Origin of the sequence: Flavobacterium panacagri, assembly GCF_030378165.1 — a bacterium.
GTDB classification, from domain to species: Bacteria; Bacteroidota; Bacteroidia; order Flavobacteriales; family Flavobacteriaceae; genus Flavobacterium; species Flavobacterium panacagri.
In genome coordinates, this window is the sequence record NZ_CP119766.1 from 865,070 (window position 1) to 1,095,755 (window position 230,686).

At 34.2% G+C, this 230,686-nt stretch carries 200 protein-coding genes and 1 pseudogene (2 of these 201 cut by a window edge); 112 read left to right on the forward strand and 89 right to left on the reverse strand.

The genetic code is table 11. The annotated features are described in order from the left end of the window. Positions 1 to 906 carry the 3' portion of a helix-turn-helix transcriptional regulator gene (locus tag P2W65_RS04040; protein ID WP_289663685.1) on the forward strand. The gene continues 54 nt to the left of window position 1, outside the view, so only the last 906 of its 960 coding nucleotides appear in the window; the start codon falls outside the window, past its left edge; the stop codon is at positions 904 to 906. 39 nt (positions 907 to 945) lie between these two features. Here the strand turns inward: P2W65_RS04040 and P2W65_RS04045 are convergent, their stop codons facing one another. Next, a complete protein-coding gene (locus P2W65_RS04045) occupies positions 946 to 1,443 on the reverse strand; it encodes a DinB family protein (RefSeq protein WP_289663686.1) in 498 nt (165 codons plus the stop codon). A gap of 47 nt (positions 1,444 to 1,490) precedes the next feature. Then, complete coding sequence (locus P2W65_RS04050; protein WP_109190986.1) at positions 1,491 to 1,970, reverse strand: DinB family protein; 480 nt, start codon at positions 1,968 to 1,970, stop codon at positions 1,491 to 1,493. 316 nt (positions 1,971 to 2,286) lie between these two features. Between P2W65_RS04050 and P2W65_RS04055 the strand changes: the two genes are divergently transcribed. Continuing rightward, on the forward strand, positions 2,287 to 6,342 hold the full coding sequence (locus tag P2W65_RS04055; protein WP_289663687.1) for a T9SS type B sorting domain-containing protein: 4,056 nt from the start codon (positions 2,287 to 2,289) through the stop codon (positions 6,340 to 6,342). A gap of 565 nt (positions 6,343 to 6,907) precedes the next feature. Continuing rightward, a complete protein-coding gene (gene thiL / locus P2W65_RS04060) occupies positions 6,908 to 7,954 on the forward strand; it encodes a thiamine-phosphate kinase (protein ID WP_289663688.1) in 1,047 nt (348 codons plus the stop codon). A gap of 111 nt (positions 7,955 to 8,065) precedes the next feature. Here thiL and P2W65_RS04065 read toward each other — a convergent pair whose 3' ends face one another. The 5 genes from P2W65_RS04065 to P2W65_RS04085 all read right to left on the reverse strand — a co-directional run bounded on the left by P2W65_RS04065 (position 8,066) and on the right by P2W65_RS04085 (position 13,946). Then, positions 8,066 to 8,764, reverse strand: a complete 699-nt coding sequence (locus tag P2W65_RS04065; protein WP_289663689.1) for a response regulator — start codon at positions 8,762 to 8,764, stop codon at positions 8,066 to 8,068. Beyond that, entirely contained in the window at positions 8,754 to 10,811 is a 2,058-nt protein-coding gene (locus tag P2W65_RS04070; RefSeq protein ID WP_289663690.1) for a tetratricopeptide repeat-containing sensor histidine kinase, read from the reverse strand. Before P2W65_RS04070 ends, P2W65_RS04065 begins: the two co-directional genes overlap by 11 nt. A 96-nt stretch (positions 10,812 to 10,907) precedes the next feature. After that, entirely contained in the window at positions 10,908 to 11,147 is a 240-nt protein-coding gene (locus P2W65_RS04075) for a hypothetical protein (RefSeq protein ID WP_289663691.1), read from the reverse strand. Positions 11,148 to 11,324: 177 nt separating this feature from the next. Then, a complete protein-coding gene (locus P2W65_RS04080; protein ID WP_289663692.1) occupies positions 11,325 to 12,143 on the reverse strand; it encodes a LytR/AlgR family response regulator transcription factor in 819 nt (272 codons plus the stop codon). Positions 12,144 to 12,404: 261 nt separating this feature from the next. Further along, positions 12,405 to 13,946 (reverse strand): glycine--tRNA ligase, encoded by a 1,542-nt coding sequence (locus P2W65_RS04085; RefSeq protein WP_289663693.1) that lies wholly within the window; start codon positions 13,944 to 13,946, stop codon positions 12,405 to 12,407. 98 nt (positions 13,947 to 14,044) lie between these two features. Between P2W65_RS04085 and P2W65_RS04090 the strand changes: the two genes are divergently transcribed. Beyond that, complete coding sequence (locus P2W65_RS04090) at positions 14,045 to 14,728, forward strand: ComF family protein (RefSeq protein WP_289663694.1); 684 nt, start codon at positions 14,045 to 14,047, stop codon at positions 14,726 to 14,728. 89 nt (positions 14,729 to 14,817) lie between these two features. Here the strand turns inward: P2W65_RS04090 and P2W65_RS04095 are convergent, their stop codons facing one another. Beyond that, positions 14,818 to 17,499, reverse strand: a complete 2,682-nt coding sequence (locus P2W65_RS04095; RefSeq protein WP_289663695.1) for a zinc-dependent metalloprotease — start codon at positions 17,497 to 17,499, stop codon at positions 14,818 to 14,820. Positions 17,500 to 17,690: 191 nt separating this feature from the next. On the opposite strand from P2W65_RS04095, the gene P2W65_RS04100 reads away from it, so the two are divergent. The 4 genes from P2W65_RS04100 to P2W65_RS04115 all read left to right on the forward strand — a co-directional run bounded on the left by P2W65_RS04100 (position 17,691) and on the right by P2W65_RS04115 (position 21,384). Next, positions 17,691 to 18,620: a bifunctional riboflavin kinase/FAD synthetase gene (locus P2W65_RS04100; protein ID WP_289663696.1), complete on the forward strand. Its 930-nt coding sequence runs from the start codon at positions 17,691 to 17,693 to the stop codon at positions 18,618 to 18,620. 115 nt (positions 18,621 to 18,735) lie between these two features. Continuing rightward, positions 18,736 to 19,173 carry a hypothetical protein gene (locus P2W65_RS04105; protein WP_091494255.1) on the forward strand — a complete coding sequence of 146 codons (438 nt, stop codon included), beginning with the start codon at positions 18,736 to 18,738 and terminating at the stop codon, positions 19,171 to 19,173. A gap of 174 nt (positions 19,174 to 19,347) precedes the next feature. Further along, on the forward strand, positions 19,348 to 20,436 hold the full coding sequence (bioB, locus tag P2W65_RS04110) for a biotin synthase BioB (protein WP_289663697.1): 1,089 nt from the start codon (positions 19,348 to 19,350) through the stop codon (positions 20,434 to 20,436). An 81-nt stretch (positions 20,437 to 20,517) separates the two neighbouring features. Beyond that, positions 20,518 to 21,384: a cupin-like domain-containing protein gene (locus tag P2W65_RS04115; protein ID WP_289663698.1), complete on the forward strand. Its 867-nt coding sequence runs from the start codon at positions 20,518 to 20,520 to the stop codon at positions 21,382 to 21,384. 49 nt (positions 21,385 to 21,433) lie between these two features. Here the strand turns inward: P2W65_RS04115 and P2W65_RS04120 are convergent, their stop codons facing one another. The 3 genes from P2W65_RS04120 to P2W65_RS04130 form a co-directional block, all read right to left on the reverse strand. Continuing rightward, the gene (locus P2W65_RS04120) at positions 21,434 to 27,586 is read right to left on the reverse strand and encodes a DUF8693 domain-containing protein (RefSeq protein WP_289663700.1); all 6,153 of its coding nucleotides are present in this window, start codon (positions 27,584 to 27,586) and stop codon (positions 21,434 to 21,436) included. Positions 27,587 to 28,510: 924 nt separating this feature from the next. Further along, positions 28,511 to 32,386: a DUF8693 domain-containing protein gene (locus tag P2W65_RS04125; RefSeq protein WP_289663701.1), complete on the reverse strand. Its 3,876-nt coding sequence runs from the start codon at positions 32,384 to 32,386 to the stop codon at positions 28,511 to 28,513. 151 nt (positions 32,387 to 32,537) lie between these two features. Further along, a complete protein-coding gene (locus tag P2W65_RS04130; protein ID WP_289663702.1) occupies positions 32,538 to 39,302 on the reverse strand; it encodes a DUF8693 domain-containing protein in 6,765 nt (2,254 codons plus the stop codon). Between the two features lie 282 nt (positions 39,303 to 39,584). On the opposite strand from P2W65_RS04130, the gene P2W65_RS04135 reads away from it, so the two are divergent. From P2W65_RS04135 to P2W65_RS04145, 3 genes are all read left to right on the forward strand, one after another. After that, positions 39,585 to 40,067: a regulatory protein RecX gene (locus tag P2W65_RS04135; RefSeq protein ID WP_289663703.1), complete on the forward strand. Its 483-nt coding sequence runs from the start codon at positions 39,585 to 39,587 to the stop codon at positions 40,065 to 40,067. Between the two features lie 408 nt (positions 40,068 to 40,475). Continuing rightward, positions 40,476 to 45,512: a DUF8693 domain-containing protein gene (locus tag P2W65_RS04140; protein WP_289663704.1), complete on the forward strand. Its 5,037-nt coding sequence runs from the start codon at positions 40,476 to 40,478 to the stop codon at positions 45,510 to 45,512. A 135-nt stretch (positions 45,513 to 45,647) separates the two neighbouring features. Beyond that, entirely contained in the window at positions 45,648 to 48,737 is a 3,090-nt protein-coding gene (locus P2W65_RS04145) for a DUF8693 domain-containing protein (protein WP_289663705.1), read from the forward strand. 60 nt (positions 48,738 to 48,797) lie between these two features. Here the strand turns inward: P2W65_RS04145 and P2W65_RS04150 are convergent, their stop codons facing one another. From P2W65_RS04150 to P2W65_RS04165, 4 genes are all read right to left on the reverse strand, one after another. Continuing rightward, positions 48,798 to 49,412, reverse strand: coding sequence for a hypothetical protein (locus P2W65_RS04150; RefSeq protein WP_289663707.1), 615 nt, complete (start codon positions 49,410 to 49,412; stop codon positions 48,798 to 48,800). Next, positions 49,402 to 49,833: an RNA polymerase sigma factor gene (locus P2W65_RS04155; protein ID WP_434783357.1), complete on the reverse strand. Its 432-nt coding sequence runs from the start codon at positions 49,831 to 49,833 to the stop codon at positions 49,402 to 49,404. Before P2W65_RS04155 ends, P2W65_RS04150 begins: the two co-directional genes overlap by 11 nt. A gap of 79 nt (positions 49,834 to 49,912) precedes the next feature. After that, complete coding sequence (locus tag P2W65_RS04160) at positions 49,913 to 50,776, reverse strand: TraB/GumN family protein (RefSeq protein ID WP_289663709.1); 864 nt, start codon at positions 50,774 to 50,776, stop codon at positions 49,913 to 49,915. Between the two features lie 79 nt (positions 50,777 to 50,855). Continuing rightward, positions 50,856 to 51,050 carry a hypothetical protein gene (locus tag P2W65_RS04165; protein WP_289663710.1) on the reverse strand — a complete coding sequence of 65 codons (195 nt, stop codon included), beginning with the start codon at positions 51,048 to 51,050 and terminating at the stop codon, positions 50,856 to 50,858. Between the two features lie 448 nt (positions 51,051 to 51,498). Here P2W65_RS04165 and P2W65_RS04170 point away from each other — a divergent pair, with 448 nt between their 5' ends. Together P2W65_RS04170 and P2W65_RS04175 are read left to right on the forward strand one after the other, a co-directional pair. Continuing rightward, positions 51,499 to 52,326 (forward strand): DUF2975 domain-containing protein, encoded by an 828-nt coding sequence (locus P2W65_RS04170; RefSeq protein WP_289663711.1) that lies wholly within the window; start codon positions 51,499 to 51,501, stop codon positions 52,324 to 52,326. A 3-nt stretch (positions 52,327 to 52,329) separates the two neighbouring features. Continuing rightward, positions 52,330 to 52,542: a helix-turn-helix domain-containing protein gene (locus P2W65_RS04175; RefSeq protein ID WP_289663712.1), complete on the forward strand. Its 213-nt coding sequence runs from the start codon at positions 52,330 to 52,332 to the stop codon at positions 52,540 to 52,542. Positions 52,543 to 52,615: 73 nt separating this feature from the next. Here the strand turns inward: P2W65_RS04175 and P2W65_RS04180 are convergent, their stop codons facing one another. The 8 genes from P2W65_RS04180 to P2W65_RS04215 all read right to left on the reverse strand — a co-directional run bounded on the left by P2W65_RS04180 (position 52,616) and on the right by P2W65_RS04215 (position 64,593). Beyond that, complete coding sequence (locus P2W65_RS04180) at positions 52,616 to 53,254, reverse strand: NAD(P)-dependent oxidoreductase (RefSeq protein WP_289663713.1); 639 nt, start codon at positions 53,252 to 53,254, stop codon at positions 52,616 to 52,618. Positions 53,255 to 53,443: 189 nt separating this feature from the next. Then, the gene (locus P2W65_RS04185; protein ID WP_109191010.1) at positions 53,444 to 53,725 is read right to left on the reverse strand and encodes a FoF1 ATP synthase subunit delta/epsilon; all 282 of its coding nucleotides are present in this window, start codon (positions 53,723 to 53,725) and stop codon (positions 53,444 to 53,446) included. Positions 53,726 to 53,807: 82 nt separating this feature from the next. Then, positions 53,808 to 55,319 (reverse strand): F0F1 ATP synthase subunit beta, encoded by a 1,512-nt coding sequence (atpD, locus tag P2W65_RS04190; protein ID WP_289663714.1) that lies wholly within the window; start codon positions 55,317 to 55,319, stop codon positions 53,808 to 53,810. 235 nt (positions 55,320 to 55,554) lie between these two features. Further along, the gene (locus P2W65_RS04195; protein ID WP_289663715.1) at positions 55,555 to 57,126 is read right to left on the reverse strand and encodes an SGNH/GDSL hydrolase family protein; all 1,572 of its coding nucleotides are present in this window, start codon (positions 57,124 to 57,126) and stop codon (positions 55,555 to 55,557) included. A gap of 51 nt (positions 57,127 to 57,177) precedes the next feature. After that, on the reverse strand, positions 57,178 to 59,967 hold the full coding sequence (locus P2W65_RS04200; RefSeq protein WP_289663716.1) for a TonB-dependent receptor: 2,790 nt from the start codon (positions 59,965 to 59,967) through the stop codon (positions 57,178 to 57,180). 309 nt (positions 59,968 to 60,276) lie between these two features. Beyond that, positions 60,277 to 62,127 (reverse strand): glutamine--fructose-6-phosphate transaminase (isomerizing), encoded by a 1,851-nt coding sequence (glmS, locus tag P2W65_RS04205; protein WP_289663717.1) that lies wholly within the window; start codon positions 62,125 to 62,127, stop codon positions 60,277 to 60,279. Between the two features lie 9 nt (positions 62,128 to 62,136). Beyond that, positions 62,137 to 63,765 carry a BamH family beta-barrel-assembly machinery protein gene (gene bamH, locus P2W65_RS04210; protein ID WP_289663718.1) on the reverse strand — a complete coding sequence of 543 codons (1,629 nt, stop codon included), beginning with the start codon at positions 63,763 to 63,765 and terminating at the stop codon, positions 62,137 to 62,139. A gap of 21 nt (positions 63,766 to 63,786) precedes the next feature. After that, a complete protein-coding gene (locus tag P2W65_RS04215; protein ID WP_109191016.1) occupies positions 63,787 to 64,593 on the reverse strand; it encodes a glycogen/starch synthase in 807 nt (268 codons plus the stop codon). 107 nt (positions 64,594 to 64,700) lie between these two features. Here P2W65_RS04215 and panC point away from each other — a divergent pair, with 107 nt between their 5' ends. The 5 genes from panC (at position 64,701) to P2W65_RS04240 (ending at position 70,750) form a co-directional block, all read left to right on the forward strand. Next, positions 64,701 to 65,549, forward strand: coding sequence for a pantoate--beta-alanine ligase (gene panC, locus P2W65_RS04220; RefSeq protein ID WP_289663720.1), 849 nt, complete (start codon positions 64,701 to 64,703; stop codon positions 65,547 to 65,549). 14 nt (positions 65,550 to 65,563) lie between these two features. Next, a complete protein-coding gene (panD, locus tag P2W65_RS04225) occupies positions 65,564 to 65,914 on the forward strand; it encodes an aspartate 1-decarboxylase (RefSeq protein ID WP_008465481.1) in 351 nt (116 codons plus the stop codon). A 203-nt stretch (positions 65,915 to 66,117) separates the two neighbouring features. Then, positions 66,118 to 67,272, forward strand: coding sequence for an alpha/beta hydrolase (locus P2W65_RS04230; protein ID WP_289663723.1), 1,155 nt, complete (start codon positions 66,118 to 66,120; stop codon positions 67,270 to 67,272). Continuing rightward, positions 67,272 to 68,633: a DNA repair protein RadA gene (radA, locus tag P2W65_RS04235; RefSeq protein ID WP_035652862.1), complete on the forward strand. Its 1,362-nt coding sequence runs from the start codon at positions 67,272 to 67,274 to the stop codon at positions 68,631 to 68,633. The genes P2W65_RS04230 and radA overlap by 1 nt, the downstream gene beginning before the upstream one ends. Before the next feature lie 152 nt (positions 68,634 to 68,785). Beyond that, the gene (locus tag P2W65_RS04240; RefSeq protein ID WP_289663724.1) at positions 68,786 to 70,750 is read left to right on the forward strand and encodes a transglycosylase domain-containing protein; all 1,965 of its coding nucleotides are present in this window, start codon (positions 68,786 to 68,788) and stop codon (positions 70,748 to 70,750) included. 215 nt (positions 70,751 to 70,965) lie between these two features. Here the strand turns inward: P2W65_RS04240 and P2W65_RS04245 are convergent, their stop codons facing one another. Then, positions 70,966 to 71,715 carry a LytR/AlgR family response regulator transcription factor gene (locus P2W65_RS04245; RefSeq protein ID WP_289663725.1) on the reverse strand — a complete coding sequence of 250 codons (750 nt, stop codon included), beginning with the start codon at positions 71,713 to 71,715 and terminating at the stop codon, positions 70,966 to 70,968. After that, complete coding sequence (locus P2W65_RS04250; RefSeq protein WP_289663726.1) at positions 71,712 to 73,469, reverse strand: tetratricopeptide repeat-containing sensor histidine kinase; 1,758 nt, start codon at positions 73,467 to 73,469, stop codon at positions 71,712 to 71,714. Before P2W65_RS04250 ends, P2W65_RS04245 begins: the two co-directional genes overlap by 4 nt. A 208-nt stretch (positions 73,470 to 73,677) precedes the next feature. On the opposite strand from P2W65_RS04250, the gene P2W65_RS04255 reads away from it, so the two are divergent. From P2W65_RS04255 to P2W65_RS04270, 4 genes are all read left to right on the forward strand, one after another. Then, positions 73,678 to 74,640: an SIMPL domain-containing protein gene (locus P2W65_RS04255; protein WP_289663727.1), complete on the forward strand. Its 963-nt coding sequence runs from the start codon at positions 73,678 to 73,680 to the stop codon at positions 74,638 to 74,640. Positions 74,641 to 74,747: 107 nt separating this feature from the next. Further along, on the forward strand, positions 74,748 to 75,908 hold the full coding sequence (locus tag P2W65_RS04260) for a vWA domain-containing protein (protein WP_289663729.1): 1,161 nt from the start codon (positions 74,748 to 74,750) through the stop codon (positions 75,906 to 75,908). Positions 75,909 to 75,916: 8 nt separating this feature from the next. Beyond that, positions 75,917 to 76,540: a murein L,D-transpeptidase catalytic domain-containing protein gene (locus P2W65_RS04265; RefSeq protein ID WP_289663731.1), complete on the forward strand. Its 624-nt coding sequence runs from the start codon at positions 75,917 to 75,919 to the stop codon at positions 76,538 to 76,540. 63 nt (positions 76,541 to 76,603) lie between these two features. Continuing rightward, positions 76,604 to 78,232 (forward strand): DUF4139 domain-containing protein, encoded by a 1,629-nt coding sequence (locus tag P2W65_RS04270; protein WP_289663732.1) that lies wholly within the window; start codon positions 76,604 to 76,606, stop codon positions 78,230 to 78,232. Between the two features lie 104 nt (positions 78,233 to 78,336). On the opposite strand, the gene P2W65_RS04275 is transcribed toward P2W65_RS04270, so the two are convergent. From P2W65_RS04275 to P2W65_RS04290, 4 genes are all read right to left on the reverse strand, one after another. Continuing rightward, on the reverse strand, positions 78,337 to 79,374 hold the full coding sequence (locus tag P2W65_RS04275) for an aldo/keto reductase (RefSeq protein ID WP_289663733.1): 1,038 nt from the start codon (positions 79,372 to 79,374) through the stop codon (positions 78,337 to 78,339). A gap of 605 nt (positions 79,375 to 79,979) precedes the next feature. Continuing rightward, positions 79,980 to 80,231 (reverse strand): hypothetical protein, encoded by a 252-nt coding sequence (locus P2W65_RS04280; protein WP_289663735.1) that lies wholly within the window; start codon positions 80,229 to 80,231, stop codon positions 79,980 to 79,982. 232 nt (positions 80,232 to 80,463) lie between these two features. Beyond that, positions 80,464 to 81,408, reverse strand: a complete 945-nt coding sequence (locus tag P2W65_RS04285; RefSeq protein WP_179002973.1) for an OmpA family protein — start codon at positions 81,406 to 81,408, stop codon at positions 80,464 to 80,466. Positions 81,409 to 81,540: 132 nt separating this feature from the next. Next, positions 81,541 to 82,302, reverse strand: a complete 762-nt coding sequence (locus tag P2W65_RS04290; protein ID WP_109191027.1) for an exodeoxyribonuclease III — start codon at positions 82,300 to 82,302, stop codon at positions 81,541 to 81,543. 118 nt (positions 82,303 to 82,420) lie between these two features. Here P2W65_RS04290 and P2W65_RS04295 point away from each other — a divergent pair, with 118 nt between their 5' ends. Next, the gene (locus P2W65_RS04295; RefSeq protein WP_289663736.1) at positions 82,421 to 84,223 is read left to right on the forward strand and encodes a GNAT family N-acyltransferase; all 1,803 of its coding nucleotides are present in this window, start codon (positions 82,421 to 82,423) and stop codon (positions 84,221 to 84,223) included. A 69-nt stretch (positions 84,224 to 84,292) separates the two neighbouring features. On the opposite strand, the gene P2W65_RS04300 is transcribed toward P2W65_RS04295, so the two are convergent. The 5 genes from P2W65_RS04300 to P2W65_RS04320 all read right to left on the reverse strand — a co-directional run bounded on the left by P2W65_RS04300 (position 84,293) and on the right by P2W65_RS04320 (position 88,244). After that, positions 84,293 to 85,390 (reverse strand): suppressor of fused domain protein, encoded by a 1,098-nt coding sequence (locus tag P2W65_RS04300; protein ID WP_289663738.1) that lies wholly within the window; start codon positions 85,388 to 85,390, stop codon positions 84,293 to 84,295. 175 nt (positions 85,391 to 85,565) lie between these two features. Next, positions 85,566 to 85,937, reverse strand: coding sequence for a DUF805 domain-containing protein (locus P2W65_RS04305; protein WP_289663740.1), 372 nt, complete (start codon positions 85,935 to 85,937; stop codon positions 85,566 to 85,568). Between the two features lie 195 nt (positions 85,938 to 86,132). Continuing rightward, positions 86,133 to 86,405 carry a TM2 domain-containing protein gene (locus P2W65_RS04310; RefSeq protein WP_289663741.1) on the reverse strand — a complete coding sequence of 91 codons (273 nt, stop codon included), beginning with the start codon at positions 86,403 to 86,405 and terminating at the stop codon, positions 86,133 to 86,135. A gap of 80 nt (positions 86,406 to 86,485) precedes the next feature. Beyond that, positions 86,486 to 87,133, reverse strand: coding sequence for an RDD family protein (locus P2W65_RS04315; protein WP_289663742.1), 648 nt, complete (start codon positions 87,131 to 87,133; stop codon positions 86,486 to 86,488). 160 nt (positions 87,134 to 87,293) lie between these two features. After that, complete coding sequence (locus P2W65_RS04320; protein WP_289663743.1) at positions 87,294 to 88,244, reverse strand: 2-hydroxyacid dehydrogenase; 951 nt, start codon at positions 88,242 to 88,244, stop codon at positions 87,294 to 87,296. Positions 88,245 to 88,465: 221 nt separating this feature from the next. Here P2W65_RS04320 and nhaA point away from each other — a divergent pair, with 221 nt between their 5' ends. Both nhaA and P2W65_RS04330 read left to right on the forward strand, forming a co-directional pair. Continuing rightward, positions 88,466 to 89,629, forward strand: coding sequence for a Na+/H+ antiporter NhaA (gene nhaA / locus P2W65_RS04325; RefSeq protein WP_289663744.1), 1,164 nt, complete (start codon positions 88,466 to 88,468; stop codon positions 89,627 to 89,629). Continuing rightward, positions 89,622 to 90,137 carry a hypothetical protein gene (locus tag P2W65_RS04330; protein ID WP_289663745.1) on the forward strand — a complete coding sequence of 172 codons (516 nt, stop codon included), beginning with the start codon at positions 89,622 to 89,624 and terminating at the stop codon, positions 90,135 to 90,137. The genes nhaA and P2W65_RS04330 overlap by 8 nt, the downstream gene beginning before the upstream one ends. Positions 90,138 to 90,216: 79 nt before the next feature. Here the strand turns inward: P2W65_RS04330 and P2W65_RS04335 are convergent, their stop codons facing one another. The 10 genes from P2W65_RS04335 to P2W65_RS04380 form a co-directional block, all read right to left on the reverse strand. Further along, complete coding sequence (locus P2W65_RS04335) at positions 90,217 to 90,516, reverse strand: type II toxin-antitoxin system RelE/ParE family toxin (protein WP_289663746.1); 300 nt, start codon at positions 90,514 to 90,516, stop codon at positions 90,217 to 90,219. Beyond that, positions 90,506 to 90,733 carry a hypothetical protein gene (locus P2W65_RS04340; protein WP_289663747.1) on the reverse strand — a complete coding sequence of 76 codons (228 nt, stop codon included), beginning with the start codon at positions 90,731 to 90,733 and terminating at the stop codon, positions 90,506 to 90,508. The genes P2W65_RS04335 and P2W65_RS04340 overlap by 11 nt, the downstream gene beginning before the upstream one ends. A 152-nt stretch (positions 90,734 to 90,885) precedes the next feature. After that, positions 90,886 to 91,662: a pyrroline-5-carboxylate reductase gene (gene proC, locus P2W65_RS04345; RefSeq protein ID WP_179002983.1), complete on the reverse strand. Its 777-nt coding sequence runs from the start codon at positions 91,660 to 91,662 to the stop codon at positions 90,886 to 90,888. Positions 91,663 to 91,773: 111 nt separating this feature from the next. Next, positions 91,774 to 93,123 (reverse strand): magnesium transporter, encoded by a 1,350-nt coding sequence (gene mgtE, locus P2W65_RS04350; RefSeq protein ID WP_179002984.1) that lies wholly within the window; start codon positions 93,121 to 93,123, stop codon positions 91,774 to 91,776. Then, the gene (gene rsmA / locus P2W65_RS04355; protein ID WP_289663749.1) at positions 93,107 to 93,892 is read right to left on the reverse strand and encodes a 16S rRNA (adenine(1518)-N(6)/adenine(1519)-N(6))-dimethyltransferase RsmA; all 786 of its coding nucleotides are present in this window, start codon (positions 93,890 to 93,892) and stop codon (positions 93,107 to 93,109) included. The genes mgtE and rsmA overlap by 17 nt, the downstream gene beginning before the upstream one ends. A gap of 199 nt (positions 93,893 to 94,091) precedes the next feature. Then, positions 94,092 to 94,403: a DUF4286 family protein gene (locus P2W65_RS04360; RefSeq protein ID WP_091489692.1), complete on the reverse strand. Its 312-nt coding sequence runs from the start codon at positions 94,401 to 94,403 to the stop codon at positions 94,092 to 94,094. Positions 94,404 to 94,527: 124 nt separating this feature from the next. Continuing rightward, positions 94,528 to 96,309: a tetratricopeptide repeat protein gene (locus P2W65_RS04365; protein WP_289663751.1), complete on the reverse strand. Its 1,782-nt coding sequence runs from the start codon at positions 96,307 to 96,309 to the stop codon at positions 94,528 to 94,530. Between the two features lie 90 nt (positions 96,310 to 96,399). Beyond that, a complete protein-coding gene (lgt, locus tag P2W65_RS04370) occupies positions 96,400 to 97,242 on the reverse strand; it encodes a prolipoprotein diacylglyceryl transferase (protein WP_289663752.1) in 843 nt (280 codons plus the stop codon). 86 nt (positions 97,243 to 97,328) lie between these two features. Next, a complete protein-coding gene (gene serS / locus P2W65_RS04375) occupies positions 97,329 to 98,600 on the reverse strand; it encodes a serine--tRNA ligase (RefSeq protein ID WP_111284934.1) in 1,272 nt (423 codons plus the stop codon). A 158-nt stretch (positions 98,601 to 98,758) separates the two neighbouring features. After that, on the reverse strand, positions 98,759 to 99,679 hold the full coding sequence (locus P2W65_RS04380; protein ID WP_289663753.1) for a PA3715 family protein: 921 nt from the start codon (positions 99,677 to 99,679) through the stop codon (positions 98,759 to 98,761). Positions 99,680 to 99,863: 184 nt separating this feature from the next. Between P2W65_RS04380 and P2W65_RS04385 the strand changes: the two genes are divergently transcribed. Next, positions 99,864 to 100,346, forward strand: coding sequence for a hypothetical protein (locus P2W65_RS04385; protein WP_289663754.1), 483 nt, complete (start codon positions 99,864 to 99,866; stop codon positions 100,344 to 100,346). Positions 100,347 to 100,366: 20 nt separating this feature from the next. Here P2W65_RS04385 and P2W65_RS04390 read toward each other — a convergent pair whose 3' ends face one another. Both P2W65_RS04390 and P2W65_RS25430 read right to left on the reverse strand, forming a co-directional pair. Beyond that, positions 100,367 to 100,906, reverse strand: a complete 540-nt coding sequence (locus P2W65_RS04390) for a DMP19 family protein (protein ID WP_289663755.1) — start codon at positions 100,904 to 100,906, stop codon at positions 100,367 to 100,369. Positions 100,907 to 101,491: 585 nt separating this feature from the next. Then, complete coding sequence (locus tag P2W65_RS25430) at positions 101,492 to 103,048, reverse strand: patatin-like phospholipase family protein (RefSeq protein WP_289663756.1); 1,557 nt, start codon at positions 103,046 to 103,048, stop codon at positions 101,492 to 101,494. Positions 103,049 to 103,303: 255 nt separating this feature from the next. On the opposite strand from P2W65_RS25430, the gene P2W65_RS04400 reads away from it, so the two are divergent. After that, on the forward strand, positions 103,304 to 104,029 hold the full coding sequence (locus P2W65_RS04400) for a hypothetical protein (RefSeq protein ID WP_289663758.1): 726 nt from the start codon (positions 103,304 to 103,306) through the stop codon (positions 104,027 to 104,029). A 40-nt stretch (positions 104,030 to 104,069) separates the two neighbouring features. Here the strand turns inward: P2W65_RS04400 and P2W65_RS04405 are convergent, their stop codons facing one another. From P2W65_RS04405 to P2W65_RS04415, 3 genes are all read right to left on the reverse strand, one after another. After that, on the reverse strand, positions 104,070 to 105,209 hold the full coding sequence (locus P2W65_RS04405; protein WP_289663759.1) for a DinB family protein: 1,140 nt from the start codon (positions 105,207 to 105,209) through the stop codon (positions 104,070 to 104,072). A 136-nt stretch (positions 105,210 to 105,345) separates the two neighbouring features. Beyond that, positions 105,346 to 105,573, reverse strand: coding sequence for a CDGSH iron-sulfur domain-containing protein (locus P2W65_RS04410; RefSeq protein ID WP_057115344.1), 228 nt, complete (start codon positions 105,571 to 105,573; stop codon positions 105,346 to 105,348). 186 nt (positions 105,574 to 105,759) lie between these two features. Continuing rightward, entirely contained in the window at positions 105,760 to 107,259 is a 1,500-nt protein-coding gene (locus P2W65_RS04415; RefSeq protein ID WP_289663760.1) for a family 43 glycosylhydrolase, read from the reverse strand. A gap of 492 nt (positions 107,260 to 107,751) precedes the next feature. On the opposite strand from P2W65_RS04415, the gene metG reads away from it, so the two are divergent. The 14 genes from metG (at position 107,752) to P2W65_RS04485 (ending at position 122,889) form a co-directional block, all read left to right on the forward strand. Next, complete coding sequence (gene metG / locus P2W65_RS04420; protein ID WP_289663761.1) at positions 107,752 to 109,887, forward strand: methionine--tRNA ligase; 2,136 nt, start codon at positions 107,752 to 107,754, stop codon at positions 109,885 to 109,887. 357 nt (positions 109,888 to 110,244) lie between these two features. Then, positions 110,245 to 110,520 carry a hypothetical protein gene (locus tag P2W65_RS04425; protein ID WP_289663762.1) on the forward strand — a complete coding sequence of 92 codons (276 nt, stop codon included), beginning with the start codon at positions 110,245 to 110,247 and terminating at the stop codon, positions 110,518 to 110,520. 131 nt (positions 110,521 to 110,651) lie between these two features. Continuing rightward, on the forward strand, positions 110,652 to 112,106 hold the full coding sequence (locus P2W65_RS04430) for a hypothetical protein (protein ID WP_289663763.1): 1,455 nt from the start codon (positions 110,652 to 110,654) through the stop codon (positions 112,104 to 112,106). 166 nt (positions 112,107 to 112,272) lie between these two features. Next, complete coding sequence (locus P2W65_RS04435) at positions 112,273 to 112,839, forward strand: NfeD family protein (RefSeq protein ID WP_289663764.1); 567 nt, start codon at positions 112,273 to 112,275, stop codon at positions 112,837 to 112,839. An 11-nt stretch (positions 112,840 to 112,850) separates the two neighbouring features. Continuing rightward, on the forward strand, positions 112,851 to 114,371 hold the full coding sequence (locus P2W65_RS04440) for a flotillin family protein (RefSeq protein WP_289663765.1): 1,521 nt from the start codon (positions 112,851 to 112,853) through the stop codon (positions 114,369 to 114,371). Positions 114,372 to 114,502: 131 nt separating this feature from the next. Next, on the forward strand, positions 114,503 to 115,387 hold the full coding sequence (locus tag P2W65_RS04445) for a DMT family transporter (RefSeq protein ID WP_289663766.1): 885 nt from the start codon (positions 114,503 to 114,505) through the stop codon (positions 115,385 to 115,387). A 194-nt stretch (positions 115,388 to 115,581) separates the two neighbouring features. Beyond that, complete coding sequence (locus P2W65_RS04450; RefSeq protein WP_109191051.1) at positions 115,582 to 116,289, forward strand: HAD family hydrolase; 708 nt, start codon at positions 115,582 to 115,584, stop codon at positions 116,287 to 116,289. Then, on the forward strand, positions 116,289 to 116,918 hold the full coding sequence (locus P2W65_RS04455) for a chloramphenicol acetyltransferase (RefSeq protein WP_289663767.1): 630 nt from the start codon (positions 116,289 to 116,291) through the stop codon (positions 116,916 to 116,918). The genes P2W65_RS04450 and P2W65_RS04455 overlap by 1 nt, the downstream gene beginning before the upstream one ends. A gap of 33 nt (positions 116,919 to 116,951) precedes the next feature. Further along, entirely contained in the window at positions 116,952 to 118,349 is a 1,398-nt protein-coding gene (locus tag P2W65_RS04460) for a hypothetical protein (RefSeq protein ID WP_289663768.1), read from the forward strand. 175 nt (positions 118,350 to 118,524) lie between these two features. Next, a complete protein-coding gene (locus tag P2W65_RS04465; protein WP_289663769.1) occupies positions 118,525 to 119,655 on the forward strand; it encodes an OmpA family protein in 1,131 nt (376 codons plus the stop codon). A gap of 121 nt (positions 119,656 to 119,776) precedes the next feature. Further along, positions 119,777 to 121,222: a hypothetical protein gene (locus P2W65_RS04470; RefSeq protein ID WP_289663770.1), complete on the forward strand. Its 1,446-nt coding sequence runs from the start codon at positions 119,777 to 119,779 to the stop codon at positions 121,220 to 121,222. A 101-nt stretch (positions 121,223 to 121,323) separates the two neighbouring features. After that, the gene (locus P2W65_RS04475; RefSeq protein ID WP_289663772.1) at positions 121,324 to 121,842 is read left to right on the forward strand and encodes a ferritin; all 519 of its coding nucleotides are present in this window, start codon (positions 121,324 to 121,326) and stop codon (positions 121,840 to 121,842) included. Positions 121,843 to 121,924: 82 nt separating this feature from the next. After that, positions 121,925 to 122,110, forward strand: a complete 186-nt coding sequence (locus tag P2W65_RS04480) for a hypothetical protein (RefSeq protein WP_091489749.1) — start codon at positions 121,925 to 121,927, stop codon at positions 122,108 to 122,110. 86 nt (positions 122,111 to 122,196) lie between these two features. Beyond that, positions 122,197 to 122,889, forward strand: coding sequence for a DUF2461 domain-containing protein (locus P2W65_RS04485; protein ID WP_289663773.1), 693 nt, complete (start codon positions 122,197 to 122,199; stop codon positions 122,887 to 122,889). Between the two features lie 100 nt (positions 122,890 to 122,989). Here P2W65_RS04485 and P2W65_RS04490 read toward each other — a convergent pair whose 3' ends face one another. After that, positions 122,990 to 123,316, reverse strand: a complete 327-nt coding sequence (locus P2W65_RS04490; protein WP_289663775.1) for a single-stranded DNA-binding protein — start codon at positions 123,314 to 123,316, stop codon at positions 122,990 to 122,992. 177 nt (positions 123,317 to 123,493) lie between these two features. On the opposite strand from P2W65_RS04490, the gene P2W65_RS04495 reads away from it, so the two are divergent. The 4 genes from P2W65_RS04495 to P2W65_RS04510 are packed head-to-tail and all read left to right on the forward strand — an operon-like array spanning position 123,494 to position 128,157. Continuing rightward, positions 123,494 to 125,023 (forward strand): bifunctional GNAT family N-acetyltransferase/carbon-nitrogen hydrolase family protein, encoded by a 1,530-nt coding sequence (locus tag P2W65_RS04495; RefSeq protein WP_179003008.1) that lies wholly within the window; start codon positions 123,494 to 123,496, stop codon positions 125,021 to 125,023. A 24-nt stretch (positions 125,024 to 125,047) separates the two neighbouring features. Beyond that, a complete protein-coding gene (locus tag P2W65_RS04500) occupies positions 125,048 to 125,392 on the forward strand; it encodes a hypothetical protein (RefSeq protein ID WP_179003009.1) in 345 nt (114 codons plus the stop codon). Between the two features lie 10 nt (positions 125,393 to 125,402). Further along, positions 125,403 to 125,750 carry a hypothetical protein gene (locus P2W65_RS04505; RefSeq protein ID WP_091489760.1) on the forward strand — a complete coding sequence of 116 codons (348 nt, stop codon included), beginning with the start codon at positions 125,403 to 125,405 and terminating at the stop codon, positions 125,748 to 125,750. Between the two features lie 16 nt (positions 125,751 to 125,766). Further along, the gene (locus tag P2W65_RS04510; protein ID WP_289663776.1) at positions 125,767 to 128,157 is read left to right on the forward strand and encodes a M28 family peptidase; all 2,391 of its coding nucleotides are present in this window, start codon (positions 125,767 to 125,769) and stop codon (positions 128,155 to 128,157) included. A 63-nt stretch (positions 128,158 to 128,220) separates the two neighbouring features. Here the strand turns inward: P2W65_RS04510 and P2W65_RS04515 are convergent, their stop codons facing one another. Next, a complete protein-coding gene (locus tag P2W65_RS04515; RefSeq protein ID WP_289663777.1) occupies positions 128,221 to 128,616 on the reverse strand; it encodes a rhodanese-like domain-containing protein in 396 nt (131 codons plus the stop codon). A gap of 147 nt (positions 128,617 to 128,763) precedes the next feature. On the opposite strand from P2W65_RS04515, the gene P2W65_RS04520 reads away from it, so the two are divergent. From P2W65_RS04520 to P2W65_RS04565, 10 genes and pseudogenes are all read left to right on the forward strand, one after another. Then, entirely contained in the window at positions 128,764 to 129,666 is a 903-nt protein-coding gene (locus P2W65_RS04520; protein ID WP_289663778.1) for a LysR family transcriptional regulator, read from the forward strand. Beyond that, positions 129,651 to 130,100 carry a GNAT family N-acetyltransferase gene (locus tag P2W65_RS04525; protein ID WP_289663779.1) on the forward strand — a complete coding sequence of 150 codons (450 nt, stop codon included), beginning with the start codon at positions 129,651 to 129,653 and terminating at the stop codon, positions 130,098 to 130,100. Before P2W65_RS04520 ends, P2W65_RS04525 begins: the two co-directional genes overlap by 16 nt. A gap of 155 nt (positions 130,101 to 130,255) precedes the next feature. Beyond that, positions 130,256 to 131,071, forward strand: coding sequence for an SDR family oxidoreductase (locus tag P2W65_RS04530; protein WP_289663780.1), 816 nt, complete (start codon positions 130,256 to 130,258; stop codon positions 131,069 to 131,071). A 139-nt stretch (positions 131,072 to 131,210) separates the two neighbouring features. Then, positions 131,211 to 131,687, forward strand: coding sequence for a methylated-DNA--[protein]-cysteine S-methyltransferase (locus P2W65_RS04535; RefSeq protein ID WP_179003012.1), 477 nt, complete (start codon positions 131,211 to 131,213; stop codon positions 131,685 to 131,687). Positions 131,688 to 131,881: 194 nt separating this feature from the next. Next, entirely contained in the window at positions 131,882 to 132,595 is a 714-nt protein-coding gene (locus tag P2W65_RS04540) for a 3'-5' exonuclease (protein ID WP_289663782.1), read from the forward strand. A 471-nt stretch (positions 132,596 to 133,066) separates the two neighbouring features. Then, complete coding sequence (locus P2W65_RS04545) at positions 133,067 to 134,137, forward strand: winged helix DNA-binding domain-containing protein (RefSeq protein ID WP_289663783.1); 1,071 nt, start codon at positions 133,067 to 133,069, stop codon at positions 134,135 to 134,137. 110 nt (positions 134,138 to 134,247) lie between these two features. After that, positions 134,248 to 135,687: a nucleoside recognition domain-containing protein gene (locus P2W65_RS04550; RefSeq protein WP_289663784.1), complete on the forward strand. Its 1,440-nt coding sequence runs from the start codon at positions 134,248 to 134,250 to the stop codon at positions 135,685 to 135,687. Positions 135,688 to 135,701: 14 nt separating this feature from the next. Beyond that, positions 135,702 to 135,818 (forward strand): annotated as a pseudogene (locus P2W65_RS25435) (IS200/IS605 family transposase); the annotation flags it as partial. 4 nt (positions 135,819 to 135,822) lie between these two features. Continuing rightward, positions 135,823 to 136,569, forward strand: a complete 747-nt coding sequence (locus P2W65_RS04560) for a hypothetical protein (RefSeq protein ID WP_289663785.1) — start codon at positions 135,823 to 135,825, stop codon at positions 136,567 to 136,569. 73 nt (positions 136,570 to 136,642) lie between these two features. Continuing rightward, positions 136,643 to 138,247: a fumarate hydratase gene (locus tag P2W65_RS04565; RefSeq protein WP_289663786.1), complete on the forward strand. Its 1,605-nt coding sequence runs from the start codon at positions 136,643 to 136,645 to the stop codon at positions 138,245 to 138,247. A gap of 118 nt (positions 138,248 to 138,365) precedes the next feature. Here the strand turns inward: P2W65_RS04565 and P2W65_RS04570 are convergent, their stop codons facing one another. From P2W65_RS04570 to P2W65_RS04580, 3 genes are all read right to left on the reverse strand, one after another. After that, the gene (locus P2W65_RS04570) at positions 138,366 to 138,866 is read right to left on the reverse strand and encodes a PAS domain-containing protein (RefSeq protein WP_289663787.1); all 501 of its coding nucleotides are present in this window, start codon (positions 138,864 to 138,866) and stop codon (positions 138,366 to 138,368) included. 102 nt (positions 138,867 to 138,968) lie between these two features. Continuing rightward, entirely contained in the window at positions 138,969 to 140,051 is a 1,083-nt protein-coding gene (gene dinB / locus P2W65_RS04575) for a DNA polymerase IV (RefSeq protein ID WP_289663788.1), read from the reverse strand. A gap of 158 nt (positions 140,052 to 140,209) precedes the next feature. After that, positions 140,210 to 141,307 (reverse strand): hypothetical protein, encoded by a 1,098-nt coding sequence (locus P2W65_RS04580; protein ID WP_289663790.1) that lies wholly within the window; start codon positions 141,305 to 141,307, stop codon positions 140,210 to 140,212. A 167-nt stretch (positions 141,308 to 141,474) separates the two neighbouring features. Here P2W65_RS04580 and P2W65_RS04585 point away from each other — a divergent pair, with 167 nt between their 5' ends. Next, positions 141,475 to 142,209: a metallophosphoesterase family protein gene (locus P2W65_RS04585; protein ID WP_289663791.1), complete on the forward strand. Its 735-nt coding sequence runs from the start codon at positions 141,475 to 141,477 to the stop codon at positions 142,207 to 142,209. 50 nt (positions 142,210 to 142,259) lie between these two features. Then, entirely contained in the window at positions 142,260 to 142,787 is a 528-nt protein-coding gene (locus P2W65_RS04590) for a DUF6646 family protein (RefSeq protein ID WP_289663792.1), read from the forward strand. A gap of 241 nt (positions 142,788 to 143,028) precedes the next feature. On the opposite strand, the gene P2W65_RS04595 is transcribed toward P2W65_RS04590, so the two are convergent. The 6 genes from P2W65_RS04595 to P2W65_RS04620 form a co-directional block, all read right to left on the reverse strand. After that, the gene (locus tag P2W65_RS04595; protein WP_289663794.1) at positions 143,029 to 143,682 is read right to left on the reverse strand and encodes a CoA transferase subunit B; all 654 of its coding nucleotides are present in this window, start codon (positions 143,680 to 143,682) and stop codon (positions 143,029 to 143,031) included. Positions 143,683 to 143,744: 62 nt separating this feature from the next. Next, positions 143,745 to 144,635 carry a class A beta-lactamase, subclass A2 gene (bla, locus tag P2W65_RS04600; protein ID WP_289663796.1) on the reverse strand — a complete coding sequence of 297 codons (891 nt, stop codon included), beginning with the start codon at positions 144,633 to 144,635 and terminating at the stop codon, positions 143,745 to 143,747. A 91-nt stretch (positions 144,636 to 144,726) separates the two neighbouring features. After that, the gene (locus tag P2W65_RS04605) at positions 144,727 to 145,428 is read right to left on the reverse strand and encodes a CoA transferase subunit A (RefSeq protein ID WP_289663797.1); all 702 of its coding nucleotides are present in this window, start codon (positions 145,426 to 145,428) and stop codon (positions 144,727 to 144,729) included. A 166-nt stretch (positions 145,429 to 145,594) separates the two neighbouring features. Continuing rightward, on the reverse strand, positions 145,595 to 147,901 hold the full coding sequence (locus tag P2W65_RS04610; protein WP_289663798.1) for a penicillin-binding protein 1A: 2,307 nt from the start codon (positions 147,899 to 147,901) through the stop codon (positions 145,595 to 145,597). 9 nt (positions 147,902 to 147,910) lie between these two features. After that, the gene (locus P2W65_RS04615) at positions 147,911 to 148,390 is read right to left on the reverse strand and encodes a gliding motility lipoprotein GldH (protein WP_289663799.1); all 480 of its coding nucleotides are present in this window, start codon (positions 148,388 to 148,390) and stop codon (positions 147,911 to 147,913) included. Beyond that, positions 148,374 to 149,765 carry a PSP1 domain-containing protein gene (locus P2W65_RS04620; protein WP_289663800.1) on the reverse strand — a complete coding sequence of 464 codons (1,392 nt, stop codon included), beginning with the start codon at positions 149,763 to 149,765 and terminating at the stop codon, positions 148,374 to 148,376. Before P2W65_RS04620 ends, P2W65_RS04615 begins: the two co-directional genes overlap by 17 nt. A gap of 266 nt (positions 149,766 to 150,031) precedes the next feature. On the opposite strand from P2W65_RS04620, the gene P2W65_RS04625 reads away from it, so the two are divergent. From P2W65_RS04625 to P2W65_RS04770, 30 genes are all read left to right on the forward strand, one after another. Then, complete coding sequence (locus tag P2W65_RS04625; protein WP_289663801.1) at positions 150,032 to 150,823, forward strand: hypothetical protein; 792 nt, start codon at positions 150,032 to 150,034, stop codon at positions 150,821 to 150,823. 212 nt (positions 150,824 to 151,035) lie between these two features. Then, the gene (locus tag P2W65_RS04630; protein WP_289663802.1) at positions 151,036 to 152,214 is read left to right on the forward strand and encodes an ankyrin repeat domain-containing protein; all 1,179 of its coding nucleotides are present in this window, start codon (positions 151,036 to 151,038) and stop codon (positions 152,212 to 152,214) included. A gap of 217 nt (positions 152,215 to 152,431) precedes the next feature. Further along, positions 152,432 to 153,781, forward strand: a complete 1,350-nt coding sequence (locus P2W65_RS04635) for an ankyrin repeat domain-containing protein (RefSeq protein ID WP_289663803.1) — start codon at positions 152,432 to 152,434, stop codon at positions 153,779 to 153,781. Between the two features lie 52 nt (positions 153,782 to 153,833). Continuing rightward, on the forward strand, positions 153,834 to 154,358 hold the full coding sequence (locus tag P2W65_RS04640) for a hypothetical protein (protein ID WP_289663804.1): 525 nt from the start codon (positions 153,834 to 153,836) through the stop codon (positions 154,356 to 154,358). Between the two features lie 17 nt (positions 154,359 to 154,375). Beyond that, positions 154,376 to 154,816 (forward strand): hypothetical protein, encoded by a 441-nt coding sequence (locus P2W65_RS04645; RefSeq protein WP_289663805.1) that lies wholly within the window; start codon positions 154,376 to 154,378, stop codon positions 154,814 to 154,816. A gap of 111 nt (positions 154,817 to 154,927) precedes the next feature. Then, positions 154,928 to 155,470: a hypothetical protein gene (locus P2W65_RS04650; RefSeq protein WP_289663806.1), complete on the forward strand. Its 543-nt coding sequence runs from the start codon at positions 154,928 to 154,930 to the stop codon at positions 155,468 to 155,470. Between the two features lie 60 nt (positions 155,471 to 155,530). Beyond that, positions 155,531 to 156,256: a hypothetical protein gene (locus P2W65_RS04655; RefSeq protein WP_289663807.1), complete on the forward strand. Its 726-nt coding sequence runs from the start codon at positions 155,531 to 155,533 to the stop codon at positions 156,254 to 156,256. A gap of 224 nt (positions 156,257 to 156,480) precedes the next feature. Next, positions 156,481 to 156,786: a DUF1493 family protein gene (locus P2W65_RS04660; protein WP_289663808.1), complete on the forward strand. Its 306-nt coding sequence runs from the start codon at positions 156,481 to 156,483 to the stop codon at positions 156,784 to 156,786. A 59-nt stretch (positions 156,787 to 156,845) separates the two neighbouring features. Further along, the gene (locus tag P2W65_RS04665; protein ID WP_289663809.1) at positions 156,846 to 157,037 is read left to right on the forward strand and encodes an Imm17 family immunity protein; all 192 of its coding nucleotides are present in this window, start codon (positions 156,846 to 156,848) and stop codon (positions 157,035 to 157,037) included. 108 nt (positions 157,038 to 157,145) lie between these two features. After that, on the forward strand, positions 157,146 to 157,460 hold the full coding sequence (locus P2W65_RS04670; protein ID WP_289663810.1) for a hypothetical protein: 315 nt from the start codon (positions 157,146 to 157,148) through the stop codon (positions 157,458 to 157,460). A gap of 35 nt (positions 157,461 to 157,495) precedes the next feature. After that, positions 157,496 to 157,969, forward strand: coding sequence for a hypothetical protein (locus P2W65_RS04675; RefSeq protein WP_289663811.1), 474 nt, complete (start codon positions 157,496 to 157,498; stop codon positions 157,967 to 157,969). A gap of 56 nt (positions 157,970 to 158,025) precedes the next feature. Beyond that, positions 158,026 to 158,892, forward strand: a complete 867-nt coding sequence (locus P2W65_RS04680) for a leucine-rich repeat domain-containing protein (RefSeq protein ID WP_289663812.1) — start codon at positions 158,026 to 158,028, stop codon at positions 158,890 to 158,892. Between the two features lie 38 nt (positions 158,893 to 158,930). After that, complete coding sequence (locus tag P2W65_RS04685; RefSeq protein WP_289663813.1) at positions 158,931 to 159,227, forward strand: immunity 17 family protein; 297 nt, start codon at positions 158,931 to 158,933, stop codon at positions 159,225 to 159,227. A gap of 33 nt (positions 159,228 to 159,260) precedes the next feature. Next, a complete protein-coding gene (locus P2W65_RS04690) occupies positions 159,261 to 159,959 on the forward strand; it encodes a hypothetical protein (protein WP_289663814.1) in 699 nt (232 codons plus the stop codon). 14 nt (positions 159,960 to 159,973) lie between these two features. Then, positions 159,974 to 160,579 carry a hypothetical protein gene (locus P2W65_RS04695; RefSeq protein ID WP_289663815.1) on the forward strand — a complete coding sequence of 202 codons (606 nt, stop codon included), beginning with the start codon at positions 159,974 to 159,976 and terminating at the stop codon, positions 160,577 to 160,579. Between the two features lie 94 nt (positions 160,580 to 160,673). Further along, on the forward strand, positions 160,674 to 161,255 hold the full coding sequence (locus P2W65_RS04700; protein WP_289663820.1) for a hypothetical protein: 582 nt from the start codon (positions 160,674 to 160,676) through the stop codon (positions 161,253 to 161,255). A 380-nt stretch (positions 161,256 to 161,635) separates the two neighbouring features. Beyond that, positions 161,636 to 162,763: a hypothetical protein gene (locus P2W65_RS04705; protein ID WP_289663821.1), complete on the forward strand. Its 1,128-nt coding sequence runs from the start codon at positions 161,636 to 161,638 to the stop codon at positions 162,761 to 162,763. 67 nt (positions 162,764 to 162,830) lie between these two features. Next, a complete protein-coding gene (locus tag P2W65_RS04710; protein ID WP_289663822.1) occupies positions 162,831 to 163,748 on the forward strand; it encodes a hypothetical protein in 918 nt (305 codons plus the stop codon). Positions 163,749 to 163,893: 145 nt separating this feature from the next. Next, positions 163,894 to 164,793: a hypothetical protein gene (locus P2W65_RS04715; protein ID WP_289663823.1), complete on the forward strand. Its 900-nt coding sequence runs from the start codon at positions 163,894 to 163,896 to the stop codon at positions 164,791 to 164,793. A gap of 1,003 nt (positions 164,794 to 165,796) precedes the next feature. Next, the gene (locus tag P2W65_RS04720; RefSeq protein WP_289663824.1) at positions 165,797 to 166,369 is read left to right on the forward strand and encodes a hypothetical protein; all 573 of its coding nucleotides are present in this window, start codon (positions 165,797 to 165,799) and stop codon (positions 166,367 to 166,369) included. Between the two features lie 56 nt (positions 166,370 to 166,425). Next, on the forward strand, positions 166,426 to 167,007 hold the full coding sequence (locus tag P2W65_RS04725; protein WP_289663825.1) for a hypothetical protein: 582 nt from the start codon (positions 166,426 to 166,428) through the stop codon (positions 167,005 to 167,007). A 268-nt stretch (positions 167,008 to 167,275) separates the two neighbouring features. Continuing rightward, the gene (locus P2W65_RS04730; RefSeq protein WP_289663826.1) at positions 167,276 to 168,262 is read left to right on the forward strand and encodes a hypothetical protein; all 987 of its coding nucleotides are present in this window, start codon (positions 167,276 to 167,278) and stop codon (positions 168,260 to 168,262) included. Between the two features lie 18 nt (positions 168,263 to 168,280). Then, positions 168,281 to 168,562, forward strand: a complete 282-nt coding sequence (locus P2W65_RS04735) for a hypothetical protein (protein WP_289663827.1) — start codon at positions 168,281 to 168,283, stop codon at positions 168,560 to 168,562. 15 nt (positions 168,563 to 168,577) lie between these two features. Next, positions 168,578 to 169,129: a hypothetical protein gene (locus P2W65_RS04740; RefSeq protein WP_289663828.1), complete on the forward strand. Its 552-nt coding sequence runs from the start codon at positions 168,578 to 168,580 to the stop codon at positions 169,127 to 169,129. A 37-nt stretch (positions 169,130 to 169,166) separates the two neighbouring features. Continuing rightward, positions 169,167 to 169,883 (forward strand): hypothetical protein, encoded by a 717-nt coding sequence (locus P2W65_RS04745; RefSeq protein ID WP_289663829.1) that lies wholly within the window; start codon positions 169,167 to 169,169, stop codon positions 169,881 to 169,883. Positions 169,884 to 169,904: 21 nt separating this feature from the next. Then, positions 169,905 to 170,657, forward strand: coding sequence for a hypothetical protein (locus P2W65_RS04750; protein ID WP_289663830.1), 753 nt, complete (start codon positions 169,905 to 169,907; stop codon positions 170,655 to 170,657). Between the two features lie 19 nt (positions 170,658 to 170,676). Then, entirely contained in the window at positions 170,677 to 171,171 is a 495-nt protein-coding gene (locus P2W65_RS04755) for a hypothetical protein (protein WP_289663831.1), read from the forward strand. Between the two features lie 40 nt (positions 171,172 to 171,211). Continuing rightward, a complete protein-coding gene (locus P2W65_RS04760) occupies positions 171,212 to 172,432 on the forward strand; it encodes a hypothetical protein (protein WP_289663832.1) in 1,221 nt (406 codons plus the stop codon). Between the two features lie 11 nt (positions 172,433 to 172,443). After that, complete coding sequence (locus tag P2W65_RS04765) at positions 172,444 to 173,493, forward strand: XAC2610-related protein (RefSeq protein ID WP_289663834.1); 1,050 nt, start codon at positions 172,444 to 172,446, stop codon at positions 173,491 to 173,493. 102 nt (positions 173,494 to 173,595) lie between these two features. Beyond that, complete coding sequence (locus P2W65_RS04770; RefSeq protein ID WP_289663835.1) at positions 173,596 to 175,029, forward strand: hypothetical protein; 1,434 nt, start codon at positions 173,596 to 173,598, stop codon at positions 175,027 to 175,029. A 90-nt stretch (positions 175,030 to 175,119) separates the two neighbouring features. Here the strand turns inward: P2W65_RS04770 and P2W65_RS04775 are convergent, their stop codons facing one another. The 5 genes from P2W65_RS04775 to trhO form a co-directional block, all read right to left on the reverse strand. After that, a complete protein-coding gene (locus P2W65_RS04775) occupies positions 175,120 to 175,350 on the reverse strand; it encodes a ferredoxin (RefSeq protein ID WP_289663836.1) in 231 nt (76 codons plus the stop codon). Then, entirely contained in the window at positions 175,350 to 176,591 is a 1,242-nt protein-coding gene (locus tag P2W65_RS04780) for a peptidase U32 family protein (protein ID WP_289663838.1), read from the reverse strand. The genes P2W65_RS04775 and P2W65_RS04780 overlap by 1 nt, the downstream gene beginning before the upstream one ends. Positions 176,592 to 177,180: 589 nt before the next feature. Then, positions 177,181 to 177,615 (reverse strand): IS200/IS605 family transposase, encoded by a 435-nt coding sequence (gene tnpA, locus P2W65_RS04785; RefSeq protein WP_289663839.1) that lies wholly within the window; start codon positions 177,613 to 177,615, stop codon positions 177,181 to 177,183. 106 nt (positions 177,616 to 177,721) lie between these two features. After that, the gene (locus P2W65_RS04790) at positions 177,722 to 178,183 is read right to left on the reverse strand and encodes a hypothetical protein (RefSeq protein ID WP_289663840.1); all 462 of its coding nucleotides are present in this window, start codon (positions 178,181 to 178,183) and stop codon (positions 177,722 to 177,724) included. 32 nt (positions 178,184 to 178,215) lie between these two features. Then, positions 178,216 to 179,574 carry an oxygen-dependent tRNA uridine(34) hydroxylase TrhO gene (gene trhO / locus P2W65_RS04795; RefSeq protein ID WP_289663842.1) on the reverse strand — a complete coding sequence of 453 codons (1,359 nt, stop codon included), beginning with the start codon at positions 179,572 to 179,574 and terminating at the stop codon, positions 178,216 to 178,218. A gap of 271 nt (positions 179,575 to 179,845) precedes the next feature. Between trhO and P2W65_RS04800 the strand changes: the two genes are divergently transcribed. From P2W65_RS04800 to P2W65_RS04810, 3 genes are read left to right on the forward strand one after another with little or no spacing between them, the layout of a single operon-like run. Next, positions 179,846 to 181,000, forward strand: a complete 1,155-nt coding sequence (locus P2W65_RS04800; protein ID WP_289663844.1) for an efflux RND transporter periplasmic adaptor subunit — start codon at positions 179,846 to 179,848, stop codon at positions 180,998 to 181,000. A 3-nt stretch (positions 181,001 to 181,003) separates the two neighbouring features. Continuing rightward, complete coding sequence (locus P2W65_RS04805; RefSeq protein ID WP_289663845.1) at positions 181,004 to 184,150, forward strand: efflux RND transporter permease subunit; 3,147 nt, start codon at positions 181,004 to 181,006, stop codon at positions 184,148 to 184,150. Next, a complete protein-coding gene (locus P2W65_RS04810) occupies positions 184,147 to 185,511 on the forward strand; it encodes an efflux transporter outer membrane subunit (protein WP_289663846.1) in 1,365 nt (454 codons plus the stop codon). Before P2W65_RS04805 ends, P2W65_RS04810 begins: the two co-directional genes overlap by 4 nt. A gap of 331 nt (positions 185,512 to 185,842) precedes the next feature. Here the strand turns inward: P2W65_RS04810 and P2W65_RS04815 are convergent, their stop codons facing one another. The 9 genes from P2W65_RS04815 to P2W65_RS04855 form a co-directional block, all read right to left on the reverse strand. After that, positions 185,843 to 186,253, reverse strand: a complete 411-nt coding sequence (locus P2W65_RS04815) for a BrxA/BrxB family bacilliredoxin (protein ID WP_289663848.1) — start codon at positions 186,251 to 186,253, stop codon at positions 185,843 to 185,845. 131 nt (positions 186,254 to 186,384) lie between these two features. Continuing rightward, entirely contained in the window at positions 186,385 to 186,819 is a 435-nt protein-coding gene (locus tag P2W65_RS04820; protein WP_289663850.1) for an ArsR/SmtB family transcription factor, read from the reverse strand. 178 nt (positions 186,820 to 186,997) lie between these two features. Further along, positions 186,998 to 187,795: a tetratricopeptide repeat protein gene (locus P2W65_RS04825; protein ID WP_289663852.1), complete on the reverse strand. Its 798-nt coding sequence runs from the start codon at positions 187,793 to 187,795 to the stop codon at positions 186,998 to 187,000. A 17-nt stretch (positions 187,796 to 187,812) separates the two neighbouring features. Then, positions 187,813 to 188,991, reverse strand: a complete 1,179-nt coding sequence (locus P2W65_RS04830) for a lycopene cyclase family protein (RefSeq protein WP_289663854.1) — start codon at positions 188,989 to 188,991, stop codon at positions 187,813 to 187,815. Between the two features lie 19 nt (positions 188,992 to 189,010). Then, positions 189,011 to 189,475 carry a thioredoxin family protein gene (locus P2W65_RS04835; protein ID WP_289663856.1) on the reverse strand — a complete coding sequence of 155 codons (465 nt, stop codon included), beginning with the start codon at positions 189,473 to 189,475 and terminating at the stop codon, positions 189,011 to 189,013. Between the two features lie 184 nt (positions 189,476 to 189,659). Beyond that, complete coding sequence (locus P2W65_RS04840) at positions 189,660 to 191,912, reverse strand: TonB-dependent receptor (RefSeq protein WP_289663858.1); 2,253 nt, start codon at positions 191,910 to 191,912, stop codon at positions 189,660 to 189,662. 216 nt (positions 191,913 to 192,128) lie between these two features. Further along, positions 192,129 to 193,046, reverse strand: coding sequence for an NAD(P)/FAD-dependent oxidoreductase (locus P2W65_RS04845; protein WP_289663859.1), 918 nt, complete (start codon positions 193,044 to 193,046; stop codon positions 192,129 to 192,131). A 12-nt stretch (positions 193,047 to 193,058) separates the two neighbouring features. Next, a complete protein-coding gene (locus P2W65_RS04850; RefSeq protein WP_289663860.1) occupies positions 193,059 to 194,264 on the reverse strand; it encodes a GTP-binding protein in 1,206 nt (401 codons plus the stop codon). Then, positions 194,261 to 194,614: a MerC domain-containing protein gene (locus tag P2W65_RS04855; protein ID WP_289663861.1), complete on the reverse strand. Its 354-nt coding sequence runs from the start codon at positions 194,612 to 194,614 to the stop codon at positions 194,261 to 194,263. Before P2W65_RS04855 ends, P2W65_RS04850 begins: the two co-directional genes overlap by 4 nt. A gap of 92 nt (positions 194,615 to 194,706) precedes the next feature. On the opposite strand from P2W65_RS04855, the gene P2W65_RS04860 reads away from it, so the two are divergent. The 3 genes from P2W65_RS04860 to P2W65_RS04870 all read left to right on the forward strand — a co-directional run bounded on the left by P2W65_RS04860 (position 194,707) and on the right by P2W65_RS04870 (position 197,788). After that, complete coding sequence (locus P2W65_RS04860; RefSeq protein ID WP_068841836.1) at positions 194,707 to 195,099, forward strand: Fur family transcriptional regulator; 393 nt, start codon at positions 194,707 to 194,709, stop codon at positions 195,097 to 195,099. A gap of 74 nt (positions 195,100 to 195,173) precedes the next feature. Beyond that, positions 195,174 to 197,045, forward strand: coding sequence for an Nramp family divalent metal transporter (locus tag P2W65_RS04865; protein ID WP_289663864.1), 1,872 nt, complete (start codon positions 195,174 to 195,176; stop codon positions 197,043 to 197,045). An 89-nt stretch (positions 197,046 to 197,134) separates the two neighbouring features. After that, on the forward strand, positions 197,135 to 197,788 hold the full coding sequence (locus tag P2W65_RS04870) for a metal-dependent transcriptional regulator (protein WP_179003815.1): 654 nt from the start codon (positions 197,135 to 197,137) through the stop codon (positions 197,786 to 197,788). 51 nt (positions 197,789 to 197,839) lie between these two features. Here P2W65_RS04870 and P2W65_RS04875 read toward each other — a convergent pair whose 3' ends face one another. From P2W65_RS04875 to P2W65_RS04910, 8 genes are all read right to left on the reverse strand, one after another. Next, positions 197,840 to 198,325: a DinB family protein gene (locus tag P2W65_RS04875; RefSeq protein ID WP_289663865.1), complete on the reverse strand. Its 486-nt coding sequence runs from the start codon at positions 198,323 to 198,325 to the stop codon at positions 197,840 to 197,842. Between the two features lie 9 nt (positions 198,326 to 198,334). Then, positions 198,335 to 198,736: a hypothetical protein gene (locus P2W65_RS04880; protein ID WP_289663866.1), complete on the reverse strand. Its 402-nt coding sequence runs from the start codon at positions 198,734 to 198,736 to the stop codon at positions 198,335 to 198,337. Between the two features lie 116 nt (positions 198,737 to 198,852). Beyond that, a complete protein-coding gene (locus tag P2W65_RS04885; protein ID WP_289663868.1) occupies positions 198,853 to 199,635 on the reverse strand; it encodes an enoyl-CoA hydratase/isomerase family protein in 783 nt (260 codons plus the stop codon). A gap of 11 nt (positions 199,636 to 199,646) precedes the next feature. Further along, positions 199,647 to 201,062 carry a sensor histidine kinase gene (locus P2W65_RS04890; protein WP_109191122.1) on the reverse strand — a complete coding sequence of 472 codons (1,416 nt, stop codon included), beginning with the start codon at positions 201,060 to 201,062 and terminating at the stop codon, positions 199,647 to 199,649. Positions 201,063 to 201,254: 192 nt separating this feature from the next. Further along, the gene (locus P2W65_RS04895; protein ID WP_289663870.1) at positions 201,255 to 201,803 is read right to left on the reverse strand and encodes a CopD family protein; all 549 of its coding nucleotides are present in this window, start codon (positions 201,801 to 201,803) and stop codon (positions 201,255 to 201,257) included. A gap of 38 nt (positions 201,804 to 201,841) precedes the next feature. Then, positions 201,842 to 202,855, reverse strand: a complete 1,014-nt coding sequence (hemH, locus tag P2W65_RS04900) for a ferrochelatase (RefSeq protein ID WP_289663871.1) — start codon at positions 202,853 to 202,855, stop codon at positions 201,842 to 201,844. Between the two features lie 85 nt (positions 202,856 to 202,940). Further along, a complete protein-coding gene (locus tag P2W65_RS04905; RefSeq protein WP_289663873.1) occupies positions 202,941 to 203,342 on the reverse strand; it encodes a hypothetical protein in 402 nt (133 codons plus the stop codon). Between the two features lie 4 nt (positions 203,343 to 203,346). Then, positions 203,347 to 204,222 (reverse strand): helix-turn-helix domain-containing protein, encoded by an 876-nt coding sequence (locus P2W65_RS04910; protein WP_179003821.1) that lies wholly within the window; start codon positions 204,220 to 204,222, stop codon positions 203,347 to 203,349. Between the two features lie 227 nt (positions 204,223 to 204,449). Between P2W65_RS04910 and hemA the strand changes: the two genes are divergently transcribed. The 12 genes from hemA to P2W65_RS04970 all read left to right on the forward strand — a co-directional run bounded on the left by hemA (position 204,450) and on the right by P2W65_RS04970 (position 214,527). Further along, positions 204,450 to 205,700: a glutamyl-tRNA reductase gene (hemA, locus tag P2W65_RS04915; protein WP_289663875.1), complete on the forward strand. Its 1,251-nt coding sequence runs from the start codon at positions 204,450 to 204,452 to the stop codon at positions 205,698 to 205,700. A 142-nt stretch (positions 205,701 to 205,842) separates the two neighbouring features. Further along, positions 205,843 to 206,247, forward strand: coding sequence for a GxxExxY protein (locus tag P2W65_RS04920; protein ID WP_289663876.1), 405 nt, complete (start codon positions 205,843 to 205,845; stop codon positions 206,245 to 206,247). A 182-nt stretch (positions 206,248 to 206,429) separates the two neighbouring features. Further along, the gene (hemC, locus tag P2W65_RS04925) at positions 206,430 to 207,353 is read left to right on the forward strand and encodes a hydroxymethylbilane synthase (RefSeq protein WP_289663877.1); all 924 of its coding nucleotides are present in this window, start codon (positions 206,430 to 206,432) and stop codon (positions 207,351 to 207,353) included. Beyond that, the gene (locus P2W65_RS04930) at positions 207,353 to 208,018 is read left to right on the forward strand and encodes a uroporphyrinogen-III synthase (protein WP_289663878.1); all 666 of its coding nucleotides are present in this window, start codon (positions 207,353 to 207,355) and stop codon (positions 208,016 to 208,018) included. The genes hemC and P2W65_RS04930 overlap by 1 nt, the downstream gene beginning before the upstream one ends. A 105-nt stretch (positions 208,019 to 208,123) precedes the next feature. Next, the gene (hemE, locus tag P2W65_RS04935) at positions 208,124 to 209,149 is read left to right on the forward strand and encodes a uroporphyrinogen decarboxylase (RefSeq protein ID WP_289663880.1); all 1,026 of its coding nucleotides are present in this window, start codon (positions 208,124 to 208,126) and stop codon (positions 209,147 to 209,149) included. Positions 209,150 to 209,259: 110 nt separating this feature from the next. Further along, the gene (locus tag P2W65_RS04940) at positions 209,260 to 209,811 is read left to right on the forward strand and encodes a transposase (RefSeq protein ID WP_289663881.1); all 552 of its coding nucleotides are present in this window, start codon (positions 209,260 to 209,262) and stop codon (positions 209,809 to 209,811) included. A gap of 127 nt (positions 209,812 to 209,938) precedes the next feature. Further along, positions 209,939 to 210,625, forward strand: coding sequence for a hypothetical protein (locus P2W65_RS04945; protein WP_289663883.1), 687 nt, complete (start codon positions 209,939 to 209,941; stop codon positions 210,623 to 210,625). Positions 210,626 to 210,631: 6 nt separating this feature from the next. Then, the gene (locus P2W65_RS04950) at positions 210,632 to 211,015 is read left to right on the forward strand and encodes a hypothetical protein (RefSeq protein ID WP_289663884.1); all 384 of its coding nucleotides are present in this window, start codon (positions 210,632 to 210,634) and stop codon (positions 211,013 to 211,015) included. After that, on the forward strand, positions 211,012 to 211,557 hold the full coding sequence (locus tag P2W65_RS04955; RefSeq protein ID WP_289663886.1) for a GNAT family N-acetyltransferase: 546 nt from the start codon (positions 211,012 to 211,014) through the stop codon (positions 211,555 to 211,557). Before P2W65_RS04950 ends, P2W65_RS04955 begins: the two co-directional genes overlap by 4 nt. Beyond that, positions 211,554 to 212,456 carry an oxygen-dependent coproporphyrinogen oxidase gene (gene hemF / locus P2W65_RS04960; RefSeq protein ID WP_289663887.1) on the forward strand — a complete coding sequence of 301 codons (903 nt, stop codon included), beginning with the start codon at positions 211,554 to 211,556 and terminating at the stop codon, positions 212,454 to 212,456. Before P2W65_RS04955 ends, hemF begins: the two co-directional genes overlap by 4 nt. A gap of 157 nt (positions 212,457 to 212,613) precedes the next feature. Then, a complete protein-coding gene (locus tag P2W65_RS04965; RefSeq protein WP_289663888.1) occupies positions 212,614 to 213,552 on the forward strand; it encodes a DUF4421 family protein in 939 nt (312 codons plus the stop codon). A gap of 87 nt (positions 213,553 to 213,639) precedes the next feature. Beyond that, entirely contained in the window at positions 213,640 to 214,527 is an 888-nt protein-coding gene (locus P2W65_RS04970; RefSeq protein ID WP_289666157.1) for a fructose bisphosphate aldolase, read from the forward strand. Positions 214,528 to 214,786: 259 nt separating this feature from the next. Here the strand turns inward: P2W65_RS04970 and P2W65_RS04975 are convergent, their stop codons facing one another. After that, positions 214,787 to 216,583, reverse strand: a complete 1,797-nt coding sequence (locus P2W65_RS04975) for a hypothetical protein (RefSeq protein ID WP_289663889.1) — start codon at positions 216,581 to 216,583, stop codon at positions 214,787 to 214,789. Between the two features lie 3 nt (positions 216,584 to 216,586). After that, positions 216,587 to 217,219 carry a hypothetical protein gene (locus tag P2W65_RS04980; RefSeq protein ID WP_289663891.1) on the reverse strand — a complete coding sequence of 211 codons (633 nt, stop codon included), beginning with the start codon at positions 217,217 to 217,219 and terminating at the stop codon, positions 216,587 to 216,589. A gap of 232 nt (positions 217,220 to 217,451) precedes the next feature. On the opposite strand from P2W65_RS04980, the gene hemB reads away from it, so the two are divergent. Then, positions 217,452 to 218,447 carry a porphobilinogen synthase gene (gene hemB / locus P2W65_RS04985; protein WP_012023044.1) on the forward strand — a complete coding sequence of 332 codons (996 nt, stop codon included), beginning with the start codon at positions 217,452 to 217,454 and terminating at the stop codon, positions 218,445 to 218,447. Between the two features lies 1 nt (position 218,448). Beyond that, entirely contained in the window at positions 218,449 to 218,847 is a 399-nt protein-coding gene (locus tag P2W65_RS04990) for a c-type cytochrome (protein WP_289663893.1), read from the forward strand. Between the two features lie 275 nt (positions 218,848 to 219,122). On the opposite strand, the gene P2W65_RS04995 is transcribed toward P2W65_RS04990, so the two are convergent. Together P2W65_RS04995 and P2W65_RS05000 are read right to left on the reverse strand one after the other, a co-directional pair. Further along, positions 219,123 to 221,183 carry a M13 family metallopeptidase gene (locus P2W65_RS04995; protein ID WP_289663894.1) on the reverse strand — a complete coding sequence of 687 codons (2,061 nt, stop codon included), beginning with the start codon at positions 221,181 to 221,183 and terminating at the stop codon, positions 219,123 to 219,125. A 168-nt stretch (positions 221,184 to 221,351) separates the two neighbouring features. Continuing rightward, complete coding sequence (locus P2W65_RS05000) at positions 221,352 to 223,409, reverse strand: M13 family metallopeptidase (RefSeq protein ID WP_289663895.1); 2,058 nt, start codon at positions 223,407 to 223,409, stop codon at positions 221,352 to 221,354. 226 nt (positions 223,410 to 223,635) lie between these two features. Here P2W65_RS05000 and P2W65_RS05005 point away from each other — a divergent pair, with 226 nt between their 5' ends. The 3 genes from P2W65_RS05005 (at position 223,636) to feoB (ending at position 226,744) form a co-directional block, all read left to right on the forward strand. After that, complete coding sequence (locus tag P2W65_RS05005; RefSeq protein ID WP_289663896.1) at positions 223,636 to 224,301, forward strand: SCO family protein; 666 nt, start codon at positions 223,636 to 223,638, stop codon at positions 224,299 to 224,301. Between the two features lie 104 nt (positions 224,302 to 224,405). Continuing rightward, entirely contained in the window at positions 224,406 to 224,645 is a 240-nt protein-coding gene (locus P2W65_RS05010) for a FeoA family protein (RefSeq protein WP_109191143.1), read from the forward strand. Next, a complete protein-coding gene (gene feoB / locus P2W65_RS05015) occupies positions 224,645 to 226,744 on the forward strand; it encodes a ferrous iron transport protein B (protein ID WP_289663897.1) in 2,100 nt (699 codons plus the stop codon). The genes P2W65_RS05010 and feoB overlap by 1 nt, the downstream gene beginning before the upstream one ends. Positions 226,745 to 227,305: 561 nt before the next feature. Here feoB and P2W65_RS05025 read toward each other — a convergent pair. The 3 genes from P2W65_RS05025 to P2W65_RS05035 all read right to left on the reverse strand — a co-directional run bounded on the left by P2W65_RS05025 (position 227,306) and on the right by P2W65_RS05035 (position 229,903). After that, positions 227,306 to 227,959 carry an HD domain-containing protein gene (locus tag P2W65_RS05025; protein ID WP_289663899.1) on the reverse strand — a complete coding sequence of 218 codons (654 nt, stop codon included), beginning with the start codon at positions 227,957 to 227,959 and terminating at the stop codon, positions 227,306 to 227,308. 157 nt (positions 227,960 to 228,116) lie between these two features. After that, positions 228,117 to 229,112 (reverse strand): acyl-ACP desaturase, encoded by a 996-nt coding sequence (locus tag P2W65_RS05030; protein WP_289663900.1) that lies wholly within the window; start codon positions 229,110 to 229,112, stop codon positions 228,117 to 228,119. 44 nt (positions 229,113 to 229,156) lie between these two features. Further along, positions 229,157 to 229,903: a lysophospholipid acyltransferase family protein gene (locus P2W65_RS05035; protein WP_289663901.1), complete on the reverse strand. Its 747-nt coding sequence runs from the start codon at positions 229,901 to 229,903 to the stop codon at positions 229,157 to 229,159. Between the two features lie 205 nt (positions 229,904 to 230,108). Between P2W65_RS05035 and P2W65_RS05040 the strand changes: the two genes are divergently transcribed. Together P2W65_RS05040 and P2W65_RS05045 are read left to right on the forward strand one after the other, a co-directional pair. Next, positions 230,109 to 230,378 (forward strand): hypothetical protein, encoded by a 270-nt coding sequence (locus tag P2W65_RS05040; RefSeq protein ID WP_289663902.1) that lies wholly within the window; start codon positions 230,109 to 230,111, stop codon positions 230,376 to 230,378. Continuing rightward, positions 230,366 to 230,686 carry the start of an ATPase gene (locus P2W65_RS05045; protein ID WP_289663904.1) on the forward strand. It continues 432 nt past the right edge of the window, so only the first 321 of its 753 coding nucleotides appear in the window; the start codon lies at positions 230,366 to 230,368; the stop codon falls past the right edge of the window. The genes P2W65_RS05040 and P2W65_RS05045 overlap by 13 nt, the downstream gene beginning before the upstream one ends.

The following is a 230,686-nucleotide window of genomic DNA, read 5'->3' on the forward strand; positions in this document are numbered from 1 at the left end:
TTACAATCCAAAAAAATTGTAAAAGCACAGGAATTAGCTGATCGTTTTGAATGCAGCTTAAGAACTATTTACAGAGACATTCGAACACTGGAAGCCTCTGGAGTTCCAATTTACAGTGAAGCGGGAGTTGGTTATGCTTTAATGGATGGTTACAGACTTCCTCCTGTAATGTTTACACGCGAAGAAGTCAGCAGTTTTATTGCAGCTGAGAAACTAATGCAGAAATTTACCGATCCTTCTTTAGGAACACATTACGCGTCGGCAATGTACAAGTTAAAAGCAGTTTTAAAAAGTAACGACAAGGATTATCTCTCCAACATCGAATCGAGAATTGTAATGCAAGATGCAGAACCAATGTTTAATGATAATTCGCCCAATACTTTGGCCGTTCTTTTTGAGGGAATCGCAGAGAAAAAACAAATTCTTTTGACTTATAAAACTTTTGAGAAAGACGAGACCACTCAACGTAATTTGGAGCCAGTAGGAGTTTTTCATGATAATAACAACTGGTATTTTTTAGGATACTGTCATCTTCGAAAAGATTACCGTCAGTTTAGAACCGACCGAATTCAGGGAATCAAAAAAACCGATGTTAATTTTACAATCGAACACGATGATTTAGAAACTTATTTGACTAAAACAGAAACCTGTCCAACAACAAAAGTCCGCCTTTTAATTGACCGTAAAATAGCAAGATATTTAGCGAGCGAGAGAAAATATCATGGTTTTATTTCACAAAAAGAAGTTGATGATAAAATCGAAATGACCTTTATGTCCAGAGATATCAATAATGCATTTCCGAGATGGTTTTTGATGTTTGGAGATTATGCTGAAATTCTGGAACCTGAAGTATTAAAAACAAACGTTCTAAAATTACTGGACACCAATAGGAAAAGGTTATCATAAAAAAACTCCCGAGAACATTATCTTCAGGAGTCTTTTCGTTTATTTCTGTTTTATGACATTGTAAAAATTATAATCTGTATTGGAAGCATCAGTAATTCCAATATTTCTTCCTATAGTTACAATCTGTCCGCGGTGATATGTGCCGTGATTAATTACCTGAATCAGATAATCTGCAATTGGCAGTTCACATTCAAACCATGGATTTGTTATTTTAATTTCTGTGCTTAAATCTTCTTCAGACAATGAGTTGATGAAGTGTTTCAATTTTGCAGATGAGTTGAGCAATCCTTCAAAAATCTCTTCTTTAGATAATTCGTTTTCTGCCTTCTTTTGAGAAACATCTTTTTGAGAAATTACAGAAAACCAATATTCTTCTGTAGACCAAATATGATCGAGTGTTTTCATTATGGTTGAAAAGCTCGAAGGCACTTCTGCAGACAACAGTTCATCTGACTTCGGCGAAAGCCAGTTTACAAATTGCTGGTTTACCCATAAATTATAATCGGCATAATTGGACATTATCTTCTTTAAACTCATTGTCTTAATTTTAGATTTGTATTATTAAGTTAAGAAAAAAATATCAATTATCTTTCCCAGAAAAACGGCGGTTCGATATTTAAAGCTCTTAAATACACATAAGCTTGTCCTCTGTGATGCACTTCGTTATCAATAAAATATAAGATATTCTGAATAATTGGGAATTCATACTGTCCAAAAAGATTAAACGTTTCGCTAAAATCTTCAATAGACAATTGTTCCCAGTATGTATTGATTTCTTCTGTAGCTTCGTCCCATTTTTCCAGATACTGCGCTTTAAAAATCAATTTTTCTCCTCCTTCTGAGAATGCTTCAGTTTGTTTCGTTACAATTCCTCTAAGTCCTGGAACTGCAATAGCCAAAAGTTCATCAACCAATTTTGCAAAAGGACGCATACCTCCTATTGAAAATTCGAAGAAATCTTTCTCTGGAAAAATCTCAATTAATCGACGTGTAAGAGCACGATGTCCTTGCCAGTGTTTCAATAAATCTTCTTGTGTAATTACTTGTGCAGCTAATGTTTTCATGGTTTTAAAGTTTAAATATTTTTAATACTTCAAAAGTAGAATGGGCCGGTGACAACAGTTTGTCAGCAGGAAAAAATAATTTTTAGAATATTTTAAAATTCTTTCTTTAATCGTAACAAAAACTAACGCTTCTCTTTCCTATTTAAACAACTTAGGCACTTTATTTACAAGCGGTTCACTAATAATTTAACACAATTAAAATTCTCTTTCATTTTTGTTTAAATAAGGTTAAAAAATCATAAAATACTGATAATCATAATTTTAAAGATAAATAATTTCGTAACTTTAAATAACCCTACTAATAAAAATATGAATTATGAGAGCGGCTCTACTTCTACTTTTATTATTTTGTTCGGCTATATCTTCATCACAAGGAATCATAGTCGATACTACAAGCTTGGGTATTCCTGAACTGGTACGAACAGAATTAATGCAGAATGGCTGTTCAAACGAAAGTAATTTTAAATTCTCCTCGCGTCAGGGAATCGGTAAATTCACAAGTACTAATCCAAACTTTCCTATTTCCAGCGGTATCATTATACGAAACGGAATGGCCAAATATACCGAAGGATCCTATACCGGCAATAACGAAAGCAGTAAACTGAATAATGCTACCGATAGCGATTTACAGCAAATCAGTGATAGCAACGGACAAGTTGTACCTGTTACAGATGTCAGCTTTCTTCAATTTGATTTTACGCCTTTATCAAGCAATTTTAGTTTTGATTTTCTGTTCGCCTCAAATGAATACGGTGAATTTCAATGCGGATTTAGCGATGTATTTGCTTTTATATTAACTGATTTAACAACCGGAATTTCTACAAATCTTGCTGTAGTACCAGGGACAACAACTCCAGTTTCGGTCAAAAATATTAGAGACCAGCAGTATAATTCGTCCTGTTTATCTGCCAATGCAAATTTATTTGACCGTTATAATGTTGCCAATCCAGCTGAGTCTGCTATCAATATGAGAGGTGAGACCAAAGTTTTAACTGCTTCTTCAACTGTAATTCCAAACAGAACTTATCGCATAAAATTGGCTATTGGCGATTATAACGACAGCAATTACGATTCAGCAGTTTTTATAAAAGGAGGCAGTTTTATGACTACCATGGATTTAGGCCCCGACAGAATTATTTGCCAAGGCGAAAAAATCACACTTAAATCTGATCTCGCAGGAAATTTCAATTATGTCTGGACGCTAAACGGAGCAGTAATTCCAAACGAAACCAGCAATTCTTTGACAGTCGATAAAGCCGGAACTTATGGAGTTACTGCAACTCTTTCTGGCTGTGTGGTTAAGGATGAAGTTGTAATTAATGATTTGATTATTAAAACTCCTAAAAACTTAACTGCTTGTTATAGTACAATTGGCACTTATCAATATGATTTGACTCAGAACAATTTAACTGAATTAGGCATCGATCCCGCTAAATATTCGATTTATTATTTTGATTCTTTAGCTTCCGCTAATGCCAACGAACCAATTATCCCTGAAAATCAGTTAAAATCTTATGTTAGTTCTGGCAATCAAACTATATATATAAAAGTGGTACCTGTTAATGATAAAACCTTCTTTTGTGATAATTTCATTTCATTTAATTTATTAGTAACAGATCCGATCAATGTGATAAAACCACCAGACTTAAATGCTTGTGATACTGTTTCAAAAAATGTAACCGTCGATTTAACTGTTCAGGAACCAATCATCTTAAACGGATTAAATTCTTCCCAATACAGAATCAGATATTATCAAAGCGAAACTGATGCAAATCTAGCCCGAAACAATATTGCAGATCCTAAAGTTTTCACTACGTCATTATCACAATCACCGAAAACGATCTGGGTGCGTATTGAAAATATTTCCAATTCCGTTTGTTATACAACATTAAATTTCAATGTAATTGTTCATCCGTTGCCGATTGTAGATAAAATTCCAAATGTAATTGCCTGCGAGAGCTATACCCTTCCACCAATTACAAATGGCGAATACAACACCTCAACAAATGGAACGGGAACTAAACTTGATCCAGGATATATCGTTACCAAAAGCGGCACTTACTATATCTACAAAGGCCCTACTACAAACAGCTGTACCAACGAAAGCAGTTTTAATGTAACGCTGATTTATGAAATTGGTTTTAAAAAAGAAGCTTGTGGACAATATACCGTGCCACGAGTACCTGCGGGCGGTTTTTTCACGCAGTCTGGAGGACGTGGCGATGTTATTCCCGAAGGAACGGTTTTTACAGCAAGTCAGACTATTTATTATTATGCTGTAATTAATGGGGCTGTATGTCGAGATATTCCAGTTCCTTTTACCGTTTATCCGCTGCCCGAAATAGACAAACCTGCGAATGTTGTTACCTGTGATTCATATACATTACCTCCTTTGACAAACGGAAATTATTTTACAGTATCAGGCGGTTTAGGCAAAGCTTTGAAAGCGGGAGATAAAATAACTTCCAGTCAGACGATATTTGTTTTTGCAAATGACGGAAGATGCACCAATGAGCATTCTTTTAAAATTGATATCGTAAATTCTCCCGTTTTTGTTCCAATCTCAAGATGCGGCAGTTTTACTTTACCTGCAATTGCTATTGGCGGTTATTATGAAAGTCCGGGAGGGCAAGGCAAAACTATTCCAGCCGGAACTGTTATTACCAACTCACAAACTGTGTATTATTATGCGGCAACAACTACTTCACCCAATTGTACCGAAAATCTTAAATATGTAATTACCATAAAACCGCTTCCGCCAGTAGACACTCCTGCAAATAGACTCGAATGTGCACGTTACGTTTTACCGCCATTAGTAAATGGAAACTATTTTACAAAACCCAACGGCGGAGGAACACGATTAAAAGCAGGTGACATTATAACTACAACACAAACTATCTATGTTTATTCAGTTGGGCCTGAATGTACAAACGAACATAGTTTTACTGTTCAAATAAAACCTCTTCCAGCAGTTGACAGTTTTACAGACGTAGTAACCTGCAATGATTTTAAACTTCCAAAACTTAAAAATGGAAAATATTATACTGCTACGGGAGGCCCGCATGGTTTAGGAACACAATTAACAGAAGGAACAGCCATCAATACCACACAGACTATTTATATTTATAACGAATGGGCCGATTTTACTTCCTGCAGTAATGAAACTTTTTTTAAAGTAAATTATCTAGGGATAGATGTTGGCAGTTTCAGCAACATAAATGTTTGTGACAGTTATACTTTACCTCCGCTGATATTGGGAAATTATTATTCACAACCAGGCGGAAAAGGTTCAATTATTCCAGCAGGAACTATACTAAAAACCTCCCAGACCATTTATGTTTATGCTGTTTCAGGCACACGCCTAACCTGTGTGAGCGAAAAGAGTTTTTCAGTTACTATTTCTCCAACTCCCGTGTTGACTAATACTCCTGATGTTGCCATTTGTGAAAGTTATACTTTACCTCCTCTAGCAGTTGGAAATTATTACAGCGGCCCCAATGCTACAGGAACCTTATTTACTGCCGGTCAAAAAATAAATACTAGCCAGAGATTGTATATCTATGCGTCATCGCCTACAAATCCTAACTGTTTTGCTCAGGATGATTTTTTTGTTACAATTTATCCTTTAAAAAATTTCTCATTGCAAAACGGAATCATTTGCGTCGATTATCAAACTGGAGCATTATTAAATCCTGTGGTATTGAATTCCAGAATTAATTCATCAGACTATACTATTGAATGGTATTTTAATAACAACAAAATGGGTACTGGACCAACATATACTGCAACTCAAGAAGGTATTTATACCGTTGTCCCCGTCAAAAACATACCAGATGTTGGTAACGACTGCGGTTATAATCCAGCCACTTTAACCGTCGAAAAATCAAGTCCGGCAATTGCAACCGTAACAGTTTCGGATGAATTTGAGGATGATATAGATATTACCGTAAACCTAACAAATGGTTTTGGAATCTATGAATACCAGCTGGATGATGGTGATTTTCAAACCAGTAATATATTTAAGGATGTAGATTCAGGAGAACACGCTATCACAATAAGAGATATCAAAGCAAATTGTGACAATCTTATTTTATTTGCCAAAGTGCTTAAATATCCTAAGTTTTTTACTCCAAACAATGATGGTTACCATGACACTTGGAACATTCCCGATCTTGCAGATCAGCCAGATGCCGTCATTACTATTTATGATCGCTATGGTAAATTCATCAAAATGATTAAGCCTTCTGGCGCAGGCTGGGACGGCAATTTCAACGGCAGTCCGCTTCCTTCTTCTGATTATTGGTTTCAGGTTACTTATACTCAAAATGGCGTGGTTCAAGAATTCAAAGCACATTTTAGTATGAAGCGATAATAACTTGAGCGTACTAGAATTCTTCACGCTGCCATAGGGATCTTTTGTAAATGTGATACCATTTTTTCTATATTTGAAAGAAAAAGCTTTGGGTATAATCACAAATTTGTCTTTAAATCAACTTAATTTGAAAAATATTTTTACAAAACAAACCACTTGTCACAAAAATATTTTAAAAACTTTGGCCTTTTACACAGCCTATATTTTAATTTCATTTCTTTTTTTTTATGTCCTCCCTCATGGAATCTGCGCACCAGGTCCAAATGCAATATTAATTTTGTTGGCACCTTTTATTATTGGAATTCTCACTATTACTAATTTGATAAAAACATTCTCAAATAGAGAACACTTAGGTTCACTATTAATTCATTGTTCAGTCTTAATTATTTTACTCTTTTTCATATTATAGTCGAAGTTTCATAAAGTTCATTTGGAGAAAAATCCGGACAATCTCAATAAAAAAATCAAATCTTTCTGCTTCAAACTAATAATCGAACTCTGTTTATAGTTATTCAATCCTCAACTTTGTACCTTTGCAGCTTACAAACTTTGGAACTCAGAAAAAATGATAGAAGATAAAAATCCGCAGCGAACCAGCATAGCTCAATTAGGCGAATTCGGTTTAATAGACCATTTAACCAAAAACTTTGATGTTACTCAGGAATCTACTTTAAAAAGTATAGGCGATGATGCTGCTGTTCTTGATTTTAAAGACAAAAAAGTAGTTGTTTCTACTGATTTATTGATAGAAGGAGTTCATTTCGATTTGGCTTATATGCCGTTAAAACATTTAGGATACAAAGCTGTTGTCGTAAACGTTTCTGATATCTGTGCTATGAATGCGAAGCCAACACAAATTACGGTTTCAGTAGCGGTTTCAAATCGTTTTCCACTTGAAGCACTAGAAGAGTTGTTTGATGGAATCGCGCACGCTGCAAAAGAATATAAAGTAGATGTAATTGGCGGTGATACTACCTCATCTCAAAAAGGCTTAATTATCAGTATTACTGCAATTGGTGAAGCTGATGAAAAGGAGTTGGTTTACCGAAATGGAGCACAAAAAACCGATCTCTTGGTTGTAACTGGAGATATCGGTGCCGCTTACATGGGATTACAGGTTTTAGAACGCGAAAAACAAGTCTTCCAAGTTAATCCAAACAATCAGCCAGATTTAGATCCTTATACTTATTTAGTAGAACGCCAGCTGAAACCAGAAGCAAGAAAAGATGTTAGAACTTTGCTCCATGCTTTAGACATTAAACCAACTGCAATGATTGATATTTCAGACGGATTATCTTCTGAAATTATTCACATCTGCAAACAATCAAAAGTGGGTTGTAATTTATATGAAGACAAACTGCCTTTAGATCCGCAGTTTATTTCTGCTTGTGAAGAATTTAATATCGACAGCACAACTGTTGCCATTAACGGCGGAGAAGATTATGAGCTTCTATTTACAATTGACATCAATGATTTTGACAAAATAAAAGGAAATCCGAATTTCTCTGTTATTGGTCACATGACAGAAGAAAATGAAGGAATACATCTTGTAACACGTGCCAATACCAAAATTGCTTTAAAAGCACGTGGGTGGGACGCTTTGACTGAGTAGTTTCAGTTTTCAGTCTAGGTCGCAGTATTCAGTATATCCTAACAGGTTTAAAAACCTGTTAGGTATTTTTTTATTGTTAAGTTTCGTTTGAAAAATCTGAAATCTAAAATTTTAAAAAAGCCCTTTACTTTTAGCTTCTCTCACCAAATCATCATCAGAACCACTTCTTATTTTCAATAATTCTTTTAGATGTGCTTTTCTTTTTTCTATCGCATTTATAGAAATTGGAATATTCTGGAGCATCTCATTGATTGCAGCTCTTTTTGACAAATGAACTAATATCTGTTTATCATATTGATCAATTTCAATAGCATTGTGAGTCGTTTGGTTCAACATCTTTACTACAGATTGGCTGTAATACTTTTCATTTTTCATTACTTTATCAAAAGCCAATAGCAATTCGTCAAAAGTAAGGTCATTTTTAATGATTAATCCATTGGGCTGAATGCTTCTGATTATCGTTTTAATTTTTAACAATTCAGTATACATCGTCAATAAAATAATCTTGCAGGAAGGCATTTTCTTTGACAAGAGCTTTGCTAAATCTTCGCCAGAAAAAATCTCTTTTTCCTCATAAGGAGGCATACTGATATCTAAAAAAGCAATATCAAATACCGGCGTGTTATCATTTTCTATTATATCATATCCTGATTTACAATCGTGCGCTTGTGCAATAAAAAACTCATATTGCTTTGGATTATAACGAGTTATAGCGTTTTTATATCCTTCAATAATAAATGGATGGTCATCTACTATTAAAATATTCTTTTTAACTAATTGCGGAACTGGAGCTGTTAAATCAAATGTCATTATTATGCAGGTTATTATTGGGATCTATTGGGATTTTTACAATTAAGGCTGTTCCTTCTCCTTTGGCAGATTTTATAGTAACTGCCCCCTTACATTCTGCTGCTCTATATTCGATATTATGCAGGCCTATTCCGTTTTTGGTTCTATTGACATTAAATCCTACTCCGTCATCTTCGATTATTAGTACCAAATGATCGTCTTCATTCTTAAACTCTACTTTAATAAAATCTGCTTTAGCATATTTATTACAATTTTGAAGTCCTTCTTGAATAATTCGATACAAATTGATTTTGACAATATTGCTAATCAATTCCCATTTAATATCAGGATCGAAAGAAGTAATTAATTTCGAACTAAATGTATTTATCTGATTTTCAAATAGTTTATTAAGAATTACGACAAAATTATTAATTAATTCGGATTTTTCTCTATTTAAATCATGAGAAATTTCACGAATATCCTGCTCAATATTTTTAAGCTCTGCCAGATATTTTTTCCTTTTAGAACTTGCTTCAGCCTCCTCTACTTGATCCAAACCATCTAAACTGATTCTGATTCCAAACATTCTGCCCAAAACACCATCGTGTAATTCCTGTGCAACTCTTTTCTTTTCTTGTATTCTGGTCTGTTCAATTTCGTTTTGCTGTGAAATCATCAAATTGTAAATATCTTCATTTGCAATCTGCTGCTGCTGCTTAAAAAGCAATTCTCGATTTTTGGCCTGCTGTGTTTTATACACATAAAAAAACAGCCCAAGCAATGTACAAATACTAAAAACATAAACCAAAGTTTTATTTTTTTCCTGAAGATTAGAGTTCTGATCTTTTATTTCATTGGTTTCATATTCGATTCGGGAAAATTTTTCTCCCATCTTTCGTTCTGCTTTAAGCATTTTATCATTTAGCTTGATATATTCTCTAGAATATTTTGATGCATTTCCCGGATCAATAATTGCTATCTGTTTAAGTACATCTAACGTATTAGCTATTTGATTCGATCTCCTTGACAAAACCAAAGCCTGATTACAATATTCAATAGCTGTAAGAGTATCTCTTTTGTAGGCAAAATATTCAGACAAATGTAATTTACTTAAAACTACACCAGATTTAAGTCCTAGAGTATCTCTTATTTTTAGTGCGTTATCAAACTGAATAAATAAATCTTTCGTTTCTCTCAATCTAAACTTGGAATAGGCTAAGTTATCTAAAACAATAGCATACAACTCCTTATTTTGCTTATATAAATTATCTTCATTTAATGCTTTTTGAAAATACATTTTTGCTGCTCTGTAATTTTCTTTCTTTAAGTTAACATAACCAATATTATTTAGTGATGTTGCTTGCAATTGAAATTCAGCAGGCATGGATTTATCCTTAACTATTTTTAAGGCATTATAATGAAAATCAAGTGCTTTTTGGTATTCTTCTCGTTCATTATATAAGAGTCCTAATAAGTTGTAACAATCATAAAGCAGATCATTGACATTTTTCTCTTCCTTTAAAATTCGTAATGCTTTAAAAACGCTAATTTCACTTTCGAAATAATCCCCTTCATTAAACTGAAGATTTGCTTTATTTAAAAATGTCTTAGCTAAATTATATTTGTCTTTTATTTTCAAATAAACTTTTTCTGCCTTGAAATAGTTCATAAAAGCACTATCAGATATGGATTGTGAAACATAATAATCTCCTAAATAACTGTAAGCTTTTGCCATATTAACAGAATCTTTAGAATTTAAGGATCGCTCTAAAATTAGCTCTGTTGTTATTAAATATTCCTTCAAGTCACCCATATTATAATATCTATTTGCAACTTTAAAAAGATTCACTTTATTAATAGAATCGTCCTTTTGATCTAAAATTATATCAAATGCTTTCTCATTATAAGTCTTTTTATCTTCTGTTGTCAGATTTACATCTTTAGCCTTAGATAGGTAAACTGTAAGACTATCTTCTTGTGAGTCTAGGTTTTTAGGATCTTTGTTTTTATTGACACAACTCAACAAAACAAGGCAAAAAAGGAATAATATTACACAATTATTTTTCAATATCGTTTAAGAGTTTTACCAAAAATAGTAAAAGTATAGAAACAAAAAAAGGCTGCCCAAAATGGACAGCCCTTTTTATACATATCTGTTTTTTTCTTAGTCTACTTTTACGGTCATTCTTTTAGATTGACTATCTGCAGCAAAGCTGTTTAAATGCTTAGAATTTACTTCTGATTTTCTTAACGCAGCAAAATCAGCCTTTTGTCTTCCGCCATTTGTTGCACCTGTACCTGTAGGAGGATTAATTTCTATTTTACTTGAAACTTCTGGATTTGCAAAAGAAGCTGCTACCATTACTAAAGAGAATAATCCGATTGTCAAAGCTGTTTTTTTCATGACCTGAGGGGTTTTAAATTTTAGTTTATTTTTTTGGAGAATGACTGCTGTTTATTGCGAATCATGGTGTAAAACTAATACGGAGGCCAAGAAAAATTTATACGAAAAATTGAGTTTATGGTAGATCATACCCAATTGATAGTCAATGGATAGCAAATCCGTGTAAACGTCTGGTTTTTAGATTTCTAAGTAATTTCCTGCAGCAAAATCGGAAATTATAAGATCGACGTTTGTTTTGTAGGTTTTAGAAAATGGAATTTTTTTGGAAGAGTTTTTTATGTAACAGATTGAATTTCCGCTATGAATTCTTGCAATGTAATTACGATTAATTACATAACTGTTGTGAATTCGAATAAAAGGATATGTCAAAACACTCTCAAAATGCTTTAACGTTTTAAATGCCGTAATCATTTCACCAGTATTCAAATAAATATCGGTCGAATTATTATCGGCTTGAAAATAACAAATATCGGCTGCATTTAAATATCGATAATCACCATAGGATTTGATGCAGATCGTTAAAGGTTTTTCGACATTCTGCGGAATGGTTACATTATTTACATTATCGATTACGATAGAAGTTGGTTCTTCTTTCAACAGCGCTGTTTTTGACTCTAAATTGGCTTTTTTAAGCTTCAAAACTGTTTTTAGAAGATCAACATGCGCAACAGGTTTTAAAAAATAATCAGAGACACCATATTGAATAGCATCAAAGGCTTTGTCTTTTTTATGGGTTGTAATAATAATTTTTGGAATTTCCTGAAAGAAGCGATGCAGTTCACTGATAAAAGACAAGGATAATTCGCTTGCCTTATTTTTTGGATCAATTTCCAGAAAAACCAAGGCTGGTTTGTGTTCTAAAATCAAATTTAAGCCTTCGTGAAAATTTGATGCCGAAGCCATAAAAGATAATTCTGAAAAACCGTCGGCGGTTGTTTGGGTCTTCAAAATACTTTCAGCATCATCATCAATAATAATATACGAATACTTTTTCAATTTTTGGTTTTGTTGCTTTTCTCACTTCACAATCAAAATAATCTAATTTGATTCTATGCGAAAAAAATTAGTTTTCGGCATTTTACCGCATTTAAAAATACGGATTTTAGATTTTTAAACATTTCATTGTTAACACATTACATTAAAATGTTGATACATAATGATGAAATGCAAAAAACATCGATAAAATACGTCTTTTTAAAAATCAAAAATCCCAAACTCCTTTACGGAATTTGGGATCTATAGTATAGTATGTAAAGATTACATTTTCATTAACCAGTTTTTCATCGAAACTTCGTTTTCGATAATACCTCTTAATTCAGCAATTTTCACACGGTCTTGTTTCATTGTATCTCTATGACGAATCGTTACCGTTTCGTCTTCCAATGTCTGATGATCCACTGTAATACAGAAAGGCGTTCCTAAAGCATCTTGTCTTCTGTAACGACGTCCTACAGCATCTTTTTCATCATACGCCACATTGAAATCCCATTTCAAATCTTCGATAATTTTTCTGGAAACTTCTGGCAAACCATCTTTTTTAACTAATGGTAAAACCGCTGCTTTAGTTGGTGCTAAAACCGCTGGTAATTTTAAAACTGTTCTTGTAGAACCATCTTCTAATGTTTCTTCTTTTAATGAAGTTGCAAAAACTGCCAAGAACATACGATCTAAACCTACTGAAGTTTCTACTACATAAGGAACATAGTTTTCGTTTAATTCTGGATCAAAATATTGTAATTTTCTTCCTGAATATTCTTCGTGTGCTTTTAAATCGAAATCGGTACGAGAGTGAATTCCTTCCAATTCTTTGAATCCAAATGGGAAATTAAATTCGATATCCGCCGCCGCATTTGCGTAGTGTGCTAATTTTTCGTGATCGTGAAAACGGTAATTTTCTTTTCCTAATCCTAAAGATAAATGCCATTTCAAACGCGTTTCTTTCCAGTACTCGTATGATTTCATTTCTTCTCCTGGACGAACAAAAAATTGCATTTCCATTTGTTCAAACTCACGCATACGGAAAATAAATTGTCTTGCCACAATCTCGTTTCTAAACGCTTTACCCGTCTGAGCAATTCCGAAAGGAACTTTCATACGACCTGATTTCTGAACATTCAAAAAGTTTACGAAAATACCCTGTGCTGTTTCTGGACGCAAATATAAATCCATTGCATTCTCTGCAGATGCACCTAGTTTTGTTCCGAACATTAAGTTAAATTGTTTTACCTCTGTCCAGTTTTTAGAACCAGTTTCAGGATCAGCAATTTCAAGCTCTTCAATCAAAGCTTTTACATCAGCCAAATCACCTGCACCTAAAGAACGCCCTAAACGCTCTCTAATTTCTTTTTCTTTAGCCAAATATTCAATAACACGAGCATTAGTTGTAATGAACTCTTGTTCGTTGAATGCATCTCCAAAACGAGCTTTTGCTTTGTCAATTTCTTTTTGTGCTTTTTGGTGAATTTTTTCAGCATGATCTTCAACCAAAACGTCAGCTCTATATCTCTTTTTAGAATCTTTATTATCAATTAATGGGTCATTGAATGCATCAACGTGGCCTGAAGCTTTCCAAGTTGTTGGGTGCATCAATATCGCAGCATCAAGGCCGACAATATTTTCATTCATCTGAACCATTGATTTCCACCAATATTCACGGATATTCTTTTTTAACTCGACTCCATTTTGTGCATAATCGTAGACTGCACTTAATCCGTCGTAAACTTCGCTTGACGGAAAAATAAATCCGTACTCTTTTGCGTGCGAAACCACATTCTTAAATATATCTTCTTGTTTTGCCATAGTGATGCAAAAATATAAAAAGTACCTTTAAAAAAAAGAAAAATTATAAAGATTGAACCATTGATTTTGTTATTTTCGTAAATAAAATCTTTCTTTTTGTGATTAATTATCTAATAAATTTGTTTTTCCCGAAAGTCTGTGACGGATGTCGAACTCTTTTACTGCAAAATGAAACTGTTTTCTGTACTTCCTGCCGACACGAAATGCCTCTAACTCAATATCATTTAGATCCAAAAAATGAGGCCATAAAAAAGTTTTACGGCAAAATTGACATTCAGTTTGCATCGGCTTTTTTGTATTTTAATAAAAAAGGAATGGTTCAGGAACTCATTCATAATTTAAAATACAAAGGCCATCAGGAAATCGGAACTGTTTTAGGAAACTGGTATGCCGAAGACTTAAAAGAACTTCAACTCGAAATTCCTTTTGATGTTGTAATTCCTGTTCCGCTTCATAAAAAGAAATTTAAAGAACGAGGTTATAATCAGGTGACAAATTTTGGAAAGGCAATTGCTTCTAGTTTTCAAATTCCTTTCAATGAAAATATTCTGTTTCGAAAAGTGTACTCCAAAACACAATCCAAGAAAAATCTTTTAGGCCGTTCTGAAAATATTGAAAACATATTTGATGTAATTTCAACAGAAGAAAATCAAAACAAACATTTTCTGATTGTTGACGATGTGCTTACAACGGGTGCAACACTTGAAGCTTGCGCCAGGGCACTGCTAAAAATTCCTGACGCAAAAATCAGTATTGTTTGTATGGCGATGGCGCACTCTTAAAATCAAATTTCAATAAAAAATCCAAATTCCAGTAAGCTTAAAGTAAGTTTTGGAATTTGGATTTTAAAGTATTGGGGTTTTAATCAATCTTAGTTTACTAAAATCTTCCTGACGATTCTTTTTTCTCCGTCGTCAACTGTAACGAGATAAAGTCCAGAAGGCACATTTGGCAGCTGAATATCCTGAATAAAATATCCTGATCCCTGAAAAGTATTATTATAGACATATTTCCCTAAAATATCGTGTACATATATTTTTACTTCTTTTATAGAATCTCTGCTGAACTGAATCGTAAAACGCCCTTTGCTTGGATTAGGATATAAAGCAAAATCAATATTTTCAAAATCAGAATTTCCTAATGTATAGGTTTTATTACAAATATTCACCGAAGCCGAATTTATAGTCCCTAATGCTCCTGTAACGGCATCACGAACCCCAAATGTCCAAGTTCCTTGAGGATTTTCATTATTAAATGCAGTCAAAGCACTTGCTGGAACCACAATCTGGTTTGTTGTTGTACCGCAGTTTAAACTAGTGCCACTGTCATCAAACTGAAGCGCTAAGGTTGAATTAGTAGTACCACAGCTTTTATTAAATAAACTTACAACCGTTCCGCTTGGGCTTACGATCTGCATTTCAAGATCTGAAAATCTTGCATGGGTAACATTCACAGAAACATTTACATCTGAAACTGTTCCCGTCGAAGTTGGCACATTAACAGTTTTATTGATAAAAGTAGACGTATTATCTGTAGAATAACCGCCTTCAAAATTATAGGTCGAACAGGTTGTTGCAATAGAATACCCTATGGCAAACGAAGTTCGATTTACAGCATAATAAATATTATTTACGGGTTCAATTAAAAGTCTGCAATTGGTAGACGCTTCAATGTCTGATGGAACTAATATCGTTTCTGAACCATCATTTGCAGTAGCAGAAGCTAGAGTGATCGGAAATGTCAAACCGCCATCTAAAGACAATTTGATATTAACATTTGAGGATCCTGGAAGTGCATTAGTATTATTGACATTCCAAGTAATAACTTGAGCAGATCCTTTGCTCCAGGCTACATCTCCATTATTTTGTGAAGTTACTGCGAAAGGCCCTGCTGCCGCACTTACAGTAACTACCATAGCATCTGCACCCGTTTGTGCTGTTCCAATTGGCGCATTATCTCTTCCTGTCAAAGTAAAATTCATTGTCTTAGCAATAGAAGAAACTGACTCCCATGAAGTGGTAAGCGTATTGCTCAAAACAGAACTCAAAGCTGGCATATAACGAATCGGTGAAGTTGTCGGCTTAAAAGATCTAAACATGGGGCCGTTTGGTTTTGTTGGATAAGTCAAACTATTGTCTCCTGAAGTATTAATGGCGCTATCATATTGTTCCCAAGTATAAGTTATAGTGCCGCCTTCTGGATCAGAACCTGTTCCTTTTAAAACAAATGGAGTGCTAATCGGAATCGTATAATCAGCTCCCGCATCTATGACAGGCGGATTATTCGTTATTGGCGTAGAAACTGGACAAGTCTTTGTTGCCAAATTATTCTGAATCTGATTAATACTGGCATAAGAAAAATAATCATCCGAATTATTCTGAATATTATAACCTCTTGTTACACCAGCATATGCCATGATAGTCGAGCCACTTCCAGGCTCATAACTTGTTCCTAAACCTTCCAGTTCATAAGAAAAAGTATGAGAACCTCCCAATTGATGCCCCATTTCATGAGCCACAAAATCAACATCAAAAGTATCCCCCTGAGGTCTTCTATCTGAAGGAGAAGTATACGCTGAACCTTTTGCTAAAGGATTACTAGAAGTTGGATTCACACAAACACACCCTATACAATTTGCGTTACCTCCTCCTCCTGAAGCTCCAAACAAATGTCCGATATCATAATTTGCATCTCCAATTACACTGCTCAAAGTAGTCTGAACTTCTTTTCCCCAAGTCGGATTAGTAAGAGCCGCTCCTGCAGCTGCGTCAGAATAAGGATCTGTTCTAGAATCTAAATAAATTACATCTTCATTATTCGCTATCAAGACTAGCTTTACAGAAAGATCTCTATCAAAAATTCCATTTACTCGAGTTAAAGTTGCATTCATACCTGCCAATGCTCCCGCCTTTGTTCCGCCAAAATAAGTGGTATATTCTGCCGTACACGATAAAGCTAAACGAAACGTTTTAAGCTGTTGGGTATTTGAAGCTGTTTTTGCAGTTGCTGAAGATTTATTTTCAGAAATTGAATTGGCTGTTTTGCATTCTAAACGCATTTTCGAATCTGCATTATCTGCGGATTTAAACAAAACATATTCTGCTTTATTATCTGGATTCTGTTCGATATATTCTGTTGGCTTATCTACACGAAAAACCATGGTCTGCATTCCGATTGGAGCAACACTAAAATGAATTTTAGCATTTTTATCATCTATTCCTCTTCCTTCATAAGCTCTAATTTCTGGATATTTAGCCTGCAATTCTGGATCAAAATTAGAGGATTCCCTAACAGAGAAACGTTCTAAAGTTCCCTCTGTGTTTGGAATTGTGATCTCAGTTTCAGCACTAGAGGCCAATTTACTGGTTGTCGATGTCAATTTCGCGTTAAGCAGATCTGCATTTAACATAAAATAAAGCTTGCCCGAACCTGAAACATTTGCTTTTCGCGAAAGCGATGAAGAAGAAGTTACTTTCTGCCACAAAACGTCATTCTGAGCATTTACTGCTACATTGCAGAAAATAAGAAATATATAAAGTAATTGTTTTTTCATACCCTAAAATTATTACATCAAAATTACTTCAATTAATTTAGATTGTGCAATATATAAGACAATTAATCTATTTTCATCGACGAGTAGGCTTATTTTCACAAAAAGAAATTAAACTTAGCTAATAATTCAATTTCGCAGTATTAAATTTAAAACAGAATAGTATAAATTTGCAGCATCTTAAATAATTTGTTTTGAAGCTCTTTCATTCTATAAACGATTTTCAGTCGACCAAGAAAACAATCTTAACTCTTGGTACCTTTGACGGCGTGCATATTGGTCACAAAAAAATTCTAGAAAGAATTACACAGAATACTGAAAATGGGAAATACGAAAGTTTGGTTCTTACCTTCTTTCCACATCCAAGAATGGTTCTTCAAGAAAAATCAGAGATTAGACTGCTCAATACCATCAGTGAAAAAACAGAACTGCTTGAAGCAACTGGTATTGAAAATTTAATCGTTCATCCTTTTAACGAAAGTTTTTCAAGATTGACTGCTGAAGAATTTGTGCATACCATTTTGGTTGATAAATTTCAGATTCAGAAAATAATCATTGGACATGATCATCGTTTTGGACGCAACCGAACTGCGAATATTGATGATTTAATTGCTTTCGGCGAAGCATACGGATTTGAAGTAGAACAAATTTCTGCTGAAGAGATTCAGGATGTTTCAGTAAGTTCAACCAAAATCAGAAAAGCTCTAAACGAAGGCAATATGGCTTTGGCTAATGAATATTTAGGATATCAATATTTTCTAAGTGGAACTGTGGTAAAGGGAAAACAATTAGGTAGAACAATCGGCTTTCCAACAGCAAACATTCATATTGAAGAAGATTACAAACTAATTCCAAAAATTGGTGTTTATGTTGTAAGAGCAGTTGTGAATAACCAAATTGTTTACGGTATGATGAATATTGGTTATAATCCGACAGTTAACGGAGACAGACAAACCATTGAAGTGCATCTTTTTGATTTTGATGAAGATATTTACGATCAAAACATAAAAGTTTCATTACTTCGCTATATTCGTGAAGAGCAGAAATTTGGTTCTGTTGATGCTTTAAAAGCACAGCTCAATCAAGATCGAAACGAAGCTTTGGCCTTTATAAATCTTCTTTAAAAACCAACATCAATAGTTTTTACCATTTTTAAATCATCGTAGTTATTTTTTTAGTAAATTTGATAGAACACTGTTTTTCAAATATTTACTATTAACTTCTTTAAAAGTAACCACTATGAAACTACCTAAAGAAATTACCAACGGTTTTTTGATTTTTCTCGGAATAGGCATTTACTTTTTACTAATGAATGTTTTGGGTTTAGCAGATTTGTTTTATTTAAGAACACTTAATGTATTCTTTATATTTTACGGTGTTAACAGGACAATGCAGATGAACCTTCATGAGGGAGAAACCAATTTTGTATCGAATGCTGTTTCTGCAATGGCTACTTCTGTGGTCGGAGTATCGCTAAGCGTATTTGGATTATTGGTCTACAGCTACGCTCGAGGCGGAGACGCTTACGTAAGAACTTTATCTGAAACGTTTATGTTCGGAGGAGATCCATCTGTACCAACTTATTGCATTTGTTTATTGTTTGAAGGAATCGCTTCATCGGTAATTGTGACTTTAATGATGATGTTGTATTGGAATAACAAATATGCGGCTGATTAAGTAATCAGAATAAAAACCACTTTTTAAACACTCAATAATCATAGAATTAAGAAATTTTATGATTATTGAGTGTTTCTTTTTTGAAAAAAACTCAAAAATATCCATTTCGAATAGTCTTCTATATCTGTTGTCGTAATTTACTTACTTTTAATATTACAAAAAAACAATTTATCCATGAGCATTAAAAAACACAATTGGACAAAAGACGAAATTATTGCCATCTACAACAAACCTTTAATGGATTTGCTTTATGAAGCGGCAACAATTCATAGAGAGCAACACGACCCCAATGTTGTTCAAGTATCTACTTTACTTTCTATAAAAACAGGCGGTTGTCCAGAAGACTGCGGTTATTGTCCGCAAGCTGCAAGATACAATACAGGAGTTGAAGGAAATGATTTAATGAGTGTAAGCCAAGTAAAAGCACAGGCATTACGAGCAAAATCAAACGGATCTTCACGTGTCTGTATGGGTGCGGCTTGGAGAAACGTGAAAGATGGTGAAGAGTTTGATCAGGTTTTAGAAATGGTTCGCACCATTAATAAACTCGACATGGAGGTTTGCTGTACTTTAGGAATGTTAACCGAAAACCAAGCTAAACGTCTGGCAGAAGCTGGTTTGTATGCTTACAATCACAACTTAGATACTTCTGAAGAATATTATAAAGATGTGATTTCAACTAGAGGTTTTGAAGACCGCTTACAGACTATTGAAAATGTTCGTAAAACCAATGTTACGGTTTGCAGCGGTGGCATTATCGGAATGGGAGAAAGTATTGAAGACCGTGCGGGTATGCTTGTGGCACTTTCCACTTTAAATCCGCAGCCAGAATCTGTTCCTATAAATGCTTTAGTCGCTGTTGAAGGAACTCCAATGGAAGAAGAACAACCAGTTGAAATTTGGGAAATGATTCGAATGGTCGCTACCACAAGAATTGTAATGCCCGAAACACAAGTTCGATTGTCTGCCGGAAGAACCAATATGTCACGCGAAGGCCAAGCTATGTGCTTTTTTGCAGGAGCAAATTCAATATTCGCAGGAGACAAATTACTTACTACACCAAATCCAGATGTAAATGAGGACATGAAAATGTTTGAAACTCTAGGAATGGTTGCTCAAAAACCTTTTATAAAAATAATGCAGCCTAAAACGGTTGAAGCTGCCGATTCTCAATTTAATGATTTGGGAGAAAAACCAAAATGGTCAAGACCCAAACATACTATTGAAAGAAATATTGAAGCATCGATCAAATCAAAAATTTAGTCAAAAGAGTTCATAATTCTCAATAAATATTTTTAAATTGCTTGTAGCTCAGAGTTATAAGCAATTTTTTTTATTAGAAAAATGAAATTAAAACAAATAGAAAGGGTCAAAAAAATTTCTAAAGAAGATTTTATTTCCCAATATGTAAAAAAACAAATTCCTGTTGTTGTTGAAGAGCTGACAGAAGACTGGCCAGCTTATCAAAAATGGAAATTATCCTATATTAACGCTATTGCAGGTGATATTACAGTTCCTCTTTATGATGATCGTCCTGTAAACCATGAAGAAGGATTTAATGAAGCTCATTTAAAAATGAAAATGAGCGATTATATCAATCTTTTAGAATCTAAACCTACCAACTACCGTATCTTCCTTTATAATTTAATGAAAGATGTGCCAACGTTAAGAAATGATTTTTTATGGCCGGAAATTGGTTTAAAATTAGTCAAACAATTGCCAATGCTATTTTTTGGAGGAGAAAATGCCAGAGTGTTTATGCATTATGATATTGATTATTCTAATATTCTGCATTTTCATTTTCACGGAGAAAAGCAGTGCATGATTTTTGCTCCAGACCAATCCAAATACATGTATAAAGTTCCGCATGCTTTAATTTCGAGGGAAGACATTGATTTTGATAATCCCGATTACGAAAAATTTCCAGCGCTCAAAAATGCAGAAGGTTATATTACTAATTTAAAACATGGCGAAATGTTGTATATGCCCGAAGGATATTGGCATTATATGAAATATTTAACACCAGGATTTTCAATGAGTCTTCGTGCATTCCCGCGAAATATTGCCAATTTATCCAAGGCTGCTTATAACGTTTTTATTATGCGGCATTTTGATATTATGATGCGAAAAATAAAAGGCCAGAAATGGATTGATTATAAAAACAAAAAAGCAATTACAAATACCCACGAAAATTTAAAGCGTTCGGCATAATAGGAAAAAAGTCAGTTGAGTTTTTAAATTTCTCAACCGACTTTTTTATTTAATCCATAATTATTTTTTTTGTCACAGTATGTCCATTATCCAAAGTTACTTTAACCAATAATACCTGTGGTCCAGACCTTAAATTATTAATAACCCATTCTTTATTGTTAATTCCTTTTTTATTATACAATAATTTACCTCCAGAATCGTAAATGGAAGTTTCTTCAAGATTTTCAGTTTCCGAAAAGGATTGCAGTTTGATGTTTTTATCTTTTACTGAAACGGAAACACTTCCATCAAAAGTGGTAAATTCTTCATTCCCTAAAGTAACAGTAGGATCTGCATATCGAAGTACAAAACGTTTATTAAAAGATCCTATTCCAGTTGTAAAAGTATAACCTCCTGTGGTAAGATTGTGCAATTTCTTAGTTACATTATCTTGAAGATAGATTGCCTGATTACTTAAATTCCCATCGCTGTGATCTATAGCTATCGTAAATTCTCCTTCTAAAGCAGATCTATATCCTAATGGAATTGTATCGGATACCGTAAACGGAAGTGCCCTGCCTTGAATTACAAGTTTTTTGTTTTCATTTATACTGTAGAAATCTGCATATTGAAGTGCATCCAGACTTACAGCATCAAAATTATTATCCCAAAAATTTGTGGCTCCTGTAGCATATCCAATTAAAAGCTGCTTAAACACTCCTTGGGTATTGTATAAATTTAACCAAACACGATGTTTTTCTATCTCAGTAGTTTGACCCGATTTAAAAAACTGACTATTACGACCAGCAACCCGCATAGAATTAGTAAAAAGAGATTTATTATTTGTTCTTGCCCTAACTATAAACCCTTGTCCTGCTGCAATGTAACCATCCGGTACGCTTTGATTTCCAGGATTTGGTGCTGGAGTTCCTACCATGCCACCAACCGTAACACTACCAGACAAGTTATAAATAGCATAATCATCATCACTATAATAAAGATAATGTTCTCCCGGAACACTTTGTTGAGGCAGTGTATTGTGTGTCCAGATATATATTGTTCCGTAAATATTATCCGAATTGTCATGAATGAATTGATCCGCATAAATGGCTGATGGGTATGGATTGCCAAAAAGACTGTATCTCCCAGCAACAACATCCGGCCCCAAAATATCTCCATTATTAGGGACACCAACAAATTGACCCGGATATATCTGAGGTGTATTGATATCATAGACCTGTGGAGCTCGAATACTATAGCCTTTTCCTTTCATCATTTCCTCATTTCCGTTATAAATAATTACCCATGCACTTACTGGATCATATTTAAAAAATTTATCTCCTAATGTAGTTGGCGTTAAATCATAAAGTTTAAATGCCGGAACTCTAGTTACTGGAGATGACCAATGCGTAAGGTCATAGCGTCTTACAGGTTTTGTCTCTCTTTTATAAATAATATTTCCTTCGTTAACTGAGTTTAAAACCTGAACTAAACTTGAATTATTTTCAAACATAAAAACACCGTTGCCTAAAACTTTTACTTCATTTGTGACCGTAATTGTATTTGTGCCTTCAACAATTAAAGAACCTTCATTTTGTATTGTTAATCTATTGGCAAAGAAAGTTCCATTTGTACCCGAAATAATCGGGTTATTTACTACGTCTGGAATATCAACACAATCCGAAGCTAAAGGAACTCCTTCTGGAGTCCAATTTGCTGGATTGCCCCAACTTGTATCGACATTCCCATTCCACACTTTAGCAATAAATGAATTTATTGTAATTAATGTTGATGGAGATTCACAACCCGTTGTTGTGTTTTTCACTTTTACATTATAATTTCCCGAAGCAAGGCCTGTAAATATCCCTGAAGTATTAGTAAAATCAACTCCATCGATACTATAAGAATAACCTGTTCCTGTAGCTGGAGAAGTAACTGTTATTGTGCCTACATTATCCTGACAGGTAGGCTGCTGGGTAGCTGAAGCCGTCGGAGCAGCAGATACACCGTTTATTAATATTGTAAACGCATTTAAAACTGAAACACAGCCATTGGCATTTTTTACAGTCAAGTTTCCCACATAGGTTCCTGCAGCTGTTCCTGCCGGAATAGAAATACTGATTGGACTTGCTGGTAATGAAGCGTCTGTAACTGCGACAAAACTATTGGTCGGGCTTGCATTCCATGTTATGCTGTAAGTGGTCGGAGAGTTGGTTACTGCCGTATAATTTAAATTCGTTGTCTGGGCTGAAGCACTCGAACAGACTGCCCCAGCTGTTCCAAGTGTAATGGTCGGAAGCGGATTCACTGTAACAGTAAAAGTATTTACAGCCGACACGCAGCCGTTGGCATTGCGCACTGTTAAATTACCCGTATACGTTCCCGCCGCCGTGTTTGCTGGAACAGAAATACTGATTGGACTTGATGGTAATGCGGCATTCGTAACTGCGGCAAAACTATTGGTAGGACTTGCATTCCATGTTATGCTGTAAGTGGTCGGAGAATTGGTTACCGCCGTATAATTTAAATTGGTCGTCTGGGCTGAAGCACTCGAACAGACTGCCCCAGCTGTTCCAAGTGAAATCGTAGGAAGCGGATTCACTGTAACCGTAAAAGCATTTACTGCCGAAACACAGCCGTTGGCATTGCGCACTGTTAAATTACCAGTATACGTTCCCGCCGCCGTACCTGCTGGAACAGAAATACTGATTGGACTTGATGGTAATGTGGCATTCGTAACCGCAGCAAAACTATTGGTAGGACTTGCATTCCATGTTATGCTGTAAGTCGTCGGAGAATTGGTTACTGCCGTATAATTTAAATTCGTTGTCTGGGCTGAAGCACTCGAACAGACTGCCCCAGCCGTTCCAAGTGTAATGGTCGGAAGCGGATTCACTGTAACTGTAAAAGCATTTACTGCCGAAACGCAGCCGTTGGCATTTTTTACTGTCAAGTTACCCGTATAGGTTCCTGCTGCTGTTCCTGCCGGAACAGAAATACTGATTGGACTTGCCGGCAATGCGGTATCTGTAACCGCAGCAAAACTATTGGTAGGACTTGCATTCCATGTTATGCTGTAAGTCGTCGGCGAATTGGTTACCGCCGTATAATTTAAATTCGTTGTCTGGGCTGAAGCACTCGAACAGACTGCCCCAGCTGTCCCAAGTGTAATGGTCGGAAGCGGATTCACTGTAACCGTAAAAGCATTTACTGCCGAAACGCAGCCGTTGGCATTGCGCACTGTTAAATTACCAGTATACGTTCCCGCCGCCGTACCTGCTGGAACAGAAATACTGATTGGACTTGCCGGTAATGTGGCATTCGTAACTGCGGCAAAACTATTGGTAGGGCTTGCATTCCATGTTATGCTGTAAGTCGTCGGAGAATTGGTTACCGCCGTATAATTTAAATTGGTCGTCTGGGCTGAAGCACTCAAACAGACTGCCCCAGCCGTTCCAAGTGTAATGGTCGGAAGCGGATTCACTGTAACGTTAAAAGTATTTACAGCCGACACGCAGCCGTTGGCATTACGCACTGTTAAATTTCCCGTATAGGTTCCTGCTGCCGTTCCTGGCGGAACAGAAATACTTATTGGACTTGCCGGCAATGCAGTATCTGTAACCGCAGCAAAACTATTGGTCGGGCTTGCATTCCATGTTATGCTGTAAGTGGTCGGAGAATTGGTTACTGCCGTATAATTTAAATTCGTTGTCTGGACTGAAGCACTCGAACAGACTGCCCCAGCCGTTCCAAGTGAAATCGTAGGAAGCGGATTCACTGTAACGGTAAAAGCATTTACTGCCGAAACACAGCCGTTGGCATTGCGCACTGTTAAATTACCAGTATACGTTCCCGCCGCCGTACCTGCTGGAACAGAAATACTGATTGGACTTGATGGTAATGTGGCATTCGTAACTGCGGCAAAACTATTGCTCGGGCTTGCATTCCATGTTATGCTGTAAGTGGTCGGCGAATTGGTTACCGCCGTATAATTTAAATTGGTCGCCTGGGCTGAAGCACTCAAACAGACTGCCCCAGCCGTTCCAAGTGTAATGGTCGGAAGCGGATTCACTGTAACGGTAAAAGTATTTACAGCCGACACGCAGCCGTTGGCATTACGCACTGTTAAATTTCCCGTATAGGTTCCTGCTGCCGTTCCTGGCGGAACAGAAATACTTATTGGACTTGCCGGCAATGCAGTATCTGTAACCGCAGCAAAACTATTGGTCGGGCTTGCATTCCATGTTATGCTGTAAGTGGTCGGAGAATTGGTTACTGCCGTATAATTTAAATTCGTTGTCTGGACTGAAGCACTCGAACAGACTGCCCCAGCCGTTCCAAGTGAAATCGTAGGAAGCGGATTCACTGTAACGGTAAAAGCATTTACTGCCGAAACACAGCCGTTGGCATTGCGCACTGTTAAATTACCAGTATACGTTCCCGCCGCCGTACCTGCTGGAACAGAAATACTGATTGGACTTGATGGTAATGCGGCATTCGTAACTGCGGCAAAACTATTGCTCGGGCTTGCATTCCATGTTATGCTGTAAGTGGTCGGCGAATTGGTTACCGCCGTATAATTTAAATTGGTCGCCTGGGCTGAAGCACTCAAACAGACTGCCCCAGCCGTTCCAAGTGTAATGGTCGGAAGCGGATTCACTGTAACGGTAAAAGTATTTACAGCCGACACGCAGCCGTTGGCATTACGCACTGTTAAATTTCCCGTATAGGTTCCTGCTGCCGTTCCAGCGGGAACGGCAATACTGATTGGACTTGCTGGTAATGCTGTATTTGTAACTGCTGCAAAACTATTTGTAGGGCTTGCATTCCATGTTATGCTGTAAGTGGTCGGCGAATTGGTTACTGTTGTATAAGTTAAATTGCTTGTCTGGGCTGAAGCACTAGTACAGACTGCTCCCGCAGTTCCAAGTGAAATCGTAGGAAGCGGATTCACTGTTACAGTAGCTACACTAGATTCTACACTATTGCATACACCGTTCTGCACTATAGCTTTAAATTGAGTTGTCTGGGTTAATGCTCCTGAAGTATAAGTAGTGAGCCCAGCTGTACTTGCAATATCTGTCCAAGTAGAAAATGGACTAACAGAAGATTGCCATTTTACAACTGTCCCTGTTTGTCCAGATAATGTTAAAGCACCACTTGTAGCACCACTACAAATAGCACTTCCACCCGCTAGTGTTCCTCCAACACTTGCCGCTACAACTGTTACATTAGCCGCAGCTGCCCCAGTGATTGGAGAGCTACAAGTACCCGATGTAATATTTTTTATTGTTATGGTACTTGTTCCTGGCGTGTTAAAACCAGAAGCTGTAAAATTTCCTGTTCCAGCTGTAGTAACCGTCATCGGAGCTGTTAAAGCTGTTCCTGTTGGATTAGTTCGATCATACGTTACAGTATAATTACCAACTGGCAATAGTGTCGGAGTTGATGATAATACCACTGCAGAGTAACCATCTGTTACACATGCATTACCTGGTGCTGTTCCAGAAATATTGTAAGTTGGACATGTATATGTTATTTTTATCTGTCCATTTCCGCCATTTCCGCCTTTATTATTACCAAGACCCAATAAAACAAGACCGCCGCCTCCGCCGCCGCCTGGTAAACCACCATTGCCACCATTTCCTGCTAAAGTTGCTCCATTACCACCAGCTCCACCGCCAGTAACTATTGCACCTCCAGCATTACCTGATGCGGCATTACCATTTGACGCGGTACCTGCACTACCTCCTCCACCTCCTGAATATAGCAAAGTAAGGACAAGGCTTCCATTGGCTCCATTTCCACCATTATGGGTAGAACCAGTACCACCTGTTCCACCAACGCCAACAGTTCCTCCAGTACCTCCGCTTGTTCCCCCCAAACCTCCATTTGCGGATAATGTCGCAAAAGTAGAAGCCGTTCCTGCGACACCATTTGCTGTAGTTCCTATTCCTCCTGAACCAACCGTATAATTTAGGGTAGTATTTGGGGCTACGGTGAGTATAGATTTACTGTAACCACCTCCACCTCCTCCTGCTGCTGAACTACTAATATCATTTCCCCCTCCAGCTCCACCAGCTCCCCAGCATTCAGCCGTTATAGAGGTAAGTCCAGCCGCAACGACAAATGTACCTGGTCCAGTTGCTGAAAATGTAGTAGTGGTCTGAGACCATGAATAAATACTGATAAAAATGAAAATCAAAGGTAATTTTAGTCTCATGATAGTAAGATTAAGATTAAAACAATAATTATTCTGTACGGTTTATTGGAAAATGTCTTTTTCGGATTTGGAACTTCTAGATAAATTCCACTACGGATTTAAAACATAAATATCCTGCTGAATTTCTTTAGCTTATATTTTAGCCGATTTTAAAAAAGGAAAATTTTGTATTGAATTGAAATTCAAATGAGTATTTGTGCTTATACGAGAAGAATATAGATCCTTAACTAATAATTCAGATGCTGCGACTTCACTAGCTCTCAAGTCTTCTATAATGATTTTATACAGATCTGGCGGAAGAATTGATGATCTATTTGCAGTAAATGGATGCGGTAAATTGCATGCTTGTAGAACACCGCAAAAAATAAGTGAGATTAAGATCAAATTGTATATTAAATCTAAATTTGATCGCCTCTTATTGTGGGTTTGAAATTTCGTAAAACCTAAGAGATTCAATATAGTAAGCAAATCTTTTTTCATATTGTGGTATTTTATTAATTGAAAAAAATAAATTCAAACTCAAAAAAAGATTAATTGCAAAATAGGAAGGATTAAAAATTCGGCTGAAACATCAGAAAGAATTCCTTCTTATTGGGAATTAACTTATGGCACATAAAAAACATTAACTGAATCTGCTTATAAATTAATTATAGGGCTTATAAAAAACAAAGTGTTTAATCGAGTAATATTGCGTTTAGTCGATAATTTTAGACAACAAGGTACGATTTTATTTACACAGAAATTCACAATGTAGTATTAAACATATAATTTTAACAGCCAAAACTCAAAAATTATAAAAAATAAGAAAAAACTGTTAATTTTTAAAAAACAAACACCCAAAAACCTGTAAATCAGTATTTTAAATAAAAAAAGCCTTTTTACAGGCAATGTAAAAGGCTCTTTAAAAATGAAGAAGAAAATGATTTAAAAAATCACTTTTTTTGAAGTGGCATCACCATTTTCATAAAATATTTTAAGTATCAAAACTTGATGAGTAGAAACTAAATTCGAAATAATTACTTTACTTGATTCAATTTTACTATTTCTATACAATTCATTTCCTGAAATATCATAAATATCAATTTCTTTAAGATTTCCATCCAAAGATTCAACAGTAATGACATGATTTTTTACTGCTACTAAAACCCCCTCTGATTCTTTTAAATTTGCTGCAACTTCAAGTGTTTTATCGTTGTAAATTATAGAAAAACGTTGATTAAATGTTCCAGCATCCGATTCAAATTGATAAGGAAACTGACTAAGATTATGAATTTTCCCCAGAGTTTTATCAGCCAAAAAAATATTCCTTCCATCAAAAAACTTGTCTTGATGATCAAGTTCTAAATAATAAGTTCCCTTCAAATTAGTCTTATATCCTAAAATAATCGAATCACTTTGTCTAAATGGCAAAGCTCTTCCTTGAATACTAAGTTTTTTACTTTCAGCAATACTATAAAAATCTAATCCCTGATTTGAACTCAAAAGCTCTGCATCGTAATTTAAATCTAGACCATTTGAAGCTCCTTCTGCGTAACCTAATAGAATTTGTCTAAATCCATTATCATTATTTTTAAAATTCAACCAAAAGCGTTGCTTTTCATCTTGCTCACTTTGTGTTTCTGAATTCTTGGCAGGTTTAAAAAAGGTGTTATTACTTCCAGAAATTCTCATACTATTGTTAAATTCCAAGGCTCCCACGACATTGCTTTTCACAAAAAATCCTTGTCCCGAAGCTATAGTACCGTCTGGAGCTTTATTGCTAACGCCAGAATTGAGAGCTGGTCTTGTACCAACGCCTCCCAGAAGATTATAAGCCGCAAAACCATCTTCTGTATATTCATTATTTTGAGGCGGCTGATTATGAGTCCAGAAATAAATTGCTCCTTTTGTTTTACCCGTATTAAACATTAAAAAGGCATCAGCGCTGATTGCAGAAGGATAAGGATTTCCGACCAAATAGTAATTATTGGCTGTTTCAAAATCAACTTTGACTTTTCCATTATTAGGAACTCCTTTAAATATTCCTTCAAATATTACACGATCTGTAAGGGAATAATTTTGTGGCGCCCTAACGTTATAACCTTGCCCTGGAATCATCATCATTGTTCCGTTATAATTGACTGTCCAGCCAGAGAGCGGATTATACCAATAGTATTTATCACCAAGAGTTTCGGGCGATAAATCAAATAATTTTTGTTTTTCTACGGGCGAAGACCAATAGGTAAGATCGTATCGCATTACTGGATTAGTCTTTCTCTTCAAATGAATACTTCCAGTATTAATCATATCATCATCTGATTGATACAAACTTGCAGAATCTTCTAAAACCAAAGTTCCTAAACCGTTATATGCAAATTCAATTGCCAAAGTTTTATTCTCTGATAATACAACCGTTTTTCCTTCATCAATAGTACAACCACACATATTTGCTGTTATTAAATCTGAATAATTATCTTTGAAATAAACATCTTTTTCGCGAGATGGAAAACCATTTGACCAAGCAGTCCCATCCCAACTTGTCGTATTCACACAGAGTTTTAAGCGGGCAATTCTATGCTTTGAAATATCGGAAACGGAATTAAAATTTCCTCCAATCAACAATTTATATTCATCTGTGAAGTTCATTGCATAAAGGGTATTGTTCAAATTCGCCTTGAAAGAATTGTCAAGACTCCCCGAAGGCAGTAATCGAATAAGCCTTGAAACTGCAGTGGTTTTATAAGTTCCTGAAAAAGTCCCTCCTACAAGTATTCTTTCATCTGGCTGTACTAAAAAGCATCGAACATCTCCTTTACTAAAACCAGTTCCAGATTCGAAAGTAGTATCAAGACTTCCATCATTATTTAATCGAAGAATTCTCTTTTGTGGAATTCCATTGAAAACTAAAAAAGAACCCCCAACAATTATTTTTTGATCGGACTGTATAGCAACTGCATATACGTTTTTATCAAAGCCATTTTGAATATTAAAACTTCTATCAACACTTCCGTCAGTATTTAAGCGCACCAAACCTGCAAAATCCAAATCATTAAAGGTTTTAAAATGGCCTCCTACCAAAATTTTTCCATCTGGACATAGTGTAATTGTTTCGATAATTCCATTAGCTCCTGAACCAGTATTAAAAGCGGGATCTTTTGTTCCATCTGCAAGCAGCCTAATAATTCTTCCGGCATTTACTGTTGATCCATTAAATTTTGTAAAGTTTCCTGCGGCTATAATTTTTTGATCGGTTTGAATTGCCAATGCATAAACTTGTCCATTACAGCCATCACCAATATTAAAAGAAGCATCAATTTCTCCGTTTGAAGTAATTCTGATAATTCTATTATTAGTAATATCATTGTACTTTGTAAAGTTTCCTCCTAAAACTATTCTCCCATCAGCTTGTAATACGGCAGTTTTTATCAGGTTATTGGCTCCTGATTTTTCAGAGTTAAAAGCCGTATCACTAGAACCATTCTCTAAAAGGCAAGTAACCCTGAAAGCTATTGCCCCATTGAACTTTTTAAAACTGCCTCCAATCATTATCTTTTTATCAGCCAGAGGTAAAATACTAAAAACAGTATTATCAAATCCTATTCCTGAAGACAAATAAGCAATATCTCTTTCTCCATTACTGTCGATTTTAGCCAATCGGCCTTGATTTAATCCGTCAAAAACAGAAAAAGAGCCTCCCACAAACCAAGATCCTTCCTCATCAGATTCTAAACATAAAACAGAAGCTGAAGCGGGTCCTGAACCGATATCAAAATCTGGTTTTATTGTTCCGTCTGCATTTAAAAAGACCAATCTATTTACCTCATTATTGTTATACAATCCTGTAAAAGATCCTCCAGCCATAATATCTCCATTTGCATTAATTTTCAATACCTGAACGCCTTCTTTACTAAAGCCTGAACCCATTTGAAAACTCTCATCTTTACTTCCATCCTCATTTAAGCAAACTATCCTATTAGCTGCACTATCATCATATACAGTAAAATTACCTCCTAAAACTATCTTTCCATCAGAACGCAAAGCAATGGCATTGACATCATCATTAAATCCAGTTCCGGAATCAAAATCGGGATCAATACTGCCATCTTCTTTTAGCTGTATTATTCTATTGATAAAACTCGTATTGAACTTAGTAAAATTTCCCGTTAGAATTATTTTTTTTGCAGATGTAACACAAACATGAGTAATATTTAATGCTGAACCACTACCCGTTAGAAAATAAGAATCGAGATTTCCATTAGGAAGTAAACGTGCGATCCTATTCACTACCGTATTATTGTATTTCGTAAAACTTCCTACAATGATTATTTTTCCATCATCCTGTAAAGCGATATCGTAGACAATGCCAGAAGTTGCAGTTGTAGCTGCTCCAATTGTTGTATTAAAACTCGCATCGTAAGATCCGTCAGAATTTAAACGAACTAATCGACCTGCATTAAATCCGTTATAAGTTGTAAAACTTCCTCCAAGAATAATTTTGCCATCGTCTTGTAAATAGGATGCATAAACTTTTCCATTAAAACCTTTTCCAGTACTAAAACTGTCATCAATTGATCCATCGGGATTCAGTCGAGTAAGGTAGGAAACAGGAGTTCCATTTAAACTTAAAAATTCACCACCAACAATTAAACGATTGTCTCTCTGCAAAAGAAGTGTCCTTACTGGATTACTAAAACCGTCTCCATTTTCTCCATCATCTTTCGTATTAAAGGTAATGTCAACTTTTCCTTGCTGTGCAAAAAGGATTCCGTTAGAAGATAAAGGGAAAATTAAAATTAGCAGGTAGAGTGTCTTTTTAATCAAAACAATGTAATTGAAGTTAATATTTGTAAGAATTAAACTAAAATTAAAAAGTATTATTAAAATGCACAATACCAAGATTTAGGGATATTAAGGCATAAAAAAAGTCCATTCGTTTGATAGAATGGACTTTAGTTTTTTATTTAATTAAAATCTACAAATTACTATAAATGATTTTCTTCGCAAATGTATAACCGTTTTCTAATGTAATTTTCACTAATAAAGCCTGATCGCTTGACTGCAAATTAGAAATCTGTAATTCTGAAGAATTCACATTATTCTTATTATAAAGCAACTGCGCACCAATGTCAAAAATATTAACCTCTTTTATCGTTTCTTTAGAAGAGGTAATTTTTACCACTTTATTTTTAACAGAAACTAAAACACTATTTTCTAAACTCTCAATATCATCTACTCCTAGAGTACCGCTTGTATAGCGAAGCACAAAACGGCTGTTGAATGTTCCTGCTGCCGAGTTGAATGTGTAATCGGCCAGACGAAGGTTGGTTATTTTTCCAGTCGTTTTATCTTCTAAGAATACATCCTGTCCGCTGCCGAATAATCCGTCGGCGTGGTCGATAGCTACAGTATAATCTCCCGCTGTTGAAAGCATATATCCTAATGGTATTAAATCACTGTTCACAAAAGGAAGCGCACGCCCCTGGATGCTTAGTTTTTTAGAATTGTTGATACTGTAAAAATCAATATCAGGATTTGATCCCATAGAGACAGCATCAAAATCAACATCGGTTGTATTGGTAGCCCCGGTCGCATATCCAACCAGAATCTGCTTGAAGGTTCCTGAGGCATTGGTGAAATTCAGCCATACACGGTTTTTTTCCACAGCTGCCGACTGGTCTGTTTTGTAAAACTGTCCGTTATGGGAAGCTCTTCTCTGGTCATTGTTAAAGTTTACTGTTGCCGCAGGAGCTTTCACGATGAATCCCTGGGTAGCGCCGATATACCCCTGAAATGCATTTGAGCTGCCTGTTGTTGTGGAACCTAAACTATTATAAACTACAAAATCATCTTTATAATATAAATACTGATCTGTCGTAGACTGGATTGGAAGATTTACGTGTGCCCAGAAATAAAGCGCTCCGATGCCCGGATTATCCGCTGTAAATTTGTCTGCGCTGATCGCTGACGGATAAGGGTTACCGATTAAATTCCATTTGCCGCTTACAACAGCAGCCGGAATATTCCCGTTATTTGGAATACCTGTAAAAGTCCCAATAAAATCAGCTTTCACATTGATATCATAATTCTGCGGAGCCCTGATGCTGTATCCTTTTCCTATCACCATCGGAGTTATTCCGTTGTAGTCAATTGTCCAGCCGCCGCTAGGATCATAAGTGTAATACTTGTCTCCTAAAGTGCCCGGAGAGAATTCATGCATGCTGAAACCTGTTCTCGTCACCGGCATTGACCAGTAGGTTAAATCGTAACGTCGCACAGAGATTTTTCTTTTATAAACAATCTCTCCTGTGTTTACGGCATTTGTAGTCTGCACTAAACTTGCACCGCTTTCAAAAACCAGTTTTCCGTTTGAGCTTACCTCATTGGTAATCGTTAATGTAATACCTTCTGGAACCGTAACTACCGGATCGCCTGTAGCATTAGGAATACTGATGGTAAGTCTACAAGCTTCCATATCTGCTGCAAAAGGATTTCCAACTGTCGAAGCGATAATCACACTTTTAGAACTGCTAGGAAGTCCATTAGACCAGCCTGTACTTGTCCATGTTGTTGATGATTGGTCTCCAATACTTACCGCTCCAGTTTGTGCTGATGCACAAGTTGTAGCGGTTTGAACTGTAAAATAATACGTTCCTTGAGCCAAACCTGTTATCGTTGTTGTTGTTCCTGAACCAGGAATACTTGCCGTTGCAGTACCTGATTGATTAATTTGCCATGATCCTGATGGTAGACCACTTAATGCTACAGTTCCTTGACTTAAACAAGTTACGTCAGTTTTAGTTCCTACCGTTGGTGTTGTTGCTATTGAACGTACTGTAACTGTCCAACTACCAGTTGATAATGTTGGACTAGTGTTACACGCACCATCGTTTGCGAACCTTGTATATGTAGTTGTTGTGGCTAATCCCGCTGGAGGTGTATAGGTTGCACTATTTGAACCAGCAATATCAACTCCGCCAGCTTGCCATTTATATGTAATTGTTCCGTTACCGCCACTTGCGGCTGTATCACTTCCAATTTGAGAAGGATTCTGTCCCAAGCAGATTGTTTGACCAGTTGTCTGAATTGCTCCAGCTGTAAATTGTGGACGAACGGTTACAGCCCAAACATTTGTAGAGCTTGTAAATGCATTACAAGTTCCATCTTTTGCCTGACGTCTGTACCACGTACTTACTGTCAATCCTGGTGCTGGTGTATAATTTTGTGTATCGCTCGAAATTGTTGTCGGTGAGGTAAATGCAGCATCCGTACTACTCTGCCATCTATATGTGATTGTTCCGTCGCCACCACTTGCTGCTGTAGTGCCTCCAATTTGAGAAGGATTTTGTCCATAACAAATCGTTTGTCCAGTTGACTGAATTGCTCCTGCCGTAAATTGAGGACGAACAGTTATTGTAGCGCCTGCTGATATATCAGCTACCGTTGCAGTGCAATTTGCATCACTTAAAGCTGTAATTTCATACGTCGTTGTACTCGTTGGGTTAACGTTTACTGTATATGGATTTGTACTAGTCGAAAAAGTACCTGAAGAACCTCCATAAGTATACCATATATTCCAAGGTCCTGTTCCTGTAAATGCAACAGAAACTGGTGTACTTACTCCGTAACAAGTAGTTGTCGTACCACTTATAGTTGCTGTAGGACGAGGTCTCACCGTAATTACAGCACTTCCTGTCATATCTCCTGCTGCTGCTGTACAATTTGCATCGCTTAATGCGGTAACAGTATAAGTTGTATTAGCTGTTGGATTAACATTAAAGGTATATGGACTCGCTGTAATATTAGTAACATTTGTAGTAGCTGAACCATTCGAATAACTCAGACTCCAAGGTGCTGTTCCTGTTAAAGCAACAGAAACTGTTGTGCTTCCACCGTTGCAGATAGCTGTTGTACCACTTACTACTGCTGTAGGTCGTGGGTTTACTTTTATCAAAATAATAGGTGAAGTACTTGTGCAAGTACCGGAAGTAACTACCCTTCTGTAATACATGCTTTGTGTTAAAACTCCAGGGGTATAATTTTTAGCGTTAGCACCTGTAATAGGTGCAAAGGTTCCAGTAGCCGATGTACTGCTTTGCCATTGATAACTATAACCACCAGCACCACTTGGATCACTTCCTGTTATTTCTCCAGGTGCCGTTCCTGAACATATTGCTTGTGAGTAATAAGCAATTACTCTTAAATATTTATAAGTATTTACACAAGGATCTGGTAAAAAATTTGTATTAGTTGCTCTAATTTTAACTGTACCTGAATTACCCAACAATCTACCTTCAACAAAACTTTGGCTACTTGGAGCATGACAAGTATAATTTATTGAAAAAGAGGGACAGCTTCCATTCGCTGTTCCATAACTAGCAAAACTTACAGTATTAAAATAAGTTCCTGTTGGAGCTATAAAATCTGTATCATTAGTATTATCTTCTGGAGCATTTATACAAATAAAACCTGATGTACCATTTGAATAGGTAATAGTGTTATTACCAACTCCAACAGTTATTGTCCCGCTTGTAGTTGCTGCAGTACAAGAATTTCCTGTAGTCGTAACATTATATGTAAATTGGCCACTTACCGTAGGAGTACCACTAATTGTTAAGGTAGTTCCAGAAACAGCATAAGTAACTCCAGCTGGCAATCCTGTAATTGTTGCTCCTGTGGCTCCTCCTCCCAATGTCATTGTAATATTTGACATCGCATTGTTTTGACAAACGGTTCGATTCGCTCCTGCTGATATAGTGTGAACAGAGTTAATAGTTACTGTTCCACCTAAACTGGCAGCAGTACATGGCGTTGTCTGCCCTGTAGTAGCAACACTGTAAGTTCCTCCTGCTGTAGGAGTACCACTTATTGTAACTGTACTTCCGCTTACATTTGAAGTCAAACCAGCTGGAAGACCTGTGACATTTACGCCTGTTGCTCCTCCACCAAAAGTATATACTATGTTTGTTATTGCTGTTCCTGGACAAACTGTAGGTGATGCTGTTCCGCTTGTTAATACTAAAGTAGGCGCTGGATTTATTGTAATTGTACCATTTGCGGTAGTAGCTGTACACGGAGATGCTTGTCCTGTTGTTGTAACAGTGTAAGTTCCACCTGCTGTTGGCGTCCCACTTATTGTCAATGCATTTCCACTTATATTTGAAGTCAAACCTGCTGGAAGATTAGTGACGCTTGCACTAGTAGCGCCTCCTCCAAAGGTATAAACAATATTTGTAATTGCAGATCCTGAACAAACTGTTTGCGATGCAGTACCACCTGACCTAGTTAAAGTTGCTGCTGGATTTGTCGTAATAGAAATTGGATCGCTGCTGTATGAACACGATGCACTCGTAGCTGAAGTTACAGTTCTTCTATAATAAGTAATATTTTGAGTCGCATTACCTGTGATAGCAGCTGGAGTATAATCTTCACTAGTCATTCCTGTACCAGTAGTAACGTTTGACCATGGCCCCGTAGCACTTGATGAAGATTCCCATTGAAATCTTACAGTAGGATTTACTGTAGTACCATTATATTGATAAGCAGATCCGTCTATCAATCCAGGAGTGGTGCCGCTACAAACAGTAGTCGTTGCTGGCGCAGTTATTGTGTTAGAACTGGCATTAAAAGGCGTCATACTAAATTCTACTACGTTACTTCCTCCGTTTTCATAATAATCAAGTACTAGGACACTACTTCCCGTAAGATTAACAAATACATTTGAATAAGTTGTAGCCGATTGTTCCTGCCATTGGTTAACAACCCTTACACCATCAACATACAATCTAACACCATCATCACCTCTTACCGTAACCATATAACAGCCGGTTTTTGTTGATCTCATCCTGTAACGTACTGCAAATTGTTCTGTACGGATAGAACCTCTCTGAGCTCCACCTGAAAGAACTGGAAAACAAACATCATTACCTCCAAAATTTTGAGTAATAGATTCTCCTGGTTCATTATAGTAACCTACATATTCTGCCCCACTAAAAGGAGTTGTTGTAGTAACAGAAGTAGGTGAAGTACCACCGGGAGGCGTAGTAGCACTTGTCCAATTATAAATGTGCCCTCTCCAAGTATTATCAGTTGTCCCTGCTAATGTCTGATCATCTAAAGTATTTCCAACGGAATTTAAAGAAAGTGTTAATCCTCCAGTTCCTGCAATTCCATTATTAGAACAACTTCCTGTAGATACAACAACCTTTACCTGTCCTGAATATGGTGCAACCCAATTAGTAATAGTAGCTCCCGCACTACCTGTATTGGTTGCGGCAGGTGAAACATCTGCATCCGTATTCGCATTCAAAATATTTATTTTTTCATTATTTCCTGAAAAAATATCCCCAACTTGAAATGTATAAGTATACCCTTGAATAACATTTAACAATGCGTACTGACCAGCACTAATATTTGCTGTTGTCTGTGTATTATTTGAATCAACACAAAATGAATACGTAGATCCTATCTGAGAAATTGGAGTATTGTTACCATTAATTGTAAAAGTTGCTGACGTTCTCGTACATGATGCATTTCCTGAAGAAGCATAAAAAGTAGTTGTTCCTACCGTATTAGTATCTGCCAATCCTCCTGTAACTCCTACAGGATTAAAAGGAGAACCTCCTCCAATCAATGTCCCTCCCGAATTGTACCACAAAACTGGAGATAAAGTAACCTGTCCTCCTGCTGGAGGCGTCACAGTCCACGCATAACTACCTGAATATGTTCCTGTTGTTGATGACCAAGTAGTAGAGACTAAGGTATATACAACACCAGCCGTTAAAGTTGTCGTCAATCTAGGTTCTGTTTGTGCTGCTCCATCATCATCAGAGCCTACAACCCAACCCGCTGAGCAAGTCCCTGGTGTAAGACCGGCTGTATATATATATGCCATTCCATCATAAGAATTGGTATCTGTCATTTTGAAGGTATAATTTCCTGTTGTGTTCACAGTAAAATTAACGGAATTATAATTTCTTGATACTGTTCCATCAAATGAACAAGTCGTAGAATTTACCATACCACCTGCAGGCATATTAGCAGTTGGATCAGCAGCTCCATTCCAAGATCCCGAAAATGTATTTGATGTAGTTGCTCCACTTGACGAAGCTGTTAAAGTCCCTGAACCACCTTGGCAGATTGTAGCCGGTGTAGTAGTAGTTGGAAAACAAACTGTACCAGTAAATGTAAAATCATTAATACTATATTGCCTTGTTCCACTTCCTCCCCAAGCATAAACTCTAAAAGTTATCGAACTTGTAATACCTTGATATGAAGTTCCAGATAATGAAATTGTTCCTCCTGAAGATCCTGGAGTTGCAATATTAGCGACATACCCATCAATACTTGATCTTACGGCAAAATTTGTAACACTCGATCCACTTCCTCCAGTTTGAGCACTATATACGAGAGTTACAAAGTTTATTGAATTTCCAGCACTAGGAGTTAATGTGAACTCAAAATAATTATTTAAAACAATATTATTTGCACCTGTAGTTCCACTCCATCCTGATGCATTAAATCTGTCATTACCATTTGCCGCTACTAAACTTGTACCAGAAAGTGTTGATCGCGAAATTCCCGAAACAGTAATACCTGGAGCAACTATTTGTCCCGTTGTATATGGACTTGTATTACCTGGATTATTACCATCAATATTGTTATTCCACAAAACCTGCCCAAAACCAGCAGTATGCAAAAAAATAAAAAATAAAAACGAGTAAAGTAATTTTCTCATCATATTCAGTAGGTATTTGTTTTAAATTTGTTTTTGGCTGCTAAAAAGCAAAAAAGGCAATATTTCTTACATACGAAGAACTGTGGCTTTTGGTTTTTTAACTCGAATCTAAATGTTAAAATTCTGGTTTTCAGCAGAATCAATGAAATGTTAAATTCTCGTACAAAAATATCTAAATTAGGCTAATACGCAAGGTTATAATTTATTTCTTTTTATAATATTTTAACAAAATTTAGAATTATTTTACAACTTATTGACTATTACTACATTTAATCGTTAAAACGCATGAAAAACCCGACGAAATGCACTTTCACTATCAAAGAAGCTTTACAGAAATTAGAGCATTTTTGTGCCTATCAAGAGCGTTGCCACCAAGAAGTTGTGGAAAAATTATATAGTTTAAAGATGACTTCAGATGAAATTGATTCCGTTATAGTACAGCTGATAGAAGGGAATTTTCTTAACGAAACTCGTTTTGCCTGTAGTTTTGCACGTGGCAAACACCGAATCAAACATTGGGGTAAGATTAGAATTACAAGCGAACTAAAAGCAAGGCAAATTTCATCGACGAACATCACTTTGGCTTTAAAAGAAATTTCATCGGAAGAATATTTTGAAACTTTTGAAAATCTAGCCGACAGATGCTGGAACAATTTGACCGAAACCAATCTTTTGAAGAAGCGAAAAAAGTTTTGCGATTATATGCTTCGAAGAGGTTACGAAAGCAATTTGGTTTACGAAAAAGTACAAGAATTGGAAAAAAAGTAGAATGCCATTTTCTATTCCAAAAAGAGTTTCTTCTAACTCTTTCAAAATCATTTTCATCTACTTAAAAGATATATAAATTCCTTACAGAAATCCCAACAACTTTCGGTTGTAAAATATTCCTTTTTTGAAGAATTTATATCAAACGCGACGTTTTTTAGTCTAAAATCTCAAAAGAGCCCGTCGAAAAACGTTAAAATTTACGATTATTCTTATATTTTATTTTAACATTTTATAAGAATATTTGGCGAACATTAAAATTTTTAATGTAGTTCGTCGAGTATTTTAACAACTCATCGAAAAACTCCCCATTCTAAAAACCTTACCAATTTCCAGCTCGTAGATGTGTTTATATTTGCGCGGGCACAAATTATTATGCCAGCATAACAAACTGATAGAAAAACATCTAGTATGAAAAAAACTCTACTTTTATTTTTGTTTTTATTGCCTTTTTTAGGGATTGCCCAAAGCGATCTTGTTACTTGGGATAATGCACATTCTTTAGATGCCCATGTTTTAGCATCTCCCTCACAAGTAGCTTCATCACCTATGACTGGAAGCAATCTTCAAATCATAGATTATGTAGGATTTTCTGGCTCACACTGGCCGGCAGGAAGTTTTTATGATCCTTCGAAGTATATTCAAATTTCTATTAAAGCACAAACTGGCTACAAGATTGATTTATCTTCTTTAAAATATGCCTATTATCCTTATGATGGGGGACAGGGATGTCGAAAATATCAAGTAAGATATTCTAAAAATTCTTCATTTCCTTCGGGCGGAACATTATTATTAGACAATCAAAACCCTTCTTTAAGTGGAAAAAACAATGTCACTCTTAATTTTCCTGTTGGAGTAACTTTACTTCCAGAGGAGACTCTTTACATACGTTTTTATGGGTATGATGTAGGAAATGTTTCTTGGCAGGATTCAAGATGGGGATTAGTAAACTTAAGTACATACGAAGGCGGAACATATAATCTTCCAACAATACGAGGCACTGCTTTAGTTTACAATCCTACTTTAACTGCTAACAATGACACAGGAACAAGTGTACAAAATAATTTTACTGTTGTCAATGTTTTAGCAAATGACCTTCAGGCGACTAATCCTATCAATTCTGTAACAATCCAATCTCAATCAGCAAACGGAACAGCGGTTGTAACTTCAGACAATAGAATAAAATTTACTCCTGCTACTGGTTTTACAGGAGCAACTTCTTTTACATACACTATTGGAGACGGGACAAGCACATCAACAGCAACGGTAAATATTACTGTTACTGCACCTTCAATCGATGATTTGGTAAAATGGAATGGCCCAGATTCAGGAGCACCAACTATTATGGCTCCAACGACAGCTGTTGCAGGAGATCCTATGACTCCAGGTTCTGGTTCAATTTTAGAATTTCCAGCTAATGAAGGTTTTAAAGGATATCAATGGCCGACTCAATTTAGTATCGACGAATCAAAGTATTTTCAAGTTACCACTTCTGCACTAACAGGATATAAAATTAAACTGGATAAATTCAACTTTACCTATACTCCTGATTCAAATCATTATGTAGCAAGATATCAAGTAAGGTATTCTAAAGATAATTTTGCAACGAGTTTCTTGCTGCTAGATGAAGCAACAAGTACTGGTACCACAAATAAGTCTTTAGATTTATCAAATATAACTTTGTATCCTAACGAAAAAATAACACTTCGTATTTACGGTTATAAACTAAAACCAAATTCATTTGATGGCTCACCAATATTTTTAGCTAATATCAATACTAAAGGTTCAGGAACAACTCCAACAATTAGAGGAACTGTTTTAAATTATGATCCAACTGATTTAAATGCAAATGATGATCTTATTTCAACACAAGAAAAAAGAGCTGTTGCTTTTAATGCGCTAACAAATGATACAAATACTAGCGGTGCTGTAATCACTTTCACACAGCCAGCAGCATCAACAGGAACCGTTTCCTTAAACGGTAATATATTTACATTTACTCCTGCGGCTACGTTTAAAGGAACAACTTCGTTTACATACACATTAACAAATGGAACTAAATCTTCTACGGCAACTGTTTCAGTGTATGTTACAGATCTTAGTCCAAAATTAATCATCTGGAATGGTGCTGTACAAACTCCAAAAGCAGTTGTGACAGATCCAAACATAACAGGAAATGATCTTACTATTTCTCCTCAAGTAAATGGGTCAGGATTCAATATGGGCATTTATGACAACTATTTCAACATAACTAATGTTCAAAACAATGGTTCAACAACACTGGATCTAAATAGATATGTCCAAATGAGTGTTACGCCAAAAGCAAATTATAAATTGACACTTACACAGTTTAACTTTATCTATAACTCACCAGTAGGAAATGGAAATGAGGGAGCTTCTAAATACGAAGTTCACTATTCAACAGATCCTACTTTTCCAAACGGAGGAACGGTTCTTTTAGGCGCAACAACAGCTGTAAGAGGTGCTGATACACCTGTAACTTTAAATTTCCCGAGTGGAACAACTGTTTCTAGCAGTACAAATCAAACTTTTTACATTAGAATTTATCCTTATGCTGTAGCAGATTTATATAATGGTTATTTCAAAATAAAAAATGATTATGGTGGAGATGTTGGCCCAACACTTTCAGGTGTAGTCGAGCCTTCTAACTCCATAACGGCAGTTGCAGATTTTGCAAATACTGGTTCAAACACTGCTGTTGTAATTCCAGTTTTATCAAATGACTCCAATTACACACCTTTAGCTTCAATCACTGCTACACAGCCAGCTTCTGGTGGCACAGTTCAAGTTAATGGTACAACAAATATTACCTTTACTCCTACAGCAGGTTTTATAGGAACTTCAACATTTGAGTATACTATTTTTAACGGATTAAATTATTCAACTGCAACAGTAACTGTAAATGTAACTTGTCAAACTCCGGGAGATCAACTTGCCTTTGGACAAAATCAATGGATTGGTTATGTTTATAAACTGGCAAATAATGCCCAAATGCCACCTAATACTTCATATCCAGGATTACCAAGCGCTAGTGTTGGAACTTACATTGGAACTGTAACAGAAAACCAAAACTTTGACAGAAATGTTGGTAATGGTGCTGTTTCTGGTGCAACTGTAAATTTTGGCTGCGAAACGGCTCCTACAGATCGTTTCTTGGTTCGTTATAAAATGAAAGCTACTATTACTGAAGCTGGCTTATACAATTTTGATCTTGGAAGTGATGACGGAATTAGACTCTATATAGACAATGCAGCTGCTCCTCTTATTACAAGATGGAATGGACATGGCTATACTACAGATTATGCTACACAAAATTTAACTGCAGGGGAACATGAATTTGTACTTGAATACTATGAAGACGGCGGTGCATCGAGAGTTTCTTTCTTTTTTGGTCTTCCAAAAGGAAATCCTACTGAATATGGAGACAAAGTCTGGAATGTTTACGGTTATGTAAATAATGATATCACTTTAGCCAATGTGAGATATGCTGGTTATTATGTTGATCCCAATCTAAATCCGTATTCAACTAGTTATTGGACTAGAGACAAATCTCCTTCTTCTGCTACAATTTGGCAGGGGTCACAGATACCAAACGATAACTTTACAGTTGTTTACAAACGTAAAGGTTTTGATTGCGGCCGTTATTTATTACAGCATAACAATCATGATGATGCTATTGAAATCTACATTGATAATCAATTGATATTTTCTGCAAATGGCTGGAACAATGCTTCATTCCCAATTAATAGCGGAAAACTTTACGCTCTAAACAGCAACTCTCTAGTAGAAATTCGTTTAAGAGAAGACGGCGGAGATGCTAATCTTGGTATTAATTTTGTAAAAACCAATGTTACTTACACTAATGGACAAGGCGATGAAGCGGGCAGTAATCTTGTAGTTAATGGCTCTTCAACCTTAAGTTCTGATCTTACGGTTTGTTCTTGTACTGTTAATCCTAATACTACTTTAACAGTTCCAAAAGATATTACTCTTACTGTAGATGAAGCGATTACTGTTGGAACTGGAGGTAAATTACTTATTCTTGATGGCGGATCCTTTTTACAGACAAGCACAAGCGAAACAATGTTTACAGGAGATGTAACAAGTGCATTTGAAATTCAGAGAAAAATTTCTGTCCGTCGTTACGATTTAACTTACTGGTCAATGCCTGTTACCCACCCTGGTTTCAATATGCATCAATTGTCACCGGATACTTTAGGAGATAAATATTATTATTATGACCCTAGTGGCGGCTGGACGATTGACTACAACGGAATAACTCCGATGCAGAGAGGAAAAGGATACAGCGTTCGAGCTCCACAATCTTATGACATCAATAATAAAACTGATTTTCTTGGAGTGTTTACAGGTACTCCTAATAACGGAGATATCTCTGCGCCCGTTGTTAGCGGCAAATGGAATTTAATCGGAAATCCTTATCCATCTGCAATAGATGCTGATCAATTTCTTGATGATAATTTAGGTGTTGGTTCACTTTATTTCTGGGCGCATGTAAATCTTCCAATTAAGTCTACTACAGATCAATATTTATATTATAAAGATGATTTTGTAGTGTATAACAGCTTGGGAGGTACAACAACTGGTGACTCAAATGCTTTTAAAGGATCTATTGCCTCTGCTCAAGGATTTATTGTAAAAGCACCTACTGCAACAATAAACTTTAATAACGGCCAGCGTCAAAAAGCAAAAAACACTCAGTTCTACAAAACTGCTAAATCAAGTATTGAAAGAAACCGCGTTTGGCTGAATTTCACCAATTCTGCTGGAACATTCAAGCAGATTTTGGTAGGTTATGCTACTGGAGCAACCAACACAACCGATGTAAATTTTGATGCCGTTTCAATGGGATCTAATCCCGATGTAGATTTTTATAGTATCAATAATTCTAAGAAACTAAGTATTCAAGGACGTGCACTGCCTTTTGTAAATAGTGACTTAGTACCGTTAGGATATATGCTTGCTGCTGCAGGAGATTACACCATTTCTATTGATCATGCAGATGGATTCTTTAACACTGGACAAGATATATTTTTAGAAGATAAAACAACTGGAAAAATAACTAATCTGCGTCTTGCAAATTATACATTCAACTCGGCCGCAGGTACATTCAACAGTCGTTTTGTGATTCGTTATACTAATTCCACATTAGGAACAGATGATTTCGAAAGTGCAGAAAATGGTCTTTTTGTTTCAGTTAAATCTAAAGTAATAAATGTAAATTCTTCTACTGAAAACATAAGTGAAGTTCAAATTTACAATATAGGAGGTCAATCTCTTTACACTAAAAACAAAATCGATTCTAAAGAATTACAGATTTCAAATTTACAATCTAGCAACCAAGTATTGTTAGTAAAAGTTACTTTAGAAAATGGCGCTGTAGTCACGAAAAAAATAATTTTCAACTGACACTAATGGAATAACAATCCAAATCCGGCATCTAATCAATGTCGGATTTTTTCATATTAAAAACAAAATAAATAGTATAAGGAATACCCAAAAAAACAACCCCATTATTAACCAATCTTAACCGCCAAAAACTTCATGAGCACAAAAAGGCCATCGAATTTTCGTTATTTATTATTAAAAAAAATTAGCATTCTCCTTTTTTTAATATCCTTAAAAATTACAGGTCAAAGCAATACTATTACCCGAATCCATACCGATTGGAACAGAAATGGATCTGGGCCTGGATACTGGACCTCTAACGCAGCAACTGCCTCAGGAAATCGCCCAACTACTGCTAACAATTTATTAGCATTTCAATGGAGAGGCAAAACTTTCTCAACGGGTGTAGATGATCCAAAGTTAACCGCAAATTCTGTTTCTTTTGACCCTCAACGATACAGAGCTTTAAAGATTCAAACTTTAGCCTCTAGCACTGAAACTTATTTTTTACAGGGTTCCATGATTGATGGATCAGCTTCTGGAACAACTTTAATGCCCGCTATAGCAGGAAGCAGCGCATCAGGTGCAGAACTTGCTGCCCGACTTACTGATGGAGAAAACGGATTAAGTTTAGGAACCGGTATTGCCAATATTGCCCGTGGTACTGCTGAGTTCAAAATAGGAACAAACAATTTAAACTTAGCTGGAATAAATGATGATATTCCGGATATATTAGTAACACAAGTTGCATCTCCTGGCGGAACAGCAGACATCTTCAAGTTTGTCGATGCTTCTGGTAATACAGTGGGTAATGAAATTTCTGTGAATTTCAGTTCTGTTACAGTAATTGGAACTTATAGTTTAGATCTATTTAGAGCGAGTAATGGAGCTCCAGCCTTTGTTCCAGGAGACAATCGAGAAATTAGAATGTTGGGTATTGAGACCAATTCGTTTGGAATTAATAGTGCAAATGCATCTCAAGTAGATCGTTTCGTGGTTGTTTTTTCTGGAAATTCAGATTGTGCATTCATTGCTGTAAATACTAAATCGCTAAAAATTGCCGAATTAAGCATGATTAAAAAAGCCACATTATCATCTTGTGGTAAAGCTGGCGATGTCATTACTTATAATTTTGATATTAAAAACACCGGAGAAGTACCTATTACCAATATCAGCGTTTCTGATCCTATGCCAGGAATGGTATTCTCAAGTAATTTTATTTCAAGTTTAGCAGTCGGTGCAACAGCTACTATAACTGCAACATATACTGTTACTGCCGATGATGTAACCGCAGGTCGAATAGTAAACTCAGCTACAGTGACCGGAACAGACCCTGCATTAAATATTGTAACAGATATCTCTGGAGATGATTATAGCAATAATATCCCAACCACAACAATTTTATTAGCGCCGCCTACAATAAGCGCTACCCACAATGCAACTTGTCCAACGTTAGGAAGTATCGATTTAAGCAATCTCCCTGCTTCGGGAACTTGGCAGATAACACAGACTGGTCATGCTAACGCTACTTATAACGGTACAGGATCTACTTTTAGCGTACCTAATCTGGCTGTTGGATCTTATTCATTTAGGGTAAGTATTGGTGGTTGCAATTCACCTGCAACATCCAGTGTGAGTGTAGGAGATGATTCTTCTACCACATGGAATGGATCAAGCTGGTCAAACGGCGTACCAGGACTAACACGAAGAGCTATAATAAACTCAGCAGCAACACAGCCTTTTACTGCCAATACTACAGCATGCTCTTTACTTATTAATGTTCCTAACGGTGCATCAGATCCAAATGTTATAATCCCAGAAGGTGTCACTTTAACGATTACTAATGAAGTAACTTCAAACGGAAAACTGGTTTTTGAAAGCGGTGCAAGTTTAGTGCAGACTACAAATGCCATAAACACAGGAGAGATTGTTTATAAAAGAAAAATCTCTGTACGCCGTTACGATTTAACCTACTGGTCAATGCCGGTGACCAGAACAGGTTTCAGCATGCATGAATTCTCTCCGGGCACTTTAGGAGATAAGTATTACACTTATGATCCTAGCGGCGGCTGGACAATTGACTACAACGGAATAACTCCGATGGTGATAGGAAAGGGATACAGCATCAGGGCTCCGCAGAATTACGATATCAATGTGAAAGCTGATTTTATTGGGACTTTTACAGGTATTCCAAATAACGGGAATATTCCGGCTGCTGTTGTAAGCGGCAAATGGAATTTAATCGGTAACCCTTATCCGTCAGCGATCAGCGCAGACAAGTTCACAGCGGATAATCCGGGTATCGGAGCGCTTTATTTCTGGGCACACGTAAATCTTCCAATCCAGTCTACTACAGATCAGTATTTATATTATAAAGATGATTTTGTAGTTTATAATAGTTTAGGCTCGACAACAACAGGCAGCTCAAATGCATTTCAGGGGTATATCGGCGCCACCCAGGGATTCATCGTGAAAGCTCCTGCGGCAACAGTAAACTTTAACAATGACCAGAGAAGAGCTTCCCATAACGGACAGTTTTACAAAACAGACCAGTCGGCAGCTGTGGAAAAAAACCGTGTATGGCTGAATTTCACCAATGCCTCAGGAACCTTCAAGCAGATTCTGGTTGGATATGCGACCGGGGCTACCAATACAACCGATATTGATTTTGATGCTGTATCTATGGGATCAAATCCTGATATTGATTTTTACAGTATCAACAATTCTAAAAAACTGAGCATCCAGGGGCGTGCGCTTCCTTTTGTGAACAGTGATTTAATACCATTAGGATATATGCTTTCAACAGCGGGAGATTATACTGTAGCTATTGACCACGCCGATGGATTATTCGGCAGCGGACAGGATGTATTCTTAGAAGATAAAACGACTGGAAAAATAACCAACCTTCGTCTGGCCGATTACACATTCAACTCGGCGGCAGGAACATTCAACAGCCGTTTTGTGCTTCGTTATACTAATACCACATTAGGAACCGATGATTTTGAAAATATTTCAGATGGAATAATCGTTTCGGTCAAAAATAAAATAGTGCGCATTTCTTCTTCAAAAGAATTAATTAATGATGTAACTATTTATAATATATTAGGTCAGGAAATTTTCAGTAAGAAAAAGATCAATAGTACTGATTTAGAAATTCCTAATTTGCAGACAGGAAATCAAGTTTTATTAGTAAAAACAGCGCTTCAAAACGGATATATTTCAACAAAAAAAATAATCAATCAATAGCTATTTAGATTATTCTCTACAATAAAAAACCCATCAATTATATGATGGGTTTTCTATTTTTTATTCTTCCTTTAATTCGTCAATTACTTTTCTAATCTCTTTGGCATATTTTCCATAAAATAATTTTACATGCCCTTCAGTCATAAACCACATCAAAATCATAAATGCAAATACTATCAATATAAAAATTGCAGCGACATACTCTTGATTTGAATTTAAGACAAGATTCAACAGTTTTCCAGATTTTTTACCCAAAGGCAATAAAAACATATAAAACAATCCAAAAGGAAAAAAACTATAACTAGCAGATTTATAGGTCTCCATAAACAACATTATATTATAGTATATTTCATATAAATTATCTTTAGTTGTTGCTGCAACATTTGTAAAATTTTTATAATAAATATATAATCGTATTGTAAATGCAACTGAGATTAGTATTGAAACTGCATACAGCAAATAGTAGGCAAGAAAAAAACCATAGTTCAAATCGATCAGTAACGGAACTACCCCGACAAAAATCAATGAAATTATTTGAACAATAAATTCTTTTTTTAAATTCTTTTTAATTTTATCCAAAGGTGTATTCACCGAATTAATTTTTTCTAAATTATCAGGAAGAACAACATCATTCTTTTCGTTATTCCATGCGTTTTGTATATCGTTAAAATCCATATCCTTGATTTTTAATTATTTCTTTTAGTTTTTCTTTTGCTCTGTTTAATTTTACTCTGGCATTCCCTTCAGAAATCCCAAGATTTTCGCCAATTTCTTTATGGGAGAAACCTTCCAATTGATAAAAAATAATGGCTTTATCAATTTTTTCGAGCTTTTGAACCGCTTTATAAAAATGATCCAGCTGGCTTTCTTTTATATGCGAATCCCCCTCATCATCTTTAATATTCTCCGAAGCAATTTCGTATTTGTCCACCTTTCGTTTTTCTTTTCGCAGGAAAACAATCGCTGTATTAACAGCCACACGATACATCCAAGTCGAAAACTGGCTTTCGTTTCGAAATGTTTCATACGATTTCCAAAGCTGGCAGACAATTTCCTGAAACAGATCCTGCTGATCGTCATGATTGTCCATGTACATTTTCGAGACCTTGTACAAAATACCTTTGTGACTTTCTATCCGGTTTAAAAACTCTTTTTCTTTCTCTTTCAAAATAGTTCTAATTCATTATTGGTTTTACAATATACCCTGTTTTTCTTAACAAATTAATAACTCCTTCATCTCCTGCCAAATGTCCTGATCCAACTGCCACAAATAAACTTTCATTTTTCATTAGTCCAGACATTTTATTAACCCAATTTTTATTTCTATCATCAAGTATCCACTTTTTAGCAACTTTACTCATTGCATTTTCTCCTGCTATATCGCCGTAAAGATTAAGCAAGTTTTCATTCTTATAATCCTGAATCATTTTCTTGGTTTCTTCTTTGCTTAAATTGTTAAGCATTGCAATCAGTTCAGAATCGGAATAAGCATTTGACAACATACTAATTTGGCTTTTTACCGTTTCAAAACCCATAATACTTTTATCTTCGTTTTTTGCCATCTCCATAAAATCCGATTCATATGATTTTAAAGTTTCGCAATCAAATGTTTTCATCGAAATTAAACTCATTACTGTTGCCAAACTGTAATTATCAACTTGCTGCGCTTTTAACCCTGTAGATTTTTGTAAAATCGCATCTAATTTTGAGAATTGTTCTGGCGCTAATTTTTTACTTAAAGGCACTGAAGATACTGCTAAATTTTGAGCATCTGTAAGTTCATTTGGGTCAGAAAAATTGATTTCCACAATTAATTTTTCTGATTTTTGAAATGCTTTCTTCGTTTTTTCTGATAAAAAATAATCTGTTGGACAAATAGAATGAATTGTTCCATATAAGTAAGATGGTTTTGTTAATCCGTTTCCTGAGACTTCCCATAAAAGAGAATTTTCAAGTTTCGTTGTTTTTTTCTGTGCCTCTACTGTTCCACTAAAAACTAAGGCGATTGCTGCGATTGCTGATGTAAATAAGTTTTTCATTTTGATTATTGATTTTGATTGATAATGATTAATTATTTGATTGACTATTTTGATTTGATTGATGATTGAACACGATTTCTTATTTGTTGTATTTCTTTCTCTGCCAAGAAGCCATTGAAGCAACGAACAAACAGATCATAATAAGAAGCAGCTCTTTATTTGGTTTGTCTAAAATAAATTGATTCATTAGAGAATATCCTAATCCCGCAGAAGCTAAAAAGATAAATACAAAATTGAATATTTTTTCGCTGGTTGAAATTGATGTTGTTTTCATAATTGTTTTTGATTTATTTGATTACGACTCGTAAGTGAACAAACAATCAAAACGTTACAAAAAAAATTAAACTTTTTTTTAAAACCCTGTAAAATCAATACTTGAGAGAGAAAAAAATTTTTAAATCAATAAAAAATCTAAAAAAATAGAAATTAAAAATAGTAAAGACAGTGCTTTATTGCTTCATTCTTTACCATAACCTCTTTTTCCAATAATAGAGCTTCAAAAACAACAAAGCTATCAAGTTATATAGTTAACTATAAATCAAAGTCTAAAATCAGCCATTACTATCCAATTCCACAATATATTCTCTGTTCAATTCTAATCGAAATCATATTTACATTTTTTTTAATAGCTAAGAGGAACTTAAAAATATTGTTTTTTAATTATTTATTATTGTTTTTCGATAATTTTAATATATTTACATCCTATTAAAATTTAAAGCGTTATGAAAAACAACAACAAATTAGTTACTGTACTTTATATTATCTCGCGATTAAGTTTTCGCGTTTGCCAGCTTTCTTTACTATTTGCCTTAATTTTTGAATGTATTCCAGATGGCAATTTAGGAAGCTATAGCCCCACAGTGCATCATTCAAGAGGATACCAAATAAAAACCCAAATACAATTAACTATTCCAGACACCACTATTATTTACAAAGACAAAGGGATGTTTGGATTAACTTCAAAATCAAAGAATTCAGAATTCAATGGTACTTTTAACGGAATAAAAAACGATAAGAAACTAGAAAAAAACTATCAGATCAATAATTTTGAGGTTTATAATTTCAACAATGAAGATTATAAAATTAAAAAGGAATTTTACAATATAGATCCTCAAGCTTCAGATAATTTAAATGTCATTATTAATCCCAAAAATTACTTTTTTAAAGCTATTTTATTTGCACAAACCTATTTGTCATTGCTTTTAGCATTATTTATCAGCTATCAGCTTATGAGGTTGTTTAAACAGCTAAGAACTAACTTTGCATTTGACCAATTACTAAACAAGAGAATTCGAAACATAGGATATTCGTTTATAGCATTTCAAATTATCACCATCTTGATCAGCAAAATAATAACTCAATATTTATCAACTATAAGATATTATCATTACATTCCATCAATTGGAAATTCAGAATTTCATTTTATGAGTCTCAGCACTTATGTTGAGTACAACTGGCAAATGCTTTTTCTAGGCCTTTGTTTAATAGTTTTGGCAAAATTATTAAGCTATGGATATGATCTTCAAAACGAAAACGAATTAACAATATAAATTATGCCCATCATTGTAAATCTTGACGTAATGCTTGCTAAAAGAAAAATGCGATCCAATGAATTAGCAGAACGGATCGGCATTACAACGGCAAATCTTTCTATTTTGAAAACTGGAAAAGCAAAAGCGATTCGGTTTTCAACTTTAGAGCTGATCTGTGAAATTCTAGAATGTCAGCCCGGAGATATTATGGAATATGTAAAGGAAGACGAATAGGCAATTGCTTTCTTCATTTCAATTAAAAAACAAACAGCGGATCAATTCGATCCGCTGCCTTTAAATTAACTCTTTATAGATTACTAATAAATGGCGATTTTCTACTGTATTTAGATTCCATCATTTCTTTAATCATAAACTTTGAAATATCTAAAGCAGTAATTCTATCTCCTATACAATCTTCCAGATTAACCTTTATTTCAGAACTATTGTCCGTAAATTCAATAAAAGGAACACGAACTTGTGTCCAATTGACATTGCTTTCTTCTAAAAGTCGATATGCTTTTTGACGATCTTCCTGAATAATTGGAAAATTAGATTTCATCCAATCTGTTGCCATAATCGTTTTTGGGCTTTTCTTATCAAAAGGAGTATCAATATTCAGGCCTGCCAGTAAAACATAGCGATCAATTCCGAATTCATTCATTGCTTTCAAAATATGATTGGTTACTTCACTTGCCACTAAAGGTTCGTCTTTTCTTTGACCGATAGTACTCAAAACAGCATCGGAATCTTTTAATAACGATTTTATGTTTTCAAAATGGAGAGCATCCCCTTTGATGATTTCAATTTTATCATTCTCTATTTCGATTTTTTCAGGGTTTCTAAGCAGAAGTTTTATACTAAATCCCTCCATTAATAACTGGTTTACAATATAATTTCCAGTTTTTCCACCACCGCCAAGAACAGCGATTTTTGATTTACTTTTCATAAGTATTCTTCATAAAATTTGACATAAATAAGTTGCGCTTTATCAAACTAATAAAGCGAAAAGACAAAAGCTTACTGAGCTTTTATCACTGTATCAATATTTTATAAAGAGATTTTAATACTTCAAAAATAGAAAAATAAAAAAAGCCAGACAAATACTGTCTGGCTTTTAACTTATTCTAAAACTGTCTTAATCAACTAAAACAATTATTTTATTGTTTTTCATTTCGATAGTTCCTGACTTAATCTCTAAAGTATAGGTTTGGTCATTTACTTTCGTGAATTGATCCGCTGCTTCCTTAGAAAAACTGAAGCTTGGAGCTGCAATTTTAATTGTTCCTTTTTCTAAGATAGAAACAATCGGCGCGTGATGATTCAAAATCTGAAAGCTTCCATCAACTCCTGGCAAAGTAACCGAAGTTACTTCTCCTGAAAATAATTTAGCTTCTGGTGATACTATTTCTAAAATCATATTTTTTAAGTTAGAAGTTATTTGTTAAAAGTTAAAAGTTACGAAACGTATAACCTTTAACTTCTAACTTTTAACTTTATTTTTATGCTTCAGCTAACATTTTCTCTCCAGCTTCAATTGCATCTTGAATAGATCCTTTCAAGTTGAAAGCTGCTTCTGGAAGGTGGTCTAACTCACCATCGATAATCATGTTAAATCCTTTGATAGTATCTTTAATATCAACTAATACACCTGGGATACCTGTAAACTGCTCCGCAACGTGGAATGGCTGAGACAAGAAACGTTGTACACGACGTGCTCTAGAAACAGATAATTTATCTTCTTCAGATAACTCTTCCATACCAAGAATCGCGATAATATCTTGTAATTGTTTGTATTTTTGAAGAATTTCTTTAACTCTTTGTGCACAGTTGTAATGCTCATCACCTAAAATATGAGGAGTCAAAATTCTTGAAGTAGAATCTAACGGGTCAACCGCTGGATAGATACCTAACTCAGCAATTTTACGAGACAATACAGTTGTAGCATCTAAGTGCGCGAAAGTTGTAGCCGGCGCCGGGTCAGTTAAGTCATCCGCAGGAACGTAAACCGCCTGTACAGATGTAATAGATCCTTTATTTGTAGATGTAATACGCTCTTGCATTGCACCCATCTCAGTTGCTAATGTTGGTTGGTAACCTACCGCAGATGGCATACGTCCTAAAAGTGCTGATACCTCAGAACCTGCTTGAGTAAAACGGAAGATGTTATCAACGAAGAATAATACATCTTTTCCTTGATCAGATCCAGCTCCATCACGGAAATACTCAGCGATAGATAATCCTGAAAGTGCCACACGTGCACGAGCTCCAGGTGGCTCATTCATTTGTCCAAAAACGAAAGTAGCTTTAGACTCTCTCATTCCTGGCATATCTACTTTAGACAAATCCCATCCTCCATTTTCCATAGAGTGCATGAAATCTTCACCATATTTAATAATTCCTGACTCTAACATCTCACGAAGCAAGTCATTTCCTTCACGTGTTCTTTCACCTACTCCAGCGAATACTGAAAGTCCACCGTGACCTTTTGCAATATTGTTGATCAACTCCTGAATCAATACTGTTTTACCAACACCAGCACCACCGAACAATCCAATTTTACCTCCTTTTGCGTAAGGCTCGATCAAATCGATTACTTTGATACCTGTAAATAAAACTTCAGATGAAGTTGATAAATCTTCGAATTTTGGAGCTTGTCTGTGAATTGGCAAACCGTTTTCTCCAGTTTTTGGTAAATCACCTAAACCGTCAATGGCATCTCCAACAACATTAAATAAACGTCCATATACGTCTGGACCTATTGGCATTTGGATTGGATTTCCAGTTCCAACTACCTCATATCCTCTGCTTAAACCATCTGTTGAATCCATAGAAATGGTACGAACAGTGTTTTCACCAATATGAGATTGTACTTCTAGAACTAAAATAGTTCCATCTTTTTTAGTGACTTCTAGAGAATCATAAATTTTTGGAAGTTCAACATCTTTACCGTTGAAAACTACGTCTACTACTGGTCCAATGATTTGAGCAACTTTTCCTATTACTTTTGACATTACTTATGTATTTATTAAATAGCTATTTAGGTTTATCGAAAATACCTCTTTTTTCAGAGCGCAAAGATAATTTTTTAAAATATAAAATCAATTTTTTTTTCATAAAAAATAGCATGATTTTGTTTGATTCATAAAACTGACCCAAAAAATAACAAAAACAGCATTTTTTTTAATAAAAGAAAAAACCGCTTCATTTTATAAAATCAGCGGTTTATTCTACTAAAAAAAATATTTATTATGGCAGAGTAGCCGGATATTGGATTGGATAAATTCCTAAATCAACATGACGCAGTGTCGAACTATATTTCGCATTGATAGCATCTATAAAGATGTTAGCTATCAAACCATACCCTCTAGCACTTGGATGTACTCCATCTAAAGAAAAAGCACCACCTGTTGCAAAAGAAGAACTCATTGTAAAATTCCCAAACCTAATTCCTCCATTTGCCAATTGCGTTAAAGTTGCCTTCGTATCGACAAATGCCAATCCTTTTTCTTTAGCAACGGCTTCAATTGTCACATTATAAGCATCGGTCGCTTTTTTAACCTCTGCAATTTCAGTTGGAATTAATATATGTTTATCTTGTAGAGGATACGATATTCCAAATGCATTTAAAGGTGCCGGCGGAGCAATTCCAATTCCTGAATTTGCCGCTGTTGGAGCTGTACCAATATCTGCCCTGGTTGTCAACACTACTAAATCAGTAGATTTAGCTTGTCTAGCCTGTCCAAAAACAGCACCATAAAAAGCAGCGTTCTGCGCTCCTAATGTAGGTGTAAACGCAGCGGTTAATTGCGCAGATAAGTTAGTCAAAGTTTCATCTTTAATCAACAAAGGGCTTGCTCCTGTTTCAGAAAGCAGATTAATTCTATCACCAGCACTAAAAGCAGTAAGCGCTTGTTTCAACGGACCATACAACTGTGCATTAAGTGCTTTTATAGTCGCAACACCCACAGCTTCATTATTCTTCCCTATAACTTTAGCTGTTAAAGGATTATAAGGAACCGTTGTAAAATGAGGCAAAGCTGTAATGTATGGTAAATTTGCCACAACTCCTTTTGCTCCTTTTGCCGTTAAAGCAGTAACTAAATTACCGTATACTGATGCAAAAACCGATGGATCTGTAATATCATTACTTCCATAAGTAGCCGGATTTACATTTCCTGTTTGATCTTTTCCTGTTCCTCCAGAAGTTGCATATGCTAAAACATCATTTCCTCCAATAAACAAAGAGAAAAAAGTTGGATCCTGAGCCAGAGCATCAGCCAAAACGGTTGCTGAAGATGTACTGGCGAATCTTGCAAAATAAGGATTTGATGCACCAGCCGCAACACCAGCAACATTACCATAATTTGCAGCCACTAAGTGAAAACTTTTTGCTCCTGGAACACCTAAATTATTAAATGAACCTGTTAAATGAGCCGTAACTTCTGTAGTTGGTTTTCCTGTTACATTTACAGGCGTCTGAGTTGGACCATCAAAATACAAACGTGTACCAGCGATTACATTTCCCCCTAGCAATAAACCGCCAATATTATCGTTCATAAGTGGCTGTGTGAAAGCCCCTCCTCCAGCTGCAGCAAATTGCTGAGACAAAATATTTGGATAGGAATTCTCCTGTCCTTTTTTAAACAGTGCATTATCGCTATAACCAGCCGCAAAAGAGTCTCCTAAAGCAATATATTTTGTAAAAACTGCTGAGCCCGGAACAATTGGCACTTCAACAGGCGCATCATTATCATCATTATTACACGAAGCCATAATGGTTAAAGAAACCAAAAGCAGCCATTTTATATTTTTTTTCATCTTAATTCATTTTTAAATTATTACCACATTTCTCCTATCAATCAATTATCATTACGGATTAATTGTCCAAGAAGCAAACCACATCTGACCAATCATACCTGCTCCAATTACCTGAAGATAATCAGATCCAAAAAGATTTGTTGCTCCTACTTTAATAACCGATTTTAATTTTGGAAGAGCATAATTTATCTGAGCATCAAGAACTGTATTTTCAGGAATCATACCATCTCCAAAAGAAGACTCCCATAAGTACTCAGAATTCCATCTCACATTAACATTGAAACCTAAGTTTTTAATCACTTTTGCATTTCCTAAAGAAGCTTTAATTCTATGTTTTGGCGTATTGAAACCCGCAACGAAATCTGGATCATCTTCCTGATTGAAATTAAATTGGGCATAATTATAATTCGCTCCTACCTCAAAATCTTTATAAACTTTCTTAGACAGACCTACTCCAAAACCAAAAGAAGAAATCTGAGCCGTTGTATTAGTATAAACCTGATACACTCTTCTATCACCAAACGCCAATGCTTGATAACTCTGCTGCACTGCAGGATTTGTCGGATCTGTCCCAACTGTTCCATAGTAAGGAGAAATAACTCTTGCCGTATTCATAAAGTCATTATAAATATTATAATAAGCATTTAAATCTACTGATAAATCATTTTGAACCACAGTACGATATCCCGCTTCAAAAGCTTGAACCTGCTCTGGTTTTACCAAACCAATATCAGCAACTTGAAGACTAGCCGGATTAGAAGAAGCCGCAAAAGCCTGAACCGAAGCTACTGTATAAGCATTACGATAAGCATTTTGTCCAGACATTCCAATAGTCGCTGGCTGTCCTGCCGCCTGTCCTGCCGCACTAACATTTACTGTTTCTTGAAAACGATCTAAATTCTCAGGTGCAGACCCAATCAATGCAAAAGGACCTAAATCTAAACCAATATATTGATCTTGTGTAGTTGGATTGCGGAAACCTGTCTGATAAGACAACCTGAAATTATGATTTTTTGAAGCTCCTGCAGAATACACAAAAGACACTCTTGGCGAAATATTTCCATCAAAATTCTGGCTTTTATCATAACGCAAAGATCCTGTAAACTTTAATCTGTCGTCTAAGAATTTTTTCTGCAACTGTGCATACGCACCGTATTCTTTATATTCAATTGGCCCATCATAATCTGTAAAAATGGTTCCCTCAGAATCCATTACATATTTTCTCCAAGAACCTCCAACTTGAACTTCTGCCCATTTTATTACATCTCTAAAATTATAATTCACATCTGAATGATATAATTTGGAATGGTCGATAAATTTAGCACCTTGTGTCAAATCAGGATTTGCTACTACATTACTTAAAGCATTATTAAATTGCGCAGAGCCCGGCTCAAATCTTGCTGAACCTGTTGGTTTTGGAATAAAAGAAATCTGCGCAGGCAGTACGTTATAATCTGCAAAGTTTCTTGCTATAGCAGCAGATTCATTAGCATTAGTTCCCATAACCGCACCAGCATACTGATATGCCGTTGCATAATTCGTAAACCATTCTTGATCTGATTTTGCTGCTCTGTTCACATTCCACGCCGCAAATCTCATATCGTAAGAATTACCTGCATCTTCACTTGTAAAATACACTCGCCCAAAAAAGTTTTTCCCCTTTACTTCAAACTTTCCTTGCTGCATTAAGAAATCTTTCAAAGCATATCTATTTGCTCCCTGATAAATAGTACTTCCCGTACCTATCTTATATTGTAAAATAAATTCTGTGTCATTAGCCCAAGGTTTAATATGAGCACTAAAATCAGCTTTCATGCTCTGCACTTTATTATCTGTCAAGTCTTGCTCACGGTATCCTGTTCTACTCACCTGACCAACATTAGGAATAAAAGTAGTAACCTCGTCACCATAGATATTCAAACCGTCGTAATTTTGATTCATTGCATGTCCAACAGAACCCCCAGTCATACTTCTAGTATCATTCGCAATCCACTCGCTAGCTTCCATGTAAGTAAAATTAGCTTTCATTGCAAAATGTTTCGTGAAAGCTTTAGCTGCTCTAATTCCGAAATCATTATAATCATTTGTACCCGCAGCATTCTGACTAGTCTGACCATACTTATAATAAACACTTATTCCTTCATTAGTAAACGGACTTTTACTAGTCATAAACATAATTCCGTTAAAAGCATTTGCACCATAAAGAGCTGATGAAGCACCCGGAAGCAACTCCACACTAGCCACATCAATATCTGAAACACCAATAAGATTCCCTAAAACAAAATTCAACGCTGGAGAGGAGTTATCCATTCCATCCACCAACTGCATAAAACGAGTATTGGCAACAGTCGCAAAACCTCTAGTATTTACCGACTTGAAAGAAATACTGCTCGTATTGAAATTTACTTCTTTCAAGTTTTCTAATCCGTCATAGAAAGTGGCTGCCGTAGTATTTTTAATCTCCTGAAGCCCCATACGTTCGATAGTTACCGGCGACTCAATCACTCTTTCAGGTGTTCTTGAAGCCGAAACCACAATTTCATCCAATTTAGTTTCTTCATCTTTTAAAATTACATTCACTTTTTGATTTGCTGCAGTAACATTAATCGTTTTTGATTCAAATCCAATTGCGGAGATTTTAATAGAAAATGGCAGTTTAGAATTTGTGGTCAACTTAAATGATCCATCAAAATCAGTAGACGCGCCAGTGTTTTCTCCGACAACAACAACATTAGCGCCAGGAATAGATTGTTTGTTACCATCTGTAACCGAACCTGTAATTGTATTCTGCGCAAAAGACATTCCGCTGAACAACAACATAATTAGCAAGTAGACTCTCATTTGGGTTAGTTTTTTCGTTAGTATATATAGCCAAAATAAGCAAATATTTTAATATGTATAAAAAAACGTTAAATAAAATTCATATTTAATATCATTTTTTACAATATTTTAACTATTTGTTAATTCAATTTCTTAGAATAAAAACAAAGAAATACAAAAGAAAAACCAATATACTATGCATACATATAAATTTTTATCAAAAAATTGAAAAATTCATAAAAATACATAAGCAGAAAAAAAATTATGACAATAAAAAAAAGCGAGACCTAAATCTCGCTTTTTTAACATATTTATATTTCTAAAAAGAAATTACTCCACTGTAACTGATTTTGCCAAATTTCGCGGCTGATCCACATTACAACCTCTCATAACAGCAATGTAATATGAAAGCAATTGCAACGGAATTGTTGTTACTAATGGAGATAATGCATCTGAAGTTTCCGGAATTTCGATAACATAATCTGCCAATTCGCGAACTTGAATATCACCTTTTGTAACTACAGCGATTATTTTACCGCTTCTTGATTTAATTTCCTGAATATTACTTACAATCTTATCGTAATGTCCTTGTTTTGGAGCAATTACAATAACCGGCATTTGTTCGTCAATCAAAGCAATTGGACCGTGTTTCATCTCTGCAGCCGGATATCCTTCTGCATGGATATATGAAATCTCTTTTAGTTTTAAAGCACCTTCTAAAGCAACTGGGAAATTATACCCACGTCCTAAATAAAGACAATTTGGCGAATCTTTAAAAGCTGCTGCAATTTCTTTTGCTTTATCATTGGTTTCTAATGCTTCTGCTACTTTTTCAGGAATAACTTCCAATTCCTGAAGGTAAGTATGGAAATCTGTATTCGACAATGTTCCTTTCGCTTTTCCAAGTTTCAAGGCAATCATTGTTAAAACAGTAATCTGAGTAGTAAACGCTTTTGTAGAAGCCACTCCAATTTCTGGCCCTGCATGCGTGTAAGCACCTGCATGGCTTTCTCTAGAAATAGAAGAACCTACAACATTACAAACACCAAACACAAAAGCTCCATTCTCTTTAGCCAACTTAATAGCCGCCATTGTATCTGCAGTCTCACCAGACTGAGAAATAGCAATAACTACATCGTCTTTATTGATAATTGGGTTTCTATATCTAAACTCAGAAGCATATTCTACTTCAACAGGAATACGTGTAAACTCTTCAAAAATATATTCAGCAACTAGACCTGCATGCCAAGAAGTACCGCACGCTACAATTAGAATACGTTTTGCATTTAAGAATTTCTCCAAATTATCCTCGACACCGGCCATTTGAACAATTCCCTCATTAGCATGAAGCCTTCCTCTATACGTATCTTTAATTACTGAAGGTTGCTCATAGATCTCTTTTAACATAAAGTGATCATATCCTCCTTTTTCAATCTGCTCCAAATTCATTTGAAGTTCTTGAATATAAGGATCTACCAAAGAATCATCTTTAATTTTTCTAATTTTAATAGGCTTATGCAATCTAATATTTGCCATTTCTCCATCTTCTAAATACACCGCATTAGAAGTATATTCAATAAATGGTGACGCATCAGAAGCAACAAAATACTCTCCTTCTCCAACTCCAATCGCCAACGGACTTCCTAATCTTGCCGCGACAAGTTCATTTGGATTTTTTTTATCAAAAACAGCAATTGCATATGCCCCAACCACTTGATTAAGTGCAATCTGAACCGCTTTACCTAATTTAATATTTTCTTTCTTCTGAACTTCTTCTATTAAATTAACTAAAACCTCTGTATCTGTATCCGATTTAAAAGTATAACCTCTTTTGATCAACTCTTCTTTTAGAGGAGCATAATTCTCTATAATTCCGTTGTGGATAATTACTAAATCCCCAGAGTTAGAAACATGAGGATGAGAGTTTACATCGTTTGGAACACCGTGTGTAGCCCAACGAGTATGGCCAATACCAATATTACCATTAACAGTAAATCCTTCGCTTGCTTTGGCTTCAAGATCAGAAACTTTACCTTTTGTTTTACAAACCTTTATGCCAGACTCTTCGTCATACAGCATAACACCGGCACTATCATAACCTCTGTACTCAAGTCGCTTTAAGCCCTTGATTACAATAGGATACGCGTCTCTATGACCGATATATCCAACAATTCCACACATATATATTTATTAATTTGGTTTCGTATAGTAGATCTGGAGTTTCAATCTTTTATCACCAGCAGAAGCCTTACCGCCATACAAAACAGTACCCAAAGGACTCATTACTGATGTTCTAGGCGCTTGTGATATAGTTTCATTTTTAAGCTCCAATACATTAGGCACAGCAAAAGTAGCTGCAGAACTTAGAGAAACAGTCAATCCTAAATTAACATTTTTCAATGTTGCATCTTTTATAAGATTACGAATATGACTTGTAATTCTCACTTTGTATGTTTTGCCTTTTTTATTAGAATCAAGTACAATTAGACCACCAAATGTACTATCATCGGTAGAGAAATCTGCCAAAACTGTATTATTAGTCATATCAGACAAATAAACTCTCATTGGTTCTTTTGTATTGGCCATTTTATCGGCATCAATATAAAAGACAAGATTTGCTTCATTTACTTTCCAGTTCTTAAGCGTAACATTTTTTCTGATTTCATCCAATTGATCAGGAACACCATTGGCACCATCTTTAACATCTCCATTAGCATCATAACTCAGAACATCTGTCTGATCAAAAAGCTTAATTATTGCCAAAGATCCCTGACCTCCTTTTAAGTAAAGTCTTTCGTCACCATCTTTATCATTTCTGTTTGCAACGGCACTTTGATAATCGGCATTTTTCGCATCTTGAAGAAAACTAGCCGTACTAGTTGCTGTAACACCTTTTAAGTTTACTAGAATCTGCTTATCTTCTGTAGCATTTGCATCATCAGTTGTAGAAGCTGTTTTAGCTTTATATTTAATAGTGATTACTCCTTTAGAAAAATCCATTAAAGCCATATTAGCAGGAGAAGTTCCTGATTTTTCTACCATAAAATACAACCCTCTAAAATATTCCTGAAAAAGATCTTCTGTAGAAAGTTTTGAGGCTACAGCATTTAATATTTTATCCTGAAAAAATTGCTTATTAAGATTTAAAGTCATTTGCGGAGCAACTCTTGTAACAGTTTCTTTATTGTCTGCATCAACTGTTTTAGTTACAATTTCTTTAGAATCAAAAAAGAATTGTTCATTTTCTACGGCCGCTCCATCATTTAATAACACATCCTTATTAGCAATAGTAAAGAAATCATTATTTTGGCTTGTATAATAAAATTGAGGCAATTGGGAACCACCACTGAAATAGCTGTTTCTCATCTGCATTTTTGACTCATAAACACTCAATTTTAATTTATAATCACTTCCCTGACCCCCATAAATAGAATCTAGCTTGTAAGTACTATTACCCTCAGCATCGGTCGTTTTATCTTTGACAAAATATGGAATAGTAAGCACAACACTTTCTACAACCGGAGACTCTCCAATTGTTGGCGCATAGCTAACAAGTCCAACTTGGGTCACAAAATTTGCAGTAGTAGTACCAAATAAAGGATTATCAAAAATACCCAAAGCATTTACAGCTAAATTATTCGACTGAATAGGAGTCACTTCTTGATTAAAAGCTAAAACATTATAATCTTGCGCTTCAAGCCCAAAATGATCATCTGCAATTAAACCATCACCTACTGCATTAAAATCTTTGTCGCAAGAATATAAAGAAACAACAATTAAAGCTAAAAGAATTTTCTTAACAAAAGAAGTATTATACATGTTTTATAATAAAGTTAAAATTTAAAGTCCAAACGTTCTATAGAAATTTGTATAAGCGTCAGCAAATGCATCTTTCGTGGCGAAAGGTAAAAAAGGTTTTCCTGAAGATTCTATAAATTTTGTTAAACTTGGAGAAACATTTTCCGAAGCAATGATTACTCCATCAGAATGTAAGATGCTTGCTTTTAAAACATTCTCGTAATTTGGAACTTCTAAATCTGATACAGCATCATGAGGAACACCATCAAATTTAACTTTATTTATCATCTCCAAATCCAAATTCTCATCAAAAGACTGTCCGTAAACAGAAGTAATGATTTTGGTTTCAGAAAATAAGGCTTCATGTTTGTAATAATGTTTCATATAGATAGGAAGCATTGCTGCAAGCCATCCATGAACGTGAATGATATCTGGAACCCAGTTTAATTTTTTCACTGTTTCCACAACACCTTTAGCAAAGAAGATTGCTCTTTCGTCATTATCAGGATATAAAACACCTTCCTCGTCTGCGAAGGTTGCTTTACGTTTAAAATATTCATCATTATCTATAAAGTAGACCTGAATTCGCTCTTTCGGAATTGAAGCAACTTTAATAATCAACGGCATGTCTAAATCATTCACTACCAAATTCATCCCTGAAAGCCTGATCACTTCGTGTAGCTGATGTCTTCTCTCATTGATATTCCCATATCTTGGCATGAAAATTCTTATTTGACCTCCTTGGTCATTAATCATTTTCGGAACGTCATAAGACATTAAAGAAACCTCATTTTCAGCCAAATAAGGCACGACTTCAGATGATACATATAATATCCTCTTATCTTTCATAATAGTATTTTACTTAATTTTGGTAATAAAAACGTCGCAAAATTACAAAAATTTATGCAGTTTATAACTAATATATTATGTTTGCATAAAATTTTAATAATACCTCAATGCACATTTTCTACAGTAAAGCAGCTTTGATAGCCTATATTAAAACTATCAAAACCGCAAATTCAACTATTGGATTTGTACCAACAATGGGCGCTTTACACCAAGGACATTTGGCTTTAATGCAGCGTTCACTAAAAGAAAACGACGACACCGTTGTAAGCATTTTTGTCAATCCAACCCAGTTTAACAACCCGGAAGATTTAGCAAAATACCCGAGAACTTTAGAAGAAGATATTAAGAAAATGCGTACATTAAGTGATAAAATCATTTTATACGCTCCTTCTGTCGAAGATATTTATGAAGGAAATACTGTTTCTCAAACTTTTGATTTCGACGGATTGGAAAATCAAATGGAAGGAAAATTCAGGCCAGGACATTTTAATGGCGTTGGAACAATTGTAAAAAGGCTTTTTGAGATTGTCACTCCGACCAATGCTTATTTTGGAGAAAAAGATTTTCAGCAGCTTCAAATTGTTAAAAAAATGGTCGAAAAAGCGGACTTACCTGTAAATGTTGTTGGCTGTCCTATTTTCAGGGAAGAAAACCAGCTTGCAATGAGTTCGCGTAATGAACGCCTTTCTGCACAAGAACGAAAAGATGCCGCTATTATCTACAAAACTTTAACTGAGGCTAAAGAGATTTTTAAGAATCATAGTCCACAGGAAACATTGGAATTTGTAGAAAATTCTTTCAAAGACAATAACGAATTCGAGCTTGAATATTTTGTTATTGCTGACGAATCAACACTTTTACCTATCGATCAGAAAGAGAATGACAAAAACTACCGTGCATTTATAGCAGTATTTGTTAATTCTATAAGACTGATAGACACCATTTCATTAAATTAATCTAACTTTGCAGCATGCAAATTCAAGTTATAAAATCAAAAATTCATCGCGTTAAAGTAACGGGTGCCGATTTAAATTATATTGGCAGCATTACTATTGATGAAACTTTACTAGAAGCTTCAAATATTATTGAAGGCGAAAAAGTATCTATTGTGAACATTAATAATGGCGAACGTTTTGAAACTTACGCTATTAAAGGTGAGAAAAACTCAGGCGAAATCACTTTGAATGGTCCAGCTGCAAGAAAGGTTCAGAAAGATGACATCATCATTATCATTTCTTACGCAACTTTGGATTTTGAAGAAGCGAAGACCTTCAAACCGTGGATTATTTTCCCTAACGAAAATGACAATTCGCTAACCTAAACCAATTCTTTCTTTTTTAAGAATTTACTTTCTTTGTTCAAAGCTTTTTGTACAAAGAATTCCTCTTTTGTCTTAATCCAAAATGATTTTGACGCTAAAATACTGTGCTTCAATTTTTATCCCTTTTAACAAAGAAGCAAATAAAATAGTATATTGCTACACTATTTTCAATACATTTTTAATTTACTGAAATGCCACAAATCATGAAAAAAGTTTACCTACTAACACTTTTGATTTCATTCTCGTCGTTTGCCCAAAAAACGTTCGACAACATTAAATCAGAAAAACTGGGAGAAGAGCGTAGAATTACAATTGGACTTCCGGCTTCTTATGAAGCAAACAAAGACAAAAAATATCCTGTTCTTTATTTATTGGATGGCGATTACTTATTTGATCCTTTTTCCGGAGCTGTAAGTTATGGTTCGTATTGGGATGATATTCCGGAAATGATCATTATCGGAATTCACCAAAATAAAGATGGAGAACGTTTTGACGACACCACAATCGACCAAAACGAAGGGCTTCCTTTTGAAAAAGGTTCCAAGTTTTTCGAATTCGTCGGAGCAGAATTAGTGCCTTATATTGAAAAAAAATATCGTACCTCGCCTTTCAGACTTATTGCAGGCCATGACATAACAGCAAGTTTTGCTAATTTTTATCTGTATAAAGAAATGCCACTCTTTAATGCATACATCTGCTTAAGTCCGGAACTTGCCCCAAAAATGGAAGTGCGTATTGCTGAAAAATTTGCTAAAATAAAAAAACCGATTTTCTACTATCTTTCTGCAGGCGAAGGTGACATTAAAAAGATAAAAGAACCGATTGAAAAATTAAACAATAATATTAAAATCGCTAATAATCCGTTAGTGAATTATAAATACGATGTTTTTAAGGGTGCTACGCATTACACAGAAGTATTACATTCTATCCCAAGTGCGTTGTACCAGATTTTTGAAGCATACCGACCTATAAATTCTGCCGAATACAACGACAAAATTGCGGTTCTTCAAGAAGGTTATGCTGAATACTTAGAAAAAAAATATGCTGACATGTCTGAAGTTTTAGGAGTTCAGATTCCAGTTCGAATAAGCGATTTTAAAGTAGTAGAAAATCTTATTTTAAAAAGAAACGCCTATAGCGAATTAGGAAAAATGGCCGAAATTGGAAATGTAAATTATCCAAAAGCCATGTTGGGAGAATATGAATTAGGATTAATGTATGAAAAACAAGGCGATCCGAAACATGCATCAAAAAAATACCAAAATGCTTCACAAATGGAGCCGATTGGCGATTTGAACAAAGACATGATGTATGAGAAGATTGACGAAATGAATACGCTTGCCAAAAAAAGTAAATAATGTCAAAAGTTAAAACTTCCTTTTTTTGCCAAAATTGTGGCACTCAATACTCCAAATGGCAGGGACAGTGCAATGCATGCAAGGAATGGAATACAATTGCTGAAGAAATTATTCAGAAGCAGGAAAAAGTGGCTTGGAAAAGCGAACCCACTTCAACAAACAAAGCGCCAAGGCCTTTAAAAATTGACGAAATTGATTCGGCTCAGGAAATTCGAATGGATACAACTGACGGCGAATTGAATCGTGTTTTAGGAGGCGGAATCGTTCCGGGATCTTTGACACTTTTAGGCGGAGAACCTGGAATTGGAAAAAGTACACTTTTACTTCAAATCTCATTAAAATTACCTTATAAAACTTTATATGTTTCTGGAGAAGAAAGTCAGAAACAAATCAAAATGCGTGCGGAAAGAATAACGCCAAACAGCGACAACTGTTACATTCTAACCGAAACCAAAACACAGAATATCTTCAAACAGATTGAAGCGATTCAGCCAGAAATCGTAATCATCGATTCGATCCAAACTTTACATACCGATTATATCGAATCGACCGCTGGAAGTATTTCTCAAATCAGAGAAACAACAGCCGAGTTAATAAAATTCGCTAAAGAAACTAACATTCCGGTTATTTTAATTGGACATATTACCAAAGACGGAAACATCGCCGGGCCAAAAATTCTAGAACATATGGTAGACACTGTTCTTCAGTTTGAAGGCGATCGGAACCATATTTATAGAATTTTACGTTCGTTGAAAAACCGTTTTGGTTCTACATCAGAACTTGGAATTTATGAAATGCTTGGAAGCGGTTTGCGTGAAGTAAGCAATCCGTCTGAAATATTGATTTCACACAAAGACGAAGAATTATCAGGAACAGCAATTGCTACAACTCTTGAAGGCATGCGTCCGTTGATGATCGAAATACAATCTTTGGTAAGCACAGCTGTCTACGGAACACCTCAACGAAGCACAACAGGTTACAACGCCAAAAGACTAAACATGATTTTGGCCGTTTTAGAAAAAAGAGCAGGATTCCGTTTAGGTGCAAAAGATGTTTTCCTGAATGTAACGGGAGGAATTTCTGTTGATGATCCTGCAATTGACTTAGCCGTTGTGGCCGCGATTTTATCATCAAATGAAGATATTCCGGTTGGTAAAGGTTTCTGTTTTGCAGGTGAAGTTGGTCTTTCTGGCGAAATTCGTCCAGTTAACCGAGTAGATCAGCGTATTCAGGAAGCCGAAAAATTAGGTTTTGATACTATCTTTGTTTCCAAATACAATAAAATTGCTTTAAAAAATACAGGAATCAAAATCGAATTGGTCGCTAAAATTGAAGATGTTGCCAGCATTCTTTTTGGGTAATTTTTTTTGTTAGCCACGACCCGAGCGATAGCGAACGGGCGAAGCAATTCACGAATTATATTTAAATCTTTATGGAAAAAAAATTTTTGAATTAGTGGCAGAAAAAAATATTTAACATCACAGACTGTTCTATTCTTTAAGAAATTAACTTTATGAATTTTCCAAAACAAAAAATATACAAAGCACTAAAAATACTGGGAATAGTAATTCTTGTGCTTTGCATTGGGTTGTACTATTTCCGAAATTCTCTTCTAAAACAGGCAATTGCAAAAGTTACCCACAAAATGGCTGTGCAGTACAACAGTAATTTTTCTGTAGAATCGGCTTCTTTTGATGGATTATCGACTATAAAATTGACCGATGTTGTTTTGGCTCCAATAAATGCTGATACACTGGTCAAAATCAAAAATGTAGAAACCAGCATTAGTTTAAGCAATTTATTAATTGGAGATGTTCAGGTTGGAACTTTAAAAGTGGATAATGGATATATTCAATTGGTAAAAAAAGGTAAAAAAAGAAATTTTGATGCTTTTCTAAAAAAAGACCAGGAAGAAACAGAATCGAACGAAAAACGAAAATATGCTTCTTTTGCTTACAGAATCATTTCAAAAGTTCTGAATTTGGTGCCAACCGATATGGATTTGAAAAACTTCAAATTCAAAATCGACGACAACGGAAAACAAACTACTGTTGATGTAAATAAATTGGTTTTAAGCGACAAACAACTGGAAACGAATCTTCATGTCCAGGCTAAAGATTTTGATCAGCGTTGGAACATTAAAGGATTTGCAGATCCAAGAAATAAAAAAGCCGATATTCGATTTTTCAATCTCGATACAGGAGCAATTCGTGTTCCGTATTTGGATCAGCGTTATAATCTAAAAGCAAGCTTCGATTCGATCCGCTTAAATGTTCAGAATATTGATAAAAGCGGCAGCGAACTTCATATTGACGGTTACACTTCTATTGCTAATCTTAAAATCAATCATCCAAAAATTGCGAGCAAAGATGTCGTAATTAAAAATGCTCGTTTTGATTACCGCTTTTTATTGGGGGACAGTTTTATTTCGATCGACAGCACTTCAACTATGCAGTTGAATAAAATTAAAGTCCGTCCGTACATTTCTTACGATACCGAAAAAGATACAGTTTATACTTTAAAAGTCGACATTCCGAAAATGAAAGCGCAGGATTTTATCGTTTCGCTTCCAGATGGTTTATTTACGCATTTTCAGGGCATGCAGGCGACTGGAAATTTCGATTATAAACTAGACTTCAAATTCAACAAAAACAAACCCAATACGCTTGTTTTTGACAGCAAGTTAAATAAAGAAGATTTACGAATTACCAAATATGGCGAAGCCGATTTAAATAAGCTAAATGGCGAATTTGTCTATCGTGCTATTATTCAAAATGTATTGCAAAGACCGGTTTTGGTTGGAAATGCAAATCCGAATTATACGCCTTTAGACCAGATTTCCCCTTATTTAAGAAAATCGGTATTAACGACTGAAGATCCATCTTTCTTCTCGCATCGCGGATTTATCAATGAAGCTTTCAAGCAATCTATTCTAAAAAACATCAGGACTAAGAAATTCTCTCGCGGTGCCAGTACCATCAGCATGCAGTTGATTAAAAATGTGTTTCTGACTAGAGAAAAAACGCTTTCGCGAAAGCTTGAAGAAATTCTTTTAGTTTACATTTTAGAAAACAACCGAATTGTAAGCAAGGAAAGGATGCTAGAAGTGTATTTCAACATTATTGAATGGGGGCCAAATGTATACGGAATTGGCGAAGCAAGTCATTTCTATTTCCAAAAAAGTCCAGCGGATTTAAATATTGATGAATGTTTGTATTTGGCAATGATTATTCCGAAGCCAAGAAAATTCATGTATCAGTTTAATGATCAGGGAAATTTGAAAGATTATGCTTTAAAAAATCAAAAGTTCCTGAAAAACTTAATGTTCAGAAGAGGGCTTTTAGTTCCGGAAGATACAACTGGAATATTACCGGTTTATATTTCAGGAAATGCGCGTTCTTTTATTAAAATCAAAGCTCCGGATTCCACTGCAGTCAAAAATGATTCTTTGGCTGTGGATGATGAATTTGATTTGTAGTTTTGCCGCGAAGGCGCTAAGACACTAAGTTTTTTTCTCCTGCAAGGTTTTCAAAACCTTGTAGGCGTTATCCTTTTTACTTCTACATACTTATTACCTACGGCGCGAAGCTTTTTTCTCCTGCAAGGTTTCCAAAACCTTGTAGGTGTTATCCTTTTTACTTCTACATACTTATACCTACAAGGTTTTGAAAACCTTGCAGGAAAGGAAACGAATTATTTAAAGTTCTTTAGGAATTCTTCTTTATAAGTTGGCGAAACTTCAATTTCAGCACCATCATTAAGCGTCACGATTCCACCTTTGTTATACGATTTCACGCAATTGATATTGATGATATGCGATTTATGAACCCGAATAAAAGGCAGAGGCAAAATCTCTGAAAAATGCTTCAGGAAACGGCAGACCATTTTTTTACTTCCGTTGTTGAGATGCAAATCGGTAAAATTTCCGTTACCACGAAGTCGTACTATTTCTTCCATTTTTACGACTTCAAAACCTTCAAGCGTTGGAAGAATCACTTGTTGTTTTTCTGGTTTTTGCTCGTGGAAATTCTCAACAATAATTTTATTTCTGTTGAAGATTTCATGATTCATAATTTGATGCTGAACCTTATTTACCGCTACAATCAGCTCTTCAATACTAATTGGTTTTAAAAGATAATACGCGGCACTTTGATTCAAAGCTCGAAGCGAATATTCAGAAAATGCCGTGACAAATATGGTTTCAAAATGCAAGTCTTTGCAGGCTTCCAAAACATCAAAAGCATTTCCGAAAGGCATTTCGACATCCAGAAAAACCAATTGTGGGTTCAGTTCGTGAAGCAAAGGAACCGCTTCTTTGATATTCTGCGCTTCGCCAATAACCTCAACCTGCGGACAATACTTACTCAAATAATTTTTGAGCACTTCTCGCGCAGCTAGTTCATCTTCTACAATTACACTTTTTATCTTTTGGAGCGTCATCATATTTTGTCAATTAATGGAAAAACAATTTGAACTATTGTCCCAGATTCCAGTCCTTCTTTTTCTACAATTCTAAATGTAATTTCCTTTTTATACAATTCATTCAAAAGCGCAATTCGTTCTTTGGTATTGTTTAGACCTCTGGATTCGTATATTTTTTGGTTTTTTGTTTTGAGTTCACCGCTTTTGGTTAAACCAATTCCGTTGTCTTCAATGGTAACGATGATTTTACCATTTTTATAATCAAATCGCAAAGACAAAAATCCTTTTTTATCCAAATAACGTAATCCGTGCCAGATGGCATTTTCAAGATGAGGCTGTAAAATCATATTCGGAACAAAAACCCTTTCCGGGTCCAGCGAATCATCAACCGTAATTTCAAAATCAAATTTATCTTCAAAACGGAGATGTTCTAAATCCAGATATTTCTTGAGCTGTTCTACTTCTTTATCCAGAGAAATAAAATCCTTATTGGAATTCTCCATCATATTCCGCATCAAATTCGAATAAGACGTCAAATATTTATTAGCTTCCAATTCTTTGTTTTCCGAAATAAACTGATTGACGCTATTCAAACTATTAAAAATAAAATGCGGATTCATCTCACGACGCAATGACTGCAAAGCGATTTCTTTATTTTTAATTTTAATAGAATACAAAGCTTTTACAATAAACAAAAACAAAAGCAGTAACAACCCAACTGAACCAATCAGGAAATAATTGAAGGTATTTTTCTTCGAAATCAGTTCGTCTTTCAGTGTTTTTTCTTTTTCCAACTGACGGATTTTTTCTTCTGTGATTTGGAAAGTCTTCGCATCAATCAAAGTAGTATCAGAATGAATCAGTCTGTCGAAATTTTCAAAAAATTGTTCGTACAAAACCATACTTTCTTTATCCTGACCTTTGGTTTTGTAGTATTTAACCAAAGATGATAAACTCTTTTTGGCTTCCGCCGAATTTCCTTTTTGAAAAGACAAATCATACGCTTCTTTTAATGATGAAATCGCCTTCTCAGGTTCTTTCTTTTCAAAATAAAGGGATGAAAGCGATTGAAGCTGTTTTATTTCGGTTGTATAATCTTTATTTTTTCTGGCTTCTGCCAATATTTTTTCGCTTATCAGAAGCGCTTTATCAAACTGATTGTCTTCGGCATAAACTTTAGCAATTTCGTTTTTGATTTTTATAGCTTCTTCAGGTTTATTTTTGGTATAATCTAAGGCTTTGTTGTAACTCTCAATCGCTACTTTTTTATCATTTAACTGAAGTGAATTCTGCGCTTTCTGTACATAAGCTTCTTTAACTTCGCCTTTTTTGTTTTCCTTTTTCAGTAAATCAATATTCGAATCCACATAATCTGCCTGACTTGCCGGATCGGACTGATTTTTTAAACGGTTGGCATCATTTAAATTGATTTTTTCTTCAACTGCATCTTTTGTCAACGATCCCGCTTTTTCATAGTTTTTAATCGCCGAGCCAAAGTTTTTCTGATTTTCCTGTGCTTTAGCAAGACTTCTGGTAACACGGGTTTTGTCTTCTGTCAGTTTTAATTTAGTATAACTGTTTAACGCTCTTTTATAGTATTCTTCTGCTTTGGCATTATCTCCTTTATTCAAAAATTCATTAGCCAGTTTTTCGTAATTCTGAGCAATTTTCGATTCATCGTTATCATCAAGTGATTTGGATAATTCTTCTGCCGTTTTACTGATTTTGGTACTGCTTTTCTCCATTTTTTTGTCAGGAATAGCTTGTGCTGTCATTCGCTGTGGAACTAACAACACTAAAAAAAACAGACTAAAAACAATTAACACACTATGCTTCACAACAAATAATTTAGAAAATGTAAAGTAACCTAATTTCAGATTCCCATCCTATATCTTTCACCAAGTCAAACGGCCTGTTGACCCATTCTGCCAAAAATACGTTTTTTCCTGCAATACATTTGTTTCCGAATCAAAAATCAAAATCATGAAAAAACTATTCTTATCTCTTTTTATCATTCTATTTTCTCAGTTTGTAGTTGCACAGGTTTCAGGAAATGTCAATTATCAAAATCATTATAATGACCAAAATAGCATTAACATCAATTTTCCTTCTAACGATGGTATTGTCGCAAGTGTAAAAGGACTTGCCAATGTTAAAGCAGATTCTTATACCGCTATTTTCAGCACCACTCAAACCGGCAAAACAACCAAAGAAGTCAACGAATTACTTGACCAGAGAATTACACAGGCGCTGAACGAAATCAAACTTAAAAAAGGCGTTGAAACTTTTGTCGATATGATTTCGTTTGTTCCGGTTTATGAATATGAAACTGAAAAAAAAGTATTCAGCCGAAAAACTTATAACGAAGTTCCGACTGGATTTGAATTGAAGAAAAACATCTACATTAAATTTTCGGATCCAAATCAGTTAAATGAATTTATTTCCATTTTATCCAGTAATGAAATTTACGATTTGGTGCGCGTAGATTACTTTTCAAATGCTTTGGAAACCATCAAAAAAGAAATGATGGCCAAAGCCAGACTGCTGATTCAGGAAAAAATAAAAAACTATGAAATTCTTCTTGGCGAAACCTTTACAAACGCCGAAAAAAGAATTGCTGATGATTTCATTGTAAACTTACCCGTAGAAATGTATCGATCTTATGAGGCATACAACAGCTCCTCTTTAAACTTAAAAAGGAATTCAAATATTAACCAAGCTACCAAATCGACTACACTTTATTACCAGCCGGTTTTTGGTAAAGAGTTTGATTTTATCCTTAATCCTTCGGTTTTAGAACCTGTTATTCAGGTACAATATGAAGTAAAAATTGTTATTAACAGAGAAAAGAAACAAAATGTAAAAGGAGACAAAGAGTTTATTCTGGTTACACCAAATGGCGATTTAAAAACTTTAAATATTAATATGACAAAACAAAACTATTAAGCTGAGACCATTTCACCAAGTCAAAAGCCCGTTTCACCCTTTGTCCGAAAAATAGGCCTTTTTTGTTTCTAAGTTTGATCTGTAATCATCAGTAAAAACTAAAAATCATGAAATCAAATCTTTTTATTTCCGCACTATTTGCAATTGCATTTTCTATCACAAGCTGTCATTCTTCCAATGACAAACCAAAACCGAAAACTGAAATCGAAAAACCGGCAACAGCTTCCAACACTAAAATACAAGTTGCCCTTTTGCTGGATACTTCGAGCAGTATGGACGGTTTAATCGATCAGGCAAAATCACGATTGTGGAATATTGTAAATACGCTGACCACTTTAAAATATGAAGGAAAAACACCTGATATCGAAATTGCTTTATATGAATATGGCAATGATGGACTTTCTGCAAAATCAAACTTCATCAGACAAATAACACCGCTTTCAACCGATTTGGATTTAATTTCTGAAAAACTGTTTGCGCTTAGAACCAACGGCGGAAGTGAATATTGCGGAGCCGTTATTCAGGATGCAACGAAAGATCTGAAATGGGCATCAGAAAACAGCAGTATGAAACTGATTTATATTGCAGGAAACGAAGAATTCAATCAGGGAAAAATCAGTTACAAAGAAGCGATTAGCAATGCTTTAAAAAATGGTATTTATGTAAATACTATTTTCTGCGGTAATAAAACCGAAGGCATCAACATTTTTTGGAAAGACGGCGCAGACCGCGGAAAAGGAAAATATTTCAATATTGATTCAGACAAAGCGGTAGAATATATCGCCACTCCGTATGATGATGAAATTGCCAAATGCGATGAAAAAATGAACAAAACCTACATCAATTACGGAGCAAAAGGAGCTGATAAAAAAATGAATCAGATAAAGCAGGATCAAAACGCAAAAATGGTTTCAGCTTCAAATTATACAGACCGTGCCGTAAGTAAATCCAAAGCAGTTTATAAAAACGACAGCTGGGATTTGGTTGACAAAGTAAAAGACGATGCAGGAGCTATTTCTAAAATCAAAAAAGAAGAATTACCAACAGAATTGCAAAACAAATCGACTGCAGAATTGCAGAAAATAGTAACTGAAAAGACAAAAGAAAGAGAAACCATCCAGAAAGAAATCAGCGTTTTGGCCAAAAAACGTCAGGAATATATTGATACGGAATCTAAGAAAACCAAAAAGCAGGATGATTTAGGCAATACTATCAATTCATCTATAATAGCTTTTGCCAAAGTAAAAGGTTATACCGTTGAGAAATAAATTGGTGTATGAAAAGCAACCTTTTCTTTTTCTTCTTGCTCTCGATTTTCTGCACCGCATTTGCCTGTAGAAATAAAGAAGAAAAACCAACAGTCAGTAAAAGTTCAAAACCGATTTATTCCTACGAAGAGAAACTAAAAAATGAAGTCACTGAAATCAGGAGATTCTTGGGGAAATCTCCGAAATACAATTCAGATGTTGCTTTCTTTTTAGACATGAAGATAGAATCCGGAAGAAATCGGTTTTTTGTTTATGATTTGAAACACAACAAATTACTAGATAAAGGTTTGGTTGGACATGGTTCTGGTTCCGAAACTGGCATTTATGGAGAATTGAAATTTAGCAATGTCAAAAATTCCAATTGCAGTTCGCTTGGCAAATACGCCATTGGTGGTTCCTATACAGGAAGATTTGGAAAAGCCTATAAATTATACGGTTTAGATAAAAGCAACAGCAATGCCTTTGATCGAAATATAGTCCTACATAAATATGAAGATATTCCGTTTGAAGAACAGCGATATCCAATCTGCAATAGTTTAGGATGTCCTATGGTAAATGAAAAATTCTTCAATGTACTCGAAAAACAGATTGATAATTCTAAAAAGAAAATTATCTTGGTAATGTATTATTAAATCAATATGATATTAAAATTTTTATATCATGAAAATTAACTTAATATTTAAAATTATAGCTATATGATTAAAAAATTAGTAACGATACTCCTACTTATGCTGTGTTCATGCGTATTTGCGCAAAAACCTGTTTTCACAACTGCAAAAGTAAAAGCAGCAACAGTGTACTTTAATGCAGCCGAAATATTAGAGACTGCAAATGTTGTTTTACCAATAGGAACCTCTGAAATAGTGATTAAAAATGTAGCCGTAAACTTAAATGAAAGTTCTATTCAAATTGGAGCACCTACAAATGTAACAGTACTTTCAGTACAGTTTACCAATAATTATATTTCAGAATATGAAACCGATTCACAATCACCATTACTAAAAAGAGTACGAGACAGTATTACTTTAGTTCAAAAGGAAATTCAAAAAGTAAATAATGCTATTAATTCTGAAACAAAAACAATCCAGCTGTTAGATAAAAACCAGCAGATTTCCGGAGCTAATTCTGGACTAAATGTGGCTGAGTTGATGAAAATGGTGGAATATTACAAGAACAAACAACTTGAAATTTCCAATAACATCAACAACCTTACAGAAAAAAAGCAAAAATTGGATCAGACACTCCAAAAATTAAACAACAAACTGGAAATAAATACCGACAAAGAAGAACAAACTTCGTCTGGAAAATTGATTGTTCAGGTAATGAATAATCAGACAGGAAATGTTCCGTTAGAAATATCTTATTTGACTAATAATGCTTCCTGGTCACCTTTTTATGATTTGAGAGCCGAAAGTGTAAATGCACCAATCAATATGATGTACAAAGCACAAGTCGTTCAAAATACAGGAATTGAATGGAAAAAAGTAAAACTTACTTTATCAAGCGGTTATCCTAATCAAAATAATCAGGCTCCAATTTTAAGCTCATGGTTTTTGAGAAACAATGTTAATTATGGCTACAATCAAAGAGCTGTTATGAATCAACTGCAAAGTGTTGGGGCAATGAAAGCTAAAAAGGAAAGCAGTGATCTTAATTATAGTGCAGAACCAATTATGGCAGAATCCACAATTTCTGATTACACAACAGTGGCAGAAAACCAGCTTAATATTTCTTTTGACATTGATATTCCGTATGATATTTTATCGAATGGAAAAATTCACAGTGTCTCTTTGAAGGAAATAAAACTCCCTGCTACGTACAAATATTATGCTGTTCCAAAAGTAGAAAATGATGCTTTTTTACTGGCTGAAATTGCAGATTACAGTAAATACAATTTACTGCGTGGCGAAGCTAATATTATTTTTGAAGGCATGTATGTGGGTAAGACTTTTATTGAGCCAAACCAAACCAGCGATACTTTGAATCTAAGTATGGGGCGTGATAAAAAAGTATCTATTAAAAGAGAAAAAGTTGCCGATAAATCAGGAACTAAATTTTTATCTGCCAGAAAAGAACAAACGTTTACGTTTGACCTTACCGTAAGAAACAATAAAAAAGAAGCTGTTGAATTGATCTTGAAAGATCAATATCCATTGAGCACAAACAAGGAAATTGAGGTAGAACTTCTGCAAAGTGATGGTGCCAAAGTCAATTCAGAAACTGGAATCCTTACTTGGCAGTTACAGCTAAAACCAAATGAAACTAAAAAATTCAGAATTAGCTACAGAGTAAAATACCCGAAAGATCAGATTCTAAATTTATAAAGCCTTTCAAAATAAAAATCCCGATAATCAAGATTATCGGGATTTTTATTTAATTGGAAACCTAACAGGTTTTAAAACCTGTTAGGTTTGTCTTTACTTCTAAATTAAGGAGCAGGATCAGGAATAATTGCCTGAACAGCATCAATTTCTGCTAAAATTTGTTTCGAAAGCACCACATCAATTGTATCAATGTTTTCTTTTAATTGTTCCAAAGTGGTTGCTCCAATAATGGCACTTGTCAAAAATGGCTGTTGCAATACAAATCCCATTGCTAATTCGGTTAACGTTAACCCGTGTTTTTTAGCGATTTCCTGATATAATTTTGTCGCTTGTGTACATTGATCGCTATTGTAACGTTTGTATTGCGGAAAAAGATTAATTCTTGCTTTTGGATGAGCTTCTCCTGTAAGGAATTTTCCAGTCAAAACTCCAAAGGCCAAAGGCGAATATCCTAACAAACCAACATTTTCATATTTCGAAACCTCGGCAGAATTTACTTCAAACAAACGATTCAATAGAGAATACGGATTTTGAACGGTTTTGATTCTTGGTAAATTGTTGTATTTGCTTTCTTCCAAAAGACGCATCATTCCCCATGAGTTTTCATTTGAAACTCCAATGTGTTTTATTTTACCTTCTTTGATTAATACGTCAAAAGTTTCAAGGATTGCTCTGAAATTATCTTCCCAAACATCATCATGTCCGTGAAAAGCACGTTGTCCGAAATTATTGGTTTTTCTTTCCGGCCAATGCATTTGATACAAATCGATATAATCGGTCTGAAGCCTTTTTAAACTTTGCTCAACAGCAAATTTGATACTTGTTGGAGAAAAATCCAATTTCTCACGCATATAACCAAAACTCGGATTGGGTCCGGCAATTTTAGAAGCCAAAATTACTTTATCGCGATTTCCTGATTTCTTAAACCAAGTCCCAATAATTTTTTCCGTACTTCCATAAGTTGCTTCACTTGCCGGAACTGAATACATTTCGGCTGTATCAAAGAAATTAACTCCTCTTTCTAAAGCGTAATCCATTTGCGCGTGTCCTTCGGCTTCTGTATTTTGTTGACCAAATGTCATGGTTCCAAGGCATATTTTACTAACTTTTATATCGGTGTTGGGTAATGTAGTGTATTTCATTTTTTTTTAAGATGCTGAGTTGCTAAGATTCTAAGGTTCTAAGTTTCCCTCACTTTGTTTTTAATTTTTAATTGAAGAAGCACAAATGTACGAATGGATTTTTCAAATCTGAATTTGAAAAAGGTTAAAAAAAGTACAAGATTTTTTCGATCTCTCCTGCAAGGTTTCCAAAACCTTGTAGGTGTTTCTTTTATTGCAAACGAACATATACCTACAAGGTTTTGGAAACCTTGCAGGAAAGCAAAAAGGGTCCAAAGTAAAACTTTGAGCCCTTTTTTAAATCTTAGCATCTTAGTATCTCAGAACCTTAGCAACTTAATCTATTTCAAACTTTTTAACGGATTTTGATATGCATTAAAAATTCTAACCACAAAAATCGAATCCTCTTTAATCTGATACAAAACTTTATATTTTCGAATTACAATTCTACGACAATCCATTCTATAATCATCAATTTGAAATTGCTCAGGAAAAGTAATTTTATCAGTAGAATGGTATAATTCTTCTCTAATTTTTAAAGCAGTTTCTTTAGAATAACTTTCTTCAAATACAAGTAAATATCTTTTAAATCCAGTTTGGCACTTTCACTCCAAAAAACTTCTAATTTACTCATTATCCCAATCTTCCATTTCTTTCAACAAATCATCTTTTGAAATTATTCGATTGTATTTAATATCATCTAAACCTTCTTCAATTTTATTATGATATTCTGACAATGCTAATGGATTTCCTTTAGCATCATAAGAAACCACTTCATTCAAATAGTTATCAAAAACCGAAGAAACAATTCTCAAAACTCTTTCATCTGCTAATTCCAATTGATTCTTTATCTTTTCTTTTAATTCCGGAAGTCCCATAGCTTAATCTTTTGAAATCCAAAGTTACGAAAATAATAAAACTGAAATTCCAATTTAAAGAATCCTAATACAAAAACTAAAGTTTCAGTTCTCCTACAAGGTTTTGGAAACCTTGTAGATGTTTCTTTATTACAAACGAACTTATACCTACAAGGTTTTGGAAACCTTGCAGGAAAACAAAAGGCTCAAAAGTAAAAACCTTTGAGCCTTTGTAACTGTGTCCCTTTTAACCTTAATTAATACTATTAAGCATCTCCGCAATCTCATCCAATCTTGGAGTTAAGATAATTTCGATTCTACGGTTTTTAGCTTTTCCTTCTGGAGTAGCGTTGCTTGCTAAAGGAGAAAACTCGCTTCTTCCCGCGGCAGTTAATTTTTGTTTGTTGATTTTTGGGTTTTCGCTCAAAATCGCAACGATTGCAGTTGCTCTTTTTGTAGATAAATCCCAGTTGTTTGCAATTGGTCCAGAACCAGCATACGGATCATCATCTGTATGTCCTTCAATAAGAACCGAAAGATCCGGATTGTCTCCTAAAACTTTTCCAAGTTCTACAACAGCTCTTTTACCTTCTGTTCCAACAGCCCAGCTTCCTGAGTTGAAAAGTAATTTGTTTTCCATAGAAACATATACTTTTCCGTTTTTATGCTCAACTGTTAAACCTTTGCCTTCAAAACCAGTTAATGCTTTAGATAAAGTTTCTTTTAACTTACGCATTGCTTCTTCTTTAGCCGCAATCATATCTTCCAATTCTTTCAAACGGTTTGCTGTTTTATCTAAACGAGCTTGTTCGTCTGCAAGAGCTTTACCTTTTGCTTCTAACTGCGCTAGCAATTCACGGTTTTTAGCCATGTTTTTCTCCAGAGCATCGTTGCTGTTTTTCTCTAAAGCATTATATGAATCCTGCAGCACTTTAAATTTCTTTTGTTCTGCAGCTAAATCGGCTTTTTGTTTTGCCAAATCATCTTTTGTGCTCGCCAAATCTTTAGTCAATTTATCGCGATCCAATTCTAATTGATTTTTCGCTTTCTTCAGATTATCATTTTCATCCGTAATAGAACGGTTTTCTTTCTTTAAATCTGAATATTTTGTTTCTAAATCATTATAAATTTTCTTAGAAACACAAGACGTTGCGGACATAGCTAATACTAATAATCCGATGGAGGCTTTTTTAATCATCTTTCTTTAATTGGTTTTTATTCTGGGGCGTTTAATACTTTTTCAATGACAATATCAAAATTCAATCACAATGTTTAAACTCTAATATCAATTTTAAAACTTAAATTCTTTCAGCAAGAACAATACCAAACTTTAATCAATTTCGACTAAAACCGGACAATGATCTGAATGCATAGCGTCTGGTAGTATAACAGCTCTTTTTAAACGGTTTTCTAACGCATTGCTTACCAAATTATAATCGATACGCCATCCTTTATTGTTTCCTCTTGCTCCTGCACGGTAACTCCACCAAGAATAATTGTGTGGTTCTTTATTGAAATGACGGAAACTATCAATAAAACCAGATTTCATAAAAGCATCTAACCAAGCACGTTCTGCAGGTAGAAATCCAGAAACTGTCTTATTACGAACTGGATCATGAATATCAATTGCTTCGTGACAGATATTATAATCACCGCAGATAATCAAATTTGGAATCGTCAATTTCAATTCATTAACATACGTTTGAAAATCATCCATAAACATAAATTTATGATCTAATCTTTCAATGTTTGTTCCCGATGGTAAATACAAACTCATTACCGAAACATCATCAAAATCGGCACGAAGATTTCGACCTTCAAAATCCATATGATGAATTCCTGTTCCGTAAACAATGTTATTCGGTTTTGTTTTAGACAAAATTGCTACGCCACTGTATCCTTTTTTAGTTGCAGGATAGTAATATTGGAAAGGATAACCTGCTGCTGTGATATCGTCAACTGGAATCTGATCCTGTGTTGCCTTTATTTCCTGAAGGCAGATTACATCAGGACTTGCTTGTTGCAGCCACTCGATAAAACCTTTGTTTATCGCGGCACGAATTCCGTTTACGTTATAAGAAATAATTTTCATCAGTGATTTTTTTAGGATTTCAAATGTAATAAAAAAGTGCAAAGTTTATCTTGGAAACAATGAAAAGTAGAGTTTTTTGTTATCTTTGTTCGCTGTTCTAATAAATTAAAAGTACTACATGGGTTTAGTTACCGCGAAAGAAGTTGCAAAGGCAATAAATGTTGAAAAGTACGGAGTTCTCGGTACATTTTCTGGCTGGATTCTTATGAAGGTTCTTAAGATCTCTACCCTTAATAAAATTTACGACCATAATAAACACCTTGAGGATGTTGCGTTTTTGAACGGAATTTTGGATGAGATGGAAATCAAATTTGAAATCCCGGAAGAAGACTTAAAACGTCTGCCGAAAGATGGTGCTTATATCACTATTTCTAATCATCCGCTTGGAGGAATTGATGGAATTTTATTGTTGAAATTAATGCTTGAAAGAGAGCCAAATTTCAAAATCATTGCAAACTTCTTATTGCACAGAATTGTTCCAATGAAAAAATACATTATGCCCGTTAATCCTTTTGAAAACCATAAGGATGCAAAATCGAGCGTAATTGGAATTAAAGAAACGTTACGTCATTTAAGTGATGGTAAACCACTTGGAATTTTCCCTGCTGGAGAAGTTTCAACTTATAAAGATGGAAAATTAGTTGTTGACAAACCTTGGGAAGAAGGCGCAATAAAACTGATTAGAAAAGCAAAAGTTCCGGTTGTACCCATTTATTTTCATGCTAAAAACAGTAAATTATTCTACTGGCTTTCTAAAATTGATGACACTTTAAGAACTGCAAAATTGCCTTCTGAATTGTTAACGCAGAAAGACCGTGTGATTAAAGTTCGTATCGGAAAACCGATTTCGGTAAGCGAACAAAACGAAATCGAATCTTTTGAGGAATATTCAGAATTCTTAAGAAAGAAAACCTATATGCTGGCTAATCCGTTTGAGAAAGACACCAAACTAATTGATACAGCAAGCCTTAAAATACCAAAAGCACCTAAAAAAATTGTAACTGCTGCCAGTGAATCAAAATTGATTGATGAAGTTCAGGCTTTAAGAAATAGTGATTCTAGATTTTTACAAAGTAAAAATTACGAAGTTTTCTTTGCAAGCGCAAAAGAAATCCCGAACATTATTCATGAAATTGGCCGTCTTCGCGAAATCACTTTCCGTGAAGTTGGCGAAGGAACAAACGAATCGATTGACTTAGACGAATACGATCAATATTATCACCATATGTTTTTATGGGATGATGAAACCAAAAAAATCGCCGGAGCTTACCGAATGGGATTAGGTTCTGAGATTTATCCGAAATACGGAATTGAAGGTTTCTACCTAACAGATCTTTTTAGATTTGAACCAGAACTTCACGATATGATGCACAAATCGATTGAAATGGGTCGTGCTTTTATTGTGAAAGAATACCAGCAAAAACCAATGCCTTTGTTTTTATTATGGAAAGGTATTATTCATACGACTTTACGTCATCCTGAACACAAATATTTAGTTGGAGGTGTAAGTATCAGTAATCAATTCTCCGATTTCTCTAAATCGCTTATGATTGAGTTTATGAAATCAAACTATTACGATCCGTATATTGCGCAATACATTCATCCGAAGAAAGCCTATAAAGTTAAACTGAAAGATGCTGACAAAGACTTCATTTTCGACGAAGCTGAATCTGACTTGAATAAATTCGATAAAATTATTGACGAATTAGAACCAGGAAACTTACGTCTGCCTGTTTTAATTAAGAAATACATCAAACAAAATGCACGTGTAGTTGCCTTTAACGTTGACCCTTTATTCAATAACGCTATAGATGGTTTAATGTATATCAGGATTGCAGATATTCCGGAAAGCACTATGAAACCTGTTATTGAAGAATTTCAGATTGAATTGGAAAAGAAATTATCCGAGAAAGAAGATTAAAAACAATCTATCATAAAAAGAAAACTCATAAATTTAAGTTTATGAGTTTTCTTTTTTTACACACTATTCTTAAACAACTTCTTGTCGTTCAAAACTAAATATTTCTTCACCAATTGTATCTAGTTTATCCAGTATAACTTTCGAACCAGATTCTTTCATTACTGCCCATTCTCTATCTGAAACAGGTACAACCCATAAAAAATTTGTCTGTGAATCTCCAAAAGCTGGGACATTCATTTGAGGCAGAAGTTTTAATTTATTAGTTAGTACTGCATACTTAAATTTTTCACTAACAATGGTTTGAAATTCTACTGTATGGCCTTCCCCCACAAAAGTGACATAATCCCAAGGTATTGCTGTAATGCCACTTATGAGACTTGCCACATTGTTTACTTCATCATTTGTCAATCCTAATCTCAAAATAATTCCGAGCTCAATTCTATTTACTTTGCTAGGATCTTCATAGTACATTTCGATTTTGGGCTGTGGCCTTAATGATACTGCTACTGTTGCAAAAACAATCTTTTCTTCGCCTTCGTACACATAAAGACCTTTTGGAGGCCATTCTGAATTATCAATTGCATAATACTTTTCACTTTCGCCAAATATATCTTCATAATAATTTAAAATTTTCGGCTGTAAGGACTGAAAAGGATTTTCGTCTCTATCCCATTCTTTAATAAAAGAGACAGCATTATTTACCCTTTTTCTCATTTCATTATCTTCAGATAGTTCCCAAGCAAAATTACCCTGGCCAGTACAGTCTCGAGCATATCCTAAGAATCCTTCATCTCCTCCCCAGCTCGGTATTATGCATAAAATTTCTCCGTTCTCTAACAAGGCAGCACCATCTCCTTCTTCCAGCCAGACAATTTCTAAGTTCTTTTCACTAAGACTTTCTTGACCTTCAGGAAATTTGCAAAACTCTTTAGTTAGCATTGGAGGCACTCCTTTTTCCATCAATTTTACTTCTATTTCTTCTGGTGCCTTACTTAAATTTCTAATCCAACAGCTTTTTACACCAAAGTCGTCATTATCGCCAAACAAATAAAAATAGGCTGTTCTATTATCTTGTTCTACAATTGCAGTGATTGGACAATTCGGGCTTCTTAATTCAAGAAGAACTTTGGGTTTTTCAATCTTATTACTTCTGCTAAATAATCCCATATTTCTTTACTATTTTTTTTTCAGATTAAAATTCATAATGAAGTAACGACTTTTATTTAAAAAACACTATTCTAAAACAAAATTTCTTTATCTCTAAACGTCATGATTACTGTAAACCAAAAATCCCATACGTCGTAACATATGGGATTTCTATATCAACACTTTTCATTTAAAACTAGTTAAGATCTTTTCCAATCTCCTTTAGGTCTTCGAGTTGGCTTTTAGGATTTGCACCATATTTATTTGCCCCTTTTTCCCCTTCCATAGCGGCCAAATATATATCATACAATGGAATGAGAATAAACCAGCCGCTTTTACCAACATCATGCATTCTTCGAACTCCAACTGCAATAGAAGGAATTAAAACTGCCAAAGTAAATAGGTTGGCAAGCATTGCAAGACTAGACGAAATTATGCCAAGTACTACACTCAGAACCACACTAATTATAACATTCACTAGAACAACTGTCCAAAATTCCTTTCTTCTTGCTCTGCCTTTAAAATTTGCATAGTTCTCAAAAACTACTTTTTTATAAATTTCTAACATAATAAATCTTTATAAATTACCCTACTCTTAAGGATTTTCAGTTACTCCATTACTTTATTTATGAAGCGTAAGATTAATCACTATACAAATCATTAACAGGAACTAAAAGTTATTGTTATATCAGATGAAGACATTTTTGAGCATAAAAAAACCCATTCACTACTGAATGGGTTTAAATATGATCGTTTATTGAAATTAAAACCAGCCTTTATAACCTTTTTGATAGGTTTGATAAAACTCATCATCACTTTTGGTCAAATAAATAATACCTTCTATAATTCCAATTACACCGCCAATTCCTAACATAAGGGCTAGAAGAATCTGAATTATACCTTCTTTTGTGTAACCTAGGTAAAATTTATGAATTCCTAAATATCCTACAAGTATCGCTAGAATTCCAGCTACTATTTTTTTATTCTCTTGCTGATAACGCGGATTATTCCAGTCTTCTCGTTTTGTATTTTCCATTTTTATTCTCTTTTATAGTTAATAATATAGTTTTACAAATAGTCAGCCTTAAGTCAAATCCGCTTCCTGCGAATAACTTATTATTTATCTACTACCATAGTTTGGGCAGCCAAATCATGAAGTGCTCTTTTATCTTGATTCAATAATGAAGCTAAATAGATAAACGGGAAGAAAACACATAATCCTTTGATAAGATTTCTTAAGATTGTATAGAAAGGCAGTACACTTTTTCCTTCGTTATAATCAACTGTTTTAATTGAAAGCGCTAATTTGCCTACAGAAGAACCTTTCAGTAAAAAATCGCAAAGCATGAAATAAGCAAAACCTATTAACGGAATAAACCCTAAACCTGATTGTATGTAATAAATCAGAATAAAATTAAGTGCATACAAAAGCGCTAAATCGATAACAAAAGCACCAATTCTTTTTCCAAAATCACAAGGCACAAGGCCAATTGTACTATTTTCTTCTTGTGAAGTATTCCCTAATCTATTTCTTGTGTCGTATTCGTGTGAAGAAAGAACAGATCCTGGAACATAAGTACTATTACAGAAAAAACAGTTTAATTCATCTCCCAATTCTTTAATTTTAAGCAATGGAATAAAGAAAATATGAAAATACAGCTGATAGTTTTTTAATTGATAGCTTTCTTGTCTTCTGCAATTTGGACAGTCAAATTTTCCAGATTTAATTGTGCTTTGAACTGTTTTTCTTCCGTAAATAATCATAGGATTTTTAAATTTATAAGTTAAGTTTTTTGTTTTTGGGAAATTTCAACACAAACATTCTAAATGTTTTGTTAAAAAACTGGAACAATATTATTAAAAATTAACATACAAAACTAATTCGCTTTCAAAATTCAAAAGAAAAGAAATCCGAGCTAAGTTGTTAGCGTACATTATAAACCGCTTTAATCTTATCCACAATTACTTGCGCCAAGCGTTCATGGCTTTCAAAAGTCCATCCGGCAATATGTGGTGTTAACAAAACATTTTTTGCTTCTAAAAGATATTGAAAAGCTTCTGGCGTATTTTTATCACTAAAAAGCGTTTCAAACGAAAGCTTCTCGTACTCCAAAACATCAAGTCCAGCTCCTAAAACTTTTTTTGATTTCATCGCTTCAACCAAATCAGCCGTAACGATGTTTTTACCGCGAGAAGTGTTTATAATCCAAAATGGCTTTTTAAACGCATTTATAAAGTCTGCATTGACCATTTTATCTGTTTCTGGTGTCCAAGGAAGATGAAGACTTAAAACATCTGTTTTTTCCTGTAATTCTGCCAGCGAAACTTGTTTAGCATTTTCGTCTCCTACATTATCCAAAATATCACAACAAAGCACTTCTGTATCAAAACCTCTTAGTTTTTTAGCAAATGCTTTTCCCATATTTCCATAACCGATAATTCCGACTGTTTTAAGATCCAGTTCGTGACCTCGGTTGCTCTCTCGATTCCATTGCCCCGATTTTACTTCGGCGTCGGCCTGATTCAGATTATTGAATAAGGATAAAATCATTCCCAACGAATGTTCTGCAACAGCATTTCGGTTTCCTTCTGGCGCGGCAATCAAATGAATTCCTTTTTCAGCAGCATAGTCACAATCAATACTTTCCAAACCAGCTCCTACTCTAGCTATAAACTGCAGGTTTGTTCCACAGTCTAAAAAAGTTTTATCAATCTTGAATCGACTGCGGATTACGATTCCGTTATAGTCTTGTATTTTTGCTTCTATCTCTTCTTTTGAAGATTTAAAATCGGCGTGATTTTCGAAACCTGCTTCTTCTAATTGATTCCATAGAACTGGATTATTGCTGTCGATATGAAGAATTTTTATGCTCATTTTTATTGAATTTAATAACAACAAAAATACGGTTAATTTAATCTCATGAAGTCGCAAAGTCGCAAAGTTTTTTAATATATACTTTAAAAATTCATCAACAAAACAGAGCTCGCATCTTAGCGCCTTTGCGACAAATCCTTTTTATTGCGCATATTTTTTTCTAACTTTGAAAGTATTCGGATTAATAAAATCCTTTCTCTAAATCTTCAGAATCCTTTCAGATGAAATTAACCAAAACCTTTAAAGCTTTTTTTGAAAACGAAAAATCAGGAGGAATCATCTTGCTCTTTGTCACGATTTTATCTCTTTATTTAGCCAATTCCTCTTTTCAAGTTCCATATGTCGCTTTTTGGGAAAAAGAAATTTCAGGACATTCCATAACAGAATGGATAAACGATGGCTTAATGACCATTTTCTTTTTATTGATTGGTTTAGAATTGGAACGCGAAATTTATCACGGAGAATTGTCTAATTTTAAAAATGCCTCTTTGCCAATAGTAGCTGCTTTTGGCGGTATGATTGTTCCCGCGGCAATATTTCTAGTTTTAAACTACGGAACAACTACTCAAAATGGTGCAGGAATTCCAATGGCTACAGATATTGCCTTTGCAATTGGAATTTTATCGCTTCTTGGGAATAAAGTTCCTGCTTCATTAAAAGTATTTTTAACAGCTTTGGCAGTTATTGATGATTTAGGTGCTATCATTGTCATCGCCGTTTTTTACAGTACATCCATTTCTTTTTTAAATCTCGGAATTGCACTTGCGATCTGGATTATTCTATTTGTTTTAAACCGAATGAAAATTCATAATTTGATTCCGTATTTAATTGGCGGAATTATCATGTGGTATTTTATGCTTAATTCTGGCGTTCATGCTACGATAACTGGAGTAATTTTAGCCTTTGTTATTCCGTTTGGCGATGGTGGGGAAAAAACATCTTCGTATAAACTGCAGCATTTTTTACATCAGCCCGTAGCCTTTTTTATCCTGCCCCTTTTTGCAGTTGCCAATACAGCTTTAATCATAACCGAAAACTGGCACGAAGGATTAAACCACTCCAATTCATACGGAATTATTCTAGGGCTTGTTGTGGGTAAACCGCTTGGGATTTTATTATTTTCTTCTGTTGGTGTTACATCAGGTTTATGTTTACTGCCAAAAAATTTAAAATGGGCACACATTTTAGGCGCAGGAATGCTTGGTGGAATTGGTTTTACAATGTCGATCTTTATAACTGTTTTAGCCTTTAAAAATCCTGAGATAATTATTTTTTCTAAAATAGCTATTCTGATTGCGTCGTTCTTAGCTGGACTTTTGGGATTTGTTTATCTAAAATACATTTTAAGTAAAACCCCATCCATTCAATCTAGTGATTATGAATAAAATTCGATTTTCTGCATTGCTTTCTTTTTATTTCTTTCTAATTTCCTGCAATCAAAAAGCAGAGAAAATTTATTCGAACGAAACCCCAAAAGAAACTATTATCTCTTCAGAATTACCTGCCCAAGATGAAGTTGAAGGAACCTACAAAGCACATGGCTGTGATATGTCGATAATTATTTCAAAAATCAAAACTGAGTATCACTATATTTTAAAAACAAGCATAAGAACTTTAAAAGGTAAAGCAACTTACACAAAAAGCAGTTCCGGAGAGCAATATCTTGTACTGGAAGGAATTCAATGGGATGAATATGAAGGCGATATCAGCAATGAAGAAGAAAATGACTCTATCCCTCGAAAAGAATTAGAAATTCCAGTTGGCATTGATGCTCTATATGTAAAAGATACTTTGACAATCCAGAATTATGGAAATGCAATGAATTCTTATACCAAGATTTCGGAATGTGGGTTGAAGTATATTCAGTTAATTAAAAAAGGAAAATCCAATTGAAAAATTCCAAATTCTAACAAAGTACTTCACGGAATTTCTGTTGTAATGATCAGTTTCTCATCATTACAGCACAAACATATTATCTTGTCGGATATTTCTCAGGATTCTGTGAGGTATGAAAAACAGCATTCAAAAACACTGTTTTGGATGACTCATCAACAATGAAAAATGCAACGTAAGGAAACTTCTTAAATGATAAGTAACGATAATTGTTATCGTGTAATTGATAAAAAGGATTTATCTGCAAGGCCTTATAAACCTTTTTATAATCATTCAAAAAATCTAACGCTACCTTTTTACTAGCTCTTAGAATATAATACTCAACTGCTTCCTCAATATTTTTTAATGCAATTGGAGAAACAATAATCTTATAGTTCATATTTCTTCTTTAAGTCAGCATAAACTGATTCAGCATCTGTGTAAAGACTTTTATCTGAGTTTAGTTGGCTATTTAAAATTTCCTGTTGTTCATCAGATAGCTCATAAGGCTTTACATTTGCTATCTCATACTTGATCTTTAGCGATTTCATAAAAGCTTTTACGGCTTCTATTTGAGAAGCATCTTCTGTATATGCTGTGATATTAATTGCTTGCATGATATTAATTTACTAAAGTTGATAAACAAAGTTAAGACAAAAGCCTGATTTTCATGTTAATTTTTTAACAAACAAAATTCTAAACAAAAAATCCCAAGCTCCAGTTTTAAAATTGGAATTTGGAATTTAAAATATTGGAATTTCTTTAAAATCTAACCTTTAATTTGCTTCAAAGAAGTTTTGATTCCTTTAATTAAAGATGAACTAAAACCATTGTGTTCCATTTCATTTAAACCCACAATTGTACAGCCTTGTGGCGTTGTTACACGGTCGATTAATTGTTCTGGATGCACTCGTTCTTCCAAAAGCATTTTAGCCGCTCCTTTTACCGTTTGAGCTGCTATTGCTAAAGCAGTGTTAGAATCGAAACCAATTTCGATTCCTGCCTGCATAGACGCACGAATGTAACGTAAAGCATACGCCGTTCCGCACGCACCTAAAACTGTAGCGGCATCCATTAATTTTTCGTCGATTACAGGAGCTGTTCCCAAATCCTGAAACAAGTCAACAATTGGCGCTGCGTTTTCTTTGTATTTTTCCGGGAAAGAAATACAAGTTGCTGATTCTCCAAACTGTGCCGCGATATTAGGCATAATACGCACAACTGGATATTCAAAATTTGTTTTCGTCTGAAGCATCTCCAAAGACAAGCCGCTTACTGCCGAAGCAATGGTTTTGTTTTGGATAACAGGCAGAATTTCAGCTAAAACAATATCAACCTGATACGGTTTTATTGTTAAAATTACTACGTCGGCTTCTTGAATATTATGTTTGTTATCGTTAGACACAGTGATTCCATATTCAGTTAAATACTGAATACTTGCTGTATTTCTTCTGGTAACAGTGACTTGATTGTTTTTCGAAAATTTAGCGATTCCCAAGGCAATAGAAACCCCAAGGTTTCCTCCTCCAATAATGTGTACTTTCATTCTTCTTGGTTTGAATTTATGATGACTGATTAACAGTATATTTTCCGCCTGTAAATTACGCAGATTTTACAGATTTTAAATCACTGCATGCTGCTAATTTGTGGCAAAAATCTAAAATCCAAGAATAAGATTTGCAACTCCAAAATAGAGCATAATTCCAAATACGTCGTTGGTTGTGGTAATAAATGGCCCTGTCGCAATTGCGGGATCAATTTTGTTTTTATTCAAGAAAAGGGGAACCAAAGTTCCTAAAGTAGCTGCAAACAGAATTACAACTATCATCGAAATTGAAATCGCAAATCCAACCAAATATTGTTGGTACATGATAGAATGATACCCCAATAAAAGCAATGAAATGATACTTCCCGAAATCATCGAAACCGTAATTTCTTTAGTAAAATAAGCTCGGCTGAATTCTTTCAAAGTTCCGTTGGCCAAACCTTGCACCACGATCGCCGATGCCTGAACTCCAATATTTCCTGCTGTTGCAGAAAGTAATGGTACAAAAATGATTAAAGTAGAATATTTTTGGAATGTACTTTCGTTTCCTTTTAAAACAAAAGAAGCTACAATTTCAATTACCATTCCAATCAAAAGCCAAGGCAGACGTGCTTTGGTTAACTCATAAACGCTGTCATTAGATTCAACGTCTTGTGTAATACCCGCAGCTAATTGGTAATCTTTATCCGCTTCTTCCTTGATTACGTCTACGATATCGTCAATGGTAATTCTTCCTACCAATCGGCCCAATTCGTCGACAACTGGAATTGCCTCTAAATCGTATTTCTGCATGATACGAGCAACTTCGACATCTTCTGTATCAACATTTACAAAATTTAATTTTCGGATATACACTTCCCCAATCTGAGTTTTGGTCGAAGAAGTCAGTAAATCTTTAAGAGAAAGCCTTCCTTTTAATCGGTTTTCATCATCCACTACATAAATAGAATGAACTCTTGAAACATTTTCTGCCTGAATTCTCATTTCTTTAACGCAGGTCAAAACGTTCCAGTTTTCATTCACTTTTACAAGCTCTTTACCCATCAAACCACCAGCCGTATTTTCGTCGTAACGCAAAAGATCAACGATGTCTTTGGCGTGTTCAACATCCAATATTTCTGAGATTACTTCCGCTTTTATTTCCTGCGAAAGTTCTGCGATAATATCGGCAGCATCATTCGTTTCAAGCTCATCAAGCTCTTCCGCGATTTCTTTTGGCGAAAGTCGGCTTAAGATATTCTCACGAAGATCTTCTTCTAATTCCAGAAGAATTTCGGCTGTTTTATCACTATCTAAAACCTTAAAGATATAGGTTGCCTCGTCGAAATCTAATTCGTCTAAAATTTCGGCAATATCGGCATGGTGCAGATCATTAAGTAAAACTTCTAATTCATTGTCGTTTTTCTTATTGATCAGCTCCTCTAACTGGTGTATAAATTCTTTACTAACTTTGAACTCCATCGGTTTCTATTTTTAGAGTTAGTTCAATAAACTCATCGACACTTAACTGCTCTGGACGTTTATCAAAGATAGTGTCTTCTCGCAATTTGTCTGATAAATTTAATGTTTTCAAACTGTTACGTAATGTTTTTCGTCTCTGCTGAAATGCTGTTTTTACAACTGTAAAAAACAACCTTTCGCTGCAAGGAAGACTGTAATCTTCCTTTCGGGTCATTCTCATCACACCCGATTTCACCTTGGGCGGAGGAATAAAAACGTTTTCATCAACCGTAAACAGATACTCTGTAGTATAGAAAGCCTGGGCTAAAACGGATAGTATTCCGTAGGTTTTCGAGCCTTTCTTTTCGCAGATGCGCTCGGCTACTTCTTTCTGGAACATTCCTGAAAATTCTGGAATCTGGTGTTTTAGATCTAATGTCCTAAAAACAATCTGAGAAGAAATATTGTACGGAAAGTTTCCAATTATGGCAAACTGCTTGTCCTGATAAACTTCATTTATATTATACTTCAGGAAATCCTGAGAAATAATTTTGTCTTTTAATTTTGGATAATGCGCATCCAAATACGCTACCGATTCGGTATCGATCTCAATAACGTGAGTAGTAATTGGCTTTTCAAGTAAATATTTAGTAAGCACACCCATTCCTGGCCCTATTTCCAGAACCTCTTCATATCCTTTAAGACTCAAAGTATCTGCAATAGCTTTTGCTACACTCTCGTCTTTAAGGAAGTGCTGTCCTAAATGTTTTTTTGCTTTTACTTTTTCCATTTCATTTCTTGTTTGCCACGAGGGCGCAAAAGTATTCTTTTTGCATTAAAGACTCAAAGCTTATTGGATTTATTTTGCGGCTAAGACTCGAAGACACAAAGTTTTATTTTTTGTTTTTTTTTGCCACGAAGGCACAAAGACACCAAGTTTTATTCTTCAAAGCTGAATACTTATTCCTGAACACTGAACACTTTATCATCTAGTGCTCTGAAATAACTTCTAATTCTGTTCTGAAAGAAAGCATTTTATCAGCAAATAAACCTAAAGCTTCTCTGTGAAATTCCGGTTCGTCTTCGATATAAAACTTATCCAGCGTTTCTTTACTGTCTGTCACATACTGAGTCGAATAGGTAATGCCGCCCATTTCTTCTTCAACCAAAACTTTTACTATTCTCGCCGAAGAGAATTTATTAGTAGCCAGAATTTCTGGTATGTGTTTTTCCTGCATCCATTTTAACCATTGGTCGTGAACGCTTTCATGTATATTGGTGGTAACGTTGTAAATGATCATTTTTTCTAAGGTTCTGAGATTCTGAGATACTAAGATGCTAAGTTTTTCTGCTGGCTCTTAAATTTCTCCACAAATCATCATATTATTAATTCTTTTTATGAGTTTGGAATTTGAATATTGGAATTTATAAATTCTTATCCCCTCTTAACTCTCGGTATTTTTTTCTGGCATCGACAAAGTAAATACTGTCTTGATGATTAAAAATTACCTTTTCATATAAAGACTTTGCCTTTTCGGTGTCTTTTAGTTCGTCGTTGTAAATTTCTGCTGAGAAAAATAAGGCCTCGTCAACATAAATTCCGTCACTATGATTGTCAATAATCTGTTGATATTGGCTTAAAGCCGAAGCAAAATCTTTCTGGTTTTCGTATATTTTTCCTAAACGAAGTAACGTTACCGCTTCTATTTCCTGACCTTTAAAGTTTTTTAGAATATTTTGAAACTGTGCGATTGCTTCTGGTTTTTTATTCTGATAAATTAAAAAATCGCCTTTTGCAAATTGTTTCAAAGCAACCTGAGTTGAATCTGCTGCGGTATTGTCATTAATCAGTAAAAAATATTCTAACGCGTCATTGGCAATTAACTGCGTATTGGCTGCTTTTAATTCTTTAAACTGCTTATTCGCCCATTCAAAATCACCTTTATAATAACTTGTTTTTGCTGCTTTCAAACTGGCTTCGTGTGCCATTACGTCATTCTTTAAATCCAACTGAATCTGCGAATAATAAATAAGCGCCTGATTGTACTTTTCTTCCAAAAGCAGAATATCGGCCAGCTCCATTTTAGCATCGGCTTTTTGATATTCGTTTAAATTCAATTCTAAAGCTTTTTTGATAACCAACTTTCCTTCTTCTGTTTTTTTCAAATTAAAAGCCAGAAAATGCGCCTGAATGATTTGCAAAGATAAGGTAAAAGGATTGATTTCGTAAGTTGCCAGCAATTGCTGTAATTCCTGATTGATGGCCGGATAATCTTTTTCTTGTGCGTTATCAATCTTTATCTGCATTAAATACGCATTAGACTGAATCAACAGATTTAAATCTTTGGTATTTTGAAGAATGAAATTTAAGATTTCAACAGCAGTTTCATCATCATCTTCATTCATCGCAAACTGACTCAAATTGACGATGCTCATCAAAGATTCCGGTTCACGTTTGTAAATGGCTTTTTCCTGAATAAATGCTTTCCCGAATTCTTTTTGCTGTACATAAAACCAGCTTAAATAGTGATTCCAGAAAACGTCCTGATCTTTTTGGGTTCTAAGAATTAATGCTTTTCGCATGGCATCTTTAAAAGCCGTATTATCCGTTTCTCCATTCATAAATCGGGACAACTGCGTCTGAATCAAACTGGTGTTCTGCGGATTTGCGAAAGATTCTGTCAATAACAAATCGATCATCAAATCGGTTTTACCCAACTGACCGTATAACATTCCGATCTGGAAATTGAAATTGAAATTCGGCTGTACCTGCATTGCCGTTTGATACGATTTTAAAGCATATTCCAACAATACTTTTTTCTCAAATGAACTTGCAATTCCATAAACATCATTTGGACTTGTTTTTATCTTTTCAATTGCCTGTTCGTAGAAATTTTTAGCTTTCGAATCGTTCTTTTGCAATTGAAAATTGTATCCTAACTCCACCAAAAAAACACCTTGTTTGTAACGATTGTAACGATCCTGAATTGCTTTTTCGGCATTAGCAAACTGTTGTAACTGCTGATAACAATCAACAGTGCGCAAAAAATACTGTGTATTGGAAGGCGCACCTTTTAAAAGCTCTTCGTAGCTGATTTTTGCTTTATCAAAATCACCTTTGTCGTAGTAATACTGCGCTAGCTGCTCGTTTTGTCCAAAGGCAAAACCAGAACATAATAAGACGATACAAATCAATATGTTTTTCATACTGCTTTTTTTTTAGTTTTCAGTCGCGGTTTTTAGTTTTCAGTCTTGCAAACTGTAAACGGAGACTGTAAACTGTGACTTTTTTCTCAGTTACTGCAAACTGTCACTGCCAACTGGGACTTTTTTACTTTTCCAAATAATCAATACCAAACCAAGTAATACAAACGGAATACTTAAAATCTGTCCCATATTAATCAGCATATTATTTTCAAAGGCTTCCTGATTTTCTTTGAAAAACTCAATTATAAATCGGGCTGAGAATAATAAAGTTAAGAAAGTTCCAAAGATTAATCCCTGTGCATTTTTAATTTTCTCCGATTTATACATATAAAACAAGATTCCGAAAATTAACACATAAGCAAAAGCTTCATACAATTGCGTTGGATGTCTCGGGATTAAATCGTCTCTTTCAAAAACAACTCCCCAGTTTCCATTAGTTGGTTTTCCATAGATTTCAGAATTCATAAAATTTCCCAATCTGATAAAGGCTCCTGTTACGGGAACTGCAACCGCCATTTTATCTAAAAGCCCCAAGAATTGTACCTTGTATCTACGACAATATAAAATCATTGCTGTAATTACACCAATCGAGCCTCCATGACTTGCTAATCCCTGATAACCTACAAACTGATAAACTCCTTTTATTTTCTGAATAGGTAAAAGGATTTCTAAAGGATGTTTGAAGAAATATTCTGGTTCATAAAATAGACAATGTCCAAGTCTGGCACCCAAAACGGTTCCGACAATTACATAAATCAATAAAGTATCCAGATTGTCCAGAGAAAGGTTCTCTTTTTTGTAAATATTTCTAACAATATAAAAGCCCAGAAGAAGTCCACAGGCAAAAAGAGCTCCATAATATTTTAAAGGAAAACTATCTGTGATCCAAAAAATAACGGGATCGACGTTCCAGTTTAATATTCCGTTTTTCATTAGTCGCAGTTTTTAGTTTTCAGTCACAGTTTTCAGTCACAGCCTACAGCTGAAACTGTAAACTGTAACTGAGACTGTAAACTAAATTAATTTATAATATCAAATCCACAGTAAGGACGTAAAACTTCAGGGATTACGATTCCTTCCGGAGTTTGGTAATTTTCTATAATTCCAGCCAAAACTCTAGGAAGTGCCAATGAACTTCCGTTAAGTGTATGAGCCAATTGGTTTTTTCCGTCTTTGTCTTTGAAACGTAATTTCAAGCGGTTTGCCTGGAAAGTTTCAAAGTTAGAAACAGAACTGATTTCTAACCAACGGTCTTGTGCTGTAGAAAACACTTCAAAATCATAAGTCAAAGCAGATGTGAATCCCATATCTCCTCCACAAAGGCGTAAAACTCTGTATGGTAATTTTAGTTCTTTTAAAATCTCTTTTACATGTTCTACCATTCCGTCTAGCGCTGCATAAGAATTATCAGGATGCTCCACACGAACAATTTCTACTTTATCGAATTGGTGTAAACGGTTTAATCCTCGAACGTGTGCTCCATATGAACCTGCTTCACGACGGAAACATGGTGTATACGCTGTATGTAAAACAGGAAGATCACTTTCGTTTAAGATTACATCGCGAAATAAATTGGTTACCGGAACCTCAGCCGTTGGAATCAAATATAAATCATCAATTGTAGAATGATACATCTGTCCTTCTTTGTCTGGCAATTGTCCAGTTCCAAAACCAGAAGCTTCGTTTACCAAATGCGGTACCTGAACTTCGTTATATCCTGCAGCTGTATTTTTGTCTAAGAAATAGTTGATTAAAGCACGTTGAAGCTTTGCTCCTTTTCCTTTGTAAACAGGAAAACCAGCTCCGGTGATTTTTACACCCAATTCAAAATCGATAATATCATATTTCTTTACCAATTCCCAGTGAGGTTGTGCGCCTTCGTGTAAAACCGGAATATCTCCTTCCTGAAAAACATTCAAATTATCGTCCGGAGTTTTTCCTTCAGGAACAATATCTGCCGGAAGGTTTGGCAAAGTGTATAATTTATTGGTTAACTCAACAGCCAAAGCTTCTGCTTTTTCGCTTAGTTCTTTACTTTTTTCTTTTAGTGAAACTGTTTTCTCTTTTAAGATTGCTGCTTTAGCTTTCTCTCCGGCTTTCATCAATTCACCAATATCTTTGGACAATTTATTAGATTCTGATAAAGTATTGTCTAATTCCACTTGAGCAGCACGACGATTTTCGTCTAATTGAACCACTTCTTCCACAACGCTTTTAGCATCGATATTTCGTTTTGCTAAAGCTTTGATTACTTTCTCTTGATTTTCTCTAATAAATGCAATTTGTAACATAGCTTGATTTTTATACTATTGTATTTTTTATAACGGAAGCAAATTTAAGGAAATGTTTGTTAACAATAGGTCAAAGTTTTATAGTAAAACCGAAATCTCTTATAAACAGCAAAAGCACTCTAAAAGTGCTCTTGATGTTATTTCGAAATTCATGTTTTTTACTCTAAAAAACGATGCCTGTCATCTCTATTAAAAGCGTATTCTTTGCCGTTAAACATTAATTTCTCGGATTCTTTTTTGATTTTTAAGTCGCTCTTTTCTTCCATTTCATTTTCTAAACTGTCCTCAACAGCTTCTTCATAAGAAAAGTTTTTGGTTACAATCAAATCATAAAAGCCATTTGTTTTATGATCTCCAAAACTCATTCCTGTTTCTAAGGTTTCGATTTGGTAAGTTCCGCTTCCATTCGAATCTCCGTTAGTAAGACGGATGGGATATTCATAAAGCACTTTTTTAATTTCATTGTTTGCAAGCGTGAGCAATGTAAATTTTCGCTCCGAATATAAAACAATTCTACTGCTCGCACTAGCTTCTGTATAAAAACCAATCGCAGGTGTATTCTCATTCAAATAGACTAAATCCTTTAAAATATGTGATTTCGAAAATCGAATTGCTTCGTTGTGATAATATCCGAGATTATCATCAAACTCTTCAGCAATTATATCTCCGCTTTCTCGATTGACAAATAAATATTTTCTCTGAAAGTAATTGCCTAGATTTTCGTAGCCATCCGCTTTGGAAATCTTTTTATTGTGCTCAATAATAGTCAGGACAAAAAAAGCCGTTTTATCGTCGTAGTTGATTGAGCTTGTCTCATCCATTTTAATGTTTGAGTATTTGATATTCAGATTTGATGCGATTTTAGAAAGCAAAGGCAGATTCAACTCTTCTGAATCTTTAATGTCATCCAGATTTTTAAAAACGAGTTTTTTAAGCTCCTTATTATTAAAATCAGCGTCTGTTTCTGTCAGCGAAAGCAGTTCTTGATTCTGAATCCCTGCTTGGTTTATCGTTTTTTCACTCTTTCCGCAAGCGAATAAAAGCATCAAAACTCCACTGTAGAGTATAGTTTTTCTCATAGGCATCAATTTGTTAGTAGATTTATTTGGGCTTTTCAAATATATAATTTTCTTACAAACACAACTAAAAAAATTACAAGAACTAAACAACTGAAAAAACATTTTGAAAATTTTCATCAAAACCAATCTTAGTAAAATAATTCTGATATATTTGTTTTAACATTAATTTATAAAGTGAAAGCCTATGAAAAAAATTACTTTACTGCTAATACTGTTTGTTTGTACTATACTAACAAGCTGTAATCAGCGCACTACAAAAAGCTACAACGATACAATTGTTGATGCTCACACCAAACTTTTTCAAGCAAATGACGAATTCTTGAAAGGAAGTTTGAACTACATTGGAAAACCTGAATCTAAAAAAGATCTTCTAAAGTTAATTGCGACAACCAAAAATAAATTGGTTGAAGCTAAAAAACCTGTTGAGCTTTTGGAGCCGCTTAATAGAGATCATGGGTTAAGAAAAACAATGCTGGACATGCTGGACAGCAGTATAACCTCTATGGATGGTTTTGAAATAAACATAGATCTTTTGACAGCAAAAGATAATGAAGAAAAAGCCGCCATTATGATGCAGGGTGCTTTTTCTGAAATACTAGAACTTGATGGTTTAATTAAAGAACTTCAAGTTCAATACGCTCACGAAAACAATGCTCAATTAAGATAATAGCTGAGATTTTTGGGCATTTAATCTCTTTTGATTTCATGCCCAATAAACTCTTCAAGAGTTTTAAACATTTCATCTACTGAAAGTACTTCTGTGTCTGGATGCGATTTTAAGAACGCAGCGTTCAATTCTACTATATTTTCATCCAATTCAAAATAAGCATTATTATTTAAAAGATCTCGAAGCGGATTCGGGGTTTCAAACTTCGCCTGCAGAAATTTCCCTAATTTAATATTGCTTTGTAAACGTAGTTTTCGGCTTTGCTCTTTAAATAATTCCAAATGTTTTTCGGCACCAATTAAAGCTAAACCTTCTTCAATTAATTCGTTTAATTCTTTATTCCAGCCAGAATCATGAACGAATTTCGAAAAATTTCCTTCTGTATATTTTGAAGCATAAAAATCTAAATAGTAACTCATCAAAGCGTCTTCGTGAATCAAATCGTCGTCTATTTTTTCTTCACGCATTAAATTGATTACTGAAATATTTGAATTCACAACGTCTTGAGGATTTTCACTGTTTGACGCCGTTTCTGAAATAATAATTTTACCGAATTCCATTTTGAGATTATTTTAAAAGATTGCTTTTGCAAAGTTGAGGGAAATTTTTTTTACATTATAATTATTGACTCGTTTGTTAATAATTCATACCTGATTATTGCCTTTGACAGAGGATGAAAAATACTATATTCGCAGACTAATTGTCTAAGAACACGAAAAATCTTTACTATTCTAAATTATGTTTTATCTAATTTTAAAATTAATTGGCTTTCAATTACTGTTTTATGTTTTATCAGTATTAATGCTTATCGCTTTGGCATTTATATTCAAAAAACATATAAATATTAGCACTAAAAAAGACATGATAATCTTATATGCTTTTTCAATTTTAGGATTTATATTGTGGTTTTTTTATTCGTTACTTGCTGCAGATATAGTTAGCGAATTTATAACCAAAAATCCAAAAGTAAATCCGAAACTAACAATTCTAATAGGAGTGTTTTTTGTAGTTCCGATAATTTCTTTTTTTGGAAAAGATAAAGGGAATGAAAAATCTAAAAGAGACCTTGTTATATCTTGTTCAATAATAGCCGTTACCTATTTTCTATATTTTTTTAATTTCTTTTACCTCCAAATTTTTCTAGCCTAAAACCCTTTATTCTCCACCAACAGCCCTTTCAATTCATCAGCCTTTACATAAGCAGCAAAACGCCCAGAAAGTAAAAGCATTTCCTTTTCTTCAGGTGTTATTTTGAGTTTGGTTTCTACATGCGATGCATATTCGTACAGCATTAAAAGTTCACTGGCGCCAAAATCTTTAAACTTTTCTTTGTCTAAACTGGAAAGTATCACTTCGCTATTTTTGTCTTTTTTAAAACTATCAGAACCAAATTTTGAAATCAATTGAGCTTTAAAATCGTCATGCAGTTTCAGCCAGCTTGCTGCTTCGTCATCACTGTTTTTTAGTTCCGTAATCAAAGCTTCGTATTTTTCATCTTTTTTCAATTTAGACAAATGATTGCGTAAAGTAGTAAAACCAATTACTTGATAATTGGAAGTCGGGATTTTATAACGTTCTAAAACCGTTTCGACATCTCTTTCAAAAGTCATATACCGAGTTTGAACCGTATATAAAGATGCCGTTTCTAACAAAGAAAGCAATCTGATCTTACCATCATTTATATAAGGTGACTTTTTTCCCTGCCCTAAACAATCAATAAAAAGCGCTTTTTTGTTTTTGTCTTTTACTCTATTATCATTATGAAGTAATTCTACTAAAGTTTCATATCCCATATTGTCTGATGCTCCGCCATCAATCACACATAAAATTTTATCCTGGTTTTTGATTCCGAATTTAGTTTTGGGCAGAACGCCAGGAAAAGCAGAACTTGCCGTAATAGCATAAGTAAGCGGAAAATCATAACCATTATTAATCTGATTTCCGTCAAGCGGAAGTGACGCTTTATTGGGAGCCAAAGACGAATTAATCTTTAAGGCACGAATAATATGAGGCATAAATGGAAAACGTTCACCATTGTTATAAGCGGTTCCATTAGCAACCATTATAGGCAATTGCGGATTGAGTTTACTATCTTTCGGAATAAAAAAATCGGACAACTGCATCTGTGTTTGAAACTTATTTTGATTGTCTGGATTCGAGCTGTCATACTGCAAAACTTCCAGATCCAATCGCTGTGCCATTGACACTTTTTCTCCTTTTTCGTTTCGGCTATTATTAAGAAGGGAAAAAAGTGTAGCCGATTTGTTTACATCCGATTTGAAGGCATCTGCTTTAGAAAAGTAAAACTCATTAAAAGTACAATTATCATATTGTAATTTGTTTTTCAGGATCGTCAGATAATATCCTGCTGAATAACAGCCTCCAGAAACAGTCGAAAAATAATCGATTTCATTTAAAAAATTACGGTTCGCATTCTCTTCCTGAATATCTTCCAATCCTAAAAGCACGCCCAAACTAAAAAACTGTGCCCTAGATCCCCCACCAGAAATACCAATTCCTAATGCAATATTTGGATTTTGCAATCGTACATCACGATCCTGAACCGATTTGTATTCGTTTAAACTCACCGTAGGAATTGAGTTGTAATTAATTTCCGAAAAGAGGTTTATTTTGTTTTGAGCGATTCCTTCATTTGACAAAACAATAAAAATGAATACAATACAAAGTCTTTTAAATACCATAAACCAAAACATTATTAAAGTCCATAAAATTAACTGAATTAATTCAATAAGAGTTAATTAAGATCCTATTTTTAAAATTCAATAATGTTAATTTCAGCTTAATCAAATAAATTAAAAATTATAATAAAGAAGCCATCTATTGATTCTTTAATACTAAAATAACAATTCTTGCAAAACGGAAAATAATAATATATTTGCGCTTCATGTAATTTTTAACTCACAAAACCCATTAATTAACTTTTAACAACCACCCCAATGAATCGCATCGTTATTCTTATTAAACTTGCTGTAGCAATTTTTCCGTTTTACTTACTTCATTATTTATTGTATAGTACATTTAATCAAATTCCATATTTTGTAAGTGTACCTATAAACATAATTTTAATAGCTGGTGCGCTGTATTATGTTTACTCGGCCAGAAAACAATTTGTTATTGATAACGAAGATGAAGAAGGAATGCCTGTTCATCTAGAAAAATCAAGTTATTTTTTCATACCGCTGGCCGCTATGATTGCATTATTTCTTGTATCGTCTAGTTTTAGAACTTCACTTTATATTGACAATGGAAGATCTGTTCCAGTAGAAGTAAAAATAGCTTCAGAAGCAACACAAACTGTTGCTCCAAACAGCTTTATTTTAGTCGATGTTCCGATTGGCAAGAACGAAATAAGCATCAATGGAACGAAGAAAAACATAAACATACAAGGCAAAGGACGATGGGTTTACAATGTAGATAATTTGAATTCCTATATTGAAGGAACAGTAAACTACGCCAATCCAGAATTGAGCAATGCAAATGATACTATCTCCACAAAACTTCATGTAGATAAGATTATCCATAAAGAATTTTTCAAACTAGAATCAGATTTTATTTTTGAAGCCCCAGAATCGATAACTATAAAAAAAGACGCTGGAATAGACAAAGTGCATACACAAACTGTTTTATACAGATTGCCAAAAGCATTATCAGATATAAAATAAATTACAAAAAAGGCTGTATCCTAGGATACAGCCTTTTACTTTATTTTTTAATCTCCTGTGGAAGTGTCTTTTTCTGTTCTTTCTGCTCTGGCGGAATTCGTTTTTTCAAAAACAAAATCTGTCCTAAATGACTCGATTGATGTTCCATGACATGAAACCAGCAATATTGGTTGGTCATGTCATATTTTAATTGGACTTGCGCAAACCAGGCATCATCTCTTTTCTTTAATTCTTCGATAGTTTTGGCTCTTACTTGATTATAAATATCAAGATAATATTGAATATTATGGCCTTTAAATTCGTCTCTTCCACCTTGATCCAAATTCAATGCATTGTTCCAAATCTTCTTTTCTTCTTCATTAAAATCCCTGTTTTCAAAAGTAAAAACTTGATAGTATTTTTCGGCTGCAGCCAAATGCATGACCAAAGCCCCAATTCGGTTGGCTTCTTCATCATGAAGATAATCGATTTCATACTGACTCATGTTTTTAACGGTTCTTTCTACACGAGATTTCAAATCTTCCAGCATCGAGATCATATCGGCAATTTTTGGTGAAGCGCCTTCAACATTTCCAATTTTTGCTTCTGGCCTTGGCTTAATTCCGCTTCCTTCTAGTAATAAACTGCTTTTTCCATCAACAACCGATTTATCAGAAGAAACTTTATATTCTTTTACTTTAACTATAGCATCTTTAGAGGTGCCAAAATTCCATTTTGGTATGTCTCCATTTTTTACGGGAGTTTCAAAACTTGCATTTAAAACAGTAAAAGGTTCAAAACCACCCTTATCATTTTCTATCAATACTTCAAATTTATCAAAATAGAATTTCCCGTTATTAACGCATAAACCTCCAAAACTTAATGATTTGGTGTTTGCATCAATAGTTCCTTCAACTGTATAAGAGTTCCATTCTTTAGACTTTACAGGTCTATCCTGCATATTATCAAAAAAGCCTTCTTCATCGTTTTTCGTATCAACTCTAGCCCATACTCCAGCCCAAGATGTTGGTTCTGTGGTTTCGGCTTTAACCGAAGCTATTACTTTAAACTTTTTCTTGACTTTGGTTTGGATATCAATGGTTTGATTGAAAGAAGTCCAATCGCTGGAAATTACTTTTTGTGTTTGAGCATAACTTATACTGAAAAACAAAAACAACAGTGGTATTATCAGTTTTTTCATTTTTTGGAAAATTTAAAAGTTGTGTAAATGTAATTATTGTTTTCTAAGTAATAACTTACTTTTTAATAAAAATTGCCACAAAAAAACTGCACCTTTATCAGATGCAGTCTATTTTAAACTCCATTATTTCAGAATCTTAGTTCGTTTTCATCGGCGGAAGATCAAACGCCACAGAATCGTGTTCGAAGTTGTTTCTGTGTCCTCCATCGCAGAATGGTTTGTTAGCAGATAATCCGCAACGGCACAGTCCAAGTGCAGATCTTCCTTGTAAACCGTAAAGTACTCCTTCTGGATCCATGATTTCAAAATCGCCTTCGATTTTAATAGATCCATTTTTATTGATGATTAATTTAGTCTTGCTCATAAATTTTGTTTTTTCGGGTGCAAAGATTGCGAAATATATCGTTATTTAAGAGCAGTGAACGTAGTTTAAACTGGTTCTATTTTATGTTGGATTTGCCGTGAAGGCTCGAAGGCACAAAGTTTATTGATTTTTAAAATTCAAATGAAAAAACTTTGTGTTTTAGCGCCTTTGTGGCAGACAAAAAAACTACAGCGCCTTGTAAACAAAATTTCTAAACTTTACACTTCCCTTTCCAATAGAGCAAAGACCAATTCTTAGTCCAAGAAAACCGCTCAAAACATTATGATTGTATCCCGAAACTTCTACAGAATTTTCTATTTTTTTCCAGTCTTTTCCATCAATACTGTAAAACATATCGACCGTGTTTTTGATGTTTTTTAAACGAAGAAAAACTTTTCGGTTATGTGTATTTTTCTCTGTTGGAAACTGCCATCCTCTCAAATTTGCCAAGATATTATTCTGATCGGCTAATATTCCCGAGTAATATCTATTATCGTAAAAAAGCGTTAATCCACCTGTAGCGTTGCCTTCGATTTCCATTTCAACTTCGGCGATATAAGAATGTCCGCCCGGAACAATTACAAGTGGTGCACTATTTCCAACACCATCTCCTTTTCCTTCAATAGTCAAAGTATTATTGGCAACTTTAAATCTAGAATTTTCAACTCCACCATAAAACTTCCATTGCGGTTTCAAAACTGAACCTTCAAAATTATCACTTAATGAAAATTCAGGAAGTGTCTTCCCTTGTGGTTTTTCAATCGGTTTATCTGTCTGAGTGTTATCAGAAATTTTATACCAACCGTCTTTTGTCCATTCCACAGGTTGTAGCAAAGTCTGACGACCCAAGTTGTAATAATCTTTTTCGTAACCATGAAAAATCATCCACCATTTTCCGTTTGCATCTTCAAAAATAGTACTGTGCCCTTTTGACCACCAGGTTTCAGAACTATTATTGGTTCGCAAAACAGGATTAAAAGGCGAATTTTCCCAAGGTCCAAGTGGCGATTTTGATCTTGCAGAAATGACCATATGACTTGTAGCTGGGCCAGCAGTTCCGCCTTCGGCAACAGTTAAATAATAATATTCACCTCTTTTAAAGAGTTTTGGTCCTTCCATACAGAAACATTCAATACTCCATTCGCGCGGAATTTTCCAGCCGTCATAAACATGTTTCAATTCACTTGTTACCGAAAGTCCGTCTTTGGATAACGCTACATAACCGCCGTTACTGAAATACAAAAATCGGTTCCCTTTCTCATCTGCAATATGTCCGGGATCGATATTACCGATTTTCAAATCTATTGGCTCGCTCCAAGGGCCGTTAATAGAATCGGCTGTAACTACAAAATTGGTATTATTGGCAGGAAAATAGATGTAATATTTATTGTTGTACCTAATTAAATCGGGCGCCCAAACAGCTCCAACATATTTTTGAAGCGCATTGGTAATGGGTTCCCAATTCATTAAATCGGTAGAATGCCAGATTAAAAGTCCAGGATAATAATCGAAAGAAGAATGTACAACATAATAATCTTTTCCGTCTCTTAATAAACTCGGATCGGGATAATCTCCAGCAAAAATTGGGTTGGAAAATTGTCCTTGCTTTAAACTCTTTTCTGATTGTGATTGAGAGTAACCACAATACACAAACAATATTGAAATGATTAGATATATTTTATTCATGTTTTGATATTTTTTTCAAATATAGTCAAAAAGACCATAAGTTATAATTTAGCTACAGATTATAAGGATTAGAAAGATTCTTTTTTAATATTTTGTCAGACTGAGCGAAGTCGAAGTCATTCTAAAGTGATTTATTTATTGGAGTGAAATAATCTCGCAAAGACGCGGAGTCGCAAAGTTTTTTTGAATTAAGCCACAGATTAAAGGATTAAAAAGGTTTTAAACATCAATTGCCTCCAGCTTTAGCTGGAGGTTGCATAAAATGTAGTTTAGAGGCTTTAGCCAAATGTGCTTTTTGGCTAAAGCCAATATTTAATAATCATCATTATCACATCCAGCTAAAGCTGGACGCAATTCATAAAAACTTTGCGCCTTTGCAAGATTTAAAAAATAAAAATCCTTGCGAATCTCTACGCTTTTTCTCTGCGAATCTTTCCGCAACATTAAAATCTCAAATCTATTGCTTATTTTTGCACTCAATAAAATTGAATTATGATACAAGATCCAAAGAGATATACGATCACGGCGGCATTACCTTACACCAACGGGCCTATTCATATTGGGCATTTGGCTGGGGTTTATGTACCTGCAGATATATATTCTAGATATTTAAGATTGCAAGGGAAAGATGTTGCATTTATTTGCGGAAGTGATGAACACGGTGTTGCAATTTCGATGAAAGCCAAAAAAGAAGGAATCACACCGCAGGAAGTTATTGATAAATATGATGGAATCATCCGTAAATCGTTTGCTGATTTCGGAATTTCATTTAACAATTATTCTAGAACTTCGGCGAAAATTCATCATGATACGGCATCTGAATTCTTTAGGACTTTGTATGATAAAGGCGATTTTATTGAAGAAGTTACAGAACAATTGTACGATGCAAAAGCCAATCAGTTTTTAGCAGACCGTTTTGTGGTTGGAACTTGCCCAAAATGCGGTAATGACGGCGCTTACGGCGACCAATGCGAAAATTGTGGCTCTACTTTGAACGCAACTGATTTGATCAATCCGAAATCGACAATTACAGGCGAAACTCCGGTTTTAAAATCAACGAAACACTGGTTTTTACCTTTGGATCGTTACGATGCTTTTTTACGTGAATGGATTTTAGAAGGTCATAAAAACGACTGGAAAACCAACGTTTACGGACAAGTAAAATCTTGGATTGACGCAGGATTAGAACCTCGTGCGGTAACACGTGACTTGGATTGGGGCATTGATGTTCCGGTTGAAGGTGCCGAAGGCAAAAAATTGTACGTTTGGTTTGATGCACCAATTGGATATATTTCTTCTACAAAAGAATGGGCCGCACGCGAAGGAAAAGACTGGGAACCGTATTGGAAAGATCAAGATACTAAATTGGTTCACTTTATTGGAAAAGACAATATTGTTTTCCACTGTATTATTTTCCCGGCAATGCTAAAAGCAGAAGGAAGCTATATTTTACCAGACAACGTTCCAGCAAATGAGTTTTTGAATTTGGAAGGAAACAAACTTTCGACTTCTAAAAACTGGGCGGTTTGGTTGCACGAATATTTAGAAGAGTTTCCAGATAAACAGGATGTTTTGCGTTATGCATTGACATCAAACGCTCCTGAAACAAAAGATAACGATTTTACGTGGAAAGATTTCCAAGCTAGAAATAACAACGAATTGGTTGCCGTTTTTGGAAACTTCATCAATCGTGTGGTGGTTTTAACCAACAAATATTACGATGGAATTATTCCAGCGCCAAACGAATTTACAGAAGTTGACGAACAAACTTTAGCAGAATTAAAAGCGTATCCAGCTGTAATTTCAAGTTCAGTGGAGCGTTACAGATTCCGTGAAGCTTTGGGGGAATTAATGAATGTGGCTCGTTTAGGAAATAAATACCTTGCAGACGAAGAGCCTTGGAAAGTAATGAAAGACAATCCGGAGCGTGTAAAAACTCAAATGTATGTGGCATTGCAAATTGCTGCTGCGTTGAGCGTTTTGGCTGAACCGTTTTTACCTTTCACTGCTGCGAAACTTTCTAAAATATTGAATTTAGCTGATCTTAAAGAACATTTTGCAGGTTTCAGTAAATTCCTAAAAGAGAAAGATCGTGATGCAAAGGATATTTTTATTGATAAAACATTAGGTTGGAATGATATTTCTGAAAACTCAGATTTACTTCCTGCTGGACATAAAATTGGCGAAGCAGAATTACTTTTCGCTAAAATAGAAGACGAAGAAATACAAAAACAAATAGATAAATTGGAAGCAACAAAAACAGCTAATCTTGCCGAAAACAAACAAGCAGAACCTCAGAAAGATTTAATTCAGTTTGAAGATTTTGCGAAAATGGATATCCGTATCGGAACTATTTTGGAAGCTGAAAAAATGCCAAAAGCAAATAAACTTTTAGTACTTAAAGTAGATACCGGAATCGATGTTCGTACGATTGTTTCGGGAATTGCTGAAAGTTTTTCGCCAGAAGAAATTATAGGAAAACGTGTTTCTGTATTAGCAAATCTTGCTCCAAGAGCTTTACGTGGTGTTGAAAGTCAGGGAATGATTTTGATGACAACAAATGCTGAAGGAAAACTGGTTTTTGTAAATCCAGATGCTGATGCGCCTAATGGAGCTACGGTAAACTAAAAAATTTAAAAGATGTGTAATAACACATCTTTTTTTTATCTCTTTTAAGTTTATTTGGGCTGTCCTGCAAGGTTTTCAAAACCTTGTAGGTTTGAATAAATTGCCATACCTACAAGGTTTTGAAAACCTTGCAGGAATAAAAAAACAAAAATAAAATTCTTACATTTTATCATTTCTTTTCAAAATCCTTTTTGTAAGTTTGTTCTGCAAAAATACCAGAAGTAATTCTGAAACTTTATTTAAAGTTAACATAAGCGAACCCTCGCCATGATGGCCCTATGGAAACTCGGGAAATCTATCCTTCTGGGTATTTTTGCACATCTAAAGCGAGGGTTTCGTGCGTTTAATATTTTCGATATGCAAAGAGAAAATCAAAAACCTACACACCACGATGTAATGCCATCGATGGCAAAATTCCTATCAGATCTTTGGTTTGAAGGAGATTTTAGAGAACAGCCTAATTATCTCTCTGAAATTTTCAAGCGAATTCTTGAAACAGAATTAGGAGATGATAAAGATCTAAGATCAAAAATGATGGAATGCATCAAAACCAGTGAAATGCTTGCCGAAACACTCGAACCGTTTTCGGATAAACAAATTCAGAAGGCCTGCAATAAGATCATAATGACTTAAGATAAAAGCGTAAATCGATTAACTTTTTTAATTGATTTGCGCTTTTTGTTAAAAAGACAAAGCAAGAATTATCGTATGTAAAAAATTAAGATATTAGCTGAAATTTATCTAACCCAAAACCAATTAGTTGTATGAAGAAGAAAATATTCAGCGTCTATTTACTATTATGTACTTTGACCACATTTTCACAAGAAATTGTAAGCTCTACGCCAGTTGAATTAAAAAAGAATCGAGGCATTTTTCAGGTTGTAAACAATGAAAAAAAAGATGTTACTTTATTGATTAGTGATAAAATAAAGGTAAAAGCAATTCATTTAAATGAGAACATGAAAATTGTCGATAGTATTTCTGCCGCAAGACCAGATACTAAAACTTACGACATGATGATTGGTTACAATATCAGCAATAGCAACCCACGTTTATTTTGGTCATCTAACGATTCCGAAAATGTTATTGCTCAGTTATATGATATTACCAATAAAAAAGTTACAACGCAGGAATATACTCTTGCTCTAAAAGATGAAAAAATTCTGCAGAAATTTAGTGACAGCGACAAATTCTATATTTTAAGCGTAATCAAAAAAAGTAATTCCTTAAAACTACACGTTTTTGACCAAAACGGGAATTACACTTCAAAAGTTATCAATCTGGAAGGGTTTCATTTCTTTAAATCAGATTACACGAAATCAGATTTATATGGAATATTGGGAGAAAACCTTCTTCCTTTTGAAGCTCCTTTTTCATTAAAAAACATCAACACAGACAATCCAACTTCATTAACAGATGCTGCGAGAAAAAGAAAATGCTACTTCAACAGTAAAACACTTATTTTAACTATAGACACCAATCCAGATTACACTCAGACAATGGTAATTGATTTGGAAAAATTTTCAGCAGTAGAAAAAATAATTCGATCTGCTGATATTTCAAAAGTAAGTTCTTCAGGATATAGGGTTGCAATAACTTCAAATTCATTTTACTTTGATAATAAACTCTATATGCTAAAATCTTCTTCGGATCAATTTTTCTTTACTATAAAAGATTTAGAAGACAATACATTAAAAGAATATACGGCAACATCTGAAGCGCCTATTGATTTTAAAAATTCGGATATTTATCAGGAAGGCGGAGACTTTGGAGGAGGGAAAAGAATTTTAGATAATAGTTCCCAATTTTTAAGAAAGATAGTCAATTTAAATGCTGGACTTTCATGTTATACTATCGGCAAGAATACCCTTATTACTTTTGGCGGTATTTCAGAATTGGGACAATCTGCCGGACAAGCAACTGCTAATCAATTTGGACTTATAGGCGCTCTCGTTGGAACAGCTTTCTTTAGCCCTACAATGGACAATTTCAATTCTTATGCTAACAGAAAAGTAGTTAAAATAGAAGGTCTTTTTGACAATAACGACAATCACTTAAAAGGCGATTTACAGCCTTTAGCTTTTGATAAAATCCGTACTTTTTTTGATAATTACAAGGATGTGTCTTCTCAAACATTATTCAAAATGAATTCAGCTTATTACTTAGGTTATTACGATAATAAGTCCAAAGAATATACGATCAGAAAGTTTATCGATTAAATCTTAATTTTCTGAAAAACTTTTTAAGCGCAAATCAATTATTTGTTAATTGATTTGCGCTTTTTCATTCTGTACAACATCAAATCATTGATTTTTCTTTAAAATTAGTTTTCTTACAAAAAAAATGAGATATTAGCGCCAAAAGTTATTCGAAAAACTGAAAATTATGGAGCTATTAGACAGTTTACCTACGTTGCTTAAATCTTTTTGGTACATCGCGATTCCAACAAGTTTAATTTTTCTTATTCAAACCGTTATTACCTTTTCGGGTCTTGATGTCGCAGACGGATTTGATACCGATTTTGATGCTCACTTACATGATGGCGGTGATTTTCAGCTTTTTTCTTTAAGAAACTTAATCAACTTTTTGTTAGGTTTTAGCTGGACTGGAATTTCTTTTTATTCGACTCTTGGCGAAAAGCCGGTTTTTCTTATTGTTACTTCCTTTGTTGTTGGGGTTTTATTCGTGCTCTTGTTTTTCTTCGTGATCAAACAAGTACAAAAACTAGCCGAAGACAATTCTTTTAAAATAACCAATACGCTAAATAAAACTGCCGAAGTTTATCTGACCATTCCCGAAAAGAAAAGCGGAAAAGGCAAAATCATGATCAGCGTAAACGGTGCATTTCATGAACTGGAAGCCATGACAGAAAATGACAGAATTCCGTCGGGAAGTTCCGTAAAAGTTGTTAAAATAGAAAACAACAATCTCTTAATCGTAGAAACCATATAACATAAATTATAATGATCAACCCAATTATTTTGATTGCAGTTGCGGCAATCGTTCTATTCGTAACCATTTCAGCTTTAATCTCGAGGTACAAGCGCTGTCCTTCAGATAAAATTTTAGTAATCTACGGACGTACCGGAGGAACCTCAGCACGCTGTGTGCACGGTGGAGGTGCTTTTATCTGGCCGGTAATTCAGGATTATTCTTTTCTGGATTTAAAACCGCTTTCTATCGAAGCCAATCTGACCAATGCATTAAGCCGTCAGAACATTAGAGTCGATGTTCCTTGTCGATTTACCATTGCCATTTCTACAGAATCTGACAGCATGAATACGGCTGCGGAAAGATTATTGGGTTTATCATCAGAACAAGTTCAAGAGCTTGCAAAAGATATTTTGTTTGGTCAATTGCGTTTGGTTATTGCAACTATGACTATTGAAGAAATTAACTCTGACCGTGATAAATTCTTGGACAACATTTCTAAAAACGTGGACAGCGAATTGAAGAAAATCGGTTTAAAATTAATCAATGTAAACGTTACGGATATTCGTGACGAATCTGGTTATATCGAAGCTTTAGGAAAAGAAGCTGCTGCAAAAGCAATCAACGAAGCTAAAATTAGCGTTGCAGAACAAGAAAAAATCGGGGAAACTGGTAAAGCTCTTGCCGACAGAGAAAAAGATACTCAAATTGCAGAAACTCACAGAGATCGTGACGTAAAAATTGCGATTACTCAAAAAGACCGTGAAATTAGTATTGCAACAGCTGCTAAAGACGAAACTATTGGTAAAGCTGAAGCAGAAAGAGATACAAGGGTAAAAACTTCCGAGGCTAACGCGATTGCGATTCAGGGAGAGAACGAAGCAAAAATTGCCATTGCGAATTCTGAAGCGATTCGTAGAGAAAAAGAAGCAGAATCTTTGCGTATCGCAATTGCTGCCGAAAAAGTACAACAGGCAAAAGCATTGGAAGAATCTTACCTTGCAGAGCAAAAAGCCGAGTTGGCTCGTTCTGAAAGAGAGCGTTCTACTCAAATTGCGAACATTGTAGTTCCTGCCGAAATTGCTAAACAAAGAGCCATTATCGAAGCACAAGCAGCTGCTGAAACTATCAGAGAAAATGCAAAAGGAGAAGCTGATGCAATTTTCGCTAAAATGGAAGCAGAAGCAAAAGGTCTATTTGAAATCTTAACGAAACAAGCAGAAGGTTATAAAGATGTTGTGGCTGCAGCAGGCGGAGATCCAAGCAAAGCATTCCAACTTTTATTATTAGAGAAACTTCCTGAATTGGTTAAAACTCAAGTTGAAGCTGTTAAAAATATCAAGATTGACAAAATCACGGTTTGGGATTCTGGAAATGGTCAGGGCGAAAATGGTTCAACTGCCAATTTTGTCTCTGGAATGATGAAAACAGTGCCACCATTAAATGATTTATTCAATATGGCCGGATTAAATTTACCAAGTTATTTAAAAGGTGAAGACGTGGCTTCGCCAGAAGCTCCCCCAACCCTTGAAGTTGAAGAGACAAAAGAATAAAAATTCTTCTTTTTAAAAATAAAAAAGCACGAACCGATTATAATTTTTAATCGATTCGTGCTTTTTGCTTTCAAAATACTCACTTTCTAAACTATCTTTGAAGAAAAAATATCTAAGAATAAATACATCTAATGAAACTCACTAAACCAAGATTAGCCCTAATCTGCGGTATCCTTTGCATTTCGATTTTCCCAATATTGGTCAAATTACGTTTAACACCAGGATTGATTTCGGCATTTTACCGAATGTTTTTTGCTGTTTTACTTTTACTGCCTTATGTCATTTTTAGCGGAAACTTTAAACTTCCTAGTCTGAAATTTACACTTTTGGCAATGCTTTGCGGTGTTTTATTTTCCTCAGATGTTGCGGTTTGGAATATTGCTATTCAGGAATCAAGTGCGACTCAGGCTTCTTTGTTAACTAATTTATCTCCTGTTTGGGTTGGAGTTGGTTCTTTCCTTTTTCTGAAATCAAAACCTGCAGCAAATTTCTGGATTGGAACTGTAGTTTCTCTTTTCGGAATGGTAACTTTAGTGGGGTTCGAGTTTTTCATTGATTTGAATTTTGATCAGGCATTTTTGTTTGCTGTTTTATCTGGAATTCTATATTCGATTTATCTTTTGGTCAGCAAAAATGTGCTTTCAGGAGTTGATGTGCTTTCGTTTATGACGATTAGTTTAACCGCTTCCAGCATTTATTTGGGAATTTTATGTTATTCGCTGGACGAATCTTTTACTGGATTTTCAAATGCCGGCTGGTTTGTATTGGTTTTACAAGCAGTAATTTGTCAATTGTGTGCTTGGCTTTCGATTAGTTATGCCACACAGCACATGCGTGCAACCAGAGTTTCGTTGAGTTTGTTAAGTCAGGCGGTAATTACTTCTATTTTGGCTTGGTTGTTTTTGGAAGAAAAAATAACTTTACAGATGGTTTTCGGCGGCATCGTTTTGCTTTTCGGAATCCGAATCACTTTTTACGATAAAACTATTTCTTTGAAAAAGCTGTTTACAAAGTAAAATTAGCCCACAGATTTACACTGCTGATTTGTGAAATTAGTGACGAAAAAGTTTCACGCAGATTCTGCTGATTTTAGCAGATTTATTTAAAAAAATCTTTTTAAGCCTAATAATCTGTAGCAAAAAAATCAGTGCAATTCGTGGCGAAAAAAACTTGAAACCTGAAACAAGCAAACATTTGAAACAAAAAATCTATGTTACATAAAACTAAAATACCAAACTTAAAAGTAATCGCATTTGATGCCGATGATACTTTATTTGTAAACGAACCCTATTTTCAGGAAACCGAACATAAATTTTGTGCTTTGATGGAAGATTATCTTTCCCATCAAGGTATTTCGCAGGAATTATTTAAAATCGAAATTGCCAATCTTCCTTTGTACGGTTACGGAATTAAAGGTTATATTCTTTCAATGATCGAAGCGGCGATGAATATTTCGAATAATACGATTCCTGTTGAAGTCATTGAAAAAATCATTCAATACGGAAAAGAATTGCTTGAAAAACCAATCGAATTACTAGACGGAATCGAAGAAACATTACAAGCGCTTCACGGAAAGTACAAATTGGTCGTAGCAACAAAAGGCGATTTAAAAGATCAGCACAGTAAACTGCACCGTTCTGGTTTAGGACATTATTTTCATCATATTGAAGTCATGTCAGACAAACAAGAAATCGATTATCAAAAACTATTAGGACGTTTAGACATTCAGGCGCATGAATTTTTGATGATTGGAAATTCATTAAAATCAGATGTATTGCCTGTTTTAGGAATTGGCGGCTATGCCGTTCATATTCCGTTTCACACCACTTGGGAACACGAAAAAATTAATCATACCATAGAACACGAGCATTTTAGTTCATTTGAAACTATTGCAGAAGTGGTTCCGAATTTATTATAATGAAAACACTTTTAGACTTAGAAAACTGGAATAGAAAAGAGCATTTTGCTCATTTTAAACAAATGGAAGAGCCTTTCTTTGGCGCAACGGTAGAAATCGATTGTACCAAAGCGTATCAAACTGCCAAAAGTTTAAATGCTTCTTTTTTCATTTTCTATCTGCATAAAACTTTAGTTGCTGTAAATACAATTGAGAATTTTAAATACCGAATTTCCGAAAACAAGATTTACATTAACGATCGTATTGATGCTTCGGCAACAATTGGACGAGAAGATGGTACTTTCGGATTTTCATTAATTGAATATAATTCAGATTTTGACATCTTCAAACAAAATGCTTTAATCGAAATTGAACGTATTCAAAATACAACAGGACTTTTTACAAGAGAATTTAATGATGATAATTTGATTCATTTTTCAGCAATTCCGTGGTTGAACTTTACATCGCTTACACATGCGCGAAGTTTTACTTATCCAGACAGCTGTCCAAAAGTCTCTTTTGGAAAAATGATGGTTTCAGAAACAGGAAAAAGAACCATTTCAATGGCGGTGTATGTACATCACGGTTTGATAGACGGAATGCATCTTGGACAATTTGTAGATCTTTTTCAAGAGCTTATGAATCAATAAATTAAATGGAATAATTTTTGTTCGCAGAAACTTATGAAACAAATCTTCCTTTTTCTGGTATTTATATACAGTACTGTTTCGCTGAGTCAGACAGTATTAACTTCTTATCCTATAGATTTAAAAATACAGAAAGAGGAATGCCAGACTTTAAATGCAGAAAATGTCATTACACACGATGTTTTTGCTTTTATTGCCTCTCGTGACAGTTTGACGATTCTTAAGTACAACAGCGCTTTATTCTTAAACGATAAATTTACCACTAACCGACAATATGTAGAAAACAGATCTTTGATGGGCTATAGTTTTAGCGAAGACGGCAATCCAACTTTATATTGGTTTTCACCGCAAGAAAGCAGCATTATCGTGATCAAATATTATTTTGAAACTAAAACTACGAAAGCTTTAAAATTTACATTACCATTTGAGGAACAATCAGTCATTACTCATTATCAAAAAGACAATAATTTTTACCTTTTTCTAAAATACAAAACAAAACAAGCCTTAACTGTTTATATTTTTAAAAATGGTTTAGCCGATGAAAAGCTTCTTGATTTCTCCTCTTTTATTTTTCGAGATCGCAAAACACAGCAGAAAACATTCAATCAGATTTTAAATGAAAATCCGATAGAAAAAATGGATTCTGGAGAATATAATCCGCTTTATAAAGTAGTAGCCAAAAGCAAACTTTATACGCTCCCAAATCGTTTGATCCTGACTTTAGACCAAAGTCCAAGAAAAACACAACTTTTTGATATTAATCTGGAGAACTCTGAAATAAAAGAAAAAACCTTTTTACAACCTTTGGGAGAGAAAAATCCAAAAACATCCAACTCCTTTTATCATGAGAACAAACTTTATCAGTTCAATGTGAACTCCAACGAACTTTTATTTGACATTAAAGATTATAATTCCGGAGAATCTTTAAAATCATTTACTGTCTTAAAAAATGATACTATCCGATTTAATAATTCACCTCTTTTAACGCAAATTGAAAACCGCAGACCAAAAGAGATAAAAAATACAGGAAGGTTCTTGAAAGAACTGGCCGCTACAGATGCTGGCATTTCTGTTTTTAAAAACAAAAAGAATCTTTTTATCACATTGGGCGGAACTGGCAGCAGTACTAAAACTGTATCCATGAATGGTTTTAATATGTTTGATGATTACTTTGGGGATTTTCCATCTAATAATTATTACAATATTGACAGCAATTATTCTGTTTTTTTCGAAAGTGTATGGACTAAAAAATTAGAGCTGACAACTGAAGCACATGAACCGCTTGCTTCAGACAAGATTTTTTATTTTATAGATACTCACAAAGAGATTTTTATTCCAAATATTTTAAAGTTAAACAATTATTCTATTTTAGGATATTACGACATCACTGCTAAACAGTATGTTCTGCGTAAGTTTACCGATGGCTTTGAATAAACCACTTATTATCAATAAATTAAAACCGATTCTTTTTTCCTATTACTTTCGAATCTCATTTTAGGACACTAGAGAGTCTATAATTACCTTATTCTAATATCTTTCTGACTTTTAGAGGATTTTTCTTCTTACATTTTATTGTTGCTTTGATTCAAATTTAAAATATCAAACTACAATGAAAAAAGTTGTAATGACTCTTGCATTTGCTCTAGCCTTAACAGGGTTACGTGCACAAACAGAAACGAACAGTGGTTTTAATAAATGGTCTATCGAATTTGGAGGAGGGATTAACAAACCACAACGACCATTCTCTCCAGGTTATGCAACAAGTACTCCAAACCTTTGGGTTGGAGATTTAGGGGTACGTTACATGCTTAATAATAAGTTTGGTTTAAAAGCCGACTTTGGTTATAACAGCTTTACAAACCAAAAAAACTCTAAAGATTTTGATTCAAAATACTATAGAGTAGATTTACAAGCTGTTTCCAACTTAGGGCGTATTATGAATTTTGAAACTTGGACCAATACTTTAGGATTATTAGGCCACGCAGGTTTTGGTTTAGCCCAGCTAGAAAGTAATCGTTCTAATGAAAAAGACCTAATTGGAAATTTTATTGTTGGTGTTACAGGACAAATAAGATTATCTAACAGAGTTGCCTTAACGGGAGACTTCTCTACAATTTTAAATGCATCACAAAACCACACTTTTGATGGCGCTTACATCGGTACAGGAAAAGGCTTTTCAGGAATACTTTTTAATGGTACTGTAGGACTAAATGTTTATTTAGGCAAAAATGCTAAACATGCCGACTGGACTGTAATTGCAAATGATAATGCTAACGTTGAAGCTTTAGAAAGCAAAATAGCAGATCTGGAATCTCAGATCAAAAAAATACCTGCGCAAAAAGAAATTGTGAGAGAAAAACAAGTTAGTGCACCGCAGCCTACTGACAATGAATTGATCAAAAGAATGATCAACGATAAGTATTACAGTGTTTATTTTGACTTTAACAAAACAACTCCAATAGAAAACTCAACTGCAGCGATCGATGTGGTTTTAACTTATTTAAGAAAAAACCCATCTGCATCACTTGATTTAATTGGATATGCTGACCAAGTTGGAAAAGCAGATTACAATGAAAAACTATCAAACGCAAGAGCCAATAATGTAAAAACTATTTTAGAGAAAGCTGGAATTGCTTCATCTCGTTTAAACGTTGTTGCTAATGGCGCTGATACGTCTATCCAAAAAGATTCTGAAGAAGCTAGAAGATTAGCCAGAAGAGTCACTTTTATTGTGAAATAATTTTCTTTTTTAAATGGTGAATTAAAGTCCTTAAGATGTTATCTTAAGGACTTTTTTATTGCTTAAATTTGATACATGCAATAACATAAAAATTGGAATAAATTTTGATGAATTTTCCGTTATGAAAAAACTGCTTCTACTTTTCGTTTTATTTTCTAAAACAGTATTGTTTAGTCAAACTGTTTTAAATTCTTTGCCACTAAATCTGAACTTTCTAGGAAAAACTCAGATTTTAAATGCACAAGATGAAAAAACCAAGGATATTTACGCTTTTACCTGGGACAATAAAAATGTAAATATTTTAAAATACAATCCATCTTTGTTTCTTGCTAGCCAATTTAGCGATTCTATAAAACATGAAACAAGTCGGGATTTAGTTGGTTACAGTATAAGTGAGGACAAAAAACCATCGTTATACTGGAGTTCCCGTGATTATAAGAACATTTTAATTACCACTTATAATCTGGATAACAAAACCTCAGAATCCTTAAAATTTGATTTTCCAAAAAACCAAGATTATATTATTAGTTCTTTCCAGCAGAACAATACTTTCTACATTCTGGCAAAAGAAAAAGATTTTGAACATCTGCTTCTTTACAAATTTGAAGATGGAAAATGTGAAATTAAAATGTTTGATTTTTCTTCATTTATTTTTAAAAATGAAAGGAATGTTCAAATTTCTTTCAACGCACTTATCAAATATTTCCCAATAAACAAAGTAGACCCAAATATTTATGCTCCAATAGAATTGGCTTCAAGTAGCAGCAAAATGTATGTAATTCAGGATCATATTATTTTGACATTTGATAATACTCTTATCAAAACACAAGTCTTCGATCTTAGTATTAAAACCGGTGATATAAAAGAAAAAACTTTTGATTTCCCAGCTTCGGAAACTCCAACCCGAACAACAAATTCATTTTATAGTGATAATAAATTATTTCAGGTAAAGGCTAATAAAGAATTCCTTCTATTTGAAATCAAAGATTTTGAATCTGGAAAGGGCATTAAGAATTATTCATTTTCAAAAAATGATACAATTCCCTTTATGAACTCCCCTTTTGTTATGCAAATTGACAACAACGAACCTCGTCAATTAAAAACCACTGAAAAATTCCTAAAAAATATAAACGGACTTCCTGCCGGTATTTCAGTTTTTAAAAACCATAAAAACAGTTTCATCACTTTTAGCGGTTTTGGAGAATATAGAGACTTTTATTTTTCTTTCAATTCTATGGATGATTTTGGAGAGCGTATCCCTTATTCGTTAAGTAAAGCAGTCTATTTTGACGCTATGTTAAATGAGAATTGGAATTTTACAAAAGATTTTCAAGCAAGACCTTTGGCGGTCGATAATCTGTTTTACTTTTTAAATAACAATAAAAACATAAGATTGTACGATACACTAAGATTAAAAGATTTTTATATTTTAAGTTATTACGACATTGCTTCTAAGCAATTTATCATGCGAAAATTTACGGATGGCCCGATGATGGAAGACAATGGAAATCCGATTATGAATAAGTCTCAATTCTCAAAACCATTCTCTTTTGGTGATATAAAATAGCATTAAATTTATTGGAAGTGAATTGAAATACGTATTGTTTTCAGGGTTTTGAAAAAATGGTTTGGATTATTTTTTCTAATTTTACAAAAAAGACACATATTATGCTATCAAAAAATATTGAATTGGCTTTAAACAAGCAAATCCGCATAGAAGCAGAATCTTCGCAAACGTATCTTTCTATGGCTTGTTGGGCAGAAGTACAAGGATTAGAGGGAATTGCTCAATTTATGTACACACAGTCAGATGAAGAGCGTGCTCACATGCTTAAATTGGTTAAGTATGTAAACGAACGCGGAGGTCACGCTCAGGTAACAGACCTTAAAGCACCAAAAACGACTTACACTACTTTCAAAGAAATGTTTGAGGAGCTTTACAATCACGAACTTTTTGTATCGAAATCGATCAACGAATTAGTGCATATTACTTTTGAAGAAAAAGATTATGCTACACATAATTTCTTACAATGGTATGTTTCTGAACAAATCGAAGAAGAAGCAACTGCTAAATCTATTCTGGATAAAATCAACTTAATTGGAGACGATAAAGGCGGACTTTACCTGTTCGACCGTGATATTCAGCAATTAACAGTTACCAGTTCGATTGCTATCAATCCAAAATAAAAAAAGTTAAAGTTTATTTAGAATATTTAAAAATTACTTTTTTGGTTTATATTTGTCTCTGTTTTTATAATACAGAGGAAAATTGGGCAAGAAAGAAAAAGACAAGGAGAAGAAAAAGGATAAAAAGAAAAAGAAAAATTCTGAAATCCTTGATAAGATTAAGAAGATTGAAAACTGTAAATCTTCTTGCTGTGAGAAATATAAAAAGAGCGAAAAAAAGCGCTGTTCTCGCTGTCCTATGTTTGATTTATTCAAAAAAACGGCTTAACAAAATATACAAAAACCCATTGGATTTCTCTAATGGGTTTTTTAGTTTTAAATTGCAGCCAATCTTTCTGATTTTTAAATTCAATTATGGAAAACAACGTTACTATACCGAAATCGAGTCTCGATTTTCTGGTTCAGCTTAAAGAAAACAATAACAAACCCTGGTTTGACGATCATAAATCTGAATATTTAATCGAATTAGAACATATTCAAAACTTTGCAGATGCTTTGCTAAAAGAACTTTCTAAAACCGATGTTTTAGAAAATGCTTCAGGAAAAAAAAGCGTTTACCGAATCTATCGTGATATTCGTTTTTCGAAAGACAAAACTCCTTTTAAACATTATTGGGGAGGAAGTTACACACGAGCAACAGCAGCGAGACGTGGTGGTTATTATTTTCATTTGGAAAAGGGAAACAGTTTTTTCGCCGGCGGATTTTGGGGACCAAATGCATCCGATTTAAAACGAATCAGAACTGAATTTGGATTTAATTCTGAAGCTTTTAGAGAAATCCTAAATTCCAAATCTTTTAAAGACACTTTTGGAACTTTGCAGGGCGAGCAACTTAAAACAGCTCCAAAAGGTTTTGATGCCGATCATGAAGCCATTGATTTACTACGTTACAAACAATTTTTAATCATCAAACGTTTTACAGATGAGGAAGTACTAAGTTCAATGTTTTTAGAACAAGCCTTGGACACTTTCAAAAAAATGAGACCTTTCTTTGATTATATGAGCGAAGTATTGACAACGGATAGCAATGGCGTTTCAATTTTATAATTATACTTCGTTATAAAAAATTAAACCCGACAGTCCCGAAGCCTCGGGATTAAACCTGTCGGGTTTGTTTTCCTTTTCGTGGCGTATAATCAAAAGTTATTTATAGCAATAAAATCTCGTTTACAACAACTTCGGTGATGTATCTTTTCTCTCCGTTTTTGTCATCGTAACTTCTGTGAGTTAGTTTACCTTCAACTGCGACTTCTTTTCCTTTTACAACAAACTTTTCGATAATTTCGGCTACTTTTCCCCAGGCAGTTACACGATGCCATTCGGTTTGTTCTACCTTATCTCCTTTTTCGTTTCTGTAAACATCGTTGGTTGCGATTGTTAAATGCACTAGCTTTTTACCGCTTTCTAATGTTTTAACTTCTGGATCATTCCCTACATTCCCAATTAACTGTACTCTGTTTTTCATTGCATTCATGGCGTATATTATTTAAATGTTAGTATAACTTGAAATTGTTCGTCAACTTCAACGATGCAAAGATGATACAGCCCAGCAATAACAGTCGGTTATTAACTATTTACTATCGACTGTAACTATTTGTAACCGTTTGTAATTGGAATTCTTTTTTTGTATATTTGAGATAAACCTTACTATATGCAGGCAAAAATCAAAAAAGTCGAGTTACGAAATTTAGAAATTGAAGACTATAAACAATTAAAAAAATCAATGATCGAATCGTATCCTGAAATGGCCGATTCGTATTGGGGATCTGAAGATATAGAAAGATTACTTTCTATTTTTCCAGAAGGACAATTGGTAATTTTGGTTGATGGAAAAGTCGTTGGTTCTGCATTATCTCTAATTGTTGATGAAAAATTAGTAGAAAAAAGACATAATTACCAACAAATTAGTGGCGATTACAAATTCTCTACCCATAATCCAAATGCTGAAATTTTATACGGAATAGATGTTTTTATTCACCCAAATTATAGAGGTTTACGTCTAGGTCGTCGATTATACGATGCCAGAAAGGAACTTTGCGAACAGCTGAACTTAAAAGCAATTGTTTTTGCAGGCAGAATTCCGAGTTACAGGGAACATGCTAAAAAGATGTCTCCAAAAACCTATATCGAAAAAGTACGAACCAAAGAGTTGTATGATCCTGTTCTTTCTTTTCAGTTAAGCAATGATTTTCATGTTTTGAGAGTCATCAAAAATTATTTGGAAGGCGATGAAGAATCGAAAGAGTTTGCGGTTTTACTGGAATGGAATAATATTTATTATGATGACAGTCCGAAACTAATTAATCTAAAGAAAAACATCATTCGTTTGGGATTAATTCAATGGCAGATGCGCCCATTAAACAACGTTGAAGCATTATTTGAACAAGCTGAATTCTTTATCGATGCTGTTTCTGGATATGGCTCTGATTTTGCTCTTTTTCCCGAATTATTCATTGCACCTTTAATGGCCGATTACAATCATTTATCTGAAGCAGAAGCAATTCGGGAATTGGCACGCCATTCTGACCCAATCAGAAAGCGATTTCAGGAATTTGCGATTTCATACAACATCAATATCATTACCGGAAGTATGCCTTATTTGGAAGGTGGAAATCTTTACAATGTCGGTTTCTTGTGCAAAAGAGATGGAACTTCAGAAATGTATACCAAAATTCATATTACCCCAAACGAAGTGATTCATTGGGGAATGAAAGGTGGCTCTGAGTTTAAAACCTTTGATACCGATTGTGGGAAAATTGGAATTTTAATTTGTTATGATGTCGAATTCCCAGAACTTCCAAGACTTTTAGCTGATGAAGGAATGGATATTTTATTCGTGCCTTTTTTAACAGACACACAAAATGGATATACTCGTGTAAAACATTGTTCACAAGCACGTGCAATCGAAAATGAATGTTATGTAGCCATAGCAGGTTGTGTTGGAAATCTTCCGAAAGTAAACAATATGGACATTCAATATGCACAGTCTTCTGTATTTACACCTTCTGATTTTGCTTTTCCAAGCAACGGAATTAAAGCTGAAGCCACTCCAAACACCGAAATGACTTTAATTGTAGATGTTGATCTGAATTTATTAAAAGAACTTCATGAACATGGAAGTGTCAAAACATTAAAAGACAGAAGAAAAGATCTTTATGAACTTAAAAAGCTAAATTCATAAAGAGCTCATTAAATAAAAGAACCAATGACTGTCATTAGAAGAAATCCGTTATTTGAAATCTATATTGAAAATGATCATTTGGTAGTTAATAATACTGATTTCAGGAGGGATAACGGCATATTTGAAATTGACAGTATTACAAGTGTAGAACTGATAAGAAATTTATCTTTTATTAATAAAATAATAGAAACAACATTTGGACTAAATGTCCCCGCAAAATCAAGCGAACTTAGAATTAATTTGGAAAATGGTTTTAAGGATATTGTTCTAACCCATTGTGACCTTAAAAAAGTGGAACTTTTAATCTACAAAATCAATCAAGCAATTATTAAAAGAGAAAACGAAAAACCTAGTTTATCAACGAAATAAAAATTGTTAAATGAAGACATGCCTCGAATGTTCCGTTAAGATTGTTGGCCGAGAAGACAAGAAATTTTGCTCTGATAGCTGCCGAAATGCGTACAATAACAAAATAAATAAAGATAGTACAAATTTCATGCGAAATATAAACAACAAGTTACGCAAAAATTACCGTATTTTGGCAGAGTTAAATGTAGATGGAAAATCAAAGGCATCGCGTGACAAATTATTAAACAAAGGCTTTGATTTTGAGTTTTTTACAAACATTTTACAGACAAAGACAGGAAATACATATTATTTCTTGTATGACCAAGGCTATCGTTCCTTGGACAATGATTATTTTATGCTTGTTAAAAAAGAAATATAGTTAGCGTTTATTAACCATGAGAAAAAACCAAACCTCAATTCTAGCCATTGTCTGTGTCTTAGCTCTGCTGGGCATTATATGCGCCACCATGATGCCGCAAGGAATCAATAAAGATGATGAAGCACTCGCGGAATTCTCAACCGAAAGAGCTTTAAACCAAGTCGAAATTATTGCGCAAAAGCCCCATTATGTCGGATCGACAAATCATGAACTAGTTGCCAATTATTTAAAACTCGAATTAAACAGAATTGGTTTAGAAACTAGTGTTCAGGAAGGTTATACTTTAAACGACAGAGGCCTTTTAGTAAAATCTAAAAATATTTTAGCAAGAATAAAAGGAACTAACAATACCAAAGCACTTTTACTTCTTTCTCATTACGATAGTGCTCCACATTCTTTCTCAAAAGGAGCAAGCGACGACGCTTCGGGTGTCGCAACAATTTTAGAAGGTGTTCGTGCCTTTTTATATTCTAAACATCCTCAGAAAAATGACATCATCATTTTATTTTCAGATGCCGAAGAATTAGGTCTAAATGGAGCTGCTCTTTTTGTGAATCAGCATCCGTGGGCAAAAGATGTTGGTGTGGTTTTAAACTTTGAAGCCCGCGGAAGTTCTGGACCAAGCTATATGCTAATGGAAACCACAAAAGGAAATGAAGCCATGGTAAAAGCATTTTCTGATGCCAAAACTTCTTATCCAGTTTCCAATTCATTGATGTACAGTATTTACAAAATGCTTCCAAACGATACTGATTTAACTGTTTTTAGAGAACAAGGAAATATTCAGGGTTACAACTTTGCATTTATAGATGGACATTTTAACTATCATACACAGCAAGACGATGTTCAGCATTTGAGCAAAACTACTTTAGCACATCAGGGCACTTACATCATGCCTTTGATCAAATATTTGAGCAACATTGATTTAACTAAAACAGAATCTACTGAAGATAATGTATATTTCAGTGCTCCGTTTTCATTCATAAGTTATCCTTTTTCCTGGGTAATGCCAATGACATTAATTGCTTTTGGATTATTGGCTTTATTTATTTTCATCGGAAAGGTAAAAAGAATCATCACTTTCAGAGAAATATTCAGAGGATTTGTACCTCTTTTGGGATCTATAATCATTGCTGGTTTAGTTACCTTTTTAGGATGGAAACTGATTTTGGAAATCTATCCGCAATATTCTGATCTTTTAAACGGATTTACCTATAACGGACACGCTTATATTGGCGCTTTTGTCACTTTAAGTATTGCAATTTGTTTTGCTTTCTACCATCATTTTTCTGAAGCTAAAATTACCATGAATCATTTCGTGGCTCCTCTTTTACTTTGGATTATCATTAATGGATTTTTAGCAAACAGCTTAACAGGCGCAGGATTTTTAATCATTCCTGTTTATTTTGGAATTCTATTGTTCGGAATATTTATTTTCACACAGCATTATAGTTTGGGAGTCAATTTAATTTTCAGTATTCCAGCTTTGGCGATCATTGCACCGTTTATTGTAATGTTTCCAGTTGGCCTAGGACTTAAAATTCTATTCGGAAGTGCTATTTTAACCGTTTTGTTATTTGGATTATTATTGCCAATATTTGGAGATTTTGCCCGAAAAGGAATTTGGACTGTGGTTTTCTTCCTTGCTTCTATCTCTTTTTTCATCTATGCAGGATATCATTCTGATTATGAACCAGGCAAAGCCAAATCAAACAGTTTATTATATGTTTATAATGCTGACAACAATTCTGCCGTATGGACAACTTATGACAAAAACCTTGATGACTGGACAAAATCTTATGTAGGCGAAAAGAATCAAAAAGCAGTGGGTTTAAATTCACTTCCATTGGCAAGTAAATACAATTCAACATTTACTTATAGCGCTATCGCACCAGTTGTTGATGTTCCTAAACCAACAATTCAGTTTTTAAGAGACAGCGTAATTGGAAATAACCGATATCTGAAAATCAGAATCACACCAAACAGAAAAGTAAACCGTTACGATATCTACGCCAATCCAAAAATGACGTTTTATAACTTTAAAGCAAATGGTGTAGCCACTTCCGGAGAAAAAGGAAATCGTTTACAACGCGAAGACAGCAAAATTCTTTGTTACTATGTTGTAGGCAATGAACCTTTGGAAATGGAATTCTACATCAACAAATCGTCTATTTTTGATATGGATTTAATTGAAAGTTCATTTGATTTAATGTCAAATCCACTTCTAAATGTTAAACCAAGAGAAAACTGGATGATGCCGACTCCTTTTGTTTTAAATGACGCTATTCTAATTCAGCAGAAAATAAAAAGATATGTTGCTCCAGTAAAACCAATCGAAACGGCTCCTGTTGTAGACAGTTCAGCGGTTTCAAAAGACAGTATAAAACCAGTTGCATTACCAGAATAAAGCAAATTAAGAAATAATAAAAAGGCAGACTTTATAATTTTTAAAGTCTGCCTTTTTTTATTTTCAGCAAGCGCATTCCACTTTTAATCCTTCTTTTACACCTTTTGTGCCTTCTGTTGAAAAACCGTCAATTTTCCACCATTCCAGTCCTCCAATTAGTTCCTTAACCTTGAATCCTAATTTGGTCATGTTCAAAGATCCTTTTGTCGAAGCATTACAGCCAATTCCGGTACAGTACACTACATACAGAATCTCTTTGTCCAAATGTTGTGTCGTTTCCAGATTCATTTCGCGGTGCGGCATATTAATAGCATTTGGGATATGCTCTTCATCATAACCAAAAGCTCTTCGGGCATCGATTACTACTATTTTTTCGCCATCGTTTAAAGCGTCAAATAAGTCTGAAGGATCCATTTCAAAAGCTAACTTATTCTCGTAATGTTTAATTTGTGTTTCCATTGTACTTATGTTTTAATGATTTTATTTTCCAAAAGTAAAAGTTCAATACACACCAGAAAAACGAAAAGAATTCATGGATCGCATTAGTTTTTTTCATGCAAAAGCCAATCTAAATTTTTGTTACTTTGTTGTGTAAACATCTGGAAAATGGAAATTCGACATTTAAAACTGATAAAAGCAATTGTGGAAGAAGGCAGTATAACCAAAGCCATCGACAAACTTCATTTGACACAATCAGCTTTAAGCCATCAGCTCAAAGAAGCCGAATATCAATTGGGTACTGCCATTTTTTTAAGAACCAATAAAAAACTGGTTCTTACCAAAGCAGGTAAAAAAATCTATGAAATGGCCAATGAAATCCTGAACAAGCTTTCTGAAACTGAAAGTCAGATCAAGCAAATGGTTTTTGGAGAATCTGGCGAAATCCGAATTAGTACCGAATGTTTTTCGAGTTATCACTGGCTTCCGTCGGTTTTAAAACAGTTTCATCTTCTGTATCCCAATGTTGAGCTTAAAATCGTAACCGAAGCCACACATATTCCGTTACAGAAGCTTTTAGAAAACACTATCGATATTGCCATAGTAAGCGATACTATTAAAGATAATCATATCAAATACACCGAACTTTTTCAGGATGAAATGGTAATGGTTGTTTCTGATAATCATTCTTGGGCCGATAAAAAATATGTGATTGCCGAAGATTTCGTAAATGAACATCTCATAATTCATTCGTTGCCGCTTGAAACCGTTACCATTCACCAGTTTCTTTTGGCTCCAGCCAAAATTTCACCCAAAAAGATAACGCCAATGCCATTAACAGAAGCCTCTTTGGAAATGGTAAAAGCCGATATGGGGGTAATGTCGATGGCAAAATGGGCATTACAACCACATTTAAAAAATAATCCAATTAAAGCAGTTAAAATCGGAAAGAATGGTTTGAAACGGAAACATTATGTAGCAACAAGAGCCAACGAAAACAATCCTGATTATTTTCAGCATTTTATACATTTTCTACAAAACGAAATTAACCTCCAATGGAATATTCAATAAGAAACTGCGAAGTAACCGATTTACCTAAACTGGTAATACTATGTCAAAAACATGCCGATTTTGAAAAAGCCGACTTTTCTCCTGAAGGAAAAGAAGAAAGTTTGAAAAAAGCACTTTTCGCTGAAAATCCAAAACTTCATTGCCTGGTTGTTGTCGTAAAAAACACTATTATGGGATATGTTTCGTATACTTTTGACTTTTCAACTTGGGATGCAGCTAATTTTCTGTACATGGACTGTTTATTTTTAGAAGAAGAAGCACGAAGTTTTGGAATTGGTGAAGTCCTAATTGCTAAACTAAAAGAAATTGGAATCCAAAATCAATGTGTTAATATACAATGGCAGACTCCTCAGTTTAACAAAAGAGCCATTAAATTCTATAACAGAATGGGCGCAAAAGGAAAAGATAAAGTCCGATTTACTTTAACTTTGTAAAAACTTAATCACAAACAATCATCTAGTTTGTTTCACGCAGATTTAGCAGATTTAATCTGCAAATAATTATCTGTGGATGCAACTTAAATGTTTTTAAAATCTGCGTGAAACAAAAACCTCTGAACCTTTGTAACTTTACTCCTTTAAAAGAAAAAATGAAACAAATAAGTATATTAGGCTGCGGGTGGTTAGGTTTACCTTTGGCAAAAAAACTAATCGAAAAAGTAAATCCAGTAAACGGATCAACTACTTCTGAAAACAAACTTCCAATTTTAAAAGATGCTGGAATAACTCCGTTTTTGGTAAATGTTGAAGCTGATGGAGTTTCTGAAAATATTGGTCTTTTTTTAGCGGAAAGCGAAATGCTAATTATCAACATTCCTCCTAAACTTCGCAATGAAAATCCCGATTCTGAAAGAAAGGTTTTTGTGGAAAAAATCAAAAATCTAATTCCGTTTGTAGAAAAATCAAATATAAAAAAGATCCTTTTTGTAAGCTCAACTTCTGTTTATGGAGATGACAATAACGTGGTTACAGAAGAAACTATTCCAAATCCGGAAACAGAAAGTGGCAGACAATTGCTTTTAGCGGAAACTTTACTTCAAAACAATCCAAACTTCGAAACAACAATTCTGCGCTTTGGAGGATTAATTGGAGAAGATCGTCATCCTGTCAAATTTTTAACTGGAAAAGAAAACCTTGAAAATCCTGATGCTCCAGTGAATTTAATTCATCAAAAAGATTGTATTGGCATAATTGAAGAAATTATAAAACAGTCAAAATGGAATGAAGTTTTCAATGCCGTTGCATCTTTTCATCCTACAAGAGAGGAATATTATACACAAAAAGCAAAAGATTTAAATCTGGTTTTACCGAAATTCAGTTCTGAAAAATCAAACATTAAAAAGACTATTTCTAGCGGAAAAATTGAGACAATTTTAAACTATCAATTTAAGCTGGAGAATTATTAAAACCGTATAAGTTATGTAAGTTCATTTAAAAAGGCTTTTCCTAAAAACAAAAACTTAAATTACTTATATAACTTACATGGTTTAAAAAAAACTTTGCGAACTTTGCGCTAAACTTAGCGTCTTTGCGGTTAAAAAAATTATGGAAACAGTTTATATCAACTCCCCTTTAGGAATCACCAAAATTATTGGAGATGAAAATGGTATTGCCGTAATTTCAGTTTCTGATGTTGGTACAAACGAAGTTTCTCAGACTATTCCCGAAGTTTTACAAAAAGCAGTTTTGCAGTTAAATGAATATTTCGAAGGCAAAAGAACCGATTTTGAGCTCAAACTAAATCCGCAGGGAACCGAATTCCAGCAGAAAGTCTGGAAATCCTTATTAGAAATCCCATACGGAAAAACGGTTAGCTACATGGATCAGACCAAAAAACTGGGCGATGTTAAAGCCATTCGTGCAGTAGCTTCGGCAAATGGAAAAAATCCGCTTTGGATTGTAGTTCCTTGCCACAGAGTTATCGGAACAAACGGATCACTAACAGGATATGCAGGCGGATTGTCCCGCAAGAAATGGCTTTTGGAACATGAATGCCCATCTCCACAGCAAAGTTTATTTTAGTTTTATAGCCACGAATTCACGAATTTTCTTTTTAATTAATTCGTTTAACTTATATTTCAACACTTTTTACATAAGAAAATTCATTCGGTTTGTGTTTTTTAAAAATACTAAAATCAAATTTGTGTACATTTATATCAAATAAAAAAGTCAGAGTAAATTCGTGAATTCGTGGCTATAAAAACCACATCAAAACTATGATTGAAAAAATAAATCTCAACAACATTCTCTTTCTTGATATAGAAACCGTTCCAGAAGAAGAAAATTTCAATTCGCTTGACGCGGAAATGCAGACGCTTTGGGATTTGAAAACACAATACCAGCGAAAAGATGAATTCTCCCCAGAAGAATTTTACGAACGTGCCGGTATTTGGGCTGAATTTGGGAAAATCATCTGTATCTCTGTTGGATTTTTTACAATCAAGGGAGACATTCGAAACTTTAGAGTTACTTCTTTTTTCGGGGAAGAAAAGAAAATTCTAAAAGACTTTTCTAATCTGATCAACAATCATTTTAACCAGCCACAGCATTTGTTATGCGGACACAATTCAAAAGAGTTTGATATTCCGTTTATAGCCAGAAGAATGATTATTAACCAAATGCCGATTCCAGATAAACTAAATCTTTTTGGAAAGAAACCTTGGGAGATTCCTCATCTGGATACTTTAGAACTTTGGAAGTTTGGCGATTATAAACATTTTACTTCTCTAAAACTGCTTACCAAGATTCTTGGCGTACCATCGCCAAAAGGCGATATCGACGGAAGTCAGGTGGGTCATGTGTATTATGTCGAAAAAGATATTGATCGAATTATAACCTATTGCGAAAAAGATACTATCGCTGTAGCTCAGGTTTTTCTTCGCTTAAGAAGAGAAGATTTACTAATTGATGAGGAAATTATTCACGTTTAGAAATCGTTTATGAATAACAAAATTCTATTTTATTGTCTTTTTATTATAGGCTTCGTTTCACTTTTTTTACCATTTGATATAGATCATCTTATACATTGTGATTTTATATCTACCAATAAATATCCAGAACAAAAAACTACTTCATTTATAGCGATTTTAAAAAATGTATCTTTTCGATATTTTCATTTTAAAAATATTATAGAAGTAATCTTATCCATTTTAATACTATCTCCTTTTACTTTTTCAGCACTATTTTTTCATTACAAAAAATATACCTTTCTCTTGATTTTTAATATAATACCGCTAATTTTCTTGGTTACTCTAGGCATTTCACGTAAACTTGATGACTTGCAAATAGGCTATTATCTTTTAACTTTTCAACAAACCATTTTGTTCTTTTTATTGATTAGAATAAAATTTACCAATCGTCAAAAACAAATCAAATTAGTTAACGATTAATTCTATTTGAATATGATTCATTCTGAAATTTCACATCATCGTCTGGTTGCTCAAAAATTGTTTAAGACTACTTCATGTACACCGCAGGAAGTTGTTCGCCATTTTGGTGCCATGCAGGCACAAGATTATGCTATGGCAAAATGGGCGATTGGATCACGATGTGATGCTTCTGAAAAAGAAATTGAAGAAGCTGTCAATTCTGGAAAAATCATCAGAACTCATATACTCCGCCCAACCTGGCATTTTGTTGCTGCTGATGATATTTATTGGATGCTGGAACTTTCCGCGCCACAAGTAAAGCGTCTCTTTGCTACAATGGCCAAACAGCATGGTTTTGATCAAAAGAAATTTGATCAAGTCAATGCAACTATAGAAAAACTTTTATCGGGAAATAACCATTTAACACGAGAGGAAATCATGAAGGAACTTAACATTCAAAAAAAAGCTGGCGATTTATCACCCGTTATTATAATGATGAATGCCGAGTTAGACGGTTTGGTGTGCAACGGAAGAATGAAAGGCAAACAAATTACCTATGCTCTACTTGAAGAACGTGTCGAAAGGCCAAAAACGAAACTGACAAAAGAGGAAGGTGTTGCCAAACTTGCTCAGCGCTATTTTGAAAGTCACGGCCCGGCAACTTTGCTCGATTTTTCGTGGTGGTCTGGTTTTTCTCCGACAATTTGCAAGTCAGCTATTGATGCAATTGAGTTGCATTTAAACCGTATTACTATTGATAATCAGATGTTTTGGTTCGGAAAAAATTATAAAAAAGAGAATCCCTTTCGTGAAAGCATTCATTTTCTTCCTGCTTTCGATGAGATATTAATTTCGTACAAAACACGAGAAGTTTCCTTTTCAGGAAATCATCAATCCAAAACTTTTACCAATAATGGTATTTTTAAACCGATCATTTTAGAAAACGGAAAAGTAATTGGAATATGGAAAAGAACCATTAAAAAAGATCACATCAAAATTGAAACGGAGTTTTTTAATGAGACCGAAAGTTCTAAAAAACAAGTTTTGTTTGAAGGAATTAAAGCTTTTCAAAATTATATGGGAACTAAAATTGTGATTGAATAGATTGCATTTTATCTTCAATATCGTTGTTTTTCGTAAACACTTCTCGTTTGACTACTAAAATCTTTATGCTTATTATTGCTAAATAATTACATTTACAAAAAATTATAGTTATGGTATTGAGCAGATTTTGGTTAGTTATTTTTATTTCTTCGATTATTTTCATTGTAGCCAGTTTATTTACTGCCAATACATATACTATTGATTCTGTTTTAAATGGAAAAAAAGACGATCCTATTTTAGTTTCAGAAAAGTACATCGAAGAACTTCCTGCTTTTATCAAAGACAGCATTCAAAAAGCGCCAGACCAAACCATGATCGTTAATCGTGATACGCTAAATGCCGACACGACTTACGTTTATAAAAATAAAACCGTAAAAATTTTCAGTGGCTTTCAAAAATCTGATGGTTTACTGCCAACTTGTAAAAGTACTTTAGTCGATTTGATTTTACCGCTTATTGCCTATTTGGCCTTTTTCTGCGGATTAATGGAACTTTTAATTATTTCTGGAGCATCTGGAAATCTGGCAAAGGCTTTAAGTCCGGTTTTCGTAAAAGTTTTTCCAAGTATTCCTAAAAATCACCCTTCGATATCGTACATGACTTTAAACTTTGCTGCTAATTTCTTGGGATTAGATTCGGCTGCGACTCCATTTGGACTTAAGGCCATGGAAAGTTTACAGGAAATAAATCCAGATAAAGACAAAGCCAGTGATGCACAGATTATGTTTATGTGTCTTCATGCTTCGGGATTAACCTTAATTGCTACTTCAATTATCGGTTATCGCGCTGCTGCAAATGCCAGTAATCCAGCCGATGTAATGCTTCCATGTATTATCACTTCATTCATTGGTACAATCGCTGCGTTCTTAATTGTGGGTATCAAACAGAAAATCAACTTTAAAAGTGCTTCACTTCTTATTGGGTTAATGGGTTTAATTGCTGCTATTGTTGGTTTATTGATGTATGTTAATCATTTGGATTTAATTGGAAAAAACTATTTTACTTCTAATCTTTCAGGATTGATATTATTGACGATCATCGTTTTCACGTTGATTTTTTCTTTCAGACATGAACAAAAGTTCAAAGATGCCAATACAACCGTTTTTGACACTTTTGTAGTCGGAGCAAACAATGGAGTAAAAACAGGAGTTACGATTTTCCCTTATGTTTTAGGGATGTTAGTTGCAATTTCCTTATTCAGAAACAGCGGTTTATTTGAAATTATCAGCGACGGAATCGGATTTGTATTTTCAAATATGGGTGTAAGTAAAGAAATTACTAATGCGTTGCCTGTTGCGATGCTTCGTCCGTTTAGTTCTGCAGGCTCTCGCGGATTCTTAATTGATTCGATGAATACCTTTGGTGCCGATTCTTTAACGGCTAGATTGAGCAGTATTTTTCAATGCAGCGCCGAAAGTACATTTTACGTAATTGCAGTTTATTTTGGGTCTGTAAACATAAAAAACACACGTTACGCTTTGGGTACAATGCTTTTGGTTGATTTGATTTGCGTGATTACGGCTATTTTTGTGGCGACTTGGTTTTTTTAATTTGAACCAATCTCATTCAAAATCAAAAAGAGCATCACAAAAAACAAAGCTTTAATGAGGAATATTTAAATTTTCTGAATAAATTTAGCATCCAATACGATGAAAAATTTATTTTTGAAAATCTAAAATAATACCATGAAAACCCCAATTTTCTTTTCCTTACTACTTTTAATCGGATGTCAAAACAAACCTACTAATCCAGAAGCCGTTACAGAATTGCCCGTGCCGCAAGAAATTGCTATGATCACAAACGATGATACTGCTGATGAACGTGCTCTTCGAACGGATACTATTTATCTTTCTGAAGATAAAAATAGTTCAATTACACATGTTTTAGCAAATCTTGTAGATCTAAAGGCCGATCAGGACAGCATAATGACTTCAAAGTTCAGATTGGATTTTTATCAGAATAAAAACAAATTGATTTCTTCTAAAGTTGTCATTAAAAATTACGAGAAAGGATCAGAATGGGGAGGCTCTATTGGTTTAACCAATACTTCTCATAAAAATTCTCCTTTCATACAGCTAGGTTTTGGATATCCTGCTTGTGGTTATGTACATGAAAACTATTTGTATTACTTCAAAAACAATTCTTTACAGCTTGTTCATCAATGGAATACCATGTCAGACAGCGGTTGGGGAAATTGGCTGGAAATTGTAAATCCTTCTAATGATTCTGATCCAAAATCTTTTTATTGCAAAACTGTTGCATTTGTGCCGGCAGATGAAGATGACAACATGGACATGGGAGTTCTTACACACTCAGATTCAATTAGTTTTGAATTAAACGGAAACCAATGGAGCAAGAAATTATTATCAGCAAAAGACAAAGCATACTTTCAAAAAAAGATGACTTTTGATCAATTCAACAGTACCGAATAAAACTGTCTAGAAGGCCTTATTCAAATTCTTTCTTAGGTAAATAATTTCTAAATTTGTAAAAAAAAACAAAGCAATGATTGATTTTATATACCAAGATCCTTATCCGATCTTAAAGGACGATACGCAGTATCGCAAAATCACCTCAGATTTTGTGAAAGTGGAGCAATTTGGAGAACGTGAAGTTTTAACTGTTGATCCAAAAGGTTTAGAATTATTAGCTGAAGAAGCTTTAACTGATGTTTCGTTTATGTTGCGAACGACACATTTGCAAAAACTAAGAAAAATTCTAGACGATCCAGAAGCTACAGACAACGATCGTTTTGTTGCTTACAATTTACTTCAAAATGCTTCAGTAGCAGCCGAAGGTCAGTTACCGAGTTGTCAGGATACAGGAACAGCTATTGTAATGGCTAAAAAAGGAGAAAGCATCTTTACTGGTGTTGATGATGCTGAATGGTTGAGCCGAGGAATTTTTAATACATACCAAAAAAGAAACTTACGTTATTCGCAGATTGTTCCGATTTCGATGTTTGAAGAAAAGAATTCAGGTTCAAATCTTCCAGCTCAAATCGACATTTATGCTAAAAAAGGAACTTCTTATGACTTTTTGTTTATGGCAAAAGGCGGAGGATCTGCTAACAAAACATACTTATACCAACAAACAAAATCTTTGTTGAATGAAAAATCATTAGATGAATTCATTCGCACCAAAATTAAAGATTTAGGAACTTCTGCTTGTCCTCCATACCACTTAGCTTTAGTAATAGGTGGAACTTCTGCTGAAGCGAACTTAAGTGCTGTTAAAAAAGCTTCTGCAGGATATTATGATCATCTTCCAACTACTGGAAACATGGCTGGTCAGGCTTTTCGTGATCACGAATGGGAAGAACGTGTTCAGAAAATCTGTCAGGAAAGTGCTATCGGAGCACAGTTTGGTGGAAAATACTTCACACATGACGTTCGTGTAATTCGTTTACCACGTCACGCGGCTTCTTGTCCAGTTGGATTAGGCGTTTCTTGTTCTGCGGATAGAAATATCAAAGGAAAAATTACTAAAGAAGGAATCTTTGTTGAGCAGTTGGAAGTAAATCCAAAACAGTTTTTACCAGAAACAGCGCCGCATTTAGAAGCTCCTGTAGAAATTGATTTAGATCAGCCAATGGCAGATATTTTAGCTAAATTATCTCAATATCCAGTTAAAACACGTTTAAAATTAAACGGAACTGTAATTGTTGCCCGAGATATTGCTCACGCCAAAATCAAAGAATTATTAGACGCTGGAAAACCAATGCCTGATTATTTCAAAAATCACCCCGTTTATTATGCTGGTCCTGCTAAAACACCAGACGGAATGGCTTCTGGAAGTTTTGGCCCAACTACTGCCGGCCGTATGGATGTTTATGTAGATGAATTCCAGAAAAATGGTGGAAGTATGATTATGCTTGCAAAAGGAAATCGTACCAAACAAGTTACGGATGCCTGCAACAAATACGGCGGATTCTATTTAGGTTCTATTGGAGGTCCTGCAGCTATTTTGGCTCAAGACAACATTCTTAAAGTGGAAGTAGTTGATTTTGAAGAATTAGGAATGGAAGCCGTTCGTAAAATTACTGTGAAAGATTTCCCTGCGTTTATTATTACAGATGATAAAGGAAATGATTTCTTTGCTAATTTATAATTTTTTGCCACAAAGGCACTAAGACACAAAGTTTTTTATAAAAGTTAAACCGCTCATAGAGCGGTTTCTTTATTTCTATATTAAATAAAACTTAGCGTCTTAGAGCCTTTGTGGCAAATCAAGCACTTAAATCCTGCTTTTCAAAAGCTATAAAATGGGAAACTTCTCCTTTTAGGTTATAAACTGGCGAAGCATCAATTTTACATTTATATGTTTTCCCATTTTTTCTGTAGTTATCCAGTGTTTTTTTAAATGGAATTTTCTTCGCCAAAGCTTCTCTGATTTCTTTCAAAGTCTTTTTTGAAGTAGTAGGTCCTTGAAACATCTTTGGTGTTTTGCCTAAAATTTCTTCTGCTTTGTAACCCGTCATTTTTTTGATACCACTCGAAACGAAAACAATTTTCAAATCTAAATCAGTTACCACAACAACTTCTTCTTTGATTCTTTCTTTGATATTCAGCTTTTTTTCATCCCAGGTAAATTGAGTAGAAATCTGATCCACCTTTTCCAAATCAGCAGTTAAATCTTTTAATTCTTTTACATATTCATAATGAAAATCCCAAGAAAGAATCGGAACAGTATTTCGTTGCAATAAATCGTCAGAGTTTGTATCTTTCATATAAACCTAGTTTAGATCATCAACAAATGTTTTCTTTCAAAGGTAAATTAAAAACCCCATTACCCCCTAACTATTACTGTGATATATGTGTTAAAAATAGTACTAAAACATAAATTTTAGTTGCACAACTACAGCCTTTTTTTCTTCCGTATTTAAATTACTTAAAGAAATTCCGAGCAAACGAACCGAATCTTTCATTTTTTCCTGATATAACAATTCTTCCACGTTTTCCATAATCAAGCTTTTATCCGAAATAAAATACGGCAGGGTTTTACTTCTGGTTTGTTGTGAAAAATCGCTGTACTTAATCTTCAAAGTAATTGTTTTACCTGAAATATTGTGTCTTTTGAGCCGTTTTTCCAATGAAACTGCAATTCTTTCCAACTGTTCCATCATAAAAATCTCTGAAGAAAGATTAACATCAAAAGTATGTTCTGCTGCTACAGATTTGGTAATTCGAGACGATTTTACTTCACTATTATGAATGCCACGAACGACATTGTAATAAAAAACTCCCGATTTCCCGAAGTGTTTTTCCAGAAATTCTAATGATTTACTTTTCAAATCAGTTCCCGTAAAAATTCCAAGCTGATACATTTTTTCGGTTGTCACTTTTCCTACTCCATAAAATTTACGAATAGGCAGCTCTTCCAAAAAAGCTTCGATTTCATCTGGATTTACTGTTTTTTGTCCGTTTGGTTTATTATAATCGCTGGCAATCTTGGCAACAAATTTATTAATTGAAATACCCGCAGAAGCTGTCAAACCAACTTCACTGAGAATTCTTGATCTAATTTCTTGAGCTAGAAGACTTGCGCTTGGATTTCCTTTTTTATTTTGGGTAACATCCAAATACGCTTCATCAAGCGAAAGAGGTTCAACCAGATCAGTATATTCATGGAAGATTTTATGAATTTTAGATGAAATCTCTTTATAACGGTCAAATCTTGGGCGGACAAAGATGATATCTGGACAGTATTTTTTAGCCAAAACCCCGCTGATCGCACTTCTAACACCAAATTTTCTAGCTTCATAACTTGCTGCCGAAACCACTCCTCTATTTTCTGAACCACCAACAGCAACCGGTTTTCCTCTTAATTCCGGATTATCCATCTGCTCTACCGATGCGTAAAAAGCATCCATATCAATGTGAATGATTTTGCGATATGTTGGTGTTTCAGACATTATGCAAATTTACAGAGGAAAAGCAATAAAAAAACGCTGTAAATAGTTATAAATCATATCAATTTTTAAAGAACAGCAACTAAAGAATCTCAAAAACAGATATAAAAAAAGCTGTAATTTATATCTTACAGCTTTTTAAACTTATTCAAATTTCCTTTTTATTTAAGATTAACTCTAATTGGGAGTGCCTCGCTGGTATACGGCCCTACTCTTACAGCAACTGTACCTTCAAAAAAGGTTGCAGATTGGTCACTTACAAAGAAGAAATCATCTATTCCTGTGTTTTTTGGAATTACATAGTTAATTTCAGTACCAGCTGCATTGATATTTTTATTTGAAGTTTTACTCTCTGCATATAAAAAGATTTCTCCCGCTTTGTACTTATCAGTAAAAATAAGCGCCGTTGTTACAATGTTGTAACGGTTATTTAATGACGGAATATACTCTTCATTAATGTTATAATTAAAGTTAAGTCCTTTCAGAATCAATGTCTCTCCTCCTTGAAAAATGTTTTTATTAATAGAACTAAGCTTTGGTAATTTTTCTGCTTGAACCACAATATCTTTTTCAAAATAATTATTTATCAAATTATTATATCGCACAGACAAGAAATAATTTCCCTCAGGAACTCCAGTAGAAATTACAAACTCGATTTTTTTTGTTTGAGCATTTACAGAAAAATCTAAATTATATTCTTTTAAAGTTTTTTTATCTTGCAGTGTAACGCTTTTAATACCAGTAGTCAATAAATTACTGGTAATAGTATTTTTGATATTTTGGAAATAAAGATAATCTGCAGTCGGTTTTTCTTGATTGTTAGCATTCAAGGTATATGACGACGGGTACGAATATTCCATTTCATTAAAAACTCCACTCTCTACTAAAAAATAATCCGTATAAAGTTGATTTGTTATAGTATTTTTAATTACTAAAGTATAAAGTCCTTCTGATTTAGGGTGTGCCTTAAAATTTATTCTTTGAACATTAATATCACCGATAGAAGTTATAGTTCTTTCTACGTTTATTGCTTCAACAGGAACAGCATTACCATCATTATCTGTAAGTTTAAAATCCCAATGACTTACATTATTATCAAAATTTAAAGCTAAAAAACTAATATCATGACTATTAACAGCTGGCAACATTACATCTTTCTCAAATTCAAGAAATGTAAATTGTTCTGATTTTTCATCTTCACTAGAACACGAAAAAAATATTACAGAAACAAGTACAAGGCAAATAAATTTTAATTTCATCTTAGTAGGTTTTGTTTTATAAATTAGCGGCAAATATAGTATTAATAAACTATTCATTAAAAGGTATTTTAATAAGATAATATTCCTAAAAATTAAAGATTATCATCTTATTATTTTTAAACAAATCATTTTCCTTATTTTTGTTCTTCTACTCGAAAAATTAAATAATGCGAACATTTGTTATAGGTGACATTCACGGCGGATTACTTGCACTTGAACAAGTGATTCAAAGAGCTAAAGTTACCACAGAAGATACACTAATTTTTTTGGGCGATTATGTAGACGGCTGGAGTCAGTCTGTGGAAGTAATCGACTATTTGATTGATTTAAAAAGCAAACAAAACTGTGTTTTTATTAGAGGAAACCATGATCAGCTGGCGTTGGACTGGCTAGAAGAAAGACACGATGATTTTGACGAAGAAATGTGGTACAAACATGGCGGAAAAGCTACTGTTGAAGGTTACGCAAAAATTTCAGCAGATAAAAAGAGAACACATATTGAATTTCTAGAAAATCTTCAAGACTATTATCTTGACGATCAAAACCGTTTGTTTGTTCATGCCGGATTTACCAATTTAAACGGCGTAAAATGGGAATATTTTTCTAAGCTTTTTTACTGGGACAGAACGCTTTGGGAAACTGCCCTTTCGTTAGATCCAAAATTAAAAGAGGATGATGTAAACTATCCGAAGAGATTTACCGTTTATAAAGAAGTTTACATTGGACATACCCCAGTAACACGAATTGGACAAACAATTCCGGTAAACAGAGCCTGTGTTTGGAATGTCGATACGGGCGCAGCATTTAGAGGTCCGCTTACGATTTTGGATATCAATACCAAGGAATACTGGCAGAGCGAGCCCTTAAACGAATTGTATTTTAACGAAAAGGGTAGGAATTAATTTATTTAAAATTTATTTTTGCTTTTCAAAATAATTAATATTTAAAATTTATGAAAAAGGTTATTACACTCTTGTTTTTAGTTTCATTCGGATTTATTAATGCGCAGCAAGCGTTTAGCGGTAAAGGCGATATTAAAGTAAACGTTGGTGCTAATTTACAAGATGGTGGTTCTGGAATTCAGGGATCTGTTGATTTTGGTTTAGGAGAAAACTTCTCTTTTGGTTTTGTTGCGAACTACATATTAGGATTTGACAATTTTAACGGTTTTTATAACGGCAGCACGAATACTTATTACAACGCAGAACCAGATTTCGGCGATCGCTTTGATGCAAAAGCAAGAATCAATGCCAACTTATCTAGTGTAATTGGTGTGCAGCAGTTAGACGTTTATCCTGGATTAAGCTTAGGTTTACATAACTTTGGCGGACATGTTGGTGGTCGTTATTTCTTTACCGAAGGATTTGGTGTTTTCACAGAAATTGGGTTTCCAATTGCAAAATATGGTTCAAACAATGATCCTTTCTATCATTTGAATAATCAAGCTACTTTTAGTTTAGGAGCTTCTTTTAATTTATAATATTTTGTTGTTTAACCGCAAGGTACGCTAAGATTTACGCAAAGCACGCAAGATTTTTTAATCTCGCAAAGACGCAAAGATGTTTTTTAAAATCTCAACAACGAAAAATAAAAAAACGCTCGTTTGAGCGTTTTTTTATTTTTTTACTTTGTGACTCTGCGTATTTGCGAGACCATAACATTACATAATACCTGTTTTGTGTGTCCTTCGTAAATCTTAGCGTACCTTGCGGTTAAAAAATCTAGATTACCATCTCAGGAATTTCTCCTTCAATAATCAAATCAGCTTCGGTTGAAGCGATGATGTGCTCGACTGAGATACCTGGCGCTCGTTCTAAGAGCTTAAAACCTTTTTCTGTTACTTCGAGAACCGCAAGCTCTGTTACGACTTTTTTAACGCATCCTACGCCCGTTAATGGCAAAGTACATCTTTTTAAGATTTTGGACTCTCCTGCTTTGTTTACATGCATCATGGCAACGATTATATTTTCAGCGGAAGCTACTAAATCCATTGCGCCTCCCATTCCTTTTACCATTTTACCTGGAATTTTCCAGTTGGCGATATCGCCATTTTCAGAAACTTCCATTGCGCCTAGAATCGTCAAATCTACTTTTTGGCTTCGGATCATTCCAAAACTAAACGCCGAATCAAAGAAACTTGCTCCCGGCAATGTTGTTATAGTTTGTTTTCCTGCATTAATAATATCGGCGTCTTCTTCTCCTTCAAACGGAAAAGGCCCCATTCCGAGAACGCCGTTTTCACTTTGAAATTCAACTGCAATATCTTCTCTAACATAATTGGCCACCAATGTTGGAATTCCAATACCCAGATTCACAAAATATCGGTCTTTAACTTCCTTTGCAATTCGTTTTGCTATATCTTCTTTTGTTAACATATCTCAAATGTGTTAATTAGTCAATTTTATAATTAGATAATTGATTTGATCATCCTAATTCTCTAATTCTTTTTTGCAAAATAATTCCAAGTTGCCTTGGTTATATCTGCGATTATTTTCTCTGTGTCTTCTCTCTTTTCTGTAATTTCTTTTAAATAAACAGAAACAATGAGATGTTTTTCACTTGGAAGTTTTACAATACCAACATCGTTCATAGCAACTCTCAAATTATGATCATTTGTACCTGAAATTCCAGTTCTATGCGCTAATTCTGTTCCTTCAGGAAGTCCTGCTTTCATCCACGTTAATCCTCTTGAAGTTTCTATCATGATTTGATACAAATACTTTGTTGTTGTTTCTTTCAGAATCTCTCCTTTATAGAATTTCTCCAGCAATTCTGTTGTTGCCAAAGGAGTTGTTGTATTTATATAAAGTTTTTCCCAAGTTTTCATCTGTTCTTCATTCACTTTAATGACAAAGTCTTTGATTCCCTGCTTATTTATAAATTTCTGAACTTCTTTAGTTCCTCCAACCAAATTAATTAAAATATCGCATCCGTTATTATCACTGTGCGAAACGGTATATCTAAGTAATTTGTCTAAAGTCAGATTTACATTTCCGTTTGGATAATCTTCCATCATCGGACTCCAAGTATTTTCATGTAAATCTTTCTTTTTTATGAAGATATCCTGAGTTAACGAAAGCTTTCCTTCATCCACTTTATTTAAAACAGCCAGTGCAATATGAAATTTAAAAACACTCATTAAAGGCATTTTCAAATTTCCATTAATGCTTAAAGTATCTTTATCTTCAATGTTTTTTATTGAAACTCCAACAGTAGCATTTTTATTCGCAATAATCTGTTTGAGTTCTTGACGAAGTTCATTTGTTTGAGCAGCACTTTTCAATGAAATAAAAGAAAGCATTAAGCAACAAAAAAGGTTTTTTATCATTTTTTAATGAATCAAAAGTTATTTTATGGTTAGATTATACTTTAAATAACACTATTTAATTACCATATTATCAAAACATATACCTATACAATTATACCTTTTTTCTAACTGTTCGCTGTTCAATTCTCTTTTCAAATTTCTCTCCCTGAAAGATACGCTGTACCATAATTCCCGGAATATGAATTTGATTTGGATCTAATGAACCTACTGGAACTAATTCTTCAACTTCAGCAATGGTAATTTTTCCTGCGCCCGCCATACAAGCATTAAAGTTTCTGGCAGTTCCTTTGAAGATTAAATTTCCTGCTTCATCACCTTTCCAAGCTTTTACAATAGCAAAATCTGCTTTGAAGGCTTCTTCCATGATATGCATTTTCCCGTTGAATTCTCGAGCTTCTTTTCCTTCGGCAACTTCAGTTCCGTAACCTGCCGGCGTAAAGAAAGCTGGAATTCCTGCCTGTGCCGCACGACAGCGTTCTGCTAAAGTTCCTTGTGGAGTCAACTCAACTTCTAATTCTCCTGAAAGCATTTGACGCTCAAATTCTGCATTTTCTCCCACATAAGAAGAAATCATTTTCTTAATCTGCTTCTTTTGCAATAATAATCCTAATCCGAAATCATCAACACCTGCATTGTTTGAAATACAAGTCAAATCAGAAATAGAGGTATTTACTAAAGCTGCAATTGTATTTTCAGGAATACCACACAATCCGAAACCGCCAAACATGATGGTCATGCCACTTTCAATTCCGTTAATAGCATCCTGAACGTTATTTACTTTTTTTGTTATCATAACAAACCGTCTTTATTACTGTATATTTTTTGATAAAAATAAGATTTTTAGATTAAATTATAACGATTTCGTAAAAATAAAACCCAAATAAAAATCCCTTTACTAACTTTCTTAAAAGAGCAGTAAAGGGATGATATTTAACTAGTTGATTATTATTGCAACGTTGTTACAATGCAAATTCATCTGTATTTTGTTCTGTGTCTGTAGTATCTTTTACAATCACTGGTCTTTGATAACAGTCAACTTTTATGGATAGGTTTGCTGGGCGCTCAAATTCTGCTTTAGAAATCTGAAGATCTTTATCAGCGTAGCACTTTTTCATATAATACCCCCAAACTGGTAACGCCGCAGTTGCTCCCTGTCCGTATGTCAAACTTTTGAAACGAGCTGAACGATCTTCACATCCAACCCAAACTCCTGTAACTAGATTAGGAACCATTCCCATGAACCAACCATCAGATTGATTTTGCGTTGTACCTGTTTTACCCGCAATAGGATTTGTAAACATGTATGGATAACCTGTCCAACGATTATCTCCGCTTCCGCCGCCCTGAGTACGTAAACGCACACCAGAACCACTTTCTGTTACTCCTTGAAGCAACTTGATTACAGCAAAGGCAATATCTTTATTTAAAACATCATGAGACTCTGGAATAGGCTCATAAATAACCTCACCGCTTTTGTTCTCAATTCGGCTTAAAAACTGTGGTTTTACGTAAACTCCTTGGTTTGCGAATGTACTATACGCCGCAACCATATCTTCAACTGTAATATCAACCGCTCCTAAGGCAATTGAAGGCTGTACAGGGATTTCTGTTTTTACTCCCAATTTTTTAGTCAGTTCAACAACCGCTTCTGGGCTTGTTCTGTCAATTAATTTAGCAGAAACTGTATTAATAGAAGCCGCTAGAGCCTGTTTTAAAGTAACCATTCCTCTGTATCTGTAATCAGAGTTTCTTGGTTCCCAATCAGCTGTAACATGATGACGTCCTTTATGAATCATAAATGGCCCATCTAAAATAGAATCACAAGGAGACATATTCAATTCTTCAATAGCGGTTGCATAAACAAAAGGTTTAAACGTAGAACCTACTTGCCTAGCTCCTTGTCCAACGTGATCGTATTGGAAATATTTATAGTTAATACCACCTACCCAGGCTTTAATTGCTCCAGTCTGAGGTTCCATTGACATCAAACCAGATTGCAAAAAGTGCTTGTAATAACGAATAGAATCCAGCGGAGTCATAGTCGTGTCTCTTTCTCCTTTCCAAGTAAAAACGCGCATTTTTGTTTTTATTTTAAAAGAAGCAATAATATCATCTTCACTTTTATCCATTTCTTTCATCTGAGCCCAACGAACTGAGTTTTTCATTGCCTGCATCATGATTCGGTCTGTTTCTGCCTGTGTGATGTTTACGAAAGGAGCATTTTTATTGGTTTTCTGTTCAATAAAAAACTGTTGTTGCAGGTTTTTCATGTGTGCTGCAACAGCTTCTTCTGCGTAAGACTGCATTCTAGAATCTATTGTAGTGTAGATTTTAAGTCCATCTTTGTAAATATCATAATCAGATCCATCAGGTTTTTTGTTTTCTGCCACCCATTTCTTCATGTAATCACGAAGATATTCTCTAAAATAAGTAGCGATACCTTCACGGTGGCTTTCTAACTTAAATTTTAAAGTAATTGGAAGTGCTTGATATTTTTCTTTTTCTGATTCTGAAATCATTTTGGCCTTTGCCATCTGAGATAAAACGACATTACGACGGTTTTTAACTCCCTGCGGATTGCGAACTGGATTGTATAAACCAGAATTCTTGAACATTCCAACCAAAATAGCCGATTCGTCAACAGTTAAATCTTTTGGCTCTTTAGAAAAATAAGTCTGTGCTGCCGAACTTACTCCAACAGAGTAATTTCCAAAATCGTAAACATTACAGTACATCGCCAGAATTTCATTTTTGGTATATTGTCTTTCCAGACGAATGGCTATAATCCATTCTTTTATTTTCTGTACAATCCTGAAAGGCAAAAACTTAGACCCTTCACCATGAAACAATTGTTTAGCTAACTGTTGTGTTAGCGTACTTGCTCCTCCGTTTGTTCCTAAACTAAAGACAGCTCTTAAAGTTCCTCGCCCGTCAATTCCTGAATGTTCATAAAAACGTGCATCTTCAGTAGCTACAAGTGCTTCTACAAGATTTTTAGGCAAATCAGAATATTTAAGCTGCGATCTATTTGTTTTGAAGTATTTACCCAACACTACTCCGTCAGAAGAAATAATTTCTGTCGCAAGGTTTGAATCTGGATTTTCTAAATCTTCAAAAGAAGGCATTGATCCAAATAACCCCCAAGAGGCAAATAAAAAGAAAGCTAAAAGGCCTAACATTGAGTAGGCAAAAACTCTCCAGAATTTCTTTTTATAATAATTAATATCCTTAACGCTTTTGGATTGATTGTTTTTTTTAGTAGCCATACCTATTTTCTAATCTTTTTGTTCTATTCTAAAACCAACGTCTGTAATTCCTTCTAAAGCTTCAACACCAGCAATTTTGCCTGATTTTCTAACGGCTTGTTTGATGTGAACTTGATATTTTCCTCTAAATTTTACGTCTTCTTTGTAATAAAGTTTACTCTCTTTTATGTCTGAAAATCCATTTCCTAATAATGTTCCGTCTGGTTCAGCCATTTGGTATTCTAAGGTATCCACTTTTGTAAATCCGCTTGGCGCTTCGATCGCAACAATCAAAAATAAATTATTAAACGGATAATTGTTGTTATCTCGTATGTTTACAAACAAATTATATTTTTTTGTAGAATCTAAAACTGGCAGATTAAAGGTTACAACACTGTCTTTGTGCCAAGCACTTCCAACAGATTTATACTCATCAAATACCCTCTTTTTATCACAAGAAAAAAGAAGAATAGCTGCCAAAAGAAGAATTCCGCTATTTTTTATTCTCATTTTTAGTATTCGTTATTGGTTTTCTAGGTTCAGCAGACTTGTTTTCATTTGAATTCTGCTTGTTCGAATTATTTTGTTTATTCGGATTTTGCTTGTTCTTATGATTCTGCTTGTTGGGATTATTAGGCTTATTCTGCTTGTTTGGATTCCCATTCGGATTGCTATTTCCTGCAGGTTTAGCGTTATTATTCGTGTTTTTTTCCTGCTGTGGTTTTACTGGAGCTGCAACACCAGCCGTTTCCGCATTTTGTTTGCGTTTGCGGTTTGGTTTTTTCTTTCTTTTTGGCTGGTCAAAACGAGTCAAACTCTCTTGTCCCATTGCATTATTGAAATCTTTTTCAGGTTCTGCAACTACCTCAACAGCAAAATCTTCTAAAGATGAAACTTTGTTTTTCTGCTTATTTTCTGCAATAATTTCTTTTACCTGATCAATTTTTAAAACATGCCAGTTTGCAAAATTATTGGTGTAAGCAAACCACATTAATCCTTTAAAAATATCTTGTTTTTGACAAACAGCATCTCCTTTTTCCGTAATCAGTTTAGTATCATAATCTGGAAAATCCTTCAATGCATCCATGTAAGTATCTAACTCATAGTTCAGACAGCATTTCAATTTCCCACATTGACCCGCCAATTTCTGTGGATTCAATGATAACTGCTGATAACGAGCTGCAGAAGTATTTACACTTCTAAAATCAGTCAGCCAAGTAGAACAGCAAAGTTCGCGTCCGCAAGAACCAACGCCACCTAAACGAGCTGCTTCCTGACGGAAACCAACTTGTTTCATTTCAACTCTGGTGCTGAATTCTTTAGCAAAATCTTTAATCAGCATTCTAAAATCGACACGATCGTTTGCTGTGTAGTAAAACGTTGCTTTTGATCCGTCTCCCTGAAATTCGATATCCGAAATTTTCATTTCCAATTTATGCTGAATCGCCAATTCACGTGCGCGAACTTTCATTGGTTCCTCACGATCGCGGGCTACAGACCAGATATCGATATCTTTTTGAGATGCTTTTCTGTAAATTTTTGGAACTTCATTACTATCCGGATTAACTCCTTTTTTCTTCATTTGAATTTTAACCAATTCTCCTGTCAAAGTAACAATTCCAATATCATGTCCTGGCGATGCAACAGTTGCCACAATATCGCCAATGCTTAAAGTTAATTTCTCTGAATTTCTAAAGAATTCCTTACGTCCGTTTTTAAAACGAACCTCAACACAATCAAAAATCGCCTCTCCATTAGACGGACTCATGTTCGAAAGCCAGTCAAAAACCGTCAATTTATTGCAGCTATCGGTGCCGCAAGTCCCATTATTTTTACAACCTTTTGGTGCACCACCATCTGAGGTTGAACAACTTGTACATGCCATAATTATATATGTAGTGCTGCCAGAATGCAGCTTAAGTTCATAAACGTTTGATCGGTAAAGATAGTATTTTTTTTATTTGGCTATTTATAGATTAATTCTAAAGGGTTGTTAAATAAAAAAAAGGTCTTTTTTTGTCCGAAATCATTCTTTTTTTCATTTTTAACTCAAAAAATATTCCATAAAAAAACCACTATTTGAGCTTTCGTTTGGAAAAACAATCAGAATCGATTTAACTTTAGAATAATTTTTAACTATAAATTCAAAACATGAAATTTTCAATAATCACAAACCGAAACGAAAAAGAAACCAGCGTTAAAAATTTTGATACCATTGAGAATGAATTGAATAAATGCAAGAAGACAGACGATTTCATCATCATCAACAACACTCCTGCTATTGATAACGCTATTTATTTACAAGCAATACTCACAGATAAAAACAAGTTTACACTTGAAATACGATTAGAATATGCGAATGATTTTTCGCAATATGGAGTTGAAGGAGTTTCAAAATCGGATTGTTTGGAAATTTTCAGACATTACTTCGAAGCTCGTCTTCCCGATTTCAATCAATGGGAAGATATTACGAAGTACGTAAAACAGTATTATTATGATACAGAAATTAGTCTAAATCAAGAAACTGTGCATCCGTCTTTCAATGATTACTTTAAATCTGATTTCTATTATAGCATTAGTGACTTCTATTCCCCTTTTGGGAATGATGCCGGTTTTGATGCCATGATGGAAGCTGAAAAATTTCTGCAAAATGACGATTCAAACAATTTTTATCTGATTCAACTTATTGATGAAATTAATATCGAAAGTTATGATTATGATGAAAAGCGAGATAATGAAAACTTACATTTTTTAGTTCATGACCACAATACAATTGTCGCAATTGGCTTTACAAACCTAAAAGTAAACGGATTTATTATGGAAGATGTAAAAGAAAAAACATTGTCTTCTCTTCGCTTTCTAAATCAGGTTCAGAATCATGAAAATTACCAAATCATGATTGAGGATTTGAATAAAATTGAAGCTCAAACTTATGGGGAATAAAAAAAAATTCGTTTCTCGAAAAACACGTAAAGCTCTATTTTTTTCTAAAAAACCCTATTCTGTAAGTTTTATGTTGTAAATGGTCTTTTTTAATTTTTATCCTGAAATATATTTACGAATTTTATGTTTTATCTTACAGCATGGTTTGCGAAGTCAATAATTACAAAGTAAACCGCTATCAAAATTTATCATCATTTTTAAATATATTTCAAATGCAGACAAACCAGATTGAAAATTTCCTTTTTCAGGGAAAATTTGACGAGGCCAGAGAATGCCTAAATAACGGAGAAAATTTTAACGGACAATACCTTCAAAATAATTTTTCTCAAATCGCCGCCAAAATTATTGAAGCCAAAGAAATTGATTTCATTGAAAGATTGATTAAAGCTGGTTTTATTGAAACTGACATCTACGAACTGGACAGTTTTGATAAATCGATATTCAATCCTCTTTCCAGAAATATCAAAAATGATGAGGAATCTCTTTCTTTCTTCAAAGAAATCATGTCAAAAGTCGACAATGTTAACGACGAAATCAGCGATCAGACTTTATTGGGATATTGTATCGAAAAAGAAGCTGTTCCGGAAGTCATTAAAATTTTAATAGAAGATTTCGGCTGTAATGCCAACTACAAAAGCAATTCACAAGAAAATCTGATTCATAAAATCGTGAATAATTATTCTTTGAATGCTGAAAAAGGCACAGCGTATATTAAAACCCTTCTTGAAAACGGAGTCGATATCAATGATAAAAATGTAGTTGGTACAACGCCATTGATGTATGCCATTAAAAGGCATAAAAAAGAATACATTCCGATGTTGTTAGAAAATGGAGCAGATCCAAATGAAAAAGACAATCAGGAAAACAGTTCTTTTTATTATGCTGTTGGCGAGCAGTTTTCGATTCCGATGTATGAGCTTTTAGCCGAATCATCATCTGCTGATTTCAACAGCATCAATAAAGACGGAAGAACTTTACTAACTGAATTTATCCGAATGATGTCTGATTCTGAATATGATTTGAATTCTTTACAACGATTGTTATCAGATGGCGCCGACTTAAATCACTGTGCTACTTATTACGGAAATCCAAAATCGGGTATCGATTATATTGCCGAGAAAAAGTCGGGCATCCTAAAATCAGCATTAGACAGCGGATCAATTGATGTTAACGAACAGGATAATCAGGGAAATACCATTTTACACAAAGTCTGTGCTTTCAATGTAAATTATGATGCAGAAGCTGCCAAAGAAATTTACAGAAAAGTAAAACTGCTTTTGGAGAATGGCGCAGATAAAGATATTACAAACGATAAGGATGAAACTGCCCTTACGCTTGCTTCGGGAGATAATTTGAAAATAAAAACTGTTGAGCTTTTAATGAAAGCTTAAACTTATACACTGTTTTAAATAAAAAAACAATTTAAACACATAGAAACATAGATTTTGTTTGTGAATAAAAGAAGTTAGAAAGAAACTAGTTTCTAACACATAGCTAAACTATGTGCATTTAAACAAGTGAAACGCCTTTTTTAGCTTCAATAAACTATGTTTCTATGTGTTTAAATATTATACCCAACTAATTTAATTTATATAAAACGAAGATTCTATGTCAATGTCATTTATACTTGCCTGTGAAAACGGCAACCGAAAAATAGCTGAATTGTTACTTCAAAACAAAGAAGTAGATGTAAAATATACCGACGAAAAAGGAAGAACCGCTCTTCATTATGCCGCACACAGAGGTTATCTGGATATTGTAAAAATATTAGTTGAAGACGGTGCCGATATTGATTATGAAGATCATGCAGGAGAAACGCCTTTGTTCTTTGCTTGTCTTCAAAAACAAAAACAAACTGCTTTGCATCTTTTGGATAACGGAGCCAAAATCGAAATCAATGATAAAAACGGTAACAGCCTGTTACACTTGACGGTACAGACGGCTCAAATCGAAATTGCAACAAAGTTGCTTGAAGCAGAAATTGACGTTAATCTACTGAACAACAACGGAGAGACACCATTATTACTGGCTTCGGCAAGATTAAACCGAGAGATCATCCAATTGCTTTTAGACAAAGGTGCAGACATTAATGTGACCGACAAACAAGGCAACACACCATTGCTTTATGCTTGTTATACTAAATCGATTCCGATGGTCACTTTACTTTTGGACAACGGTTCCAATGTGAATCATGTCAATCATGCTGGCGAAAACGCTCTTTTGATCGCCTGTTATGAAACCAACCGAATGCTGGCCAAATTATTGGTCGAAAGAGGTGCCGATGTATTTACGTCAAACAACAACGGTTATTCTCCAATTTGGTACGCCTGCGCGAACAATCAAAAGGAAATTGTGGCCTTGTTTTTAGAAAATGGCGTGGATATAAATTACAGCAAACCTGTCGCTGGAGACACTTCGTCTATGAATGATTATTTGGATTGGGTGGTAAGCGCCTCTAATATTTCGAATGAATCCAGTTTTACATTAAACAGCAGTTATACTTACGGCGGAGAAAGTCTGCTTCATGTTGCCACCAAGAAAGGAAACCTCAGCATGGTTAAATTACTTATTGAAGCCGGAGCGAATATTAATATCCAGGACGAATCTGGAAATACACCTTTGCATTACAGCGCCGCAAACGGAAAGAAAGATGTAGTAAAATATCTTCTTGACAATAAAGCTGATGCCTCAATCGTAAACGTTAAGGAACAAAAAGCAATTGATTATTCGAATGTAAAAGGTTTTAATGAAATTACAGAACTGATCTTGAAATATGCTCCTTCAGGAACAACTATCACGCCAATTCAAACTTCTAAAGCTGAAGAACCAAAAGCGGATGCTGGAAATGCCATGGAAGCAAAAAAGAAAGCTTTACTAGACTTAAAAGAGCTTTTAGATGCGGGAATTTTGACTTCAGAGGAATTTGATGCGGAAAAAAGTAAAATTCTGAAAGGGTAATCTTTTGTGTTTTCTGACAAGTTCAATGCAATAAAAACCTAATAATCATTCTATGACTCAAATTATTTCTAAAGAAAACCGTAAAAATGCGCTTTTGAACTTTGGGTTTCCAAAAGAATTTATAGAAAACATAGGAAAGATTCCTGAACTAGCCTATCGTGTGCAAGATGCAGAAGGAGCTTATTTTTATTTACCAACGATATTGAACTATACCATTCTAAATGGAAAAAGAATTATTCCAATTTACGGTTCAGGAGAAAGTTTTTGGGTTCTTATTGATGATAATGAGTCCCAAAAAATTATAAAATTTGAACTGGAATGTGATCAGATTTATATTGATTATGGAAATAACTGGGAATTACTGCTTATGGACATCATGATTGAATATTTTGATGATCATATTGATGATGAAATTAGCATTGAAAAATTCCAGTTGGTAGCCAATAAAATAGGTTTTAGTAAAGCCCAAGCGTTATTCAAATTAAGAAATCTTTCGATAGACGAATACAACGCAAAATATGAAGATATGGAGCTATGGCGAAATGAAATAGCACAAGAGTTGAAAATACTGAATTAAGAATAAAATAATAAAATATGACAACCCAAATTAAAACAATCATTACCAATCTTGAACAATACATTCAAAAAGCATACGAAACGGGAGATAAATATGAATTTATAGATCCTGCTTACGAAATACGTGACGAATTGGAAGCGATGGAAGATAATTTCGATGCAATAGAACCCATTTTTGAACTTATTGAACGTAGTCCGGATATAGATTATGGCGGGCCAGGCCCGTTAGGCAGTTTTATGGAAAATCATTATAAAAACGGATACGAAGAATTGCTTTTACAATCTATTGAACGTAAACCAACAGAATATACTTTGGGCTTATTACATCGTCTGATAAACGATGACAATAATGCCGAACATCAAAAATATCTGGACGTAATGAAGAGTATTTCTTTAAATACAGCATATCCGCAAAATATTATTGATAATGCAAAAGACAGTTTGACCTATTTTGAATAGATCAAAGATTAGATTTCAAAGAACTTGTCGATTCCGACATTTTAGCTTCGGAAGAATTTGATGATGAAAAAGTAAAATCTTAAAAGTGTAAATTATAAACGAACTCAAAAAATGAAAAAAATCTTAAATACCACAACTCTATTTTTAGTATTAATCGCGACAGCACTCGTTTCTAGCTCTTGCAACAACCTTTCGCCAGAAAAAACCTTTGAAATCGCAGCGTTAAATGCAAACCTGTTGTCTCGTTTTGGCAGTAAAGAGATAAATGAAAAACTACAATCGGAACCACAAATTTATGATGAAGGCCAGAAAAAGATGATTCCTTCTTCTTATTATGATGCCTTTAAGTATGATATAAGCAATCTGGAAGCTCGATTTCAAACTATTAAAGATATAGCCGAAGACGATGACAATAAAGAATTTCTTCAGGCATCAAAAGATTTGTTTACTTATGCAATCGCGAAACAAAAAGAAGGTTATCTGCCCATTGCGAAGATGAAAGACGAAAAAGCCTCTCCTGAACAAATTGAAAAAGCAATTGCCGATTTTGACGCTTCAACCCAAAACGACATAGATGCCAAGTTTACAAAATTGATGAATGAGGCAAAGGCATACGCAGAAAAGCATAATATTAATGCCAAAATCGGAATTTAAAAAAAATTGAAAATATAAAATTTAGAGATTTTTTAAGCAAGTGCATCAAAGATTCAAAAAATGAAAACAAAATTCATCTTTATACTTACAGTACTAGCTGTATTAAATTCTTGTAGTAAAAGAAATAATACTGTTGTTGCAACAAAAACACCAACTGATACTACAGCGACAGAAAGTTATTTCAACTCTGATACCACTTTATTTACTAAAGGACATTCATTCCAAGTTACAACCATTGATCCTGATTTGGAAAATAGTGATACGCTTTTGGTCATGGTTAAGAAAAACTCTTTAAAAATTTTTCAGACCTACATTGAAAAAGAGGGACTTTACAATCAGGAATTTATAGATTTTAATAATGATGGTAATTTTGATATCCTTTTTTCTCGTGGAGAACAGAGAGGCGAACATGAACTTTATTTGTATGATTCATTAAAGAATACTTTTGTAAAATCCAGAGGTTTTGAACGTATCCGTGAGTATGTTCGACTAAAATCTAATTCGAATTATTGGTATAGCTATAGTCGGGCAGGTTGCGCTGATATGAATTGGACAAGCAAACTGTTTACTTTCAAAAATTTTGAGACCGTTGAATTAGGCTATATCTATGGAAAAGGTTGTGAAGATGAAGAAGAACCGCAAAGCATTCAAATTTCCAAAGTACTTAAGAATGATGAAAGCAATTTAAAATTGATAGAAAAACTCCCTTATTCAGTCTTAGATGATACAGATAAATGGAATTTCATTGAAGAATATTGGAATAAGAACTATCAGAAGTTCAGATAAGGTTTATGTTAGATTGAATAGCTAAAAAAATCTTTTGTCAAAACATTAAAAGTAAACTTTCCTACTCCCTTTTTAAGTTTATTAAAAACTTATTCTAATACAAAAAGAGCCTTTCACGGCTCTTTTTGCGTTTTGCATTTAATAGGTTTATCAGATTCGGCTATTAAATAAACAACAAATCGAAAATACATCTCATGTGGCTAGAAGGAAGGAATTAAAGTGAAATGAATAACAATATAAAACTCTATCAATTTTTAAAGGAAGAAACCGGTAAAACAATTACGGACACTTCGCCCAATTGGAAAATTGAAAAAGATTTAGGGATTTATGGAGACGAAGCAGAAGAATTTATAACCCGTTTTTCAAACAAGTTTAATGTAGATATAAGCGATTTTGATTTTGTCGCATATTTTAATTCCGAAACAGACGGCATAAGCTTGCTCATAAGCCGTCTTTTTTATAAAAAAGAGAAAAAAGAGCTGACAGTAACAGATTTAAGAGAAGCTATAAAAAAAGGAAGATTAGTATAAAACAAGGATAGCATTATGAAACCAAACTCAACATCTCAACCAGTAAAACAATTCGAAACATGAACATAGAAGATTATTTTGAAAAAATCAGGAACAACCCCAACTTAGCTTATCCAATACTTTTGGGTGTAGCGATATTTGTCTTAATCGGAATCATTTTAGACTGGGATTGGCTTCTTGACCCTCAAGGCAATAACAAACTAAATGGCAAATGGAACTTTGGGGACGAAAAACAGTCAGAATATCTTTAGGAATAACACTCTCTATTATAATAGTGTTGCTCAGTTGTATTATTTGCGTATCGTAAAGACAATGATAAGGAAATTGTAGAAAGAATAACAAATAAACCCATTACAGCAATGACTGCAATAACTAAAAATATAGAACAATTTACCCAGGATTTAAAAGAAACCGTAAACCAATGGTTTCTTCTTATTCCCGAAAAGTATCGAGTTGTAGTTTCGGCAGTGGCTTTGTTTCTGCTGTTTTTCTTTATCATACGGTACGATTTCAAAAAACGGTATGTATTCGGGAAAAACATTCGCCCAAAAGGAACAAAAAACATATTGGGTTTCAAGGTTTCGGTAGGCACCATACATGCATTTTTGTTTATGGTTATTTACGCTTTCAGCATCTTGTTGTCCTTTTATTATTATCAGCAATCAAAAAAATAAACAATCCAAAAAGGATATAAACTTTGATAACAGAAATGGCAAAAACTAAATTATTCAACAAAGGCGATGTTATTTTGACAAATCCCGAAGAAGACTTTTGGGGAATTGCAGTTGTACTTTCTGAACGGGAAAAAACGCCAAATTTTTCTCCACAATGCCATATTGCAGTTACACCATTGCTTTTTCAAAAAGAAATTGAGTTTTCAGAATTGAATATAGAAGATTTAGTTCCGTTAGAATTCGAGAGGGAATATACTTTTGAGAAACAAAAGAAGAAACCAAAACCTTTCTCGAGAACCGAAATCTGCATAGGAGTTTATACTCGAAACAATAAAGCCGATTTTAAAATCATTGGAAATATAAACCCCGAAAAAGTCTATACAGGCAATTTGCCTTTTGAACCTTTAATGGGCTTAAAAGTTACATTTCCTGTTTGCGGACATCCTGAAAAATTTTGGCTGGGAAGAGAAGCTTATATCGTTTGGCAACGAAAAAATAGCACAGTTTAAAACAACAGTTATGAGAGAAACCTTTTTAGAATTTACAGACAAATTAAAACTGAAAAATGGTAAAGTATAACTATAACGAAACAATTGGATATTTAGAAATTGACCCTCAATTTTTAGCAGAAGGAATTCAACATGCCGAGAAATTGGGGTTTAACGCTATTCGGATTAGAACTTTAAATCAAAATTCAGGTCAAAAATATGATATCGATTTTTCTTCTTTTCAAGATAGATTATTTCTTAATCGACTAATAATAAATGATGATTTTAAAATTGGGAAAACGCTTTCAGTAGAAAGTCTATATACGTTAAAAAAATTAATTCATCTTCAGTTAAATCAACCAGTATTTATAGACTTGTCCTATTTGAATCAATTAGAAAGTCTTTACATAAAAGATGATAAAAAAGTTAAGAATCTGAATTCGTTAACTCATCTAAAAGATTTATTGATTTCTTCAGCAAAAGAAGATAGTTGCCTTTTTTTAAAGGGATTGAATCAATTAAAAGAGTTTCGTATTAGTGGCAATATTAAAGACCTAAAAGGTGCAGAAAATTTATCAGATTTAGAAAGCTTAAAAATAACCCATAGTAGTAAACTTATAGATATTAAAGCCTTGAAAACCTCACTAAAATTGAAAAAATTACACATAGAGAAATGTAAACTGTTGTCAGATTTTTCTTTTTTAGAAGGAAATAATGCTATAAAAGAGCTATTTATTGATGATTTAGATTCCATAAAGTTTATCTCTTCAATGTCTGAGTTAGAAAAAATAAATTTCTGGAATTGTAAAGATGGAGATATGACTCCTTTACTCGAATTAAAAAGCTTAAAACAAATAAATTTTTACCCCAATAAAAAACATTACTCTCACACCATCGAAGAAATAATTAAAATAACGGGCGCAAAAAGAGGAAGAAATGCTTAAAGTAAAAATTTGCGTAATGCATCAAAAAAATAACAATTATGAGAGAAACCTTTTTAGAATTTACAGACAAATTAAAACTCTTTTTTTCAGAATTTTTCGACGGGCATCCGCTTAGGATGTACGTAGGCGTAATGAGCGTATTATTGCTCTATCAATATGGATTAATCCGCGACTGGAATTGGACTGTGCCATCGCCAACACTAAAACAAGGTTTTTGGATGAATTTCATTTTTGAAAACTATAGCCGAAAAACCTATAGAATTGTTTTAAGTATAATAAACATCATTACAATGCTTTTCATTTCATTTTTATTTTATTCTAAATATGTAATGTAAGTGAGATATAGGTTTACTTAAAAATCAGAGAAAATGAATTTAGACGAAATAAAAAACCTCTATCATGAATTGCAGAAAAGTTATGATGAGGTTAAAGTTGAAGATTTGATAGATGAAATTTCAGTCGTGCATGATTTAGAAACATTAGAATTTCACTACAGTGTCTTAAAAAATCAAGAAAACAAAAGATTGTTTTATGACCTCAGAGGCTGTTTTGACAAACATGCAGAAATTGGAAAGGAATTTTTGTTCAGTAAAATTCAAATAGAAAAAGATGCAGACTTAAAAGCAGAGTCGCTGTTTTTATTAGGTACAATGAACTGCAAGGAAGTGAAGCCAATTGCGATTGATTTTTTAAAAGGAAATACATTCAAAGAAAAACAGTACGGCATACTGGTAATGGGCTGGTTAGGAAAAAGCGAAGACATTTCGATTTTAGAAAACGAAATGCTCAACAATCCTGATGCAGAATTGAGCGTTTGCAGTGTAATGGCATTAAGGCAAATTTTCTTTAACCATTCCAAACTAAAAGAAAAAATACTTTCAAGTTATTATAAAGCACTAAAACAAGAAACATCAAACGAAGTAATTATCAACATCATTGCCTGTGTACAAGATTTGCTAAAGAAAAATTTCGGTATTAAAGAATTGAAAAATGGCAATATTTCTGGAGATGCAATTTTGGCTAAAGAGAAAGTGTTACAATTTATTGCCAAACAACCTAAAGATTAAAAAACCTATCAATTATGTTAAATTATCCTTTTTCAGTATTTACTGTTTTTGACGAGTGTTTTGAAACGCTGTCTAAAAACATTAGTCAATGGAATACTTTAGAAGCCTACAAGGATGAATATAGAATTCATTTCGATAAATTTCCTACCGAAAATGAACATTTTCTAAAGCCAATAAAAGGAGGTGCTCATGTAGCAAAGGCCGTTTTTTTTAAATCTAAGCTGGTTGAGAATAAAACAATAATGTTCACAAATTATTCAGATGGCTGGATAACCCTTGCTAATTATCTGGCTCATAATTATAAATGCAACCATATCACTTTTTATATAATGAATGATGAATTGATTCAAGATGATTATAAATGCATGTTTGTGTCCTATAAATATCTCAAAGATAAAGAACGTGTTGTAAGTGTTATTTGGGACAGAAAATGGGAGTTTTTTCAAAAAGGGAAACTTGAAAAATTTGAAAATGCAGAAAATTATAATAAAAGAAAAATAAAAGAACGATTGACTTCAAAAACATTAATTGACTATTGTACTATTTTGGGCTTAGATATCGCAAATAATCTGTTTTGGAAATCAGATTTAGAGTGTCTTTTTTTAGAAGAAATAAGGTAAACAGTATTCAGGTGTGTTTTTTTATAAAATACAATCCCACCGGGCTATCAGGTTTTATGCACAAATAAGACATCATAAATGAACTACAAAAAAAATGAAAAAACTATTATTTATCTCAGCTGCTTTGTCTTTTTTTATTTCTTGTAATAATCCAAAAGGAGAAAGCAAAAAATCGACTGACACTTCAGGCGAAGAATTTCATTGGAATTATCCTGATGAAAATGCTGTAACAAAAATCATTAATACCAATATTACTATTGATGACAAAGACTTGATTTCAAAACTCAATACAGATTTTAAGAAAGAGAAATTTAAAATTGATGAAGTTCAGACTATTAAAGAAAATTCATATCCCAATTGTAAAGAAAATCTAATCTTAAAATTTAAAGGAAATGGGATAAAAGAGTATTATGTCAAACGTCAGGAGGCAAAGCCAAAAAACTATTACCCTGATTTTACAATGTGGATTTATGAATTTAAAAACGAAGAAGAAACCAAAATAGCAGAATACGAAATTCAAAAAGCCTTTAACTCTGGTAATGGATTTTGCAATGGAAAATCACCTGAATACATCGTTAGATATAAAAACAAAATTATCCACTTGGGAACTCGTGCAGAAATGTTCAGAGGTTATATAAAAAACTATGCAGACAAAATTGAAAAACTTAATGACTAATATTTAGATTAACAAAAAAAGCATCCCGATCGTGCGGATTTGCACCCGAGCGATAGCGAACTGACGAAGTAATCCGTGCCCGTAATGCACATCGACAAAGGAAGAAAAAAAACTATGAGAATTAAACCAGATTAACCAATTGGAACGGACACGGATTGCAAATCCGCGCTATCGGGTATCGGGGAAAAGGTTTTTTAATTTTTGATAAAATACAGGTAAACGACAATCTTTCAGATTAAGTATTTTTATAATATAGAAATTTACTAATGAATATCAAAGAACTAAAATTAATAAACCCCACTACACGAATCCTTTTGTGTAGCGGTATGTTCGCAGAAAAGAAAAATGATAACAGCATTAAATCTCAAAAACTTAGAATAATGAAATCACTCTTTACAATATTCTTATTGCTTTGTTCAATCGGGTTTTCTTTTGGTCAAACCAAACCAATTCCCGAAAACATCAAAACCCTTTTTGAAGGAAAATGGATTATTGTAACGAAATATCAGACCAACACAGTCGAAATAAAATTCGAAAAAGGTAAAGACTACGCCACCTTCATAGACATTGGAACTGGCGAAGCTCCTCCTATTATTTTGCATGCTTCCTTTGATGGGAATAAATTGGTAATTCCAGCTGAAACTCATAAAAATGATTATGTTGAAATGATGATAAAAAACGGCAGGTTGGTCTTTAAAACAATTCCAACAATTCAGAAAGAGGATGGCACCTTTGAAAAACCGGATGAAAAACACTTATTAAGTACTGTTTTCACAAAAGTTCCTTTGTCTGCACAAGAATCGTATGACAAGAAATTTTTAAAAATAGTAAATGAATATGAAGAAAAAGCGACAACTTCAACTGAAAACGACAGCATTTTACGCCTGAATTTCGAAAAAGAATTTGAAACTTTAATTACCAATTCTAAATTGCCACAATTTTCAGCAAAAGAACTCCAGCAAAAATGTGATACAAGTGCATTTTGCCTAAAAATTCAGAAATCAGAAGACAAAAATTTCATTCTCTATACTTATACCAGTCAGTTTTATCATTTTAATTATATAACCAAAGCTATTAAGGAAAATAATAAAATTAAAAGCTACAAGATTGTACTAAAAGACAATAAGTGGCATGAGTATTTTACTCAGATTCATACTTTAAACAATAATGAATTTTTACTTATTGAGCAACGCGATGATCTTGTCTTTTCCTGCAATTATGCTTATGTCTATCAGCTAAGCGGTATTAAATACAAAAAGAAGAAAGCCTTTGAAAACAGGTTTGATTTAACAATTTGTAATTTCACAGAAATAGAGGATCTCCCAAACACAAATCCTGGACATCTTTCATTGCCAGTAAGAGAAATTGCCTTTGACTACAAGAATAAAATCATCTCTTATGGTAGATGTTTCGATCCCGATACAGGAAAAACAACAACAGGAAAAGCAAAATATAAAAACGGAAAATTTGCCATAAAAGATTGTGATGAAAGAAAATTTTTTGAATAAAATATGCTTACTGCCTTCTCTTTCATAAACTAATTATTTAAAAAAGCTCAACCAAATTATAATTGTTATGCTAAACAAATTATTTCTTTTTATAACTATAAGCTGTTTAAGTTTTACAGCTTCTGCTCAAAAATTAAACCTTCGCAAAGCAATCCTTAAAAGTGATTTCATTTTTGCAAGCAGTAATTATAAATATGATACTATCTCGAAAAATGATTATACCACAGAGCATTATATTATTATAAATAAAATAGACACGATTTTAAAAAACAGGCTTTCGGCACTACCCAAAAAACTTACTGTTCGAGATTATACTGATGGAGAAGATTATTATTCTTCTCTTATTACCAATGGTGGAGGTTGTGTGCAGAACGCAAGAGGATTTTCTATGAATGAAGTTTACTATACTATTTTCTTCATTCAGAAAATTGGAAAGGAGTATCAAACTCTTGTTTTTTTAAATGATATTAAAGACAAAGAATATGCTAACTGTATCAGGCAAATACAATCCATTAAAAATATTGAACAAATCAAAGATTTAAAAATACGATTTGATAAAAGTCTTGATTGGTTTATAGAGAACGGATTAATGCCAGATGAGGATTTTATGAAATATTATAAAGAAAAAGAGATTATAAAAGATACTATCCAGTATTCTGAAAAGCAATACCAAAATGCATTAATTCAGTTTGAAAAAGGAGAAGAAGAGCTTTTGCTCATTGTAAAAAGCAAGTACAAAGACAATGTAAAAAACTATTTTGTTGAAAAATTAGAAAACATCTTAAGTAAAGACAAACTCGATTATAAAGACTATTATGAATTTTATGAAGCTGTTTACAAAGCTACAGACAATTTTGGCAAAGACGGATACGATTCCATTGATTATTTTTTAAATAACAATTTGGATTCTGATAAATTCGATGAATATGATAAGAAAAAAATCATGTCACATTTGTTAGAAACAGTAAAAAATTGGGAGTACTAACTATTTGATAGCATAGAGAAATCTGCGCTATCAGGGCTATTTAAAGTAACTATAAACTCTTATTTGTAAATAAAAATCTACAAATAAATCAAATGTATCAAGAATATAAATTAGATTTGATAATTAATCACGATGAGCCCTAATTATGACTCTTTATAAAAAAAATGCCTATTTTGTAATCATTACCTTATTCATAACAATATGTTTTATTATGTATGGTTATTTTTTTAGGAATAGTATAGAACAACCCAATTTACCCAAAAAGTATTTAGCCTATAAAAGTCTGGAAGACACCATAAAATCAGCTCATTACGAAATTGTTAGTTTACAGAGCTACCCTGTCAGTCTTAATGCTTTTCATTTTTCTCCATTGTCTGAATCTGTAGTTTTTGAATCAAATAAAAAAGGTTTTTCCGGTGAGTACGACGAATACCGATTGTATTACAAATTCAACAATAAAGCAAAACTAACAGACAGCTTGATTACAAAACGATATGATTCTTATAAAATCTTTAAATCATATTTACTCTCAAGAGAAGATTATATTACCTGGATCATTGATAACGATACAATACGCAATACATATATCGAGTTGAATGCAGACCTAAAATGGACTCCCGAACATATAAAAAGCGAATATGACAAACTCTGTAAAAAAGCCAGCTCCCTTTATTGTTTTAAAGGTTCTGTAAGTGTTCATGACAGTGGAAATCCTGCATTAAATATTGACAAAAATCTTTTTTTAATAGACAAAAAATGGCACGCCCTTTACGGAAATGATCTGTATTTAGAACCAGCAACTGAAAAACAAATAAAAACAGAAGTAACAAATTCACCTGTCTATACTCACAAACTAAGCAAACATGGTGAAAATTTATGGATGATAAATGCTTATTATAATCTTATAATAAAAAACGACACTTTAAAAATAAAAGAGGAAGTTTGGAGCGATCGATCAGATTTGGTGTATTACCGCCATCCCGAATATCCTGATTTTTGCATTTTAGCAAGTTCGGGCTGTTTTTTTATCAAACCAAAAAAATAACATCTTATGAAAATACAGCGCCCTATGCTAAAAATCGTTTTTTGCTCTATTCTGGTTACCATACTTTTTTTTATAATCTTCAATGCGCAGGAAAACGATTCTTTTAATCATACTATAGGTGTTCTTATAGGCATTCCAATTACTTTTATCTGTACGTTTATTTATTGCTGTCTACTTCTGTTTCTGGAACATCTCAGGATAATAGCGCCAAATCTCTTTTGTCGTTTTGCAGTGCCTTTCTCTTCCTGTTGTTTACTATCTGTAGTATATTGTACTTATAATAATGTGCCTATTGTTGATTCTTATCAGCAGTATTCATTTATAGAATACTGGCTGGAACTTAGCATTCCTTTTTTAGTTTTACTAATAATACATATGCTTATTGCAGTACTGTTTTCTACAGGGAACAAAGAGTCACAGCCAAACAAATAACCTTTAGTAAATTCCAATAACGCAAATTTACACTCGAGCGATAGCGAACTGACGAAGTAATCTGTACCCGTAAAACGTAAACAAAGTGCGCGAGAAAAACAAAAAGATATTTTTGATAAATTTTGAAAGTAAAATGCATGAAATTATTTTGGAGAGTAAATTTATTCATAAGTATAGTAACATTCATATTATTTGTAGTTCCTATAGTATTGGATTTAAAAAACATAACTATTTATTTTATAACTGACGTGTCTAATCTGACCTATTTATTAGATCCGTATTTTGAAATGATTCAAATGCCTATATCTTTTTTAATAGCAATCTATAATAACAAAAAAACATTTTGGATATACTTTTTAATAATGTTTATTCTTTTTGTCATAAAAATGGGATTATTTATTTATGTATTAGGATCTGGTTTGTAATTAAAAACTTGGCTTAGTGATTATAGAATAAACAAATAATTCCTATTTCGATAGCAGATTTACACCCGAGTGATAGCGAACTGACGAAGCAATCTGTGTTTGTAAAGTGTCAACAAAGTGAGAAAGAAAAAATAAAAGACATACCTATGAAAATCAGATTTTTAATTTTGCTTTTAATTATTTACAGTTGCGAAACTAAATCCAAAAAAAGCATTCCTAACAATTCTAAAACAGAAAAACCTGTTAAAGAGAAAATTGGAATAGAAGATCGAAAGTTTTTTGTTGGAGATATTGATAATGATAAAATCAGCGACACTGCCTTTGTATATTATAAATGGAATGATGAAACAAATGAAATTGAATGTGGAGAGAAAATTTGTTATATCGATATTCAATTTAAAAGAAATATTCCCAAAATAAGTATTGAACAACGTTTAGTTGGGCTTGTTGTTATGAAAACCGAAGATGTCAATCATGACAACGCAAATGAAATTCTGATTTTTTCCAGGACAAATGAAGGCTGGTGGAATAACATTTCAGTTTGGTCTTTTCAAAAAGGAGCCTGGAAGAAAATTGCAAAAACAAATGCATTCATATCTGATGACAAAGATTTTGAAAACCATATCATTAAAGAAAAAGGAAAATACTATTTGATAGGGCAAGATAAGTGGAACAAAGATGAAAATGGAGATTTCAAAATAGTTAAAATTAAATTATAAAAACTGAAAGTCATGAAACCTTGATAGTAATTGGCAAGCAACACAAAACAAATAATATGAAAAAATTCGCAGCAATTTTTACCTTAACAATCTTGACAAATTATTCATTTGGACAAAATAAGCTAATAAAAGATATAGATTTTGATGGTAAAAAGGATACTGTTTTTATTGACTCTGCAAAATCGACAATTGTTTGTAAATTATCGACATTGAATTATAAATCGATATCAAGCAAACCAATTGAAATCTTAAATGAAATGTCTGGAATTATAGAATCAAAAAATGGATTTATATTCTTCAATGACTGGATGCGTGCAGGCTATAAAAATCAATTTAGATATAATTCCAAAACAAAAAAAATACAATTAATTGGAATGAGCTTCTATAGTTTTGGAAATGTTGTAAATGAAGGAAGTGGAGAATCGAGTATAAACGTATTGACCGATGATTATATTGGAAATTGGAACTATTATGATGAAAGGAAAGAGAAATTAATCAAAATACCAACCATTAAGACAAAAATGAAAATCAAAAGTACCAGTTTAGAAGATTTCTCCGAAGAAACCTATTTTGGCTATAATGAAAAGTGTACTGAATTATACTACAAATACAAGAAAATCAAAATGGCTAAAAAATAACTTTCATTAATTTTTTGTTTAAACGACAAATCCTAAAAAATACCTCTTCAAAACTAAAATAAACAAGTAAGATTATAGCTCTAATTATTAAGATTGCGTTTCGTTCTTTGTATTCTGTTGTGTTTGTGAAATTTGTGTGCTTCTTAAGAAAGTATTTTTCAAAGAATAAAAACAAAAACATTAAAACAAGTAAGAGATTAACTACTTTAGCATATTGACTAAAATACGAGTTCTGCAACAAAAATAGGACTTTGAAAAACGACAGCCAATGACTGAAATATATAAAATAGAAGATCTGAAAAAACTAAAAGAGTTCTTAGAAGGTCAAAAAGATAAAGACAAGATTCGGGAAACACTTTTTACAGAATTTTTGAAATATGCCCATTACAAAAATGTAACCGAATGGAATAAAGCAGTAAAAATTTGCGAATGTCTTGCCATTATAGGCTGGGGAGATTACGAACCTCTGGAGGCATTGAGAGGAATGTACTTTAACGGAAACCCCATGACTTTTTTCTGCAACAAATTTGGAGAATGCCGATTTGTAGACGCCATTTGGTCAAAACGAAAAATGGGTTTTACAATGGAGCAAGGCAGAACTTCTTATCATTTTAGCCCTGACCAAAGAAATGAAAAATCAACCATACTTGGGGACTACGAAACAAAAGAAGATATTCAGGACTTAAAAATTGAAAGTCAAAGAAATTGGGCACCCAAAAATCCAGTTTGGCTGGCGCAAGGAATTAGCAATTGTTACGAAAACTCAAAACCCTTTTTAGAAAGCATTACTACCGATTTACAGCCGACACTAAATCAGGACATGCGCCCCGAAAAATACGGAAGCGCTGTAAACCGTATTATTATAAATCATTCTCATAGTTTTTTTGATAATGCCCATTGTAAAACGAATTACATCATTATAGAAAGTGACAAAAAAATATCAAATCAAAAAGCATGGGAAGATTTGCATACCCTGTACCCGAAAGAAGAAATTGAACAAAACGGATATTATCTTAGAAGCAGGTTTGAATATGGTCCATTCAGAACTGATACAGGTAAAGTACAAATAACAATTCATTTCGAAAAAGAGTTTAGCGAATTAAGCCAGTCTGCACAAAAAGAGCTATTTAGCAAATATGTATTAACAGCATTACAAACCATTACAGACAAACTGAAAAAGAAAAAACTCGATTACGATTTTGATCTGATGCTCGAAGATTTCACGGCAATACTGAATGAATGGAAAAATAAATAATTCTTTTAAAATCTAACAATGAAGAAATTTATAACAATTTTTCTGCTAACAATCCTAATTTTTACGGTGCTCACCTTCTCCACTGCCAGTCTGCAAATGAAGGTCGACGGAAACGACATGTATGGTTTTCCTGCTTCGTTCTATGTTCTTTATGGCGGAATGGTTGCACCCACTCCAACATCAGAAATGACGAATTTTGTTTTTCTGAATTTAGTCCTTGATATTGCCGTTGCTTTTATATTGGCAGTTATCGTTTTGATGTTTTATCAGAAAGTGACAAAAAAGTTCGTTAGAAAATAATCTTAAAACCACTAAATGATGTTTGATATTGTATCCATAATCTCGAAACATACAGCGCTTTTAGAAAATAATCTAAAAGAACTGTATCCGCTTCAGAACAAAAGAATCGCCTTTGCCTTTGCCCAATTCTATTTCCTGCTACCTGATGTAACAGAATGTCTGGAAAATCGTTTGGGTATAAAAACAACTAAAGACCAGTTTATTAAAGACTTAGAAAATAATACCACTTGGTATATTAAAGAAGCTTTGGAAAAATATGATGCCGAAACAAATGAATATGCTGATGATTTTGCCGAGTTGGAACCTATGGAAGTCAACATCCTGAGCGGACTTGAAAATTGCATTTATAGTCTGGAAAAACCGCAAAATGTTATTTCTAATTTTCTATTAATAATTGATATCTTAGATTACTATGAAAATTTCTCAGACAAACCCGAATATTGGAATAGACTGCTTGAAGAAGAAATTCAAATTCAAAGGGAAATAACAGAAAGAATGGCAAACGGAGAAATCCCGGAAGAAAACCTGTATTACGAACGATACAAAAATGTGGATTTTGTGTTATAAATTCCCCTTTTGAAAACCTAAAATAGTATTGACCAAAATGAAATATTCATTTTTACTTTTTCTTCTTATTGGCAATTTTGTCTTTTCACAAACAGAAACTCAAATAGAAATAGATTCAATTCCGAGAATTACATTTGAAATTAATTCCTCCGTCAATGTTTCGGACATTCGTGATATTGATTTTACTAAAGAAAAACCCAAATGTGAGTTTGAACTAAAAGGAAAAATTCCTTTAAAATATGTTTTTTTTCTTGAAAATGATTCAATAGCATCCCTGCATCAATTTAAAAACAATGAACTTAAATTTCAGGAGAATCTAGATTATCAACCTTTTATGTGGCTTGTAGATGATAACTTAATATTCTCGAATTTTAAAATAATGGATTTTGATTATGATGGTGATGACGATTTAGTTTGCTGGGTACATTCTAATGTAAATGGAAATGAATGGACGGTTATTTTTATTAATGACCAAAAACAGCAAAAACTAGTAAGGCTTTACAATACTGCAGACAAAACAGATATTTGGGATAGACCTAGATTTGACAAAAAAACGAACACTATAAATACAGAACTGTATGGCAGTGTCTTTGGAACATCAGAAGAAAGCAGTTATAGATTACAGGATGATCTTACTGTAATTCCGTTAAAAAAACATTTTCAGGATCGAACCGGGAAACGAATGTATGATTATGAGTATGTTGGAAAAAACGGAAAATGGAAATTAATCTCTAAAACCAGTTCAAAAAACTAACCGCCAAAATACTATTTGTTTATGAATAAGTTATTTAATAATGTATTTACAATTATTTTACTGCTTGGAATTGCGAGCTGTAATAAAACCAAAGAGAAAACCGGATCTGTACAGGTTTCAGAAATGCCAACCGTCGAAGAAGTCTTTGAAGGAGATACAGTTCAAGCAGAAATAAAGAAAAAACCCGAAGACTTCATTCCGAAAGGTTATGTTCCTTTTGATACCATCACCGGCGATTTTAATAAAGACGGATTAGAAGATTATATTTTAATTATCAAAGGAACAGATAAAAGCAAAGTAGTTCAAGATGAATACCGAGGTCAATTAGACCGAAATCGAAGAGGAATTATAGCCTTATTAAACAAAAATAACGGTTACGAACTGGCGGTTAAAAACTACGATTGTTTTTCGTCTGAAAATGAAGAAGGAGGCGTTTATTATGCCCCAGAACTTGACCTCGAAATAAAAAACGGGAAACTATATATTGCCTACCGACACGGCAGATACGGCTATTGGGAATATACTTTTAGATATCAAAACAATGATTTTGAACTGATAGGTTATGATGCCAGCAGTAACCACGGGCCAGTTACTCTAACCGAAACCAGCATCAATTTCCTGACCCGAAAAAAGATTGTCAATCAGAACGTTAACGAAAACACTTACGACGGCGATGAAATTTTCGAAAAAACCGAAACTAAACTTCCTCAAAATAAACTTCTTAGATTATCTGATATCAGCGATTTCGATGAATTAGATGTATCAGGAGATTAATACCAACCAAAGCTTCAAAATGAAAAACAAATTACCTCTTTTAGTCTTAATTATTACTCTCTTTTCCTGTAATAAAAACGAAAAAGCAAAAGTTACAGAACCTGTTGTTAATAAAGAAATTACTGTAAAGGACAGTTCAAAATCAGAACAAACAAAAAAAACTTCCGATTCGATAACTTGCGTTGATGTGGTTTTAGAAATCTTGACAACCTCTCCTTCCTATGTCGAAGAAACAAAAGGCTTGTATGAAGCCGTTGTAAAAAACGGCGGGACTTCTATTGGAATTACTGTAGAAGGAAGTCCGAATCCTAAAATCGACAAGTCATGGAGCTATTCTGAAACGTATGATTTAAATCTTCATGAAACTTATCCGGATCGAATGCCTACAATTGCTCGTTATGTATTTGATCCTTCTAAAAGAGAACTTTTTGAATATAACACCGCTAATGATAGTTTAATTGCAATTGATTTCAACAAGGATTTGCTTTTAAAATTTGACAAAATCTGCAAATAAGGCATTAAAATTGAATATTTTACCTCAAAATCAGAATTAAATGACTAGAAACTTAACCAGACTAGGACAACCTGTTTTTATTATTTCTTTGATTATTCTTATTCTTAACGATTGGTTCTTTAAAAACATTTTTCATAATTTCATTACAGGGAAACTGTCTGATTTTGCGGGTTTATTTGCTTTTCCTTTCTTTTGGAGCGTTATTTTTCCAAAAAGAATTAAAGAAATTCACTTGGGTACTTTCCTGTTTTTTGTCTTTTGGAAAAGTCCCTTTTCAGAAACATTTGTACATTTTATTGGAGCATCAAGAATAGTCGATTTCTCAGATAATATGGCGCTCATAAGTGTTTTCATTTCATTTCAAATAGTAAAAAAAGAGTCTTATGTTTTAAAACTACATCCCTTTTTTTTACAGTTGATTTTACTGTTTTCTTGTTTTTCATTTGTTGCAACTACACAAAAAAGGGAACCTTGCACAAGTATTGAGTGCGAATTTTTGGTTTTGAAATTAAGCAACGAAACCAACAAAAAAATAATTGTCCAAATTGATTTTAAATATTCTGAAAAAGAGATAGCATTTTATAAAAAACAACAGATTTTAGATGGTATAAACAATGTTCGGAAAATTTTAGAAGAAAGGCATGAAAGAAAAATATCTCCTGGTTTCCAACCTTCCGATTCTATTGAAATTGTAAAAAACACAAATGAAAATTGGAGCAACCGAAAAAAAATAAGCCTTATCAATCCATTTGTTCTTAATGTACATGAATCCAAATTGGTTGGAATACCGTTATGGCAATTTGACCGTTTGGTTGGTTTTCCTGAAAATTTCAAAATTTCGGTGCTCGACACTAATCAGAAAATCATTAAAACCTATAACAAAAAGACATTCTTTGAAAAAGTAAACCAAAACTCAGCTGTAAAATTAGATGAGTTTTCCCGAGAAAATAGTTTGAATTTAATATTTGGAGAAGTTAAAACACCTTTTATCCTATCTGATTGTTATGGAAAATGGGAATCTAAAACAAATGGAACTTTCAACAAAATAGAATTCAATTCGAGATATTTCAGCAATGACAAAACCGGCGATGTATATAATTGCGAATTCAAAAACGACACCGTTTTGGTATATACTCCAGAAAAAGTACACATCGGAATAATGAAAAAACCTAAAGATGATGTACTTATAATTTCCTGGGATACAAAAACGGTTTTAACCTACCAAAGATCATTTCAACCAACTTCTTTAGGCAATCAATAAATATTAAACCGATGAAACTAAAAACCATTTCGTTCTTCCTGCTCTTTTCAATAGCAACTGCGAGTGCTCAAAAAGCTTATCTCATTCATGATTTCATGAAAGGTTATACTTTGTATTTTATTCAGCAAAAAGCTGGCTCCCAAATAAAAGAATATTACAAACTTACCGAAGATAAGAGCACAAAAATGGTTTTAGAGTTTGGTGCGAAGGAATTGGCGAAACCACAAACAATCAAAACTGCCAAAGAAGTAACTTTCAAAAGTCTTTCTGACAAGAATATTCAAATTCTAGGCGATGTAAATTTTGATGGCAAACCTGATATTATTATTCATGAAACACAAATTAATGATGATGATGGCTGTTATTATCCAAGGGCATCATCTCATATTTTTATTAATACCGAAAACACATTTACAATTAGTCAAAGTATTAGCGATGTTTATAATGATGCTAATTGTATGCGTGGCGGTTCGTTTGATATCGATGCAAAAAACAAACGTATTATTACATCGAGTACCTGCGGTGCAGCTTGTCATGGTTGTGAGCATTACAGCGTCTCGGGTAAAGAGGCTAAAATGATTTCCAGCTTTGATGAAGATGGATTTGCCCAAGGGCCTTTCTCTAAAATAACAGGTAAGAAATTAGAAAACAACAAATGGGTTTCTTTCAATTCTTTATCTATTTACGAACCAAATTTAGATCCGGACAAAATACTTGCTTTTGATACCAAAAATGGCAAAGGGCGTATATTGTTGTTTAAAATAGATACGATCTTATATTATGCTTTTCAACAAAACGACGAGTATAAATTTATTTCTTTTGCTCATCCATTCAGTCCTGAAAAAGCCAATAAAGCTACTTTCAAATTCAGAAAACAAAATTCAAGTTATGAACTTGAGTTTAACAGTGGCAGTATAAAATATCTCGTTTATGAAACGACAAATGGAGTCGGCATTAAAATTAATGTCAACGGAAAAATTTCCGACTGGCAGGGAATGACTAAAACTGGAAGTTTAGAAGCATTGGTTAAAAACAAATTTAGTAATGTTATAAAAGAGTAATTGGTTTTTAAAACAAGAACTAATATTTGTTATGTTTACTTACGCTAAACATATAAAAAAGAACATAATATCCCATTTTAAATAAACCCAAAACTAACCAAAATGAACACCGAAAATGTACTTGACCAACCAAAAGAGGAAACAAACTATTTTTATCACTTTAATTTTTCAAAGTTTAAGGCGATCACTTTTCCTCTGGCAATTATTGCCCTGCTTTTTGTTATTAAACAACTTATCATAAATACTTTTTCCGTTTCCAGTGCTGGAGGAGCTGGATTATCAGGTATGTTAATCTCTTTTCGAGGGCCTCAAAATTTACCTTTGTGGGCGAATATTTTGAATACAATAATCAATGCCCTAATCATAATAATAGCACTTTGCTGGGAAGCTGTTAATGAGAAGAAATTCGATAAAATAAAATACTTTATTTTGTTATGCCTGCCAGCAATACTATCAGACATCATTTCTACTTTTTCAGACCTTCATGAATCTTATGATAAGAGTTCTTTTTATATAATTTATTTTACTCTAGGTTATTTGTACCCTTACGCACTATATGGTGCGCTAAGAGGAAAAATACTTTACGGGAAAAAAATCAATTTTTTAGGCTATTTAATAGGAATGTTTACTTCTATAAATCTAGATGCTTTATATCAAAAAATAATTTCTATATTAACTTTCCGTGATTTTTACGGCTCTGTTTCGTCTTATGAGATAATATTTTCAAAATTATTTACGATACTCTCTTTTTTCTACTTTATGCTTTTATTAGAAGCGGGATTTTCTTTTAAGAGTTTTATAAAAATGCCTGTTACTGCTTTTCTAAGCTATAAAAAATTCGTGATACATTTTTCCTTGCTGTTTACTTCATTCCTTGCTGTTCATTTTGTTTTTACAGAACAATTCTCTGTGAATTGGTTCAGTTCTTTGGCACCAAGTATTTCGAGAACTTACTATGACATCTATACCGTTATTCGCGTCGTTTTTCAAATTGCATTTGTCTATTTATTATTCTCCCAATTACTGCTTTTGCAGTTGGGCGCTTTACGCAGAAGACCTTTTTGGATTTACCTGGCGAGCTTTATACCTGTAATTAATTTAATTCCGTTATTATTCTTTTTTCGCAAAAATACTCCATTGACCCATGCAGAATATTTAGAAATAGAACAAGATGAAAATCAAAGAAAATTATACTTCCAGGCATTTCTTTTGTTTATAATAAGCGTTTATGCATTTTACAAATTTATAGGACTTGGCTTAAACCGTCAGGACTTAATTTGCTTAACTGGGATAGTTATTGCATTGTATATTTCTATAATCTATTTTAGAAAAGGTGTTTGGATAGGTTTTGCCGTATTAGCTCTAGGAACTTTATTCTTTTTCTATCAGGAAATCCCAAGTGGTTTCTATTATTTCTGCGTCTTTTCTTATGGGGCAATTGGAATATATAATCTTCATATTGCCATATTTTGGGAATCTCCAGAATGGGTTGAAATTGAAGAGAATATTGAAACAGTAAAAATCGAAGAAGCATAAACATTATCATCGTAATAAATTCTTACAAAGTATTTTAACCAAAAAGAGTCGCAAAATTGCGACTCTTTTTTTTATGTGATTCAAATATTCCTAAGTCTCTTTAACCGTAATAATCTTCACTGGACAAGCTTTTGCTGCTAATTCACAGCTTTCCACAATCGTATGATTTTGGGATTTCAGCGTAAAAAATCCTTTTGCATTTACAGAATGAATCAAAACCGATTTCCCATCTTTTTTAGACATTTGAAAATGAACCGGATTCATTTCAACACAATAATTACAGCCGATGCATTTATCTCTTTGTAAAGTTACAATAACCATTACGCCTCAACAATTTTATACAGTTTATCAGACATTCTGATTCTGAATGGCAGTTTGAAACTGCAGTCATCGCCTTTTGTTGCTTTTTCTCCAGCTGCATCGTTTACAAACATCTCATTAATAATCATTTCCTGAGCTCCTGTACTTGGCCCGGTAACTAAAATTTTATCTCCGATTTTAATATCATAAGCTTCAATCTTAAACTGCCCAATCTCAGCTTTCGGGAAATAGTGTGTTCCTTTACCCACATAAACCTTCTTCTGAGTTGCTGCAGATCCTGGAATATCACTCCATTCTCCTAATTCCTGACCTAGATAATATCCCGACCAGAATCCTCGATTGTAAACGGTTTCTAAAGCTTTCATCCAAATTGCCGTTTTTTCTTTAGAGAAAGTGCCATCGTAATACGCATCAATAGCTTCACGATAGCTTTTGGTTACGGTTGCTACATATTCCGGCGCACGGCCTCTTCCTTCGATTTTTAAAACTTTAATTCCGGAATCAATAACTTGATCTAAGAAATCCAGCGTACATAAATCTTTAGGCGACATCATGTATTCGTTATCCAATTCGATTTCGAAACCAGTTTCCTGATCAATAACGGTATATTTTTTTCGGCAGTTTTGTTTGCAGGCGCCGCGATTCGCAGATGAATTATGCGAATGTAAACTCAAATAACATTTCCCCGAAACCGCCATACACAAAGCACCATGTCCAAAAATTTCGATTTCGACTAAATTCCCGTTTGGCCCTTTGATCTGTTCTTTTTCAATTTGATCCGTAATATTCTTTACTTGGCGTAAGCTTAATTCTCGGCTTAAAACCATTGTATCGGCAAACAAGCTATAGAATTTAATGGTTTCGATATTGGTAACATTCAACTGTGTTGAAATATGAACTTCCATTCCGATCGATCTTGCCATAGCAATTACTGCTTGATCCGAAGCAATTACGGCTGTAATATTGGCTTCTTTGGCTTTGATCAATAATGTTTTTACAACCGATAAATCATGATCGTAAATAATGGTGTTTAAAGTAAGATAGCTTCGAACATTTTTGGCTCCGCATCGACTGGCAATTTCTTTTAAATCGTCAATCGTAAAATTCACTGTCGAACGTGCACGCATATTAAGCTGTTCAACTCCAAAATATACGGAATTACAGCCATTATCTAAGGCAGCCTGAAGCGACTCAAAATCTCCCGCTGGAGACATGAGTTCAATTGTATTGTTAATTGTCATTTTTGATTCTATTATTTCAATGAAATGATTTTTCAATCAGTCATCTAACAATTGACAAAAATAATGTGGGTGTAGATTAGATTCCTATGATTTATATCATAGTTTATATTTTAAAAATTATTCGTAGTGGTATTAATTATTGTTGTCGATATCCGTTGTGTTCCTGCGGTTGAAACCGCAGGCTATGTTTTTCTTTGCGCATGTTTTTTCAAATATAGCCCGTGGTTTTAACCACGGGAAACGTATCGGATTCAATCCAACAAAATGCATAATCGTTGAGGAAATTCTTTGTGTCCATGCGGTTGAAACCGCAGGCTATGTTTTCTTTGCGTATGTTTTTCAAATATAAACCGTGATTTAAACCACGGGAAAAGTATAGGATTCAATCCTACAAAATACACAATCGTTGTCGATATACTTCGTGTTCTGTGGTTGAAACCACAGGCTATGTTTTCTTTGCGTATGCTTTTTCTTTCGTATGCTTTGTCAAATATAGCCCTTGGTTTCAACCACGGGGAAACGTTTCGTAGTCGACATTCATTGCGCCCATGCGGTTGTAACCACGAAAATACATCGTTAAGCCAAGCAATCATTTATCCCCCAGCCCATGTAGTTTTACAAATCTATCAAATTCATCTTGCGTATTTTTCATAAGATGATGTTCCTTTTGATTTTTAATGTAATTGTAAACAACATCTAACTGAGATTCACTAACGGAAAAGGCTGCATAGCCTGTTTGCCAAGCAAATTTTTCAAGGATAAATTCTCCTCTATTCATAAAATGAGAAGAACTTCCTTTAATTTGCTTTACAATGTCTGAGATTGTTTTTTGCGGGTTTTGTAAAAATAAAACATGCACATGGTCGGGCATTCCATTAATAATTCTAACAGGACATCCAAGTTCAGTTAACTCTAGCCAAATGAAATCGTACAGTTGTTTCTCAATTGAAAAATCAATTAGTTCCTGACGATTTTTAGTTGCCCAAATAGCATGAATCCATAATTTGGTGAACGATTGTGACATAAATAAATCAGCATAAAATTTTTGCTAATTTACAAATTTGAAAAACTAATCCTACAAAAAACAAGTCTATACTTATCACTTTTGATGATAGTATTGTTCCAATGGTTTAGCAACCACAGTAATAACTAAGAATTATTTTATTTTTAGATTCCCTGATTTCGAAATAACAGCCAGCATCACCCTCTTCTTTCCGCTGATATTTGGTTTTTGACTTATTCCAAATATTATCATTTGTTTTGAAAAACCACTCAACAAATTTAATTACTTCACTTTTAGCATAGTTAGAAAAAACGATTTCAACATCTGAACCAGTTTCAGAACAAGAATCACTTTTCAGTTTGATTCCTGTTTTAAATTCAAATTCTTTAGCACAAAAATCTTTTGATTCATTAAATCGTTTCAAGATACGCTCCGATTTTTTACCGAGGTACTTTGTAAAATATTCCTCTTCGGGATTATCTTTATTCTTAAGCTTCTCTATAAAAGCTTTTGTCGGAATCGGTAATTTATTCTGTTGAGCTGTTACTGAAAAACATGTAAAAAATAAAACTAAAAATATCCTAAACATATACTTTCCGTGATTAATTCTCAATTGATAAACTATTCTAAAATCTTATATACTTTATCAGACAATCTTATTCTGAATGGAACCTCAAAAGTAACTTTATCACCAATTTTAGCAGATTGAGTTTCTGCTCCGTTAACAATGATTCTATTCAAAACCATTTCCTGATCACCCGTAGTTGGGCCGGAAATTAAGATTTTATCACCGCTGTTTAACTCTTGGTTTTCGATCGTAAACTGACCTACTTGAGCTTTTACATAATAATGCTCCGCTTTTCCAAGAAGGACTTTCTTTACTTTTATTTTCTGACGAATATCAGCCGGCTTTTGTGCTGTAGCCAATGCAGTTTCTGGCAATTCTCCTGAATGTTTGAATTTTAAGTTTTCAGATTTTCCTTTTCTGAATACTTTATTTCCAACTTGTTTACCTGTTCTTAAACGAACCTGATCTACTAAAGGCATGTGAATTATTTCTAGACATTCTGTAGAACAGCAGTTTTCCATTGCAGCTTTACAATCATCACACTGAATAAACAATAAATGACAGCCATCATTTTCGCAATTCGTGTGATTATCGCAAGGTTTTCCGCACTGGTGGCATTGCGAAATAATATCATCAGTAATTCTTTCGCCTAGACGATTATCAAATACGAAGTTTTTTCCAATAAATTTACTCTCTAAACCTTCTTCTTTCAGTTGTTTAGCGTAATTGATAATCCCGCCTTCCAATTGATAAACGTTTTTAAAACCTTGATGTTTAAAATAAGCACTCGCCTTTTCACAACGAATTCCTCCAGTACAATACATTACCAGATTTTTATCGTCTTTATGATCTTTAAGCTGTTCGTTGATGATTGGTAAACTCTCTCTAAAAGTTTCCACATCCGGAGTAATCGCACCTTTAAAATGTCCCACTTCACTTTCGTAGTGATTTCTAAAATCAACTACAATAGTGTTTGGATCATCAAGAATTTCGTTGAATTCTTTGGCTTTCAAGTGAACGCCAATATTAGTAACATCAAAAGTTTCGTCATTTAAACCGTCAGCAACAATTTTGTGACGCACTTTGATAGTCAATTTTAAAAAGGAATGATCGTCTTGTTCTACGGCAACATTCAATCGTATGTCTTTCATGAAATCATAAGCTTCAAGAGTTTCTCTAAAAGCTTCAAAATTTTCGGCAGGAACACTCATCTGAGCATTAATTCCTTCATGGGCAACATAAATTCTTCCTAGTGCATCTAGTGCATTCCAGGCAATGAATAAATCGTTACGAAATTTTTGTGGATCTTGAATTTTGGCATACGCATAGAAAGACAACGTAAGTCGTTGTTTACCGGCATCATCGATCATGATGGCTCTTTCTTCTGCGCTCAAAGTGTTATACAGTTGCATGCTATAAACAGTTTTAAGTTAAGAATAAATAAAATACGAATCTATAAATGGAATAAATTCGGGTGCAAAGGTAAATCTTTCTTTTCAATTTCAAAAACAATAAAAGGCTTGATTTTTATAACGATATAAGCGATAAAGTTCATTTAAACTCAAGTTAGAGGTTAGATTTCTTAATTGCAACAAAATTGCACTAACAAAAAATAAACACTGTTTATCAATACCTTATAAAATTTATGTACATTTATGTGGTACAATTTTAACATTTATGATTATGAATGCTTTAAAACTACCAAAACCAATTCTTCCCCTCTTCTTTCTTTTAACTTTATTTACTTCCTGCAAAAAAGAACAACCCAAGACACCACCGCCGATGCAGGCTCCTTTTGTTACGGTCAAAAGTGAAGATGTCCCCATTTACAAAGATTTTGCGGGACAGACTTTTGGAGATTTAGACATTGAATTAATCGCAAGAGTCGATGGTATTTTAACAGGCATTCATTTCAAAGAAGGTCAGAGAGTCAAAAAAGGCCAGCTTTTATATACCATCGACCCGTTAGAATATGATACCAAAGTAGAGCAGGTTCGCGGACAAGTTGCGGGCGCTCAAAGTAATTTGGTAAATGCCGAAGAAGAATTAAAGAGAATTCGTCCTCTTGCTGATATGAATGCAGTCAGTAAACGTGAGTTAGATGCGGCTGTAGCCAAAGACAAAGCGGCGCGATCAAACTTAAACAGTGTTCAAGCCAGTTTAAGAAATCAGCAGATTGAACGAAGCTACTGCGATATTCGATCTCCTATTGATGGTGTAATCGGACTTTCGAATGCCCGTTTAGGCGATTATATTACCCGAATAGGAAATGATGCAAAACTCAATACCGTTTCCAAACTAGAAAAAGTCAGAGTGCAATTTACAGTCAGCGAATCTGATTATTTACGATATCAAAAGCAGGTCAAAGCCGGAGAACGTATTACTGATCTTGCTTTAATACTTTCTGACGGAAGTACCCATTCTGAAAAAGGAAGCCTCAATTTCTCCGATACCAAAATAGACCCAACAACCGGAACTGTAACTATCGAAGCCCAGTTTCCAAACCCAGACGGTACTTTACGTTCTGGACAATTCGCAAAAGTTCGTGTTTTACTGCGAACTCAAAAAGATGCTATCGTTATTCCTCAAAAAGCCGTAACCGAAATTCAGGGGCTTTTTCAGGTTTCTATTATCGATGCTAAAAATACTATTCAAACCCGAATGGTGGAAGTCGGACAAAAAATTGGTGTCGACTGGATTATTACCAAAGGTTTAAAACCCGACGAAAAAGTCGCTATTATTGGCAATCAGTTTATTCAGCCCGGATCAACTGTTGTTCCAGTTCCTTATGTAGCCGACAAAGATAAAAAGCAGATTGCATCATCTCTAAACAACTAGATTATGGATAATTTCTTTGTACGCAGACCAATCGTTGCTATTGTTCTCTCCATTTTCATTGTTTTAATTGGAGGTCTTTCTGTCCTTTCGACTCCTATTGCCCAATATCCAGAAATTGCACCTCCTTTGGTACAAGTTTCAACGAGTTATCGTGGTGCAAATGCCTTAAATGTGGAGCAGGCCGTTGCCACACCTATCGAGCAAAAGGTAAACGGAGTTGAAAACATGCTGTACATGCAGTCCACCAATACAGGTGATGGGAGTATGACGTTAAATATTACGTTTGACATGGGAACAGATTTGGATAACGCTACAATGCTTACTCAAAACCGTGTTAACGAAGCGACCAACAAACTTCCAAATGACGTTAAGACAACAGGAGTTACCACGAAAAAGTCACTCTCAATGCCGATGCTGATTTTGTCCTTGTATTCTCCCAACAAAACCTTCGACGGAAACTTTCTGACCAATTATGCCAATATCAACATTGTAGATGCTTTGGCACGTATTAAAGGAGTTGGAGAAGTTACGCTTTACGGAGGAAGTAATTATGCGATGCGAATTTGGGTCAAGCCCGATATCATGGCCAAATACAACTTGACAGTTCCCGATATTATTCGATCAATCCAAGATCAAAATGCCATTGCGCCCGGAGGAAAATTTGGTGCTCCGCCGGCAACCGAGAACAATGAGTTTACTTACAACGTAATGCTGAAAGACCGTTTGGTCAATCCGGAAGACTTTGAAAATATCATTTTAAAATCAAATATCAATAATCAGCAGGTTCGTTTGAAAGATATTGGAACCGTAACTCTAGGTACAGAAAGTTATGCTTCGATTGCAAAATTAAATGGAAATCCAGCAGGAACTATCGGAATCAAACAAATGCCGGGTTCCAATGCATTAGAAGTGGCCGAAAACGTAAAAAACACGATCGAAAGACTCAGCAAAAGATTTCCGCAGGATTTAAAATATCGTGTTTCATTAGATACAACTCTCGCCATTTCTGAAGGAATCAACGAAATCATGCACACTTTGGTCGAAGCGATTATTCTGGTAATCATCGTAGTTTTTATCTTTCTCCAAAACTGGCGCGCGACTTTAATTCCGCTTTTAACCGTTCCGGTTTCGCTAATTGGGGTTTTTATGCTTTTTCCGTTACTTGGATTTTCCATCAATGTACTTTCCCTTTTAGGATTAGTATTGGCCATCGGAATTGTCGTCGACGATGCCATTGTGGTGGTTGAGGCCGTAATGCATCATATCGAACAGGGAATGTCTCCGCGGGAAGCTACCAATCAGGCTATGAAAGAAGTTTCGGGGCCTGTAATTGCGATTGCGATTGTATTGACCGCTGTGTTTATTCCCGTCGCTTTAACACCTGGTATTACAGGAAGATTATATCAGCAGTTTGCCATTACAATTGCTATATCAGTGATTTTCTCTGCCTTAAGTGCATTAACTTTAAGTCCGGCTTTATGTTCTCTTTTACTAAAACCCAATCAGGAAGCAAAAGGCTGGCTTGGAAAATTCTTTGAATGGTTCAATAAAAAATTTGGCGCTTTCACAAATAGATACACCGGATTTTCTGGTTTTTTAATTAAAAAAACTGCCCGAAGCTTAATTTTCATTGGAATAGTTGTTGGGGCAATTATTCTGCTTGGAGGAAGAATTCCGGGCGGTTTTGTACCCGAGGAAGATCAGGGATATATGTTTGTGAACATTGAGCTTCCCGGCGCTTCTTCATTAGAACGAACAGGAAAAGTAATTCAGAAAGTAGAGCATATTCTTTCTCAAAATAAGGGAGTTGAATATTATACTTCGGTGGCTGGATTTAGTTTAATCAAAAACTCGGTGGCAACCAATAACGGATTTTTCTTTGTCGCTTTAAAGGAATGGAAAGAACGCGAACAAGACGTTTTCCAAATCCTAAAAGAAGTCAACGGAAAAGTAGTTTTCGGAATTCCCGAAGCAACCGTTTTTGCCTTTGGCCCTCCGCCGATTACCGGAATTGGAAATGCGGCCGGATTCTCCATGATGCTTCAGGATCGGGAAGGAAATACACCGCAATATCTTTTTGAAAATGCACAGCAATTTATGGCCGAAGCCAAAAAGAGACCCGAAATTGGAACAATTCGAACGACTTTTAACCCGAATGTGCCTCAGATTAGTCTGGACATCGATCGAGAAAAAGTAACCGAACTCAATCTTTCTTTATCGGATGTGAATATCGCTATTGGTGCCAGTTTAGGAGGGCAATACATTAATGAATTCAATAAATTTGGACGACAATATATTGTACTGCTTCAGGCAGATCCAAGTTACACCGTAAATCCCGAAGACATTAATAAGATATTTGTTCGGAGCAAAGACAACAAAATGATTCCGATTTCGAGTATTGCCACAATTCGAAAAGTAAGCGGCCCAGAGTTCACAACCCGTTTCAATTTGTATCGAGCTGCCGAAATTGGAGGAACACCAGCGCCAGGATTTACTTCGGCGCAAGCCATGAATGCTTTACAGGAAACGGCAAGCAAAGTACTTCCCGCAGGAATGGGTTACGAATGGGCGAATATGAGTTATCAGGAAAAACAAGCCGAAGGAAAAGGAAATACGGTTTTTATCATGGCGTTGCTTTTTGTGTTCTTAATTCTCGCTGCCCAATACGAAAGCTGGAAATTGCCTTTCAGTGTTTTACTCGGAACTCCTTTTGCTGTTTTCGGCGCTTTTCTCGGCTTATACATCTGCCGATTATTAAGTCCCGATTATGTGAATAACGTTTTTGCCCAAATTGGTTTGGTCATGTTAATTGGTCTTGCCGCTAAAAATGCAATTCTGATTGTAGAATTTGCCAAGGAAGAATATGAAAAAGGAATGCCTGCCAAAGAAGCTGCTTTATACGCTGCAAAACTGCGCTTCCGCCCTATTTTAATGACGGCCTTCGCTTTTATTTTAGGAGTTGTTCCGCTTTTAACTGCAACGGGAGCTGGAGCTCAGGCTAGAAAAGTTATGGGAATGACTGTTTTTAGCGGTATGCTCGTTGCCACTATTCTAGGAGTTTGCTTGATTCCTGTGTTGTTTGTTTTTATTGAAACCTTCGGAAAGAAAAAAACCGATGAAACCGATGAACCTAAAAAGGATGAACAATGAAAACTCTAAAAATACTTCTAGCGATATTTTTGATAGCTGTTTTCCCTTACGGATGTATGGTTGGGCCAAAGTATGCCAAACCAGAACAGCCTCAGACAGATTCTTTCCGTTATAGTAATCAACCTGCCGATAGCACAAAATCGGTTACAACTATAAAATGGTCGACTATTTTTAATGACAATGTTTTAATTGGTTTAATCGAAAAAGGAATTCAGAACAATTACGATCTAAAAATTGCCATTGCTCGTTTAGAACAAGTACAAGCCAATCTCGGAATGGCAAAAGCCGATTTATATCCTTCTTTTCAATATACAGGTCAGGTCAATAGTGCAGAAACCTTTATGCAACCTTCTTCTGTATTTGCCAATATGTCTTGGGAATTGGATTTCTGGGGAAAATACCGTCATCAGACTAAAGCTTTACAAAATGAACTTTTAGCCTCTGAAGAAGCTCGAAAAGTAGTATTATCTAATATCGTAAGTGCAATTGCCATTTCTTATTTTGAACTGCGTGACTTTGATAATCAATTAGAAATTACCATTCACACTTTAGAAACCAGACAAAAAGCGTACGACATCATCAATGAACGTTTCATAAGCGGTTATGTTGCAGAATTAGATAAAGTGCAAATCGAACAGCAAGTTGCCATTGCCGAAGCCAATATTCCGTTAATCAAAAGACAGATTACGGCTTTAGAAAATTCTATTTCAATTCTAGTTGGACAAGTTCCCCAACCAATTCAGAGAGGAAAAACCAACAGCGAATTATTAATTCTGACTGAATTTCCAACTTCAGTTCCATCTTCTTTATTACAAAACAGGCCAGATGTAAAACGTCAGGAATATTTGTACAAAGCCGCTTTTGAAAGAATTGGTGTTGCTCAGACATTACGTTATCCTTCATTTAACATTGGAGCACTTGCCGGTTTTGCGAGTATTACGGTTGGAGATTTATTTAACGACGGTTCTTATACACAAAATGTTGGTGCAGGAATTGCAGGCCCAATCTTCAACTTCGGAAAAAACAAACGACGTGTTGAAGTGAATAGACAAATTGCTGAAGAAATGAAATTCAATTTCCAAAAAACCTATTTAACCGCGATTTCCGAAGTAGAAAACTCACTTCAAAATGTAGCCATGTTTAAAGAAGAATGGACAGCCCGAAATCGACAAGTTATTGCTGCTCAAAAAAACTATGATTTATCTAATGCGAGATATTATAACGGTTATGTTTCTTACCTAGAAGTTTTAGATGCACAGAGATCTTTGTTTGAAGCACAATTAAGCCTTTCACAGTTGACCCAAAAACAATTGAGTTCTATGGTTCAGCTTTATAAAGCGCTTGGCGGAGGGTGGAATTAGTTCTTTTGAGTTGCTAAGGTTCTAAGGCGCTAAGATGCTAAGTTTTTTACATTGAGTTATCATTCCGTAGGAATGTTTCATCGGTAGAAAAAAAAATTGTAATCGCCCATATTTGCGTTCCGTAGGAACGTTTGATGTGATCAGGATTAAAAAAACAATACCAAAATCAAACGTTCCTACGGAACGTAAAACATAACAACAATACATTTTTTTTCTACCGACGAGATGTTCCTACGGAACATATAAAAATAAAAAAGGTCTGTTTCAAAATTGAAACAGACCTTTTTTAATCTTTGTACCTCTGTACCTTTGCTACTTTGTACCTAACGAATTAACAAAACTCGTTAAAAGCATCTTGCAAATTCTCAGCGATTAATTCAGCTGGACGGCCTTCGATGTGGTGACGCTCTAACATGTGAACTAATTCTCCGTTTTTGAACAAAGCCATAGATGGCGATGATGGAGGAAAAGGAAACATATGTTGTCTTGCAGCATCAACCGCTTCTTTGTCAACACCAGCGAAAACTGTAATAAGGTGATCTGGTTTTTTAGCTCCCTCTAAACTCATTTTTGCTCCTGGACGTGCATTTCTAGCAGCACAACCGCAAACAGAGTTTACAACAACTAAAGTGGTACCTTCAGCTTTGATAGCATTCTCAACAGCTTCAGCACTATGTAAATCTTGAAAACCTACAGCTGTTAATTCAGCTTCCATTGGTTTTACCATGTCTAGTGGATACATATTCTTGTCTTTTAAATTTTACTTTTGAACTGCAAAGTTACAAAGTTTACTGGCAACTAGTTAATTTGAAGTATAAAGTTTTGTTATAGTTCCATATAAAATTTTAACCTCTATAAAAACATCTTTTTTGATTAATCCTCGACAACTCTTTTTTCTTGTTTTTTATGAGAAAATTGATAATTGTACTGTTTCAAATGATGTTTTTTCCCAACCACATTATGAGTTCTAAGAACTGTTGATTTTTTTAGTTCAGGCATCTCTATGGTTGAAAGATAACTGCTAAAGTATTTTTTAAGTATCTGAATATTATTCCTTTCAACAGAATAAATACTCTTTTTACCTTCATTTTTGATGTTTACTAAATTGGCTTTTTTCAACTCCAACAAATGTTTGGATATGGTGGACTGTGCTAACGGAATTAGATCAACAATTTCTCCACACGTCCTGCTATCCCTTTTCCATAAAAGTGTCATAATCTGAATTCGTATAGGATGCCCTAGTGCTTTACAGATTTTACCTATTGTTTCTATCTCATCATCAAAATCTAAGTGCTTTGAAATTCCCATAAACCTGCCAATTCATTCATTATCGTAAAAAGTCGATATTATTTTGAATAACAAATCTAACTCATCTTGTATTCCTTAGGCATCCTCAAAAAGTTATTAGAACGCTACAATAAGGTATTTTTCTAAAAAGATACTCGAAATAAAGCTTTAAGGAAAGGGATTTTGTTTCTTTCAATATTTATTTACTAAACTTCTTTTGATAGGGATAGGTCTCATAAATAGTATTGTCTTCATTAATCGAAAAACCTTTTTCGGCATCTTCGCGAGCGATACTAACCAAAGCTATTACCTCTTCTCTAGATTTTCCTTGCTTCAACCAGCAAATTGCTTTGTAATACTTGGCATCTGAAAATTCTGGATATATTTTTAGCGCTTTATCAAAAATAACAATGGCTTCATCCCACTTTTTGAGTTCGTATTTGGCTATTCCCTCATAAAAATAAGCTGTTGGATGTTCTAACTGTTGTCTGTTTTTATAAATATCATTTACATAGTCGTCGAAAAGTTTCTCTGCTTTTTCATATTCGTTCAATTGTAAATAACATAATCCTTTGTAAAAGCTAAAAGAATGATCCATAACATAACTATTTCCATACAATTTAATGGCTTCGTCAAAATCTATGATGGCTTCTTTGTAATCACGTGAAAAAATACATTTCATAAAAGCTCTGTAAGAAAGCCATCTTTCTTTGTTATACAAAACAGCCTTATTTAAATAGGGCATTCCAACTTCATACTTTTTGCATTTGAAATACGGCATTGCTTTTTGCTGCCATAAATAAGCTACTGTACTATCTTTTTTTAGACCTTGATCCAGACAGTCCTGCCATTCACTCATTTCAAAAATATAATTATGTTTTTCGGCGCAATTGGTTAGAAATTCTTCGATAATAGCATCATGATCCTTATTGGTTGATACTTGCCCAAAAGAAAAAATAGAGATAAGAAAACTGGAACCTAGAATAATTTTTTTCAATAGTTAGTAATTTAGAGTTATGATTTATTTGAAAGAAAAATCACTCTAAATAACGCTTTAATAAATGGAAGTTTTGGACACTTTAAAATAACTTTAACATCTTCAACAAAACTGGTTTCTTCATCTAAAAACTTAAAAATCAGCTTGGGATTTCCTTTTTTGAATAAAGAAGAAAAAATCGAACTGCCCAATTCATTATTGCGATACAGAATATCCAAAAGCAATAAATCATAAAACCAAAATCTATTTTTTTTATGAAACGTTTTCATATCGAGCGAAGTCGAAGCAACAGCAAGAAATTCAACCAATTCTGAAGATTTTTTATCCGAATTTTTAAAAGTATAACCTGTACTTGCTTTTGTCCAACCACCCGCAGTACCAATATTTAAAACACGTTTGGTGTTTTTTTTCCAAAAAGGATAACAGGTCATTGGGATACTTCCCTGTTCTTTTTCCAAAATTTGAAATTGATTAATTCCGAGTTTTTGCAAATAGATTTGAATCTCGTTTTCATATTCTTCTTTTGGAAGAAGGTTTTCTGAAAACAAGGTATATTCTACCAAAGCTTCAGTTTTCGAAATTGGTAAAACATACATAAACCGTGTATTTCCCTTTTGTTCCACCGAAAAATCCATGAAAGTGACTTCTTCAGAATTAAAAACTTCTGATTCAGATTTGACAAACCAACCGACAAAATGCTGCTGCAAAACGGGATATTTGTTTTGAACTTCGGCGAAAGCCTTTGTATAAATGCTATTAAAAAGATAATTTGCAGTATATCGATTTTGTTCTGTACCAACAAAAACATGAGTTTCAAGTTCATTTATGTCCGTTACTTTTTCGTTTAGAAAAGTAATATTCGAATGTTTGGAAAGTGCTTCAAAAACAAAATCATAAAATTCAATTGCGTTAATTTTATTGTATTGATAGGGTTTCAACACTAAATGGCGATTAAAATCTTGATTGGCAAACAAAGCCAAATCCCATTTTTTGGAGATAATGGAATTCCAAATTGATTCTTCTTTTTCCCAAAAACACCAAGTTCGGTCATTGCTTTTTTTCGAATCCTGATCAAGCAATAAAATAGTTTTATCTGAGAATTTTCCAGACAAAACCATTTTATAAATGGTCATCAAAGATGCCAAACCTGTTCCGGTAAAAATGTAATCGAAGTGTTTAATTTGCGAAGAGTTCATTTTCAAAAATAAGAAAAATTTACTCTTCTAGTTTTTCTAACAGAATTTTAAAATCCTTTGGACTTAAATAGTTGTTGTATTGAAGGATAATTTCGTTTTTTTCATTCAAAACACATAAAACAGGATATACAATTTGATTATTGATGGTTCCAAGCTGTAAAGCCAGTTCATTAACGCCTACATTATTTCCTGAAGGCTTGTATTGAAAGGTCTGATTATTAAACATAATATCTCGTTTTTCTTCGGCATTAAAATCAATGAAATAGAATTCTGAATTAAGTTTTTCAATGATTTCCTGATTTTTAAAAGTCGTCGCTTTCATTCTTTGGCAAAATTGACACCAATCGGTATGAATAAAAACAATGATTTTTCGCTTTTGAATTTGCTGTAAACTATCAATTTCTTCAAAAGAATAGCTTTTCAGCTGACCAAAACCTGTTGCCGAAATTCCGAAGAAGAAGATTAATAAAAATAGCTTTTTCATTTGTTTTTGTTAATGACTCTGATTTCTATTATTTAAAATTTTTAAACACATAGAAACATAGATTTTTCTGTTTCTATAAAAAAGGTAAAAGAAGAAGCTAGCTTCCACACATAGCTATGTGAATTGATGCAAGTGAAACGACTTTCTACGCAAAGCTAAACTATGTTTCTATGCGTTTAAAATTTTACCTCAAAGTATATCGCAATCCCAAGAACCCGCGAATCGTTTGATTCTGCCCATAAACATACGTTGTATCAAAAGTCAAACCGTACGGATTATCTGGCGTAACCAATACTTTTCCAGCCGAATCATATTGCACATTTTTATCGAAAGGATCGTTGGTTCTCGAAATCAAAAACGGATTATTTTGTTTTGGAGTAAAGTTCAACAAGTTTTTGACGCCACCATAAACTTCAAAATTCTTCCACCCCGTATAGGTAAACTGAATATTCTGAATGCTGTACCAAGGCGAATTTGGATTTCTCGGATCGTATTCGCTCAACGAAGGCAATTTCATCGGACTGTAAACATTTCCGGTATAATCCAACAATAAATTCCAAGGTTCAATTTTGTATGAAACTGTCCAGGTTCCTGTAAATCTTTCCGTCAGAAAAGGTCTTTCTGAAATTCCGTCCTCCACATTTTTATTGTCCAAAACCGTTGCTCCCAATATAAACTTTAAACCATTGGTAAAATTAATATCCACATTGGTGCTGATTCCCTGACTGATCGCATAACCATCAATATTGTCATAAATGATTTTATTTGGATCAGTTTCGTAATCTGAAATGATTTTATTGCTAAAACGGGTATAAAAAGCTGTAGTTTCTATTCCCATAAAAGTTCCATTTCCGAAGTTTATTTTCTGAATATAATTCAGATTCACATTTACTGATTTCTCTGGTTTCAAATCATTTTCAATCACAACATCTCTCGAACCCGTTAACGCTGCGTGATCTTCAGTAAATAAATTGACCACTCTAAAACCTGTTCCGGCATTTAAGCGGAAAATAGTATTATCGTTGGCTTTAAAGCGATAGGCAAATCTTGGTGTAAAAATCGAACCGTGAATTGAATTATAATCGTAGCGTGCGCCCAGCAAAACCTGACTTTTTGGAGAAAAAGTTATTTCATCTTGCACAAAAATTCCCGGCAGCCAAGTACTTTCAGCTTCTTTTGTGGCTGGCGTATTATCATCGTAATAGGTATATCGGCTTGCGATTCCTGCCAATAAATCATTTCGTCCGATTTTTTTATCCCAAGTCAATTGAAGAAATCCAATTTTTTGATTGGCAATATACGAAGTGGTTCCGTAACGACTGTCTTGATAATGCACATTTCCAGAGAAAGAAAGCATTAATTTCTCCTCAAATGGTAATTGATAACTTCCAATCAATTCTGCTCTTTTGGTATAAATGCTTTCTCCGTAAATTTCGTCTCCCCCACGATATTTTTTCTCCCAGCGAACGTCTCCGCCCCAGCGATCTTCGTACATAGCACGTGCCGCAATGGTAAAAAGCCGATTATTATTACGCTGAAAACTCCATTTATTAAAAACCGAAATTCGTTCAGAAAGCGTTACATCGGTAAAACTGTCTTTGTCTTTATCAATTACCTGGTCATAATTGAAGTAATTAATTCCTAAAAGTGAAATCGCTTTTTTACCCACATTAAACTTCATTCCCAAATCCAGGTTGCTTTCAAAATAAGAAGTCGTAAAATAATCAGCAGAAAACATCGGAGCATTGGTTGGATTCTTAGTAATAATGTTGATCAAACCTCCAACCGCTTCGCTTCCATAAAGTGATGATGCCGGCCCTTTCACGATTTCTATTCGTTCCACCAAAGAATTCGGAATTCCCGATAGGCCATAAACCGTCGAAAGACTGCTCACAATTGGCATTCCGTCAATCATTACTAAAGTATAAGGGCCTTCCAACCCGTTTATATGAATATCTCCTGTATTACAGACACCGCAATTCAACTGCGGACGAACTCCATTTATGTTTTGAAGTGCATCATAAATGCTTGGCGTTGGATTTTTCTTAAAGAAAACTGGCGAATAAACCTCAACGGGAACGGCACTTTCTAAACGTTTTACTGGTTTTAAAGTTCCAGAGACCACTACTTCATTTAGTTCGTTTTGGTCTTCTTTTAATTCAAAATCCAGATTTAGATCTTGATTTTCTGATATTGTTATTTTTTGGGTTAAAGGTTTGAATCCAGTCGAGGTTACCGCAATTTTATAAGTTCCTGCCGGAATATTTCCTAACTGATAATGACCAATTGAATCTGCTTGAGTTTTAAAGTTTGTATTTAACAAACGAACATTAATTTCCTGCACAACAGGACTATCTGCCATTACCTTTCCAGATATATTTTGCGAGTAAATGCTTTTTGTTGAAATTATTAATATTGTCAAAAATAAATATTTCATTCTTTTAAAATTAAATTTAGACAAAACTAAAAATTAAATTTGACAAATAATGATTCTCTGAGCGTAAATTTTTAAACGGATTGAATTCAATATGTTAGAATTTTGTTTTCGATCGAGCAAAGTCACAAAACACAAAGTTTTTTTAAACCATATAAGTTATATAAGAAAATGTAAGCCTAGTTTTAAATAAACTTATATAACTTATATGGTTTATTTTCAGTTTGCGTAATCTTCGTCAATTAGTTCTTTGTTAATGACCGCTCCAGCAAAAGATCCTGTAGAAACGGCAATGGCAACTGAGCGCATTGGAGTTGTACAATCTCCGCTCGCATAAACTCCAGTAACGTTTGTTTTCTGCATTGCATCAACTTTTAATAAACCTTGCTCATTTATATCACAACCCAAATTAGCAGGAATTGGACAATGTTGTTCAAAAGGCGGTCTCGCATAAATCGCTTTTACTTCAACTTTATCCTGATTTTTGAAAACGATCTTTTGGATATATCCCTCTGTATCTTCAAACGAATCTATTTCCTCTTCAAAAATTTGAACGTTATGATTCTTAAGAATTTCAATTTGTTCCAAAGTCAAAGTTGATTTTCCATTGGTACACAATCTTAAATCTTTTGTCCAATTTGAAATCAGTTTGGCAAAATCAAAACCTATTTCGCCATTGGCGATAATGGCTGTTTTTTCGTTTTTAACTTCATAGCCGTGACAATACGGACAATGCAAAACCGAAATCCCCCAGCAATCTGCAAAACCTTTTATCTCAGGAAGCAGATCTTTAACACCGCTTGCAAACAGGATTTTTCTTGAATTGAAAGTTTTACCAGATTCTGTGGAAACTTCAAATCCATTTTCACTTTTAATCGCTTTTACTGCAAGTCCACTATAAAAATGAATTGTTTTATAAACATCGACTTGTAATTTGGCTTTCGCCGAAATCACAGCGGGTTTTTCGCCGTCTTGCGTAATAAAATTATGTGAATGTGGCGTTTGTCGGTTACAAGGCAAACCGCTGTCAATAACCAAAACCTCACGCAAAGCACGTCCTAAACTCATTGCTGCCGATAAGCCACTGTAGCTGCCACCGATGATAATTACATCATATATATTATAACTGTCTTTCATAATCTTAACTATTTAAGATGTTCTTGATATTGGAAAAAGATCCTTTTTTGGAAATAAACCTTCCTGATAATCTATAATTTCATCTTCTGTACAAAGGCATTTTTTGAGTTTGTTGAGAATCTCCGTCTCTTTTATTTTCTGTCCAATAAAAACAAGTTCATTAAGTCTGTCTCCAAAGTTAGCCGTCCAGCGTTCTTCTATAATATCCTGAAATTCAACAAAATTATTAAATGTCATTCGTTCACTTAACGACATACTCGCCCACCAAACTCCTGCCCCTTCCGCTTTTATAGAACCGCCGGCCTGACTCCAATTTATTGCCTGCTCTGGTCGGGATGCCATCCACAATAATCCTTTACTTCTAATGATATTCTCTGGAAAATCTGAGGTAATAAAATTCCATAAACGATTGGGATGAAATGGCCTTGAATCTCTAAATACAAAAGAATTGATTCCATATTCTTCGGTTTCAGGCGTATGGATTCCTTCTAACTCTCTAATCCAGCCCGCAGAATTTTCCGCTTCCTCATAATTGAATAATCCCGTATTTATAATTTCGTTCGGATGTACTTTTCCTAAAACCGAAGTGATTATTTTCGCCACAGGATTCAACTTCTGAATTGACGCTTTCAACATTTGTAATGATGCTGCATCAATAAGATCGGTTTTATTCAAAATAATAACATTCGCAAATTCGACCTGATCAACCAAAAGATTAACTATCGTGCGAGTATCGTTTTCAATACTGGATAAATTTTGTTCCTGCAAAGTTTTAGCCGAACCAAAATCTTTAAAAAAGTTAAAACTATCCACAACAGTTACCATTGTATCGATGTAACTAAACCTTGATAAATCAATACTAGCCTCTTCATTTACAAATGAAAAAGTCTGAGCAACTGGAATTGGTTCGCTAATTCCTGTACTTTCAATAAGCAAATAATCAAATCTGTTTTCCTTTGCTAATCTTTCTACCTCAACCATTAAGTCTTCACGCAGCGTACAGCAAATACAGCCATTTGTCATTTCAACTAACTTCTCTTCCGTTCGTGATAACGTATTTTGATTTTTTACAAGTTGTGCATCAATATTAACTTCACTCATGTCGTTAACGATTATGGCTACTTTCAATCCTTCTTTATTATGAAGAATATGATTTAGAAGCGTCGTTTTTCCTGCTCCAAGAAATCCGCTTAACACTGTAACAGGGAGTTTTTTCATTTGTGTATGTTTTTATGATTTTTATAATTAATCAAATGGCCGATAATCATTCCGATGCCACCGAAATAAATCAGATCCAAATGAATCTCTAAGAATAAATCGGTCAAAATAGTAATCCAAATTAAGCTCATGGAAACAATCAAAATCGACGAAACCAAAAGAGTTGATTTTTTCGTAATTTTGACAATTGCAAACAAACCTATTGAAGCAAATAGTAAATCGATAATTGGATTGTGACTCAACCCTAAAGGAAGAATCGTTAAAAGAGGAAAAATCAAACAATGAACGAGACAAATCGTTGCGCTTGAAATTCCTAAAATATCGTAAAAGGGTGTAGTCAATTTCTTCATTTTGTGTACTTTTACTTAATGCAATTTTGTTGCAAATATACAGATTAAATTCAAACGCAACATTGTTGCGTTAAATTTTTTAATTTATAAAAATGAAAACAACACGTAATACTACCGCTAAAACAGCTGTATTAGAGGTATTTGAGAATTCTAAAACGGCATTATCACACACCGAAATTCAAAAACAATTGAATGATGTCTGCGATCGCGTGACCATTTATAGAATTTTAGATCGTTTGGTTAACGATGATATTATTCATAAAATCTCCAATTTGGACGGCACGGTTAAATATGCCAAATGCAATCATTCGCATCAGCGCGTACACATCCATAACCATGCTCATTTCAGCTGTGAAAACTGTCACGAAATTACTTGTCTTGAAAATGTGAAACCGAGCTACATTATGCCGCACAATTATAAAGTGAACGAAATAAACTTTACATTATCAGGATTGTGCCCAAAATGTTTGAATTCTAACATTTAAATTTTAGACTCGCCTAAAAATATTGTTCCGCGAATATCATTTTTCTATATATTTGTGAAAACAATACATTTACAATGAGTAAATCTTTAGAAGAAGTCCACGAATCGGTTTCTACAGAACATAAAAAAACAGGTTTCAGAAAAATATTAGCCTTTTTAGGCCCGGCTTATTTAGTAAGCGTTGGTTATATGGATCCAGGAAACTGGGCTACAGACATTGCCGGCGGAAGCCAGTTTGGTTATACTTTAGTCTGGGTTTTATTGATGAGTAACTTAATGGCTTTGCTTTTGCAGAGTTTAAGCGCAAGACTTGGAATCGTAACACAGCGAGATTTAGCACAGGCTTCGCGAGAGACTTATTCTAAATATGTCAACTACATTTTATATTTTCTGGCCGAAATTGCCATTGCCGCTTGTGATTTGGCCGAAGTGCTCGGAATGGCAATCGGAATTAATCTTCTTTTTGGAATTCCGCTTTTTGAAGGTGTTTTGATTACCGTTTTAGATACTTTCATTTTATTGTTCTTAATCAACAAGGGAATCCGCAAAATGGAAGCTTTTATTATTGCTTTGGTAGCGATTATTGGTTTTTCTTTCATTTTTGAAATGATTTTTGCCGAACCTGAAGTTTCTAAAATTATCGCTGGATTGGTTCCTTCTATTCCAAATTCGGCTGCCTTATATATTGCAATCGGAATTATTGGAGCAACGGTAATGCCTCACAACCTTTACTTACACTCTTCTTTGGTGCAAACCAGAAAATTCGACAGAAGTCCAGCGGGAATCAAACAAGCTTTAAAATACAATTTGATTGATTCAACTATCGCTTTAAATTTGGCATTCTTCGTCAATGCTGCCATTTTAATTTTGGCAGCCGCCACTTTTCATAAAAATGGAATGTTTGAAGTTGCCGAGATTCAGGATGCACATCAATTCCTGGAACCTTTGTTAGGCACAAAATGGGCACCAATCTTATTTGCCGTTGCCTTAATCGCTGCAGGACAAAGTTCAACCGTAACGGGAACACTTGCAGGACAGATTGTGATGGAAGGTTATTTACACTTAAGAATTCAGCCTTGGGTTCGTAGAATTATAACCCGTTTGATTGCTATAGTTCCTGCTTTGATCGTGATTTGGATTTATGGCGAAGATGTAACGGGAAAATTATTGATTTTGAGTCAGGTTATTTTGAGCCTTCAATTGGGGTTTGCGATTATTCCGCTGATTCATTTTGTGAGTGATAAATCGAAAATGAATGGTTTTCATATTTCCAGAACCACACAGGTTGTTTCTTGGATTATTGCTTTAATTATTGTCTCATTGAATGCTAAGTTGGTTTATGACGAAATTACTTCATGGCTGGCAAGTTCGAATCATCCAATAATTTTATGGGTTACGGTAATACCGCTTGCGATTGCTTTTGCTGGATTACTGCTTTATATCGTTTTTAAACCTTTTATCGCAAAAGCCAAATCTAAAAAAGTTATTAATCACTCGCCGCATAACCTAAAACTTCACTTTACGCCAAAAGAAAGTCAGAGCATTAAAAATATAGCCATTTCTGTAGATTTTTCTCATGCAGATGAAGCCGCATTAAACAAAGCCTTTGAATTGGGTGGCATTGATACCGAATATACTTTAATTCATATCGTTGAAACTGTGGGTGCGTTAATGTACGGCGTTCATGTTCACGATCATGAAACGACAATAGATGAAAAACTATTATTGAAATACAAAGAAATGCTGTCGGAAAAAGGATTCAAGATCAAAACAGAACTTGGTTTTGGAAAACCCAACAATGTAATTCCGAAAATTATAAACGAAGGAAATTTCGACATTCTCGTTATGGGAACCCACGGCCACACTGGATTGAAAGATATTCTTTTTGGCACAACGGTAGACAAATTGAGACATAAAATTTCAATACCTTTGTTGATTGTTAAATGAAGATGCAAAGTTTCAGAGTGACAAAGTAACAAAGTTTTTAGCTTTGTCCCTTTGCAACTCTGTCTCTTTGTTACTCAAAAAGAAAAAAAATGACCTTTTCAGAAGAAAACTACCTTAAATCGATCTATCACTTAACGGCGGCTTTAGAAACAGAAGTCAGCACGAATGCTATTGCAGAAATCATGGAAACCAAAGCTTCTTCGGTTACGGATATGTTAAAGAAACTGGCGGAGAAAGATTTGGTTAATTATAAAAAATACCAAGGGGTTTCGTTAACCGAAAACGGAAAACTAGCCGCAAAAATGATTGTGAGAAAACATCGTCTTTGGGAAGTGTTTTTAGTGGAGAAACTAAATTTCAGCTGGGATGAAGTTCATGATATTGCGGAACAGTTGGAGCACATCAAATCAGAACAATTGATTAACCGATTAGATGATTTTCTTGGAAATCCAACTGAAGATCCTCATGGCGATCCTATTCCAGATGCTAACGGCCGAATTATTAAGATTGAAAAACATTTACTTTCCGAGTTATCTGATAACCAAACTGGAGTTTGTGTTGGTGTGAAAGATACTTCTTCGGAGTTCTTGAAATATCTCGATAAACAAGGAATTGCTTTGGGTTCTAAAATTGAATTTCTTTCTAAAGAATCCTTCGATTTATCGGTCAAAATTAAGGTTGATGAAAGGGAATTGTCAATTTCGAATAAAATTGCTTCTAATTTGTTTGTAAAGCTGGTTTAACGGGTTGTTTTTGCAGAGGTGCACAAAGAAGTTCTTAGAGTATTAACTTTATCAATATTCTTTATCAGTTTGTGAAACCCATTTCCCTGCTGTATCAACATTTTGTCTCAACAATAAATTTAGCTGGCCAACATGATGCTGAACATGTCTCATGTTGTACAAAATCATTTCAATTCTGTTATAATTCTTCTTCTTTGTGACGAATCTTTCTTTTGAAGTTTCTTCATTTAATCCTTCAATTAAAAAGAAAACCTTTATACGGGAATGCCCAAGATATTCAAGCAATTCATCTTTTAGGTAAATTCTTTCGGGTAAAATTCCTTTTGGATCAAATTCAGATAAAGAAAATGGTTGTGGTGGAGAAAATTCGTCTGGTTTTTCAGATGAATAATAATCAAGCCAAAAAATGGTGTGATAAGCAGAATACCAAAAATCTTTTTTATCCCAAAAACTCTCAGGACACACTAAGATTGAACTCTCGAGCATGTCTATTACAGCTCCAAATTGTCTCCATAATATTATCTTAAGTTCCTCCATCGCTTGATTTTAAACTATTCCTTTTTCAATCATTTCCAGCATAACCGGAGAAGCATTTTTAAATGTCGGTGGCTGTTCGATAATACTTCCGGCATTCTTTTTATTTACTTTAAAAGTAACATCATTATCTGTTGTAAACAAAAGCGCAGTTAAAAACGGTTTTTTGATGTAAGTTCCTAAAACCAATAAAGCTTCATCTAAAGTATGAATACTTTCGACTTCTTCTGTTTTGTAACGAGAAGTTAACGAAATAGAAAAAGTATTGTCTTCGTTGAGAACCAAACGAAAATAGATGTTTTTGATTTCGGTGTCGCCCATCGTTTTGGCCAAAGTCAGTTTGGCGAAAGTTCCTGCTTGGATGCTTGCTTTAACTCGTTCACAAAAAAGGGCAAATATTGGTTCGTAAGACATATTGTTGTGTTTATTTAACCGCAAAGGTCGCAAAGATTTACGCAAAGGACACAAAGATTTTAGAAAAACTTGCGAACCTTGCGCTGTCCCTTGCGACCTTTGCGGTTAAGAAAATTTTATTTTCCTGTAAATTCAGCTTTACGTTTTTCTAAAAAAGCTGTTGTTCCTTCTTTAAAGTCTTGGGTTCCGAAACATTCTCCGAATGATTTTATTTCAGTATCGAAACCATTTTTACCATCTTTAAAGTTTGCATTGATGGCTTTTATGGCTTTTCCAATGGCAAAAGGTGCGTTTTTAATTATTTTTTGAGCGATTACGTTTGTAAACGACAGCAATTCCTCTTGAGACACCACATGATTTACTAAACCGTAATCTTTTGCTTGTTCAGCAGTAATCATCGCTGCGGTCATAATCATTTCCATCGCACGGCCTTTTCCAATTAATTGCGGTAAACGCTGTGTTCCTCCGTAACCTGGAATTAAACCTAAAGTTACTTCAGGAAGTCCCATTTTAGCATTGTCTGAAGCTACTCTGAAATGACAAGCCATCGCCAATTCTAATCCGCCGCCAAGAGCAAAACCGTTAACGGCTGCAATAACTGGTTTTCTTAGATTTTCTATGAAATCAAACAAAGATTCTTGTCCTTCTGCCGCCAGTTGCGCACCTTCGACAGTCGTATAATTTGCAAACTCCGAAATATCTGCTCCGGCTACAAAAGCTTTTTCTCCGCTTCCGGTTAAAACAATAACACGAACATCATCATTTTTGGATAATGAGTCAACAGCATTACTCAGATCACTGATGGTTGCTTTGTTTAAAGCATTTAACTTAGTTGGTCTGTTAATGGTAATGGTAGCCACTTTTTCTTCAATTGAAATTAAGATATTTTCGTAGTTCATAACAGCTGGTTTTATGAGTTTGTGATGGGTAAAGAAACCCTGAAAGTCGTTCCTTTTCCGTAAGTTGATTCAAAGGTAATTGTTCCTTTGTAATTTTCTATAATGTTTTTGATAATTCCGAGTCCAAGTCCCATACCGCTGGTTTTGGTAGTAAATTTGGGTTCGAAAATTCGTCCGATATCTTGTTTTTGGATTCCGATTCCGTTGTCTTTTACCGCAATTTCTACATTATTGTTACGTCGTTTTACGGTAACTACAATAGACTTTTGAAACTGACTTTCCGGAATTGCCTGTGTCGCATTTTTAACCAAATTGGTAATGACACGAATCAGTTGCGTACGATCCATTTTGGAAATGATTTCTTCTTCTTCTTTTTCGAAAACAATATAATCTTCGTTAAAAATATCCAAGGCTAATTCTACAACCTCAACCACATTTAAAGTTTCATTTTGCTGCGCCGGCATTGAGGCAAAATTAGAAAATGCGGAAGCCACAGAAGTCATGGTATCGATCTGCTGAATTAAGGTTTCGGAATAATCATTCATTTTCTGCTTCACGTCTGGATCATTTGGATCAAACTTTCTTTGGAAACTCTGAACCGTCAAACGCATCGGCGTAAGCGGATTTTTAATTTCGTGTGCGACTTGTTTTGCCATTTCGCGCCAAGCTTCTTCACGTTCACTTTGTGCCAGTTTAATGGCGCTCGTTTCGAGTTTATCCACCATTCCGTTATACGCTTTGATAAGGAAATTAACTTCTTTGCTATTCGCTTCCAAAACAATCTTTTCATTTTTCTGATCCAGATTGGTTTCTTCCAAACGATCTGAAATGGTTTTAAGCGATTTTGTGATATAAGTCGAAAGGAAATAAGCCAATGCAAAAGCCACAATCAGCATAAAAGAATACACCTGACTCAGGCGAATCAAGAAAGTATTCAACTCATTATCGTAGTAACCGTCGTCTTCTAAATAAGGAAGGTTTAGAATTCCGAGCGGTTTGAATTTTTCATCTTTTATTAAACTGTAGGATGATCGGTTTTTGACTCCGTCAATCGTCTTAATGTCTACAAAACGTTTCTCAATTGAAGAACGAACTAATTTCAGAATATATTCCGGAATTGGCGGGGCAATTTTATCAACCGCAAAAGACTCTTTGGATGATTTTAAAAGTTTTCCGTCGAGACTGTAAATATTGATTTCGATTTTATGAATCTGCGCTAATTCGTGGATTTTATCTTTAAAAATCAAATCCAGATTTTGCGTTTTCAGCGGATAAGTTGTAGTCGCCAGAACGTAATTTATGTGTTCTTTTACCGCATTTTCTTTTCGTTCCAACCGTTCCTGATGGTATTCTTTGGCCTCAGTTTTAAACTGAATAATAGAAATCGAAGCCAATAAAAAAGATGCTACCACAATCAATACAATCATAGACAGGAAAATCCTGGTACGAAGGGAAAGCATTGTCATTTTGATGTTGAGCATGATTTTAGTATTCAGTGTTCAGATTGTTAGTGTTCAGTTATTTTGCAAACGTGTAACTTCGTTTTAAAGTTATAAAATATATAAAAATTTAAAAGACAATGATTGTAAACTGATCACTAAAAAACTGACCACTGCCAACTATTTCCTTTCTCTAATTCGTTTGTAAAAACGAAATCCCAGCATGATTAAAACAGAAAATAAAATAATTCCGATTACGCCAAAAATCCAGTTGATGGCACTTTTTAAAACTACTAAAAATACCACGGCAAACAAAATAATCGTTGCGCCTTCATTCCACAAACGCATAAAATTATTGGTATATTTTACCTCATCTCTTTGTAATTGCTTAAAAATCTGATGGCATTTTCCATGGTACAAATACAAAAGGAAAACAAAACATAACTTTACGTGCATCCAGGGCATTTTAATCCAAACGCTTCCGGCTTCTGTAAAAAACAGCATCCAAAAAGCAAAAATACTCGCCAAAACTGCCGACGGCCATGTAATAATATACCACAAACGATAGGCCATTATTTTGTATTGTGCCTGTAGAATTTCTTTTTCTGGTGAAGGTTTGTCATTGGCTTCTATTTGGTAAACAAACAAACGCACAATATAAAACAAACCCGCAAACCAGGTAATCACAAATATAAGATGCAGTGATTTTAGATAATTGTAATATTCCATTTAGAAATTTCTTTTTTCTTTACTCTTGCCTCTATTCTCTATTTCGCCCAATCATTAATCCAGTTAGAAACCGTTTGGCACCACTCATCATCATCATTCAAACATGGAATTGCCAAGAATTCTTCTCCTCCATTTGCTTCAAAATCTTCTTTGGCACGCATGGCGATTTCTTCCAAAGTTTCTAAACAATCTGAAACGAAAGCTGGTGTTACAACTGCCAATTTCTTGATTCCTTTTGCAGGCATGTTATCAATTTCGACATCGGTATAAGGTTCTAACCATTTATCTCCTGCTAAACGAGATTGAAAAGTCAGACTGTATTTATCTTCAGGAAGTCCTAATAACTTAATAACTTGTTTTGTCGTTTCATAACATTGGTGACGATAACAAAAATCGTGTGCTGGAGAAGGCGTGTTACAGCAAGAACCATCAATTTTACAATGTGATTTGGTAATATCCGTTTTGCGAATATGACGTTCTGGAATTCCGTGATACGAAAACAATAAATGATCGTAATCAAAACCAGCCAAATGTTTCTGAATAGAATCAGCCAAATTTTTGATGTAATCTGGTTTATTGTAAAATGCCGGAACATCAGTAAATTTCATGTGTGGGAATTTCTTCTTACGGATTTCTTCTGCTTTTACTAAAATAGTCAAAGTGGAAGCCATTGCATATTGCGGATATAGTGGAAAAAGCATTACATCGGTAACTCCTTTATCGTTCAATTCCTGAAGTCCTTTTTCGATTGTCATGCTTCCGTAACGCATTGCTAACGAAACTGGGACATTTACTAAAGGTTGCACTTTTTGCTGCATTCTTTCTGAAAGCACAACTAAAGGCGAACCTTCTTCCCACCAAATTTTTGCGTAAGCATGTGCTGATTCTTCTGGTCTTTTTCTTAAAATAATACCACGAACTAATAATGCTCTCAATAAATACGGAACGTCGATCACGTATTTATCCATTAAAAATTCATCTAAATAAGGTTTTACATCTTTTGGAGTTGGACTTTCTGGAGATCCCAGATTTACTAATAATACACCTTTCATTATGTTCTTTTGCTTTAAGCTTTTTATTTGTTTTTTAATTTTCGGCAAAAGTAAACGCTGTACTTTATTCGAAATATGATATTTATTACTTTTTAGTTATGTTGTTATTTTTAAAATTGATGTATTCGCCTTTTTCATCTTTTTTGCTCTCTTCAGCTAAACATTCAATTTTACCATTAATTATATCTACAAGAGCATTCTTATTCTTTCCAAAAGAAACTTTCAATTTTTCCGATCTTACAGAAACAGAATTAATCTTAGTTTTTCTTTTTCCGCACTCTTTCACAACATCTGCTTTCCATTTAATAATGTGGTTTTGAACTGCCATTAAAATTTGACTCTTTTTTTCTATATAAAAAGTAATTCCTCCAACATATTCAATACCTTCTAATTTCAACAATCCATCATAATTGATTTTAGAATTATGCTGAGCAGTAGCTTTAAAAACAAAAGAAATAAGAATTAAAAAGAAAACAAGTTTTTGCATTCCGTTAAACATTCGCATTAATAGACATCAAATACTTCTTTGGAGTTGTGGCAAACTTTTTCTTAAACGCCGCAATGAAATGACTTCCGGTGCTGTAACCTATTTTCAGCCCAACTTCATTTACATTATACGAACCGCTGTCTAACAGTTTTCGGGCGAAATCCATTTTATAATCGAAAAGGAAACCGTAAACGGTGTCGCCATAAATTTGTTTGAAACCCATTTTGAGTTTTTTCAAATTCAAGCCAATTTCATCTGCCAATTCTTGCAATCCTGGCGGTTCGGCCATATTAGCGATAATGATTTCTTTGGCTTTTCTGATTTTCAAAACATTGTCTTCATCAATTAAAAACGGACATTGTTCTGCATTTGGATCCTCCGTTCTGTTAAAATACAAACTCAATAATTCATATCCTTTTCCTTTATAATAAAGGTTTTTTATGGACGGATGTAGATTGTAATGAAACAACTGACTCAAAACAATCGCCATGGATGGACTGATATTTCCTTCGTTATAATACTTTTTATCCTTATTGTCCGGACTTAAAAATGTAATATAGTCGGCTTCGGCAGAAAATAACGCGTGAAATTTCTTAATGGATACAATTACCGAAATTGCCCATGAGTTTGGAGCCAATTCTAAATTCAGCGGTAATTCTTTCTGCGGATTGTACAAAAGCAACGATTTTTCCTCTTTCAATTCTAAAGCATAATTGCCCTGATTGAATAAAAATTTTGCATTTCCTTTTATCCCGAAGTGAAACTGTATCAGGCCAGTACCTACTATTTCATGCTGTGCATAAAATGGTTCTGAACCATCGTTTTGAAAACGAATCAGCGTAAAGTCGTCTTCAATTTTTATAACTTCTTGAGAACTCATAGCGATATTTTTTTGAAACGAAAATCAAAACAAACTCAAAATGTTATTTAGAACGACTCTAAACTAATCACTTCAAATGAGTTGATTTTGCTACAAAAGTAGTCCTTTTTACTCAAAAACACCTATTTAGGTTCAAAAAAACATACAGCGACATAAAAAGTACTTTTAGCGTTATTTTTATCAATGGTATAGTAATAATTTTGTTGCACTTTTATGAAAGTGAATTTATGGAAAACAATAACGTACCGAAACACCTTTATTTTTACTCAGTTGGTCTGAGTTACAAAAAAGCTGATGCTGAGGTTAGAGGTCAATTTAGTTTGGATGCAGTTGCGAAAACGCGATTGCTGGAACAAGCTAAAAACGATGGAATAGAAAGTTTACTAGTTACTTCAACTTGCAACAGAACCGAAATTTACGGTTTTGCTGAACATCCATTTCAATTAATAAAATTAATCTGCGATAATAGTAACGGATCTGTCGACGCTTTTCAAAAAGTCGGTTTCGTTTACAAAAATCAGGAAGCAATCAATCATATCTTTCGTGTAGGAACTGGTTTAGATAGTCAGATCTTAGGCGATTTTGAAATTATATCTCAGATTAAAACTTCTTTTACGCATTCAAAATCAATGGGATTGGCCAATACTTTTATGGAAAGATTGGTAAATGCCGTAATTCAGGCAAGCAAAAGAATTAAAAATGAAACAGAAATCAGCTCTGGTGCTACTTCGGTTTCTTTTGCTTCTGTACAATATATTCTGAAAAACGTTGAAGATATCAGCAATAAAAATATCCTACTTTTCGGAACTGGAAAAATTGGAAGAAATACATGTGAGAATTTAGTAAAACATACTAAAAACGAACACATTACTTTAATCAACAGAACAAAAGACAAAGCTGAGAAATTAGCAGGAAAATTAAATCTGATTGTTAAAGATTACTCTGAATTACATTTAGAACTTCAAAAAGCCGATGTTGTGGTTGTGGCAACTGGCGCTCAAAACCCAACGGTTGACAAAGCAATTTTAAATCTTAAAAAACCTTTGTTGATTCTGGACTTGTCTATTCCTAAAAACGTTAATGAAAATGTAGAGGAATTAGAAGGTGTAACTTTAATCCACATGGATTATTTGTCTCAATTGACAGATGAAACTTTGGAAAACAGAAAATTACACATTCCAGCTGCGGAATCAATTATCGAAGAAATCAAAGAAGAATTTGTTACTTGGACAAAAGGAAGAAAATTCGCTCCAACAATTAATGCTTTAAAAGAAAAACTAAACGCTATTAAAGTTTCTGAATTGGATTTCCAAAGCAAAAAAATTGCTGATTTCAATGAAGCACAAGCAGAAATCATCAGTAACCGAATCATCCAAAAAATTACTACGCATTTTGCAAATCATCTAAAAGACGACAGTACCATGGTCGATGAAAGCATCGAATGGATCGAAAAAGTCTTCAAAATAAAAGCATCTTAATTTTTAATTTAAACCATTAAGATATTAAGGAAATTAAGTCAATCTTTGTCAAGAGAATTAAGCCACGCTATAACACAGTTTAATAATCTTAAATTCAAACAAAAAGCTTAATGCGCTTAATGGTAAAAAACAAATAAGTTCTATGACAAAAAAAGAGGTTACACAATTGGCTTATGAAATTACAGGTTTTGCCATAAAAGTGCACAAAACTTTGGAACCTGGACTTTTAGAAAGTATCTATGAAAAGTGCCTCAAATATGAATTAGAACGAAACGGATATGATGTAAAACAACAATTAGTTGTAAAAATTGATTATTACGATCTTGAATTTGAATCTGATTTAAGGATCGATTTACTTGTAAATGACTGTGTTGTTGTGGAATTAAAAGCAATAGAGAACCTATTGCCGATTCATGAAGCACAATTATTGACATACATGAAATTATTACAAAGACCCCAAGGTTTATTGATAAATTTCAACACAACAAACATTACAAAATCAATGAAACCTCTTGTGAATGATTATTTCGCAAGATTAATTGATTAAAATATTGAACCATTAAGGGCATTAAGAAAGTTAAGTCAATCTTTGTCAAGAGAATTAAGTTTAAAAATCTTTTCAAACTTATTAATCTTAAATTCAGACAAAGCTTAATTTTCTTAATGGTAAGAAAAAATCAGCGTAAAGCTTAATGAACCTTAATGCCTTAATGGTAAAAACAAAAAAACATGGCTGAAAAAACAATCAGAATAGGAACGCGTGACAGCGAATTAGCACTTTGGCAAGCACACACTGTAGAGAAAAAACTAAACGATTTAGGTTATAAAACTTCAATTGTTGCGGTAAAATCTCAAGGTGACATTATTCTGGATAAACCTCTTTACGAATTGGGGATTACTGGAATTTTTACCAAAACGCTAGACATTGCCATGATCAATGGCGATATTGACATTGCGGTTCATTCGATGAAAGATGTTCCAACAGCTTTACCTAAAGGAATTGTTCAGGCGGCTGTTTTACCAAGAGCGAATGTTTTGGATATTTTAGTCCATAAAGGAAATCCCGATTTTGCAAATCCAAGCACCATTGCAACTGGAAGTTTACGTCGCCAGGCACAATGGTTCAATAAATACCCAAATCATACGGTTGTTGATTTACGTGGAAATGTAAATACGCGTATGCAAAAACTTCAGGATAATAATTGGGACGGAGCTGTATTTGCGGCTGCAGGTTTAGAGCGAATTAATTTAAAACCAGAAAATTATATCAATTTAGATTGGATGATTCCTGCACCGGCACAAGGCGCAATGCTAGTTGTGGCAATGGAAAATGACAATTACACTTTGGATGCACTTTCTCAATTGAATGATATCGAAACTGAAATCTGTACTTATATTGAACGTCAGTTTTTGAGAACCCTAGAAGGCGGATGTACGGCACCAATCGGATCTTTGGTTAGATATAATGAAGATGAAGATACTTTACATTTTCAAGGCGTTTTACTTTCCATCGATGGAAAACAAAAACTGGAAATCAACAAAACGGTTGATATTTCAGAATGGAAAAAACTAGGTTTTCATTCGGCACAAGAGATTTTGAATAATGGCGGAACAGAACTAATGCAAAAGATTAAAGAATCTTTGAAAAAATAATGGCGAAATCAATTCAGATATTATCCACTAAAATATTATCTCCTCTTTATAAACAAGAGCTGACAAAAGCTGGCATCGAAGTAATCGAAGCCGATTTCATTAAAACCGAAAACAAACCTTTCGAACTGAAAGACCTCAACGAAAGTTTGATTTTTACAAGTCAGAATGCAGTTCACAGCGTTTTGTCAAATCCAAAATCAGAAGAATTAAAAACCAAAAACGTGTATTGCGTTGGTCTAAAAACCAAAACGCTATTAAGCGATCATGGCTTTAATGTTGTGGCTTACACAGGCTATGCTTCTGATTTAGCAGAAATTATCACTTTGATCTACAACAGTGAAAGTTTCACTTTTTTTAGTGGAAATTTAAGAAGAGATACTTTACCAGAAGCTTTAAAAGAAGCTGGAATTAAATTCAACGAAATCCAGGTTTACGATACTTCATTACAGCCTCAGAAAATAAAGGCAAATCCAGAAGCTATTTTGTTTTTTAGTCCGTCGGGAGTACAAAGTTACCTTAAGGACAATACCATTAATAAACAGCTTTGTTTCTGTATCGGCGAAACCACTGCAGAAGCTTTGCATAAAATCACAAAAAACATCATCATTGCAGATCAGCCCACAATTGAAGATGTCATCGAGGATGTTTTACAAGAATATAAATAATGTTTACCACATCCTGCAAGGTTTTGAAAGCCTTGTAGGTCTAAATATAAATCAACAACAATACCTACAAGGCTTTCAAAACCTTGCAGGAAAAACAAATACGAGATGTTAAAAAACGACCTATTTTTAAAAGCATTAAAAGGAGAAACAGTACAGCGTCCGCCAGTATGGATGATGCGTCAGGCAGGAAGATATTTACCAGAGTTTAGAGAACTTCGTGATAAATATGATTTTTTCACACGTTGCGAAACTCCTGAATTAGCTGCTGAAATCACAGTTCAACCTATCAGAAGAATTGCTCCAGATGCTGCAATTTTATTCTCGGATATTCTGGTTGTGCCTCGCGCAATGGGAATTCACGTAGAATTGAAAGATAATTTAGGCCCTATTATTCCAAATCCGATTCGTTCTTTAGCTGATGTTCACAAAGTTTATGTTCCAGATGTAAACGAAACTTTAGGCTACGTTTTTGACGCTGTAAAATTGACTAAAGAAATGCTGAATGATGAAGTGCCATTAATTGGTTTCGCAGGTTCGCCTTGGACAATCTTCTGTTATGCAGTTGAAGGAAAAGGTTCCAAAAGTTTTGATACTGCAAAAGGATTCTGTTTTTCTAATCCAGCTGCAGCACATACATTATTGCAAAAAATTACCGATACGACTATTTTATATTTAAAAGAAAAAGTAAAATCGGGTGTAAATGCCATACAGATTTTTGATTCCTGGGGAGGAATGCTTTCTCCTGTTGACTATCAGGAATTTTCATGGAAATACATCAACCAGATTGTTGATGCTTTAGCAGATATTACGCCAGTTATTGTTTTCGGAAAAGGATGCTGGTTTGCGCTTGGCGAAATGGGTAAAAGTAAAGCTTCTGCATTAGGAGTGGACTGGACTTGTTCGGCTAGAAATGCTCGTTATTTATCTGGTGGAAACATTACGTTACAAGGAAATTTCGATCCGTCAAGATTACTTTCTCCAATTCCAACTATCAAAAAGATGGTTCACGAAATGATTGACGAATTCGGAAAAGATAAATATATCGTAAATTTAGGTCACGGAATTTTACCAAATATTCCTGTAGATCACGCCAAAGCGTTTATTGACGCAGTGAAGGAATACGGGAATTAGTATTTCAGTGTTCAGTCTCATTTGATTTCCTGCAAGGTTTCCAAAACCTTGTAGGTATAAAAGTTCTTTTTTATATTTACAGTAAAAACTTACTTTTTAGTAAATAAAAAATGAAATTGGAAACACTTGATAAGGATTGTTATTATCATATTTATAATAGAGGAATTAATGGAATAACTATTTTTGAAAATGACGCTAACAAACTTTATTTCTTAAAACAATTATCTAAATATACAGAACATAAAATTTCAGTTTTTGCATATTGCTTGATGAATAATCACTTTCATTTAGTTATTCGTCTAAATGTAGAAGAAAAAGAGGTTACACAAGCATTTTCAAACTTATTTAATTCTTACGCTAAAGCATTTAATAAACAAACCAATAGAACAGGAAGTTTATTCGAAAAGCATTTTAAGAGAATACGGTTAAAAGATGAAAATTATTTAAGGCGACTGATTCTTTATGTTCATTTAAATCCGAAACATCATTTCGATTTAGATTTTAAAGATTTCAAATTTTCATCCTATCAAGCTTTCTTCTCTAAGAGAGAAACAAAAATTGAACGTGATGAAATTATAGAATTATTTGGAGGAACAGATAATTTTCTTTTTTGTCATAATCAGAAAAATGATCTTTTAAACGAAACTTATACATTTGAATGATTATTGTTTTCCGTTCTTCCTGCAAGGTTTCCAAAACCTTGTAGGTTTCTTAAATATTGATTTTTAAATATAATAATATCCAATTAATACCTACAAGGTTTTGGAAACCTTGCAGGAAGAAAAAAATATGCTAGCAAATCTAAACCTCAACAGAAACTCTCCCTTTTCATTTATTGAATATGGATTTCAGGCTTATTACGCCTATGTGTTTCTAATGGTTTGGATGCATCCGGAATTACATCCAGTAAGCCTTATAAACGATTTAGCCATTTTAATGGCTTTTGAATTTATAATGGTGCATTCGGGAGTCTTTATGGCAGTTATGCCTAGAAAATGGTCTCTTTTTGTGTTTTTTCCGCTGTATGGTTTGTTTGCTTATTCTTTTAATGAATCGGTCGTTAACACCAATATTTTATATATTTATCTGTTGACCGTTTTAAATAGAATGCGTTTTGCTTTTTCAAATGTTTCTCCGGAAGTCAGAATATATCAAATGGGAAAATCTGCGGCGAAAGCAGTTTTCTACTTTTTCTTAATTCTAGCGGTTTGCATTGGAAATAATATAGTGCCTCATTTTGGATTGACACCAGAGTTTTTAGAAAAATCACATTATTTCCAAACAGTAAAATCAAGCGGATTGTTTATAGAAAAACCCTATGTGCCGATCTGTATGGGTTTTATATATTATTCGTTGCCGGTTTTATATTTTGTTTATCGTGTGATCAAAAACTTAGGCAAAAGAAGCGAAACTTCTTTTACAAAAAAGCCCATAATGACATTTCAAAAAACAACTATAAGCAACAAAAAATTCTAAAACATTATGCTTAATAAAGGTTTACGAGACGAAGAAAAAATAAGAATTGATAATGTCCTCAAGACGTTACGAACTCTTATTTATGTACCTTATCCTTTGAGCCAATTACAGAAATCAGATATTGAAAACCAGCTAAAAGAGTTTGGTCTTACCATAACTACTTTAATTGACTATTCTAACGAAGAATTAATCACGTTGCTAACTCGTCTTCATTTTGACTGGGAACAATTAGAACAATTCGGCGATGTATTGATCGAATTTTCAAAAGAAGAAAACTATCATTTTGAAGAGAAAGCTTTGGCCATTTATCAATACATTCAAGAAGAAAGCAAGGTTTTTTCTTTTGGAATCAATACTAAAATCTCTTCCTTAAAAAGTAAATTACAATGAGTTTTACAGATTGGAAAACAGACCGAATTGAAAATATTCTTCCTGAAGAGTTTTATAAACTAATTGATAAAAATAGAAATCATATCGGAAAAACTTTTCCTGTAACTCTTGCTAATTCTGATTCACAAGAAAATGCCGAAAATTTTATAGCCGTTAGTAAAGACAAAGAAAGAAACAGCGAAGGATATTATTTTTACGCAAGAGAAAGCACAACGAATAATCTAATTGGTTATTTATGTGTAAAAACAATAGATTATCGCATTTCTAAATGCGAACTAGGTTATTTTATTGACGAAGATTACCAAGGAAAAGGAATCACATCCAAAATGGTTTCTGATGCACTTGAGTTTTGTTTTAACGAATTGTTGATGAATAAAGTTTTCATTTGTACCTCAGAAGTCAATTTAGCAAGTCAGAGAATTGCATTAAAACACCATTTTAAACAAGAAGGAATTTTAAGAGACGAATTTAGAAACGGCGATGGCGAATTGCAAAACTCCGTTTACTTTGGACTTCTCAAATCAGAATATATTAAATCATGAAAGACCAATTTTACGCATACATACAAAATTTACAAGACCAGATCTGTGCAGGATTAGAAGCTGTTGACGGAACCACAAAATTCCGTGAAGACTTATGGAAACGTCCCGAAGGCGGAGGCGGAAGAACGCGTGTTATTGAAAACGGAGCTGTTTTCGAAAAAGGCGGTGTAAACATTTCTGCCGTTCACGGAAAACTGCCGGATACCATGCAAAAAATGTTTGGCGTTGGCGAAGCCGATTTCTTTGCCTGCGGATTAAGTCTGGTTTTACATCCCAAAAATCCAATGGTTCCAACCGTTCACGCGAATTGGCGATATTTTGAAATGTATGACGAAACAGGAAAAGTAATCAATCAATGGTTTGGTGGCGGACAGGATTTAACGCCTTATTATTTGTTTGAAGAAGATGCAAAGCACTTTCATCAAACGTGTAAAACCGCTTGCGATAAACACAATCCGGAGTTTTATCCAAAATATAAAAAACAATGCGATTCGTATTTCTGGAACGCACACCGAAATGAAGCCCGTGGACTTGGCGGTTTATTCTTTGATTATTGCAAAGCAAATGAACAAATGTCAATGGAAAACTGGTATGATTTTGTAACCGAAGTAGGTAACAGTTTCCTTGAAGCTTACGTTCCGATTGTGGAAAGAAGAAAAAATTTAGAATATTCTTCAGAACAAAGAACTTGGCAAGAAATCCGTCGTGGCCGTTATGTTGAATTTAATCTGGTTCATGATAAAGGAACTTTATTCGGTTTAAAAACCAACGGAAGAATCGAGAGTATTTTAATGAGTTTGCCTCCACATGTGCAATGGGTGTATGACCATCATCCTGAAGCAGGAAGTGAGGAAGAAAAATTGATTAATGTATTAGCGAATCCGATTGATTGGGTTTAATTTTATTCCACTAAAAAATTTATTTAACACATAGAAACATAGATTTATTGACCTATCTTAGAGGTGTTTTTTAGAAAATTGCATTTTATCACATAACACAATGTGATTTATTTTGAATGAAATGTCTTTTTTAAAACAATCCAAAAACTATGTTTCTATGTGTTTAAAAATCATTTACACAACATTCTTTACCAGCATTTTTGGATGTTTCGCCCAAAACGATTCCCTGCGAAATCCTTATTTTAAATCTTACAACGATAAAATCACGGCTAGTGTTTATTATTTAGACACTTCCAATAGTTTTCAGATTGCTTCAGATAATCCGGAAACCAAAATGTATGTCAATCTTATTCCCAATCGACGAGAGCAGATTGGTTTTAACTTAAACTACAAAATCATTGATGTCGGTTTTGGCTTTGCGCCGAAATTTCTGAGTCAGAATAAAGGCGATTCACATTCCAAACATTTTAATTTCAATACCCGTTTTTATTTAAAAAAATGGATGCAGTCCTTTACCTATATCAACCAAAAAGGGTTTTATATTAAAGATGACAACATTACAGCGCAATTACCTAGTATGAGGACTATGAAAATTGGCGGATCGACAGCTTATGTTTTCAATGATAAATTTTCGTTTAAAACCTTGGTAAGTCAAAACGAATGGCAGACCAAAAGTTCCGGAAGTTTCATTCCAACCTTCTCTTTTTATTACACCAATTTAGATTTAAATACGCCCGATTCATCGCCAGGAGATATTTATGTTTTTACGCTCGCTCCTTCCTACTTCTACAATTTTGTGATTAGCGATCGGGTTTTAATTGGCGCCGGACTCGCTTTAGGCGCTGGGCTGAATTTGATTGATAAAGATAGCTCAGCTTTATATCAGGCCGATTTCAATTTAAAATTAGCCTACAATAAAGACCGTTTCTTTGCTTTTGCAACTCTAAACACAATCAGCTTTGCTCAGGACGATAAAATTGATCCGAGATTAAATGATAATATTGTGACTTTAAAACTTTCTGCAGGCTATCGATTTGATCCTCCCAAAAAAGTAAAAGAGGCTTATGATAAAGTGAATGAGAAAATTGGTCTTTAAAAAACCTACTTATTCATAATCAACAAGTTGTGAAAATTGCTTAAATTACATGGATTTACAAAACTTAAATTCATTATTATGGCAAATGTGAACCAGGAACAATTAAATCGGATGCATTTTGGAAAAGGATTTATCGCTGCATTAGATCAAAGCGGCGGAAGTACACCAAAAGCATTATCGCAATATGGCGTTCAAGAAAACAGCTATTCTAACGACGAAGAAATGTACACTCTTGTACATGAAATGAGAACCAGAATTATTAAAAGTCCCGCTTTTGACAGTGATTATATTCTAGGCGCTATTTTGTTTGAAAACACCATGGATCGTAAAATTGATGGTCTATGGACTGCCGATTATTTATGGGAAAAGAAAAATATTGTTCCTTTCCTGAAAGTAGACAAAGGACTAGCTGATTTGGCCAGCGGTGTTCAATTGATGAAACTCATTCCGAATCTGGATGAATTGCTAACCAGAGCTGTAGAACGAAATGTCTTTGGAACCAAAATGCGTTCTGTAATCAAAGAAGCAAATCCCGACGGAATTCGTGATATAGTAGAACAGCAATTCAGAGTTGGTTTACAGATTTTCAACAAAGGATTAATTCCTATTATCGAACCTGAAGTTGACATTTACAGTCCTGACAAAGAAAAATCAGAACAGATTTTAAAAGATGAAATCCTAAAACAATTGAATTCTCTGGACAAAGAAGTAAGAGTAATGCTGAAATTATCTATCCCGACAGTAAATAATTTCTATGGCGAATTGATAACAGATCCGCATGTGGTTCGTGTTGTGGCATTATCGGGTGGTTATTCCCGAGAAGAAGCCAATACAAAACTGGCTCAAAACCATGGCTTAATTGCCAGTTTCTCCAGAGCATTGTCCGAAGGTCTCAGCGCAGGTCAATCGGATGCTGATTTTAATGCTGTTCTTGGCGATACCATAAAAACCATTTACAACGCTTCCATTACTTAAAAGCTATTCTTAATCTGTGGGCATAATTATTTCAACACATAGAAACATAATTTATTAAAGATGTAAAAAAGGCGCTTCACTTACATTAATACACATAGTTTAGCTATGTGTGGAAACTAGTTTCTTCTACTCTCTTTTTTCAATATAAAAATCTATGTTTCTATGTGTTAAAATATTCTCCTTTTAATTTCATCCAACAGATTCTCTTACAAACAAAAATCCCCGAAATCTAATGTTTCGGAGATTTTTGTTTTGAACTTTATTTTGAAGCCATCATATCATTGGCCAAATCTAATGTTTGTAAAATGATATTTTTATCGTTTTGCAAAGAATTTAATTTCAGAACAAACTTGAATTTATTATCAATCAGCTTTTTAGGCGATTCCATGGTAAAATCTGAAAACTGTGATGCGAATCTATTCATTTTATTTAATTCATCGTCTTTTGCATTTTTTCCGAAAGCTTTAATAGTCTGTGAAATATTCATTTTTCCGAAAATAGCATTCTTGCTTAAATCTTTCTTTGTTTCTTTCACAAAAGAACCATTTCCTTTGCTAAAATAATCCAATGTATTGCTTACCGCAACAACGTCTTTGTCTTTCAGAATATAAATATCTCCGTATTCCTTAGTGCCTAAAATCTGGTAATAATTTCCGTTTTGAATCAATAGTTTTTTGCGAACGCCTAATTGTAATAATTTATCTCCAAAAGTCGGATGCGTTGATGTAAAAACTACCGAAAATAACGGAATTGTTTTCTTCACTTTCTCTTCCGTAATTTTTTCCTCGTAATTCTCATCATAATCATATTTTTTGGTCATTACCTCCACTTCTTTCACATCATATAAAAAAGCGCTTAAATCACCATCAAAAAGCTTCGCTGTGGCTTCTTCATCAACTATGGTAGAAATTAAATCTGTAATGATTGCAATATCTTCTTTAGTAAACTTTGGATTCTGAAACATATCAGTCATTAAAGACGGAAACTTTTCGAGAGCTGCTTTGGTGTTAATATGATAAGACATATATCCCAAAGGTTTTTCAGCAGGAAAATAATTAAAGATGTTTTTGTTGATTTTTCGATCTCCAATTTTGCTTACTGCCTCAGCAATTTCTTTAGAATATTCTATAATCTCTTCGATTCTCGCATTATCATTATCAAAATAGAAATCAAGGTTTATTCCTTTTACAAAATTCCCGAAGCTCTTCTGCATTGGCAGATATTTATCATAACCTCCAAAAAGTCTCATCGGATAACTATACGCAGAATATAAAGTCGAAATCATACCGCCGTAATCTACCCAAGAAGAAATATCAGCTCCAATAGTAATCTTAGAAGAAGTTGGCGCCGTAAAACCATTTTCGAACAGACGTTTTATAATTTCACTTTGGTTTTCTGCCAATTTTCGATCAAATTCTGCTTGTTCTGCTGAGTATGCTTCATAAGGATTTTCGTCGTATTGGTCGTCATCCAAAATAATATCTGAAGCTTTTGGCTCAACATCAGATACAGCCGGCGCTTCTACAATGGTATCATTTCCATAATAATCTGTTACAGCAACAGAATCGATTGCCACAGCCGAAGTGTCGTTATAAAATTTAGTCGGAAGCCTTTTTGTTAGTTCAAAAATTACCAGAAAATCATCATTCCATGCCAATGACTTTTTAGCTCCTTTTGATGTAAAAACAGCATATTTCCCAAAATCCTGAATAGCATTGTTCTCGGCTTTTAAATTCTCAACTAAATACTGCTTTACAGCTTCTTTGTTTTTTATCGGAATCGTAACTTGATAATAGGGAACGCTGTCTAGAAAACTTCCATGGATGGTAATCTTCTGATCCAATTTGATGATTGAAGTATATTTTCGAAGATCAAAATCAGGTTTTTTACTAGTGAATTTTGTAATAATGGGATGATTCAGCACTTGATTAACATCTACTTTCTTCGAAAGCTGATTTCCGTTAAACTGTACAAAGTAATCGTATTTGTCCAAATTGGCTTGACCAAAAGTCAGCATTGAGGCGAATAATAAAAATAAGGAATAAAGCTGCTTCATAAATTAAGGCGTTAATTGTATTGTATTGTTCATTAAGGTCGATTTCTTGAAAACGCTGTACATACTTTGTTTCAGGAAAACTGTTTTTTTGTTTTTAGAAATTTTACTGTTCACATTTTCAGCAGTTAAAACATCTCTATCAAAAGTGTAAATAGAAGTAATACTGGCTTCTTCCAGATCTTTCTTTTTCTTTGGATCGTTTACTACTTTTTCTGGAATTGGATAAGAGGCAATTCTTTCGAAAGTTTTACCGCTTCCGCTAAAGTGAATCTGATCGCGCTGATTGTTTATCGTATTGACAACGGCATTTAATGCTTTCAAATTGGCATAATTGAGTTTGATAATGAAAACATAATTGCTGAAATCAGTTTTGGTCGAGACATTTGAAATTCCGTCAATCTTCAAAGCTTTATTTTTAAAGTCTTCCAGTTTTTGGGTAATTTCCTGTTCATTCGGAATTTTGACGCCATCTACTTCTTCCAGAAAAATAGCCGATTTGGTTTTAAACCAAGATTTTGAAAAGTCGATCATTAACGTATATTCGCCACTTTGATCGTCGTGATGTTTGATTCTTTCTGTAATCTCAAAACAGCTTGTTAAGAGAAGACAGCAAAATAAAGCGAGAATTTTCTTCATCTTACAAATTTAGATGGAATTTTTAAGAAATCATACTTTCCCCAAAAACAATAAAAAAGAACAAACTTTTAGATAATATTAACGGATTCTACAGCTAGCTAAACACCTTATTCTGTTGATTTTTATTTAACTTTGCGCCACTTATTAAAAAGTAAAAAAAAACAAATACAACTTCATTTTTAGAGATAAAGATTAATCAATCAGAAATCTAAAATTTAAAATCTAAAATTATATGTTCCCATTACAAAGAGGCAGAAGATTAAGAGTAAATGAATCGATTCGTTCTTTAGTACGCGAAACCAGTTTAAGTCCATCGGATTTTATGTTTCCAATGTTTATTGCTGAAGGAGAAAATGTAAAAGTAGAAATTCCATCAATGCCGGGAATTTTCAGAAGATCTATAGATTTAACAGTTGAAGAAGTAAAAGAACTTTATGATTTAGGAATTCGTGCTGTAAATATTTATGTAAAAGTCAGTGAAAACCTAAAAGACAATACTGGTAAAGAGGCTTGGAATTCTAACGGATTAATGCAGCAAGCTATTCGCGCCATAAAAGCCGCTTGTCCAGAAATGATTGTTATGCCAGATGTGGCTTTAGATCCTTATTCTATTTACGGTCATGACGGAATTATAACAAATGGCGATGTAGAAAACGACAGCACGGTTGATGCTTTAGTAAAAATGGCCGTTTCTCACGCAGAAGCTGGTGCTGATTTTGTTGCGCCAAGCGATATGATGGACGGACGCGTTTTGCGCCTGCGCGAAGGTTTAGATGCTGCCGGATTTCAGAATGTTGGAATTATGAGCTATTCTGCTAAATATGCCTCTGCTTTTTATGGCCCATTTAGAGATGCTTTAGATTCTGCTCCAAAAGAAGCTGATGTTGTGGTTCCAAAAGATAAAAAAACATACCAAATGGATTATGCCAACCGCATCGAAGCAATCAAAGAAGCTTTGTCAGATGTAGAAGAAGGTGCAGATATGGTTATGGTAAAACCAGGAATCGCTTATTTGGATATTGTTCGAGAAATAAAAAATACAGTACACGTTCCTGTAACCGTATATCAGGTTTCTGGAGAATATGCTATGATTAAAGCGGCATCTGAAAGAGGATGGCTTGATCACGATAAAATTATGATGGAACAATTAATGTGCATCAAACGTTCTGGTGCCAATCTTATTTCAACATATTTTGCAAAAGAAGCGGCAATTTTATTAAACAAATAAAATGAAAAAGATTTTATTCTTATCTGCTGTTTTGGCTTTTGCTTCTTGTAAAAAAGAAGGTTCTGAAAGTAAAGAACAAACAACAGAAACGTATTCTGAAAGAGAGTCAGCGAAAGCGTCAACACCAGAAGCTTTAGGAAAAGAAATTTTTGAAGGAAGAGGAAATTGTACCGCATGTCATCAACCGGATCAAAAAGTAATTGGGCCAAGCATTCAAGAAATCGCTAAGATTTATAAAGACAAAAAAGGCGATATGACCACATTCTTAAAAGGAAACGCTGATCCAATTGTAGATCCAAGTCAGTTTTCGGTAATGCAGACCAATTTTGCCATTACAAAAGAAATGTCTGATGAAGAGTTAAAAGCAATTGAAACGTACATCTACAGTCATTTAAAATAATTACATGTTCCGTAGGAACATCTCATTGGTAGAAAAATTATGTTGTAATCATTATTTCACGTTCCGTAGGAACGTTTGATTGGCATCATTTTTTAACAATCCAAAATATAAAACGCTCCTACGGAACGTGAAAAAACGGGGTGGATAATATTGTTTTTCTACCGATGAGACATTCCTACGGAATGACAACAGATATGAAGTTTTGGACACAATAATATAGCAAAAGGGCTGTCTCGAAAATCGATACAGCCCTTTTTATATCATTAAAATACTATTTACCAGATTTTAACTCGTTTTTCCGGTTCCAAATACATTGGATCTCCTTTTTTGATTCCAAAAGCATCATAAAAAGAATCTAGATTTTTAATTGGCACAACCGCTCTGTACATTCCCGGAGAATGCGGATCTGTTTTAACTTGGCTTTTAATCGCTTCGTCACGAGATTTTGTTCTCCAAACTGTAGCCCAAGAAATAAAGAAACGCTGTTCTGGTGTAAATCCGTCGATTAAACCTGGATTACCGTGTTTTTTCAAGTACAATTGCAATCCATCATAAGCAGCGTTAGTTCCACCTAAATCTCCGATATTTTCACCTAAAGTAAATTTACCATCAACAAAAATTCCAGGAAGTGGCTCTAATGCACTGTACTGTGCTGCCAATTCACCGCCAAGAGCTGTAAACTGTTTTAAGTCTTCTGGAGTCCACCAGTCTACTAAGTTTCCGTCAGCATTGTAACGAGCTCCCGAATCATCAAATCCATGAGAGATTTCGTGACCGATTACGGCACCAATTCCACCATAATTTACTGCTTCATCCGCTTGATAATTGTAGAAAGGAGGCTGTAAGATCGCAGCTGGGAATACAATTTCGTTATAAGAAGGATTAAAATAAGCATTAACAGTCTGTGGCGACATTCCCCACTCTGTTTTATCAACTGGTTTACCTAATTTTGCTAAGTTTTCAGCATAAGCCCATTTTGCTAAGTTTTTCATATTATCAAAATAAGTACCGCCTTCGTTAACATTTTTAAGTTCTAGTTTTGAATAATCTTTCCATTTATCTGGATATCCAATCTTAACCGTCAATTTGTTTAATTTCTCAATAGCTTTTACTTTAGTCTCTTTTGACATCCAAGGCAATGCATTGATTCTATTTTCGTAAGCCTGCATTACATTAGCAATCATGTCTTTTGCTTTTGCTTTTGCTTCAGCAGGAAATAATTTTTCAACGTATAATTTACCTAAAGCTTCTCCAGTTGCTCCGTTGATTACTTGCAACGCAACTTCTTCACGCGGACGCTGTTTTAAAGCTCCTGTTAATGTTTTTCCGTAGAAATCAAAATTCGCATTTTCTATTTCTGTAGTTAAAGTTGATGCAGATCTGTTTAATAGCGACCATTTCAAGTACTCTTTCCAAGCTTCTACTTTCTTTTCTGTAAACGTTTTTTCTAGAGCAATCATGTAACGAGGCTGTGCCACATTTACGGTGTCTAATTTTGCCATTCCGATTCCTGTGAAATATTTCTCCCATTGAATAGATGGCGTATTCTTTTTCAAATCAGCAACAGCGGTTGGGTTATATTGTTTTCTTCTGTCTCTTCTCTCCACACGATCCAGTCTTGGAGCAGACATTTCAACTTCTAAAGCCAAAATTTGTTTGGCACTTTCCTTTGCTTTTGCTGGAGATTCTCCAATGTATTGCAACATTCTTGCAACGTGAACTTCATATTTTTCACGTTTTTCTTTAGAATCTTTATCATCAGAGTTATAGTAATCTTTATCAGATAATCCTAAATTACCAGGTCCTAATGTCACCGAATTTTTATTACTGTTTTTTGCATCAGCTCCCACATAGACTCCAAAGAAACCAGATCCGCCTGCAAGCTGCATTTCCGTAATATAATTTTGAAGATCTGCAACATTTTTAATAGCATCAATTTTTTTCAAATAAGGCTGCAACGGTGTAATTCCTCTTTTATTCCTTCCAACAGTATCCAAAATAGTATTGAACAAAGCAATTGCTTTACCTTGATCCGTATTGGATTTGTACTTTGGATCTTTTGAAGCTGCTTTTAAAATAGCCAGAGCATCGTTATCAGTCTTTTGACGAAGTTCATTAAAACTTCCCCAAGAATTACGGTCACTTGGAATTTCCGTTTTATCTAACCAAGCACCATTTACATAACGGAAAAAATCTTGGCTTGCACTCACTTTTGGATCCATATTGGAAACATTAATTCCTGGTTCCTTTGGCTTTGCGTTTTGTGCCTGTACTGCTGTTATGGACAACATTGCAGAAACTACACAAAACATAGGTTTAGAAAGCTTTTTTATCATTTTTGTTTAGTTTTTTTGTGTATTTACAAACATATTGTTATTATTTTTAATTCTATGTTAAAATTTTCGAATAATTAATCAAAGAATAAATCTTTCTATGAGAATTTTTCAACTGACTAAAAAAAAGCGGCGCTGAATCAGCGCCGCTTTTAGTATTTATAATCTTAATTACCAGATTTTAACTCGTTTTTCTGGCTCCACATACATTTTATCTCCTTTTTTAATATCGAAAGCTTTGTAGAAAGCATCCACATTTTGAATTGGCACATATGCTCTGTACATTCCTGGAGAGTGCGGATCTGTTTTCACTTGATTTTTGATTGCTTCGTCTCTAGATTTTGTTCTCCAAACAGTAGCCCAAGAAATAAAGAAACGTTGCTCTGGTGTAAATACGTCAATTAAACCTGGATTTCCATTTTCTTTCAAATACAATTGAAGACCATCATAAGCTGCGTTGATTCCGCCTAAATCTCCAATGTTTTCACCTAAAGTAAAATGACCATCAACATGAACCCCCGGAAGCGGCTCAAGAGCACTGTATTGGTTTGCCAAAGCTGTTCCTAAAGCTGTAAATTGTTTTAAATCATTTTCTGTCCACCAATCTACTAAGTTTCCTTCTGCATTGTAACGTGCTCCAGAATCATCAAATCCATGAGAAATCTCGTGTCCAATTACAGCACCAATTCCACCATAATTAACAGCTTCGTCCGCTTGGTAATTGTAGAAAGGCGGCTGTAAAATTGCTGCTGGGAATACTATCTCATTATAAGACGGATTGTAATAAGCGTTTACGGTTTGAGGAGACATTCCCCATTCTGTTTTATCAACTGGTTTCCCCAATTTATCGATACTCTTTTGGAAACCCCATTTTGATAAATTCTTCATATTATCAAAATAAGTTCCACCTTCAGCAATACTTTTAATGGTTAAAGCAGAATAATCTTTCCATTTATCTGGATATCCGATTTTGATTGTGATTTTGTTTAATTTTTCAATTGCTTTCACTTTTGTTTCAGGAGACATCCAAGTCAAGGCATTGATTCTGTTTTTATAAGCTAAAATCACATTTTGGATCATTTTGTACGCTTTCTCTTTTGCTTCAGCAGGAAATAATTTTTCTACATAAAGTTTTCCAAGCGCTTCACCAACAGTTCCGTTCACAATATTAAGTGCTCTTTCTTCTGCAGGAAGCTGTTTGATAGCTCCTCTTAAAGTTTTGCTGTAAAAATCAAAACGGGCATTATCTAGTGCTGATGATAATTGGCCTGAAGCCCCGTTTAATAAATCCCATTTTAAATATTCTTTCCATGCTGCTACTTTGTTTTCAGTAAAAACAGTTTGCAATGCTGTCATATATTTAGGCTCAGAAACAATTACAGTCTCTAATTTTGTAATTCCTAAACCAGCAAAATATTCATTCCATTTAATAGCTGGAGTCAATTTTTGAATCTCAGCAACTGTCATTGGGTTGTATTGTAAACGGCTGTCTCTTCTTTCTACTCTGTTTAATCTAGGCTGTGACAATTCTGTTTCTAAAGCGACAACTGCTGCTGCACTTTCTTTTGCTTTTTCAGGAGATTCTCCAATAAACTGAAGCATTCTCGCTACATGCAGTTCATATTTTGCACGTTTTTCTTTAGAATCTTTATCATCAGCAGTATAGTAATCTTTGTCTGGAAGTCCAAGTCCACTTGGTGCAAGGTTTACAGAATTCTTAGAACTATCTTTATCATCAGCGCCAATATAAATTCCGAAGAAACCGGAACCTCCTTCTTTTTCCATTTCAATCAAATATTTCTGTAGATCAGCAACATTTTTAATGGCATCGATTTTTTTCAAATACGGTTTTAGCGGTTCGATTCCTCTTTTATCTCTTCCTATCGTATCTAAATAAGTATTGAATAAATTAACTGCTTTTCCCTGATCAGTATTCGATTTGTATTTTGGGTTTTTAGAAGCATCTTTCAAAACCGTCATTACATCTTTGTCTGTTCTTTTAATCAGTTCATTAAAACTTCCCCAAGTTGTACGATCGCTTGGAATTTCTGTTTTTTCTAACCAAGTTCCGTTTACATATTTAAAAAAATCCTGACTTGGGCTAACTTTGGTATCCATATAAGATACGTTGATACCTGGTTCTTTTGGAGCATTTTGTGCTTGAACTGCTGTCAAAGAAAACATTGCAGAAATGACACCAAACACAGGTTTAGCGAATTGCTTTTTCATAAAAATTTATAGTTTAAGGGAAAATACAAACATATTGTTATTATTTCATAAATTGTGTTAAAATTCCAACTGTAAAATCCAAAACAAGAATAAATTTCACAATTAGAAATCTTAACTTTTTATATTAGTTGTTATATTATCACAAAAGTTACAAAAGGCTGTTAAAAAAAATTAGCAGCAAAGTTTTTAGAATCTGCTTTTTGTATTTTTGCACCAAATTTTTTTTATGAAATCGCTTTTATATAAATACCGCAAATTCTTTATTGTTTTAATAGTGTTTTCGGTGGTTACAATATCTTTGTTTTATGCTGCTTTAAAACCTAAAAAAACATTACCAATATACAATCCTGCGGATGTAAATCCAGAATTAGTCGACAGTACGGTTCAATATAAAAGCAAATACCACACAATCGCTGATTTCTCTTTTGTGAATCAAAACGGCGATACCATTACACAGAAAAACTACGAAGGCAAAATCTATGTTGCCGATTTCTTTTTTACAACCTGTGGTTCTATCTGTCCAAAAATGACAACCAATCTGGAAGAAGTTCAGAAAGCAGTGATCAATAACCCAAAAGTAATGTTGCTTTCTCATACTGTTTTTCCTGAAGTGGACAGTGTTTCGGTTTTAAAAGCTTACGCCATAAAACATGGTGTCGTAGACAGCAAATGGAATTTGGTTACTGGTGATAAAAAAGAAATCTACACTATGGCTAGAAAATCGTATTTAGCGGTAAAATTAGGAAGACCAGATCAATTGTACGATATGGTTCATACGGAGAATTTCGTTTTGGTTGATCAAAAAAGACGTGTTCGCGGTTTTTATGATGGAACAAATAAAGAAGACATGAAACGTCTTTTAGAGGACATTGAATTCTTATCAAAAGAGTAAAAATCCCTTATTTTTAGAAACATTTAGCATTTGTCCAAGGGTTAAATGCCTTGGAATAAATAATAATTGCCTACTTTTGCAATCTAAATTCAATCTAAATAAGCTTGCAAAATACAATCCACACTCTGAAAAAAGGCGAGAAAGCCATTATCAAAGATTTTGATATCGATCTTATTCCACTGAAATTATTAGAAATGGGTTGTCTCCCTGGCAGCGTAGTTGAGTTACTGCAGATTGCTCCTCTTGGAGATCCACTATATTTGGATATTAACGGTTCGCATGTGGCGATTCGTATTGAAACGGCTCGTGAAATTGAAGTTGAACTTATCCAAAACAATTTATAATGAGTGTTCAGAATATCAATGTTGCCCTTATCGGGAATCCAAATACCGGAAAAACTTCTGTTTTCAATCAGCTTACAGGTTTAAATCAACAAGTTGGAAATTATCCTGGAATTACGGTGGAGAAAAAAATGGGGTTTTGCAAATTGCCTCATAACATCAAAGCCAACATTCTAGATTTACCTGGAACGTACAGTTTGAACGCCAGTTCGATGGACGAAAGTGTGGTTATTGAACTTTTATTAAACAAAAACGATAAACTTTATCCAGATGTTGCCGTTGTAGTAACGGATGTTGAGAATCTGAAAAGGAACTTACTGATTTATACTCAAATCAAAGACCTTGAAATCCCGACGATATTAGTTATTAATATGTCTGATCGTATGGAAAGAAAAGGAATTACTTTGGATATTACGTATTTAGAAGAAAAACTGAAAACTAAAATTGCTTTAGTAAGTTCCAGAAAAGGTTTAGGAATTGAGGAATTAAAGGAACTAATTGTTTCTTATAAAACCATTCCGAACGAGCCTTGTTTGAACGCTTCAGTAATTGATCCTGAATATTTTCAAAAGTTACAACACGCTTTTCCAAATCAATTGATGTACAAGTTGTGGCTGGTAATTACGCAGGATGTAAACTTTTCGAATTTAGACCGAAATGAAGTCCGTAATACTTTTACCAAATCACATTCCGAATTAAAGCGTTTACAGCAGAAAGAAACCATCAAAAGATATCAATTTATAAATGATGTTCTAAAAGAAGGTTTAAAAGTAGATACTTCGAATGCAACAGATATTCGTGCCAAATTAGACCGTGTTTTAACACACAAAGTTGGAGGTTACGTAATTTTCTTTGCGATTTTATTCTTGATTTTTCAATCCATTTTCAGCTGGTCAACGATTCCGATGGATTTTATTGACAGCACTTTTGCTTCCTTAAGCAGCTGGGTGGCCGCAGAACTGCCAAGCGGTATTTTAACCGATTTACTTTCTCAGGGAATTATTCCGGGAATTGGCGGTGTCATTATTTTTATTCCGCAGATTGCCTTTTTATTCCTTTTCATTTCAATTCTGGAAGAAAGCGGTTATATGAGCCGAGTGGTATTTTTGATGGATAAAATCATGCGCCGATTCGGACTTTCAGGAAAAAGTGTCGTGCCTTTGATTTCAGGAACAGCTTGTGCAATTCCAGCAATTATGGCAACCCGAAATATCGAAAACTGGAAAGAACGCCTTATTACGATCTTAGTAACGCCATTCACGACTTGCTCTGCAAGATTACCGGTTTATGCCATTATTATTTCATTGGTTATCCCGAGTAAACGTGTTTTTGGAGTTTTAAATGTTCAGGGATTAACTTTAATGCTGCTGTATGTTTTAGGTTTTTTTATGGCGATATTATCTTCTTATATTTTAAATAAAGTTTTAAAACTAGAGTCTAAAACGTATTTCGTAGTGGAGATGCCAAGTTATAAAATGCCGCTTTTGAAAAACGTTGGAATCAATGTTGTTGAAAAAACCAAAGCATTCATTGTTGGTGCAGGTAAAATTATCTTAGCCATATCTGTTATCTTATGGTTTTTGGCTTCTTACGGACCTGGAAAAGAATTTAATGATGCTGAGAATATTGTGAAAGAAAGATTTGCAAACACAACTTTGGATGAAACGCAGTTTGAAAACGAAGTGAATTCTCAAAAATTGGAGAATTCATACATTGGATTAATGGGAAGAGCGATTGAACCGGCAATTCGTCCTTTAGGTTACGATTGGAAAATCGGTATTGCTTTAATTAGTTCGTTTGCCGCCCGTGAAGTTTTCGTTGGAACATTGGCAACCATTTACAGTGTTGGAGATACCGATAACGAATCGACTATAAAAAGCAAAATGCAGGCGGAAATTCGTCCAGATACTGGAAAAAAAGTATTTGATTTCCCAACTGGAATATCTTTACTGTTATTTTATGCTTTTGCGATGCAGTGCGCCAGTACATTGGCCATTACGAAAAAAGAAACCAACTCATGGAAATGGCCTGCAATGCAGTTGGGCTTCATGAGTGCGTTAGCTTATTTTAGCGCATTAATTGCGTACCAACTTTTAAAATAAAAAATTATGATGCAGCAAATTATCGCTTTTGCCATACTAGGATTTGCAGTTGCTTTTCTGATCAAAAAATACTTTTTTAAATCGAAAAAGAAAAAAGACTGCGGCAATGGAACTGATTGCGGTTGTAGTTAATTGTCTATTCCACAGAGATACTCAAAACAAAAAAGCTTCACAGAGATTTTTAATTCTTTGTGAAGCTTTTTTGTTTTATGAATTGTACCTGTTATTAAAAAACGTCTTTTATTATTATTTTAAAAACTTTTAAAGGCTGTCTATCAATCCTAATTGTGCTTTTTTTGACAAATTTAAAAATCATCAAAAATGCCAGAACAAGATAAAATAGAAATAATTAGAGACAACCGAGTTGCTAGATTATTGTGGTTTACACTTGGATTTTTATGTGCTGTCATAGTTACTTATTTAACTATGAAACATCATTCATAAATCAAACATAGAGCCTTTTTTTTATATAAATAGATTAATTTAAAAATGGGAAAACGGCTTCAAATATTTTGAAGCCGTTTTTTTTTATGTATTTGATTTTAATATTGTTTTGCCAAGTTATTTAACTCCTTCCCACTCTGCATAAAACTGCGCCAGAAAAGATTCCATAAAACGATGCCTTTCTGCAGCGATTTCTTTTCCTTTTTCAGTATTCATTTTATCTTTTAAAAGTAAAAGCTTTTCGTAGAAATGGTTTATAGTTGGAGCGTTATTCTTTTTATACTCCTCTTTTGTCATATTCGTTATGGGTTCAATCTCTGGATTGTATAAAGCACGATTCTTAAATCCGCCATAATTGAACGCTCTTGCAACTCCAATGGCACCAATGGCATCTAATCGATCGGCATCCTGTACAATATCCAATTCGACAGAAAAGAACTTCTTTTCGAAATTTCCGCCTTTATAAGAGATATTTTCAATGATATTGACAACATGGGCTATTGTCTCCTCAGAAACATTTTCCGCTTCTAAAAACGCTCTTGCTGTTTTAGGCCCAATAGTTTCATCTCCGTTATGAAATTTACTATCTGCAATATCATGTAATAAAGCTCCTAATTGGACAACTGTCAGATCGCACTCTGTATCTTTCGCAATCAAAAGTGCATTTTTGTAAACACGTTCAATGTGAAACCAATCATGACCACCTTCGGCATCGTTTAATTTTTCTTTTACAAAAGCAATGGTTTTAATAATCAGTTCTGAAGCACTCATACAGAAGTTTTTACAGTTTAAAAAAAAGTTGATTGTCAAAGATTTTAAAACCTTCAACAATCAACAAATATATTCTAAAGCAACGGTGTTGCGTTTTAGATTCCAAGTCCTAAAATCCCTAATTCCAATCTAAAATCTAAGATCTGAAATCTAAAATTTAAAGTCTAGCTGGTTCTACCCATTTAAAGATGTGTGATTCTTGTGGAATAACAATTCTTTCAGAAATTCTAGCCATACGCGCTGGAAGTTTCATTAAATAATCACGTGCTTTTTCGGCTTCATCAGTCAAATTAGAAATTTTATCAATTTCCCATTTGTTGATTAATTTCTGCATGATTTCAACGTAATCCGTTGCTGTATATACACCAATTCTTTGTGCTGAATCTGAAAACTGTTCAAAAGCGGTGCTGATTTTTTGTCCTGATTCTCTCAAAAAGTGAGCTGGCATAACGATTTTCTGCTTCATCATGTATTGAAAAGCCAGCATCATTTCGCTAGGATCAACCTGGAAAATTCTGGTAACAAATTCACTGTATGCATGGTGGTGACGCATTTCGTCACCTGCAATCATTTTACACATTTTAGACAACTTGTTATCTCCAAATTTCTTTGCAATCTGCGATACTCTATTATGAGAAACATAAGTTGCTAATTCCTGAAAACTAGTGTATACAAAGTTTTTGTACGGATCCGTTCCAGTTCCAATATCAAAACCGTCGTTGATCAAATGCTGTGTTGTCATTTCGATTTCACGCATATTCACACGACCAGACAAATACAAGTATTTATTCAAAAGATCTCCGTGACGGTTTTCTTCTCCAGTCCATTGTTTTACCCACTTAGCCCAGCCATTTCCTTGACTTCCTTCTTGCTGATCTATTCCTTCTACATCCATTAACCATGACTCATATGTCGGTAATGCTTCCTCGGTGATGGTATCACCTACAAGCGTAACCCAGAAATCGTATGGAAGTTCTTTAGCAATTTCGCGTAATTCTTTTACCTCTTCAAAGAAGTTTTCTCCTTGAGAATTTGGTAAGAAATCCGACGGCTGCCAAATTTTTTCCACCGGGATTAAATACTGTTCAACGAAGCTATCCACGTTTTTTTCCAAAAACTGCATTACTTCTAATCTAATGTTTTTTATAGACATTACTTATTTTAAATTTGAGTTTACGTCTTAGCTCGGACTAAAACTTAAACCTGTTTATACTCATTTATTCCTTCTTTAACTGCTTTCTCAGTAATTTCCATCAACTCTTCAAACTTATAGTCTTTTACAGCCAAAGCCTGGTGTGCCGTAAATGTCAGATGGTTTCCTAAACCAACCGGAAACATTCCATATCGAACTATCTTCCAGGAATTATTAATACTTACCGGTACAACATACGCAGATGGTGCGTATTTGCATAAAATTTTTAAACCGCTTTGCGCAAATTCTTTTGGCACGCCAGTTTTACTTCTTGTTCCTTCTGGAAAAATAACGGCAGATCTTGTGTTTTTTTCGATATATTCAGACAAGCCTTTGATAACTGGTATCGCTTGTTTAGGGTCTTTTCGGTCAATTAAGACAGATCCTCCGTGTTTCAGATTATAAGAAACACTCGGAATGCCGCTTCCTAATTCCTTCTTACTTACAAATTTACAATGAAAACCTCTAAAGTACCAAATCATTGCCACGATATCGTACATACTTTGATGATTTGCCACAAAAATAATCGGAGCACCTTTCGGAATTGTGTCTACACCTTTCACTGTATATCTTGTCCCTACTAAATTTGTACATTTTAGAAGACAGAAATTCAGATAATCTACACTTTTCTTGTGTGCCTGATATCCGAATAAATTTAAGCAAATCCACTGAATTGGGTGAAAAACAACCAAACATAAACCAAATAATAAATAATAAATTACCGATATTGGATAAGAAATAATTTTTTCCATGCTTCAAAAATTAATGCGCAAAAGTAGTAAATATATTTTTAGACTTATTAAAATTGAAAACAATAACCGATTTTCTGGTTTAATTGTACCTTTGTCACAGAATTTGCAAATCTTTTCTGAATTAAATGAACTTCACTGTTCTTAAAACAGATATAGAAATCAGATAAAAATTGTAAATTTGACAGTAAACTTGTTTTTAAAAGTCATGAAAAGTAAGATCGCACGTTTTGTAATGAAACAACACAGGGAAAAACTTGAAACTAATGAAACAGATATTTTAATAAGATCTGCTTCAAGAGGTTCAAGTTATGCTATTAGAGAATCTAAAGCTTTAGGATTAACTATAAAATCAATTTCAGGAAAAAAAATAATTGAAAAGCTTCCTACTGGAGAAATTAAAGTAATACGAAATCTACAAGATAAACCCGTTTCTGATAAAGGTTTGAAAAAAGGAATGGTATTATGCAGGAAATAAAAAAAAGATTGAGAATTTTTGCAGGCCCTAATGGTTCTGGTAAAAGCACTCTTTTTGAAGAATTCTCAAAACATTATAATACAGGGTATTTTATCAACGCTGACTATCTGGAAAAGATTCTTCAAACTAAAGGTCTGATAGATTTGGATTCGTATGATATTCAAGCCTCTTCAGAAGATTTAAAGAAATTCTTAAAAAGAGAAAATACTAAAACTCTCTTAAGTACTGCTAAAGCAAAAGGGTTTGAAATCTCTTTAGACATAAAAGAAAATTTCATTCTTTCACTTTCAAAAAATCCAAACAGTTAT

Coding starts and splice junctions, on each gene's coding strand:
- P2W65_RS04415 (WP_289663760.1), bottom strand. CDS start 107,259: ATGAATAAAATATATCTAATCATTTCAATATTGTTTGTGTATTGTGGT.
- P2W65_RS04680 (WP_289663812.1), top strand. CDS start 158,026: ATGGTAAAGTATAACTATAACGAAACAATTGGATATTTAGAAATTGAC.
- P2W65_RS04720 (WP_289663824.1), top strand. CDS start 165,797: ATGAAAATCAGATTTTTAATTTTGCTTTTAATTATTTACAGTTGCGAA.
- P2W65_RS04055 (WP_289663687.1), top strand. CDS start 2,287: ATGAGAGCGGCTCTACTTCTACTTTTATTATTTTGTTCGGCTATATCT.
- P2W65_RS04645 (WP_289663805.1), top strand. CDS start 154,376: ATGACAACCCAAATTAAAACAATCATTACCAATCTTGAACAATACATT.
- hemB (WP_012023044.1), top strand. CDS start 217,452: ATGTTCCCATTACAAAGAGGCAGAAGATTAAGAGTAAATGAATCGATT.
- P2W65_RS04335 (WP_289663746.1), bottom strand. CDS start 90,516: ATGAACTATAAGATTATTGTTTCTCCAATTGCATTAAAAAATATTGAG.
- P2W65_RS04245 (WP_289663725.1), bottom strand. CDS start 71,715: ATGATGACGCTCCAAAAGATAAAAAGTGTAATTGTAGAAGATGAACTA.
- P2W65_RS04775 (WP_289663836.1), bottom strand. CDS start 175,350: ATGGTTATTGTAACTTTACAAAGAGATAAATGCATCGGCTGTAATTAT.
- P2W65_RS04650 (WP_289663806.1), top strand. CDS start 154,928: ATGAAAAAAATCTTAAATACCACAACTCTATTTTTAGTATTAATCGCG.
- P2W65_RS04830 (WP_289663854.1), bottom strand. CDS start 188,991: ATGAACTCTTCGCAAATTAAACACTTCGATTACATTTTTACCGGAACA.
- feoB (WP_289663897.1), top strand. CDS start 224,645: ATGAGTGTTCAGAATATCAATGTTGCCCTTATCGGGAATCCAAATACC.
- P2W65_RS04790 (WP_289663840.1), bottom strand. CDS start 178,183: ATGTTTAGGATATTTTTAGTTTTATTTTTTACATGTTTTTCAGTAACA.
- P2W65_RS05030 (WP_289663900.1), bottom strand. CDS start 229,112: ATGTCTATAAAAAACATTAGATTAGAAGTAATGCAGTTTTTGGAAAAA.
- P2W65_RS04975 (WP_289663889.1), bottom strand. CDS start 216,583: ATGAAGCAGCTTTATTCCTTATTTTTATTATTCGCCTCAATGCTGACT.
- P2W65_RS04155 (WP_434783357.1), bottom strand. CDS start 49,833: ATGTACATGGACAATCATGACGATCAGCAGGATCTGTTTCAGGAAATT.
- P2W65_RS04485 (WP_289663773.1), top strand. CDS start 122,197: ATGGAAAACAACGTTACTATACCGAAATCGAGTCTCGATTTTCTGGTT.
- P2W65_RS04315 (WP_289663742.1), bottom strand. CDS start 87,133: ATGATTATTTACGGAAGAAAAACAGTTCAAAGCACAATTAAATCTGGA.
- P2W65_RS04160 (WP_289663709.1), bottom strand. CDS start 50,776: ATGAAAAACTTATTTACATCAGCAATCGCAGCAATCGCCTTAGTTTTT.
- P2W65_RS04980 (WP_289663891.1), bottom strand. CDS start 217,219: ATGAAGAAAATTCTCGCTTTATTTTGCTGTCTTCTCTTAACAAGCTGT.
- P2W65_RS04930 (WP_289663878.1), top strand. CDS start 207,353: ATGGCGAAATCAATTCAGATATTATCCACTAAAATATTATCTCCTCTT.
- glmS (WP_289663717.1), bottom strand. CDS start 62,127: ATGTGTGGAATTGTTGGATATATCGGTCATAGAGACGCGTATCCTATT.
- P2W65_RS04590 (WP_289663792.1), top strand. CDS start 142,260: ATGAAAAAGGTTATTACACTCTTGTTTTTAGTTTCATTCGGATTTATT.
- serS (WP_111284934.1), bottom strand. CDS start 98,600: ATGTTACAAATTGCATTTATTAGAGAAAATCAAGAGAAAGTAATCAAA.
- P2W65_RS04540 (WP_289663782.1), top strand. CDS start 131,882: ATGATTGAAAAAATAAATCTCAACAACATTCTCTTTCTTGATATAGAA.
- P2W65_RS04140 (WP_289663704.1), top strand. CDS start 40,476: ATGAAAAAAACTCTACTTTTATTTTTGTTTTTATTGCCTTTTTTAGGG.
- P2W65_RS04655 (WP_289663807.1), top strand. CDS start 155,531: ATGAAAACAAAATTCATCTTTATACTTACAGTACTAGCTGTATTAAAT.
- P2W65_RS05000 (WP_289663895.1), bottom strand. CDS start 223,409: ATGAAAAAGCAATTCGCTAAACCTGTGTTTGGTGTCATTTCTGCAATG.
- metG (WP_289663761.1), top strand. CDS start 107,752: ATGATACAAGATCCAAAGAGATATACGATCACGGCGGCATTACCTTAC.
- P2W65_RS04270 (WP_289663732.1), top strand. CDS start 76,604: ATGATTAAAAAATTAGTAACGATACTCCTACTTATGCTGTGTTCATGC.
- P2W65_RS04230 (WP_289663723.1), top strand. CDS start 66,118: ATGAAAAAAGTTTACCTACTAACACTTTTGATTTCATTCTCGTCGTTT.
- P2W65_RS04470 (WP_289663770.1), top strand. CDS start 119,777: ATGAAAAAACTGCTTCTACTTTTCGTTTTATTTTCTAAAACAGTATTG.
- P2W65_RS04105 (WP_091494255.1), top strand. CDS start 18,736: ATGAAACTACCTAAAGAAATTACCAACGGTTTTTTGATTTTTCTCGGA.
- P2W65_RS04715 (WP_289663823.1), top strand. CDS start 163,894: ATGACTCTTTATAAAAAAAATGCCTATTTTGTAATCATTACCTTATTC.
- P2W65_RS04535 (WP_179003012.1), top strand. CDS start 131,211: ATGGAAACAGTTTATATCAACTCCCCTTTAGGAATCACCAAAATTATT.
- P2W65_RS04120 (WP_289663700.1), bottom strand. CDS start 27,586: ATGAGACTAAAATTACCTTTGATTTTCATTTTTATCAGTATTTATTCA.
- P2W65_RS04910 (WP_179003821.1), bottom strand. CDS start 204,222: ATGAGTTCTCAAGAAGTTATAAAAATTGAAGACGACTTTACGCTGATT.
- P2W65_RS04675 (WP_289663811.1), top strand. CDS start 157,496: ATGGCAAAAACTAAATTATTCAACAAAGGCGATGTTATTTTGACAAAT.
- P2W65_RS04665 (WP_289663809.1), top strand. CDS start 156,846: ATGAACATAGAAGATTATTTTGAAAAAATCAGGAACAACCCCAACTTA.
- P2W65_RS04800 (WP_289663844.1), top strand. CDS start 179,846: ATGAATGCTTTAAAACTACCAAAACCAATTCTTCCCCTCTTCTTTCTT.
- P2W65_RS04250 (WP_289663726.1), bottom strand. CDS start 73,469: ATGACAGCACAAGCTATTCCTGACAAAAAAATGGAGAAAAGCAGTACC.
- P2W65_RS04705 (WP_289663821.1), top strand. CDS start 161,636: ATGAAATCACTCTTTACAATATTCTTATTGCTTTGTTCAATCGGGTTT.
- P2W65_RS04260 (WP_289663729.1), top strand. CDS start 74,748: ATGAAATCAAATCTTTTTATTTCCGCACTATTTGCAATTGCATTTTCT.
- P2W65_RS04545 (WP_289663783.1), top strand. CDS start 133,067: ATGATTCATTCTGAAATTTCACATCATCGTCTGGTTGCTCAAAAATTG.
- P2W65_RS04445 (WP_289663766.1), top strand. CDS start 114,503: ATGAAACTCACTAAACCAAGATTAGCCCTAATCTGCGGTATCCTTTGC.
- P2W65_RS04130 (WP_289663702.1), bottom strand. CDS start 39,302: ATGATGAGAAAATTACTTTACTCGTTTTTATTTTTTATTTTTTTGCAT.
- P2W65_RS04760 (WP_289663832.1), top strand. CDS start 171,212: ATGACTAGAAACTTAACCAGACTAGGACAACCTGTTTTTATTATTTCT.
- atpD (WP_289663714.1), bottom strand. CDS start 55,319: ATGTCAAAAGTAATAGGAAAAGTTGCTCAAATCATTGGACCAGTAGTA.
- hemH (WP_289663871.1), bottom strand. CDS start 202,855: ATGAAAGGTGTATTATTAGTAAATCTGGGATCTCCAGAAAGTCCAACT.
- P2W65_RS04050 (WP_109190986.1), bottom strand. CDS start 1,970: ATGAAAACATTAGCTGCACAAGTAATTACACAAGAAGATTTATTGAAA.
- P2W65_RS04660 (WP_289663808.1), top strand. CDS start 156,481: ATGAATAACAATATAAAACTCTATCAATTTTTAAAGGAAGAAACCGGT.
- P2W65_RS04330 (WP_289663745.1), top strand. CDS start 89,622: ATGAATAAAATTCGATTTTCTGCATTGCTTTCTTTTTATTTCTTTCTA.
- P2W65_RS05035 (WP_289663901.1), bottom strand. CDS start 229,903: ATGGAAAAAATTATTTCTTATCCAATATCGGTAATTTATTATTTATTA.
- P2W65_RS04430 (WP_289663763.1), top strand. CDS start 110,652: ATGAAGAAGAAAATATTCAGCGTCTATTTACTATTATGTACTTTGACC.
- P2W65_RS04605 (WP_289663797.1), bottom strand. CDS start 145,428: ATGATAACAAAAAAAGTAAATAACGTTCAGGATGCTATTAACGGAATT.
- P2W65_RS04635 (WP_289663803.1), top strand. CDS start 152,432: ATGTCAATGTCATTTATACTTGCCTGTGAAAACGGCAACCGAAAAATA.
- P2W65_RS04700 (WP_289663820.1), top strand. CDS start 160,674: ATGAAAAAACTATTATTTATCTCAGCTGCTTTGTCTTTTTTTATTTCT.
- P2W65_RS04640 (WP_289663804.1), top strand. CDS start 153,834: ATGACTCAAATTATTTCTAAAGAAAACCGTAAAAATGCGCTTTTGAAC.
- P2W65_RS04695 (WP_289663815.1), top strand. CDS start 159,974: ATGTTAAATTATCCTTTTTCAGTATTTACTGTTTTTGACGAGTGTTTT.
- P2W65_RS04215 (WP_109191016.1), bottom strand. CDS start 64,593: ATGAAAGATAAGAGGATATTATATGTATCATCTGAAGTCGTGCCTTAT.
- P2W65_RS04995 (WP_289663894.1), bottom strand. CDS start 221,183: ATGATAAAAAAGCTTTCTAAACCTATGTTTTGTGTAGTTTCTGCAATG.
- P2W65_RS25430 (WP_289663756.1), bottom strand. CDS start 103,048: ATGGTATTTAAAAGACTTTGTATTGTATTCATTTTTATTGTTTTGTCA.
- P2W65_RS04815 (WP_289663848.1), bottom strand. CDS start 186,253: ATGTATCCACTAGACATGGTAAAACCAATGGAAGCTGAATTAACAGCT.
- P2W65_RS04515 (WP_289663777.1), bottom strand. CDS start 128,616: ATGGAAACACAAATTAAACATTACGAGAATAAGTTAGCTTTTGAAATG.
- P2W65_RS04920 (WP_289663876.1), top strand. CDS start 205,843: ATGACAAAAAAAGAGGTTACACAATTGGCTTATGAAATTACAGGTTTT.
- P2W65_RS04745 (WP_289663829.1), top strand. CDS start 169,167: ATGAAATATTCATTTTTACTTTTTCTTCTTATTGGCAATTTTGTCTTT.
- P2W65_RS04360 (WP_091489692.1), bottom strand. CDS start 94,403: ATGATCATTTACAACGTTACCACCAATATACATGAAAGCGTTCACGAC.
- P2W65_RS04465 (WP_289663769.1), top strand. CDS start 118,525: ATGAAAAAAGTTGTAATGACTCTTGCATTTGCTCTAGCCTTAACAGGG.
- P2W65_RS04740 (WP_289663828.1), top strand. CDS start 168,578: ATGATGTTTGATATTGTATCCATAATCTCGAAACATACAGCGCTTTTA.
- P2W65_RS04280 (WP_289663735.1), bottom strand. CDS start 80,231: ATGGGACTTCCGGAATTAAAAGAAAAGATAAAGAATCAATTGGAATTA.
- P2W65_RS04725 (WP_289663825.1), top strand. CDS start 166,426: ATGAAAAAATTCGCAGCAATTTTTACCTTAACAATCTTGACAAATTAT.
- radA (WP_035652862.1), top strand. CDS start 67,272: ATGTCAAAAGTTAAAACTTCCTTTTTTTGCCAAAATTGTGGCACTCAA.
- P2W65_RS04265 (WP_289663731.1), top strand. CDS start 75,917: ATGAAAAGCAACCTTTTCTTTTTCTTCTTGCTCTCGATTTTCTGCACC.
- panD (WP_008465481.1), top strand. CDS start 65,564: ATGCAAATTCAAGTTATAAAATCAAAAATTCATCGCGTTAAAGTAACG.
- lgt (WP_289663752.1), bottom strand. CDS start 97,242: ATGAAAAACGGAATATTAAACTGGAACGTCGATCCCGTTATTTTTTGG.
- P2W65_RS04530 (WP_289663780.1), top strand. CDS start 130,256: ATGAAACAAATAAGTATATTAGGCTGCGGGTGGTTAGGTTTACCTTTG.
- P2W65_RS04400 (WP_289663758.1), top strand. CDS start 103,304: ATGAATCGCATCGTTATTCTTATTAAACTTGCTGTAGCAATTTTTCCG.
- panC (WP_289663720.1), top strand. CDS start 64,701: ATGCACATTTTCTACAGTAAAGCAGCTTTGATAGCCTATATTAAAACT.
- P2W65_RS04450 (WP_109191051.1), top strand. CDS start 115,582: ATGTTACATAAAACTAAAATACCAAACTTAAAAGTAATCGCATTTGAT.
- P2W65_RS04365 (WP_289663751.1), bottom strand. CDS start 96,309: ATGAAAAACATATTGATTTGTATCGTCTTATTATGTTCTGGTTTTGCC.
- P2W65_RS04560 (WP_289663785.1), top strand. CDS start 135,823: ATGAAAACCCCAATTTTCTTTTCCTTACTACTTTTAATCGGATGTCAA.
- thiL (WP_289663688.1), top strand. CDS start 6,908: ATGATAGAAGATAAAAATCCGCAGCGAACCAGCATAGCTCAATTAGGC.
- P2W65_RS04585 (WP_289663791.1), top strand. CDS start 141,475: ATGCGAACATTTGTTATAGGTGACATTCACGGCGGATTACTTGCACTT.
- P2W65_RS04455 (WP_289663767.1), top strand. CDS start 116,289: ATGAAAACACTTTTAGACTTAGAAAACTGGAATAGAAAAGAGCATTTT.
- P2W65_RS04275 (WP_289663733.1), bottom strand. CDS start 79,374: ATGAAATACACTACATTACCCAACACCGATATAAAAGTTAGTAAAATA.
- P2W65_RS05005 (WP_289663896.1), top strand. CDS start 223,636: ATGAAATCGCTTTTATATAAATACCGCAAATTCTTTATTGTTTTAATA.
- P2W65_RS04340 (WP_289663747.1), bottom strand. CDS start 90,733: ATGCAAGCAATTAATATCACAGCATATACAGAAGATGCTTCTCAAATA.
- P2W65_RS04845 (WP_289663859.1), bottom strand. CDS start 193,046: ATGAAAGACAGTTATAATATATATGATGTAATTATCATCGGTGGCAGC.
- P2W65_RS04840 (WP_289663858.1), bottom strand. CDS start 191,912: ATGAAATATTTATTTTTGACAATATTAATAATTTCAACAAAAAGCATT.
- P2W65_RS04440 (WP_289663765.1), top strand. CDS start 112,851: ATGATCAACCCAATTATTTTGATTGCAGTTGCGGCAATCGTTCTATTC.
- proC (WP_179002983.1), bottom strand. CDS start 91,662: ATGAAAGTACACATTATTGGAGGAGGAAACCTTGGGGTTTCTATTGCC.
- P2W65_RS04410 (WP_057115344.1), bottom strand. CDS start 105,573: ATGAGCAAGACTAAATTAATCATCAATAAAAATGGATCTATTAAAATC.
- bioB (WP_289663697.1), top strand. CDS start 19,348: ATGAGCATTAAAAAACACAATTGGACAAAAGACGAAATTATTGCCATC.
- P2W65_RS04180 (WP_289663713.1), bottom strand. CDS start 53,254: ATGAAAAGTAAATCAAAAATCGCTGTTCTTGGCGGTGGTGGAAAAACT.
- trhO (WP_289663842.1), bottom strand. CDS start 179,574: ATGCAACTGTATAACACTTTGAGCGCAGAAGAAAGAGCCATCATGATC.
- dinB (WP_289663788.1), bottom strand. CDS start 140,051: ATGTCTGAAACACCAACATATCGCAAAATCATTCACATTGATATGGAT.
- P2W65_RS04610 (WP_289663798.1), bottom strand. CDS start 147,901: ATGGCTACTAAAAAAAACAATCAATCCAAAAGCGTTAAGGATATTAAT.
- P2W65_RS04305 (WP_289663740.1), bottom strand. CDS start 85,937: ATGTTAGAAATTTATAAAAAAGTAGTTTTTGAGAACTATGCAAATTTT.
- P2W65_RS04805 (WP_289663845.1), top strand. CDS start 181,004: ATGGATAATTTCTTTGTACGCAGACCAATCGTTGCTATTGTTCTCTCC.
- P2W65_RS04870 (WP_179003815.1), top strand. CDS start 197,135: ATGACCTTTTCAGAAGAAAACTACCTTAAATCGATCTATCACTTAACG.
- P2W65_RS04905 (WP_289663873.1), bottom strand. CDS start 203,342: ATGCAAAAACTTGTTTTCTTTTTAATTCTTATTTCTTTTGTTTTTAAA.
- P2W65_RS04835 (WP_289663856.1), bottom strand. CDS start 189,475: ATGAAAAAGCTATTTTTATTAATCTTCTTCTTCGGAATTTCGGCAACA.
- P2W65_RS04490 (WP_289663775.1), bottom strand. CDS start 123,316: ATGAATGCAATGAAAAACAGAGTACAGTTAATTGGGAATGTAGGGAAT.
- P2W65_RS04990 (WP_289663893.1), top strand. CDS start 218,449: ATGAAAAAGATTTTATTCTTATCTGCTGTTTTGGCTTTTGCTTCTTGT.
- P2W65_RS04780 (WP_289663838.1), bottom strand. CDS start 176,591: ATGACAATTAACAATACAATTGAACTCATGTCTCCAGCGGGAGATTTT.
- P2W65_RS04950 (WP_289663884.1), top strand. CDS start 210,632: ATGCTTAATAAAGGTTTACGAGACGAAGAAAAAATAAGAATTGATAAT.
- P2W65_RS04685 (WP_289663813.1), top strand. CDS start 158,931: ATGAGAGAAACCTTTTTAGAATTTACAGACAAATTAAAACTCTTTTTT.
- P2W65_RS04425 (WP_289663762.1), top strand. CDS start 110,245: ATGCAAAGAGAAAATCAAAAACCTACACACCACGATGTAATGCCATCG.
- P2W65_RS04625 (WP_289663801.1), top strand. CDS start 150,032: ATGAAATTTTCAATAATCACAAACCGAAACGAAAAAGAAACCAGCGTT.
- bamH (WP_289663718.1), bottom strand. CDS start 63,765: ATGTATAATACTTCTTTTGTTAAGAAAATTCTTTTAGCTTTAATTGTT.
- P2W65_RS04865 (WP_289663864.1), top strand. CDS start 195,174: ATGAGTAAATCTTTAGAAGAAGTCCACGAATCGGTTTCTACAGAACAT.
- hemC (WP_289663877.1), top strand. CDS start 206,430: ATGGCTGAAAAAACAATCAGAATAGGAACGCGTGACAGCGAATTAGCA.
- P2W65_RS04730 (WP_289663826.1), top strand. CDS start 167,276: ATGACTGAAATATATAAAATAGAAGATCTGAAAAAACTAAAAGAGTTC.
- P2W65_RS04580 (WP_289663790.1), bottom strand. CDS start 141,307: ATGAAATTAAAATTTATTTGCCTTGTACTTGTTTCTGTAATATTTTTT.
- P2W65_RS04165 (WP_289663710.1), bottom strand. CDS start 51,050: ATGAAAACAACATCAATTTCAACCAGCGAAAAAATATTCAATTTTGTA.
- P2W65_RS04195 (WP_289663715.1), bottom strand. CDS start 57,126: ATGAAAAAAAATATAAAATGGCTGCTTTTGGTTTCTTTAACCATTATG.
- P2W65_RS04435 (WP_289663764.1), top strand. CDS start 112,273: ATGGAGCTATTAGACAGTTTACCTACGTTGCTTAAATCTTTTTGGTAC.
- P2W65_RS04670 (WP_289663810.1), top strand. CDS start 157,146: ATGACTGCAATAACTAAAAATATAGAACAATTTACCCAGGATTTAAAA.
- P2W65_RS04710 (WP_289663822.1), top strand. CDS start 162,831: ATGCTAAACAAATTATTTCTTTTTATAACTATAAGCTGTTTAAGTTTT.
- P2W65_RS04750 (WP_289663830.1), top strand. CDS start 169,905: ATGAATAAGTTATTTAATAATGTATTTACAATTATTTTACTGCTTGGA.
- P2W65_RS04875 (WP_289663865.1), bottom strand. CDS start 198,325: ATGGAGGAACTTAAGATAATATTATGGAGACAATTTGGAGCTGTAATA.
- P2W65_RS04065 (WP_289663689.1), bottom strand. CDS start 8,764: ATGACATTTGATTTAACAGCTCCAGTTCCGCAATTAGTTAAAAAGAAT.
- P2W65_RS04380 (WP_289663753.1), bottom strand. CDS start 99,679: ATGAGAAAAACTATACTCTACAGTGGAGTTTTGATGCTTTTATTCGCT.
- hemE (WP_289663880.1), top strand. CDS start 208,124: ATGTTAAAAAACGACCTATTTTTAAAAGCATTAAAAGGAGAAACAGTA.
- P2W65_RS04850 (WP_289663860.1), bottom strand. CDS start 194,264: ATGAAAAAACTCCCTGTTACAGTGTTAAGCGGATTTCTTGGAGCAGGA.
- P2W65_RS04285 (WP_179002973.1), bottom strand. CDS start 81,408: ATGATTAAAAAAGCCTCCATCGGATTATTAGTATTAGCTATGTCCGCA.
- P2W65_RS04150 (WP_289663707.1), bottom strand. CDS start 49,412: ATGGATTTTAACGATATACAAAACGCATGGAATAACGAAAAGAATGAT.
- P2W65_RS04630 (WP_289663802.1), top strand. CDS start 151,036: ATGCAGACAAACCAGATTGAAAATTTCCTTTTTCAGGGAAAATTTGAC.
- tnpA (WP_289663839.1), bottom strand. CDS start 177,615: ATGTCACAATCGTTCACCAAATTATGGATTCATGCTATTTGGGCAACT.
- P2W65_RS04045 (WP_289663686.1), bottom strand. CDS start 1,443: ATGAGTTTAAAGAAGATAATGTCCAATTATGCCGATTATAATTTATGG.
- mgtE (WP_179002984.1), bottom strand. CDS start 93,123: ATGGAGTTCAAAGTTAGTAAAGAATTTATACACCAGTTAGAGGAGCTG.
- P2W65_RS04885 (WP_289663868.1), bottom strand. CDS start 199,635: ATGAACTACGAAAATATCTTAATTTCAATTGAAGAAAAAGTGGCTACC.
- P2W65_RS04135 (WP_289663703.1), top strand. CDS start 39,585: ATGAAAAACCCGACGAAATGCACTTTCACTATCAAAGAAGCTTTACAG.
- P2W65_RS04520 (WP_289663778.1), top strand. CDS start 128,764: ATGGAAATTCGACATTTAAAACTGATAAAAGCAATTGTGGAAGAAGGC.
- P2W65_RS04460 (WP_289663768.1), top strand. CDS start 116,952: ATGAAACAAATCTTCCTTTTTCTGGTATTTATATACAGTACTGTTTCG.
- P2W65_RS04525 (WP_289663779.1), top strand. CDS start 129,651: ATGGAATATTCAATAAGAAACTGCGAAGTAACCGATTTACCTAAACTG.
- P2W65_RS05025 (WP_289663899.1), bottom strand. CDS start 227,959: ATGAGTGCTTCAGAACTGATTATTAAAACCATTGCTTTTGTAAAAGAA.
- P2W65_RS04895 (WP_289663870.1), bottom strand. CDS start 201,803: ATGGAATATTACAATTATCTAAAATCACTGCATCTTATATTTGTGATT.
- nhaA (WP_289663744.1), top strand. CDS start 88,466: ATGAAATTAACCAAAACCTTTAAAGCTTTTTTTGAAAACGAAAAATCA.
- P2W65_RS04755 (WP_289663831.1), top strand. CDS start 170,677: ATGAAAAACAAATTACCTCTTTTAGTCTTAATTATTACTCTCTTTTCC.
- bla (WP_289663796.1), bottom strand. CDS start 144,635: ATGATAAAAAACCTTTTTTGTTGCTTAATGCTTTCTTTTATTTCATTG.
- P2W65_RS04890 (WP_109191122.1), bottom strand. CDS start 201,062: ATGATTGTATTGATTGTGGTAGCATCTTTTTTATTGGCTTCGATTTCT.
- P2W65_RS05040 (WP_289663902.1), top strand. CDS start 230,109: ATGAAAAGTAAGATCGCACGTTTTGTAATGAAACAACACAGGGAAAAA.
- P2W65_RS04770 (WP_289663835.1), top strand. CDS start 173,596: ATGAACACCGAAAATGTACTTGACCAACCAAAAGAGGAAACAAACTAT.
- P2W65_RS04495 (WP_179003008.1), top strand. CDS start 123,494: ATGCAGGCAAAAATCAAAAAAGTCGAGTTACGAAATTTAGAAATTGAA.
- P2W65_RS04820 (WP_289663850.1), bottom strand. CDS start 186,819: ATGGGAATTTCAAAGCACTTAGATTTTGATGATGAGATAGAAACAATA.
- P2W65_RS04595 (WP_289663794.1), bottom strand. CDS start 143,682: ATGTTAACAAAAGAAGATATAGCAAAACGAATTGCAAAGGAAGTTAAA.
- P2W65_RS04955 (WP_289663886.1), top strand. CDS start 211,012: ATGAGTTTTACAGATTGGAAAACAGACCGAATTGAAAATATTCTTCCT.
- P2W65_RS04385 (WP_289663754.1), top strand. CDS start 99,864: ATGAAAAAAATTACTTTACTGCTAATACTGTTTGTTTGTACTATACTA.
- P2W65_RS04565 (WP_289663786.1), top strand. CDS start 136,643: ATGATTGATTTTATATACCAAGATCCTTATCCGATCTTAAAGGACGAT.
- P2W65_RS04290 (WP_109191027.1), bottom strand. CDS start 82,302: ATGAAAATTATTTCTTATAACGTAAACGGAATTCGTGCCGCGATAAAC.
- P2W65_RS04255 (WP_289663727.1), top strand. CDS start 73,678: ATGAAAAAACTATTCTTATCTCTTTTTATCATTCTATTTTCTCAGTTT.
- P2W65_RS04810 (WP_289663846.1), top strand. CDS start 184,147: ATGAAAACTCTAAAAATACTTCTAGCGATATTTTTGATAGCTGTTTTC.
- P2W65_RS04500 (WP_179003009.1), top strand. CDS start 125,048: ATGACTGTCATTAGAAGAAATCCGTTATTTGAAATCTATATTGAAAAT.
- P2W65_RS04320 (WP_289663743.1), bottom strand. CDS start 88,244: ATGAGCATAAAAATTCTTCATATCGACAGCAATAATCCAGTTCTATGG.
- P2W65_RS04185 (WP_109191010.1), bottom strand. CDS start 53,725: ATGATTTTAGAAATAGTATCACCAGAAGCTAAATTATTTTCAGGAGAA.
- P2W65_RS04615 (WP_289663799.1), bottom strand. CDS start 148,390: ATGAGAATAAAAAATAGCGGAATTCTTCTTTTGGCAGCTATTCTTCTT.
- P2W65_RS04390 (WP_289663755.1), bottom strand. CDS start 100,906: ATGGAATTCGGTAAAATTATTATTTCAGAAACGGCGTCAAACAGTGAA.
- P2W65_RS04945 (WP_289663883.1), top strand. CDS start 209,939: ATGCTAGCAAATCTAAACCTCAACAGAAACTCTCCCTTTTCATTTATT.
- P2W65_RS04855 (WP_289663861.1), bottom strand. CDS start 194,614: ATGAAGAAATTGACTACACCCTTTTACGATATTTTAGGAATTTCAAGC.
- P2W65_RS04085 (WP_289663693.1), bottom strand. CDS start 13,946: ATGGCAAAACAAGAAGATATATTTAAGAATGTGGTTTCGCACGCAAAA.
- P2W65_RS04550 (WP_289663784.1), top strand. CDS start 134,248: ATGGTATTGAGCAGATTTTGGTTAGTTATTTTTATTTCTTCGATTATT.
- P2W65_RS04475 (WP_289663772.1), top strand. CDS start 121,324: ATGCTATCAAAAAATATTGAATTGGCTTTAAACAAGCAAATCCGCATA.
- P2W65_RS04860 (WP_068841836.1), top strand. CDS start 194,707: ATGAAAACAACACGTAATACTACCGCTAAAACAGCTGTATTAGAGGTA.
- hemA (WP_289663875.1), top strand. CDS start 204,450: ATGGAAAACAATAACGTACCGAAACACCTTTATTTTTACTCAGTTGGT.
- P2W65_RS04075 (WP_289663691.1), bottom strand. CDS start 11,147: ATGAAAAAAACAGCTTTGACAATCGGATTATTCTCTTTAGTAATGGTA.
- P2W65_RS04300 (WP_289663738.1), bottom strand. CDS start 85,390: ATGGGATTATTTAGCAGAAGTAATAAGATTGAAAAACCCAAAGTTCTT.
- P2W65_RS04505 (WP_091489760.1), top strand. CDS start 125,403: ATGAAGACATGCCTCGAATGTTCCGTTAAGATTGTTGGCCGAGAAGAC.
- P2W65_RS04240 (WP_289663724.1), top strand. CDS start 68,786: ATGAATTTTCCAAAACAAAAAATATACAAAGCACTAAAAATACTGGGA.
- P2W65_RS04310 (WP_289663741.1), bottom strand. CDS start 86,405: ATGGAAAATACAAAACGAGAAGACTGGAATAATCCGCGTTATCAGCAA.
- P2W65_RS04880 (WP_289663866.1), bottom strand. CDS start 198,736: ATGTCTTACGAACCAATATTTGCCCTTTTTTGTGAACGAGTTAAAGCA.
- P2W65_RS04765 (WP_289663834.1), top strand. CDS start 172,444: ATGAAACTAAAAACCATTTCGTTCTTCCTGCTCTTTTCAATAGCAACT.
- rsmA (WP_289663749.1), bottom strand. CDS start 93,892: ATGGAAAAAGTAAAAGCAAAAAAACATTTAGGACAGCACTTCCTTAAA.
- P2W65_RS04200 (WP_289663716.1), bottom strand. CDS start 59,967: ATGAGAGTCTACTTGCTAATTATGTTGTTGTTCAGCGGAATGTCTTTT.
- P2W65_RS04115 (WP_289663698.1), top strand. CDS start 20,518: ATGAAATTAAAACAAATAGAAAGGGTCAAAAAAATTTCTAAAGAAGAT.
- P2W65_RS04735 (WP_289663827.1), top strand. CDS start 168,281: ATGAAGAAATTTATAACAATTTTTCTGCTAACAATCCTAATTTTTACG.
- P2W65_RS04510 (WP_289663776.1), top strand. CDS start 125,767: ATGAGAAAAAACCAAACCTCAATTCTAGCCATTGTCTGTGTCTTAGCT.
- P2W65_RS04175 (WP_289663712.1), top strand. CDS start 52,330: ATGCCCATCATTGTAAATCTTGACGTAATGCTTGCTAAAAGAAAAATG.
- P2W65_RS04965 (WP_289663888.1), top strand. CDS start 212,614: ATGTGTTTAAAAATCATTTACACAACATTCTTTACCAGCATTTTTGGA.
- P2W65_RS04145 (WP_289663705.1), top strand. CDS start 45,648: ATGAGCACAAAAAGGCCATCGAATTTTCGTTATTTATTATTAAAAAAA.
- P2W65_RS04170 (WP_289663711.1), top strand. CDS start 51,499: ATGAAAAACAACAACAAATTAGTTACTGTACTTTATATTATCTCGCGA.
- P2W65_RS04095 (WP_289663695.1), bottom strand. CDS start 17,499: ATGAAAAAACAATTACTTTATATATTTCTTATTTTCTGCAATGTAGCA.
- P2W65_RS04690 (WP_289663814.1), top strand. CDS start 159,261: ATGAATTTAGACGAAATAAAAAACCTCTATCATGAATTGCAGAAAAGT.
- P2W65_RS04570 (WP_289663787.1), bottom strand. CDS start 138,866: ATGAAAGATACAAACTCTGACGATTTATTGCAACGAAATACTGTTCCG.
- P2W65_RS04405 (WP_289663759.1), bottom strand. CDS start 105,209: ATGAAAAAACTGATAATACCACTGTTGTTTTTGTTTTTCAGTATAAGT.
- P2W65_RS04940 (WP_289663881.1), top strand. CDS start 209,260: ATGAAATTGGAAACACTTGATAAGGATTGTTATTATCATATTTATAAT.
- hemF (WP_289663887.1), top strand. CDS start 211,554: ATGAAAGACCAATTTTACGCATACATACAAAATTTACAAGACCAGATC.
- P2W65_RS04620 (WP_289663800.1), bottom strand. CDS start 149,765: ATGGCATGTACAAGTTGTTCAACCTCAGATGGTGGTGCACCAAAAGGT.
- P2W65_RS04295 (WP_289663736.1), top strand. CDS start 82,421: ATGGGTTTAGTTACCGCGAAAGAAGTTGCAAAGGCAATAAATGTTGAA.